The sequence below is a fragment of the Mycobacterium sp. 134 genome (assembly GCF_048282715.1).
Lineage (GTDB): Bacteria > Actinomycetota > Actinomycetes > Mycobacteriales > Mycobacteriaceae > Mycobacterium > Mycobacterium septicum.
Genome location: NZ_JBLVUN010000001.1, coordinates 57,672 through 279,719, shown reverse-complemented (window position 1 = coordinate 279,719; position 222,048 = coordinate 57,672). Strand labels below are relative to the sequence as shown.

The following is a 222,048-nucleotide window of genomic DNA, read 5'->3' as shown; positions in this document are numbered from 1 at the left end:
TGGGCGCTGCCGCAACCGCCGGGGATATTGCTTGCACGCAATATTGCGGCGGAGTAATATTGGGTGGTGCTGATCGACTGGCCCAAGGACTTCGACGACCACCTCACCCGCCTAGAGGAATCGTCGGATCCGACCGACCAGCAACGACTGCGGCTATTGCTGGCAGAACTGACAATCCTGCAAAACCTCGACTAACCACCCACCGACGACACCCCATCCCTCAAGCGCGTACGCCAATCCCGCCGCCACCAGGTCTGGCGCGTCTCACACCCCTACCGAGACCGACTGATCGTGTGGTTTCCCACCACCGATCGCATCGTGATCGCCCTATTCGCCGCAGACAAAGCCCGAATGGGAGACGTCTTCTACGACAGCGTCGGCACCGCGCCGACGCCGCCATCGAAACCTGGATCCTTCACAACCGCGAGGAGAAGAAATGACCGACAAGTTCATCCGCGGCAACGACCGCCTAACCAAGATGCTCGCCGACCCAGAAGTCCGCGCAGACGTCGACACCATCGTCGGCGAAATGGACCAGATCGACCGCGCCTACAAAATGGGCCTCGCCGCCGTGCGCCACGCCGCCAACCTGACTCAGGCCGAACTGGCGCAGCGAATGGGCATCAAGCAGTCAGCACTCTCCGGCGTCGAGAACCGCGGCGATCTACTGCTATCCACCCTGGCCGCCTACCTCGAAGCGCTAGGGGCCCGCGACATCGCAATCACCGCCAAGCTCGGCGATCGCACCATCGCTATGCCACTGCAGACACCAGCCGCCCGCGACACGGCCCCTGTGTGACCACAACGGGCTGCAGGGACACTGAGAAAGGCCGACAGAGCAACACAAGCTATCTTCGGAACGCTGCGCAGCGCAGCAGGGTCAGCATCTGAACACATTCGGGGGGATAGACGTAATGGGGCAACCACAGGGACCGCAACGACCCGGATCGGCCCCAGGGGAGCCGCAGTGAGCGAGTTCCGCCAATCCGTCGCGGCCGCGGCCGAAGGCACGCCGTACCGGGTGGTCGACGCCAGGCGTGGTTTCGCCGTCGAGCTCGACATCGTCAACGCACAGTGGTGGGGTGTCTTCAACCGCGCCGGCCTGCAGTCCAGTTTTCGGTGGCGCGTCCGAGAGCATCCTTCGTACTTCACCATCACCGACCGCCAAGTCCGGGTGAACTGGACCGCCGGCACACCCCGATTCGCATTCTCCTGGGATATACAGATCGGCCGGATCTGGGCGTTCACCCGGGAAACGATCTGGGCGCTGTCAGACCGCGGCCGGATCGAACCGGTCGTCAACTATCGGTTCAATTCGCGGGAGGGCCGCGACCTGATTCGAATGGTGGCCCGCCAGCAGGGACTCAAAGAGCGTCAGCCATGGTCAGTCAACCTCGGCCTGGCCGCGGTCCTGGCAACCCCAGTGGGCTTCGCCGTCTTGGGTCTCGTCGTACTCATCTCCAAGCTCTTCAGCTGAACTGTCCTGGAAAGCGCACCGCCACACCGCCACCGCTCCGGAAAACGACACTGAAATCCAAAGCAGGTGACGGGCTACACAATTCGGGAACCATCTGCACCGAAGGCGCGGGTGCGATGGTAAATCGCCCAGAGCTCATTCCGGAGCGGGCGACCTGCGACCCGGGACGTACTCACCCCGCCATGTCGAGCTCGACCTCGGCGCAGTCGATACACACACCGAACCCGGCCTCTGGGCAGATGCTGAACTGGATCCCGCACCGCGTACACAGCCGCCGTTTGCCATGCTCACTGTCGGCGATGCCGTAGGAGTCGCGACGATTGCCAGGCCCAGCCTCAGCGGTCTGCTGCGGACGCTGCGCCTCCAACTCCAACAGGTCCAACAAAAGTCGGTCATCAGAGGTGACTGGTTGATACGGGGCCCGGCGCGGCGGCAGCATGTCCTCGGTGACATCGAAGATGCTCACCGCCTTCGCAGCCCCGGCCGCCCCGCCTTCAGGGTCAGTCATCAGCCCTCGACGCGCCGCAGGTCCGACAGGGGAGGAGAAGCCGGCAACCCGAACGTACGGGTCTGCGGCTTAGCTCCAGGACCGTCCTGCCGCCACAAAACGACGTGATCCTCCGCGACCGCGGACACGACCCACACCCTGCGTCCGGCCCGAATCCTCACCTTGTCCCCGACTGTGAACCCTTGCGGCCCATCCATCGGCGCGGCGGCGAGGGGGCGATTCATGAACTCGATCTGCCAATCCGCGAGAACACCACTCATGCCAACGACTGTAGCGCGCACTACATGAAGCGGCAACTACATAACGATCAGAATGGACCCTGAAACACGCACGGCCAAAACATGTCACACCACACCGATACAGTCGAAACCAACAACCGGCCACTCCACACGGGAGAGGCCACAACCCACCAAGGGGCACCATGAACAAGCGCGCACTCGCCAACGCAATCCACGCCATCCCGTTCCAGGCGCTCGCCACCGCGCTGCCAGACCTCCGCCCATTCAACGACGTCCACTACGAACTACGCCGCGAATTCGCGTCATGGACGCTGGCAAACCGCGCCGAATTCGACACCTGGCAAGACGCCTTCAACGCCTGGGCAGGTGCGACCCCCAACCGCCCCGGCCGCATCACCCTCACTGTCAGGTGCCCCAGGTGCCACGGCCGCCTCTACGCAATCCAGCACGGCCGCGTAGGCCCCTGCATGAACTGCCATGGTCGACGCAACATCACCCTCGTCAGCGCCGCCCGCTATCAACAGCGCTAGCCCCAGGACCCGCCCGCTGGCGGCAAAGGGTGGATTCCGCGCCTTTGCGCCCCCGAAGGTCCCGCAGGTGCGGTCCACCGGGGCAAGCTCCCAGGGTTCACCTCGCCAATGTTGGTAAATCACGAGCAGGAAAGCCGCATCGGTCCAGTCAGTACGGCATGGATCCGCCACAAGTAGATGTTATGATTCGCAACACGCTGAGATGAGTGAGCCAGCGGGCGCACCCACCGGAAAGAAGACTTGCCATGACGATCACCGAAGACCTCGAACGGGAACATAACGCCGCCGAGGGATCGCCGACAGCCCCGCTCGACACGCAGCCGGCGCAGCAATTCCTGCACCAAGAGCGTGTCAGCCCGCAATGGACCCTCACGGTCCTGGCCGCCGAAGGCGGCACCATTCCGTCCGTGGAAATGGAAGCCACCCACCGCAACGGCCGATCAGAACGCTTCAGCGTCAGCCTGTGGCCAACCGGATGGCGCATTCTCAGGCACGGCCTGACCATCCCCAACGCCGTCCGAAAGGCCGCAATCGGCATCGCCGCCAACGGCACAGACCTCGGCCCACCCCGCGCACAAACCACCAACGGCTCAGAACTGCCGATACACAACGACACCGCCCGGTACGGCCTCGAACTGACAGACTCGTTTCACGATCCCCGATAGGAAGAACTCAGGATGGCTGTAACCGTCAACGTAGGCACCCCGACACGGTGGTGGACATGGACTGAAATCGCTACCCATGAGCAGCTGGCCTGGCTGCCTGTCGACTATCGACTCCGCGACGCAGACGGCATTGAATGTCTCGCGGTAGGAGCGGGAGTCACGCCCGGCGGCTGGGTCGCCGTCGACAGCAACGAAACCCACGTGCCGCGCCTTCCAGCGCAGGTGGTCTGAGCGGAGGTGAGTCCTGTGCGGTCATATGCGCACCGTCTGGTCGCGGTCGAGATCGACGCGGCTGACTTCGAGGTGCTGCTCGCGATCGCACGCTCACCGCACCGCATGATCGGCAGTTCCTCGACCCGCACCCCAGTGGCGCAGCGAGCTCGCGACCTTGCTCGCCGCGAACTGGCGCAGTACATCAGTGGTGCCCGCGGCGGCTGGTCTCCCGGGACATGGGGCGCATACCCAACGTGCAACGGGTTCAACGCGATGTGGCGGTACGCAGGCGACCTCCATATCGATGGTTGCGGATCGGCCTGGAGCGCCGACGGAACGTGCACCGGCTGCCGATCGCGGCGCCTGCTCGACCTCCCTGCCTACGAGCAGTACCTCGCCATGCTGTCCGACGAGGCTCGTGCGAACGAGCTACGAACCTCGGCGCTTTGGTGCACCGAGCATGGCTACATCCGACAGACCGACGTCACAACCCAAAAGATTTGTCCGCTAACAGGATCACCGGTGCATGACGGCGGCCTCAACAGAGTCGGACACCTGGTCCGTTGAAGGAAAGAGCAGCGATGCGGGAGTCGAGAGCGGCGTCAGCCCAGTATCCCTGGGCCTGTGAGGCGTGCGGGGCGCCAGCGTTGGGCCCGTGCCGCACTAAGTCTGGTCGCGTCACCGACACACATTCCGTCCGACTCAAGCCGCGGGCCCCGCGGGCCTCCTAGTCATGTACGTCACCGAGTAATGGGATCCACGGCCGTCATCGTCGGCACTGCGCCCGGCCACCACGCGTCCCTGACCGAAATTCAAGGCTGGGCAGCCGGGGAATACCCGGCCATCGGGACACCCGAGCAGACCCGAGACAAACTCAACGAACTCATCACCGCCGCGGGGATCGCCTCGCACTGGACGGACGAGACGTCAGGCGTGCGCCTCCCACACGGGGTCGGGTCGATCACCTTCAGCGTCCACGCCGGCCTCGTGCGGTCGATCTGGATCAACCGGCCAACAGGCGAACTGCTCGATCTCCTGACCGCGCGGGGCCCCCACGACGGTTGGCGAGTGTTCGACGCCGACAGCGATACCGAATACGGCGGCCAATAGCCACGGCCACGCAGCACCCGGTTGCCATCCCCGCGGCACGGCCAGGCATACGATCCACGCTGTGGAAGGCACGCAGGTCTCTCTCAGCGGGCAGACGTGGACGATCGGCAACCTGATCGACGAGGGTGGCGCCGGCGCCGTCTATGAAGCGACCGGACCCAACGGTGAACACGCCGCGGCCAAGTTCGTGATCGGCATGCGCGCCTCCGAACGAGAATTCGACTTCACCGCTGTCACGGGATCCCACCTGATGCAGATCCTCGACACCGGCCAGCACCGGGGGGACCGTGTGATCCTGATGCCCCGCGCCGAAGGCAACCTCAAGACTGTCATCGAACAGCACCCCGACGGGATGCCCATCGACCAGGCCGTCCCGATACTGCGCGACATCGCCACCGGCCTAGCCCAACTGGACGAACACAAGGTCGTGCACCGAGATATCAAGCCCGCCAACATCCTTCGCTACGAAGGACGCTGGATCATCGCAGACTTCGGCGTCGCCCGCTACCACGACGCCCAGACCGCATCCCTGACTCACCGACGCCACTTCACCAGGCTCTACGGAGCCCCTGAGCAATGGCGCTACGAGCGAGCCACCCCCAAGACCGACATCTACGCCCTGGGCTACCTCGCATATGAGCTGCTCCACGGCACCCGCCTATTCCACGACGTCGAGTACCACAACGACGAACTGGGGGAGACCCACTGCACCCGCCCCGTCAACCTCACCGGAACACCCCCGTTGATGTACTCCCTGATCGAAAGATCACTGGCGAAACGCCCAGAGCCTCGCCCCTCTGCAGCGACGTTCCTCGCCGACCTCGACCGGCTCAACACCCCAGACGAATCCAGCATCCCCGCCATCCAAAAGCTGATCGACATACAACAAGGCGTCACCCGCGAACGCGAAGAATGGCAACAACTACAAGAAGCCGAGGAACGCGAATCTCAACGCTTCAACGAACTCCTGGAGATCGCCAAACAGGAATGGATCCGCATCTCCGACGAGTTCGTCGACACGATCAGCACATTCCGCGACCTCGAAACAGGCGCAACCCGCCGCGGCGCCGGCCAATGGAACGTCGAACTGCGCATGGCCAAACTCGATTTCAGCGGAGCCTACGGCGCCCAACGCCACGGACCACCCATGCCCTACACCCTCATCGCGGGCGCACACGCATCCCTCACCATCCCGCGAATCGGAGGAACCTACACCGGCCGCGCCCACAGCATCTGGTACGGCGACCTCCAACATGAAGGCGAATTCGGGTGGTACGAAGTCGCATTCGCAGCAGCCCCGGGCCGCAAACGCGGCCTCACCGAGCCATTCGACCAACGCCCATCCTGGGAAGCCGGCGAAATATTCGCCGGAACTAACAAGGCCATCCAACTCGCATGGCCGCCCACCCCATGGCGCTACGGAGACCTCCGGGAACCAATCACGAGGTGGGCCACATGGTTCGCGCAAGCCGCTGACGGCACACTCGAGCGGCCCCGCGAGATCCCTGAACGCCCCATAGAGGGAACATTCCGCCGACCCTCGCCGGAAAAGCCCTCGCCCAGCTGAAACTCACCGACACGGACGCGAAAGCCAAAGCGACCCATCACGGCACCCGGCAGCCATCCAGCGTGCAGTAAAGGTTGGGCACCGGGTTGCCAGGCGCGGCCGGCTGCAGCACTCGCGCCGCCTTATCAACGATCGGCCCATTCGTCACAGCCGTGGTACCGGGACGAACCTCAGTCAGCACCATGGTGCTGACCCACGGCGACCAGTTCCCGACCCGGCACTTTTCGTCCGCGCCCGGCTTGGCATACCCATATCGATCCACCCACGACAGATGCAGATCAACCGTCACCCGATCGGTGCCCAGGCCACTGACCGTCTGCATGACTTCGCAGCCGTCTCTCGGCTCCGTATTCATACCCCCAGCAGTAGCACCATCTTTGGGAACCAGGTAGGAGACATTGAGGTACGTCTTGCCCTTGAACCGCTCGGACCTACCGTCCATGAGCTCGTAGGCCACGATCGGAATCACACCACGATTCTGCGGAGGCGCCGGCCGCGGCTTGGGCGTGTAGCTAGACGCCGTTGACGTCCGCGATGATGCGGTCGACGCGCGCCGATCAGCCGGATCCGGCCGAGTCCACGCAACCACTGCCACGATCACCACAGCGACAATCACGATCAACCCACTGAACGCGCTCATCGCGTACGCCGCATCACTCGGCTCGTTCGCTTCGGGATTCTTGTACCTCCACGACTGGAAGGTCCACCACACAGCCCTCGGCTTCAGCAGCATGAACAGCCCAATCGGAAGACCGATTAGCAAAATGATGATCGCGAGCGCCACCCAAGGATCGTAAGGCCGGCCACACCAATGCGGGCACACCTACATCCAGCGTCGAAGCCAGGTAGGGACATCGAAGAGAGCGAAGCTCTCGGCCACCTACCCCGCGAGAAGCGCCCGGGGCCGGGTTGAGCACGATTCACCGTGATGCCACGAGGTTTCGAAACACCGAACACGGTTGACCGTGCACGGCTGATTCCCCTCCACGAAGCCGTCAAGCCAACCGGCCCGGCGCAGCTCGGCATCAGCACGCGCAAGCTGAGCGTCAGACAGCCGCGGCCCGCAGACAACCAACTCGGACACTGCAAGAGCGGTTCGCCGATGATCAGTCCACTGCTCTGGTGGGACGACATCGATCGCCCAGAGCACCTGCACCCCCTCACCAGCAGTTCGCAGCCGTGCGCCTACCGCCGCCAACCGCTCCAGTTCACAGGGGCCGTGAGGCCCGAACACATGCGGCACCAAGCGCAGCCATTGCGCCAGATCGAGTCGAGCCCACATCCTGGCGACACCGAGGTCGGAGTGTTCACAAACCCCAGGCCTCGGCGGCCACATGGAGGTCGGGCCCAACGCCGTACCAGCGCGGAAATCGCTGCGCAACGATGCCGGCACCCCGTGGTCATCGAAGAAGCTGACCAGCTTCACACCAAGTGCGCGCGCACCGCCATCGCCGCCATCGAGGTCCTGGTGGGTACTCACGTTCACCGCGCTGTCCTCTCATTCCGCCTATTGCTGACTCTGCGGGGACATCCCCGGGAGGTAGGAGCGTCCGCCCACGCAGACGAGCTGCGCCCCAACTGTAGATTCAACACCACGTCAGGGCTCACAGACCGTCGCTCATAACGCAAGGCCGCCAACAAATTTCCCCGTACCGGGCCGCGGGCGCCATGGGCGCGCTGTTGACAGTCCGCGCGACGCTAACCGAGTGTTCCGCACAAGCCGAGCCCAGCCGGCGCACGCAACGCCACCCACCTTCTTCTGCCCGGCCAGGGGCAATGCCATCACCGCAGAGTGAGGCCATCGCGGCGGATGAAACGACACCAGAAAAATCACATCTGTGGGTAAACCACCGGGTCGAAACCGCCGTAAAACCTGCGACGCAACCAGGGATCGTGTCACCGAGCATAGTTATGATTTGCAGCAGCCTTGCGGTGGAATCCACCGCAACAACTGCCGGTAGAAACGAGAGGGAGGACCGCCACCATGCGTCGACCGAACCCATCACTGATGACCCCGGCAGATTTGGAGGCTGCGATCGAAGCAGAAATGGCGGCACACCCAGACGGAAGCCCGTACGCAGATCTCCTGCATGAAGAGTTTGAACGCCGTCAGGGCGCCTACATCGAGGTAGCCGACGACTACGCCAACGTGACGTGAGAACAGCTCTCATGGCGTTGAACACAAGCCCGGTGAAGGTGGCTATGCGAAAGGTTGGACGAGGAAGTGCTTGCGACCGTTGACGTTAAGGGCGTGCAGATCGTTGGAGAGCAGATCGGCCACTTCGTGGTCCACCCGGCGATCACGCGCGACACTACGAGCGGTGAGTTCTTCCTGAGCGCCGATACGTGGGTGATCCACCATCTGCCGTCGCGCACCGACCTCATGATGTTGCACGAGGCTGATCCAGTGGAATGGCCCGGCCATCCGCTCGCTATCGACATGGAAGTGGTGCGGGACTTCCTGGAGTGGCTCGACCAGTTCGCCGACTGGTCTGCGGCGCAACCACAACCAGCTTTCGCCGCCGAATCCGACAAACAAGCGTACCGCCAGTTCGGCGCCGGCCCAGTGTTCTGGCGACGGCCCCAACCGACAGACGAGACCCTGCCGAAGCAATTAGGCCACGCCCCCGCAACGCGCCAATCGGAAGACCAAGACGCAGAAGGAGATCCAAAATGTCGATAGATGACGTTGCGCCGCCGCTGGACGGAACGCCTACCCTCACGCTGCCCGACGCTGAGATCGTCTTTGGGGTCGGTGCTGACCTTCGCCACGCCGTGACGCGGAAGATGGCACTGCGATCTGTCGGTGAAGGCTCGATCCGCGACGCAGTCGCGGGCTCGGTGTGCGGTCAACTCGTACGTCTGGCCGCGAGTTGGGGCGCATACGAACCTGATTCGAGATACCTGCAACACGGCCACGTGTGCACGCCCTGCGCATGGATAGTTGCCGGCGCCCAGGATCGGCTGCCTGAGATGATCGCGTCGATCACGCCCTCCGAGAAGAACATGCACGTAATCACCGCCGCTCTGGGCGATCCGCTGGCCGGTGTCCGACTCCTCGAAGCGATCGTCACTGACGACGACTTGGGCGACAACCTGGCGGGACGATTCCGCCGGTCACAACGCGCGGACGTGCTTGCCCATGCTGTCGCGCATCTGCCGAGCGTGGTGGTGTGCGAGGACTGCGCCGAACGACCGGCAGCCGACAACGGCGATGACTGTTCCTGCGCCGTGGCACTGTGCATGACCTGCACCCTGACCTCAGGACCGTGGGCCGGGGAATGGGAGGGCTACACACTCGACGAATGCACCGTTGAGTCACCGTGTTCGGCCCTTCGATCCCTCTGCCACCACTACAAAATCGCGCTACCGCAGCAGCGCCCCGAGGGCCCAGACAGCCAGCCGACACACCGTCCGGCATAGATACCGAGAGACGTCGAGAGGAAACAACGATGAGCAGACACATTCTGGCGATCAGCCTCGATGACAGCGAACAAAGGCGCCTGGACGCCGGCGAACTGATCTTCCCCGAACACATCGACAGCCATGACCACAGTGTCATGTGCCTCGCCGGCAATGGCTGCTCCGGCTGGCTTAAATGCCACGAACCCCACGAGGTAGACGGCAAGTCGGCAAAGTGCGGACCCTACGACTGCAGCTGCCCAGACGAGCAACCCAGCTGCCTGGGCGATGAACTAGACGAGGGCGACCGGCCCCGACCACCCTGGCACGACGAAGAAGACTTCGAATTCCACGGCGTCATGCACACCTGGCGCTCCGGCCACGGCTGGACAGTGCCCTTCACCGGCCACTGCATCGTTGCCTGGGGCGACTACGAACTACCCGACGACTACGAACAGCTCCCACTAGGAGAGCACAACGTCGACGACGACTGGGACGACACGACCTGCTACCTGACGCTCGCCGACGAGCCGACAAAGTGAGCGGTCATCAAGACCTTCAGCAACCGAAGGAATCGACCGTGAGCGACGACATCACCGACCGCGCCAGGGCCACTCTGGAGGGCACCACCGACGGGCCATGGGAGGCGGACCTGGACCCGCACGGCGAAACCCGAGGGATCTGGCCGACGAGCCCAGGAGAAGAGATCATCATCGGCGAGTACATCGCCAACGATGGGTTCGACTCGAACCGCTGGGCAGGTGGATCGGACCAGAACCTCCGATTCATGGCCGCAGCACGCACTCTCGTGCCAGAGCTGATCGCCGAAGTGGAGCGGGGACGACGTGCGTGCAAGACGCTCGGCGGGATCGTGGAAAGCCAATGCCGCATGGCTCTCGACGCGTCCGGCCTGCATCACCTGATCGACGAGGACGGCGACGGCGACTGGGCAGCGGTGTGGGAGAAGATCGCAGAGCTGGGCGCCGCGAGCCATCGGCAGAGACAAATGCCGGCTAACAGAGCCAATTGATCCGGGGCCACGTGCTTCGAGTACGTCCCCAGCCCACTGAGCGGACCGTGCGGCAGTCCGAACAGTGCGTCCGCGACTGAACCGCACAATTCCCGGCGAAAGGAATGACCCCTTGGCCAACACCTACACCGAGCGGGACATGCTCGACCTACTGCTCGCCCGATACACCGCCATCCGACGTGGAACCGTCGCCGACCGTTGGGTGCGCGCAGAGCACGTCGCCTCTGACCTCGGACACCGAAGGACAGGAGTGTCGAAGGTCGCTGACTTTGTCGCAGCCGACAAGTACCCCGGAATGCCCTACGGCACTGCATTGGCCCTACACGGCCACGAAGTCAAGGTGTCGCGCAGCGACTGGCTGACAGAACTTCGCGATCCAACCAAAGCTGAAGCCGTAAAGCGGTACATGCACCACTGGTGGCTGGTCGTACCCGACGCTGACATCGTCAAACCCGGGGAGTTGCCCGATGACTGGGGACTGTTAGTCAAATCCGGCAACAAGCTGAGAGCGAAGGTTGCCGCGCCCCGCCTTGCACCAGGGCCAGTGCCACTCGACTTCACAATCGCACTCATGGCCGCGGCAACCAGGACGGCCTACCGCGATCCATCACGCCGTGACGCACCGGTGGCCTACTTCGACGACCGCCCGCCGCGCTGTGGGTTCTGCGGAGAGCCGTGGCCATGCTCGATTCACCAGCCCCGCAAATTCACGCAGGCCGCGACAGCCTGAAAGTGGAGGCCAGATGCCCGCGAACCTTGACGTATGCGCGCGCTGCGGCCATATCCGCCAGCACCACGACACTCGGTTAGTCATCGGTGGTCCGGTGTCCTGCCCCCTGCCGTGCGAATGCGTCGCGTTCGTAGAACCCACGCGAGCGCTAAACCCGACATAAGGAACCGCGATGACGACACCGCACTACAAGTGCCTGTTCTGTGACAGGCGATGGCCGAAGACCTGGTTGGGCAAACGGCGGTGGCTGTGGCATACGTATCGCAACCCGCGTCCCGGCACCTGCAACCTGACGTGAGGAGCCACCGATGACGTGCAAAAGGTGCCACGACACCGGACGGGTGCCGGCACTGATTCGCCGCTTGAAGCGGTGCCGACGCTGCACGAATGGCTGACGGAGGGAACTTTGATGGAAAGCCCGGCATACCTCGAAAACCGCACATGCAAGACGTGCGGACGATTCGACATCCTGTGTGATTGCCCCGCCCTGAAGCCGTGCCCGACGTGCGGACATGAGCACCTGCGCGAGGACGGCACCTATGTGAAATGCCCTGTCTGCATCTTCGACCCCATCGCCGATATGAAGCTGCAAGGGTGTTGGATCACCGAGCGCTCAGGCTGACGTAGGGGACTGTGATGGGACTGATCCGCGACAGCCGAGTGTTCCGGGTGCTGGACGGATCGCATTGCGGCACACGGCAGTAGCGATCACTCATCAGTCAACAAGGGATAGGAAAAGGAATGACGGGCACCGACACAGACAAACGCGGCCTGTATCGCACGTACGAACTGAGCCGCCTCGACGAAGACGGCAGACACCGACACGAGGTAACCGATCCGTTCTTCCCCCTGCTCTATGCCACTGACCCGTACGCGCGCGTAGCGTTGGAAGCGTATGCAAATGCGTGTGCCCGCGAGTCCCCGAAGGTGGCCCAAGACCTGTACCGGGCCTTGGGAATTGACATCGAGGTCGAGCCCACCGGCCTAACCGAGGAACTGGTGCGGCACCTCGCCCGGTCCTACCCCGGCAGATGGGTCGCGCTCCGTGAGGAGAAGATCATCGCGGCCGGGGACAGCATCGAACGGGCGCGAGCAGGCGTCACCGATGGCAAGCGATTCGCGGTGCTCTACGCGCCACACCCGGACGACTCCACCACCCAGGAAGCCGAAATCAGCCACAGGGAAAGCCAGGGGCGCACAACCGTCTGCGCCCAATCGCGCACCTACCACCGGCTGCCCGACGAAACCGCCTGCCCTGACTGCGGCTGCACAGTCCCGATCTACTACCGCCGCGACAAAGAGCAGGACAGAGTCGCGGTCTACGCATGGCACACCACCACCGGCGATCTGAGCGCCACCATCTACGACGAAATTTGCCCCAACGGTGGCTCCGACTATCCGAAGGCGTGAGGGGCAAGGAGGTCCGCCACCGGACCATGAGCGGCGCACCTGGAACGCCGCTCGGCCAGGGCCGGGCTGTGCCATCACCGCAGGACAAGGCCCCTGCAAACCCGGAACTGACACGACGAACAAACTATCCGCCACTGGTAAACAAGCAGACCAACTCTCCTAGATAGGCATGGTCGCAGACGCGGGGATTGTCGGTACCCCTAGTTATGATTCGCATCAACCGGGCAGCCATGAGCTCCGGAGGAGCCACGCGCCGGAAAGCGTCATCGGCCAGTGAAGGGGAGCGCGATGCAGACGCAGCGCAAGGACACGCAACGGCCAGCGGAGACCGCTCGCGATGCGACGTCGGAGGCCAATCCCGGCGCCGTCCGGAGCACCGACGAGCGAGGGGACGAGTTGATCGACATCGGCGGTGTCACTGTCTATCGCGACGGGCTCGCTCACGCGATCCTTGATGCGCTCGATGACGAATTCACCTGACAGGGAACAGCTATGAAGAGAATCGCGAGGGAAGTCGTCGGACTGATGGCTCCGCTGGCCGTGGTCGCGGCCGCCAAGTCTGGGCTGCTCGACGGCGACCCATGGACAGTCTGGGCGCCACTGCTGGCAATCGCCGCGGTGCTCTTCGCGGTGCTCGCGATCAGACACAGGCGAAACAGCGAAAAACGGTGACCCGACTGACGTACGCAACCCGACATGAGGAGACCATCGTGACTGCACCGAGCTGGCCGAGCGACGTTGTGCCCGAGTGGTATCCGACACATGACCGCCGCCCAGAGTTGACCCTGCCGCGCGGCGTGTTCGACAAGTACGGACCCAACGGCGAGGCCATCGAGACGCCCACCGATCACCGGCTGCTGTGGCACCTGGAGAACCGGCTCGCGCTCGCGCCGGACAATCCGTGCCTGCGGGAGACGCACTCACTTCTGCTGGCCTACCTGCAAGGCAACTGCCAGCATCACTGGCTCGACTACGAGGGCGAAGCGCACCGACAGTGCCTGTGGTGCAACACCGTCGTCCGGCATCCAGACAACCCCCCGACCTGACGTAAGGCGTCACATGAAGAGTATTTGGAATCACCCACGCGTATTGGCCCTGGATGTTTCGTTTGCCGGTTGGGTCATCCAGAACGTGGGCTGGCCTTCACGCATCGACCCACCAGTCAAGCGGGGACGCTGGTGGCTGTGGATAGGCCCCATCCTCGTCGGAAGACCCGACGACACATGGTGATCGGGAGGAGGCGCTGATGGAACTCGATCTCTGGCCACGCCAGCACGACCTCCCACCACGGTGGGACGGCCTGCCCGTCGAATGGGGCGACTGGACCGACACCGCCGACATTCACATCTGCCCACCACTGCCGAAACGCCCGAAATGCGAGAACTGCGGCAGCCGCCGAGACCCCCGAATGGCACTTGGCCGAGTCTGGACCGAACCAGGAATGGTCCATGCCATCAGGAAAGCGCGAATGCAGAACGGAAAGCACCTCGTCGCCAACCTCGCCGCATTCCGATGCCCAGACTGCTCCTGGACTTCGCCAACAACGAAGCATGGAACCTGGACCCCACCGATTACACCGATTCTGGCTCGTACGACATCACCCCACCGGCGAAGTGAACAGGAGGCCATTTCAGTGAGCGCAGTCATCTTCACTACACGCGGGGCGACGTCCTCGGTGGCCGGCGCCGAACGCCCGCGCGGCGCATACTTGGCCGGAAGAATCACGGCCCACGCTCTGCAGCTCAATATGCCGGATGGCATGGACCGTGCGCGACGCATCCTCCCCGGCGATTTCTTCGGGTTCGCGTATGTGCACCAGTCCGGGCCCGAACCCATAACGGACGTAGAGGCTTTCGCTCGTTGGGCGCCCGTGGCCAGCATGATGGGCGAACCGTCCCTAACGGTCATACCGGGTCCCGAGCCCGAGGTAGCTGACAGCCTGGCCAACGCACGATCGCAGGGCGTGATGGAGACAGTGCTGAACACCGTCACCATCACCGGCAAAGACGCCCAGGTGCTACTCGCTCGGATCTACGGCTCAGCAGAGGACGGCATCCTTATCGCCGAGCAAGACAGACCATGGCTCGCCGGCATCATCAATGCCGGCGCCACCCTGCCCGCCGAGCTGCACCGCCGCCGCGAGCGTTGGGAACCCGTAGCCCAGCACTTGCAGAACATCACCGACGATCCGGGCCCAGCGCTACTTACCTGTTCCCAGGGCCTCAGCCTGCACGAGCTGGGCGCCCAGGCGACGGGGATCTTCGACGGTGCAACCACCCGGGAACGGGACCTGGCCTGGGAGACATTCAGCGGTCTCGATGCCACCACAGTGTGGGACCACTCCATTGATGCGATCGCCGCTGCCCGCGCCGACAAATCATGGCTTCGCCTGTCCCCGCACACGTTCCGCGAGCGCAACTACGGCGACGGGTTCACCGCACAGGATGCGGTCGCCGCGGCCGACGACTGGAGGTACCGAAAGTTGGGTTTCGCACCCGGACAGCAACACCTTCGTCGATGACAACGAGGCCACTGGCATGGCCGGTGGCCTCGGAGCAGCGCCGCAACCTATCTATAGCGAAGTCACCGGCCCGCTTTACACCAGAGCGATCAACGCGGCTTGTACTCAGTGGAAGGGAGAAAACCATGAGTAGAGAAGCCATGTTGCCCTGCTTCAAGTGCGGCAAGACGCTGCTGAATGCGTGCGACGAGTCAGACAACCAACCCCAGGAGGGCACCGAGTTCCGCACCTACGGCCACTACGGCTCGACGTGCTGGGACAGCTTCGACGGCGAGGAACTGGTACTCAACATCTGCGACGACTGCCTGCGCCGGCACACCGAGCGGCTCGCCCAGCACAAGCGATTCCGGCCCGTCACAACCACTCACAGATTGATGGTCGGCAAGCAATGGGTCGACCGACCGATGGTGCCTTACACCGGCAACCCCGACGACGGCGACGTGAAGATCGAACCCGAGGAAATCGGGACCGACCTCCCCAACACTGAGTGGCCCGACAACGTCGATGAACTACGCGAGTACGCGCTGAACCTGGCCGACAGCCTCACCTCCGGCTGAACACATGCTCTCGACGAAAACAGCCAGCCGCAGCCGCGGCCGCCCGCAACCCAACACGACGAAAGACGAAACAACCATGGCAGCAACAGAAAAGCAGATCACCGAACTCGCCGCGACAATCGAAGCCCAAGCGCACGCCATCGCCACCGGATCGGTCGTCGGCCCCCGCTACGCAGCGGTCACACGACTACACGACAACGTCGACACCCTCCGCGCGTGGGTTTCCGACGACCGAAACCACACCACCACCTGAACGCAAGGACCACCCCAGCGATGACCGAACTGGCATTATTCGATCAACCTGAGACCCGCCCAGTGCCACCGAGCCACGTCTCGGTGGCACTGGGGCAGTTCCCCACCCCGGCATGGGCAGCAGAAGCCTTGGTGAGACAACACCTTCCAGGGCTCGATGCCGACGACTTCGTACTAGAGCCCACATACGGCCCAGGAAGGTTCCTGGCCGCACTCCCGCGCCACGTCGACGCGCTGGGTGTCGAAATCGATCCCGTGCTCGCCGAGCAGGCCCGCACCCTGACCGGCCGCCCGGTGATCACCGCAGACTTCCTCACCGTCGACATCCCAACCCGTCCCACCGTCGCCCTGGGCAATCCACCGTTCGAAACCCGCCTGATCGAACAGATCCTCGACAAGCTGCACGCGCTGCTGGTCACCAACGGCCGCGTCTGCTTCGTGCTACCCGCGTTCTTCTTTCAAACCGCACGCCGAGTCGTCCGCTACTCCGAACAGTGGTCAATCCGCCAGGAAATCCTGCCGCGCAACCTGTACCCCGGGCTCAAACACCCCCTGGTATTCGCGGAGTTCACCAAGGACCAGCGCAAACTGCTGGTGGGTTTCACCCTGTTCCACGAACTCACATTCCTGCAGGAACTGCCCAAGCCGGTTCGCGAAGCGCTCGACACCGGACCTGTCACATGGCCCACCGTGGTGCGCGAAGCGATCGGCGAACACGGGGGAGAGGCCTCGCTGGCCCAGATCTACGATTACGTCGCCGACCGCCGGCCAACACGGAATCCGGCATGGCGAGAACAGGTCCGCAAAATCTGCCAGCGGCATGCGACACGCGTCGGCCGCGGCCGCTACGCCCTACTACGCGACCACGCGACACCCGCCTGAACCCTCGGCCCACACCGGATCGTCGCGACCTGTCACAACGCCACCTAGTTGCACTACAGTGCAACTAGGCCGAAACAGCAACAACAGTCACGTAGATTCCGGGGTAGACGACATGGCAGAGGGTAGCGCCAACAACGAGCAGCCAGCGCACGGCGACGGCTACCCACAAGCGCAAACCCCGCCCGCGGGCCACACAAACTACGAACCGGCCACCGCCCAGGCCAGCGAAACGGGCCATCCCAGCGACGTCAACGACGACATCCCGCCGCCCACACCGCTGGAGCCGGCATACCTCAGCCAGCGCATGCACACCGCGCGCAGCGCCGCCCACGCAGGCGAATCCAAACAACGCGTCGACGAATTCAAAAGGCTGCACAAACACGAAGCCCAAGTGCGGCAGGTGATCACGGCGCTGAAGAACGCCCGTCGGCGCCGCAACATGACTATCGCCCAAGTCGCCGAGATCGCGGGCGTCGACAAGAGCGTCATCAGCCGCTTCGAGAACGAAACCACCGACACACGGCTATCAACTCTGCTGCGATACGCCGAGGCCGTAGACACCGAGGTCACCTTTAACGTTGGCGGCGCCCGCGTTCCCGTCCATGAGATCGACAGAGAGAAGCTTCAGGAGTACGCAGAAAGGATGGCCTCCTACGCCGAAAAGCTCGGTTCCCAGAGGCTCCGAATCCGGCAACCCCGGGCAAAAGACAATCCATCGCTCGTCGACGCGGTCAGCTACGTCATCGTCAGCTATATCGGCGAAACAGTCCGCGACGCAACCGGAACCGCGCGCGATGAAAGCTACGCGCACAACCTTGCCGTCCATCTTGTCGACGTTTACCACGCAGCCCGCCACTCCACCGACTGGTTTAACGAAGTCCTCGCAGGATCACTGCCAGCCAAGTCTCGCTTCATTGCCGCAATCCGTCAGACGATCACCACTGACCTCGGTGACACCGTGGAGGACCCCAACGAGATCACCCTCCACGAATACGCATACCACCTCGCCCCCTACGTCGTTGACGAGATCCTGCGCCACCACAACACGAACACCGGAAAAGGTGGATGAAAGCCAACTCATGAGCACCTACCATCACGTGGTCCTGCGAGATAGCAAGGGCCAGTACGTAGCCCGGATACGAGCATCGGACTACGGTCACAGCATCAATTGCGGCGCGGGCGGCCAGTTCGACACCGAACTGCTGCCCACCGTTGTCGCTGCCGCAGAGACGCATTTCGGCGACCAACTCACACCGATCTGGGTCGACGACATGTCATGCGATGGGTGGGATATGCGCCCAGATATGACGGCCCCCTGGGACGGCCCGGCCTCCCTCGACGACGAACCGGAACTTCCCCGCCTAATACCAGCCAGCAGAGACCAAAGATATCTGCCGCCGACCAATCACATAGTCCTCAACGGACTCTAGTCCGCGCGCCTCGTCGACCGAAGTCAGCACGCGCCTACGGCGTGCGCTCGATCCCCGGCCACCTCACTTGCGTCGCATATGCCGAAACGCCAGATACAGCAGACGGCCAATCAGCCCGAGCGTCACCACCAGGACCACCACCCCGGCCACGTACGGAAAAACGTACTTACCGCCAGAAACGATGCCGTCCAACATGGTCGGCGGCCCCACCTCAACGTCCACCGCGAAGCGGCGACATACCCGATCGCTGTTGTCGGACTCGACAAGACTGATTCGCACGGTCCCTGTCTGCTGCGCGCGGTACCTCGTCGTGTGGGTGCCATTGGCGATCCCGGCCGGCGGCTTTCGTCCCCACTCGTAACGTGAGCCCAAGTACTCCACAACATCCGTGCCTGAATGGGGTTCCTGGCGCCATTGGCACCCGGTTTCCTCGTAATCGTCAGCGAGAACGACATCAAAGAGCTGCCCGCTGCGGACCTGGACGTGACCACCGTTGTCGTCATCAGTCGCAACCACATTCGGCTGCGGCGCACAGCCACCCACCACCAGCACAACCCAGAACAGAACTGAAAGCATCACCCGACGCCCGGGCCAAGCCATCCCCATCGGTCAATCGTATGAGTCACTCACCATGACTGTGGACGGCAAACCCGCACAAACGACAGCGCGCGGCGACCAGCAGAACTGGGCGGCCACAACCCACCCCGTCCAGCGCCGATGGCAGAGCCCCACGTTCAAGTCGGCCGGGCCGCAAGAGACGTCTGACCTCGCCTGATGCGCGATCTCCGCCGCCGGCGGTGTGCACGTGAGCGGGCTTGTCGGACCACCGTGGTTATATGACTACCTGCGGGGCCGCGACGGACCGCCATCCTCCAGCCAGTGAGGATGTAAAGCGATTCTGGTGGTCCCGACCCGCGGGACGTAAATAGGCGGGCAGGCGATTCCCGGTTGGGCACCAGGCCCGACCACTTTCCCGAAAAAGGGGTCTCGCCATGTTCGCTTCCACCACCTACTCCGCCTTCGGCTCCACCGCGACTGTGTTCGCGTTGACCGGGCACGACCGGCTGCGCCACAACACCGCCGGGTGGTACGCCATCTATTACTCGTTCCCCGCTCAGCCCACGCTGTCCTTCGTGGACCGCACCCAGCGCGATCATGACTCAGTGCTGGCGGCGATCCGCTGTCAGATCGGCCGCAACGAGGTCGACCCGATGATCGTCGAGACCACAGAGGGCCGGGCCGGGGAACCAATCTAGTTTCGAGCCGGCCGAGTACGCGACAACTCGCGTGCTCGGTCGGCTCGGTCACGCAGTCGCGTTCGCGGAAGCTGTTCGGGTGCCCGGGCGGCGGGTGTCCCGGTACGGCGATACGTCACGTTCCTTGAGTTGCCACAGTGCTGGCGGGAAGAGCCGGCGTACTTCGTCGTAGTCGCCACGAATGCCTTCAACGGCGAGCGCGCGATTGCCGGTCTTGGGAATGGCGCAATACTCGGTGATGTAACCGAGGTCGGGGTCCGCTCCGTCGAGCAGCCATTCCGCGAGCAACCGCCGCATCACGTCGGTGATGGTGTCGCCATGCTCGCCAGCCTTAACCTGTCCTGGAATCCAGAGTTCGTCCGCGATGCGGAGGGTTCGACGGTCGTCTCGGTCACCACTGGAAGCCTCAGGTGGAGCGGAGCGCCGGGGCGCGGCCGATTTCTTGGTGCGGCGGCCGGATGGCGAATCGGGGTTCGAAGTTGTCATATCTGCCCATCGGTCAGCGTCATGCGGAGTGGGAACTAGCGAAATGCCTAGCGACGACTGATGATCCAATCGGCGAGCGCGCTGAGGCCTACCACCGCGCCCGCGCCCACGGCTAGCGCGATGAGCGGGTAATAGAACGTGTAGCCGCTGGAAGCCCAGGCAAGCGCGCCGGCGGTGATGTAGATGATGATCGCCGACAGGGGTACTCCGAACACGCCGACGATCAGTCCTGCAGTGGACCTGCGGGGGTGTTCGGGGGAGGCCTTGTCGCCCAGCATTATCAGGTGGAAACCGATGGCGCACGCCGCGAAGACACCAGGGATGAGTGCGACGAACAGGGCGATCGTGAGGATGGTGTCGACGGTACCGCTCATGGCTGCAGGTTCCTGTTCGGCGGCGCGCCTGCCGCGGCGATCGCAGGAACAGTCGTTGATTCGCGCGCTGGGATGGTCACCCGTCCGACACTTGTCATGCTCCAATAGTAGTATATGAGCATGATGGTTGCGCTACTGTTGCGCATCGCCAGCGATGGATTTGCCCAGGGAGGAAATCAGACGTGAGTTCGTCAACCCCAACTTCAGATTTCAGCCGTGAAGTCGAACTGCGCAGCATCCAGAGCGCCGACAAGACCCTGCTGCGCTTCATCCCGATACTGGTCATCATGGCCGCAGCCGTGCTGGTCTTGGCGCTGCTGGTGTTCGGTCTCATCTTTTCCGGTTCACCGGGCGTCTATTACCCGCTGAGTGTGGGGCTCGCGATCGCCGTGCCAGCAGCGATGTACCTGCAGAAGCGCAAGCAACTGTCCAACGACTACGGACTCCACAAGCGGCTGATTCTGTCTCCGGCAGGCATGCGCAGAGCTGACGCCAACACCATCGTCGACATTCCATGGAGTGGAATCGATCGCTTTCAACAGGAGAACGTCAGCGTTGCCGGCCGAACGCGGGTGGTTGTCCTCCCGATCAGCGGAATCGTCGGCGCGGCCAAGAACATCGCCCACTCGGCGAAGGCCCTGGGCATCCTGGGACAGGGCACGGTGCAGGCGGCGACGACCGCATCCGAGAAGACGCTCCGGATGCACGACGACCTGAACGGCTCGCAACTCTCGAAGGGGCAGGTGCGACACACGCCCAACGCGCTGATCTTCCCCTCCGAGTTCGAAAACGACTGGATGCGTGGAACTATCGGCGCATGGATTCGGAACTACCGCCCAGACATCCCACTAGATCTGCTCAACGAACAGCGATAGTCAGCGGGTTTCTTACCGATCATGCCAGTGTGATCCGAATCGACGTCTCAGAGTGAGGAAGTCATCGAATCGCGCAGGCAGCATCAAGGAGCGCGCCGATGCCGATCCATCGTCGATGCGACTGAGGTGGTCAGCTCGTTAAACGCTTGCCGCGTCTTGCGATGCAAAAGGTCGATCGATATTTCTGCGCCCTCGGCGAGATGGTCATCAAAGGGGATCACGACGACTTCTCGGACACGGGCCTTGAAATGTTGTTTCAGGCGCTCGATGTCGATCGAGATCGTCCCCGGCCGCGCCGAACTCAGCACCACAGTGGCATCGGGCACCAAATGGGCGTGACCGTGATGGCTCAACCAATCCAGGGTCGCTAGTGCACTACGAGCCGAGTCGATCGCGGGGGAGGCCACGAGAACCAAGGCGTCTGCGGTGCTGAGGACACCGTCCATCGCCGAATGAGTGAGCCCCGTCCCGCAGTCAGTCAGGATGATGTTGTAGAACCGGTCCAGAATGTCGTGCACGCCGCGATAATCGGCCTCGGAGAAAGCTTCCGAGATAGCGGGATCCCGTTCTGAGGCCAGAATTTCCAGTCGGCTCGCGCTCTGTGAGGTGTGCCGGCGGACATCTGAGTACCGGTAGATTTCCCGGTCCTCCAACAGATCGCGCACCGTGGACTGGGTCTGGCTCGGGCCGCGTTGGGCCAGTGTCCCGAAATCTGGATTGGCATCGACTGCGATCACCCGGTCGCCGCGGTTGGCGGCAAACATAGACCCCAGACAGACCGTCGTCGTGGTTTTCCCGACGCCGCCTTTGAGGGAGAGGACCGCGATGCTGTACGAGCCGCGATCTGCACCGCCAGAACTAGGGGTATTGGCGGTTAATCGCTGTATCTCGGGAGGAATGACCGTGCCCCCGGTCATTCGGTTGATGGTCTTGCGGAATCCGCCTTCAGAGGACCGCTGCCGGCGCACCAGCCCGAGCTGTTCCGCCGAGGTGGACGCGGCGTACTCTGCTGTGCGTTCGTCAGGCTCTGCCGAGGTAAAGCTCGTCGATATGGGATGCAGCTCGTCGTGATGCGGCGGAACGTATGTCGGCGGCGGAGGCTGGCGATTTTGGGCCGGCGGCTGCCACGCCGGTGGCGGTCCCGGCGCCGAAGGCGGTGACAGTGGCGGCTGCGGCTGCTGCGGGGGGCGTGCAGCGGGTGGAGCTGGCCGTGCCGGGTGCTGCTGCGGCATCACCCCCGGTGGGCGCTGAGGACGTTCCGCGGGGGTTGCGGGGGGAGGGTTCGCCAGGATGGGCCGGGTCGGCCCATCCTCGTGGTGGTCGGGGTTCGTCGGGGTCAAGAGGTTCCAACGTCCAAGTTGAGCGCTCCCAAGATGTTGCTGAGCGCCGCCCGCATATCGCTCGCTTCAATGCGCATGAGGGAGCCCTCGTCGAGGGCCTCTAGGTCGGTTCCGTGACTCTCGCTGAGGCGGTATTCACGCTCCTCCTCAGCCGATTCGATGACGTTGCGCACAAACCGGCCGTTGCCGGCGAGGTCAATGTCGCTGCGCAACGCACCTGAATCGTCCGTCGTCTCACGAGTGCATAGCCGAGTACACGCGGTCACCAACTCGTCATGAGCGTCGCTGCTCAGCTCAGAGTCGCGACTACGAGCAATCATCTCGCCGATGTCGCCGAGTTCGGTTGGCCCATACGACCCGAACCGGACCCGCTTGGTGAACCGCGATGCCAGACCGTCGTTGGAGGCCAGGAAGCGATCGATCTCGGCGTCATACCCGGCGATGATCACCACCAGTCGGTCGCGATCGTTCTCCATCCGCGCCAGCAAGGTGTCGACCGCCTCACGGCCGAAGGCGTCGCCGCCGGACAACCCGGTCTGGATCAACGTGTAGGCCTCATCGATGAACAGCACCCCGTCCATCGCAGTGTCGATGAGCTCGGAGGTCTTGATCGCCGTGCTGCCGAGATGCTGACCGACGAAATCTTGCCGTTTGGCCTCGATCACTGCTGGCGTCTTCAATAGGCCTAGACCGCAATAGGTTTGGGCGACCACACGCGCGATGGTGGTCTTTCCGGTTCCGGGTGGACCCGTGAAAGCCAGGTGAAGGCTACGTGCCGACGTGGTTAGGCCTTTGCCTCCGCGGACCTTGGCCAATCGAGCTGCCGATCGCAACTTGGCAACCTGTAGTTTGACGTCGTCCAAACCGATCTGGCGGTCAAGCTCTTCCTGAGCGGCGCGAAGGTATTCGTTGCCGCGTTCTGTCAGATTGTCGGCGTCAACGTCGGCGGCCGTCCGCGCGGTCGCAGGATCCCACTTGTCGGTCCGCGAGTCGATAATGTCCTTGCTCGTGACGACCAGTCGGTACTTGGGATCGTTGAGTGCGGCGAAGTTCGCTTCGAAACTTGGCTCCTCGCTATAGATTCGTTCGAAAATGGCACGAGCTTCTTGCTCTTGACCCATCTCCCGAAGCGTGAGGCCTTTGCAGAATTCGGCTGCGCGCCGTGCAGCCGGGACAGGTCCCTCGATGGCCTGGTCAAGCCTGCGAAGTCCCTCGCCAAACAATCCCATTTGCGCGCAGGCAGATCCGACCATCAGATGGCAGCCCGCAGCAATGAACTCGTCGGTGAATCGGCCCGAGGCGGCCAGTGACGTCAACACGTCAGGCCACCGTTGTGTGGTGAAGTACAAGACGCCGCGAACATAAGAGCGGATCTCGCTTGAATCCTGATCGTCGGGATCGCCCGACCGTGCACTATCCAACTCGTCGAGGACGTTCTCAGCCTCGTCGTAGTCTTGGCCCTGAATCATGCTCGCGGCGTAGGCCAAACACACTTCGGTTGAAGAGCTCAGCGGATAGTCGAGATACAACCCCGTCTGGAAACGGCCGCCCAGCGTTCGCGCCGGCAGACCCAAACGACGCTGCTCGCGAGTCAGGAACTGTCGCGTGCGATACAGATGGTGGATGACCTCTGGGGTGTTCTCGCCGGCGGTGGCTCGCCCCAGCCAGGCATCGCACATCTGCGGGTCATACTCGGTGGCGCGCCTGAACGCCTTGGCTGCGTAATTCAGATCAGGGTCGGTCTGCAATCCGTCGATGGCGACGCCAAGGGACAAGACGCCGGCGTCAAAAACCCGCTGCGCATCTCTGGTGCCACCACTCATCAGTGGATACCCTCTTCTCTCGACGTATCGAATGCCTCGGCGAGCGTTGCTGCCTTGCGAGAGGAAATTACCGCATGGACGCTGCCCCGCAGAGCCCGAAGGGGCACTAGGTTGGGGGCCTGCATGGCAGGATGAGCTCGTTTCGGCAGGAAGGGGGAGGGCCGCGTGGACATTCGACCATTACGTTCGCCGACTGGTGGCATACAAGTCGCCACAACCGAGCGAGGTTTGCCGATCCAACTCAAACTGCACCCGCGGGAACTGACAAAAGCGCCGCAGGACCTTGCCGCCGACATCTTCGAACTATGCCAACTCTCGGCGAAGCGGGCTCAGGTGGAACACCGGAAAGCGATGCTGGAAGCCGGTGCGGACCCCAATACGATTCGCGACTTCAACCTTGCCACCGAGGACGAACTGGCGCTCGCTGAGGCCAGATTGCGAGGCCGTGACGACGACGATGACGACTTGCCCGACACCTGGTTGGGGTCGGTATGAGCGAGCAGTCCGACAGGGAAAGCACCAACGGGGGCTTGGCGGCGTCACTGGTCGAGCGGATCATCAAGCAGCGCGACCTGATGCAGGCCATGTCCGAGCACTACAAGTCGACCTCGGCGCGGGTGACTAGTCGTGACAACTCTGTCAGCGTTGAAGTCGATGGCATCGGCACGCTCAAAGGCCTGTGGATCGGGGACAACGCCTACCGCAATGGTCCCGAGGCGTTAGCGACGCTGATCATCGATACGGCGCAGGCCGCTGCGAAGGTTGCACTGGAGCGGCAGAACTTTCTCGTTGAACAGTTCAATAGCGAGTTGGCAGGTTTGCAGGCCGCGCCGCTGAAGAAGTGGGATGGCACGATGCTCCCTCCACCGCCATAATGCGATCTACAGGGGAATATGACCGCTGTCAAGCAGCCTAGGTTTGCTCGATTCGTCCTTGACGGTCGATTTAACGAAAATCGGGGTTAGCTAGCAGCGGGCAATCAAGTTATAGTTTGCAATCAATGGTTGCGCGCGAGGGGCGCGGGCCACGGGGAGGTCAGCAAGTATGACGGCATTTTCGGTAGTCCCGGTGGGTATGGAGGCCTTCGATGCGGCGAATGCTGCCGCCGGAGTCGCCATCGCCACCGCTGGCAGTGCTGATGCAGCGGGGATGAGCTCGGCGGTCGCCACTGCGGTCGGACCGATCGGTGTGGTGTATCTGGCTGGCTTCCTGCCGGCGATGATGAGCAACCTCACCTCGACGGTTTCTGTCGGGGCAGGCCATCTGGCGATCGGCGGCGCAACCGAGGTCGCCAAGGCCGCGTTCATCGCCGTCGACTCGGTGTAGTCGGGCCAGGCGCCATGCCAAGTAGCCCAGCACCGCAACCTGTTGCGCCGTCTCCGGTAGCTGCTGCACCGCCGGCACCGTCGGCCGCCGCGGCGCCCCCGGTATCGCATTTCGATCCGGCGCCGATCATCAACGCCCAAGAGCAGAATCTTGCCGATTACTTGAACCTGCCGGTGCAGGACATCCTGGATCGGCTGGGACTCGCACCGTTGCCTAATGGTGCGGCTCCGCCAGATATGCCACTGCCGGCCGGTCAACCGGGACCGGTCAATCCGATGGATCCCAGCTCCCTGATCCAGCCGGTCACTGATGCGCTCGGCACCCTGGGCACCGGAATGTTCGACAAGCTGGACCCCAGCAAGATGTTCGAGGGCATCTCGAAGGCCTTCGAGTCCGCGGGAAGCACGGTCCAGCAAGCGCTGGGTTCGCTGGAAGGAATCTGGTCGGGCACCTCGGGCGCATCCGCGGCGACAAAGACCGGCGAGACACTAGCCAACGGCGCCGAGGTGGCCACACAATCGGCCGGCTTGGGAAGCAACGTCAGCACCACGGTTGCCGATGTCAAACAAGCTGAGACGCGGCTGCTGGAGATTATCAACGAGTACAACGCCAAGATCGCGGCAATCGGACCCAACATCATTTTCCCTTGGGGCCAAGCGCAAGCCGTGGAGGCCGCTACCCAGGCCACCACGATGACCACCGAATGCATCACCGAACTGCAGAGCACCCTGTCAGCGTCGGCGGGCGAAGCGGCGGCCATCGGTGCCCCTGTGGCGCTGACGGCCGCACCGCAAGTCGGCATGGAAGCCATCGGCCCAATGCTGCAGCTGGCAACCGGCCTGATTTCGCCGGCGATGCAAGTCGCGACACAAGGGCTGTCGACAGGAACACAGGCGGTGACCGGTGCCGTTCAGACCGGCATTCAAACCGCCACAAGTTTGGCCTCGGGGCTGGGCCAAGCGGCCAGCGGGGCCACTGATCCGGCCAAGGCCGCCTCTGGCGTGGCCAGCGCCCCAGTCAGCAAGCTCAGCGGCGTCGCCGGGGCCCATGGCGGTGGCGGCGGCGGACCGGCCTCCGGTGTATCGCCCACCCGGGCCCTGTCACCGGCGTCGGTGGCAACCCCCGAGTCCACGGCCACAGCGACCCAAGCCAGCGCGGTCCGCGCCGCGAGCGCCTCGGCCGCCGGCGGCGGAGCTGGCATGGGCGGTGGCGGCGGAATGATGGGCGCCGGCCATGGCGCCGGAAAATCCGGTGTCGACGGACAAGGCCACAACGCGGCCTCGTTCCTACACACCAGCGACCAGGGCGACGCGATCGTCGGAGACCTGGGCAATGTGGCTCCCCCCGTGATCGGAGAAGCCGACCCCAACGACAGCCCCGATATCGAACTCAGAGTCTGATACAGGAGATTTCACCATGGCCAACGCCAACGACTTCGCGATGCAGCCAACGGAGGTCGCCGACGCGACCAAGCAGCTCGACGAGCTCGCCGACCGGATCGAAAAGGTCATGCACACCGCGGCGCCGAACCTGACGGTGACCGCGTCCGGCCGCGACGAAGTGTCTCAGCGAGTCGCATCCACCCTCAACCAGGTGCACGGCGATTTCGTCCGCGCATCAGACCAGGGCACCAACGAGGTGCGCGAGGTAGCCGCAACACTGCGCAAGCACACCGACAGCGCCGTCTCGATCGATCAGGGCTTCGCTGTTTAGGCAGCAAGCCAGCCACAAACCGCAGGTTGGATTCGACCAGAGGGGGGGTTGAACCATGGGCTTTACCAACGTCTCATGGGAATCGCGCAGCACAGAACAGCTCGCGCGAGACCTGACCGACGGACCCGGTCCCACCTCGGTCGGGCAGGCGGGGGCCGAATGGGTCCGAGTCGCAAACGAGCTAGCCAGTGTCTCCGCTGATTTCGACAAGATCATCGACCGGGTAAGGGCATCGTCGGCAAGCCAGGGCTCCGACGCCGCCATCCGCAGACTCGAAGAATTCGGCAAATGGCTACAAGCCATCAGCCTCAGCGCCGCGGCCAACGGTCAACGCGCAGAGCAGGCCGCGGTCGCCAACACCGTGGCGATCATGGCGATGCCCACCGTGTCAGAGGCCATCGAAGCCAAAGCCTCACACGACATGATGGCGTCACTGGCGGCCTACAACGGAGCGATCCTCAACGGCACTTTCGCCGAATTCGACGATGCCGCAACAGCTGATCAGGCCAACGCCGCCGGCGTGATGCAGCAATACGAAGAGGCCTGCACTGAGTTGGCCGCTCCGTGGGAACAGCCGCTGCCCCCCGATGTGGCCAACGGCGACGCGCTCAAGGCCGAGAGGGACGCCAAGGCGGCCGAGGAAGCCAGCCGCGGCGGGGGAGGCGGCGCTGGTGGTGCCGGCGGGGTACCTGCTGCGCCCTTGGCGCCATTTCGCACCAACATGCCCGGATCCACCAACGAACCCAAGAACCTGCAGAAGGTCGCCAGCACCGGCGCAGCCGGCGGCCAGGGGATGGGCGGCGGATACGGGCCGATGGCGGGCGCACACGGACGCGGCGACAACACCCGCGAGCACGAATCATCGGTCCCGGCCGCGGCACTGGCCGGCGGTGGGGAAGCCGGGGCAGGACTGTCCGACAACGGCGGGTCATGGCTTCCGGCAACACAAACCAGCGATGCACCGTTCACCGTGTCCAACGTCAGCTGGGGCCCGAACACATCGGTCTTCGATGAGTTGGCCGTACCCGCAGCACCCGAACCGCCCAGCTACGCAACCGACCCGCAAGGCAACCTCGAGCAGATATCCGACGAATGGGTCGCGCCTCCGGTAATCGGTGCCGACAGAGGCCGGACGCTATGACAGCCTCGCTGCAGAAGCCGTTCCTGCTCACCGACAACGAACTCATGGCTGCCGCAGCGCGAGTCGGGGTGCACAGCTTCCCCACGGTATTGGCCGTGCGGCCACGGCAATCGACGCTCGACCGCGTCAGCCAGGCTCTCGGGGACGCCACCCAGGCACTGTCGGCGCGCGAGCTGATCATCGACGGCGTCGTCGACGCGGATCTCGTGGCAATCCTGGCAGCGCTGCAACGCCCAGATCGAGAACTGGCCATGCGGATGGTGACCCCTGAGGGCATGGCGAGGATCTGCGTGGTCCGCCGCGGCGAAATGTGTGTTCTGGCCCGCCGGATTGGCCATGAGATCACGTTGAAGATCGTGGGACATTCCACCGAACTTCGAGACGCGGCGGCAGCGCTTCTGACCGAACTACCGAGCGCCAACGCCGCCGACGTGACACCGGTCGGAGCGCCACTTGCCGAGGTAACCGAATACCTCTCGGGCACACACGATCCCGGCATCCTCGCCGACCGCATCCGCGCGCTGGGCGCAGAACCGCGCGCGGCGATGCTGCTCGGATCGGCACTGGCCTCGCGGCAGGCCTTCGCCGAGATCGTCTACTACGAGCTCGATCGCCATGAGGATCGGATTATGCGCACCCCCGCGGCGGTGGGGATCTTCTACACCAGACGCGGCCGGATCGTCGGCGCCCCAAGCGCCTCCCCGGCCGGCCAGTTATGGACGACCTTGAAAGCTGGTTCTGACCACGCCATTGGCCAGGCAGTTGCCCAGCTGGTGGAGCTTGCCGACGAGGGATGGGGGGACCTCTAGGGGGAAATGGATTCGGGCCGCAGGCATATAAGCAATGACGAACGACAGATCACGACCAGAAAGTGAGCAATACGAATGACGACGCCAGTTCACCTTTCGCAGGCGGATGCCGCCGCGAAGATCCAGCAGATCGAGTCCTCGCGCGACCAGGCCGTTTCGAAGCTGGGCCAGATCGCGGACGCCCAGGAGCAGATGCTGCGCTCCTCCTGGCACGGTGACTCGGCCGCGAGCTACGAGCAGGTCTCGCAGGCGCAGCGCGAAGAGTTCGAGAAGCTGATCGCCACGCTCAACACGGTTGTCGACAAGGGCTCCGAGCACATCCGCGCGGTTGCCAACATGGACCAGGGTTAAGAGAGGTAGGAAACAATGGCTGCTGACGGAATTCTCTACGATTTCGGCGCCAACGCCGGCCACCTGGAGGACATCACCGGAATGGCCAACGCCATTCAGGAAGTCCGCCAGGACATCGGGCAGATCTTCCAGGCGCTGGGGGAGGTCTACACCGGTGACGGTGCCACCGCCCTCAACACCGCGCACCACGAAGTCGACAACATGCTCGACGAGGCGCTCAACACTGTGGTGGTCACGCAGAAGCAGGCCCAGGACCAGCAGGACGCCATGCAGGCGATGGACAGGGCGAACGCAGCCGCGTTCTGACCGAGTCGACGGTAGGTGCCGGGCGCTGCCGCAGGCCCGGCGCCTACTGCCATTTGCAAGGAAACCCGAGCGACGTCACGTTGACCGGGTGCTCGGTATGAGGAGTCAAGTTGTCACTAGATGATCAGATCAACGAACTGAAAGCCACCAATTTCGCTGGAGGCGGCACGTTCAAGATCTCGCAGGAGGCTGCCCAGCAGCTGTACAACGCGATCAGTTACTACCGGGACGCCCTGACGTCGATCAAGAACTCAGTCAACGGCAAACTCGTGACGCCCTGGCAGGCTGTCGGATCGCTCGACTCTGCGAACACAGTCAAGACGGTGCTGGCTACCGATCAACCGCAAGCTCTGATCGACACCATCGACAAGTACCTCACCTATCTTGACGAGTACGAGACAGCGATCAAAGGCGCATACAAGAGCTTGCACGGAGTGGACATGCAGTTCGCGCCCCCACCTCCCGCGGGAGCTGTTCCGCCGCTGACGACTACGGATGTGACCCCTGAAGGGATGGCCCGCAGCCTGGCGTTTACGCAGTACGGCGACTTCCTCGCGGGCCCGCAGCTGTTGCCTCCGGGCGTCAACCCGCTCGGGCTTCCCATTCCGTAAGCACTAACGACTATGGGGCCCCAACCATCGTTCAATCAGGACGACATTCACCCGCCGAACTACGACATGCTCGGTTCTGTCGGCCAGCAAAACAACAAGTTCGGCAGGTTCTTCCGTAAAGACCCTGGGATGGAAGACTTCTCGGGAACCGACTACCTCGACATGTACGAGAAGTTCAAGGACGCGGCCGCAGCTGTCGCGCCCGGCGTAGCGGAGAACTGGCAGAGTATCAGCCAAGAACTCGCGCGTGTGTCCTACGAATTCGCCTACCGCGCAGCCATGGTGCGCGGATGGGAAGGCAAAGCCGCCGACGCGGCATCGGCCAACCGGATCAAATCGCAGCAGGCAATTCTGGCGGCGCTGGGCGCTACGCGGTACATGAACTCAGAAGTCAGCGTATTCAGACAGACAATCGAAGCCGTTGGCAGCGCTCTGCGCGACAACCGCGAGAACTACCGACTCGAAGTGGAAGAGAACAAGGACACCGAAAGCAAGAACCGCAACTACCAGGTGTATGCGCAGACGACTCGAAACCTGATGAGTCAGTCCTATGCGCCCCCGGTCCGGGCGGTCTCTGACGCGGTCCCCACTCTCGATATGTCCAAGCCCGATGTCGGCACTCCGCCCCCGGGACCCGGTACAGCCGGGCCCAACCCTGGTGGTGGAATGCCGCCGGGCACGCTGTCCCCCAGTGGATCTGGCTCACCCGTTATGCCGACCTCGACCGGTCTGAACCTGCCCAAAAAGACAGACCAGCCAGCGGGCCCGGCGAACACTCAGAACCCAGGCAACCAGGCCTCCAACGCTGCCAATCAGGCCACGCAGGGCGCATCGTCGGCTGCAAAGGGCGCCACCGATGCAGCCAAGAGCGCCACAGATGCGGCGAAGAACGCTGCTCAGCAGGCCGCCAAGAGCATGCTCGATAACCTCACCAAAGCAACTGGACTCCCCGAGGGTGTTCTGGGCCTTGGTCCCAAGGGACTCAACGCGGCTTTGAACAAAGCCGGCGGTGGCGGCGCGGGTGGGGGCGCGGGGCCCCGTGAACTCGCAGCGAGCAAGCCCTCTCCGCAGATCGCTTCGGCCACCAAGGCGACCGGGACACCGACGACGGCCGCCCGCGCAGGCCTCAGCGGGGCCTCAGGAGGCAGCGGTGGGGGCTCCGGAGCCCCCACCGCGGGCCACCGCGGCGGTGGTGACGATAAAATCTACAAGGGCAGCAAGGCATTGCGTCGTCAGCAGCACGGTGAAGAGATCGTCGGGGAGGCCGAGGCTGTCATCCCGGTGGTTGGCGCCAAGCCCGCTGACAACGATGGGAATCCCTCAGGAGAGAAAGCCGGCGGGCCCGGTAAGTGAGTCGACCCAAGATGCGGCGGGTCGGTGACATCGACCCGCTCGATCTCAGGATCCTGTTCGAGTCTCGTGGCCTCGAATTCATGCCCTACCCGATCGCGCTCTACGGAACGCGCACGCTGGGCTCGGCCGAGAAGTACGAGGCGCATGCGGCAGCCGTTGGGACTCGATTCGCCGAAGGGGACCTCGCCGTCTTTCGTTCGTGCTTCGACATCATCTGGTCAGAGCCAGACATTCGGGTGGAGTACTACGCGCACAACGTCGATGCCGACGTCCCTGTTCATCGCGTCGCGTTCTTCCGCAAAGGTCAGCAAGGGTGCCTGCTGCGCCAGCTGGGCGCAGACGATCGTGTGGAGGTCGGCACACTGTCGGCCTTCGATATCGGTGCTGCAATCGCGGCGATGGCACCTGCACCGAAGCCAGGGACGCATCCGGCCGTCACCATCGAGGGCTACACCGACAGCGGCGACGAGGTCGCGGCCCCCGGCGGATCGGAACCCGCTGTACGACACCGAGTGTCATCCAGCAGTGGTCTACCGCATATTGCCGCCGACGAGATTGAAGGATTCGGCAGCGTGCAGAGCGACTGGCGTCCCGCCCGAGAGTGGGGCCGAGATCCCGACAAAGAGCTCATCCGATGGGTGTACACCAAGCGCGGCGCCTACCTGCTCGCCCGCGACGACAAGACGGCCGCGCCTATGACCTCCGCGGCGCTACTCACCCGTGTCGATAAGTCCATAGCAGCCGACGCTGCGAGTCTGCGCAACGCTCGGGGAACGCAGGTGCACTGAGTTCGGCTGCACCACTCTAGTTTGTGGCTACACCGTTGAGCTGGGTGTCAACAGCCTGAACGAGTGAGGTGTTGACCTTGGCGACTCCGCCCTCGGGTCCCTGAGTCCACAGGTTGCTGCAGTCGGACGTGTCGGTGGCGTTGACGCTCACGTGACCGCTGTCGTCGCTGGTGGCAGACAGGATGGTCTTGCCGTCCGAGGCGATGTAACCGCGCAGGTTCAGGTCGGTGCATGTTCGCAGGATGGACCCGGTGGCGAGATCAACTTGCTTCCAGGGGTTCTCTTTCGCGGTGTTCTCGATGCCGACGGTGTCCGACACATACATCTTGTCGCCGATGATGACGACCTGGGCTTTACCGGGGTCGCCTTGCGAGGGGATCTGGGTGATCTTCTTGCCAGTGGCATCGAACACCACCCAGCTGGCTTTGTCGGGGTCTTTCGGATCGCGGATGTCGACGACCAGCAACTCGCCATGCATAGTCATGGGCTGGACGGCGAACTGTCGGCCAATCGTAAAGTACGACATCTCTTTTCCGGATTCGTCGTAGAACGTGATGCGGCCGTCGGGATCGTCGGTGGTACGCGACGGGATGGCATAGCCGCCGCTGTACAGCCATGGCCGGGCCTTGAGATTGTCGACAACGAGCGCGCCATCGCTCGGTCGATAGACGAAGAATGGTCCGTCGTTCATCCCTTGGCCAACGACCAGCCGCTGCACGGGCACATCATGCGACCACATGCTGTCATCGCTGGCCAGGCCGGTGCCGGGAACAAACCAGGACTTCTGTCCCTTGTCGCCGATGCCGTACCAGCCGGTGCCGAAAACTGCTGCTACGGGATAGTCGCCGACCTTGTAGACGTACTTGCCGTCAGCGTTGGGCCCGATGTCGGTAGGGCCTGTGTAGGTGAGCTTGCCGGTGTGGCTGTCGATGACCCATGCCCATGGTTGTGAGTCGGCGACGGCGGGGTCCTCGCGGCCCAGGCAGGTCAGCATATCGGGGCCGTTGATATAGCATCCGCCGACGCTACCGGTGAGCTCGACGGGGTTGAACAGCACGTCGCCGGTACGGGCATCGAACGAGTACACCCAGGATCGTCCCGGTGCCGGCTTGGTCGGATCCAGCGTGTCAGGGTAGGCCATCGCGAAGGCCCGGTCGCCGATGTTGCCCGGAATGAGGCCTTGCTTGAGGTTGGGCTCCGCGATGAGGTCGGCGAGTGTGATCACCCACGACGGCTGCGGGGGTGACGTCGGAATGTTCACGAGCAGCTCTGGCGGTGTGCCAATTGAGGATTCGTCCTGCTGCTGGCTGTCGCTGCGGGTGAACTTCCACACCGCGAAACCAGCGAGACCTGTGACGACCAACGCGACAGCCGCGATTACGGCCACCAGAACCGCACGAGATTTAGCCACCAAGTTCTCCTACTGCAGGGTCGGCGGCGCAGTGATATCGCACAGCCGCAACTCATCGTCTTCGACAGCAAAGTGGAACACCTTGGCGGTGTCGCTGCCGCCGGGCCAGAAGAAAAACACCATCATCGACCAATGCGAGGGGTCGTTCTCGATGAACTCGCTGAACCCGAGAATCTCAATCGGCGTCTCGGGCTTGCCGACCCGAGCCAGCCGCTGCGCCTCGGGCGAATCGGCGCGAGAACCCTTGCACGCCAACGCCATCATGTTGGCCCGATGACCCGCGCGGACTTCTTGGGCCCACAGCCGGGCAGTGCTTTGTGCGGTGAGTTCTGCTTGCTGCTGCGGCATCGACGTCGCCGCGGCGATCGGTTTGAGTGAGACCCGATCGTGAGTGGCGCTGAACGCCGCAGCCGCCGTCACGGCCGCCGCGCCCCCCACCGCGGCCACAGCGGGCCACAGATTCCTTGACAGCTTCGGCATTACTAGGTGCCCCCGCACAGCTTCAGTTGCCCATCCTCGTTGACCAGTACGTAGGTCTCGCCGAAGACGTTGTTGGCAGCAGCCGCAGCGTGCTCACGCCCCTTATCGGTCAGTCCGATGTCGCGGTGCATGATGTCGATCTGTGCGCCGTTGCGGGTCTTGGCGTACCGAAAGAAGCCGTCGATGTGCGTGTGGCGTTCGACGCCGTAACCGTTGGGATCAGTGATGTACTCGTTGAAGTCCCGCGCGATGGTTCCCGTCGGGTCTGAACAGGTAAGGCGCCGCACAGTATCGACGTCTCCCTTCTCAGCAGCCTCGATCCAGTCAGTGACAATCTGCTGCACCTGCAGCTGCTCGGCTGATGGACGCGGCGTCTCGGTCAGCCCAGCACGCGGAGCTGGCCACAGCGACACCGCCAAGACCGCAGCAGCGGCGACGAAACACACGCCGGCGACTGACCACAGCGCACCTCGCAGGACGCGTCGGTCCTTCGGCGACGGGGCCGACGCCGCGGAATCCGCGGTGCTCACAAGCTGTGGCCGATCATGCGCACAGGCCTGCCAGTGACAGTTGATTGTTGGCCGCACCGATATCCGCGTCGGCGCCTGCCAGCACCGCGGCGAGGTCATGGCGGGTGACCGCGCGCGCCGCGGCGGCGGCCATGAGCTTGGCGACCTGATCGCGCAGCCCCGGGCCGACCTCTTGCACGACCGCGGCGATCGCTTCCTCGTCGGTCCAGATCGCAGGCAGCGGGTCATCGAGCTCGTTGAAAGTGTTTGTCGCACCGCGGTACCACTGTCCGTCCTGCCACCAGTAGCAAAACGAGAGGGCGCCACGTTCGTATCGATTGTTCAAGACAGTGTCGTTCACCCACTCGGGGGCGCCGGTATAGAGAGCTGGAAGCGAACCTCCACCGTTGTAGGCGGCATCGAGCAGGGGTGAGTTCCACAGTCCGCCGGACAGGACGGCGCGGTCGCGGGGCAGCACACACAGCTTCGCGCCGCTTCCCTCACCATTCTCAAACGACGCGACGGCCGGTTCGATCCACGCACCGGTAGAGCGGTGCAACCCCGCACGGATCGCCGCAATCACCGCCCAGCGGCTCCACGCTTCATCCAGCGCAACGATGTCCTCCGTTGCCACCCCGGAAATCCCGGCGTCCGCATCTGCACGGCTCTGCGCGATCGCCTGATCGGGAGTGCGGCCCTGGGCCTCTGCGCCCACGATGTACCCGGCAAGCCAGACCGGGACCCGAGGCCGAGGCAAAGCCTCGATATCCGCACGGTAATCCTCGGGCCTGAACAACTGATCCCGCGGGAAAGGCTCATCCCCGTAGTCGTACTGCTCGTTGACCTGTCCGCTGTTGTCGACCGACAGTCGCAACCGCCACCAAGGACCGGCCGACATCCGCGCAGCGACGGCCCGGTGCTCGCGCACCAAATCCATGATCTCCACGGGAACCGGTGTAGGGACGGCAAGTTCGTGCTGGAAGAACTCCAATTGCGCAACCTCAGCCGGCCCGGCGATCGCGAACACAGCGGTGAACTGCTCCCAGTTCGGCGGCCCGAGCACCGCGAGCTCCTGGACGATGGGTTCGATGAATCGCGCTGCCTCGGCGGCGAGTAGTTGATCGCTGGCCGGCGCAGCGTCCGCTGGGTCGGCCACCTCCGTGACCGATGCAATACCGGCGGCGGCCAAACTGGCAGGCTCGACCGACTCGTCGAGCGCCAGTTCAGCGTGGTCGACGTAGGCGACCGTGCGGTCGTCACCGACCGCGTGCACTCTCAGAGTCAAGGTCGAGTTGGGAGTGTCATCGAGAATGACGACGTGAGTGGTGCCTTTGGGCAGGTCCACCGGCATACCGGCGTCGTCGGTAGGCAGATCGGTGAGCAGCACGGCAACCCGGCCCGCCAGGCCGGCCTGGTCATAGCGAATCGGAACCAACTCGGGCATTCAGAATCCTCGGATCGTCAAGTGCGGCAACAGCCAGCAGTCCCCATCATCTCGCGAAACTGTTGTTGCAGAAGAGTTTAACGACGCGACACCCCCCGACTGGGCGTCGCGAACAGCGAAGTGCGATTGCGTCTGAATGCTCACGTTCACCTCGCCATGGACAGGGCGCGTGCACCGCCGAGGAACTCAGCTTCTTCCGCCGTATCGGCCGACAACGGGCGCCCAATGCGGTCCAAGATGACCACCGATGGCGCAAGAACCGACTCCAGCATTGCACGACCAATATGGTGAGTGCTCCCGAAAGTCTCCTCAAACAGTTTCCGTACGAACACCTCGAAAACATCAGGATCAATTTCGTAATAGTCCGATGCCATGGCGCTCAGCCCCGTCGGGACGCCGAGGAGATCGCCGACCTGAGTAACAAATCGGACGTACAGTTCACCCACTCGTAGGGCGGGACTCCACACTGTGTCGTCGCCGACGTCGAAGATGAAACTCATGATGGCCAATCTATCAGAATCGTGATGTCGGGATGCTTGTCGCGCAAGGCGGATGCGGCGCTTTCAACCGCTGCTTTGAACCCCGGATCGACGCCAGGCGTGGTGAACCTGACTCCGATAGGCGCATTCTCATATCCTGTTATGTATTGCTGCGCTTCAATGTATTTCTCCATCTTGTTGACGAATTGTTTCTGCACCCACTTTTCGGTATTGGCCGCAGATGTCGCTGACTTCTCCTCCCACAGGACGCCATTCTCTATCCGATCAATATCGGTTATCGTCCTGCTGAGATCATCAGGCTTATCGATTTGTACTTCCGTAGCACCCTCTGAGACGTGATACTTTCCGTCACTACCCAACGTCGGCCGCGCGGGATCGGTGAACGTCACATCGCGGCCATCGCCAGACGCGGCAGCTGAAGCATCATCGTTCGGATCTGGAGCTGGGGCATCGTCGTCGAGTTCGCTGCGAACCGCGCCCGCTGCGCTGCTGGGCGGAGGACTGGCACCGGAATGCTCGTTGTGCGGTGTGCCGCCAGGGGCCGCCGGTACCACCGGTGGCAGCGGCGGCGGATTGTGCGGATCGAGCCCTAGTTTCTCGTTAACCGAAGGCCGACTGGTCATTGACTTCTCGATGATCCGCTCGTAGGCCTTCTCCGGAGACACATTGTTGTCGGAATACTTCTCGACAACCTGTGCCCACGTATAGTTCTTGTCCCCGGCGTTGAGGACCGCCGCGGCCTCCCGATCGGACATCAATTCCCGTGCCCAGGAACGCAGTTCGTTGCGCGTCTCGAACATGGTCCGAGCGCGGGTCTCCAGATCAACCCCGCGGGCAAGCATGTCCTCGTGAAGCGCGGCCATCCGCTGCTCGCCGGTGATATAGACGATGCGCGTCTGATCGACATCCAGCGTCGCCGGTCGATACTCGGGAAGTCCGAGGGCGTGGGAAACGTGATCCGGCGAATACAGTGACCCGAGTTCGGCCACACCCTGTGTCGACGCATCCGGACCGCCGGCCTCACCACCGCGGTGATCTCCGTCCGCAGCGGTGTGCGGCGGCGAACCGCCATCGCGGTGATCGCCGTCCAAGGACGTGCGCGGGGGAGTGCCAGCACCTCCGCCGCGGGGATCTCCGTCGGTGGGCGGGCGCGGCGGAGCAGACCGGCCGCCGTCATCGTCCCCGGACCGCCAGCGCGGTTCGAAACCGTGACGCTCAACAGAGTAGTCACGACCCGAACCGCCTGGGTCCAGTCGCAATGGCCTGCCCGCCGCGGGCTCTTCTGTGCGCAGCCCGGGCCGCCAGCGAGGCCCATCGGCCTGGGTGCGGTGATGCTCGAAGTCCAGACGCTCCGGATGCCCCGACGCGATCCGACCGAAGTTCGCCAACGATTCGGTGCGCACCCCAGGATGGGTGCCCGAGGGCGCCTCAACGTAGTGGTAGTAGGCGGTATGCGTGCCCACGGTCCCAGCTGGAGTGCTCATGTGGGCCGGGAATTCAGAGGTAATCCGTTGTCCGCCCCAGGTATCCATCGCAGGGTCGCGACCCAACCCGAAGCGGCCCATAAACCGGCCCCCGGTGTCGCGACCGCCGATGGTGGTGACCCAGTCCCGCGACGAGGAGGCGACGAATACGTTCTCCCGACCGATGTTGAAACCATCGGCAGTGCGGTGCGGGCCCGCACCCGGCGATCCCAGCAGGGTCACCGTTGAGATCTGATCGTGCAGACGCCCGCCCGCGCCCGCGTAACTGGTCGTCGTCGATCCGTAGGAATGGCCAAAGATGTGGTTGTTGCGGAAATGGGTGCCATCACCGGCATGCAGGTCCCGGGCGAGATTGAACGCCGAGATATCACCGTGCAGGATGTCGCCGCCGACACGTGCCAGGCCGTGGCCGGCGACCCGCCAACTGCCCAGACCGCTTGGCGCGTCGTAGCCTATCCAGGCGATCGACGACGCCGAAATCCCTGGATGCTCTTGACGTGTCGACTGCAGATGGTTGAACGCGTTGTTCATGTTGGTGGCGAGTTTGTCGATGGTGGTCGTCAAGCCAGGAACATGCCAAGACACCGATTGCGCCTTGTACGGGTTGTCACCAAACGCCACGATGGCCCGGCCGTCACCCTTGAAGGCGTGCGGGTCCAACGCCAAAATGTAGGGACCACCGACGCCGGCGTCTTGGGCCTTTCGCTCGCCCTCCCGGATAGCCCTCTCCAGCTCATCGAGCCGATTGAGGTACTTCTGCTCGCCGCGGGTGAGCCGCTCACCGTTATCCTGCCGAGCACGCAAGGCATCACGCTCGCTGGTGAGCGTGTGGGAGTTGGCCTCGTGGCGCGCCCCGGGCGGGATCCCTTCAGCGTTGCCGATGTGGCGTGGATAGGTGTCGATCAGCGCCCGCTGCTCTTCGCCGCTGAGCTGATGCCACCAGTCGGAGTTGTCGTGTGCGCGCGCGATCGCCTGATCGCGAGAACCGTGGGGTGCGCGCAGCCCCTCGGGCTCGACCGGGGGTATTCGACGGGACAAGGCGTCGTCGGCCAGCGCGCGTGCGTGTGCCTCGTCGCTGTGCCGCGCGACGTCTTGCCACCGATCAGCGGGGTGGCGCGGCTCGTTATGCGACAGGTCGTTGCCGGTGTGATCCGTATCGGTCCGGTGCCCATCCGTCGACTGGTCGTGATCTCCAGGCTTCGCTGCGTGCTGCGGATCTGGCGAGTCGGGTTTGGTTCCGGGGTGACCGTTGTTGTCGGCGGCGTTCTTCGTCGGTTCCGCGCCGGGCTCAGGCGCGGCGTGACGACCCGACGTCGGTTCGGTGGGCTTGCCCTGGTTCGGGGGCTCGCCGCCCGGGTGGGCGTTGTTACCGCTGGATTTGTTTGGCTCGGCGGCGGATTCGGGTGCGGCATGCCGGCCTGTGGTGGGCTCCCCGGCAGCATGGGCGGGGCTCGACTGCGTCGCGGCTACCGGTGTCGGGCGCGCTGCGGCAGACTCGGCCACCCGTGTGGCGGGCTCACCCATCGCACCGGGGTGCGCGGGCGTCGTCGAGGACAGTCCTGCACGAGCAGACGACGGTGTTGCCTGGTTCGGCGTCGTCGACGCCGGCGTGGACGATTCCACTCGGCCAGGTGCCGCAGCTGCGCCCGAGTCGACGCCCCGCGCGGGCGCAGTGGCGGCGGGGGCTGTGGAGTTGGCTCCGCTTGTTGAATGACCCGGCGTTGTCTGCGATGCCGCTGTGGTTGCCGAACTTGACTCTGGGACAGTCGAAGTCGCGGACTTATCGGCGATCGCAGTGCCCCGGTCATGGCCTCCGACGCTATTGGAGGCGGCAGGTTCAGTGCGAACGCCGTGCTGTGACGTTGCCCCTGCATCGCCACCGAGCTTGAGGGTGGAACTTTCGACCGTCGCCGCGACTGGCTTGCCGGACTGCCCGGATGGTCCGCGTGCCGCACTGGGGAAGCCGCCGTCAAGCGCGCCGTACACCAATCCGGACATCGTCGCATCGCTGAAGTTCACATGGCCAGTGAGCGCGGCCTGCGCGGCAACCGAACCGCCAGTGTTCCCAACGAAACTCGCGGCAGAGATGCTCACGCGGTTGCCGAGGGGTGAGCCTGCGTCAAAAGCCTTTGCGCCGTGGAAAAATGGGAAGGCAACCGCACCCGCGATTGCTCCGCCCGCCATATCGTTGAACAGTGAAGTGGTATTGAAGTCGCGGCGATGCCCCTGCGCGAACTGGAAGCCTTGGATGCCGGCGTTGAGGCCAGCGGAGATAACCGTGTTGATGAGCGCGCCCTGCAGGGCACGCAGGACCAGCTGCGTGGCGATCTTGCTTGCGCCAGCTTCGATGACCTTCGCCACGGCGGCGCGGATGATGCTGGCGACAACCGCCTCTGTGGCAGCCACAGCTGCGGCACCCTCGACTGGTGCACCCCAGTTCCACCAGGCCGAGGCGATCAGAAATGCCAGAGTCGCAGCAAGAATCGCGAGATTCGCGATAAACATCTCTTTCGCGAACTCAATTTCGGTGCCAGTTTTGTCGACAGCCTCGCTGAGCCCTTTGAGCTGGTTGATGAGGACATCGATCGAACCGTCTCCGGAGACGAGCGTCTCAAACTCGCTCTTCATCGCGGCGTGGGCTTGGCCTTCCGCGAAGCCTGCCAACGTGTTTCGTGTCGCAGCCTCAATGACCGACTTCTGAGACTCGAGAAGGTCGGCGAACTCTTTCCAGCGTTGAGCCTGTTCCCAGGTTTTGTCCTCATCCCCTTCGGGGAAAGGCTCACCGATGAGATCGCCGACCCATTTCAGCCAGCCCGGGAGCCCAATGCTCACCGCGCCCGGCCTTCGTCAATGGCAATCGCGATCGAGCACGCGGCCCTGCGACCCCAGGGGGCCGGCCAGGCGAGCACGATCAACTTAGCCGCAGGCGCAATCAAGCCTTATCCGTGCGGACAACGCCGTCGGCGGCCTGTTTGAGGACCGGCACGTAGCTGTTGACCTTCTCAGCGAAGTTCTTGACGTTCGTGATCGCGGCCGTGCGCGAAGGGTCGAACTGGGAGTCGAAGCCGGACCCGATCTTGTCGTGCGACCAGGGATCGTCCGAGGCGAGCTCGGACTGAACGTCGGAAGCCAACTTGGCCAGCGTCGCGCCCAGTTGTTCGAATTGCCCGATCCCTGTGCGGGCGAGGCCGTCGTGGTACTCCAAGTTATCGCTCATCGTGCTCCCTCACGGATTTCTCTGCCATCGTTGCCTGCTCGGCCCCTCACGCACGCAGCGTGAAGTCGTCATCCCACTCATCGGGCCCGTCGGGGACAGCACTACGGCGCCCCGGGTTCCCTTTCTGCCCTGCCGGCTCGGTATCGGCGGGTAGCGCGGTCGCCAGTTGTTGTCGTTCCTTGGACCCGGGCGGGGAGGTTGGCACCGTCGGCTGAACAGCGCGCAGTTCCTCGATATCGGCCAGGTTGGGCAGGGCGTTGGGCGCCAACTCGACCAGTCTCTGCCTCAGTTCGGCCTGGAATGCTTCTGTCTTCTGCCGCATCTTGTTCGCTGCGGCCTGGGCGGCTTCGACGATCGCAGCGCTGACCGATTCCGCGGTCGCAGAGCGAAATTCTGTCTCGTCCACCTCGGCTTGGATCACGAGGCCTTGAGCGTTCACCCAGACACGTACGAGATCGTCCTTCGACCACGCATCGACCACCTCTAAAGCGAGGCGCTGCGATGAACCAGCAACGCTCTGCTGGAACTTCTGCACGTTCGAGAGCAGCTCATCCAGATTGAAAGCATCATCGTGTGAGCTTTGGAGACGATCCCCATCGTCGCGCACAAGTCCCCCCTTTTCGGCGAGTGCGGCAAACCCTACCGAAACACCCAGCTATCCGTGCCGTCAGCGCCTGAAACAGGAGCGTACCGAATTGCACCGGGCGGCGATACACGCAGCCGCCACGCGAGCTCAGCCGACATGCGCACGCCAAATGAGGTCGCTGCACACCGTCGCGGCCATCGCCGAACTACAGGCGATGGACCTCGGACAGGAGGCGCGCAATGCCCTAGACCGCGTCCGCGATGTCATTTCGTTGGCGGGTCAACGATGAGACCTGTGTTCGGCAGCCAAAACCTACTCTGGGCGAGTCTCAGGACTGCCTTGATCAGGCAGCGCTGAAATCCTCCGTCGGCGTCGTTTGACACATTGGCCGCGAATCGGCGCGTATTGGCCCCGCCCACAGATCCAAGTCAGCACGAGGCGCGGCTTAGCTGTCAGCGTCCGTCGTAGGAGGCCCGCAGGTGGGAAAACTTCTCAGATACCGCCCCAGCGAGTTCGATATAGGCCTGCACTGTCGCCGGCTTGAGCATCGTGAAGTCCATATCAGCGCCCTCGGCCAGGTGCGGGTCGAACGGAACCATATGGATGGACCGGCAGCGTGCTTCGAAATGCTCGTAGACCTTGTCCAGTCGCAGACCCGCCGCGCCCGGGCGTGACGCACTGAGCACGACGTGCGCATCGCGAACGAGCCCGGAGTGTCCGTGCTGCATCAACCAATCCAAGGTCGCTGAGGCACTGCGTGCTGCGTCGATGGCCGGTGAACTGACCAGGACGATGGCGTGGGCAAGATCGAGTACGCCGGCCATCGCCGAGTGCATGATGCCGGTGCCGCAGTCGGTCAGGATGATGTTGTAGTAGTGCCGAAGAATGTCGATCGTGTGCCGGTAGTCGGCTTCCCGGAACACTTCGGCGATCGCGGGGTCCTGCTCGCTGGCCAGGATCTCCAGTCGGCTCGTCGCCATCCGGGTGTGGCTGCGGACATCGCCGTAGCGCCTGATGTGGGGATCTCGCAGCAGATCGCGAACTGTTGAACGGGTGGATTGATCGCGCACACGCTCAGCCAAGGTGCCACGGTCGGGGTTGGCGTCGACGGCGATCACACGGTCGGTGCGTGCCATGGCCAATGCTGACCCCAGACCCAACGTCGTGGTTGTCTTGCCGACGCCGCCCTTGATGGACAGCACGGCGATCCGGAAGTCACCCGTTATCGGCTGGCGGATCTGGGCGAGCAGTTCCTCCATCTGGCGGTTCTTGCGTGAATCGCCCGGGTTGATTCGGCCGGCCGTTGCAGTGTGCAGGGTGCGGCGCCAGCCAGATAGCGGTGCCTGCCGAGACCGCTTGAGGACCTCGGCATCGTCGATCGGTGTTGTCATGCGGTACGGCTGTGGTCGCCCGAAATCAGGCGGCGGCCCGCCCTGCGGCGGAGCAGGCGGTCTGGGGGAGTGCGGTGGCTGCTGAGGAGCACCAGCGCCGGCGTCACGGTTTTCGAACGCCGGGGGCGGGGGTTGCGGTGCCCACTGACCGGGCGGCGGCGGGGGTGGCCATCCGCCAGGCGGGGGTGGCGGCAGCAACGGCGCATTGAGAGGCGGCGGCGGCCAGTGTGGCGGTGGCGGTGGGACGTTGCCCCACCCTGGGGGCGGAAGCTGGGAAACAGGGCCGGTCGGTTGCTGAGGCGCTACCGGACCCGCCGCATCCCCCTGTGGCGCCGATGATCCAGAAGGAAGCGCGGTGTCCGCAGAGGGAGGCAAATTCTGCTCGGACCCGGCATCCGCACGAGCTGATTCAACGTGCTGCATCGGGTCGTAGCTCTGGATGTCGCTTTGATGGTCGGGCTCCCGCGATTTGCGGGGAGATTCGCGAACGACCTGACGGCCCGTGTGATCGAGCTTGGAATCGAATTCGCGGCTCATCGCAGCGCTGGGAACTTGCCACGGTGGCAATGTCCGCCGTCGGTCGGAGCGTTTGGGCCCAAGGGGAGCTGCGTCACCTGCCTCATCGGGCACCCAGTCGGAGGCACTCTGCTCTGTGGGGTCCTGTGTACCCCCCTCGTTGGTCGGGTCGGGCCGGGCAGGACTGGCCTCAGGCTGGCCAATCGCCGAAGTGTCGGCAGCGAAGATGTCCGCGAGCTCGTCGTGCCCGCCGTCACCTGTCGCCCGGTTCCCGTCGGGGAAACCCTCGCCGCCATCAAACGGAGGCTGCGAAGGATGCTCGTCCGATGGCGCCGTAGAAGAACTCGAGGCTGAGTCCGGAGAAGGTTCGAAAGGCAGCTCTGCTGCAGCCGACAGCGACTGCTGCCGCAACGCAAGAAGCTGGGCCGCCCTATCCTCGACGTCGTCATGCTCAACGGGCGCGGCGTCTTCTTCAGACCGCGGCGTTTCAGCAGGCAACCAATGCTGGGGCGTCAGATCCTGCGCCTCTGGTAATTCTCCCCCGGCCGCCGCGGCGTCACCTTCCTGCTCATCAACCGGCAAGCCAGCATCGGCGTTGACATCGAAGAAAGCGTCGTCCGGACCGGATGGGCCGGGTTCCGGCGCGCGCTCGGGTTCGACGGTGGACTCAATCTCGCTCTGCTGCGCGGCCCGCCGCGCGGCCATCATCGCCAACAGTTGCTCTGCGCGAGCATCGACGTCGTCGGGTTCTAGATCCTCTTCGACCGCGGTGCTCTCAGCAGTGTCGTGGACCTCGGGCACTGCACCGATCACCGGGTCCGAAGTCGGCACAGATCCGGCTTCCGCATCGCTGCCAGCCCCCTGCTGGTCTGACTCACTAGCCGACGTCGTCGGATCGAACCCACCGGGAGCAGCAATATCGGATCCGGCATCCATGGTGGGCGAAGGATCCGATGAATGGTGCCGTCCACGGCTGAATTGATCGTTGCGAGAAGCATCAAGATCGGACCAACTGGGCAACAGCTCATCACCAGCAGCGGGCGCGATCGGTACCTCAACGTCATGCTCGAAAGTTGGCAGGGCACTCGACTCGGCGTCGGGAGAAACAGACTCGACCAGCAGGTCGGGGTTGACGTCTGAGGTGGTGTCGATGTCCTCATCGGGGGAACCGACACTCGTCTCGGGGACCGGGGTGTCCAGGTATGACGGGCTGAAGCTCGACCCGCCTATGACCCCCGAAGCGGACTCGTCGATGGTGCCGTCGGGCGTTGCCGGCCCGCCGGGCAATCCCGCTGCCTCTGCAGACCGCACCCCGGCATCCTCACCGCCGCCACGTTCATCGCTGGCACTGGTGCTGGTTGACCACTCTGGCGGATCAACGTGATCCCGGGAATGACGGGGCACGCCGTGATCGACTGCTTCCTGCTCGGCGTCATCGCGCTGCAGGTCTGGGGGAGCCGCCCGCCAGCGGGGCGTGGCATCGGGCTCGGGATAGGCCGCACCCAAATCGGCGTCCTCAGCCTGTTCAGAACGGAGGCGACGTTCAATTGCGGGCAGCCGACTTGTCACACGCACACGCTTGATGACATCGGGAGGCATCGGCTCTGCAGCGTGCGACGGAGGTGTCGGCGCCGCAGCCTGCTCAGGCTCAGCCGGCGATTTGCTGCGGCGCGAACGACGACGCTCCGCGCTTTCAGCTTGTTCCCCGGCCAGCCACGGAGGAGGTGTGGGACCGCCTCGTTCCGCCGCCGGCGGCTCGTGCTCGGCCAAATCCCCCTCGTTCCCTCGAAAAGCTTCTCCCGCGATTCTACGAGTCTTCACTACACCGCAGACCTACCTGCCTGCCATCTGCCCGCCGTACAACGCTTAGCCAGCGACGCGTGGCCGGTGTGCGAATGTTGCTGGCGCTGGACGGCCGGGCCACACACAGGTGACGACAACGTCGATTACGGCCGAAGTCAGAGCCGTAACGCTTGGCCTGCGCGTTCGGCTCTAACGCGGTTTAGTCCTCCCGGGTCGTGTGACTACCGCGATGGCTATCGCCGCCACCGCGATACACAAGCCCAGAACCCCGAGCACGATGTTGCGGCCCAAAACGCTGGCCGGATCGGCGTGCGGTGGCCCCGCGATCGGATGTCCAGTGTCAGGATCGGGCATCTCATCAGCGGGGGGCACCTCAAACGTCAGGGCGGCAATCGGATTGACCACGCCATAACCGGTCGCCAGGTTGGGCCCGTACTCCGGTGTTTTAGCGGTGCGCTTGAGGCGCGCAATGACCTCGCCCGCCGACATCCACGGAAAACGTGATCGCACCAACGCGACGACACCGGAGACGAACGGCGTGGCGAAACTCGTGCCGTTGATCGGCGCCAGCCCTCGGTCTCCTTCGAAGGCATTGATCAACCCGGGACCGGCCGAGCTCAACGAGGTGATCTTCTCTCCAGGTGCAGCGATCCCAACCCACGGCCCCCGCAGACTGAAATCCGCCGGATCAGACTCGGGCGTAACGGCACCAACGCTCAAGACGTAGTCCTGAAACCACGCCGGACTGGCAATCGTGCGCACAGATTTCCACGCATCCGACAACGGCAAATTGGGGTCGCGGATCTCGTTTTGAACGCCACACAGGCCCTGTTTACCGAAGTTGCCGGCCGCGGCGACCACCACAACGTTGCGTTCGAATGCGTAGCGCACCGCTTGGCCCAGCTCTGCATCATCGATACCCGCCCCCACCGGGGCGCAGGCGACCTCGGACAGGTTGATCACCGTGGCTCCCATTTCGACGGCCCGAACCACCGCACGTGCCAGCGTCTGCGTACTGCCGTAGCCGACGGCCACGGAGTTGGGGTCGTTTTGAGCACGGTGCGATCCGCGCACCGAGTAGATGGTGCTGTTCTGCCGGATGGACAAGATGGCGGCATCGGGTGCAACCCCGGCGAACCCATCGTCAGGGCTAGGCGCTGCAGCGATCAGACCAGCGACCAACGTACCGTGCGCATCGCAGTCCACCAGACCGTCCGACGAGGAAACGAAATCGCCGCCGCCCTCCAGATTATGCAGGCGCGGATGCCGAGCCACCCCCGTGTCGATGACCGCCACTTTCTGGCCGGCTCCTGTGGAGAACTTCCAGGCGCCGCGGAAGTTCAGCATCGCATCGGCACTGGTCTGCAGGCTGAAGTCGGTGCCGGGAAATACCGAACCGGTGGGACACAGCGCCGTAGGTTCGGTGGCATCGGGGGCTCCGCCGGCGCTGCTGGGCGGCGGTCCGGGCGGGACCACCGGGGGATCGATGGCCCCGGCGCTGGGAGCTGTAGCGATCGCTGCAACACACAGCACCGTGGCCAGCAATGCTGGCGCCCGTCGCATCAAGCGCCCATCCGCCCGTATACCCCGACCACCCACAGCGCCAGAGGGAACAGTGCCACCGAGACCGAATAGTCCAGATACGCCAGCACCGTCGCAGTCCGGCCCGGCTGCACATCGGCATCCGCCCCGGACGGCTGCACCATCCCCACCACCGCGAAGGCCACCGCGAAGGCCAACAGAACCCCAAGTCCCACCAGCGGGATCGGTTGGTGAGCCGCCTGCGCGGCCCAACCGGTGAACGCCAACAGCGCAATCGCCGGCGCAGCCAGGCCGGCACGCTCGAACGCAGTGTCGGGACGACGGGTGAACAGACCCAGCGTCGCCGCACACGCCAGCGCAAAGACCAGCGTCGACCACTGCACCGTGCCGTGGGATCGCAACACCACCGCACCTCCCAGGGCCGCCGATGTCGCCAGGCCCGCATACAGCGCAGACCGGGTCAGAGTCGCTGACCGGACCCGCTCCCACACCCCCTCTGCGGTGGGCGCCGACTCGTCAGGGCCCTGCGTGTCACCGTCGTCGACGATCGGCGGCGCCGCGGACTTCTTTACGAAAGGGTTCTCGAACAGCGGCTCCTCGCGCTCAGGCTCGGCAGCCGATTCCGCACGCTTGGAATAGGCCAGCGGAGCTGTCAGCCGCGGCACCGTCAGGCACCCGAAAACACCGACCAGAGCCAGTCCGGCGCCGACCATGTCCGAGCGCACCCCGACCTGGTGAACGACCAACGCCACAGCACAGAGCCCGAAAAACACACCGCCATACAGATATCCCCAGTGCCCGGTGCCCACCGCTCGGTACAGCGCGAACATCGCGACGACCAGTCCCGCGCAGCCCGTAGCCAGGACATAGCCTCCGGCGCCGGAGGTCAAAGCCCAGACCACCCCTGCACTGATGGGGATCGCCGCCCACCCAAGGGCCGCGCCGGCCGCTGAATGGCCGTGGGAGCGGTGGACTAAAGCCGCTACCCCCACAAGAGCAAGCGCAACGACGGTCGAAATCCCCACCAGCGCAATCCAATGAGCTTTGAACGCCGGGCTGATCAGCAAGTACAGCAGCGCCAGCGCCGCCAACTGCACTCCGCCAAACGCCATCCACTTCGCCGCAGCGCCATCCCATCCCGCGAACGAGGCCTTGTTGAGCCGAGCCGCAGCATCGACCACATCGTCATAGAGCGTCGGCGCGGAAAGTGCCCGCTCATCGAAAAGCCGAAGCAGCCCACCGTTGGTCACACCCGCTTCTCGAAGCGTCATGTCCGAGGGCAGCGGGTCCTCGGAATCCGGGTGCGCCAGCGCCCAGTAATTGCGCTGCGCATCCTTGCTGGCGGCTTCGTCGGAACGGCCGCCCGGCTTGCCGCGCGACTGAACCAAACGGACAAGCTCGGGAATGGCGTCGGCGACAGTCACATCGAGGGGCAGTGAGATATCGAGCTGCGTGCGACCGCCGAGCACCGACAGTCGCACATTCTCAGGTGCGGCAGAAACCACCCGCACCTGGATGAGTTCACGGACTCCGGTCACAGCTCAGGCATCTTCGAAAGCTGGATAACGTCGCTCTTGACGGTCCGCGAAATCAGCATGCCACGCCCCGCCGGCATCGGCGCAGGCTTGTAGCCGAACAACGCTCCCTCGTCTTTCGTGCCGTTCATCACCAGACCATGGCACGACAGGTCCCTGAGCCGGCCCAGGATCGGATCCATCAGTGCCCGACCAGCACCACCGATCCGGCGCGCCACAATCACCCGTAGACCGATATCGCGTGCCTGCGGCAAGAACTCGACCAACGGCGACATGGGATGGTTCAGCGCGCCGCTGGAGATCAGGTCGTAGTCGTCGATCAACAGATACAGGTCGGGACCAGTCCACCACGATCGTTCCTTGAGCTGCTGCTGTGTGACATCGCTGGGCGGCAGGCGGTCGCGCAGTGTGTCCGCCAACGCCTTCATCAGTTCGCCGCAAGACTGGCCGGCGGTGGCGTAACCGCCGATGTACTCGTTGTCCACGACGCCCAGCATCGTGCGCCGGAAGTCGACCAGGATGATCTTGGCCTCTTCGGGCGACGCATTCTCCATGACGCCCGCCGCGATGTTGCGCAGCAACCCAGTCTTGCCGCACTCGGCATCCCCGACGACCACCATGTGCGGCTGGGCATCGAAATCGAGAACCACTGGTGCCAGGTCAGATTCGCTGATACCGATCGCGACCTTGGTCTTGCCGAGCATCCCGTTGCGCCGGGCGAAATCAACCAGCTGGGTGCGGTCCAACTCGTGAGGCAGCATTCGCAGCCGAGGCGCCTGCCGGTCGCCGTAGAACTGCCGCACGGCTTGGCACGACTGGGCGACCCCGGCAGGCAGGTCCTCGACGTCGGAGCTGGAATCCAGCCGCGGCAAACCGATCAGGATGTGCAGTCGATCGGCGCTCATGCCGCGGCCGGGCCGACCAACCGGAACGAGCTCGGCGAACTTGCGGCCGACATCGCTATCGAAGGGATCACCCATTCGCAACTCGACGCGGGTGCCGAGCATGTCCTTGACGGCAGGGCGGATCTCCATCCAGCGCGACGCACTGATAGCGAGGTGAATGCCGTAGGACAGGCCCTGGATCGCGATCGCCTGCAAGGCCCCTTCCAGCATGTCGAAATCGGACTTGATGGTCGCCCAACCGTCCACGATCAGCACCACATCGCCGAACCGGTCCCGACTCAACGGATCTCGGGCAGCCTCCTGCGCCGGCAACGCAGCCAGCGCGGCTTTGCGTTGGCGGAAGTCGCGCATCGACTCGATGCCAAGGTCGCGGAAACGCAGCTCCCGTTCGCGCAGCAACCCGGTTACCTCAGCCACAGTGCGCCGGATCCGGTCTGCGTCCATGCGCCCGGCCACACTGCTGACGTGCGGCAGGTTCGACAAGCTGGCCAGCGTACCGCCACCGAAATCGAGGCAGAAGAACTGAATCTGCTCAGGAGTATGGGTCGCCGCAGCCGCCATCATGATCGTGCGCAGTGTCGTCGACTTACCCGATTGTGGGCCACCGACAACAGCCAGGTTTCCCTGAGCCCCAGACAAATCGAGCTTCATCACATCGCGGCGCTGGTCGTAGGGACGGTCCACCACGCCCACCGGCAGCCACAGACGGCCGTTGATGTTCTGCGGGTCATTCCACGTCGAATCGGGCAGCAGATCGTTGACCGCGGGGCTTTCCTCCAGCGGCGGCAGCCACACCTCGTGTGCTGGCCGGCCATGCCCACGCAGCCGGCCGACCACAACGTCAAGCAGCGTGGTCTTGGTCGGCGACATCGAAACAGGTGCCACCTCAACCGGCTCAGCCGCAGCAGGAGCCGGAGCCACCGGAACAGGATCCTTCTTGACCGGCGTCGCGGTGAACAACTTCGTCGGTGTCGCGGCCCCCAGACCGACAGCTCGGCCAGAGCGAGCCGACACGCGAGGCTTGACATACTCCCCGGACACATAACAGGTGTTGAAACGGATGGGTTCGTCCGCATCGCACTTGAGGAACGCCGATCCCGGCACGCTCGGCAGGTGGTAGGCATCCGGAACACCCAGCACGGTCCGGGATTCACCCGCAGAGAACGTCTTCAGACCGATCCGATACGACAGGTGCGAGTCCAGGCCACGCAGCTTGCCTTCCTCCAGCCGCTGGCTGGCCAACAACAAATGGATGTGCAGCGACCGACCCAGACGCCCGATCATCACGAAAAGCTCAGCGAAATCCGGCTTCTGCGACAACAATTCGGAGAACTCGTCGACCACAATGAACAAGGCAGGCAACGGATCCAGCTCGGCGCCGTTGGCCCGTGCCCGCTCATACTCAGTCACATTGGGGAAGTTCCCCGACGAGCGCAGCAACTCCTGACGGCGGTTCATCTCACCGGCCAACGCATCACGCATACGGTCGACCATCGTCAACTCGTCTTCAAGGTTGGTGATGATGGCCGCGATATGCGGTGCGCCGTCGAGCCCCAAGAACGTCGCGCCACCCTTGAAGTCGACCAAGACCAGGTTCAACGCCTCGGGGGAGTGCGAGGTGATCATCGCCAACACCAGAGTCCGCAAAAACTCCGACTTTCCCGATCCTGTTGCACCGATGCACAAACCGTGCGGGCCCATACCGTTTTCGGCGGACTCTTTGATGTCGAGCTCCAACGGCTGCCCCGACGGCGTGTAACCGATCGGCACCCGCAGCCGTTCACGCGGAGTGCGTTGACGCCACACATCTTCCGGGATGATGTCAGCGGCATCGGGGATCTTCAGCAGCGCCATCAGCCCCGGGTCTGTCGCCCGCGTCTCAGACTCCAAGTTGATGATGTGCGCAGCGTTGCCGGGCCGATATCGACCGAAACGCCGAGCAGTCGTCCTAGCGGCAGCCAAGGTCAGCTGATCGGGCGTGGCGAAGCGCTCCATACCCGTAGCCGTCTTGGCGCCGATATCGTTGGCTTCGACGACCAGCTGCAGACCCCGCCTGCGCGCCGCGGGCCCCTCTGGCGGGCCGTTGAGATCGAGCACCGTCACACTGTCCAAGCCGGCATCAGTGATCAACCGTTCATCACCGGTGACATAGCCGTCGTCGATGACGACGACCAACTGCTTGACGTCCGGTGTCGGGGCGGAGTTCTTGTTGAACCGGCCCCGATCGGAAAGCTCAGAGCCCAGCGAGCTTTCCAACAATTCCAGCGATGGGTAGAGCATCCGCATGGTGCCGCACCCATCGCGCGCCGAGGAATGCTGGGACTGCGGCAGCCACTTGACCCAACTCCAATTCTCGTTGTCCGGGTTGGCCGTCACGATGGCGATCTGAAGATGATCGGGCCCATGGAAGGCACACAACTCGAGCAGCATCGACCGGACCAGCTGCTGAACCAGCTTGCGGTCGCCTTCGAAGGTGATGGTCGGAAACGCGCGCAACGACACCGCAGTCGGTAGCGCATGCACGACGGAATGGGTCTTGACGAAACGGCGCAGGGCAACGGTGGACACCGGCTCCAGGTCCTCAGGCGGCCCAGTCTCCGGTGCCAGCAGTCGCGAGGCCAAACGATGGGTTCCCACGCCCACTCGAACGTGACAGAAGTCGGGGTCGGTAGGGCGACGTTCCCACATGCGGCGCGTGCCGGCGACCTGGCCCAGTGTGCGCGGGTCGGGGTGGCTCCATTCCAGCGCAGTGCGCTGAGCTTCCCCCGTGGTGTCCGCATCGTCGCGCAGATTCGCCAGGTAGCTGAAATAGTCCTTGCGTTCCTCGTTCAGCTCTGCCGCGGCCTTGCCGGACCGGCCGCCGCCACCGAGGAACATGCCGACCATCGACATCATCATCATCATCGGGAAGACCAGGAACATCGGGTTACGCGTCAAGTCCCGCCCACCCACGGTGACCATCAGCGCGATCATGCCGATGACCGCGACGATCATGACAAACGGCATCAGTTTGGTCAGTAGGTTGCCCGGGATGACCCGCGGCACCTCCGGGGGAGCCTGCAGGTTGACCTCACCCCCAGGCATGCGGGGCGGAGCGACGCGTAGTCGGCGGACGAACCCCTGCGTAGCCAAGCTACCTCCCACCCCGATAGTCGCTCGGTCAGGCTACGAGCGATCCTGGGTATTGTCACACCGTCTAGTTTTCGAGGTGGGAGGCACTATCCGATGACGTCCTCACCGTTGCTGCCCGATCTTGATGACGACGCCGAAACCGAACACGAGCTAAGCCGGATCACCGTCCTGGTCAACGGGCTCTCTGTCGACGTCGCACTCCCCGGCGACAGCAGTATCTCAGCGGTGATCGCCGAGGTCATAGAACTGGCCAATGACCAGGTCCCGATGCACAGCGAACTCGAAGACGTCGAATTCGACAACGAACCGGGAAAATGGACATTCGCCCGCCTGGGCGGCGCGGCCATCGACCCGAACCGGTCTCTGGTCGAGGCAGGCATCTATGACGGCGAGTTCCTGGTAATCCAGCAGATCGGGGCGCCCGCCGCTCGACTGCTCTTCGACGACGTCACGACGGCCCCCGGCTCGATCGACAGCCGCCGGCGATGGATCAGGGACAACTCTGGCGCCGCAACGTGGTTCGGAATAAGCATCCTGCTCGGCGCCATCATCGCCGGCGTCCTATCCCAACAGCCCAACACCACGTGGCTTGCCGACATACCGGTGGCCGCCATCGCAACACTGCTCACCGGAATCGCCTGCGCCGCGGCCGCGTGCGTGTTGCCCTACCGCACCGACAACCCACGGACGGTCTGGTTGGCCGGCGTCGCGCTACCCCTGATCTTCGGCGGATCCCTGTACGTGATCCCCGGAACCCACGGCGTTGCCGCACTACCGATGGCACTGGGCCTCACCGCCGTGGTGGCACTGCTGGCACTACTCGTTTCCGGACAGGCCCGGTCCATGTACACCGCGGTGATCGTGGTGGCAGTTCTGTGCATCCCAGCAGTCGTCGCCGAGATCCTGTTCAACGTGAACGCGCGCTCCATCGGCGCAGTCCTGGCCACCGTCGCCGTCATCGTCGTGTACCTGGCGCCGCGAGCAACCATCGGGATGTCCAAACTGCCCGTCCCGCGCGTCCCGACCGCCGGCGAACCACTCGACGACATCGAAACCCAAGGCGGCCCCGCAGTCGAAGGCGTCAACGCCATCGGAAAGCAGATCATCCCGACCGAACAGGGAATGACTGACCGCGTCCGACGAGCCAACGAATACCTCACAGGAATCATCGCCGCGGCCGCCGTCGTCGCTGTCATCGGCTGCTACCTGGCAGTCGACGTCACGAACGGATTCTTCTGGCAGGGAACCGCTTTCTCGATCGCGGTAGCCACCGTTCTATGCCTACGAGGCCGCAGCCACTACGACCTAGTTCAATCCGCCACGCTGATCGGCGGTGGGCTGCTCATCGGCGTAGCCATGATCGTCAAGACAGCGACCTCCATCGACAGCTGGCAGATCATCGGGCCCATCCTCCTCGCCGTCCTCATCATCTTGGTGGTGCTCACCGGCCTGGTAGCCCCCCGCAGAGAGTTCTCACCGGTCCTGCGTCGACGCGTCGAGATCCTTGAATACGTGGCCATCGCCCTGGTATTCCCGCTGGCCTGTTGGATCCTGCGCATGTACGCCTACCTGCGAGAACTGCACCTCTAGGGGCGGGCTGACCCGCAAAACCCCTGGCGAGGCATTGATGCCAATCACGACATTGTTGCCGGCACGGGGGTCAACCGCGACGTGCAGGCCGAGCTCGGTGATCCGGCCGTCGAGCGGATGTCTTGGGCGGTCGGGATAGGTACGACCCAGTAACGGGTCGAGTGAGTCGATCGTCTGCTTCCAGAGATTGAGCCAAGTCCGATGCGGCCCCACAACGAACGACAACTCAAGTCTGATGGGCCCCGCGGGCAGCGCTGTGGCGCTGGCGATGGCAGCGTAGAGCTGCTTCTGGGCGGGGCTGCCACCAGCGCGGCTTTCCCACGACGCGGTCGTTTCTACGACCAGGACACCGCTCGGCGGCTGAGGCACTTCGTGCGCAGCGTCTAGGCGCACATATGACCGAGCGCTGTGCTGCTTTGTGCACCAAACCGACACCAAATCCGAGTCGTGCAGGCGTTTGGCGAGTGGATAGGCGTAGTTGTCCAGGTCCGCCTTGTCGAGCAAGTCCCGTTCGGGCGGGCGTCCGACGTCCAGCCGTAGCGCCCAGGGGCCTTGAACTTTTGAGGACTCGACGAGTGCTGCGGTGTCATCCAGATACGCCCGCATCCGAATGTTGTCAGGGTGAACCTTGCTGTCCCACGAGGCCAACTCGGGCGCGACCCTCAGCTGCTGGGGGTCGTTCTCAGGACGGGCGAACCAGCGCATCGCCACAAGCTATCCCGGCGCTCTGGCCGACAGTCGAAAACCGCCACCGCAGCCAGTCAATTGCACGCGTTCCGCAGGGGTCTCGACGGTGCGCCATGAGAATGCAACCGTCTCACTTCGTCAGGGCATCGCTCTGTGACACAACGTTCGAGAATCGACAGCAGCGGACACCCCTGCGAGGCGCGCAGTTCCCAATGGCCCTGCCTGGCCGGTCCATGGCTACTTGGGTGGGGTGACCTTCAAACCGGACGGATCAGCCGCCATCCCATCGTGGGCGATCAACGCAGCCTGCTGCGAAAGTTCGGGGCCGGGAGGCAACAACGCCAGCACCGGCCACGGCGCCAACTGAGGCAAACTGTCGGGACTGTCGGGGTCTTTGACGCCGACCACCCCTAACGCCGCAGCGGTCGGCAAGTCCTTGATGTGGAACCGAACACCAGTATCGGACACATAGAACAGCTGCCCCTGCGAGCGGCTGTCGGGCTCAGCATCGGTGGCCTGGACGAACTCACCAGTACCGGGCCGCAAGAACACGTTGTCGAGGCCAGGCCCATTGCCGTCGGCCGTGGCCAGCCGCAGCGGACGAGCATCCTTAGGAAGCGGCAAACGATGACCGACCAGCAGCCGCGTGCTGGCCTCGGCCGCGGAATTGGTGCGCTGCCACGCCATGCACACCACACGATCCGGATCGATCCTGACGAACTGCGGCGACGCAGTCGGGTAATGGTCCACATGCAGCCCATGCACGACAGGAACATCACTCAACAGCGCCGGCGAGATCGTGCTCGGTTCGGCCACAGTCGGCGACTGCGGATCGCCGTACCTGATGATGTCGGCGGTCGCCTCCGAAATCGGCTGCACACCGTCACCGAGAACGACGTAAAGCTGATCACCGCGCGAGTCGACCGTCCGGATAATCGACCCCACCCGGTACTGCGAGGCCAGGAAACCCACCGGCGCACCGATATCGGCAATCTCGACCGGCACGATCGGGTCGACCAGCGGGAACGCGTTGAGCAGGCCCGCAGAAACCTCACGCACCTCAGCGTCGCCGAGCCTCAACGCCCGGAAGAGCACCGGATCGGCAGGGTCGATGAGTGCCCGCACACCGCCATAGATCAAGAAAGCACTGTTCCCGGACTTCGTCAGCACCATCTGTGCGTCTGTCGCGGCACGAATATCGTCAGTCAGGACAGGGTTGTTCGCCAAGACAGTGGTTTCGACGGACTGGCCGCCCACCGAGTCGGTGACCTTAGGGGTTTGAGTTGTGTCGCAGACCGTCCACGACGACATCGACAAGTCGTCTGCGCCGTGAATAGCGTTGGGGGCGCCCACAACACCGACAGTCGGCCCCAGAGGCACGGTGTTGAGGAACTTGTCGTCGACCGGCTTGGGCGGATCGGCCTTGCCGGCGATCAGTCGCGCCGAAGCTAAGTTCAGCACCGGGTGCAACTGGTCACCGATACGCACATAGGCAGCACTGTTGGATTTGCTGACCATGATCGTGGAGTTGCCGAAGTTGGGCATGGGCTTGAAAAACGCCAGCACGGTGGCAGAGCCGCCGATCAGGACCGCAATCACCACCCCGACCAGCAGAGCACGCATCTGACCACGCATCGGGTCATGGATCATCCGTGAATCGCCACGAATCAGCGCATGTTCAAGGCGGCGAATCAAGAACTGATACCCATTGACCTGGGCCCGCGTGGTAACTTGCGCTGGCATAGCTGCCCCCGTCAGCGTCTGAGGAATGCCCATGGGGCACAGTCAGGGTACAGCAACACCGGGGGGAGGCTGGGTGCCGCAAACCATAGCGAAGCCGAAGAATCGCGACGCGCTCAAACGTCGAAAGACGACCCGAAACAACGCCCCCGAAGACAAGCCGGACAAACTCACCGACACGGCCGACATCGTCCCGCAACGCGCCCTGCCGCTCGTCGATGCACTGTTCATCCAACTGTTCATCGGCATCGGCGTAACCGTCGCACTGCTGATCCATCAACCCGGCTGGTACGGGGCAGCTGCAGGCTTCGTCGCCGCCCTGCTCTTCGTGGTGCGGGTGCGCGGTCACACCCTTCCCAGATGGATCGCAGTGCGCACGAGCTTCTCCAAGGAACGCCGGCGCCGGGCCAGGAGCGCCGAACAATTCGAGCCTTTCGACGCAGACCTCGGAGACGGCGCCCAGATCGGCTTCCACTGGGACGGCAAGACAATGCTGTCGCTGCTGCGCATCCAGGAAAACCCGCAGGCGATGACGGTCCTAGAACCAGGCGTCACTGTCTCAGGGGAGATGGTGTCGATCCCAGTGGTGGCTGACTGCCTTCAGCAATTCGACATCACCCTCGACTCAATCGACGTGATCAGCCAGGGATCGCGCTCGCACGGACGCGGACACATCGCGGCCATCTACGACGCAGTAATCGGCCCACTGCCGGCGATCGCCCAACGCACCGTGTGGGTCGCAGTCCGCTTCGACCCCACCTTGTGCCCAGATGCCGTGCGCAACCGCGGCGGTGGACAAGACGGGATCACCCGCACCGCGGCGACAGCCACCCGCCGAGTCGCCAACCGACTGGCTGAGGCCGGCCTGCGGCCACACATCATGACCGCCAGCGAGATCGCGCACGCGACCAATCAACTCTGCGACGGTGTCGCACTACCCAGCTTGGAAGAAACCTGGTTCACCTGCCAGGACGGCCTCTTTCAGCTCCGCAGCTTCTCGGTCAAACCCTCCATGTTCAGCACCGCGGGACTGGGCCTGCTGTGGACGATTCCGAGCTACTCAACCACCGTGTGCATCTCACTGCGCCGCGATCGCAGCAAACGCGCCCGCAAAGGTGCCATCAAGATCCGCGGGCTCGCACGATTCGACAGCCACGGCCGCACCCGCGTGGGGCTGCGCGGTGTCAGCCCACTACGCGGGTACCAATACTCCTCCTTGCTGTCCACGTTGCCGCTGCCGGCACCCCGCCGCTCGATCGAGCGCTGGGTCTTCGGAACAGCACACGACGCGCTGGCTGACCTGGCGATCCCCGCATCAGGCTGCGGGCAAGTGATCGGCGCAGACGATCACGGCCGAGCCGTGGCACTCCCCCTGTTCGGCCCGCAGATCGAACGAGTGGAAATCTGCGGCACCCTGCACCTCGCGCAACAAGCAGTACTGCGCTCACTGGCACTGGGAGCGCGCGTACGCGTGCACACCCGAAGGCCCGCCGCCTGGCGCGAAATGGTCGAAGAAGTCGACGACAACAACCTGCTGCGGGTCACCGATTTCAACCGCAGCACAATGCAGGCCGGATCCGACCGCAACTATTCGGTGGAGATGTTCGACGGCGTCTCAGAACAAGGCGTGCGCGTCGGTGTGACCGCGATCGTGGTGAAACCACCCCAGGCCAGACCATCGGGCACCGCCGATGTCACCCTGCAGCTCGTTGATCCGATCAACGACGTCGTGCGGGTGGGCACCAGATCAGGCGCAGCGGTAGTGACGATGGTCGCCACCGACGACGAAATGCGCTACATCAAATCGTCGTTCGATTCCCCAGACTGACCTCTAGGTTCAGGAGTGGGCGCAATGTCGGGCCGATGGAGTAAGTGAGGGAACTGCCGTGGTCAATCCGCAAGGCAACTACCCGGGATACACCGGTGAGCACGGCACACCCAGTGGTGCCTACGACAGCTACCTGTACGCGGTAGGCACTGCGCCACCGGACAATACGCAGCAAGTCCGGGCACTGTGGCTCGCAACGGCTGCCATTGGCTTGATCCTCTACGGAGTCAGCTTCGGATCCCCTACGCCTGTGGAGTGGGCGTTGTGGCCTGCCGTGCTGGCCGCGGTGATCGCAGCTGTGGGATTGGCGCCGCGACAACCCCGGCACGCCTGGATTGTTGTGAGCCTCGCAGCGACGGGAATCGCGATGGCCTTGAACACATGGATCAGGACCAGCGACGTCGGGTGGGCACTGACGACGGTGCTCGTCCTAGCTGTGCTGCAGACGGGCGTAGCTGCTGCAGCGTTGATGCTCGATCGCGAGCCAGCAGAAGAGATTTCAGCAGAGTCGGATTACGCGGCGTACACGCGCTACGTTCAGGCGTATCAGATCTACACCCAGCAGTCCCAATCGATGACCCCACCACCATCGACGGTCGGTGGGCAAGCCACTGCTAACGCCGCCGGCGCCGCAACCGGCCAGGCCGACCACTCAGCGACGGCGCGGACTCACTACTCGGCGCGAACCCGAGGGCAAGCAGCAGATTCAGCGCAGGAGTCGTACTCGGCCGTACAGGATCAGTACAACCAGCACGACGCATACCCCCCAGCGCAACCCGACCCTCAGCAACAGCGCGGATCATCTGGCATGCCGCTGACGTCGGCGGGAATCGATCCCGGGATGCCCAATTACGGGCGTGGCGGCGGGGCGGCCACACAGCACCAACCGCCCGAACCCCCCGGCTACGGGCAGGCTCCATCGCCCTAAAGTCACCACGGCTAAGCAACTCTGGACCCCGCAACGCGACAAGCAATTTCCGGAACGCCCGAGGCTAGTTCTGCGGACTTACCTACGGTTCCCGGGCTTCCCGGCCCCCGTAGCATCAACACATGGGCGTGAGGCACGAGTACTTTGTCTTGGACAACGACGAACAGGGTGCGGCGCTCTTGGAACCGTTCGACGACGGCATCTTGGGCGTGGAAGCGGCAACCGAACTCGTCTCTCTGGAAGCTCTGCTTCTGGGCCTCCAACCCCTCCTCGAGTCCACCCTGACCTTGATGGACCGCCCCGACCATGCCGTGACGATTGCCACTGACGCCGACGACCCCGCCGAAGTGAGCACCGTCATCACCAAGGTTGCCGATCACACCACCGCACTGATCGCCCAGGCCACGCCAGAGCAACTAGCGGCTGCGATGCAACCATGGTCGGAGACAGAGGAATTCGCCGGCTACGTCAGCGCTCAAGACCTCGCAGAAATGATCGACGGACTCATGCCGCTGTTCCGCCAAGCAGTCACACATGGCCGACGCATCTATGTACGGACAACCTGCTAGACACGCAATGACCAACTAGCCACCGGACCGCTGGCGAGCTTGGCCTTCACACGGTGTCATTGTCCGACAGCAACTGCTTGCGCTCTGGCCCACCCGCTGATTGAACACAACCCAGGCGCCCAGGCCGGCTCCTGCGCCTCCGGGGGGCGCCTGTGCGGGTCAACTCACCGGCCACCAGGGCAGATGGCAGTGCCCCGGACTGCCCGAGTTCTCGGGCGTAGCCCGCACGCATGACTGGTGACGTGCCATCGCCGCAGCGGGGCGGTCGATTCACCGAACACGAGGACCAAAGACTTACCGCCAGTAGTAAAGATCAGCGCATTTCCCCTGGCCGCACGCAATAGAACTCCTCTTTTGACTGGTTATGATTCGCATCAACCTGAGGAGAGGCGAACCACCAGCCCGGCTGGTATCGGTTCCCCGGGAGACAGAACAAGCGAACTGGGTGGCAGAACGCACCTCGACGCGAACGTCGAGCCGAGTCTGGACCACCCAACGACCAGAGAGGCGCCGCACCGATGACTGTCGACGTAGGACGTACCGCACAAGAACTTGTGGACTGCCATGTAGTCATCCAGGGCGGCCGCCAAGCCCGAGTCCTCGGCCAATCCACCTCATGCCCGAATCTGCTGATCACTCCCCGGTTGGAGGCGCGGCCCGACGGCGCCCTGTCGTTCAGCGATGGCCTCGTCCTCACACACGTCCCGACCGGCGCGACCCTCGTCGGCGGAGAATCAGCCACCCGACTGCTAGCGCTGGCCGAACTACTCGCCCGATTCGACTGGTCTTTCACCGACTTCGGCAACGTCACCTTGGATACCCTGGACGAAATCAGGAACGTAGTGCGGCAGTGGCGACTTGCCGCCGCTGACTCCATCCCAGCGGTCTCCCTCTACGGCGAAGACGAAGCGCAGCGCGCCGAGCGGGAAAACCGCCCGGCGCGCACCCTGCTGGCTGAACATCTCGACTGGTGGCAGCGACACAACGACAACCGCGTAATGCCCCCACTCAGCGGCGACGATCCTGACCAGGACCGGGCCTGGAACGACGGTCTAGCCACCAGCATCGAAGGCTTCGGACTGATCTACCTGATGGCGGTGTTGTGGCGAACGAACCCGACAGTCGCCGACATCGCAGCCCGCATGCTGATCATGGCCTGGGATGCCGGAGATGACATGGGGGAGTGGGTCTATCAGTGGCGCACTGAACTCGCCAGTGACAATCCGTTGACCCTCCACGCCATCCCGGAGGCTGACGCGCTGGAATTCCTGGCCGCCGCCGACAGCCCACAGCATTAGTCCGGCCAGTGACCTACTGACTCAGCGCCAGGCGCCGAAACGCAACCAGGTCTAAGCCAGGGGAACCGCAGCAACTCCGGCTCCTCGCGCCAGAGGCAATGCATGAGCGCGCCAGGCCGCGGCTCGGACGGGCTCAATGCGCCGAGGCCAACGCAAATGCACGACAACGAGATTCGCTAGGAAAGGATGGCCATGACAGCCGCAGAGACCCTGAGCCCGGGCGATATCGATCGGCTGCACCGCCCCACGTCGTCAACCAACAACTGGATGGGCGAGACAGCGTCCCGGGCCGAACTGGAAACAGCGCTCAACGGCCTGTCCCCGGGTGCCACCGCAGTGCTTCACGATCTCGTGCGAGACATCAGCAACGGCCGCGGCCACGTAGGAGGCGAAGCAATCAAGAAGGCCGTGCTGGCCGCCGCCCCAGATTGGAACAGGCTGACAGACGCCGGCCAGCTGGAAGATGCGATCGACGAGACCATCAGCGACGTCAGACTCCAAACCTTCGGCGAGTGGTGACATCCCCGAGCGTCCAGCCAAACAGCCACAAACACAGCCTGACTCGACACTAGGGCCCTGCAGCGTGAATGAGCCGACAAAAACACAGCCAGCCGGCACTCGGCGCGACTTTCGGGTTGCCCAGATCGGCAACGGCGCGACCGCGCACTACGTCGACGACTACCGCTACCAGCCAGGCCGAACGATATGCGGCAGATGGCTCGCCGAATCAGACGAGGTTCGTGCTGAGCTGGACCTGCCGCTGTGCGGGGTGTGCTGCCGGCGCGACGGCTATCCGACCGAGGCGGAATTCCGCGAGTACCACGTGTGCACCGACTGCGGGGTGGACACCAGCCAGCTGGGCGAAAGCTGCTACACCGTTCGACACAAACTGTGGAACATCGCCTACCCCCTGTACCGCACGGGAGTGGGTGTCGGGTCGTCGCGGCCCTGCGTCGGATGCCTGGAGAAGCGGCTCGGGAGAGCGCTCACGGTCGACGACTTCATACTGCTGCCGGACAGGTACTGGGTAGCTGGCACTCTGGAAAAGCCGACAGTGGCCGTGGTCAAGGTCAACATTGGAGCAAAGATATGGCGCTACATATTCCGTGGGAGATCGTCGATCAAACCACCTGCGACGAGCTGGAAAAAGCCCAAGCGACAAACGTCAACCGGCGCTCCGGATACCACCACAACCCATGTTGGGATGTCGACACCGCCGCCGCGGCAACCGACTCACTGCTCGACCACCTGGCCGCGGCCTGACCCTCCCAGCGCGAACTGCAAGACATCCCGGTGAGCACGTGAACACCAACGGATATCTGGAAGTCCAGGGAGCGCAGCAGCTCGCAACAGAACTGCTCGCCCAGGCATTGCCACGGCGATGGTCACACACCGTGGCGGTGGCCAAGACCGCTGCGAGCCTGGCCAATGTCCTCGCACCCGAAGCCGCTGCAGAGATTGTGTGTGCGGCGTGGCTGCACGACATCGGATATGCACCGGACCTCATCGACACCGGATTTCACCCGCTCGACGGCGCGGCCTACCTGACACGGGAGAACGGCGACGGAAAGAGGATCCCAGCAGAGGTGATATCTCTCGTCGCACACCACACCGGTGCTGCATACGAAGCGCGCGAACGAGGACTCCAAGACCTGCTGGACAGCTATCCGCGGCCCGACGAAACCAAGTTGGCCATCTTGAGTTGCGCAGACCTGTGCAGCGGGCCCGACGGCGCACCGGTGGATCCCGCTGAACGGATCAGCGAGGTCCTCGCCCGATACCCGACCGACCATCCAGTTCATCGAGCGATCACCATCTCCGCGCCCACGCTCGTCGGGCAATCTCGCCGCGTCCTGCAAGCGGCCCGGGACGACTGTCGTCTGTGCCAACAGCTGGTCGAGACCCGGCAGGAGACCATCGCGAGACTGCGAGACAGCATCGCACTGAACGAAGCCGAGATCGCCGAGATCAAACGGTGCGATCGCCACACCGACTACCACCGCCAGCAGCTGACGTAAGGAGCTTTGAGCATGGACGCAGAAGAAGCATTGGACCGGATCTGCGTAATCGTCGGATGGGGAAGCAATCCCGACCCCGATGACCCTGAGGAGGCCCTGACGGAGGTCCTGCAGGTGCTCAACCGGTATGTAGCAGGTTGACGTAGGGCGTCACATGAAGAGCGTTTGGGATCACCCACGCATATTGGCTCTGGATGTTTCGTTTGCCGGTTGGGTCATCCAGAACGTTGGCTGGCCGTCCCGCGTCTACCTACCGATCAAACGAGGACGCTGGTGGGTCTGGGTTGGACCCTTCCTCATAGGAAGGCCCGACGACACATGGTGATCGCACACCCCGGTCGACGGTTACCTTGTCAGAATCGGCAACGTTGCTGATCGTCACCGTGAGCCTCGCGTGCAAGCGGCTCACTAAGAACCAGCTGGAGAATCCCCATGATGCCTTTGCTGATCAGATTTCTCGCGGTACTGACGCTGGCCATGGGGATCACGGCTTGCACCGATTCGGTGAGCGCACCGCCGCTCCCGCAAGTAGTCAGTTCGCCTGTGCAACCGGCAGTGTCACCGCTGCCCACCGATGGGACCACGCTCGTCGGCGCCGTCGCTCTGCCGGCTGGGCAACGGATCTTCGCACGAGACAGCGTCGGCGCACCCACCTCACCACCGCTGGCCTGGTACACCGAGGTGCCCACCACGGACGTGCAGCCACTCTGGGAGGCACTGGCACGCCAGTTCCCCAACACGAAGCTGTGGCCTGTGGTCACGAACGGTTTAGATGGCGACCTTGATAGGCCCTGGCGCACAGGCGAACTCGACCCGGTTGAAGACAATGAGCCGATCGAACCCGACCAATGGTTCCGCGACCACGACATCACCGACAACCCCGACTCGCTGGGGCCTGCATACCGCGGCTTGGCCGCCGGCTCATCCGGTCCGCCAGCCTGGCACAACACCAACCTCACCCGCACCGCACCGCCGCCGTACCCGACCACCGGCCTACTGCTCGTCGCCGTCGACCGACCCGCTGACGTCCCGGCCACACTCGGCTGGACCGGGCCGATGAACCACGCACTGACCGCCGCCGGCCTCTCATCCATCCTGCGCTCCTGGGAAGACCGCTTCGGTGCCACCCTGATAGAACTCGACTTCGACACCGCTCAACTTCACGTGCCACGCCCACCTGGCAACGAACAACAGTGCGCGACAGTCGCAAAGGAGCACATCATCACCGCACCCGACATCATCGGACCCTCCACCTTCAACGCCTACACCTCGCAGCTATGCAGAAAAGACACGTGGTTCCTGTGGTGGGACTAGGTGCTGGCCCGGGGCATCAGGACTCAACGGTTGTCGCCGGAATAGTGATCCGACGCTTCATCGGATAGTCGGACGATTCGTCTTCGACGAGAAACGCGTAAACGGGTTCGATGTGATCTTGAAGTTCCATCCAGGAGCGTTCCCAGTAGCCAAAGGACGAGTCGAACGTCAGGCCGGCGTCAAGGAGACCTGCGAAGGCAGCGAAGATCGAATCGAGGCGGACCCACTGCGCCCAATGCGAGATGGAGAACGGCCGGATCGCTGCCGTGCCGACGACAGCATGGCCAAGGTGCCCGATCGTGACGCGACCCCCAGGGCCCACGGAGGGGACGTCGGTTCCGTCGGGAAGGCGTATCAGTGGGGATGCTTCGGGGAAGATTCCATGGGCCGATACTGTCGATTCGACTGTCGATTTGAGTTCGGAGTCGATCGTTGCGTCGTACTCGATTCCGATGCTGCGGTGGTATTCCTGACCGGCGTCGATGATGCGCTGTACGACCCCGGCCAGTAACGGGGCATCAATGTCAGCGTCCGACCATGGCCGGCCAGAAAGAGAGAACTGGTAGCACCCAGGGTCGTGAGGGATCTTCTGGATCCCTTCCTCTAAGCCTGGAATATTGGCCTGCAAGGCGTCCCGCCTGTCGGCTGTCACCGCCAACGTGGGCGGTGGATCGCAGTCGGTGATGTGTTTTACCACCGACTCCAAGGCTTCTCGCGTCAGGTTCAGCCTCGCCTCGTCGGCTGACTCATCGGCCAGGCTCACTGGGCCCTCCAAGCGCAAAAGTCGGCCACCGTCGGGGCGGGCACACTGGTCAGCGTCGCTGTGTCCAGGACGGCGCTCGCCTCGCTACAGGTGGGCCCGAATCCGATCGCGACGCCCTGATCTCGCCGTCGGAGCCCCTGGGTGTCTTGGATGGCGTTGAACCAGGACTGCACGAACGTCTCTCCCGCCCAGAGATGTTCAACGAAGGCCCGCCCACGCATCGACTCCTCGTAGCCGTCGGTGGCGGCTCCGACGAACCCCAACACGATCGCCGGTGTCGCACGCCCACGCGACACCCAGGCCGATTCGTGAGCTTTGACCTGTCGCGTGGTCACGTTGCACGTGTCGAGGACCAGCACGCTAGCCCCGCCCAGGCCTGTGTTGGCCGGAGACCATTCTCCGCAGCGCAGCCGGAATTGGTAGCAGCAGCTGGCGTCCATCCTGCCGTGCGAGCTCAAGTAGGCAATGTTGCTGGCGCGGAGGGCATCCGATGCCTCAACGGACAGCCCACGCAGTCCAAGATCCTCGTCGAGGATTGCGCGCCCGGCGCCCCCGATGAGGCGCCCGAAGTGATAGAGGAACAGCGCCGGCGGCCGACTCGCGTACAGCAGGCTGCGTACTTTCCGCTTGGGCTCGAACTCGGTGCACCACCCGACCGCAACGTCCATGGCTAGCTCTGTGTGGGCTGTGGCGGTTGTTGGGGCGGCGGCGCGCCGCCGCCCCCGCTCTCAGGTGCTGGAGTCGTCGGCGTACGGGCAAGCCCTACGACGAACACGACGATCACGCCCACCAACCAGAGCCCGCCCAGCCCGCAGGCAATGTCGAGCAGGACCGTCCGTGCCTCCGGCAAGAAATACGCGAGAATGAGGGCCGCGCCCGCGGCGCCGAGCACGACCTCCCAACCATCGAACTTCACACCGTGGTATTCGATGCCTTTGTCGCTGCGCTTGGTTCTGATCTTCACGGTTCCCCCCGATCGCGATCTTGCCCCCTGTGGCGGAATCGTAGCCCTGTTACGCGCCTGTCAGGCCCGGTTTTCGTCGAAATTCGACTAGCGACATGGATGGCTGCAACTGGGGTGGAAACAGCCGAGCGAATCAAACGCTATACGAATGCTATTTCGTGATATACGATCGGTGTGAATGAGCCCAACAACCAGGAGGCCACGGTGACCACCACACCTAAGCGCGGCGGCCGAGCACCGCTGGACGAGAAGGGATCGACCCCGATCCCTGTCCGCTTCGGCCTCAGTGACCTCAATCGAATCGACAAGGCGTGGAACAAGTCAGGATCCACCGACCGCAGCGTCTTCATCCGGCAAGCCGCCATCGACAAGGCAGAAACCGTGCTGAACACCGAATTCGAACACCAAGCCGCAGACCTACGCGCCGAGGCCGCCGCGCGCCGAAACGAGAGCGCGGTCCTCACCGCGGTCGAAGGCGAACTTTTCGCCGCGATGGCCGAACTCATCGGCCGCCGCACCCCATACGCCTGGGGCGGTGGAACGATCACCGGCCCAACTCTGGGCATGTCATACGGCGGCAATGCTGCAGTCGAGGCCGCGGCCGGCCTGCGTGTGATCGGCTTCGACGCCGGCAGCCTGGAGCAGTACCTGATCTTCCGCGCATTCCAGATCCAAATCCCACGCACACCAAGAGATCAATACCTATTCGGCCGACCCGCCGCAGAACCCGAACCCGGGGACCTCGTCTTCTTCGAAGAACACATGACCGGCGGGATACCCCACTACGTCGCGACCTACCTGGGCCGCGGCTGCATCGCCGAAGCCCACGGCCCCGGAGAACTCATCGGCATCAGCGCACTCCCGGCGACAGGCGTGCACCTGCGCCGAATCATGCAGAGCGCACCGAACATGCGAGAAGAGGGGTAAGGCAATGGGCCATCAACGACCGTGGAAGGTGTACTTCCACCACGACGGTACGAAGACATTCAGCGACGACGCAGCAATAGACATCTACACCATCGACGAGTCCAAGCCGATCGACGGGAAGTCCTCACACAAGACCCAGGGGGCAGCAGAGGCCGCCGCCCGCAGCGTTTCCCGAAACGGTGGCCAAGCACGAATCATGCTGCACAACAAGGTAACCGGCACAGAATCCGAGATCCGCGTCTACACACCCTACGAAGCGGCCATGGACGACCTACCCGGGCTGGGCGAAACTGCATGACCCAGCCGCCAGCCGACGACCAACGCATCAACATCGGCTCCCAAGCACTCACCACCGACCCGCCAAACATAGGAGCAACCGATGCCTGAGCAACAACCACCGAAACCCCTGGATGACAAGGAGTCTGGCGAAAGTAAATACGCGACTCTTCCATCGCCAATCGACCTCACCAACACGGTCGCCTCAATAGACACGTCCACCACAGAAGTCGAGCACGGCCGCAGCCCCGATCCGAACGAAGGCGCAGACCCGTACCTGCGAATCACCGGCTGGAAGCGCCCGTAGGGGAGCGCATCCGCGATCAGGAATGGCTGTGGCCGCGTGACCGCCCAACACCTTTGAGTATGGCCACCGGATCGCGAAGCACCGCCCCACATCCAATGCACACCGCCCCCAGCGCGGCGCCCCGAGATGGCTCCACATGCCCATCGGGGGTCAAGCACGCGCGGTATTCCGTTCCGCCGGCAGTCCGGCTGACGATGAGCAAGTCGGACTCGATACCCGCCTCGTTGGCATTGCTGTACAGCTTCCGCGCGTTCGCGGCGCACGCCGACGCCGTGCGGGCCCCCGCGAAGAACCCCTTGACCGCGGCCTCGGAAATGAAACGGCCACCGAGTTCGACGTTGTGCCGGATACGCCCCGATCTGCGTCCAAGCCACCAGCGATCCTTGGATTGCTCAACAGCAACAGACATAGGCACCTCGATGTCGAGGACGGTAAGCCGCTCGTAATCGTGCATAGCCAGCTCATCAACATAGGTACGAGGCAACGCATGCCACGACAGCGTTCCCTCCATCACGAAGTTCTCGCCGTAGTACAGCGACACCGCGCGCACACGGTTCGCGGCCTCTGTCGACGCGTTGTGCACCCAACCGGCCAACTCCCCGGGGCTCACACTCTTCCCGTCCGTCAAGACATGACGGTGACGAACATCAAGCAGCCCCACCATCTCTAGACGTGCGAGCAGAATATCCTTGATCTCATCCGGGTCGATACGCCGATACCCGGCATCGGCAATAGCGTTGAGCCTGCTGGTCTTTCCCGCCCCAGGCACACCCGCAGTGACAATCGCAGCGCGCCCATCAGTTGGTGCGTCAGGACGCAGGGCCCGGTATTCGTCGGCAGCTTCTTGAACGACATCGTCGCTGAGGTAGTCCTGAACTGCACTCGGGACGCCAAGCTGCCCTCCTTGATGGAGGGCAGTGAGCTGGGCGTGGATCCTGTTACGAAGCCGGCGGTCTGACTGCGGAGCGGACATGTTCGTACTCCTCGTCACTGAGCAGTCGAAGTTGATGAGCAGCGCCGACCTGATTCCACGTTCCCGGGACAGAACCTTCGTGCGGATAGGGCGCAAACTCGGTAAACGTGTACTCGTAGGCACAGAGCTGCTTGACCAGAACGTCGCGCGGGGTCTCGCCGACAGCAGCGCGCAGGATCAGCTCTTCTGGAGTCTGGGCATCCCCGAGGGCCGCAGCGCCGCGCAGCAACCGACCAACTCGCGGCTGCGTGGTCAGGAGGAGTTCGGCGATCTCTCGTTGACTCTTACCGAGCTTGGTGAGCTCATTCGCCTCACGCATCTCCTCGATTTGGTTAAGACGTTCATGAGCGCGGCGGATGTGCGCTCGTTGAGTGATCCGTTCAATGGTGGTGGCCATGGCCCCGCTCCTTTCCGCTGATACGTATCGTATCACCAATTGAAACGACACGTATCAGAGCACGTCAAAGGGCCAATCCGTCATCAGCACCACCGCAACACTGCGGCGAGCATCCCGATCGATCACGCCACACAGCCAGGCTCCCGGCGGCTACCGCGCCCGCCTGAATCTCGAAGGGGCCATCCCGCGAATGTGGCGAACGCCAGGAGTGGCAGCAAAGAGCATTGCCCCAAGATGGACCGCCGCCGACAACCTTGACGGTTCCGGCGGCGGCTATCGGTTTGCGGCAGAGCTAGACCTGCCCGGTTCCTTTGCAGCGGGAACAGTTCACCCAGTTGCCCATGTTGCTGTGCCCTCCCTTTCCGTTGCAGGCAGGGCATGTCGCCCGCACCATACGAATCAACTTGAACATGGGTCCCTCCTTTATCGCAGCTAGTTTGCTGACAATGAAATGGTAGGCACAGTGATCAACGAGTGGATGTCGATTCGAGTAAGCAAAAAACTAACGCCACTCAGGCTATTGAAATGGAAAGCAAGCAAACAAACTGAGGGTAGGCCTGCCCAACAGCAAAACCCTGTTCGAGGCCCGCGAGCCTCCCCGCCGCCATTCCGACGAGTCGACCGTCAGACGGCTGGTCAAGACCAAACGGGGAAGCCCCCAGCCATGCGTGGCCTTGGGCTCGCCGCGCGACCGCCCGGCGTCCGACCGATTTTGCTGGGACAATGAGCTGATGAAGGGCTAAACCTCACCACGGTGAGGCCTGAGGCGTGATTCGCGTCACATGTTTGTCGTTTTTACTGTTTGCCGCCCCTTCGAAGTAGGACCCGCATCAGGCGGGCCCCGCTTGTGACAAGAAGGGACCACGCAAATGACCACCGACCAGAAAGCCGACCAGCCCGACACCCTCCGCCGCCGGACGCTGAGCGCCACCGCCGCCGGCGCAGGTATCAGCGCATCGAGCACCGCGGTGGCCGAACTGGCCAGGAGCCTGAGCCGCCCCGCGCCGGGATCGACACTGGAAGCATTGCGCCGAATGTCCTCGTCGGTCGCCGCGCTGGCTGAGGCCGCCTCACCACACCGCCCGGGCCTGTCCACCCTCATGAGCACAGGTGCAACCGACGCGGCGCGCAGGCTCATGGAGGCCACACGGCCGCCAACGCCGCCAGCGGGGATCGGTTCGCTGATGCCGAACATCGACGAGCTCACCCGAAAGTTCGCATCAATAGCGGGCCCGGCCGGGGCCGCTGGTATCGCGTCCACAGCCGCGCCGACCCTGACCGGATCAAACCTGACCGATCTGGCCAAGCGTCTCGCCCAGATCCAGGGCAGCAGCTCCCTGATGACGGGAGCCCCTGACATCGCGAAGCTGACCCGAAACATGGCCATCCCGATCCCGGACACGATGAAACTGTCCGGACCGAGCGTCGGTGTGGCAGCAAGGTTTCGGGCCGATCACCTCGCCAAGGCAGCATCCCCCGGGATCGCTGAGTCGCTGAAGACAATCCTGACCCCGCCCGGTGTCGGCCCCCTGACCGATCCGCTCGGGCACCTGCGCGGCCTGGCCAGCGTCCCGCGGTCCACGATCGAAACCCTGATGCGCGGCGGCGCCCCGGGCGCGGCCAGTCTGCTCCCCGCCACCGCGATTCCGCGAGGACTGAACATCCCCGACTGGCTGACCACCCAGTCCGGCGCCACCGCACTCGCACGATTGGTGACACCAACCACGGGAACTCACACCGACCTCGCCAGCCGGGTCTCCAAGCTGATGTCCCTGCAGATGCCTGCCTACCGATCCCCACTGCCCGAAGCGATGAAGTCCTGGGCCCCCGCCGAAGCCATCGCCACCATGATGCGGTCATGGTGGCCCCTGGCCGAACGCGGACTCAAGCAGGCCGGCACGGCACTCAACGCCGCACTCGGCGCCTGGGACGCCCTGGTGCAAGACGCAGCTGACGCCTACGAAAGGGTCAAAAACCTACTGTTGAACTGGCTCGGATTCGACTTCCCCACCAAAGAACTGGTGGCCTCCGCGATGCTGGTGCTGCTCGACCTAGACCTATGGCTACCGATGCGCGCGTTCGCAGCCGGCGGCCACCGCGACGTGGTTGCCACGCTCCGCCGCCTCACCCTCAGCGAGCACCGGCGGGCCAAGCGCTTGACCACCGATCCCGACTTGCGGTTCGGCGGACACCCGTTGCGGTCCCTGGAGGAGCCGATCGGTCATGACTACGCCACCGGCACAGTCATGACGCTCAAGGACCTTGTCGCCGATCGCGCCGCGATCGACCCGGCCGAAATGGACGACGGAGCAATCACACACCCAGGCCTGGCGCGGGTGTGGTCGAAGCTGACCGACCGCGAACGCGAAATGCTCCTCGAGAAGGCCGCGACGCCCCACACAACGTGGCCCGCAGCAGCGGCCCGGTGCGGCTTCAGCCGTGAGGAGGCTGAGCGGACCCGCCGCAAAATCGCATACCTACTCGGGTAAACGGTCAGCGTGGCCCGGCCGCGACGTGTTGGCGCAACAGCGCCCGCACCCGGGCCGGGACGCTGCGCGGCGGGCCGGCGTCATCCTTTCCCGCTGCCAGGGCGGCATCTTTGCGTTCACCGGGCTTGACGGCTGTCGGATCGTGAATCCGCCATGGCGACGCGCGGTACTCCGGCGGCAACGCAACAATCTCCAGCACGGTCTCGATGTCCTTCGGCCTGGGCCCAATCGCACCGCCAATGACCATGGCGTTGGCCAACCCCATTTGCGTATGCCAACCCCCTTGGCTTAGGGTTGGCGGCATGACGACGACCGGAGCCACCGCCGACGCCCGCTACGACCTCCCCGGCCCCCACGTACAGCTCAACGAATCCGACGGCTGGTACGGCGAACCCTGGTGGGGCCTCAACCACGGCTACTACGGCGTGACGACGCCGACCGGCCACGCCCGATGGGTGATCGAAGCACTCGACGGAATCCCTGGTCTGGACGGTGATGCAACCTCAACTGGCTACCGGGACGCGCTCACCCAGGTCGACCAGCACAGTTCGGCCATCTCCCACGTCGTGGCACACCACGGCGGCTGCGATGGGACAGGCATCCGGCTGCGGATCGACGCCCGCGCCGGCGAGTTCGTCGTGTCCAGCTTCGACTCATTCGAACAGCTCGGCGTGATCCACGCAGACGGCTCCTTCACGGTCCAGGCCCAACCGGTGGCCCACCGAGTCGAGCCGTACACCGGGCTGACGTACCGATAAGGAAAGGACGACGCCGCGCGCGAAACCCAGCGCCCCAAACCAAGTCTCACTGAGCTGCCCCGATTCCTTGGCGCTCAAAGCTATCAACCGGCAGGGGGAATCTCGATCGGAGCACCGAACGGATCAATGACGATCCCCACACCCCGCATCAGCTCAATCGAACGATTCGTGTCCATCACGCTCTTCACGTCGCCCTCCAGCACCATGTACGCAGCACGGTTCACCCGCTCGTAAAACTCCATCATCGAGTCCAAGCTACGAAAAACCGGCACATACCGGACACCGCTGCGTTCAAGTAGAAACACCTTCTGCGCGCCGTCCTTCGTATCCCCAAAAGGCGTGGAATAGAACACTTTCAGCCGCCAAACATCAGCACCCTCCACCGGCGCAACAGGTGAACCCGACGATGGTGTGAATCGGCCAGGGGAGCGCACCGACCACACCGGGCCGGCAAGAGCGTGGGTGATCTGCTCGCGCACCACCCGCTCCAACTCCTCCCGATTCGGCGGCAATCCTGGAGCATCCCCGGGTTCGGCAAGCAGCACAACCGGATTGGCAAGCCCCGCAACATCCACAGTCCCGACCGGCGTCAGCAACGTGGCCGGCAAGATGGCAACTTCACGCTCCTCAGGGTGGCGCGAGAGCGGCCCGACAAACCGACCCGTGACCGTGACGATCGCCGCAACCCGGTCCGCGGTGAAGTTCTCACTGGCGATCCGAGGATCCGCCGAGGTAGGAAGAACCGCCGACACCGTGAAGGACTCCCGCGGCGGCAAACCACTCATGCCGCGATAGGTAATTCCCGGCGTCGCAGGAAGCTGGGCAATCGCATCAGGCACTCGCACAGCTGTGTATACCGCAACCAGGCCTCTTGCCGGGCATGCAGGCCTATCGATGTACCGCCGCTAACCAAACGGTGCGATCTCGCCCCCAGGGAGTTCAGCGCCGAAGCGGGTTCCGGGATGGGCTCCTAGACCTTGTTGGCATCAAAAGCCTTCACCGCTGCTGCACTCCGAGTACGATTTCACCGCAACTGGGAGCCTTTGCTGTCGGGGGAGGGCAGTGACATGTCCGCAGGCGTCAAATGGGTTGCGATGTGGTTCTTGGCGGTCTGCGTCCCGGTGTCGATCCCATTTGCCATCCTGGTGGCCGTCGGAATATTGAGCGACGCGTTTGGCTCTGCGCCCGAAGTGCCGTACTTGCCGCTGTTTGAAAGGCTGACGGGTTTAGGGCAGCTCCTACCCACTGGACTCGCGCTTCTATACACGGGAACGAGGGAACTCTTCTCGGATGAAGTGCCCGCGCCGATAACAAGCCCGAGAGGTAAGGGACTCTATGGCGCCACCTGGTTTTTCGGAGCTATCGCGGTCACGGTCTTCGTCCTGATTCAACGGACTGTGCTGGACATGCAAGGGTCCGTGCCATACGACACCCAACAGGGGCAGGCGTGGACCTCGCTAGGCCTTTTTGCCGTTTGCGCCTGGATCACATTCACCAACGTCTATCTGTCGACTCCTGCGCCGAAGCCGCCGCCGACGCCTGCGCCGGCATCCGAATCCTCTGACAAAACGGTATCCGCATGAGCACGGGTGTAGTCATAGCTTGTATTGCCGCCGCAGCGGCGGGTATTGCCACCATTGCGCTACAAGTGCCCCTGGTCAGAGACAAACACCGCCAGTTAGTCAGCTCGAAACCGCGGACAGTAATCGTCGGCTCAACGGCGTCGCCCGAGCCCGACAACCTTACAAACGCAAGCAATTCGGATGGCACGTCATCCGAGCCTCTACAGGCTGATGCGGACTCCCTCAACGTTAGGCACGACCCGACGGACAGCCAAAATCCGGTGGCTGAATCGCGCGCGGCGACAGACGCTACTCACCACGAACCAGCGGAGGGCGGTACCGATGCGCCGCACGAGGAACCTTTGACGGTAGTAGTTGAGGTCGGCGGCCGCAGCATTCCGGTCAAGTTCCCTGACGGTCTTCCAGTTCTAATCAATCAGGGGCACAACGTTATTCGCCGAAAGCCCAAGGCCCGCAAGCGCGGCAGCGGCAGCGCGACGGCGGCATCGGGTGACTCGGTGACCGCACCGATGCAGGGCACCGTGGTCAAGGTGGCCGTCGAGGAGGGCCAGGAAGTGTCCGCGGGCGACCTCGTGGTGGTCCTGGAGGCCTTGAAGATGGAGAACCCGGTGACGGCCCACAAGGGCGGCGTCATCACCGGCCTGGCCGTCGAGGACGGTGCCGCCATCACCCAGGGCACCGTAATCGCCGAGATCAAGTAGGAGCCTCACCGGCCGTCATGGACCGCCAGGCCCTGACGGGTTCTTTGGCTCAGTCGATCTCGCAGACGACTGGGTGGCGTGAGAGCGGCCCGACAAACCGACCCGTGACCGTGACGATCGCCGCAACCCGGTCCGCTGTGAAGTTCTCGCTGGCGATCCGAGGATCCGCCGAGGTGGGAAGAACCGCCGATACCGTGAAGGACTCCTGCGGCGGCAAACCAGTCATGCCGCGATAGGTGATTCCCGGCGTAGCAGGAAGCTGGGCAATCGCATCAGGCACTCGCACACCTGTGTATACCACCGCAACCAGGCAGCTGGCCTGTATGCAGACCGCGGCCAGGCTGCGGGGCGGCCGTGCCGCAATGCCGATGTACCGCCGCTGGAACACCGCATCTAGAACGCCCTCAGGCAGAAGTAGGACCGACACCTTTGCCGAACTTACTGCCCAACATGTCCTGTGAATCACGTGGCGATGAGGCTGGCGGGGCAACAGGATTCGGGTCGTGACCCGCCTGCGCCGGCAGCACAGCCGAGTGTTCTGCCAGCACATAATCTGCCAGCTGCGCCACTGTCGACCGTTGCTCCCAGATCATCGCAGGTGGCAGCGGAACCCCGAATGCCCTCTCGATAACACCGCGAGTGTCGATCATCGCCATGGAGTCGAGTCCCTGCTCGATCAGCGGCCTGTCGACGTCGATCGCATCTTGATCCACCGCGAGAGCATGGGCCACGATCTCACAGAAAATCGCGACGATCGATGCCTGTGTCCACTTGAACTTTGCGAAGATCTCACGCTGTCCCGCAGGGCCATTCGCCACCCCAACTTGCACATCGGCACCGCTATCGCCGTGCAGGACCTCGCCCCGCTCGGCCAGCCGCCGCACCTTCTCGACCTGTGCGGCACTAACCCGACCACGCAGCTGGCGCGCCCCGGCGGTACCCAGCGACGACTCCTCAATGAGACGATCGAACTCCGGATCGTCGTAGTCGTTGTTCGCTCCGCGCTTATCAGTCATCGCCGTGTCCTCCCAACCGACCGCGAATATCTTTGTTCCGCAGCCGATAAAGCCGTCCCTCGACTGCCCGCTCGGTGATGCCGAGCAGTTCGCCGATCGCTTCTTGCGAGTAGCCAAGATCAGTGAGCTGCAAGAGGGCGTATTCCTTGCCGCTCAGTTCACGAAGCACCCGCTCAAAATGGTCGGCGTCGACAACTGCCCTCTCCGGATCGTCAAACATGTGCGTGGCCCGTGCCACCTCAACGATGCGGTCACTGTGATCGCGAAGCGTTTCCGGGTCCGTCGACCGGTTGTGCCCCCAGATCTGCTCATGGCGGCTCCACCGGCGAAACTCGTTGTTGAACGCCTGAATACACGCCCCGACGAAGAACGTCGTCAAGCTGGCCCCACCGTCTGGACTCCATCCGGTGCCAGCCAGGCCGGCGTCCCGGAACTTCTTCAACGCCCTGGCCGCGGTCTCGGCGCACAGCTCTGCGCGGACGTCTGGCTTCGTTTCCAGCTCCCTCGACTCGGTATCGGTGTGGGGCAACGGCCGGCCGATGTCGCGGACCTTGGCGAAGATGTAGCCGGTACGCATCCACGCGTCCAGCACGGCCCAGCCGTAAGCCGCCAGGTCCCCGGCCAGCCGATCCCATCGCCGGCCGCAGAACCCTTCAACACGCACAGCCTCGAACAGCTGCCCGTCGCGGTTGTGGCGCCGAACCCGCTCGGCCAGGAGTTCCACGTCAGCCCGGACCTGCTGGGGCGAATGCTCAAGTACCTCATCCTCGGAAACTGGAACACCGAAAAGAAGAGCCGAATCGGCGTTGTCATCGTCGAAACTGGCGTCATCGGCCCATGGATGTTGTAGGTCATCGCCGCTAGCGGCAGAACGAGACTCCACCGGGCGCACCTCCTTCATCCCTGGGTCAAGGTCAATACGATTCGAACAACTGCCAAGAACTCACCTGCATGTCAGGCACAACGTGCTCGCAAGCTCCGCGCGTCGTCCCCAACAACCAGACGACTTCTTATATGTCGCGGCGTGGCGGCTAACCCACGGAAAATCCGAAGAAAGTCCAAAAAAAGATTTTACCGCTCTGAACTGCGCAAACCCGTGGGTTGAACGAGCATCGGCGACCTAATACCTCTACGAGAGACCGACAACTCGAAAGGTAGCGACCCGTGCCCAGCCCCAAACCGCCCAAGCTCCTGCCGCTGCGGACCGCCGTCATTCTATTGTTCGCACTGCTGATCGGAGCGCTCGTCGCCGGCGTGACCTTCCTCGGCGCCCGCGACCTCAACAGCGCGGCCTTGACCGGCGGCGGGGCCTTCGCCGCCGCCGTCCTCTGGCTCGACAAGATCATCGCCACATGAGCTCACCAAGCGCTCGTGATAACACCACTACCGGGCCCTCGGTGGGCCACATCTATCAGCAGCCCCGGTTCAGCCGCAGCCAAGACCGCACCGATGGCAGCGCCCCCGGGGGCAGTTGCATTCGAGTAGTGCATTACTCATTCGGTCGACCCGGACTTTTGGGAAACTCACCGTAGGTGGGCCAACGCGACAACGGCCTGAACCAGCTCATCCCGTGATCTGAGGGGGTCACTGTGATCGACTACCGCACCCATTTCGCCCTGCACGCCGAGTTTCTGACTCGCATGCAACATCCAATGCCAGGCGACGGTGAGCCCATCCGCGACGCCTGGTCGGCGCCGGCCGAAGATCGACCAGACATGGCACTGCTGGGATGCCTGGTCGACCATCTCGTCACCCACGCCAACGACGACTTCGAACTCAACCGCCTCCGCGAAGCGGCCACATTGTGGCGTGCCGGCTTGAAACTGTGGGACAAGCTGGCCAGCCTGCGATCCCACCTGGAACACGCTCTGACCAACCCCGCCGCAGCGGGATCGGTCGACGAATTCAACAACGCGGCCAACACAATCCCAGCGCTGCGCAACGAATTCCGCCGTATCGCCGACGGTCTCTTCAACCTGCGAACGACGCTGCTGACCATCCCTTACCTTCAACCGCACCCACGCCAACAAGGGCTACCCGTCGAGGACTGGGGCTACGCCGACCGATTCCTCAGCCGCGCCACCCACCGACTCCTCAACGAAATCCCAGAAGGAAGCCCCGAAGTCGCAGCGTTCAAAGCCGGGGTCCTATCAAGCTACCTCGGCAACATGTTCGGCTCGGCCTACCTCGGAAGAACCGTAGGAGGCCCGCGGCGCCTACACCGCTACCGCGACCGCGTCGCACGAAACACACTCGGAACCCACTACTACATCGAAGGCGGCGTCATGAGCCTGTCCGAGGCCGCTGAACGCCTCTCCTTCGGCGCCGCGGCCCCCGACGACATCGCCATACCCCCAGACGTGCACGATGCCCTCTTGGCCGGACTGAACTCCGCATTCCCGGCCATGCCCGCCAGCGCCGACCTCAACGAAGGGCTACGCCGACTAGTCGAATCACTCCAACTGCTAGACAGTTTCACCGTCCCGGACCTGCCCACCCCCATTCCGCTGCCCCTGCTGCAAACCACCGCCGTCGACGAGTACGCCGCCAACCCCACGACCGCCGGCGGAACCCTGCACACCAACGGTCTGGGCAGCGGACCACCCCAAGCGGGATCCCCGGGCGGGATGAACAACGTCACCAATGCCGACACACCCCCAGCGATCACGCCAGGATGCAATTACGCCATCTGGGCACTCATCTGGGGCCTGCAATACCTGCCCGCCTGCATCGCCCTACTCGACGAGGGAAAAGACTGCACCCCCCAAAGCGTGCACGACAAATGGGCCCAGTGGCTCAACCCAAAACCAGGAGACCCGCAGGAAGAACCAATCCCCGTCGTCGGCGTCAGCGGCCAGTTCCTCACCGACGCCAGCACCAACGGGTTCGGTGCACACCTCGCCAACGAACTCCTCGGCATCCAGATCACCCTCTGGCAACTGTTCGACACATCCCAGAACTTCCTCGTCGGAATTGGACTCATCTATCCCACCGCCGACCATCTCGAATCCATAGCATTCAGCCAATTCCTCAGCGCACCACCAGATCCCAACTGGCCACGACTATCGGACCCCTACCCGATCACCACCTACATGACATACCCCAGCGGCTACACCGAAAAGCCACAGCACGCACCCAACGCCGCAGACATCCCTTCCGCTGACCGGCTCCGCGGCGGCTTCGCCGAAATGGCCGCCCACCACCTCAACGACTTCGAAACACACCCCACCAACATGGACCTCGACGCGGATCGAGGCCTCAAACATCCATGCTGGACCGTGACGCAACCAGGCCACATCAGCGACCAACCAGTCCCAGTCACCATCCTGGGCTTCTACGAGCTGTGAGGTAATAGCGATGGCACTCGACAACGAATACCCCGACACATACGGAACATGGCTCGTCATTCCCTACTTCACCGGCGATAAAGGCCTCCCAAACAGCCAACGACCCCTCGCCAACGTCACACCACCAGCCGGACAACCAGCACCGATCTACTGGCTCTGCAACGGAATTCGAGTCGAAGGCAACCCACTACGCAAATACATCCCCGACCAGCCCACAACCATCGAAGTCGACGTCGCCAACTACGGCGGCGGCACCAACGTCGCAGCCATCACCGTCACCCTATGGTGGGCACCACCCAGCCCAGGATTCCCCCCGAAACTCACACCATTCGGACAAGCCATCGTCAAAGCCAGATCCCGCGGCGGACACACCACCGCCAAGATCACCGGAACCATCCCCGACGGAGCAGGCCCCAACGGCCACGTCTGCCTACTGGCACAAGCCACCGCCGTCGGAGACCAAGTCACTGGCAACCCAGCCCCAGGAGCAGAACGCCACTGGGCACAACTCAACATCGACTCGATCAACGCCGAGGCCGACGGCAAGTTCGCCACGATGTTCATCGCATCCAATTCAAGCCACCAACCGAAGACCTACCACCTGAGCGCACAGATCACCGACACCCGCTCAGCCGAACACCTCGCCGAACTACTCGACACGCAAATCGCCCGCGACCCCGCCATCACCTTCGAACTAGCAAGCGGCGACACCAAGTCCAGCGACGACCGGCCACTCGTCCTGCACCTCGAACCCCACCAATCAGTCGAAGTCCTACTACAAGGCCAAACCCACCAACAAGCCGACGAAGTCACCATCATCGAGATCAGCCAACACGGCGCCGCCGGCCCCTCACACGACATACAAGGCGCGCTAGCAATCGCGATCACCCGCTGACCTCAGTGCTCCACGCGGAGGCCGCGAGGCGTTCGCTGTGGCGACACGACGGCGACCATCAAGCGAAGATCGTGAGGTGCGCAAGCAGCGCCTCGGCCGCGTCGACGATCGCGCCGCTGTCTGCGATCGCGGCATGGGCCTCCGACACTTCGACGCGTTCGCCGGCGTAAGCCGGGTATTCCAGTTCGGCCCGGCGGCGGCGCAATACCGCGAAAGTGGCGAAGCGACGGCCGAACTGCGCCTTAGCCGCGTGCTCCACGGCGAGGTGGCCACCCCTCTGAGTTGCTCGTAGCCCTTGTTGCGCCAGAATCGCAACAAGGGCGAATCGTGCAGCGTCGTAGGCCGTTACGTATGCAGTGGCGGGGTCGGATTGCGCGATGTTCTCGGCGGTGGCGAGTTTGGTGCGTGCGTCGGCTACCCAACCGGCGCCGGCGGCTTGCGCGCCGGTGATCCGTTGAAGTTCACCTGCGGTCAGGGCGGCAGTGATGTTGGCGCGGCCCGTATCCCAACTCACGACGCGGCCGCAGCGGCCGCGTCGATCTCGACGACCGGGTTCGCTTTGATATCTGCGCTGAGCGAGTCCGAAGGGTCATCCCATCGCTTGCGGGAGGCAATGACCGGGTTGACAGGCAGCCCAGTGATCTTCTCGACGTCGTCGGCGGCCGCATACACCGCGGCGCGGTCAGGGCTACCGATCAGCAGAATGTCGAGATCATTCGGTGGTGGGCCAGGTTGCCCCTGATAGCGCGCGGCCCAAGACCCGTAGATGAGGATCCGATCGATGCCAGCTATGTCAGCGAAGGCATCGCGCACCGCGAGATGTGGGCCCATGGTGCCCAGGGCGATCTCGGTGAGCGGCGCGACCATGCGGTTGCCAGCATTCGGGCGCAGTAGGCGTGAACGACCGACCTTGCGGGTCGCCAAGATCTGGGCATCGACGAGCCTGGCGACTTCGTCAGAGACTGTGGCCTGCGGAATACCGAGATCGCGGGATAGGTCCGCGACGGTTTGATCGGTGGTCGGGTGGAGCAGGACTGCAGCCAGGATTTGCGCTTGAGCGGTCGATCGGAAGACCGGAAACAGCGCCGGGGCATCACTACGCATAAACCGATGTTATCATCGGTTTATGCGATGCGACATCGCTAGGCCGCATCCAGGTAGCCGGTACCCGCGGAGATCCTTCGACAACGTCGGTCGTCATGGGATGCGCTCGATGTCTGGCCCGTAGTCGCGGAAGTGTCGCGCGCGATGCTGCTGGTTCATGTAGCGGTCGAACCGGTGCAGACTGAGCGCCCAAATGACGGCTACCAGTGTCCAGACGAGCCACAAGAGCGGGGCGCCGATCATTGCGAGCATCACTGCGAAGACGCCTATGGCGACCAGTAAGACGCCGCTCAGGGCTGCCACCCAGTAGGTGGCGGTCTGATGCTTGCGTGGTCCAGCGTCGGCCATGGCTAGGACTGTAGATCAGGACACCGACATCGCTTTTCACTCCGGGGTCTCATCCGAGCGGGTGGTCTTGACGAACGCGCGTCACCGCGCTGGGCTGGGTTGCCGTCACAATGAGTTAGGCAACGTCATGCTCAGCCCAGGGCGGAGACGTCGGCACCACCAAACAAAGCCTGAACACGGAGAGTCGAAATGTCCGACGACGCAGCCGAACCCGGATCACAGCAGCAACCCGAGGAGACTGTGGCCTACAGACTTCAGCAAGTACTCGACCACGTGCACCAACTCGGCGCCGACCACGAAACGACGCTGGCAGCACGCGCCAACCTGGGCAACCAACGCGGCCTAGCCGGCGACCTCACCGCCGCACTCGTCGACCTTGAGATCACCACCGATCGGTGTATAGCCGTACTGGGCACCGACAACACAATCACCCTCGCGGCAGCCGGGATGCGGGCCTACTGGCTAGCCAGGAGCGGAGACCGCTCAGCGGCCATAACCGCATACGAGAGGCTATGGCCGAACGCGGTCTCACTACTCGGGCCCGACCACCCCACCACAGTGTCAATCCAGCACAGCTACAGCGATATTTGCGACTGGACCGACAACCCCGGAGGCGCCGCAAACACCTATGAGGAAATCCTGGCCGCCAACACCCGCAACCTAGGACCCGACCACCCCAACACCACAGCGGCCGCCACCACACTCGAACACTGGCGCACAGAGGTCAACGATCTCGCCGACATGGCCCGCGACATCTACACCGACCAAGAGCGCTACGAATCCGGCAACGACAACCTCACCCACGAGCAGCAGATGAGAGTCGACACCGCCATCGCCGAAGTCATCAGCAGCCACGACTCCGCAATCGACGGCGTCGTCGAACTGCACACCGAGCTCGCCGCCTTGACCCGCGACCGAGGACCCGACGACCCCGAGGTCCTCGACACCAGAAGCGCGCTCGCCGGCCAGAAGCTCACCGCCGGCGACATCGACGGCGGACTCTCCGACTACAAAAACCTCATCAGCGACCTCACACGCCTATACGGACCCGCAGACCCGCAGACCTTCAAAGCTCGCCGACACCAAGCATTCGCCCTCGACCACACCCCACAAGGCATCAACGCCCGCATCGCAGCACTAGACATCTTGCTCACCGACGAGCTGTCAGCCCTAGGACCCGACGATCCTGTGACAATGCAGACCCGCATGTACCTCGCCGGCTCCAGAGGGCTGCCAGAAGAGCTGCACGCCGTACTGGCCGATCAAATCCGCGTGCTCGGAGCGAAACACCCCGACGTCAACCTAACCCGACACTATCTGGAGTCAGCGCTCAAATCAGCCGACCTCGGCAGATAGAGATCCGGCCCGCTCCCAGTTGCCTGGTGCGGGCCGAACGATTGACATCAGAACACCCGATCCGATAGATGCCCGCAGCAGGCATGTGTCTGCCCCTCCGGATCTGCCGATTCGTCGTCCACGGACACCGTCGTCGGCTTCGGCCACACCGATGACGGTGCCATGAAGATCGAACTCGAGGACTTCGGGAACGACGGCACCGGATCCACCACCCCCGCATCCGCGGTGGGGAATTTTGGGGTGTGAGGGGGGAGGCCGGGTGGCCCAATGATCAGGTGGTGAAGAAGTTCTCCCAAATGATGGGGCTGCCCGACGAGGCATCGGACCGGTCTCGTCCGGATGCACTCCGAGCACCCGTCTCGCCCGCGTATGCCGATCCGCCACGCCGAAGGGTCAAGGAACCACGGAACCCGAAACTCGGGAACAATCTGAATTGCCAGCGAGGCCTCCGGCAGATACGTCTCTCTCGGCCGGAGGCAGGCAGTGAAAAGAAAGGAGTGCTTGGCGCTCACCGTAAGTCGAAAGTAGAGGTAGTGGGCAGGGCTGAACACCAATCGCATCGCGCACAGACTCCGCGCCACGCCGAACCGCGGCGGAAACGCAAAACCGGAAAGTAGGACACAATTCTCCAAGCTGCACCGGATGTTTGGAGCAAGAGGCCACCCATGGCACGCACAGAAAGGAACGCAGTCTGCCCCAAAAAAATATGCGTGACAAGTGGTGGGTGTAACGGGCCGCCCGCCGTTACGGTCCAGAGCTGGAGACGAAACCCGTCGTCCTGGCGGCCGTCGCCTATAGACCCCGACACGGTTTCAAAAACCCAAGGAGGAACGCCGATTAGGAAGCGACACAACAAAAAACAACCCGAAACAACGCAGTCGCCCCAGAAAAACCCTGCCAGGCATCACGGGGGCGACTGCTGTACCCCAACTCGCAACAGAGAAGAGGACATCACCATGATAAGACCTTTGCGAACACCCGGCGGGCACAACTGCCCAATGTTGCTACTGGTCGCCCTATGGGCCGTAGGCGTCACCGTGCTCATATTCCGCGAACCGGCCGCCGCAGCAGTGTTGATGGCGATGGTTCCGATCGCTGCACGCAACGCCTAACTGCCGAACCTCCGGCCAGGCCCGTGCAAGGCCGGAGGTTCGGCAGATCCGTGGCGTTGGTAAGACAGGGAAGAACGGCTTGAGCGAGGACGATCGTCACGTGTCCGCGCGACGAAACTTCGGCGCGAGCTCCCAGAAGTCGACTGCGCCGATTGCTTCGGCGATCACTGTTGACGAGTCGTCAGGCTTCGGGTGCGGGCCGTAGAACTCGCTGCCGGCGAGCGAGATCCCGGTGGGCTCCAGACTGGTATTGATCGCCTCTCGGTACGCCGCGGCAAGTCCCTCGGTGTCGAAATCGTCAACATGGTCGCCAAGCATGTCCCACACGCCCACTTCGAAACTGCCTGAGCCGCAGTAGTTTGCCCAAGATCCGTACATGGTGGTTGAGGTCATCGGCTTACCCTACTTTCGGTAGTCGTTGTGTATTTGGGGCGGAATCGCCCGGGCCACCGCATTTTGGGATTTGGGCTCATCCGCGCGCGCGTGGGCCGCACAGAGCGTGTTCGGTGTAGACGGGGTACAGGTGGGGCTCATCCGCGCGCGCGTGGGCCGCACCCTTACTGACAAGCGAGGATGGCAGAGGTCTCCGCGATTTTGGATGACCAGTCGATTGCTCGGCTGGGGTGGCCACGCCGCCGAAGCGGACATGGTCTTCGCGCTTCAACGCTGCGCCTGGCGTAGTCCTCACACGGGGTGAGGGGCCGGCGCGGCTCGGCGCGCGTTTAACGTCTCCCCGGTGCCGGGGGCGACGGTCACCGCGTGGGCGGCAATGTTGCGGGCCGCGTTCACATCTCGATTGAGAATGAGAGTGCACGCGGTACAGCGGAACACACGATCAGCGAGTGTGAGCTTGACTCTCGCTCCACACGCTGAGCATGTCTGGCTGGAAGGAAACCAACGGTCGCACAACGCGATCGAGGATCCGTACCAGCAAGTCTTGTATTCGAGTTGGCGACGCAATTCGCCGGGGGAGACATCGAGAACCGAGCGGTTAAGGCCAGCTTTGGCTTTCACATTTCGCCCCGGCCGCTCAACGGTGCCACGGGCGGATCCGGTCATGCCAGCCACGTTGAGATCCTCGATCGCCACCGTGCGCCATCCCGTAGCGAGCTGCTTGGTCAGCTCATGCAGTGTGCTGGCGCGGCGTTCAGCCACCGCGTGATGTAGCCGGCCGACGCGCGCCGCGGCCCGTCGCCGCCGCTGCGACCCCTTCTCGGTCCTGGCCAGTGCACGCTGGGCCCGGCAAAGCTGGTGGCGCGCGTGCCGCAGATGGCGTGGATTGTCGATCAGAGTGTCATCGGACAGCGCAGCGAGATGGTTCACTCCGACGTCGACACCGATGGTGCCGGCGGCGCGCTGGCGACGGCTCGCCGAAGCGGCCACGGGGTTCACGGTTTTGACGAGGACACTCGCATACCAACGATGACCGCCGCGGGAGATCGTCACGGACTGGATCACCGCACCACGAGCGATCGCCCGACGTAGACGTTTCGTGGAGTCGTGAACACGCAACGAGCCCAAGCGGGGCACGATGATTCGCCGGTAGTTGGTGTCGTCAGGTCGGATCGTCGGCCGGTTGACATCGTGGTGGATGCGGAACGAGTCGCGGCTGCGGTTCTTCTTCTTGAAGCGAGGCCGCCCCACACGTCGACCGGCGCGCTTACCTGTCAGCGATGACATCCAGTTGTTCCACGCGGCGTCAGCGTCGGCAAACGCGGACTGAAATGCGTACGTAGACACGGTATGCCACCAAGGACAATCGCCATCGACGCCGACCCGATCATCACCTTTTATCGCGTTCAGAGCCTTCTGAATGGCAGGCTTGGTCGGCACATTCGGGGCCTCGCGGGCCGCGTCTCGGGGATCAGCGCCGGTGGCTACGAGCTCGGCGACGGCAGCGCGGCGCGCATCCAGGGCTTCAAATTTGCGGGCCAGCGCGTGGTTGAATGCCCACCGGGCCGCGCCGGCATGCTGGCGCACCGAAGCTTCCTGTGCGGCGGTCAGATCCAACGCGAACCGGAAGGCCCGCAGATCCTCTGGATCCGTCGTGTCTGGTGCCATTGGTTCAGCGCCCTGCTGTCGATGGCCGCACGAAACGCTGGGGTCGGCGGGCAGGGCGATCGATCCAAGCGAGGCTTCCGCGGTCGAGGAGCATCCGCGCGCGCGTGACAGCGACGTAGGCCACCATGGCGTCTGCCTTGGCGTTGTCGGGACTGCTCTCGCCGCTTGGGTAGTCGTCGCCGATCGCGACGGTATCCCATTCTCGGCCTTTCGATGAGTGCGCGGTGCTGACGACGACGTCTGCCTGCTTCTCGTCGACTAGGGAGTCGGTCGCTTCGATCACAGCTTCAGGGCCGTGGGCGTCGATGAGGTCGACGAATGGTTTGAGGTCGCGGCCGGCGTCTTCCTCGGTGAATTCCTGCAGGGCGGCCCAGCTGGTGAAGGCGAACAGTTCGGGGTGGCTGGTGCGGCCAGTGGACTTGAGCTCTGCCGCGGCGGTGGCCAGCTGTCGGATCATCTTGCCTTTGCCGACCAGAGCTACACGGTGCCCTTCGGCGAGCAGCCGCATCACCTCCGCCATGCCGCCGGCGTTCGTACGGCACAGCACCGCCTTCGGCAGATCCAGCGACGCCAACTGCGACTGCAGTGACGAATTGCCGGTCAACCGTAGGCGGGTTCCGATGCGAGCCAACCACTTGTTTGCCTCATCGGCGATCACCGGCCCGAATCGCCACGACTGCGACAAGTACAGAACCTCGTCGGCGTTCCAGCGGTCGAGCGCATCAATCGCGCCGCGCCACCCGTAGAGGCTCTGGCAGCTGTCGCCGACCGCGATCTGCTGCGCATCCTGATCCTGAACAAGTCTCGCCACCAACGGATTTGAATCCTGGGCCTCATCAAGCATCACCACATCGACGTCCAGCCGAGGCCGCGTCAACGCCCACATCTTCAGGTAGTGATCATGCTCAAATCTCAGGGCGCCGCTGCGGCTGCAAATGTCATCCCAGGCCCTCCGGGCGTAGGGGAGCGACGCATGGACGAGGTCATCGTGATCCTCACCGATCACACCATTCTGGCGCGGCACATGCTGGTCGGTGATCTCATCATCAGCCGAGTAGCAGAACCGCTGCACCGCACCAATGCTGATGCGCGCCATCTGCGCCGGCGAGATCCGCTTCGACCTGCCAAGCTCGACCCACGGAGTGCCCAGCACTGCCGCGGCCTGCTGACTGGTCTGACGCCCCCCGTTGAGCCGATGCCGGTACTGCCAGCCGATCGCGCCATTCGCCAGGGAGTGGGCCGTGCGGCACTGCACGCGCTTCGGGAAACTGCCCGAGGCCTCGTCCGCGATGGCCCGGTTGTACGCGATATAGAGGGTTGGCTTGCGCAGCTCGGCCGCCACCAACCGCAGCGTGCTGGTCTTCCCAGTCCCGGCGCCCGCCTGAATGACCAGATTTGTCCCGGATCGCGCCGCGTCGACGATCGCCTGCTGCTCACTGGTCGGCCGCATCAACGCTCACTCTCTCGCGGGGTGCTCTTGTTGTACCGCGCTCCACCGACAAAACAGCTCACCGCGACCCGACCGACTTCGGCCTGACGGGCTGATCCGTGGAAAGCAAGTGGAGGAGTGCCAGAAGGGCGGTGATGTCGTCCGGCGCATCGTGTGCGGTGTCGCAAGCTGTCTCGACGGCGATCTTGTAGCCACGGGCAGTGCGGAGCGGCGCCGTGAGTGACCTTTCGAGAATTGCTCGTAGGCGCGCTCTGGCCCCTGAATCCCACGGGTTGTCGTGCCATTCGTCGCAGGCCACCTTGAATTCGGTGATAAAGCCCATGGTCAGCCCCCTCAGGCGCAGATATGCAATCTGAGTATGCAGAGTAGCGCAGATTGTGCATGCAGACTACTGCTATTGAAAACGCAACATGCCGCAATGTAGCTGGCATCGACTATCAGACGTTTATTGTCATTGGGTGCCATTCGACGAGCTCACAGCATCCGAACTTGCGGCCTGTCGCGAGCAGGTCTCGGCTGCGGCGCTCCGGCAGGCACGGCTGATTGCGGCCGAACGGTTGGCGGACGGCCCCGCGGACGGCACTGGGCTCGACGCCGAAGAAGTCCTGGCGATCCTCCTGTCGGAAAATCCGGATCATGAGCTGATCCGCGCATTTGAAGCCAGATGGGCCGTCCTAGTAATTCGTATCCTCGCCGAAGTCGCCGACCCTGCGCCAGCGGTTGAAGATGCGTATGCCCGAGGCGTCTCAGGGCCTGCAATAGGCCGCGCTCTTGGCGTCTCCCACCAGACGATTTACTCCCGCTATCGGGAGGCCGTTGAAGCCGGGCGTCGACGTCGGGGCTAAGGTCCGCAAAAAGTTCCCACGTTTGGTAAAGAAGTTGTGCCGCACACCCCCTTTTTGATGGTTTGCGCAGGTAACATCCTGGTCATGGACGCTCGCACTCAGCTACATGAAAGCCCCGCGGCGCCGGCTGCGGCGGACGCGGCTCTGTGTGCTGCGCACCAGAGCGCATTTCAGATGCCGCCGACCGTGCCGCCACCGTACGGCGCTGGTCTTTACTACACCGCCCAACCGCCGAAGCGGCAGCGCGGCCTGATCATCGCGGTCGCGGCGGCCATCGTGGTCGCCGGCAGCCTCATCGCCGGCGCCATTTTGATCAAGGGTGGCGGCCAGTCGGCGCCCGCTCCAGTGCCGACTATCGCGTCACCCGGACAGCCGGGCGCCGTTACTGGTGAGCCTGGGAGCACTTGCGCTGCCTGGGCTACGGCCAAGTCCGATTTTGGCGCAGTAACGCGTCTGCCCGCCGGGTGGGACTACTCGACGCCGGGAATCGATCAGACGATCGCTGCTCGATCAGCGCAGCTGGAAAAGGTCCTGGGTGTTTTCGAAAGTCAGATCCAGCCTACTCCGGTTGAGGTGTCCTCTGCTGCACGGCTTTTCGTGGAGAAGCAACGGGCGGAAGCAGTCAAGCTGACAGCGCACACCTTCGATGCGGCCGATTTGTCGGCAATTGAAGGTGCCGAGAAGTCGCTGAATCTGGCTTGCGGCGGATAGGCGATGACGCCGAAACCCTCTGGGCCGCATACTGATCAGATTCTCGGCCCCTACTGGGAAGATAGCGTCAGCCCAGAACAGCTCGCGTCGTGGTCGCTGCAGCTCGGTAAGGCCGGGGCCGAGCTGGGGTTCACCGCATCGGATGGCCAGGTTCAGGCGACGAATCTTCTCGGGTATGGGCAAGGCGTTCTGGCTGAGGCGATTTCGGGTGCGTGGACGAAATTCTTCGGCGGGATGGGTCTCGACGGGCTGAAATTCGTGGAGGCAGGCGCTGTTGTCGGGGCATGGGGCGAAACGCTCGGTGGAATGTTGTCGTCGATGGCCGCGATCTGCGGTTTCGGTGAGGCCACGATCACGGCCATTGAGACGTCCCGGCCCGCTTTGATTGCGGCTGGTGAAGACCCAGAAAAATTGATCGAGACCGTCATCCAGGAGTGTCACGCGCAGGTCGCCTCGATCTCGGCTGGAGCGATGGGTGCACTCGCCGCTCTTCCTTCATGGGTGCCGACTACTGGGGCGGCGGCCGGCGGTCTTGGCGGTGTGCCTGGGAGTAGCGCTGGTAGTGGTGGCTCTACTTCAGCGGGCGGTTCGGCGCCGGGCGGCCAGGCATCTCCCACCTCGGCGGGAGGCTCCGCGCCGGCGGCCGCTCCTGGTGATGGCGCCTCAGGTGGTTCGCCCGGCGGTAACGTTTCTCCGACATCGGCCGGTGGGTCTGCACCTGAAGCGACTTCTGCCGGTGGGGCTCAGCAGACCTCCTCGGCGGGAGGAAGCGCTCCCGGCATCGCGCCTGCAGGCTTCAACTCCTCTGGAGCAGCGGCTCCCTCTGGCTCTACAGGAGGGGCTTCGGCTAGCGGTGCTGCCGCGCCCTCGTCGGGGGGGCTCGGATCTGGTGGTGCTCCTAGTGGTGCGTCGGCTCCGTCCGGAGCGACGGGTCCAGCTTCCGGCGTCAGTGGTGCGTCATCCGCTGGCGCTGGCTCGCCGTCTGCTGGTGCTGGTGGTGTTCAGTCGACTGCTCCTGCGGCTCCTGCCGCGTCTTCTCCGGCGTCCGCCGCATCTGGGTCGGGTTCGTCGGGTGCGGCGCCGGCGGCGTCGCCTGCTGCCGCTTCGTCTGGTGGGGCGTCGCCGGCTGCTCCGTCGTCTCCGGGTGGTGTGACTCCGATGGGGATGATGGGGCCGGCGGTGGCTGGTCCTGCCGCTGCTGCGGCTGCTCCGATGGCTGGTGCTCCGGTGGCTGCGGCGGCAGCGCCGGTTGGTGCTGTTCCTGCTCCGCCTGCTCCGGTTCCGCCGCCTGCGCCGGTGTCTCCGTTGTCTCCGGCCGCGCCGGTGTCGTCGATTCCACCGCCGCCGATGTCGGCGCCCGCGGCCGCGGCTGCTCCTGCTGCGGGTGTGCAGATGCCGGCCACGGCTGCTCCTGCGCCGGTTCCGCCGCCCGCAGCTCCGGTGGCCGGACATGCGCCTGCTCCTGCACCGCCGGCGGCTGCTGCCCAATCGGGCCCGGGTCAGCACGGTGGGCATCAGGGTGCGGCGCCGGCCGTACCGGTTGCGGATGGGGCGCCGGATCCGCGTGTGACACCGATGATCACGCCGATAGCAGCGGATCCCGGGATTGTGGCGCCGTGGATTGTGTCGGATACGGCCGATTCGCCGGTGCAGGGCTTGGATTTGGATTTGGCGACGGTGCGGTCGGTGCTGGAGTCCGCTGGTGGCGGGTCGGTGGTGTCGTGGGCTGCGGGCATGGTGGTGACTGGTGGTCGGCGTCAGGTTGTGGTGACGACGGACCGTGGCCGCGGCTGGTTGCCGCCCGGGGTGTTGCTGCCTGCTGATGTGGTGATGCCTTGGGCGCATGAGGATTCCGCCGCCTGGGAGGGGCTGTTGGATCCGGGGCGGGTGATTGTTGAGTATGCGGCCGTGGTTGATGGTGAGTTGACGGCGTTGGCGTCGACGCGCAGCGCCCCGGGTGTTGCTGCCGGTGTGCCGTTCGTGTTCGCGGATCCGGTAACCCGGCCGCGGCCGGATTTGGTGGGTGGCCCGGTGGTGGAGCGGGAGAAGCTGCAGGTGTCTGCGGTGCGGTTGGCCGCGGCCGCTGGGATCGAGGATCCGGACGGTCAGCGGCGGCAGGCGTTGTGGATTGCCCATGATGCGGCGACGAAGGCTGGGGATGTGTCGGCGGGGCGGCGTGCGATCTTGGGGTCGCTGGTGGCCGACGAGAGACTGCTGGATCCCGGTCGGATTGAGCGGCTGCGGTGGGATGCGCTGGTCGCTGAGAACGACGCTTGGTGGGAGCAGGATCGGGCGGCGCGGGTGGATGTCCGGGACGCCGCGGTCGGCCGGTTGGATCACGACCCGGGCGGGTGCCGGGAGTTTTTGGTGCAGTCGTATGCGACTGAGGCAGTGTTGGCTTTGCGCAATCCTGTTGCGCGGCAAGCGTTGATGGACGCGTTGTATGCATGGTCGATGCTGCTTGACGAGATGGCTAGTGCGGGGAAGGTGGCAGCGTGAGTCAACCGATGAGCTTCGATTACGCGCAGTTCAGTGGTGCGTCGCAGAAGATGAAGCAGGACGGGCAGGATGCGGCGTCGTCGGCGCGGACTGCGGTGTCGTCGTATTCGTCGCCGGCCGGGACGAGTCCGGTGGGGGCGCAGATTTCGTTGCTTTCGGGTCAGTTGCAGGGTGGGTTGTCGCAGTCTCCGATGCAGTTGGATAGTGGTGCGACGCAGACTGATTCGGCGACGCAGAACGCGTTGGGCGGCATCGAGAATCAGGACGCGGCCAATGCTGCGCAGGTCAAGGGCCAGGGGCTTGGTGGTTCGGAAGCTGCGAATGCGTTGCAGGGACTTCCAGCGGGCATGCCCACCGGCGGGGAGAACCCGTTGGATCCGGAGTCCATCGACAAAGAGGCCCAGGCCAAGGCCAAGGACATGATGGGCGGGGATCAGGCGTCGCAGCAGATGATGCAGATGCTTCAGATGGGCGGCCAGATGGGTGGTCAGATCGCTCAGCAGATCGCGCAGCAGGTGCAGCAGTTCACCCAGCAGCTCAATCAGCAGGTGCAGCAGGTTGGGCAGCAGATGTCGCAGATGGTGTCGAAAGCTGTTGAGGGCGCAGCGAAGAGCGCTGCCGATTCGGCGATCGACACCGCGGTCCCGGACCTCGGTCTGGGTGGCGGCGGGCTCGGTGGCGGCGGTGGGGGTGGCGGTATGCCGGACCCGGGTATCACTCAGGCTGCTGGCCTGGGCAGTCCGGTGACGCCGATGACGACGTCGTCGGCGTTGGTGCAGCCAGGATCAGGATCGCCGGCGGCGCCGCCGGCGTCGACGGGTACGCCGGGTGGTCGGATGCCTGGTGGGATGATGCCGATGATTCCGCCGCACATGATGCGTGGTGCTGGTGGTGGCCAGGACGACTCGGTGAAGCGGGACCCGAAGATCTTCCCCGAACGGAAACTGTTCGAGGGGCCTCCGGGTGCGCCGCAGAACTTCGGCGCCAACCCCGACATCGACGACGAGCCGCCGTTCGAGGTCGACGAACGCAGCACCTAACCCCTGGGGTGATTTCGCATGGTCGAGGTGTTCGGTGCGCGGGTCCGCCAAGCCCGGATCCTGCGGTCCATGCCCGGCACCGCGGTCATGGACCGTATGGGGTGGCGATCTCCCCGGCAAACACGGTTGGAGCAGTCCGACACCGCGGTCCTCGACACGACCGAGTTGGACCGGCTGGCCAACGTGTTGCGTTTTCCCGCAGCATTTTTCACCGCCGCCCCGGTATCCCGAGTAACTCCCCACGATCTGCTGCTGCGGGCGCCCAAAGTGATGACGGTCGCGCAGAAGCAGCACCTCGCAGCGCTCGCGAACATGGTGGGGGACCTGGCTGATCATCTCAACACGTTGAACCGGCTGCCGCCGGTGCTGATCGAACCGCTGCCGCCGGGCACCGACGTTGTGACGGCCGCGGCCCGCACCCGCAAAAGGCTCGGCGTGCCGACGCTGGAGCCGATCACATCGCTGATCTACGAGCTGGAATGCGCCGGCGTTCCGGTGGTGTCGCGCACACGCAGGTCCCTGCGTTCCGCCGGCGTGAAGGGCGGGGATCGATCCGCTGATGATCCGGTCGGCCCGGGCAACGATCGGCTTCTGGGGTGCTCAGCACGCACCGGGGCGAACCGGGAGAGGCCGGTGGTGCTGCTGGGTGGCTCAGATTCCTGGGAACACACCCGTTGGAGTGCGGCGCACGAGATCGGGCATTTGGTGCTGCACCAGTACGGCGAGATCACCGGGCCGGAGGAGCGTGAAGCATCACGTTTCGCTGCGGAGCTGTTGGCGCCGGCGAAGGCGTTGGCGGCCGAGGTGTCGCAGGCCCCGACACTCAACGATCTGGTCGAGCTGAAATTGCGGTGGCGACTGTCGCTGGGAGTACTGATCGTTCACCTGCGGGAGTCGAAGCTGATCGACAGCGCGCGGGCGGACACGTTGCAGCGGCAGCTGTATAGCCGGATCAACGCGGACACGGGGCGCACCTGGGGCAGGACTGAGCCGGGCTGGGATGCGTTCACGCCGGAGCGGCCGCGGTTGTTGAGCAGGTGGTTGGAGAGCTGCTACGGGACGTCGTCGGCCCGGGAGTTGTCCGCGCATGGGTTGATCTTCCCGACCGACGTGATCGCGGATGTTCTTGCTGGGCAGCGGGGTGACGTGCCTGCGCGGTCTGTGGCGGGGCGGTGCTGAATGTCAGCCGGTCGGGCGTCGTTCGAGGCCACCGATCGGGGCCTGACCCCGTGCCCGAATAGCGTAGGAGGTGGTGATGGCTGAGCGTTCACTATTGGCGGGTCGGGCGCTTGTGGCTGGTGATCGGTTGATACGGGTCGATCGTTCCCCGGATGGGGCAAGGGCCGAGGTCTTGCTGGTTGATCCGGTCGATCGGCCTCGCCTTCGGCGGGCTGTGTGGATTAGCCGAGCGCTGTGGTGGGGGTTCTTGTGGGCCAGTGTCGTTGGACTGTTAGCGGGGCTTGTCTTGAATGCGCGGGACCGACCATCGCTACCGGTGTTCGTCGGGTTTTTTGTCGCTGTGTGTGGGTGGACGGTGTTTGCGGTGGTGGCGCCTCGGTTGCCAATAGTGCCGCGGGACCCGTTAACGCGTTCGGAGCTTGACATCTACTCTGGGGCTGTCGCCACGGGTATCCGTTTAGGGCTGGCATCTTTAATGCCCGCCGGTATCGATGTGGGACAGTGCAGGCCGACCGATGTGGCCGTCGACGCGGCGCTGGTCGCCGCGCACCACGATTGTTGGAATCTGGTCCTTCGCGCACGACAAACGATTCGGAGAAGTTAGCGGTGGAGGTGCCGGGTAATCCAGGAAGTTGGGCAGCGGGTCAGAGGCTGCTTCGCAGACCCCTCGGGGGTTCCTGCGCGTCAAACTCATCTCACCCGGGTCGGAACTGTCCCTGGGGTGTTGAGGTGGGCATGGCTGGTCACGATGGCACTTACCCGCCGGAGCCAGATCAGCGCGTACGGAACCTCCGAGTCGTCCCGGCATCTCGATAGACGAGCGATAGTCCGTAATAGGTAAGGCGGAACGAAAGGCAGCGGTATGGCTGAGTGGTTCGATGAGATTACTCGGCGGGTTGAGGAATTCGCGGCCGAGCAACGTGAGTGGTATGCCGAGGGGCTCTGCGAATCTGCCGATGAGTTTTTTGCGGACCGTGCCAATTGGCTGAGGCAGCCAGACGCGGTGCAAGTCGTCAAGAACTCTGGCGGGTCGTATGACGTGGCGATTGTCATTGATGGGTCCTACGACGATCGGGAAATTGCCCAGTCGATAGCCGAGCTGCTCCAGGCGAAAATCTACGGCCACCTAGCTCGGATCGAAACCCGGCCGAGCTCATCAGACTGACGTGTCCGTAATTGGTACGGGCAAGGGAGACAAGGATTCCGATGTGAGTGGACGTCGTCGGCCCGCGAGTTGGCCGCGCATGGGTTGATCTTCCCGACCGACGTGATCGCGGATGTTCTTGCTGGGCAGCGGGGTGATGTGCCTGCGCGGTCTGTGGCGGGGCGGTGCCGAATGCCAGCCGGTCGGGCGTCGTTCGAGGCCACCGATCGGGGCCTCACCCCGAGTGTCCGACTCCAATGGGATATGCGTTTACCTGCAATTGTTGCGTAAACAGGTCGTGTGGGCGACCATTTATGTATGCGCGATATGACGACCTCCGACGCTGCCGAGCACCTGCGGGTCTCGGAGCGGCAGGTCGAGCGTTTGGCTGGGGCCGGCGAGTTGACCGTGACGCGCACCGTTGCCGGTGCGCTGCTGATCGACGCCGCATCGGTGCACCGGCTGGCCCAGGCGGACCGGCACGGTGGTCGGCCAGCTTCGGCGGCAACGGCGTGGGCGGCGCTCACGCTGCTGTCGGGTGAGCGCGTCGGCTGGCTGGACCGTTCGGCGCTGTCCCGGCTGCGGCACAGACTGCGTGGGGCCGACGCGAACAGCCTGTGCTGGCTGACACGGCGCCGCGCCACAGTTCACCGGATGCAGGGCTGGGGCACCAACGACGGGCTGCTGTCCACAGGCGTGAGCGCGTTGAGCGACCCGGCCATGTCCGCGCTGTTCGACCTGACGCCGGTCGAACGCGGCGCCGACGGTTACGTCCGCGCGCGTGACTTCGACGACCTGGTCACTGCGCTGGGACTCTTCGATGACGTCGAAGGCTCGATAACGGTGCGCGTGGTCCCCGACGACGCGGGCTACGCCGTCGATCATGTGCTGGTCGCGGCGGTCGCGGCGGACCTGGCCGAGTCGCTGGACGCGCGCGAGTCAGCGGCCGGCAAACGCGTGCTGGACAGTCTGCTGAACGACTTTCGGTCCAGCGACGGGCACCTGAACCGGGCATGATCGTGCGGCGCAGCGGCGAGCGGTGTGACCAGCCGCGTGCGGCCCGCTCGGTCGACGCCCGGGTTGTTCGGCCCGCCGTGCAGAATCGGTGTGATGAGCACCGCAGCTGATGACGGCCGCCCGGTTTGGGAAGTTGCCGCACCACCGGGCGGGTGGGGACCGCCCTGGCCGCAGGTCGTCGAGATTGTTCGGCTGATACCGCACACCCAGTGGACCCTCATCGGCGGAATCATGGTGCAGCTACACGCCGTTCACGCGGGGATGCAGATCACGCGTCCTACGCGTGACGTGGATATGGTCCTGCACATCGAGACTGGCGTCGTGTCGTTTTCCGGGGTACGCGAGAAGCTGGAGCAGCTCGGATACGTGCTCCGCGAGCCGATGGGCGAAGGACCGGTTCACCGATTCGTCCGCGGGGACCGGGCCGAGGAGCAGGTCGACGTCATGGTCGCCGACCACCTCCCGCCCAGCCTGGAGCAGAAGGCATTGAGGCGCAAGGTGTTCGAGGTTCCTGGGGGTACCTCGGCGCTGCGCAAGACCGTGAACTGTCACGTGGTCGTCGGCTCCGAGACCATTGTGCTCAGCATCCCGGACGCTCTCGGGGCGCTGGTGCTCAAGGGAGCTGCGTACCTCGAAGATGCGCGGGATCGCCGGCGGCATCTCGATGACGCCGTGGTGCTCACCTGTACGGTCAGCAACCCGATGGCGGACCGGGAACGGATGATCGGCAGCGATTCCAAGCGAATCCGTGCGCTCTGGAGTGTCCTGCAGGACCGCGGTCACCCGTCCTGGATCGCTGTAGGGGAACGGTCCGCGCTGCGTGGCCACAACGCCTTACGGATCTTGGTGGGGACGAAGTGATCAGAGAGTCTGAACCGTCTTCAATGGATGACGCGCGCTCTGACACATAGCGGCAGTCGCTGACTCCATCAGGCTCAACAGCGTCGTGGCGGCGATATCGCGACCTCACTGGTCCTGCGCGAGCGCCTCATGGAGGACAGCAGGGGGGTGGCCCATTTCCGCGGCGATCTCGCTGGCCTGGTCCGGCGTGACCGGTTCTCCGTGGTCGGAACCACGCCACACGTTGCGGTCGGGCCGCTCGTCGGTGTGCCAGCGTCCGTCCGCGGCGAGGTGAGCGCCTCGGTGGGGCGGGTCGGCCTGCCGGTCGTATCGCAACAGGGCGATCGCACTGTCGCCTTCGTAGCGTGTGTAGGACCCTGATCCGTGGCACGGCGGACCAAACTCGACGCGGTATGGCCGTTCACGGTTGCCGTCGCTGAACACCGCCCAGAACCAGAAACGTGGTTCGTCGTCCGCGGTTCCCGGCATGCTCAGCCCTCCAGCTCGTTGTCACGATGGCGGGGATCCATGGAACGAGACTCTAGAGGCATTGGGAAATGACGGAGGCCCGGCTCGGGCGTGGCTGGCCCCGGCGCTGGCAGTTTGCGTCTTCGTGGGGCGTTGTCGTGGGTTAGCGTTGCCGTCCGAGGGGGTGTCATGTTGCTTGCTGGCGGCGATGTCGCGTATCAGATCGGGTCCACCGTGGGCATGGTTCTGTGGCCGGTCGCGGGTGTGCTGTTGTTGTTCTTCGGTGTTCGGCGCCGTGTAGTTCTTCGGCGTTGGAAGCGGGAGGAAGACCAGCGGCTGCTGTACCCGCAGTCGTCTGGCCCGGGTACGACGGCGTCGCCTAGTCCGCCGGCAGGGCCTGTTGCGGCGGCCGATGGTGGGCCGCTGTCGAAGCCGTCCGGGGGCGGGGTTGTGATGATCGTGGTGGGCGTGGTGCTGCTCGCTATCGGGCTGCTTCACATCGCCGCGCGCGCGATCGATTCGGGGTCTTCGAAGAGTTCGAGCGGCGGGATTGTGGTGGGTCAGTGCATCTCTGGCGACGATTATGTGTCGGGTGTGGATGTCGGGCCTGAGCCTGTCGATTGTGATCGGCCTGAGGCGACGTTGGAGTTGGTGTTCAAGGGTGACGGCGCGGCGAGCTGTCCGGATGGGAGGCGGCAAGGTAGCGACTACGCGGCGCTGACGAGTGCGAGCCGGACGTTGTGTTTTGCGTTGAATGCTCAGGAGGGGCGGTGCTACGTCCGTACCAGCACGCTCTCTCCGGTGGCTTGTGCTGATCGGAGGGCGAATATGAAGATCGCCAAGCGGATTGACGGCTCGACGGATGCGTCATCGTGCGGTGGTCATGCGACTCCGGTGGTGTATCGCGAGCCGCCGCGGGTGTACTGCGTCGAGGCCCGATAGAGGCACGCCTGGCGGTCGCGGTGGGTCGGATCGCCCTTGTGGGGCGAGGCGGGGATATCAACTGCGCGGCCTGGTGTTCTGATAGTCGCACCACCGGCATACGGTGTAGAACCCGAACTCGTCGAAGTCCCTGATGAGGGCTGATTTGCGGCTGCACTTGGGGCACTGCCTCGCGGTGGCCGAGTTCTGCATTGCTGTGACTGTGTTGGCGGTGGCTCGCTTGCGCCCGCCATCTTGTCTTGTCGCCATGTGTGTAGGAGTGCTGAGGTCGGTGTTTCGCAACACCAACGCACAGACTTTTTCGGGCCGATTTCGACGTTGATGAACCGATCGGTGCGGGGCGTCGGCTTGGCGGGGCGGTGGAGCGACTGATGGCTGAGTTGGGTTCGTGGCGAGCCGGGGGCTGCTGTGACCGCGAGAGTTTGTCCCTACCCGGCGGGGAGCTTCGCTGCGATCCGGTCGATGATCTGGTTGGCCTGGGCCTGCGAATCGCCATCGCCGCACACAACGGATTCGACGACCGCGTTGGCGCGGGCCAAGACCGCGTGATAGCAGCTGCGGGGTCTGCCGCCTTGAACACGGTCCATGCCAGCCCCGCCCCGGGTGGTCTCTTGCATGGTGTCGGTGAGGGCGGCCGGGTTCTCGGAAGTGACCGGGCCGGCCGTCCAATGCTGAGTTTTGCCGTCGACGGTGATGGTGGCTACCGTGCCCTCGCGGCATTGCTCGTGGTTGAACTTCACGACGATGTCGCTGGCAACCCGGCGAGCGTGTCGATTGGGTTCACGCCACGCTTTGTTGGTTACGGGGAACACCTGGATCAGCTGACTCACTGATTGGCCGCGGGCGCCGGTGTTCTGATCGCCTATGGCGACCAGGTAGTCATAGGCGGTGCGCGACTGCTGGAACAGTGCTCTTACTGCGCACTGTGGTGGCTCGATGCCGGCCGGAGACTGGTCGGGCTTGTCGAAAGCGAGCTCTTGACGCACGTCCGTATCGCCGACGATCGCACCCAGTTCACTGCGCTTGAGCAGAGCTGCGCGTGCCAAGTCTGGAGTGCTGGCCGTTGGTGGTGGGGGTGTGGTCGGTCCGGTCGTTGCGGGGGGCTGCTCGTGGACTTCGGGGGCCTTTTTGGCCTGGCCGTCCACCGCGGTGGAGCACCCCGCCAGTAACAAGCCGATGGCACATGCGCCGACGAGAAGCCGCACGATTTCCCCCTGCCGGTGTGGATCACAAGCCTTCACACTGTGCCGCCTGGCATAGCTGGACCGCAACTGGACTGCGGCCCTAGCTGGCGCGCGGTGGCCGGGCGGGAGGCTTCGGGTGCCTGTGCCGCTCAGTCACCTTGGTTTGGATCGGTGTAGCTGCGCAATGTCTCGTCTACCGAGTGGTCTGATGTCGGGGCTGGAGTTCGTCCGAGCAGTGTTGGGCCACACGATCGAAGCCCTGGTGAGGAGAATGTTTGAAGCAAACTTCCGCAGCATCCACCGCATTGGGCGTGCGATGCTGGGATCGGTCCTGGCGCCATCAGTGATCGTCCTCGACCGCAAGCACGAATATTGCTCGAACGGGCCCGCGCCCTGCCGATGGCGTGCTGACAGCCGTACCGCGACAACGCGTGAAGGAGACCGATGACTGACGCCGCCGGGCCCAGCCCGATCCGGTTTGATCAGACCGGATTACGCGGCCGGACTGCCCTGCTGCTGACCGATCTGCCGACCAACGACGCGGGCGTGCCGGTGGACCTGCCGACAGGCACGACGCACGTCGTCATCCTGGACGACACACCGAACCCGACCCTGACTCTTCAGGTGCACCCGGTCGGCAACCCGCAGAATGTCGCGTTCGTCGACCATGCCGATCTGGCCTTGGCGACGCCATGGGCAACGCCGCCGCCCACCGTCGACACCGAAAGGAGGTGCGGCGTGTCCTCCCGGGACTCAATCCCTGGGTTTGCGCGCCGCAACACACCGATGGCCGAACCTGAAATCACCTACTACGCCGTGTTGGGCGGAGATAGAACTCGTGACAACCCATCTGGCCTAGTCAGGCGAATCCATACCACTCCGAGATCGACTGACGAGGCGTTCGGGCGGGATTTGCGGTGGCATCCCACCGAGTACCTGCGCAAGTACTTTCTAGGCCACAATGACGACGACCATGAAGAGGTCACCCTAGAAGAAGCCGCGACAATAATCAGCCGATGGCGCGTCAAGTGGGCCGACGAGGACCGCGAAACAGCTGACGGGCAATAGCGCCGAACGCAATTCGTCGACTCGCGGTTAGCAGGTTGTTCGTACGTTGCCGACGATGGGCCGTCTGCGTCGTGGAACAACGGTGTCAGTCGCGCTGACGTCCAGTTGGGACGCAGTGGTCACTGGTTGTTGTCTCTGGCGGCGACTGTGGTCGCGGTGAGTGCGGACAGGATGGTGGTTCCGGGCAGTGTGATGGCGATATCGGCGATGCCGCTGGGCATGTCTTCGGCGTGGTAGTTGAATTTTCGGCCGTGCCAGGTGTCGATGCGGATGGGGTTGTGGCTATCGGTGATGTAGGTCGTGAACTCACCCGGTATGAGCGGGAGTAAGTGTTCGTGCACAAGATCGCACAGTGTGGCGTGATGGTCCGGTGACCAGGTCCTGGTTTGAGCGAGGGTCAGGCCCTTGTTGCCACGAATGTTGCGGAAGTGCTGGAAGATGTTGTAGTCGGTGGCGTCGACGCTTTCGATCCACTCCCAGGGGACATCGCCATCGCGAAACCCCCACTTGGAGAAGAGGCTTGATGCATTGAGGGTCACCTCCGGCAGCGCTTCGGGTGGGCAGTCGTCGAAGGGGCGGTAGCGCTCGCTCCAAAAGTTCATGGCTTCCAGTTTCTCTCCGTGAGAGGTGATGGCGCGTAACTCATTTGATGGTGCGGCGCATCTGTCTGAGTGGCTGTGTCGGGGCGTGCATTCACACCTCTCTCATCCAGATGGCTAGGTCGTTGCCTTGGATGGTCCAGCGGTGCGTGCCGTCCTCGTCGACGTGGGCGAGGTTGCCGACGTATCCGGCGACCTGGTCCCAGTTTTCGATCCTCGCCGATGTCGTCTTCACGATTCCGCCGCGGTTGTTGTACTGGTGGGTGGCGTGGTGGACCTCGTGATCGACCAGCAGCTGGAGGCCGAAGTGGTGGATCACGTCGCCGACGTTGATGGCGCTGGTGTTGATCGCCTCGAGTGCTGTCGCGCGCTGTCCGTTTCCGGCTGCGGCGTGTGTCGTCGGCTGTTCGCTCATACCCCAAACATTACAACGTTGCGTTGCATAGTGCAACCTGGTGCGGTGAAGCTGCGGGCGACGCCCACAGCCGGCGCGCGGTGAAGCGGTGCATCAGCCTTCGTCGAACCAGCGGTTCCACGCCGACAAGCTGTAGCCGTCCCAGTACGGGCCGTCCTCGTCGTGGCCGTCGGGTTGCGGGTAGTCGTCGCCCTGCGCGCCGGCCAGCCAGTCGTTGAACTCGCTGATGGTCACGCCGAGGCTTTCGGCGACCTCGGCAGATCGGTAGGTCTTCTCGTCCATGGTGTTTCTCCCTTCGCCCTTTACGGCACCGCTGACGCGGAATCGGTCTCATAGGTAAAGGGGGGCCGGGCCGCCTGTTTGTTGCAGGGAGGTTCGAGATTCATGGCCTCCGCTGCTGCCTGAGGGATATCGGGGCAGCTGGGTGCCGCTGCGCAGGTGGCCGGTGCCCGCGGGTCGAGCACGGCTGCCCAGGCTTTGTTCGACGGCAGAAGTTGGTGCGTGGTGTGGCTGCTCAGCGATGTCAGAATCGGTGCTGCGCTGGTTGGCCGGGCGCGCGTGTTCGTTGTCGGAGGCTCGAAGGGATCGCCCTGTGATGTGGGTTCGGTACAACACGGCGCCGTGGTGGGGTCGCTGGTTGATCACGTCGGTGTGGATGACGGCGTGGTTGGTGCTGTTCTATTGGGCGCTGTTGCCGCGAGGGCATTGGTCGACACCGTGGCCGGCTTGGATCACCGCGGTGGGTTTGGTCGTTGTCGGCCTTCTGGTCGCCGCGCCGATCACTCAGTTGGGCAAGCCGGCCGTGAATTCCTATGCCACCGTGCTGCGCGGGCTGAGTGCGACTCAGCGCGCGCAGGTGGGGCGTGCGCTTCGTGGCGGGTCGATCCCGACGGATTCGGCCGTGCTGGGTGCGGCGGTGCGTGCGATGGATCTTGCGCGGGCGTATCGGGAGCGTGTGTCGCCGGGGCAGAGGCGTCTGACGTGGGTGATCATCGCTGTGTTCGGGGTGGTGCTGCCGGTTGTGCAGTTTGTGGGGAATCAGCCGCGAATGGCGGTGCTGTACCTGACGGCCGGTGTCGTCATGATGGCTTCTCAGATCGGGCCTATCGTGATGCGGCGCCGGCGCCGCGCACATCTGGTTGAGCTGCGGGCGGCCGCGGAGGCTGACCCCCTGGCGGCTGCCGTGGTCGCTGATGCGGTGCCCCCGGCTGTGCCGACGGTGCGTCAGCGTTTGGTGCAGGTGGGTTTGGTTGTGGCCGTGGTGGTTCCGGTGAGTGTGGGCGCGGTGTTGGTTAGTAGCGCGGCGGAGTTGGATTGCCGGACCGCCGCCGCGGTGGTGGCGAGTCTTTCTGAGCATCGTGAGCTGCTCGATCCGAGTTTGATTGGGCCTGGTGGGCCGGAGTTGGCCGAGTACCGGGACTTGGCGGCGCGCCTGCAGCGGCGTGCTGATCAGGTGAGCGACCCGACGATCAGGCAGCACCTGCATGACATCGCTGGTCTGTCGGGGGTGGCTGTGGTCGTCGTTGGGCAGGCCCGCGAACCGGGGGTGTCGGGGGAGGGGCTCAAGGGCTTCCAAGCGCACTACGGCAATCTGATGGCTCAGCTTGTCGAAGCGGACAGGGGTCTGGTTGGCGTGTGTGCTTGAACAGCATTGGCGGCCTGATTTTGTGATCTCATTGCGGTGCTGGATGTACGGCACTGGATTCCACAGGGGAACTGATGATTGATGTTCCAATCAGTACCGCGATAGCGGAGTATCGCGGGCGTCGACTCCGGATCGTGTTCAGCGGTGACGACTGGGTTGCCTTACACGCCGAACCCGGGATCGATATTCCGGGTGGTTTCGCAAGCGGAGATGCACCCATGGGGCGCGGGTACTACGAATCGTGGGTGAAGGTTCCTAGGTCTGCCCTGGACGGTGTGGTGCATGTCCGCGTGAGTGGGAGCCTTTCCGGGCACGCTGTTGCGCTGCAGGCCCGATATCCTGACGGTCTGATTGGAGTGGAATTCGTTGGTCCGCCAGCGGTCGCTCGGGAACTCGGCCTAGACGGAGACCAATACATGGGGTGGACGGGTCTCGTCTCACCCGACAGGCTGGCTGACATCCAAGCGGAAGAGACTCGGGGTGCTTGAAAAGCATTGGCGGCCAGACTTTGTGCTGATGCGTCGTCTGTTGTGATGTTTGGCGAGGTGCGGCCGTCACATGTGTTGCCACATCTCGACGTCGTTGAGGGCGCCAAGAGTGGGAGGATTCACGGTTCTCTTGTGAGGCGGCTGCGCCGCAGCGCAGTGAGCCCTCCGTACAGGCATAGTGCGGTGGCAGCCACATTGAACAGGCGCCAGGTTCCACCGTGCTTGACCGCCGAGGCGGCGAGGAACACCGCGCAGACCAGTTGGAGACTTCCGGAAATGACTGTGGCGGCGTGGCGCTGCCGGCTCGGGCCCCCGTTGCGCAGTCGGAACAGTTGGACCGCGATCACAATCGCGCAGGCCGCCACCGCCGCGAGTTGCAAGGCAATACTCATGGTCATGTGTGGATGATCTCCCATCGGGTAGCCAACCTCATGGTGGAGGTCGACGTGCGCGGTGGGCGCCTGCAGGTAGTGCCGGGCCACACGCGGCGGGCGATCTGAGGGCGTCGCTGAGTGGGCAGCGTGGAATGTGTTGGGGTGGCCTCTCTTTTAGAGGCGGGTGGCTTCGGCGGGGCGGTAGGGGATCTCGGTGCGTGGTAGCCATGCTTCGGACATCGATACTGAGACGTGGCGGGGCACTGGTTGCACTGTGTTGTCTTTGTCGAGATGCAGTGGGGTGATCTCGCTGCCTTCGACGCGAAGGGCGACGATCGGGTAGGCGTTGCCTTCGCTGTCTTTGACGGTCAGTCCTGCCGGTGCCGAGATCACCGTTGCGAGTGGCTGCGTTAGGGGAGGCGTTGGGTTTTGCATGGAATCACACTAGTTGCGGTTGGTGACAGGTTGGTGTTCATGCGTGGCGATTAGCGGAAGTGGGGAATTGTTGCTTGGGCGTGTCGCCTGCAATTGATGCTGTTCGAATAGCATTCGCGGCATGTCTATCCTTGTGGTCGTTAAGGTTTCCGACGGGATTGCGCTGGCGACGGACTCTGCGGTGGTGTACCCGGATGATCGGGGTGGCCTACGCACTTTCGCGACTGCCGACAAATTGCTTCAACTCCACGATGAGCTGCCTGTCGCTGTGCTTGTCACGGGAACCAATGCGATAGGGCATGGGACAGTTCAGTTCTGGACCCAAGTGCTCAAACGTGCGTTCACGGGCACGGAGTTCCCTTCGTACACCGTGGACACGAGCTCGTACCAGCTGAAGGAGATTGCTGCGAAGGCAACTCAGGTTCTGGGTGAAAGCATCAAGAAATCTTGGGATGACGAGAGCTATTCGTTGGGTCTGGTGTTCGCCGGCTACTCCTCAGATTCGCTGATGCCCGAAGTCTGGGAAGTGGCAATTCGCTCGAACGGAACGGTGGTCGAGGGCCCGACTCAAACTCTGTCCGGTGAAGAGACGGGCATCAGAGTTTATGGGCAACCGCAGGTCGCCGAACGGATCATCTACGGGTTCGACCGGTGCTTGATGGCCGAGATGGTGACGATCGCGCCCAGAGACGCGCTGGTTGAGCTGTTGCGGAAGAATCAGTGGAATGTGCTGGGGCCCTACCTGCCTCTCCCCGATGCTGCAGCCTTGGCCCGCTACTTCGTGGAAGTTACCGCGGGGATTTCTCCGTATGTTCCTTCGCAGGTCACGGTTCGCCACCCCGTTGATGTGGCCACGCTTTCCAAGCACAATGGGTTCAGGTGGATCGATCGAAAAGACACCTACTAGGCGGGAGCGTGTGTGATGGCCGATGGCGAGGTGCCAGATCGCAACGAACTGCCGTCAGTGGCGGGGATATCGTTTAGCCCGTCGCGCCGTGAGTGGCTCTACGCCTGGGATTTCGGCGAACCGGGCATTCCACTCGACGAGGCCCTGACGCGCGGCTCCCAGGACGAGCGGACTGAGTGACGCTCGCGGTGCCGGGTTTGTCACCAGCCGATGTAGTTCACCAGCAGTTCTGCGAGCAGCTCGCGGCGTTCCTGATCCAGGTTGGCGGCGATATCGCTCAATCCTTGGACGCCCAGTCCTCGTAGGAGTCGGCCGCCGGTGTCGGCGTTGTAGAAGCTGACCATCGCGGCGAGGAAGATGGCGTCGCTCGACGGCATTTCGTCGAGTTGCTTCTTGATCAAGGCGACTTTGGGTGGCCACCCGCGATAGCTTCTGGACCGCATGTGGTCTCGTTGGAAGTAGGTGCGGTACTGGTATTTGGCGCCGACAGCGCGTCGCCAAGCCTGTGAGAACGGCCGCTCCTCTAGTGGGTACATGCTGCGCGTGTACTCGTCGTCTCTGAGGTCGTCGTCGTTGCCGTCGAGTTCGGCATCTTCGGAGCTCATGGGTTGATCATCCGTCCGTTGCGGCTGCCCCGCGTCGAAAATCGCCCAAGCCATCGATCGCCGCGCCTCGAACAAGCACCTCGCGACAGGCTGGTCTGCTCACGCAAAATGCGGATAGCGCCACGTGCGCACTGAGCAAGATTCGTGACGTGGGCGTGCCAGCGTGCACTTTACGATCATGGCCATGGGAATCGTGGAACCTCAGAAGTCTCGAAGACCGTGGTGGCAACGCATTCTCAAGCGCCTCGGTATTGCGATCGTCGTGCTCGTCGCCGTCACGGGTTACCAGATTTGGCGGGCCCACGACAACGCGGCGAAACAACTCGACAAGTACGCAATCGGCGATTGCCTGACATTGACGAAAAAGGGGCTCGGTGTCGAAGACGCTGAAGCTGAATGCGGGATGGAACCCAGCTACACGGTGGCCAGCCGGCTCGATGGTGGTGGGACGTGCCCCAACGACAACTACGTCACATTCGAGGTGACGACGGGAGGAGACAGCGTCGGCAGGCTGTGTCTGATCGAGAATTTCGTGCCTGGGCATTGCTATCAGTCGGACATGGTCAGCAACGTCACCGAGCTTGTCGACTGCGCCCAAGGCTCGATGATCACTGCGACGGTGACGGTTCTATCCCGGCAGGACACCGGCGATGGCACCTGTGAGGGCGATCAGATCGCCATCGCCTACCCCGAACCTGCACCAGGGCGGACGTACTGCACAGCGGCATCTTGACGTCGGCGGGCCCGCGTTGCGACCTGGCGCCGCCGCCGTCGGTCGTGTTGGGCGGGAAGTGGGGATCTTGGCGGGGTGTCGTTCATGCAGGCCAGCGTGTTGTTGGCGCCAGCCAGCGAACGATGTGGGGAGAGTTTGCCGTGGTTCATGAGCGGGCATCGTGTCGGGCATTTCCGCTGGTTTATTCGACAAGGTGACAGGTTCTCGATACACTTTCATGTCATGAAGGCCGCAGTTTCCACTACCCCGGGCAAAGCCCTTGCCAGGGTTCCTCGTGGCAGCTTCGTTCGCGTGTCCGAGCTCCCCGGAACGCTCGCGGCCAAGAACTCGGCTGTCTCCCGTGCTCACAAAGCTGGCGAGCTGATCGCGGTCCGCAAGGGTCTGTATTTCAAGGGTGTCAAGACCCGTTACGGGATGACCCGCCCGTCGGCTGAGGAGATCGCTGCCGAGGTGCTCGGCCGCACTGGAGTGGGGCCGACGGGGTACAGCGCCGCGCGGGCCCTCGGCTTGACCAACCAGGTGCCACGCGAGCCGTCGCTGGCTGTGGCGGGCCCGGTGCCGACTTCGGTGCCTGGTGTGAAGATCGCTCGCCGAAACAACATGAATCGGCGGGCCCTGCGTTACACAGAGATCGCCCTGCTGGAGCTTCTGCGGGGCGATTGGGAAACCACCGTCGATGAAGGCTGGCCGGCGCTGGTGTCGGCGTACCGTGAGGGCTCCGAATCGCGAACTCTGCGGCCGCACGCGTTGCGTGAGGCGATCGCCACGGAACGCTCTCCGCGGGCGCGCATGAATTTTGAGCGGCTCACCGCGGCCGCCGCGTAATGCCGGCGCTGTTACGGGATCGTCCCGACGATCTGCGCGTCCTGGTGGAGCTCACAGCGCAGGCTCGGGGCATCAACAATGTCTTCGTCGAGAAGGACTTCTGGGTCACCGAGACGCTGCGGGCCGCAACTGCTCCCATCGAGATCGATTCGCGTGACGGTCTTCAGCATCGGGTGCGTGCAATCTTCAAAGGTGGGACGAGTCTCAGCCGGATCTACGGACTGATTGAGCGCTTCTCTGAGGATGTGGATCTGCTGATCGGTTTCCCGCCTGTCGATGCCAGTGTGGGCGCGAAAGATCGTGTCTTGAAGAGGATCCGGGACAATGTCGGTGCACACTTGCGTCTCGGGCCGGCCGATATCCGAGCTGAAGGTGCGTCGACGAAAGGCGTGAAACGCAATACCCGCTATCACTATCCGCGGGCGTATCGGGGCCATAGCGCTGTCAGCGGAGGAGTGCTCCTCGAGATGGGATGCCGTGGAGGGACATTCCCAACCCAGACGCATGCGATGCGCTCCATGGTCGCTGAACATGCGATCGATGAACTGGGCGACACGGCTGACACGTGGCAAGAATTTGCGGCGTTCGATGTCGAGGTTCTCGCGCCGGAACGCACGCTGATGGAGAAGCTCGGCATGCTGCATGATGCCGCGACCAATATCGCTGACGACGTGTACCGGGCTCGACTGTTGAAAGCCGGGCGTCACCTCTATGACGTTTACCAGCTCCTCAACGCAGAGCAGGTGGTCGATGCGCTCCGGGTGGCTGGCCCCGGTGGGGTGGGCGCGCTGTGTGATGACATTTACGAGCACAGTGTGGAGGCGGGATTCCCGTGTACGCGACGGCCGGCGTCCGGATACGGGCAGAGTCCGTTGGTGCAGCCGGCGGCAGGGTGTCGCGAGGTGCTGGAGGCTGCGTACGAAGCATCGGCAGAGTTGGTTTACGGATCTCGGCCGACGCTCGATGAATGCCTGGACGCGATCAGGGGGAGCGCGACGCTTCTCTGAGCCGAAGCTGGCCCAGGCCCAGGCCCTGGGGGTGGCGATCAGGCGGAGTGGGGCCGGCAGCTGCCAGGGGATGTGAACGGGTGCGGGTGGTCGCTGAGCAGCACACAGCGGGCGGTGTTGGAGGACTTGCTTCTGTTGGGCTCGGTGAGGAACGGCCCACTAGGCTATGACGGTGCATCCTGCTTCCGGGCCTACAGCAGTCCAAGAGGCTGTGGCAGTCGCCGAGGCCGCGCTCGCGTTGTCCGGCCATGTTCTCGATCCGCGCACGCGGGTGCTCATCGCTGAGATGGCTCGACATGAGATCTCGGCGGATCAGGCCGTTGAGCGGATCGTTGCCCACTACGTCGGCCGTAGTGATAGGTGACTTCCGAACGTAGCTGGCCGCATCACGATGCGCCGCGAAACCCCACGGTCCTGCGCAACAAGCTCGGGTTGGACGATCCGCAGCTCCTTGCCGTCGTCGAGGCTCAAGTGTCGGCGATGCGTATTGCAGAGATCGCGAATGAATCGTTCAGTGGTGTCTTCGATTTCATGCATTACTGCGACGTGCACAGTCGGATCTTTGGCGATTTGTATGACTGGGCGGGGCTGCCGCCGGCGGCAGATGGGGAGCTGGTCGATCCAGCGCGGGACGTGGTCAAAGTCTTGCAGGACGATCTGAGCTCGCCGAGCATCGATTACCGGCGGATCGTTGGCCGCAGTGTCCGCGACAGTGCCGAGTATCTGTTTGGGTATCTTCAGGCTGAAGGTTGTTTGGTCGATCTGTCACCGCAGGGGTTTTCGTCCCGGTTGGCGGCCTATTGGTGCACGCTGAGTTCGTTGCCGATCTTTCACCGCGGGAATGCTCGGACGGAGACTGTTTTCTTCGCGCAACTGTGCCGGAATGCTGGGTACCGTCTGAATATGCGTGAATTGTATGCGCGCAGATCCGAAGTGGGTGACGCTCGCGTGAATGCTGTGTCTACGCGGGCTCGTTATGCGATGTTCAGCGCGATCGTCGACGCAGTGGTCGAGGTGGCTTGACCCGCTAGCAGGGGCGGGACGCCGGTGAGGCTGCGCGCCCCGGGGGCCCGGTCTGTGCCGGGCCCGGGGCGCGCAGTCTTCGTCGATCGACTACCGGGGTTTAGTGTGCGGGGGCCAGGAGGACTGCAGAGTTCTGGCCGCCCATGCCGAGGGATGTTTTGAGGGTGATCCCGCCGGTGGTCTTGGTAGGTCCGTCCAGTAGTCGCGGGTGGCCGGGTGCGACCGTAGGTGGTGCTGGGATGACGCCGTGTTCGTATCCGAGGGCGGCTGCCGCGACTTCGACGGCGGCGGCGGCGCCTTGGCAGTGTCCGACGAGGGGTTTGACGCTGTAGAGCTGTGGGCGTCGGTTGAGCAGGTTGTCGACGATGCCGGCCTCGGTGGTGTCGCACTGTTGGGTTCCGGGGCCGTGGGCGTTGACGTAGCGGACGTCGTCTGGTGTGACTCCTGCGTTGGTCAGGGCCCGGTGGACGCAGTCATCGACCTGCACCCGTGCTGGATCCACAGAGGTGACGTGATAGGCGTCGTGGGTCATCGCGCCACCGAGCAGCGAAACGTACGGTGCTGGTGCCCGTCTCGACAGCACGAACGCGACTGAGGCTTCGCCGACGGCGAATCCGCGGCTGCCCTGTTGGAATGGTCTGCAGGCGTCGAGCGGTTCGGTGTCGACTACTGCGACTCCGAGTCGTACGAAGTGCTGGACGTTTTCTGGGGTGAGTGACAGGTCGGTGGCGATGAACACGACGTCGTCGACCATGCCGGAGTCGAGCCAGAGTTTGGCGGTGAGCAAGCCTGCGTTCCCGGATGCGCACATGGCCGATACGTTCATTGCTGGGCCGTGGAAGTTGAACTCCTGCATGAGCATTGACACTGGGGTTGAGGGCATCAAGGAGAGGTAGTCACGGACTCGGCGTTGGCCGTTTTGTTCGAGGTAGAAGCGGCGCCACTCTTCGACTTCGGGCAGGACGATGGCGTGGAGCAGTCCGACGCAGTGGCCGGGGCGCCAGCCGCGGAGGTGGGCGTCGGCGATCGCCTCGCGGGCGGCGGCCCGCATCGCGCGGGCGGAGCGACTGGGCCCGTCGGCGGGATCTCCGCCTGAGGGCACTTGGGCCAGCCACGCGCCTGGCTGGCCGTCGTCGGCGTAGCCGTCGACGAGTGTGGCCGCGGGTTTTCCGCTGAGCAGGCCGCGCCAGAGTTCGGTGGTGCCCCATCCGTAGCCGGTTACCGCGCCGATACCGGTGAGATAGGTGTGCTGTGCGTGCATGAATTTCCCTTTTCTCTGGTGTTGGCGGCAGGTTGCTGCCGCAGTTCGATTAACTGGCACGGGCGGTGAATTGACCAGCGGTGGCTGTGCTGTTGCTCTGCGGGGTCCCCGCTGCTTCGATGGGCTACAAGGGAAGCGCGTGGTGTTGTGCGAGGGGCAATGTGGGACTTGGGGGACGGCATGCTGAGGACGCTGCGGAGCGTCGGTTTCGGCAGCTGCTTGACTATTGCCCCGATGCGATTTGCGTGCACCAACAAGGCAAACTGGTGTACATCAATTCGGCGGGCGCCCGGTGGATGGCTGCGCATTCGCCAGAACAGTTGATCGGGCACGAAATAACCCGATTTGTTCATCCGGATTCGGTGGGGCCGATGTTAGCCAGAATCGGGACTTTGCGGCATGAAGGTGACGTGTCGGTGCCGTCGGAGGCAAAGATGTTGCGGTTTGACGGCACGACGTTGGATGTGGAGGCGGTCTCAGTCCTGACGACCTGGGATGGCCGTCCCGCGTATCAGGTGATTTTTCGTGATGTCACCGCGCAGAAAGCTGCGCAGGCGACGCTGCGTTTCCAGGCCGCGTTGGTCGAGCATGCCAGCGACGCGATCGTGGCAACCACGAGGAATGGGTTGGTCACCAGTTGGAATCGGGCCGCTGAGACCATCTACCGTCGGCCGGCCAGCCGGGCGTTGGGAATGGCTGTGGGCCGCGCGGTCGGTGCGGCGCTGGACCCGGGCGATATCGTCGCCGCCGGCGGGGCGGTGCACGCCACACACCGTGCCCTGGATGGTTCACATCTGGTGATGCGGGTGTCAGCTGCGGCGATGGATGACGGCTATGTGCTGTTGTGCTCGGATCAGACCGCGGTCCGGCGTGCTGAGCAGCAGTTCCAAACGGTGGTGTCTTCGCTGGAGCAGGGTGTGATCGTGATCGACCGTGGTGGCCGGCTGAAGACGGCGAACCCCGCGGCGCGGCGGATCCTTGGAATCGAACCCGATATCTTGGTGCGCGGCTATCTGCACGATGCTCACGCCTTTGAGCTGTGGGACGCTGATCGGCGGCCGCTGGCTGTGGCCGATATTCCGGTGCTGGAGACGCTGAGAACCGGTGCGCCGATCACCGGCGCCGTGGTCGGATTGTCGCGCCGCGCCGGGCGGCGGATCTGGCTGTCGGTCGACTGCCGGCTGCTCAACCCGATCGATCCAGCAGACTCTCCGGTGCTCGTCTCGTTCAGCGATGTCACCGAACAGCGTTCTGTGACTGAACGACTCACCCACCAGGCCATGCACGATCCACTGACCGGGCTGCCCAACCGGACACAGATCGAGGAGCGGATGGAGCGGTTGCTCGCCGCGGGTGAACCGCCGGCTGCGGTCCTGTTCATCGACTTGGATGACTTCAAGAAGATCAACGATTCGTGTGGCCACGAGGCCGGGGATGCCGTCATCCGGATCGCGGCCCAGCGGATGCGGAAGGCGGTACGCGACATCGACACTGTCGGGCGCATCGGGGGCGACGAGTTCGTGGTGCTGCTCGTGGGAGAGCGCGGTCGCTCCGAGCTCGACGCGGTGGCCGCCAGGATCCTTGAAAGACTCAGCGAGCCCGTCGTCATTGCCGGCGCCACCATTCACCTCACCGCCAGCATTGGAGTCGCTACCGAACTGGGCGATGGGCGCGACGTCGCTGAGTGGCTGCGTCACGCGGACACCGCGATGTACACGGCCAAAGCTCGGGGCCGTCACACCAGCCACTTCCACGATGCGCCGACCCAGCCCACCGCCGGCACGTTACCGATGCGCCGCGAGGGTGCAGCCGAACCTATTGCGCCGCATGATCATCGGTCCGCAGTCAGTGGCGCTGATCGGGCCAATGGTGTGGCGGCCGAGGCCTCGCCCTGGGGCATTTCCGATGATGGTCAACTGACTGTCGCTGACTGATACTTTGCGTCGAGACGGCCCGCGTGAGGAAAGTTCACCGCGACCGTCTCTGTTGCAGCTGGGCGGCGGACGCGATCGCGGTTAACGGGGGCGGCTACCCGGCCAATTCCCGCGCGTATTCGACTTCGTCGTTGATGCCGAGGACTTCTTGAGGGTGTGTCACCGGAATCGTGGTCGAGTGGCAGAATCCGTTGCCCTCGACGGTGACCTGAACAAACCCAACCTGCCGCTCGTTCTTCATCAACAGGAGAAATAGGCCAAGCAGGCAGATCAGGGAGAATACGAGCGCGAGAACCACCGTAGTGGTCGACAGGTAGCTTTCGGTGGTGGACATATCCGTGACAGTCCACCTGGTGCCACGGATCGGAAACTGCCCAATTGGCGTTGATATCCAATGCTCCGAGACAGCAATGTCGCCGATCGTCGCCAACCACTCATCGTCAGCACTACTGGGGTCGATGAAAGGCTCCCGCATGGGGCGATTAAAACACGTGGACGTGGCTGCCCGTAGGGGCGCGACAGACCGGGGTCTCGTTGTGGTCCTGGGCGAGGTGCATCATGACAGGCTGCTCCCTGGCCGGCCGTCCCCACCAAACCATCCGTTGCCCCCGATCGGGAATGCGGAGGACTGGTCGGTCCCGGCATCGAAGTTCTGCGCGAGGATGCTGAACAGGCGGGCTATTTCGCGGGTCCTGTCTGGGGTGATGGTGCCTGCCCTGCTGATTTCTCTGTACAGCGAATCCCAAGAGGCGCCGACCTCTGCGCTGCGCGTGGCACTGAGTCCTGTGAGGACACCGAGGGTGGTGCGGTAGGCGTTGGCGACCGCTTCGGGATCGTCGGGGTTGGTGGCGAGTAAGTCTGCGGCCACGCGCAGTGTGTTGGCGGCTGTGCTGTAAGCCGCGGCGACTTGCGTCATGCGAAGGCTCCTGAGTCGTAGTGAGGATCAAGGACGTGGGCTGCGGCCCGTTCGCGAGGTGCCTGGCTTGGCCCGGTGGGGCTGGTGGAGCCAGTCGGACACGCGATCGTGCGACCACCTGTCATCATCGTTGACGCTGAGGGTATTTGGTGCAACCTCGTCGTATCTACGGGGATAGTGCGTGATGGGTCCCTGGCATACGGCGCAGGTGTCACGCGTAATGGGCGGCGCAGGCTGGGCAGCGGCTTTAGCCATGGTTGGACGCTCCTGCCAGTCGTGGCCGCGCTAGCGGTTTGTCCCACTGGGGGTCGAGTGCTTCCATGGCGGCGCGGCGGTGGGCTGCCAGGGTGTTGGTTCGGCTGGCGTAGCGCTGATTGTGCAGCCACTTGCCCAGCGGTTCACCGGACGGGCTGACATAGCTGCGTGGGACATGAACGTGACCGAAGCTCTCGTGGAACTGTGCGAGTTCACCTAGTCCGGCCTGCCAGCGAGCCTCCAAGACGTCCCACACCCAACCGGGTTGGGCTTGCAGTGCACTGACTTCGTATTCGGTGAGGGCACCTGCGAAGTATCGGCGGCGCACCGAGTGGCAGAAGCTGCCGAGGCGGAATCCATCTGCGGTGATGTGGTTTTGGGATGGGCTGCTGTGGCCGTGCTCCCTGTGGAACGCTGTCAAGGCGTCCAGTCCGGCGGTGATACGTTCGTTTCGTCGGTCGGTCATGGGGGTGAACGAGAATCCCGCCGCAGTCAGCGTGTCGCGCCGATTCTCGGGCAGGATGCCTTGGCGTTCGTCGCTGCGCTGGGCGGCCACCCATGTGGCCAGGGCGAACCCATCGGGGCTTTGATGGCCGACGGGGACGTTGGCGTGACCGTGCTCGGCAGTGAACGCTTGCAGCCGTTCAAATGCATCCGCCCAGGCGGCGTCGTGGGCGTTCCAGGCCCAGCCGGGGAGCTCGGTGAGCTTGGCGACCTGATCGTCGGCGAGTTGGCGGCGACGATTGCGGTTGCCGCGCACCCACAGTCCCAGTGGGAAGCCGTCTTTGGTGACGAAGCCGAGGGGGACACGAGCATTTTCGTGGTCCTCGACGTAGTTGGTGAGGTGCTCGTAGCCGTAGTCCCAGCCCGGTGTCAGCATCCGTAGAGCGCGGATGGTCACGGCGTCACGTAGCTGCGCGGCGGCGGGGGCGCCGGCGGCGTCGAGCACCACGAACCTGTCGTGTGCGCCGCGGCCCCCTCGCGTGCCGCCGCGGCGGCCGCGGCCGCGTGAGGCGAGTTCGGCAGCCAGTTGAGTGTCGTGGTCGGCCAGGGCGAGCAGGGTTCGGTAGACGTGGCGGAACTTGGAGGATTTGACCTGCTCGGCGATGTCGCCGGCGGAGTCGACGAAAACCGGCAGGACGATCACTGCTGGGTCTTCACGCCCGGGGTCCAAGCGCAGTGCACGGCCGATGCATTGTGTGATGTCGATGGCTGAGCTGCGGGGTGAGGCGAAGAGGACTGCGTCGATCGCGGGGATGTCGATGCCTTGCCCGAGGCAGCGGACATTGGATAGCACCGCCCAGTTGTCGCGGCCCGGCTCGGCCAGGACCGACAGTCGCTGCGCGCGTTGGGTGGGTGTAGTGGATCCGTCGACGTGCATCGAGATCAGGCCGGGTAGTTCATCGCCGATGACCTCTTCGAGTGTGTTGGCGAAGTCTTTGGAGGTGGCAACGGTGTTGTGGAACACCATGACTCGTCGCAGCCCGTAGGTTTTGGCTGCCGCGTTGAGGGCGAGTTGGGTGGCGACCTGCTCGCCGGGCAGTGTCTTGGCTCCGACCTGGACGGGCCGGTGTTCGTCGGTGATGGCTGCGCGTACGTCGGCGTCGGTGATCGCCACGACCGCCACCACGTAGTCCGAGAGCAGCCGTGCGTCGATGGCTTGTTGGACGCCCAGGGGGGCCACGATCGGGCCGAATGCGCGGGGATCGTCCATGCACCAGGCGGTGCTGTCGGAGGAGCGGCGCACGCGTGGGGTGGCGGTCAGGAAGATTCGGACCGCGGCACAGATTTTGGTTTCGTCGACCACGGTGGCGAACGCGGCATCGAATTTGCCTGCGCAGCAGTGCGCTTCGTCGGCCACGACACTGTGGAATGCGGGTAGCCCGAACTCGGCGTGGGCCTGGGCGATCCGTGGGGAGGATGTGTAGGTGGCGAACACGACGACCTGGGGGCCGTTGGGTCCGGTGATGTCGTGCAGCGTGTGCGCCATCCAGTCGGCGAGTGCTTGAGGGCTCGTCGAGACGGGCGCCTGAATGTTCTCCTCGGGGCTGATGGTGTCGTCGCAGAACACGAACGGGCGCAGAGGCCGGGGGCTGTGCCGTATCCACGCGCGCATCGTCTGCTTGAGCAGGGGCCGGGTGGGAACCAGTACGAGGATCGCTGAGCGTCCATGGCGGGCCTGCTCTTGTGCGATCCGTTGCCCGACGAGGGTTTTGCCGGTGCCGCAGGGCATGACCACGGTCACGCGATCGTGCTCGCTCAAGTGTCCGGTGGCTTGGTCGTAGGCGGCCTGCTGGTGGGGGCGCAGCACGACGGAGATGGGGTGGCCCGTGGTCGTGTAGTCGGGCTGGTCGCCGGCCGCGGGGATGGTTACTGGTTCGCTCATCGTGGGTTCTTCGATCTGGAGGTGGTTCGGTGCTGGTCTGGGGGTGGCGGCGTCGAGGTCAAGGACGGTCATCGGTGCTCGTCGTGGTGCGTTCGGCGATCAATGCGGCGAGTACGTCGAGGAATGCGTCGGCTCGATCGTCGAGTTGCTCGATGAGCTCTTCGATGCGGGTGTAGGCGGAGGCTGGGCCGTGAACCTCCAGTGGTGTGGCCAGGGCCGTCCAGAGGGCGATTTGCACCTCATCTGCCCGGGGGCCGCTGAGTTGAGGCGGTGGTGCGGTGGTGAGCGGGACCATCGGGGCGACTGGTGTGAAGCGGTCGATGAACGCGTCGGGGTTGCAGTAGGCGCCTGAGCCGTCAGCGAATGTGTAGTCCCAGGCGATCTCGTCTTCGCGGCCGCCGCACTTTTTGACTGCCACCGCGGTGCCGCTGTGGTGGCGGTCCTGCACTATCCAGGGTTGGCCGAACGCGATGGCTTCGGCGAGGTCGCCAGCGATGGCCGCGGCGTTCGGGATGGTGCTGGTGTCCGGGGTCGTTTCGTGGCTCTGCGGGTGTTGGACGTCGCTCATGGTGGATTTCCCCTCCGCTCAATGCTGCAAATCATAACAATCGGGAGTGTCACAACTAGGTGCCGCGAACTGGATAAATAGAGAGTGTTCACCTGATGATTTGCCGTCAGATGTGAGTATCGAGAACACTGCAAGTCGGCGGCGATGGGGCCTGTGCGCTGCGGAGATGGCAGTTCCCCCGCCGCGATCGGCCGCACCGGGTAGGGCGTTTGCCCCCGGGGCCTGGTGCCGTGGTGTGGGCCCGTCGCGGCGCCTGCCAGTCGAGTGGTGTCGGAGAGGACGCAGAGCCGGAGGCAGGGATATCGCGTTCGTGCGGGTTTATCGTCGGTGCATGACGGGGGAGCTCAGCGACGCGGACATGCTGCTGGTTGCGCAGGGCGCGCCGATCGCGGTCCGGGTGGGTGCCAATGAGTGCGTGGACCTGGTGCGGGTGACGCCGAAGGTCATCGACGAGGTCTTCGCTGGGCGGCCGGTGGACTCGCTGACCGGCAGCCAAGGCCGAATCGCATTCTGGTTCAGCCCCGATGCGGCCGGGATGAAAGTGAACCAGATGGCCATTCTGTGGCTGATCACCGCGGCCGGGGTGCCGGCGCGGTCACTGCCGCTACTGCGCGGGCTGGTGCTCATCACCGGCATCGACGCGTCCGGGAAGCCGAGCGGGCTGTCCGACGAGCAGCTCGAAGAGCTCTCCAGCGACGTCAGCTGGTTCCAGCGATGGGTGTTGCGGTGGCGGGTGATGGGCGATGCGGATAAGCGGCGTGCACGTCGGCGGTGATGGCGACGCTGCTCAGGACCGGCGAGGCCATGGCAATGAAAGGAATGTGGCTGTGTGGACTATCGAGGCCTGGCTGGGAGCTGTCGGTATGGACTCCGATGCGTGCCGGGATCTGCTGCACAAGGCACTGAATCCGGCGTCGCCGGAGCGTGAGGCACTGGAGTTGCCCGAGCCTGGATCCGATGATGCTCAGGTCGTGATGGTGTTGCTGAGGAAGGGGCAGGTGCCGACACGTCTGGCCGTGGGCGCTCATACGGCGCATCGCCGGCCGTATGTGCCCCGTCCGGTGTGGTCAGATGAGCAGATTGACCGCTTCGGTCGCGTTGCCTCCACTTGGGTGGACGAATTCTGGCAGTCCCACACCACCGGTCCCACCTGGGCTGAAATGTCCGACAGTGCGGCGGTCGAACAGGCCCGTAAAGAACTCGAACTGCCTCGGCGTGGGCGAGACTTCGAAGCTGCGATGACGTGTGCGCGCCGCCGGGGGTGGTTGGCATGGGATATGGGTCGGACACGCAGTTTGTGTGCGGGCCCGGCGTTCTTCGCGTCCCGATATCAACCACCGGGGCCGGTGGGTCGTCGGGTCGCGACTGCTGTGCGACGCTTCCGCCTGGCCAACGACGGCCGGCGTCCGCGATGGGAAGACCTCGTCGCCGATATCCGCGACTCGGCCGGCAACACGATCTTCCGGGACGTCGACGACGCGCGTGCTCAATCAGCGTGGCTGGAAGCGGAGCGCTGGATAAAAGTCAAGGGGGAGGAGATCACCGCAGGCGCTAAGGCGAAACGCTGGGCGCAGCGGAAGAAGACAGGCAAAGGGCAACAGGGTGATTCGGGCGTCGCCGCGGCGCCGGCCGACAGTCCTGGGCCGGATCGCGTTGGGGATCAGTCTGGCAGCAGTGTGGCCGCCGGAACCTCGAAGTGATCGGCAAGCCTGTACAGCACGCTCAGCGTGATGTTCTTCTGGCCGTTCTCAAGTCGGCCCAGGTACGTGCGGTGCAGTCCTACGGCCGTCGCAACGTCGACTTGGCTCTCGGCGCGGTCCTCTCGCAGCGCGCGCAGGCGTGCGCCGACTTCGGTCAGTCGTTGGGGGTCGATCTCCACATGTTGACTATAGAGCACATCGAACGTAGACTATAGTCATCACACATTGTTTCGAGGGGGGCCCAGGATGACCGCCACCATGCAGGACCGCACGGCCGAGTTCGCCGACGCCGCAAGGATAATGCTCAACATCCTGGCCGAAGCGGAAAGCCGCGACCGCGACGCGCTCGTCAACGCCGCGATGGACACTCACCGCGGTGCCGCAGAATCCGCGCGCCGAGCGGCTGAGCAGGTCATCAAGCACCAAGCCTCCGCCAACACCTTCACGAAGGCCGTCGCAGCCGCCGAGCAGGGAGGAATCGACGAGGTCCGCCAATTCCTCCTGACAGAACTCATCACGCAGCTCCCCAATCCCTCGGCTGCCGAACGTGAAGGGGTCCGCAGCGCTGCCCACTTCATCCTTGACTACATCTGAGCCGCACCATGAGGCAATCGAACTGGGCGGCGGATGATGGTTCGGCACCGTGTTCGTCGCGCGGGAATGTTCGCAGGGCTGAGTCAAATGCTGCACTAGCCAAAGGGTGCAGTGTTACACACACAGAGGCGCAACCACCTAACGAGCAAGTGTTACAAGGGGATTAATGATGGGCGATCAGTTTGACGGCGTCAGTGCTGAGGCGCGCAGCGCGCAGTCTGCGGCGGCGATCCGTGCGCATCTGGATGGAAAGAGCTTGTCTGAGTCGTATGCGGAGCAGAACATCGTGCTGCCGCCGCCGGGAACGCCGATCGATGACGAGCGGATTATTGTGGCGCCCAACCAGTTGCGGGCGGGTGATGTGGGAGTGTTCGCAGACCGCCTGCTGATGACGCTGGGCAACGCTACGGTGTTGGTGTCGGGGCAGGTGCAGCCGATTGGAAGCGTCAGTTCGGGGCCCGATTTCCTTGGCTGGATTGATCCGACGAAGTTGGCGCCCGGTGCCGCGCCGATCAGCTGGGCCGCGGTAGGCGGGCTTGACGAAGCCGACGCTGCGCTGATGAAGATGCTGGCCGGAGCCACGATCGACCCTGCAGCGAAGATCGTCCTCCCTTCTGGCAGGACGATCAACGGGGCTGAGGCCCAGGCGTTGTCGGATCTACACGCCTCTGTGGCGGAGTCCAACGCCCCCGTGGCTGAACTGACGGCGCGGAGACGGGGGAAGTGGTGGCCGTGGCGGAGCACCGGTGGACGTGCGAGTTCGACGAGTAGTGAACAGGCGCAAAGCACCAGCCGCGACGTCGTGGCAAGCGAACGTGGCCACGCCGGCGCGAGATCGACAAGCTGATCGAGGAAACGTCGTCGGCGGAGCTGCCCGCGGTTGGAGACTGGTGTGTGCGCAGCGACCATCGCGAGGTGATCGCGAAGTGGATCCCTGACGATGCGATTGTGGGTCCGACGAGACGAATCCTCGTACTGGGAGATGTCGGCCGCAACGCATGGTTGATCGCGAAGGGCGGCGGTGCGCGGATCGACATCATGGGCAGCGTGCACACCGCCGCGCGTATCGGCGCTGCAGGCGGCGGCGCGCACATTCTGATTCGAGGTGAGGTCGCCGCCGGAGCGGCCGTCTACGCCTGCGGCGGCGCAGCCCGCGTCGAATTCCTATCGGAATCGAGCGCGCAGGCCGCCGCCGACGGCGGCGCAGCTGAAGTGCTACGCCTCGACGCGTCGACAGTCCAGAGGACGGATCGACGACGCAGTGACTAGGAAGCGTGGGGACATGAGTGGCCAATCCGTCGGTGAGGCCGCCGTCGAGATCGCGTACGGATACCTGGGGTTGCCGTATGTCTTTGCGGGTGGGGATTTGGACGGACCGACCAATGGTGGGTTTGACCGCGCCGGCCTCGTCCGCTACGTCGTGTACGCCGCTACTGGCACTGATATCGGCAGAACGCTCGACGCTCAGTTGGAGTACTGCGAGCGGCTTCCCGCGGGGCAGGTTGCGCAGCCTGGGGACGTACTGTTCTGGACCTCTCCTGGCGGTGTTCAACGCGTTTATCAGCAGGCGATCTACACCGGCATGATGACGGTGATCGCGCTCGTCCCTGAGGATCTCGCTGTGCCAGGAGTGCTATTCGACACTCGCACGACTGTAGGCGTGATGGGCGCAGTCTTTCACGAGCAAGGCGTTGACGCGGACTTGATCACAGCGAAGCCGCCGGCTGGGCCAGGCGAGAGTGAAGTTGTCGTCGCCCGGCCGCCCTGTTTCGAAACTCGCACCGAGGCAGGGGGCGGGTGTGGATGACTGATAGGGCCCACACCGAGGACGGAGAACACGATGATCCTTACGTCGACGCCGTGTTCGTGCGATTCGCCGCAGAGAGTCCTTCGCGGATGGCCGGATAAGCGTACGAGCAATGGAGACAAGGAGATTGAGATGACAGTGGACTTCGGGTCGTGTGAGGCTACGGTCAACGGCCAAGCCCAACGGTGGGACAGCGTCAAACTGCTAGATAGCGGTGTCCTGCGCGTTGCGCAGCTGGACACGTGGCGGGACCAGGAATCGGGCGTCATGTGCACCGCTGAAAAAGCGATCGAATACCTCGCCCCTGGCACGTGGACGAATGTGACCCCGGACCCGGCGGTCACGGGAACGCTGATCTTCTTCACCGAGAAGTTCACTAACCGCCCGCAAGCTCTCGGTACCGGTCTCACTGAGAGTGAAGCTGAGAGCGCCGCCGCGGCATTCCTGGCCGGCAACTACGCCGCAGAGCCCGGGCATCTGAGTCACATCTCGAACTTCTTTCGAGAACACAGCTGCGAGATGGCCCGCGCGGGGGCGCTAGGCCAATACGACGTACCGCAATTCCGATGGATCACGCGTCCAACTCAGGCCCAGGATGCTGAACCGGACACCGTGTCGCACTAGTGGGCGATGCACGGCTCAATACGACAAGCCGTCCAGACGCAGAGTCGTCAGCAACCGACTGGAGGATCACATGAGTGAGCTCGGCAAGCAGATCGCGGACCTGACAGACCAGTGGAAGCACGCTTGCGACGTCGCCACAGCCAGTGTCGGCCAGCCGGATCGGGAAGAGAACGTGGCGTACCGAGACAAGCTTGCAGTTGAGTTGACGAGGCTGAAAGCCCGCGCCGGGCTGACGTGAGGAAGTGGTGATGCGCCATGCGTTCTGCCGGGCGAACTTCGCCAACCTACTCGCTACCCGCTGGCGATGCGCGAATTGCGGGCTGAAGGCGAACCACGAGCGACCAGCGTCCGCGATCGGCCACAAGCCGCCGCTGACAACTCTCGCTCGATGACCTCACCCCCACAACCGATCTCATGAGATTGCACAGCAGAGCAAGGGAAACACGCATGGCAGAAGAACCCGACCGGAAGAGCGGCGACAGCGACGCCGAGTGGACCGAATTTAAGGCAAGTCTCCCTGCCCGCCATGAGGCGCAGCGCCAGGCAGAGGCAGACCGGCGCGCCCGAGGAATCACCAAGGAATCGGTTACGGAGGGCTTGCGCCAGACGCCGAGACCACCTGTTCTCGAGGACGGCGAGTGGATCGCCCGTCTCTCGGCGGAGGAGTGCGCAGACCGCGGGAACGCGGGCTGCCCTGGCGACACGAACGACCTATGAGCATCGGGCCAGCGATGCTCTGTCCACGATGCGGGCAACTGATGTACTACGCCCCGCTGGGAAACCGTTGTTACCACGTAAATCTGAACACGCTCTGCCCTGTGCATCGGCCAGGGATCGTTCTCCAATACTCAACCAGCAGCACCACATAAGGAAACGACATGCCAATTGAAAACTGCGATGGCAACGCTGCGACTGTGTGCGACGGGTGTGGTCTCCCGATGCGAGTGTGGGTAGGCGTCGGCCCCTCCTGCCCATTCGGGTGCCGCGTGACCCGATGATTGCCGAGCGAACATAGGACGCCTGATGTGGAAAGCCGAACGGTGGGGCCGAGCCTGGTACGTGACACGGGTCAACCAGGGCGCCTTGGAGTACCTCAAGACGGCCCCATGCAACTACGGCCCGCGGGGTCGGATCATCACTTTCCGAAGCGAATCAGCCGCGCAGCGTCGCGCCGACGCGCTTAACGCAACGGGGGGGCAAGGATGACCGCTTGCAGACTGTTTCCGCCGGAATACGACACGTCACGCCACTGCGGCGAGCATGGCGGTGTTGCGTGGCTGCACGGGCCGCACTCCAACCGGTGTGACCGAGCACCCGAACCGCAGAAACTCGCCAAGCTGTGTGGTGATCAGCGGCCGGGCTGGGAACACGACGACCACTCGCACCTGACATAGGGGGACTCTGTGGTTCGCGATGAGGCAACATTGCAACGCCGCGTTGCCCAATACAACGTGGCGTTGTATGGTTTGAGGCATGACGACGCCCCTGCTGCCCGCCACCGCAACGCTCGCCGTCTACGGCTCCGATTGGGGCTGGCAGGCGACCGCCAGCTTCGATGAGCCTGACGATGCAATCGCTTTCGCCTCCAGCTTCCCGAAGTCGGCCGGCGTGAAGGTGTACGGAGCCAACGCCACTGCCCGGGCGACGCTACGCGGCGACGGGGTCAACGGAGGCACGAACGAGACCGGGATTCGTCGGTACCGGTCACTGATCTCGCGTGCTCAGAAGCTTGGTGTCACGATCGAATGGCACGCCTCTGCGACGACACGGACAGCCCTGATCTCACAGGGCGCCTTCGAGGCCGCGGTGTTCGGCGCCACGCGGGACCAGTGAACATGCCTGACAGCGAGAATCTGACGACTACGCCGCTCAGCTACGACGAATTCACCGGTCTGCCAATCGGTGCCGTGGTCGGGTCGCTGGACGACGCCGGCGCAGTCTGGGCTCGGGCATTGAGATATCCAGACTGCTGGAAAGTGTTCGGCTACATCGGCCTGCGGACGGATGAGGCCGCATGGAGCACACTGGAAGGCGACGATGGCAGCGTGGTGTTGCAGCTGTACGTCGACGAAGCGCTTGCACGACGCCCACCGACGGAGGCGGCAGCGATCGCCGACGGTGAGCCCGAGCGAGCAGAGCGGATCCGGGCCCGGACAGCGGGACTGGAGCCAGGGTGGTACGTCACCACCGGATTCTTCTGGCATGACGACCCGATGGTGGTGGAAGGGCCGATCCCAGGATTCGAGCCAGCGCGGCTGCGCCGTACGGAAATCGAACAGTGCACAGCCGGGCCGATTCTCTATCTCGACGTAGTCGAGGAAGTGCCAAGGGTATGCACCGTGACGGTCTGATGACGGTGCCGGGGAAGGATATTGAGTGATGGATGTCTACATCGCACGGGAAGCTGCGGGATTTGACGAGCAGATCGACATCCTGATGAGAGTCGGCGCGCTTCCCCTTGCTGGGGCCGTGGTATGGCTCAGCCTGATGGTGCTAATCGACTGGTACGGCAAGCGCGAACCGCGACGACGCAAGATGCTGGACTGCGAGACGAAGGAGCAGCTCCGTTTTAGACGGATGAGCATGAGGCAGAAACGGACAGCATGGCTGACCATGAATCCCGAGCAGCGCGAGGCGTTTGGACGACAGCTCGACCCGGTCGCGCGCGCCGAGTGGCGTTCGATAGGCGTGGACGAGGTCTATCGAGCGAACTGGCGCCCTGTCTCGTGAGCGCTGATCTGCGCGGGCGACTAGGTCGATTTGCCCAAGCCGACGGTGAGGCGCCCCGGGCTTGCTGGGGCGCTGTCGCGGAGACGTCGGCGACGAGCTACTGGTGCAGGGGCGTGGATAGCTGATGCGCTTGCTTGTTGTGTCTGACACCACCGAGGGGTGGCCCACGGATTCCGGCGGTCACCTAGATCTGTCGGTGCTGGTGCAGCGGTACCGCGCGGATGCACTGCTGTCCTTGGGGGATTACTCGGCACCGTTGGCGGCGGTGATGGCCCGGGCCGGCGCCCCGCTGACGGCTGGTGTGTACGGGAATCACTGCACGACTGATTACATGCCGAAGAACGGGATCGTTGACTTGGTGGGCGACCGCACGCTGCCGGCGCGTCACGGGACGTTGCGTGTGCCTGGTCAGCGGCCGGTGTCGATGCTCGCTGTGCAGGGCTGTGTCCGTTACAAGCAGGACGTCAAGGACGTGTTGTTCACCGAAGAGCAGTACGCGGCGGCGATCGAGGGGTTGCCGGCTGCGGAGTTGGTGATCACGCATTGCCCGCCGGTCGGGATCAACGATGGTGCGGATCCGTCGCATGTGGGTATCGCCGCGCTGCGGCGGTGGGTGGATCGGCACCGTCCTCGTTGGTTGCTGCACGGGCACACCTACAACAATCCGGTGCAGTCGTTTCACGGTGGTACCGAGGTGCTGTACACATACGGTTACGTGGCACTTGAGCTCGACCTATAGGTGAAATCCGGGGGTCGTCGAGAGAGGGGGATTGGAGTGGTCGAGGAGAGGGAGAAAGGCAAGCTGGGCGTCGTCTTCGACGAACAGGCGGGCCAGATATGCGTTGGCATTCTCAACGAAGGGCTGGACGAAGTCGTCGAGATCGAGGATGACGATGTCACCGCAACCGCCGTTGTGGCGGTAGCTGACTACATCTTCGCTCGGGGCGGTGCGGTCGAGTTCTCTGTGGACGCCGACACAACGTTCGAAGTCCAGGTCGTCAAGGTCGGCAAGATGCGCGACGGCAGTCGGGTCGCGATCCTTCCCGGGTCGCAGATCGTTGGGCTGGCTGATGCCTGAGCAGCTGCGGTGATGGCGCGCAGTGGCCGGCCGCCGAAGGTCGATCCGATGAAGGCGATTCACCGTGCGGTGCTCTACGGCGATGCAGAGACGTTCAGTGTCGAGCTCGCCGCTGGGACGGATGTCGAGGCTGCCGGTCCGGAGGGGATGACACCGCTGCACATTGCGGCGCACCGCGGCAATGTGGTGTTCGCTAAGGCGCTGTTGGACCGCGGTGTTGGCGTCAATCCGATCAACGTGTGGGGCAACACCCCGCTATGGGTGGCGGTCATGCGGCGGCGCCGAACCTGTCCTGACGGGTCGATGATCCGGCTGCTGCTCGATCACCATGCCGATCCGACGCGCACTGAGGGGAATCGGGCGCCGGTCGACCTCGCGCCGGGCATCGCGGGTTTCCCGCAGGACCTGGTGGAGCTGCTCGCAGTGAAAGCGGCCGAGTTCCGCCGGCACGACGAGGCGGGAATGGGCCGTGGGGATGGGTAACCGGTGGAGTCGCTCGTCGACACTGGTGGCCGCCGGCCTGGCGGTGCTGGGCCTGACTGCGGCACCGGTGGCGTCGTCAACGCCGGGTGTGCCTGACCTTTCGGGCTATGCCGCAGTGAACTCCGAGGACTACCGGTCAGAGATGGGCTACGGAACGAGCGGTGTACGGTTCTCAACCCCAGACGGATTGCACTGCACCATGACTCACAATGCTCGGTCCAGCTGGGATATGGCGCAATGCACCGGGCCGCTATCGGGGGTCGCCGATCTCAACACTGCCCGGGTAGTGAGTTTCGGGTCGCCAGGAGAACTGCTGAAGAGCGATTTGAGCTCGGACACCGTGAGCAATCTGGATGGGCAAGGCTGGCATGAAACTCCTGTTGCCCCTGGAGCGTACAAAGTGTTGCCGGTCGGGATGAAGATCTCCTTCGAGAGCGCGACATGTGCCGTGGGGGACCGGCGGTTGACCACCTGTGTCATCGCCGGCGGCCAGACCTTTGGCGATCACGGATTCGTCCTCGGCGTCGGCGGTGGCCGTGTCTTCTGAGCGGCAAGGGATTCCGGAATTCCTGTGGCCTCAGTCGATCGAGCCGGTTCGGCGGCAGGCTGGTGCGCGTGTCAGGTCTTGAGGATCTCGGCTAGACGTTGCTGCTCGGTGTTGGTCAGGTAGTTTTTGCGGCGCGCTTTGGTGTGGTACCACTGCCCGATTCGAGCGCTGGCGCCGGTGGCGGGATCGGTGACGAATGAAGACCGGTCGATGGTGTGGATGCCGGTTTTGGTGACGTAGTGCTTGATCAGGCTGATCCAGTCGTCAGCGCTGCGTTGCGTAGGGGATTGTCCTGTGCGCCACGCGAACCCAGGGATTTCGTCGAACTCTGCGACGATCCGTGCGGGCAGTGATCGTGAGCGGTGTGCGGCGCGCGCTGCGCGGACCGCGGTGCCGATGGGGAATCGGCGGAACACTGCTGAGCTGCGAGGGTTGGCGTGTCCGTGGACCGCGTAGTAGTCGCGTAGGTAGGCCGCGGTGCGTAGGTGGGTTGGGACTGTCCGGTCGATGGTGCGCAGGAAAACCTCACGTGCGATGAGATCTAGGCCTTCAGGGATGTCGATCTCGAGCGGCCCGTTTCGTGGGGTGTCGCCGTGGTCATGGGTGGTGGAACGCCATGTCAGTAGTGACTGGTGAAGCAGTTCGTCCTGGTCGGCCAGGGAGGTGAGGATCCGCCATGCCGCCAGGTGGCTCGTTCGTGCGGCGGCGAGGTCTGCTGCGCTGTCGTCAGCGTCGCTGGCCAGTAGCACCGGCACGATGATGAGTGCCTTGTGGTGGGCGCCGTTGGGGTGTGGCCGGATTGCTCGTCCGACGATTTGAACGATGTCGGGTCCGGCGGTGCGTGGCGCGGCGAACAGCACCGCATCGAGGGCGGGAACGTCTACGCCTTCGGAGAACACTCTGCAGTTAGAGACGACGCACAAGCGGTCTCCGGGGTTGGCCAGGTCGGCCAACGCGGCATCGCGATCTTGTGGCGTTGTTGCCCCGTCGATATGCACCGCTTCGATGAGTCGGGCGGGAACTGTGCCGCTGATGGCGCTGTACACGCCGGGAAGGCGATCGGTCCAGAGTTGGCTGGCTGCAATGCGGTTGTGGAAGGCCAGTACGGAATGGATGTGGGGGTGGGTGCTGGTGGCCCGGGCCAGTGCGAGATGGGCTGCTGCGTCGGTCAGTGTGTAGTTGGCACTGGTGTCGGCGAGCAGATTGCGCAGGTGCTGGCGCGCCTGGTGGCTGGTGATGCCGATGACCGCGATGTTGTAATCGGAGAGGTATCCCGCATCGATTGCGTCCCGGAACGAAAGCGGGCTGATGTGCGGTCCGTAGGTCTCCAGTGAGTCCATGGAGATGACATCGGCTTCATCCCAGCCGATCTCAGCCATCGCTGCGGTCGCCGACGGTGTCGTCGGGACTGTGATGGTGCGGGCGGTGGCAGTCATGAACAGTCGCTGCCGGGCGGGAAACTCGTCGCGCACAGGTAGCGCCCATGCCTTGTCTGGTGCGCCGGCAGTGCGATGAGCTTCGTCGCAGATGCTCAGGTCGAAAACGGTCCCTGTTGATTCTGCGGCCGCGGCGACAGCGAGTGAGGACGCATAGGTCGCCACCAGTGCGGCAGGCCCGGATGCGCGCAGGTGGTCGGCGATGGTGTCGGGATCGGTAGTGGCGGTGATGTGTTCGCGAGCTGCGACTTGAGATTCGGTATAGGTTTCGTCGGCGGCATCGTCGAGTGCTGGTGCGGTGGGGGAGCACACCCGCAGGAGCCGCATCGCTGGCAGTGCCGCGGCGAGGTGCCGGCATGTTTGTTCGAGCAGGACCACTGTCGGGACGAAGAACACGACTCTGGTCTTGTGGCCGTCGGGAAGCAGATGGGCGGCGACGACCGTCTTCCCGGTGCCGGTCGGCAGGATCATGCTGGCTCGGGATCCGCCGTGTGTCGTGACCGTACGCCAGGTGTCGATCGCCGAACGCTGATAGTCGCGCAGGGTGGTGGTCACGAGTGGCCGGATCCTGTCTGAGTGAGATCGCCTGGTTTGGAACGGGAAGGTCGTCTGTTTCGTAGTGTAGCTTTCGTGATAAGCCAGAACGTGGGCGTTAACGGTCTACATCAACACTTATCAGGAGCCGCATGGTTGAGTTCTCGCTGATCGAACAACCATGGATCCCCGTCCTGACCGACAACGGTATGGACCATCGCAGCCTCACGACCGTGTTCGCCGCCGACGTCATAGATCTCGCTTCTGGTGACACTCTTGAAGATGCGGCGATCCTGCGCCTGCTGGTGGCCATCAAAATTGCTGCGGCTGCTGAGCAGCTTTCCCCGCAGCGGTGGCTGAACGTGCATGCCGACCGATTCGACTTGTTCTCCGCGTTGCGGCCGTTCGGTCAGAACATCGATATGGCACGGTTCGTCAACCTCGATCGATCAACGCGGCCGCTGTCGGCGCAGTCGTATGTGTTGGCGGGCAACGGGTCTACCGCAGTCAATCAGTTCCACACTCTGTCCGGGGTGACTTTCACTCCCGCTGCGGCGGCCAGGTTGCTGCTGATGCGTCAGGCGTTCTCCGTCGGCGGTATCCAGCAGTGGCCGGCCGCTGCGTACGGAAAAGAGCCATGCTCGGCGAAATCTGCGGTGTGCACCAACCGTGCCTTCATGTGGGTCGATACCGGGCGGCTTGCCTCCACCGTCGACGTCAACGCCCAGCTGGCCGGTGGCCGGCCGCTTGGCACCTTCCACTTCGGATGGCCTGACCCTGGTGCCTACCCGCCGGTCCAAGGGCGCCCGACCGGTGTTCTCGACGCCCTGACTTGGCCTTCCCGGTCCATTTACCTGCTTCCCGCCGATCCCGTGCAAGAAGTGATGATCTGCGACGGGCTGCGATGGCCCGAACCGAAAGAAGGCACGGACTACACCCCGCAACACGAAGCCGAGCTGTTCCCTCACGCAGTGTTCGAACGCAAGACGAAAAGCGCCCCACCCACCATTCAAGGCGTTCACGTCGAACGGGTGCCGTGGCGACAACTTCTCACCGCATTGGCGGTCGGCCAACCCGAGTCCACGATCATGACGACAGCGGCCGGAGCAGGCCTGCCCGATGCCGCGGTGTTCCGCATCGCAGGCCTGGGCTCCTACCAAGCGCGAGTCGACGGGCCCGTCGCCGGATCCTTCCCGGTGCCGGCCCCAGGCGTCGACGTCGTCGCTGTGTCCGAGCTGATCAATGAGGCGTTCGTCAACCACGGCTCCTATTTCGGTTCCCTGGCCACCGCAGCCGGGCTCACCGACCGCAAGCAATCAGCCAGCCTGGTCGGCCGGCTGTCGCAGTACTCGGCGCTGCCCGCGCAGTTGGAACCGATCGCTGCGGCCGCGGCGCGCGGCCTCTACCCGCTGGAGGAAGCGCGCCGGCGCGTCGCCGCCGTGGTGGAACGTGCCAACGGCTCTGCGCTACGGCAATTCGCCCCCACCCATGTGGTTGCGGCGGGACGTGTGGCCGCCAGAAAGGCCAGCACCCTGCCGCCGCACCCCGTAGTGGCAGCCAAGAAGCCTCGGAAGGACTCTTGATGACAGACACCACGACTGCCGGTGCCGAGCGGGAACTGACCCGGGAGCAGCGGTTCATCCGCCGGCTCGCGGCCGCGCATGCGTCGCGCACCATCGGGGCGCTGATGAATTGGCATCCCGGCGTGATCGACCCCCGTGTCATCGCGCTCACCCAAGATGCCGATGACACCGAATACACGCCGTGGGGGCTGACGGGGAAAGCGTTCGCCGTATTCCACTCCGGTCTGCGTGATGTCCGCTATGGCTACGCGGGCACCGGAATTGGCAGCTGGGCCCGCCGGGTCGACGCCGATCCTGTCGCTGTGGAACGCCTCATCGCAACCTTGGCGCGCGCCCAAGCTCCTCTGGACCTCGACCGTGCCCTGACTGCGTTGGCCCGGATGAACCCTCGCAGTCCACGGTTCTCCCCGCACTGGCACACCGTTCTCGACGAACTGATCGGCTGGGCCGACCCCACCCGTCGTGATCAGGTGCGCTTCACCTGGTCCCGTGACTACTACACCTACGCCCCGTTCACCGCTACATCCGACGACACTGCCAACTGAGGAGCCAAAGATGACTGCTGATAGTGAGATGGACGCCGCAGTAGCGCAGTTCGCGGCGGCGCGGGCGGCGAGGGAGGTGGGCGCCGCGGTGTTCACCCCGGTAGTCAGCCTCGCCAACACCGAGGAGACAGCCCGCGTGATAGGCACGATCGAGGCCGCAGGATGGAGGCTGGCGAACTGGGCCGTGGCCGTCGACAAACACGGACAACCCTTGGCGTACCCCGTCTTTCGACCCGTCGTCGCCGGCGGGATGATGCCCGCATGACCACCGCTCTGATCGCTACGGCACACCCACTCCGACTGGACCACAGCAGCGTTCGAAAGGCAGAACACGATGACTGACAGCACCAATGAGCTTGTCGATCCCAACACCGGCCTGGCGGCCATCGACGAGACCGCCCGCGACATCATCTTCGGCGCCGCCACCGGCACCCGGCGGTCCATCATCAACCTGCATGCTCTGCAGGCAGTCCCGGCCAGCCTGCTCAACCGTGACTCCTTCGGCGCTCAGAAAACCATCACTCACGGAGGGGTTGTGCGGGTGCGGGTGTCCAGCCAGTCCTGGAAGCGTGCGATGCGTACATGGATCCGCGAACAGGCTGTCACCGGGGGAGCATTCGCGGCCCGCACCAACCGATGGCCGGCGGCCACCGCCGAAATCCTGGCGGCCACGCACGGCGTCGAGGTTGATGTGGCGACCGCCAAGGCCCTGGCCGTGTTCAAAGGGCTGGGCTTCAAAACCACCGATCGGGGCACCACCTCCGCGTCGATCTACGCCCACCAGGACACCGCGGCCCGCATCGCTGACGTCATCAACGCCCACCTCGGCGAGATCGGCGACACCGTTCCCAGCGAGGTGATCGAGGCAGCCCGCACCGCACTGTCGGTGGCCAACGCTGTCGACCTCGCTCTGCTTGGCCGCATGCTGGCAGAGCAGCCCGTCGGCGGGCGAATCGACGGCGCGGTGTCGGTGGACCACGCGACATCGGTGGATCCCGCCGCGGTTCTTGAGGACTTTTTCACCGCGGTCGACGACCTCACCCCCGAAGGGGAAGCAGTGTCGGGCAACCTGGGCGTTTCCGACCTGAGCGCCCCGGTGTTCTACCGCACGGCATGCATCGACATGGACCAGCTGCGGCACAACCTTTCCGGAGCCGACGACCCAGACGCCCTCGCCGCGGCCGCGGCCACCGTCATGGTCGAAGCGTTCGTCAACGCAGTCCCGTCGGCCAAGCAGCGTTCCAGCAACGTCGGAACACGGCCATCCCTGGTGGTGGCCACCACCGGTGCCTCACGCCTGACTGCTCACAACGCCTTCACCGCGCCGATTCGCGGGGAGAACGTCATTGCTGACGCCACCGTGGCCCTGTTCGAGGTACTGGAGGCGCAGAAGCGGTTCGGTTCCCCGCAGGAGGCGATCGCGCTTGCCGGTGACCCGGCCGCTGAACGCGCGATCCCCGCCGGAACGCAGACGGTCGAAAGCCTGCGGGAGCTGACAGACGCGGTGATCAAATGAGTGGGCCGCCGACTGGTGTGCACACTGTCGGTATCCGATTGCAGGGGCCGATGCAGTCATGGGCCAACGGCGCCCGCGGGGCTGTGCGCCCGACCCACACCCGTCCCACCAAGGCCGGAGTGGTCGGTCTGATCGCCAACGCGCTCGGCCGGGACTACACCGATCCGATCGATGACTTGGCGAACCTGAGGTTTGGGGTACGCATCGATGAGCCAGGAACAATCGAGGTCGACTACCACACCACCGGTGGCGGCGGCCAATACTATGCCCTGCCAATGGAATACACCCATGCTCCCAGCTGGTGGGGCAGCCGCAACGGTGATCCGGCCAGCCCCGACTGGATGACCTACGCGCCGCCCCGCGCGATCGCCGAAAGCAAAACCGGTGGCCTCACGAGCAAAGCGGCCAACCCGAACATCACCAACGATCAGTACCTGGCCGACGCCTCATTCCTGGCGGCAGTCGAAGGCACCGACAAAGATTTGCTGCACAAGATTGCCTCAGCGCTTGCTGCCCCCGCCCGTGCACTGTTCCTTGGCCGCAAGGCATACGGCCCGGCCGCGCCGCTGCTGGAAGGCGTCACCGACACCAGTATCGAGGAGTTCTTCGCCGCCACCGCCGGCCCCGCGATCCAGGCAGCAACAGCCGACCCGACGCGGCGCGGCATCGTAGACGTCTACATCGAACCCCGCCCCGGGCAGGCCGGCACCGTCGTCGCCGACCAGCCCATCACCTTCAACGGGCCAACCCGTCGAGCCGCGCGCCTCGAAACCCACTACACGCTCGGCGATGAGCAAGCCGCAGAGCTGCAAGACAATTCGCCTGTGGCCAGTAGCGCCGAATCAACACTGTTCGATGACCTATTCGACGAAGGGCGAGCCTCGTGACACCACCAGCCACGGTCCACCGAACCTTCCTCGACTTCGACCCCAATCACAACGCAACCCGCGGGCTACTCGTCGACGCACAAAAAGCCCACCGGCTCACCATGAGCCCGTTCGCCTATGCGCTGGAATCCAAAGACTTCTACACCGGCGCAGTCACCGGGCACCCCGACCACCGCGCCACCCACAACATCCTGTTCGCCGTCAATTACACCCAGGTGACACATCCCACCCTGCTGACCGCGCTGGCCCCACGGGTCCGGGTGATCATCCAATCCGACATCCCGCCCGACTTCGACTACTGGCGCGCTACGGAATGGACGCCAGCTCTGCTGCAGGCACCCAACACCCGCGAGTACACCCCGAAAGCCCACGAACACAGCACGATCGAGTACCAGATCGTCATCAACCCGCGGCGCAACGTCACAGTGAACGGTGTCCGCAAAACTGTCGTCGCAACCCACGAACACGACATCCGTGAATGGTGGAACCGCAAAGCGAACGCCGCCGGTCTCACGCTGCACAACCCGCCCGATGTCGACCGGCCAGGGCACCTCACTGCACAGTCAAAGAAGCTGTCCATCAAACACTTCCGACTGACCGGCAAAGCGACCATCAGCGACCCAGACCTATACTTCGCCGCCGCACACCAGGGGATCGGCCCCGCCAAGGCCTACGGCTGCGGACTCCTACTCACCAAGTAGAATCGACCGCAGGGCAAGGTGTGCCAGCAGCGGATGCAAACGAAAACCGCTCCGATTCGTCCCTTTTCAACTTCACAGCAGACCCACCGGCCCACCACGCCTCGACCGCGAATTACCCGGCGACGGCGTGCGACGGCTGGGAACAACGCGCGGCCCCCAACTACGCGTCAGACCGCCGTGCCACGTAAACGTATAGCTACACACCGCATGTCGCCTGCTAGCAGGCATGACCAGTGCCATGCGCGCAACCGCCCGCGCGCGCTCCCTGCGTGTGTGCAGGGATTGATCGGCCGCCAAGATCCTGTCCCGTGACCCGTTGATAGCCGCCCTGCGTGCAGGGATCGAAAACCCGGATCGCTGGGCGATTCGACCCCCTGCGTGCGGGGGATTGCTCTGTGAACGCCCGGGGCTCATTCAGGCTGCGGAAAGCCACTCCCTGCCGCGCAGGGGATAGATCGTGCGGCCACGTCGCGAAAGCGGGTGCTCGGTGCCGAGCTCTCCCTGTGCGCGGGGATTGATCGAACCACGTCACGAACGCTGCGCTGAATGCGACCGCTATTCCCCGGCGCCGGGGATTGATCGCCCGCAATGACCCCGCTGTACGCAATCATCCGCTGTTCCCCGCCCGCGGGGACTGATCGACGCCTCCCGAGGCCGTGCACGGGATGCCGTTGACTGTTCCCCGAATGCGAGGATCGATCGCCACAGGATCGCGGTAGTCACCAGCTTCTTCATCTCTTCCCCCGGTGCACGAGGATTGAGTGCTCGAACGCGCACGTTGGAGCTTGGTGCCCAGCTCGAATCCCTGCAGGCAGGGATAGATCAGCCAACTACGCATGGCTGCAACTAGCGGTCGAAGTTGACTCCCCGCGTGCGGGGATTGATCGAGTCCGGCGACCACCTCGGCAACGGTGGCGCTGTCTCCCATGGAACATGGGATTGGTCGAACCACATCACGCACGGCGTCCTGAATGCGACCGCTGATCCCACCGTGTGTGGGATTGATCGGATCCAAGCGGGCTGCTGGCTCGTGCGTTGCCGCTGTTCCCTGCCCGTGGGGATCGATCGATCCACGCACCTGTTCGGACGTTCTGACTACGGCGGTTCTCCGGCATCCGGGGATTGATCGAACCCGCCATACGAGCCCAGTTCGAACTCAACGGCCCCTGCCCGATGCGCGGGGATGGATCGCCACGGGATCGTGGTAGGCACCAGCTTCTTCAGATCTGGCCCGGCGCCCCGCGGGTACTCATTGCTCACATACGCACATGGGGAGCTGGTCCGAGGCTCCCATCCCTGCTTGCGGGGGTCTGCAATGGGGCAGCCGCCCGCGACATGCGATTCTGGTTCGAACCTCCGCTTGGGGGATGGCTCGTGTTGTTGAAGGGCGTTGTTGTGCAACGTAATCGCGTAGCCCGCGCTGAGCGGGGATGCCTGATCGTTGCATCGACTGTTGTTGTTGGCGGCGGCATTGGGGCAGGCGTGGCGTGTGTTCGCCGGGACCGGTGTGCTCGCCCAGAGTGGGAGAGGGGCACGGGGATGGGCGGCGCTTGAGATGCAGTGAAGAGCTGTGAACCGGTGCGGTTGCGAGCCCATACGATGAGCGGATGCTGGAGGAAACCATTCCTGCGGGCGTGCGTCCCGGGTCTGCGCGTCAGAGGGGGTTGGCCGGCGCTGGCGCTGGGCTGGCAGTTGGAGCTGCTGTTGTCGCGATCATCGGCCCCATCGCCATCTGGGGTGTGCGGTCGGTTACAGACTTCACATCGCGCTCCCTGATCCACGTGGGGGTTGTCGCCAGCGCGACCGGGCTATGTGTTCTGGCCCTGGTGGTGACCTGGTTGTTGAGGCGATACCCGGTATTGAGGCGTCCACGCATCTTCGCCGGGTGGAGCGCCGTGGCGCTGGGCGCATGGAGTGCCTGGAACGCGGTCGATCTGTATCAGGCTCGGGGTGCATGGCCGTTTGTGGATTCCACCGGGGTTTCTGTGGTCGCTGGTGCCGCGGCGGTGGCCTCTACCGTGGCGATGGTGGTGGCGCTGGCCACGGTTGCTTTCGGGGGTGATGCCAGCGGCAGGGCAGCGTTGTGCGCGTTCCTCGTTGTGGTGGTGGGGGCCCCGGCCGTGACCTATTGGGCGGTTCAGAACCACCAGTCCGGCGTCTGGTATCCCACGCGTATCGCCGAGGCGGCGGCGCCGGCGCCGATCCCGGACACGATCGGCCCTGTCGGCTACCGAATCACATTGAACGACCGCGACCGCGGATATCCCGACATCTATCCTGCTGGCAACGGTTTCCTCATCGACACGGGCTCAACGCTCACCGCGTACGACGGCTCAACCGGTGAGCAACGATGGCGTATCAGCGACAAGGGGATCGTCGCGCAACGTTGGCGTGGCCCGGACTATTCGAACAGTGGAAAAGTTGTCGTGGCCCATCGTGATCGCGACGACGCCACGGGAATCGTGGTGGTGTTCCTCGCCGACGGGCTGATCGCACTCGACGCCAGTTCTGGCGAGGTGCTGTGGCGCCGTCAACTCGAAGGCGGAAAGGTGACTGGCGCAGCCGGATCCCTCGACGCGCTCGGGATGTCGGTGTTCACAGGGGATTACGGAGCCGACGGCGACAGCGCGACACGTCTTTACTCACTGGACCCAGCGACCGGGCGGTTGCGCTGGAGCCAGATCCTCTCGTGCAGCAGTCCGTCACTGCGCGCAGGGACTGCCGGGCAACTCAGTTACGGCTGTGGGAAACCAGCGATTGTCGATGCGCGCACCGGCAACACCATCACGGTGCCTGGGAGTTATCTCCCGTGGGCCGGCACCGACGCCTACGTGGTTGCCGATTCGTCTGATGGAGAGGAGCCGTCCCCCGAAGACGTGGCCCGTGTGATGGATTCGGACGGGAAGATCATCGACGAGGTTCCCGGCGTATTCCCCGCGTCTGCGCCTCACAACGGTTTCCTGCTTGTCTACGGGCGCGACAACACCTGGCTTCTGCGCGACTACCGCAACCACCGATCGACCCCGGTCTCGATCCACTTCGACCCGCCGCGAGGCGTGACCGACGGGTTCGAAACGATCTGGCTGAACAACAAGCTGCTCGTCACCAACGTGTACAACCATCCAAGTCCGCTCCTAGTCGTCGATCCGCAGCGGCCCGCCGACAACCCCTCCACCACCGCGCCACCGTGCTCGATAGGCCAGGGGGACCTGCACGCGGTGGCGGGAGCCGTCGTCGTGCAATGCGGTGCGAACGAGGTGGTCGGCCTGGTGCCCGCGCACGCTTAGCTCCTCGACATACCATTGGGCAGTGTCTGCGCCCACGAAAGCTCAGTGGATCCATCTACTGGTGTGGCTGCCGACTTCAGCAATTTTTCCGGCGGCAGTTTTTCTGGCCTACGTCATGGCCGGGGACACGTGGGGTGCGCAGATTGGCAAAGGGCAACTGCTTCTCGTCGCCGCGGCCTTGACGGCTCCGACCATCGGGTCCATTTTTCTTCTGCCGGGTGACGCGGGATGGGGCAGAGGGCTGATCTTTGTCGCTGCGTTTACCCATATCGGTGTGACCGTATTTTACTTCGCCGCGGTTGCCGACGGCTCTAGGAATCAGGACGATGTGGCCTGGAATTCGTTGTGGCTGTACGTGAGTGCGATCGTTGTCGCTGCTGTCTCGTTCATGCTGTCTGAGCGAGCGAACGGCGCTGCGGCAGCCGGCAATCCGTCGCAGGGGAGGTGAGGGCCACGGTGCAATGGGCGATTCCGGCGGTTGCGGTTGTCGTTATCGGTCTCGCGATCGCTGCGCTGTCTCTGAGTTCCTCTCAGGGAGAGCCGACGCGCGCTGATGCCGACGCGTTCCGCCCCGACCCTTGGGAAGTGATCAGCGATCAAGCACGGACGATCCTCGGTGAGGACGTCACGGCGCTGGTGACCGGCAGCGTGCCTGAGGGGATGGACAACAGCGAACGCTATGCGCAGTTCGTGCGGTTGAGTGTTGCCGTAACAGCGGTCCGGATCGTCGCTGAGATCGAAAACGATGAGAACCTTGCCCTGAACTGGTTGTGCAGCGAGAGCGCTGTGTTCGGTGAAGCTGCCTTGGAATTGCTTCACGCGGGCCGGTATCACGAGGTGATCGCTGCGGCACAGGTAGAAGGCGTCTACCAGTGAGCACGTTCTCAATAGTTCCAGCGCCCGACACAGGGCTGTGGCGTGTCCACCGCCGTGGTGCGTCGCCGCTTTTGCAGGGACAGATAGTGCAAGCGCACGACCCACTTGCGCGGCCCACCCTCCACGCGACGAACTCTCCGATCGCGGCGTTGGGCATGTCACTCCTGCCGTTCCAACCATCGCGTCGGCTTGTGGGCAAGGTGAAAGCCGAATGGGTCGGTGTGATTCCCGAATCGTGGTTCGACGCACGCACACTGACCCGGATCATTGTTCCGCCTGGAACAGGCTTCATCGATGCGATGACGTTGGGCAACGCCTACAACATCACCAGTGCTGCCTTGCACGGGCCGCCCGCTGCCAGGTCGCCGGTGAGACGACTCCTGCGGGGTCTTGCCGCCGAACAGGAAGGGAAATCGATCGGCGGGTTCACCTACCCGTCGCGTTTCGATGAGAGCTGGCGCATCTACGAGATCTTCGAGGATCAGCTGAAGGTGGATTTTCAGGAAGCCACCCCAGACGTCTATCGGGCGAGCATTGATCAAGCCATGGAACGGTTGGGAATGGCAGTCGGACCCTCCACACCAGCCCGAGGAAAGCCACCGTCCTAGAGTCGTTCAGGGCCCGCAGCACACCAGAGGAGGCTGCAGGGAGGCTAGAAGCGTTCGCGATTGACGAGTTCCTTCAGCGCGCGGTCGTAGATGCTGATCTCAATGCGCGCGAAGTCGAGCTGGCTCAGGGCTGCTGACAGCGTGGTTTCTGATCCGTGCGCTGCGCGGCTGTTGGCGGCGAGCAGATCGACGCCCAGCGGTTGTAGTGGGTGTTCTTGGGCTTCGGCGATGTCGTTGCCGACTGCTTGGATCTCTACCTCGATGCGTTTGATGTGGTCGGCGGCGCGTTGCAGGGCCGTGGCGCGCTGCTTTTCGATGAGGTCGCGGCATTGTTGCCAGGTGGGGACGGCGTCGGCCGGCAGTAATGGATGGCCGTTGGAGGTGCGGGTCGCCGCTGGGAGGAGTTCATCGGAGATGAGCAGCCGCAGCGTGCCGACGCTGACTCCGCACAGTTTGGAGGCCTCGCTGAGCTTGAACAGTTCGGTCATCCGCCACCCCTTTTCTCATTCGATCGGTTCCATTGTCGGTCACCGAGTTACGGTGGAAGCCGATCGCGGCCACGTGTCGATCAGTAGCAGAGCTGGTTGCCGAGGAATCCGTTGCCCGAGGCGGCGTTGGGGGCAGACGGGGATGCTGGGTGGTGGAATCGAGGCATGGCTCGACGATTACCAGCCCACGATTGGATCGATGCGTTCCGTCCCGCGTGCCGTGGCCGTGGGATGCGGTTTGTCAGCGGGGACGGGTTCGTTCTCGATGACATCTACATCACCTCGGTCAGTACACAGGTGTTTCATCCGGACGGGGATCTGGACAAGGTCCGGATCTCGTGGACGTTCAGCATCAAGCCGTTGGCGGTGGATGAGATCCTTTGGGCTGCTTTTCTTCCCGATGTCAAGATGGGTCCGAAGATGCGGATCAATCGGCGCATCAACGGGGCGTTCCAAGTTCAACCGCTGCGCCTGGACCGGGGGTCCCGTGACGTTGCGGCGATCGATACACCGGACTGGGAGCCGGTGCTCGACGAGTTCGAACGCGTTCGTGCCGAATTCATCGCCGCACGCCCCGAACTGGTCGACTATGCGGCGGCATTGGAGGAGGGACCATCCGACGGGATCGCGCCGTCACGAGCCCGGACACGGATGGTCACCGCGCTGATCGCCGCGGGCCGAAACGGTGATGCTGCCCGTGTCGCTGATGAGGCGATCGCCCGCGGCGAGCGGGGCGGGATGTCTTCGACGGTCGATGTGCTCAAGTACTTGGCCGCCTACGCCAGAGGACCGCAGGTGTATGCCGCGTTCGCCGCAAGCCTGATTCCGACCCACGACTACCAGGTTCTGTCCGACTCGCAGCGCGACGTCTCGGTGGGTCTGTGCCGCGAACACCACCGTGGCGTGATGCGTCGTGATCTGCAGAGCATGGATGGGGCTGATCCGTGGGCGGTCACCTTGAGCATCCGACCGGCAGGCGGGGCGGCGCAGGACGAGACGATGGTGCGGTACCTGCAGACAGCCGGGTCAGCCGAGATGCTGGCGGTCGAAATCCGGCAGGCCGGTGGAACTGAGATGGGCGCGGTGTCCGTACGGTCGGTGGTCGGGCACCTTCACAGCGGGCCGTCGGCGCCGCGGGATGTGGAGATCGTGCTGCCGCGCAGTACCGAGTGGATCACCCGGCACGAGGTGTTCACGGCTGACGAGGTCGCCGACCTGTTCGACCGGTACTACCGCACTGACACCATCGGTGACGGGTACACATTTCGGCCGGTCGAGGGGTACACCGCTGACGGGGGCTACGTGTACCCGAAAGTCACGTGAAGGTGGTGCGGCCCAGCTCGGTGAAGTCCAGCTCAACAATGTCGCCGTCGCGGGTGACCGTGCAATAGCCGCTGTGACGTAGCTCCTCCAGAGCGTCCCACGGTGGCTTGTCGCGCCGCAGGTACCAGCCGATCCCCGTAGATCCCTGGCCGTCATGGTGGTGATCGACGAGTTGGTCGGTCAACCGGATGGCCTCTGGGCTGAATTGGTCAGGGTCGGTGCGCGTTGCCTGCCGCCGGACAGGCCACTTCACGGCCGGTGTATGGGTTTTCGGGTGTCGGCAGCCGCGGAATCTGGGGTCAGTGGCCGATACCGTGAAGGACATGGGGATTGACGTTCAGGTACCGCTGATCGACAGGTTCCGTGGCGCGCATTTCTTCCTGTCGAACTTCTACCCGGCCGTCACACCGCACCATGGGCATCTGTTCCCGACGAGCGAGCACGCCTACATGGCGGCCAAGACTCACGATCAGGCCGCGATCGCCGCTATCCTCGCGACTGCTGATCCGGCCGAAGCACAGCAGATCGCCGCGGCGGCACCGCATGTCGAGGACTGGGACGTGGTCAAGTTCGGGGTCATGGAAGAGGTCGTGACCGCCAAGTTCACCCACAATCCCCAGCTGGCCGGCGAGCTCGTCGCCACGGCCGGCAGCATGATTGTTGAGGGCAACACCTGGCACGATCAAACCTGGGGATCGTGCGTCTGCGATGGACACTGCGATGTCCCCGGCGGCAACGCGCTCGGGGTGATCCTGATGATGGTTCGGATGCGGTTGGCCGCAGAACCTGGCCGGGACTAAGTAGCAGGGCCGCCCGGCGGGCTGCTGCGCTGAAAGTCCGTAGAGGCCTATCACCTTCAGAGGGGCGAGTTGTCTTCGATCCGCTGCGCAGAAACACCTTGGGGCCGTGACTCACTCTCATGGCGACTGCATGCGCTCCTGGTGGCCCGATCGGCACGGCACCGGGTTGAACATTGCAACGTAGCGCTGTAAAGTAAGTGAGGCGATCGAACGCAATGGACGGCAATCTGGAGATGGGGCGACATGGGATACGTCAACAGTGGCGAGTCGGCGAGTGCAACGACTGGTGGCATGAAGAACCGGGTGGACGCCCGCGGCGTCACGGTTTCAGACGTTCGTGAGTCCAGCGTGGCGAGCCCAGCCGAGGTGGCTACCGAGAAGCTAATCGAAGATCATCGCGCGGGCTGCGCATCGCACGGGGTGTTCAGCGAGATTGAGCGTCGCGCCATTTCGGGCGATCGCGCTGCTCAGCACTACATCGGCTGGAACCTGTCCACATAGAGGACGGGCCAACGGATTATCGGTGACCGGAGAACGTAGCGAGCACCTATCGGCCAACAACCGCAGGAGGATTCATGGACAACCAGCCCACCGACAACGCGACCCGATGGGTCATGCGGGAGGAACAACTGCTCGACCAGATCGACTCGCTACAGCGCCAGTTGGAGGCCAAAAGCCCACAACGGCACATGATGACCGTCGAGCAGCAGCAGGAGCTGGCGCAGTTCATCAACAGGAACTCATTGGAGGACGGTTGTGGCATGCCCGATCACGCCATCGCCTGCTACCTCGCGAAGTGCTACCAAGCGCTCTGCATCGCGGCCGAATCCAAGGTGCCCGATTGGGAGCGGCAGACGGTCGCCGCTTTGAGTGCTCTCACGGCCGGAGGGCAATGAAGATCAGTCATCGGATCGCGGCGGCGCTCGGGTATCGCCTTCAAAGGCGAAGATCGCTTACCCCCGGCATCGGCGGTGCCGTCTGGCTGGTTGGTGAGGTCGACGTATTCACCGAGCCGGGAACTGCGATGAACGACAACAACGAATGCGATACCTGGGACGACCCGAAGTATCTGAAGCCCAGCGACTGCGACGAAAGCGGCTACTGCGCCCATTGCGGCACCGCCACGGTCCACCGTGCCGGCTGCATCGTGCTGGCCCAATCCAGGCTGACATAGGGAGGCGTTATGACTCTAATCGAGGCCCGCTACGTGTGGGCGCACAAGGACCGTTACCACCATTTCGACGTGCAGTACGCAGCCAGGATGCTCGAACGCGCGGGCGAGCTGTGACCTGACGTAAGGGGCGATGACAATGACAGAAGCCGTCTTTGAGTTGTACGACGTGTTCAGTCGGCGCGACTCGCGCGTATTTCGGTACGCCATGACCAAAGACGCTGCCAGCCAACTGTGCGACGGGCTCAACCAGCACACCGACCACGACGCATACGTCAAGCCAACATAAGGAATTGCGTTCCGGCGCAAGGCCGCAACGCAAACAATTTTCGGCTCACTGTTAGAGCGGGAGATATATAGGCATGGACACTCAATGGGCAGAACGCCGAGAAGCAGACCGACGCGCTGATCAGCGGGATTACGAGGAGCGGCGCGACCGTGAGCAGTGGCGCGAGCACTTCGACAACTGTGACGGCCGTAGCCCCTGCCGCCACGCAGGCTGATTGTGAGGAGCCGAGATATGGACAACAACGTGATGAACGAGAGGTATTGGCCTGGCGCGCAGTGGTCGTCCAAGGACGGCAAGCGCAACGTCGTCATTGTCGAGAGTGGGCGGGGGCAACGAGGCCCAGCTTTCGTGATCCGAAACCTGGGTACGGGTCGCGACAATCAGATCGAGATCGCTGGGCTGATGAGGAAGTTCCGGCACACGGGGTTCGATCCTGCGTTTGCAGACCCGGGATAAGACACCAGTTTCCAGGGAGGAGATCGTTCAAATGATGGCGAAGTCGCATCCCAAAGTGACGCGCATGCACGCGCTCGCGATCATGGATCCGCGCCACGATCTGCTGATCGCAGACGATGGCGAGCTGGTCGTTGCGTCGTCCTCTCACCTGCCGACCAGCGGGCGCATCATCCTTGCTCGCGGTGATCTGCTCGACCACGGAATTGCTCTCGCCGGCGATGGGGCCCGCTTCGCGTCAGGGAGCGCGTCGAGGATTGACCATCTGCTGGACACGATCAACCACGGCTGCTGAAGGTGCGCTGGTGAGCTACGGGGTCGGGCAGGGCTGATGCCTGGTGGTGCGCTTGGTGCGAGGTCGGCCGGGCCGGCTGGCGTAGACGGCGAGCGCGTGTGGTGTGAGCTGGTAGATCTGTTCGAGTTGGGCGGCCATTTGCGGGCTCATGCCGCGCAGGCCGGTCTCGATGGCCGATAGTGTGCCTCGGCTGACTGTGCCGTGCCCGCCTGCGATCTGTTGGAGCGCAGTGATTTTGCCGATGGCATCGTCGAGAGACCAGCCGCGGTTGAGTCGTAGGTCGCGCAGGGTGATGGTCTGGCCAGCGTCGTCGGTGATCTCGGGGGTTGGACGCTTTGTTCGGCGGTGCGGTTTGTCCCGGGCGACGGTCGGCGCGGGGGTGGGGCGGGCGGTGAGGAGTCGTTCGATGGCGAGCAGGGTTTCGGTGTCGGCGCGCTCGATGCGGTGACGGAGTTGTGTGCGCAGCGCTGGGGTGAGCATGGCTGCGGCGACGTCGATCGCTTCTTGGGTGGCGTGGTGGTTGACGAGTTCGTTGTAGAGCAGCTTGTGTTGGGCCAACGTGGTGGGTGCCATTGTTGGTTGGCCGATGGTGGCGGCGGGTGCGGTGGTTGCCGATTGGGCTGTGCCGGTGGGCCATTGAAGGGCGGTGTCCAGCTGGGCGAGGACGGTCTCGGCGGGGTGAGTGAGGCGGCCTTGTTCGATCGCGGTGAGTGTGGCTGTGGTGGGTCCGCCGGCCGCGGTGCACTGAGGGCGCGTGTAGCCGAGTTCGTTTCGTCGTGAGCGCACCATGGCGGCGAGTACGGCGATTTCGACCTGGGTCATGCCGAGGACGGTAGTGACGTGCAAAAGGGTTGGGCAAGGGGTCGGTGACGGTGTTGGCAAACCCGTCGGTGCGGGATTTATGCAGGTCGTAGGCGGGTTGGCTACGCATGACTGTGGGGTTTGCGGCTGAAAGGTTTGCCGAAAATAGCTGATGGCCGAACGTCCATTGGACCGGGCTGCCCCAGGGAAGCTGGGTTTGCCGACGGGGGAGTGCGGCGGGGAGGGCGCTGGGCTGGAGTTGATGGGCGTGTAAAGATCAGGGGATCCGTCCTACGAGAACTGGGGGTTCTGATGTCGGGCGACTATGACCGGCTCTTCCATCCGCCGGCGCAACCGGACAAGCCGGTTGACGACGCCACGATCGCCGTGGACCGGGATGCCATCTTGGACGCCGCGGCGGCCGTGCAGCCGCCACCAGCACCTGCCGGCGCGCCGAGGGAGCCTGACGTGTCGTCATCGGCTCACCTGAACACCGTGCGGATGGAAGCGACTGGTGAGCACGAGGTGGGGCCGTTGTCGCCGGGCCGCGAGCCGTCCTGGGATCCGTCACGGCACGGACATACCGCGCCGCAGTACGTTCCCCCGCCTTTGCCGCAGCCACCGGCCAGTGCGCCGCAGTGGCCACAGAGCCCGCCGCCCGGCCATGGGCAGCAGCAGTTCGGGTCTGGTGGTTGGCCGGACCAGGCGCAAGCTCAGCCTCGGCACTCGGCCCAGCCGGGGTCGGGGGGCGGTTTCGCTCCGCAGCAGTACCAGGGTGTAGACCCGGAATCCAGCGGTGCGTGGCCGAGCAGTCCGACGGGTTTCTCTCCAGCGCAGCAACCGGGGAGTTCGCGGGCCATCGACTCGATGGCGAATGTGGGTGCGCGAAGTGAGGTGCAGCCGCCGTCGCAGCGCGGCTGGCGGCACTGGTTGTATACGTTGACCCGGATCAATGTCGGTCCGTCGCCCGATGAGATCTACGAGTCCGAGCTGCACAATCGCATTCGCCGCAACACCCGCGACTGCTACCAGATCGGTGTGGTCGGGTTGAAGGGCGGCGCCGGCAAGACCGCGGTGACCGTGGCTTTGGGCTCGGTGTTGGCCAAGATCCGCGGGGACCGCGTCCTGGCGATCGACGCCGACCCTGACGGCGGCAATTTGGCCGACCGGTCCCGACGCCAGTCCGCGGCGACGATCGCCGATCTGATCGGTGCGCCTGAACTGTCTCGCTACACCGACATCCGCGGGTTCACGTCCATGAATGGGTCGAACCTTGAGGTGTTGGCGTCGCAGGACTACAGCGGCGCTGAACGGGAGTTCAACGAGGAGGATTGGGTCGACGCCACCACGGCGGTTTCGCGGTTCTACAACGTCGTGCTCGCCGACACCGGGGCGGGGCTTTTCCAGCCGGGTGCACGCGGTGTGTTGGCCAGCATCTCCGGTTTGGTGATCGTGGCCAGCGCGTCGATCGACGGTGCCCGGCAGGCCGCGGTCACGTTGGACTGGTTGCGGCAGAATGGATACCAGGAATTGGTGAGCCGATCCTGCGTGGTGATCAACCACGTCACCCGGGGCAAGCCGGGGGTTGACGTCGAGGATCTGGAGCAGCAGTTTCAACGCCACCTTGGCGGAGGGCAGGTGCTGGTATTGCCGTGGGACAAGCACATCGCGCTGGGCACCGAGATCCAACTGGAGCAGCTCGGCCGGACGTTTCAGCGTCGGGTCACCGAGCTCGCCGCGGCACTGTCCGACGATTTCAGCCGACCGCGGTCATAGGCCGCGCCGGCAGAGGGTTACTTTGTCGGGTCGGGCTCGGCGAGCCAGCCCGTTACGAGTTCGGCTTTACCGTGGTCTAGATGTGTCAGCTGGTCGATGGGTTTGTCGGTGCGCGGGGGTGTCGAGGTGGTCGCGTACATGCGGGTCGCCCCGGTCACCGCGCCCGTAGGCCGGTAACCGACCAGAATGACGCGCCCTGATCGCTGGTAAATCCGGACATTGGACGCGACGTCGTCGAACATCTCAGTCCAGCCATGCTTGGCGGCGGTGGCCGCGATACGGCCGCGCGCCGATCGCTGTTCAGCGCTGGCCGTGGTGTCGGTGCCCATCGTTGTCCTTTCTCCGCACATACCTGGGGTGATCTGATCCTGCCTCGGACGCGGGGTAGGCCTGTAGACGGGGCCTGGTAGGTCTGCTTGTTTGGCGCAAACCGCTTCTCAGAGGTTGGTCAGATCTGGATCGATGTGGCTGGCTGCCACGCGATCTTCCTCGTGGTCGGCGGCGATCAGGGTCCGGCTCTCGCCGTCGTGCAGGTATGAGCGTCGCGGGACGGCACGGCTGCGGCGCGAGATGTCGCGGCCCAGCACGGAGGCGGCCCACGACTCGCCGCGGCGATCGAGCACCGCGGTGCTCTTTTGCAGGATATGGGGGTCGATGAACGGGCCGTTGTCGCGCTCGTCGGCGATGCCAGCCTGCCGCAGCTCGACCAGTCGGGCCTCAGGGATAGTTGTCGTCGCTGGTTCAGGTTTGGAGTGCTTTCCCATGTGCGTATTTCCTTCGTGTGTTGGTGGATTCGGGCTTCAGGCCGACAAACGGGTGGAGCGCCGCAAGGCGGTTTGAGCGTTCTTGAGTCGGTAGGCGAGGGTCACGGTGATCTGGTGCGGCAGTGGCTGCACCGTGCGGTTTTTACGGGCCCGGGATTTGACTGTGACCGACTGATCGGGGCCAATCCACCACAGGCCGCAATGGGGCGGGATCTCGCCGGGTTGGATCAACCCGCTCGGGCAGGCATACACAAATCGGTCGGTGACGGATTCCCACACCGCGCGCTTCTCAGGCGTCTCGCGCAGGAAATCTGATCGGGACACCTTCACTTCGATGGCCGTTCGTCGTGTACCACCTTCAAGCATCAGGGCGTCGATTCGCCGGCATGCACCGGCCGGGAAGGGGATTGAGCTGTCGGGGCCGCCAGCGGCCAACCATTCGTCGACGAGAGCGTTATGGGCTGGGTCGGCGAGCACCAGCTCGCGCAGCAACACCGAAGTGTTGTACTTCGCTGCGATCGCATCGAGCACTTTCGCCGCGGTGAGGGTGTCGCTCATGGTGAGACTCCTTGTCGCTGTCTCGTATCGGGGGGGTACGTGGCTGTGCTGGTGGCTCACGTTGAATCGCCCTCCCTCTGTAGTCGGGCCGCGTCGCGGCGCCGGCCGGCGAACACGCTGTACCCGGCGCCGCCCAACAGCACTGCGCCACCGCCGATGAGCATCAGTGGCGTTCCCGGGGAGGTGGAATAGGCCTTACCGCCGTGGATGCGCATGGTCTCGGTGTCGCCTATGCGGGGTTCGCCGGCCGACACGATGTACACCACATGAGGTTCCCCGCTGCTGTCTTGCCACTGGCCGGTGCAGGATTGGCCGCGGCCGGCGTAGTGACATTCCACGGTCGTCACGGATTCGAGCGGTCCGTTGTGCTGGGCCCACACCACGTAGACCCCTACCGGGACACAGATGACTCCGGCGAGCGCCGCCAGTGCGCGTGCGATCCGGGACCGGGTACTCATCGACGGCGCCTCCGTAGAAGTAGTGGCTGGATCATCGCGCCGCTGCCGCGATCCCGGCGATGCAGAGGAACACGATGTGGGCCAGGATCCAGGCGATGCCGTAGCTCACAACGGAAGTGGTCCCGAAGACCACCGTGGCGGTGAAGGTGGCCGTGGTGAGGCTCACGACCAGGCCGAGGCAGGCCCAGCCGAAGTTGCGCTCCAGCCACGTCCATTCGCGGGTGCCGGCGGCGGGGACGTCGTCTAGCAGGTGGTCGGGCACCCCGTCGACTACGCCGTCCCAGTTCGTCTCGGGCAGCGGTGTGTATCCCCACGCGAAAGCAGACGCATACCTCGTCGTGGACGGCCCGCCCCTGCGTTGCCATCTCAGTTCACCGCCTGGTAGTCGGTGCGCTCAAGAGAGTTGTCGGCCAACGGTGTTGGGCGCAGCGTCTCCAGCGCCACGTGGATATCGGGAACGTCGTGTGCAGCAGCCCGCAGATGATCGACGGTCACAGAATCTGCAGTGAGAAACTCGAGCGAGACGTCGGGCAGGACGGGGTGCAGGAAGTTGGTGCGCACCGAGATAAGGCAGATCCCGGCCGCGGCGCATGCCGAGATGAACCCATCGACGTCGGACTGACACTCAGCTCGCAACGAGAAGACTCGGCGGCCGTCGCGAATGCTGTGGCCTGTATCGACTGTCATAAATCGTCTCTCTGCTCGCGGGGTGGCCGGATCACGTCGACCGGATGTGCAAACCGTAACATTCGGTACCGACACCTACGGCTACTACTGACAGGATCAATAGGGTGGCCGAGCTGAAAAATTACCCGACAAGGTAAGCGGCGTACCCTCGAATATCGACGTGCATCGTCTCCGGCCAGCCTTGATGCCGCACCGATGTGCACTCGCCCGCGCGGGGTGGAAGCTGCGCCTGAGATCTAGTCGGAGTCGGCCGCTAGCCAGTCACGAGGGTCTTTCGTCGGTCCCTTGCCTGCAATCCACGCAACGTCGGGGTCGGCAACAGCAGCGGCGAAGGCCTCGGCCACTTCACGGACGTCGTATATGCGGGCGACGGTGGCGTGGATGCATCCACCCGACGGCGTTATTGCGTGGACGTACACGTTGTGCCCGGTGAACCACCCTGGCATGTCGTCGATTTGGAACACGACGGTGTGCGTAGCGCCTGTCCAGGTGATCTGCGGACGTGAACTATTCGGGCCGCGTGAACGGTTCGGCGTGAGCTGTGGGGCGCGGTCAAAGGTGGTCGTGATGCCAAGGTCGGACAGGCGGCAGCTGACGTACACAACAACCGCTTCCATGGTGGGGCGTTCGCGGCGGGTCAGTCGAAATGCAGACCACCGTTGCCTGGCGTGCCGCAGCTCTCGCGATTCCAGAAAGTGCGAGCTCTGCAGGTCCCGCCACCACACGATGGCTCGTTCTTGAACGCTCATTGCGCGAATGCACCCTTCTCATGCAGCAGTTCGTCGACGGTCAGGTGCGCCGGCCTATCGGTCGTCCGATGGACTGTCAGTGGCGCTCAGGCGCTGGGATATGGATCGAAGCTCCGGTCCTATCCACGTTGTGCCGGAGGCGATGACGCGCGACCAGCCGACCCGCTCAAACGCCTTGCCCAGATCATCGACCAAAGCATCTGATTCATCAGCCAGACGCATCAGCAGAGCAGCCAGTTCTTCGGCTCCCGAGACTTCGGCGACCTCGTCACGAACTTCTGACGTGATCGGTCTCGTCGTGAGATCGATCCACCACTGATGATCCCAGTCGTCGTCGGTGGTGGAGGCGCCCCGGCCAATCTGTGCGATTCGGTCAGACAACATAGCGGTGTTGCGGACCTGTATTGCGCACGCGCGGCTGTAGTCAGCTTGCCGTATCAGGGCGTCCGAACATGTGGCGAGATCCCGGCCGCTGCGTTCATCGAGAGTGCGCGGCTGGGCATCTGGCTCGCCACCAATCTGCCGATTGGCGAGGTAGGCAACCTGGGTGCCCAGTTCGTGTATTCGGTAGGCGAGAGTAGCCAGTGGTGTGATCTGTTCGCGAAAGCTCAGTGGGTCCTGGCGGTTGGAGGGCGGCTCCGTTGTGCCCTGAGGCGCAAGGCCGGGGGCGCGCCCCAGGCCTCGCTCTGAGGTGTCTCGTGCGGCAGATTCGCGTTCCAGCCACGGCCAGACTTCGGCTCCGATGATCTGATCGAGGTCGGCATGCTGGGAGAGGCGGCGTAGTGCCGGCACGACCGTCAGCGGCTGTGACTGCAACTGCCGGAACAACAGCAGCAGTGCTTCCTCGTCTGGCTGCCCAGCGAACTGCTGACGTGCCAGTTCGGTGACCAGCGGCTCGGCGCAGGCGCGATACGCCGGCCAGTGCGGACAATCTTCTGGTCGTGAGTGGACAGCGCGATACCGCCACACTCGCTCGCCCTGATCTGTCACCGCTTCGCCATTGGGGCGCTCATGTGTCAGACGCTGCGTGCCCTGGCCCCACAACGCCCAGAGGATCGAGTTGAACTGTGCCCCAGAAATTCCCACCGTGAAACCTCCCCATCGTGTATTGCCGATCGTGGACGACCTCTAGTCATGAGCTGCGCGCAAGCGCTCACCTTGAGAGCCACGCCGAAACAGGTACCTGTCCACCCGCTGACTAGCTGGCTGGGCTACGAGAAAGCATGCAGGAACGGCGAAAAGGATGCCCACCGCGACAGAAGGGGCAGAGAATGCGCCAAGCGAAGATGATTCCGTGCCGAATGCGGTGTCGCTGAGTGCTGCTGTCAGGGTGGCCGGCCACATCACCGCGACGAAAATGGCGAACGCCCCTACGGCAAGAACGATGCCGAAGGTTGTCAGCATTGCCGCCATATCGATTGCCGCGCAACGAATCAACACCAGCCAGTTCTGGATGAACCCGCTTCGGGCCGGGCCAAAGAGCTTCGCAGCCCGCCGCCAGGTGCGGGTCGCGATTCGCCACCCGACCAACAGCCCGATCACGAAAGCGACGGCCAGGCTGCCGAGATGAGCAAGGGAATACCAGCCCACCATCGCGTCGGAAGGCTCACCGAGGACAAAGGCCCAGGTCTGTGGGCGCGCGCCAGTGCTGGGAGGCCCCGACCACACCGAACCGCTGGCCATCTGCACGGCTTGATAGCCCACGTAGCGGAGGAATAGGAACAGGCCAAGCGTGGCGGCCGCGGCGGCGACAGTGCCGAACGCCACCGCAAGTGCAACCGCTGACCTCTCGTTGCGCAGTTCGCCTCGGTCACTGGTATTTTCCACGCCGCCTGGCGCTACGTAACTCATCTATCGTTGCCCTTTCTACTCATGACCGATGTGGGGACTGGCGAGTCGTTCATGATGAATCCCCATCGGATCACGGCCTGACTGTCGATCGTCGGCGTCATGGATGGCCGGCCTATCACGATTTCCATCCCCGCCACCTCGTTGTCAGCCGAATGTTCTGTCGGTTGTCCTGGCGCACGTCGCCGTGAGACTTCAGGTGTGTGATCAGTTTTCTCGCTTGTGAATCCGAGAGTTCCAACTCGTATACGATTTCGTCGATGACGTCTTCGAGCGGATGCCACTGATCATCCATCAGGATCTCTGCGATCAGGAGCACCGACAAAGCATGATCGTTCGGTGGAACGAACTGAAAGTCGTTCCAGGGCACAATCGGCGGCGGTTCGAACGCCGGATAAGCGCGATCCTGCGAACGTTCAACGGTGGCAGTGCTGTTCGTCATCACGCCCCGTCCCTTCGCGGTTCGTAGGTTCGTTGGCCGATGACTTTTCGATGCTGTACGGGCTGCGAACCCGCTTCGACCTGCGCGGCCGGCTGGCGGTCCCACATGGTTTTCATCGCGGCCGCCGGGCGTCTGCGGCTGACGACCTCGTTAGGCTGTCGGGAGTTCTCGTCGATACCTGTGCCCATCGCCGCATGATGAGTTCCGACGGTCGATGTCCCAACTGGTCTATGGCTCCCAATGCCGCCAGAATCACGTCGCCAAGCTCATCTTCAAGATCGGAGGCGGCTGCGCGTCCCTGAGTGCTTTTGATGAGCGCTCCCATGACTTCGCCCCCTTCCTCTGCGACCTTTCCGACCCTGACCCAGTCGCATCGGTCTACCCCGAGCCTGTCCAAATGGGCACCGACCTCTACGGCGAGAGCATCGAGGTGCTCACCGGCCACATCCATCCCCGTTTGGTGTGAAGGACGCGGTGGCGTTGGTTGGATGGTCATGTCCGGTCTCTCACTTGTTGAGCTCGACGCACTGCGTGCACATCGGGGCGCCATTTGCGCTGGGATCAGGTAGGTCCGGGTCGCCTGCCAGGCTTTCGCCACACAGTGCGCGCGGAACCTTGAGCCGCAGCACCATGTCGAGGAACCACTGCCACCAGCTGACGATGTGGACCACCTCATCCGCATTGCCGTGGGCGGTCGGTGATCCGCCCTCGTGTGGGCGCTGGTCATCGTTGGTTGTGCTCTCACTGAGAGTTGGGGACGTCATCCTCGAATCGCTCCTGGGGTCTGGCTGAGCCTGGCTGGTTGACGGTGCTATCCGGCCTCGCGGTAGCGTGCGCTGCCCGGAAGTTCGCGATCTTCGCCGGGGAACCGCCATACCCACGTTTCGTAGTAGTTGTCCCACTCGGTATCGATCGGGCCTGACTGCCAGTCTTGGCGGTCAGTTGCGCCGATGTAGGTGTCGAACGGGTCATCGACTTCGAGATAGGGCAGCGCGCCGCAGATCCCTGTGTCCTTGGCGGAGCGGTCGCAGTCGGCTCGGTGGTAGTCCTCGCACTCTGCGACGCATCCGAGCCGGCATGCGCCGGCCTCTGCGGCGTTGCAGGTGAACTGGACATCGCCTGAATCGGTGACTGCGATTGAGTGATCAGAGATGTTGGTGGACATAGGAACTCCCTGGGGGTTGGGTGCGGCTAGTTGTGGTGGGTGATCGGCCGTACGCTCAACGGCATTGCAAGTTCTGGATCGTGGATCACGTTGCCGCTGATGAACGCCAGCTCGGCCTGCAGTCGTTCCCGCAGAACGTCTAGGTCCGCGGTCAGAGCTTCGGTCCGGTCCGCAGCGGCGGTGTCACGGACGATCGCGGAGAAGGCCTCCGAGAAGTCATCGGTGCGCGCGGCTAGTTCGGTTGCCTTGGCCAGGTCGCTGAGTAGCGTCTCGATTTCAGTGAGGCGCTGCCGGTAGGTGTGCAACGCTGCCACACGTCGGATCACCGCGGCGCGGGCCTCGCGGTAGAGCGCTCCATATTCGAAGACTTTGTCTTCCAAGGCTGCTCGTGCTGTGGAGGTAGACCCGGGGGTTGGCGTCGCGTCGAGGATCACCTTGTGGAGCTTGGCGAGATTCTCGCAGGAGTCCTGGATTTGGAACATTTCTTCAGCGAGGTCGAGTTGGATCCTGTCGAGGTCGCAATGCGGGGACTGCCACGCTGGGCTGGACTCGATTCCGGAGAGGATCCTGGCCGCTACCACCTGGATCGCGTAGTGGTCCTGCCACTTGGCCCACTCGGGGACTTCGAAGCGCACCGTGGTGGTGTGCTTGCGGACCAGTGCCGCTTCGGCCCGGGTAAGAGTGAGGGGACTGCGCTTCTGCCAGCGGCTAATGGCCACTGCCGTTGCGGCCGTCAGCGGCAGAGGGCTGACGAAGTACGCGGTCCCTAGAGGTTCGGACAGCACTGTCAGCAGTGGAGTCAGTATCGGGAGTGTGCACCAGGAGCTGCCCAGCATCCACCACACCCATCGCGGTGTCCGTCGTGTTGGATCAGCCCGCTCAGAGAGGATCCAGGGTTCCGACTCCAGTTTGGCTGCCGGGTATTGGTGGGATGCGGCAGCGGTGCGGGCGGAGAGCTTCTGCACGAGCTCCGGTGGCAGCGCGGCGTAGTCGACTCGCGTGCGTGTCTGGCGCAGCACGCTCGGCCGCGGGTCGGGATCCTGGCCGCACAGCAATGTCTGGACCTGGTGCTCTACCGCAGTCTGGCCGTCGAGCTTCGATCGGCGCCGTTCGAGCACCGTGAACTTCCGCCGTGGCCACCGGTGCGGCTTTGGGCTATCGCTCATGGTCTGATCCTGCCTCTTCCCTCCGACATCACTGCCGGTTGCGTGCTGTCTTTCTCCGCGGGTGTTTCTGCGCGGGCATCGGCAAACCCTTGTTCCCAGACGGCTGCGATGTCGGAGGCGAGCTGATCGCCGGGGCGGAGCTGTGTGGTGTATTCGCGCACCACTGGATCGTTGGCCGGATCGGCGGGCTTGCCGTCGACGTACGCGCGCCATCCCGCGTGATAGAGCCGGTTGTGCACGGTGGGGTCGCTCATGGCCGGTGGCTCCTAGGCGTCCGTCTGCGGGTGTGACTTCTGGGTTTGTCCGAGTCCGCCGTAGAAGCCTTGGTCGATCAGTTCCTGCTCAGCGATGCGGCTGTTTTCTTGGTGCCAGCCGCGGCTGTATGCCTGCAGGAGGTGAGTCTTGGTGCCCACGGCGGCGCCTTCGCATTCCGCCCGGATCGCCTCGTTCGCGAAAGGGAAACCTGGGCGGCCGGCGTTGCGATCGTCACGTCCGTGTTGTTCGGCGCTCGCTTCGTCCAGGGCGTTTGCCTGATGGTGTGCGGGTGTGGCGAGGTGGTTCGCGTGGGCGCCGGCCGAGGGGAGTGCGTCGTCGGGGAACGTCATGCCACAACTATACAACGTGACGTTGCATATGCAACCTGGTGTTGCAAATTCGCGTTGGGTCAGCCATCGGCATGCGTAATGGCCCGAGTGTCAAGGGGATTCAACGTCCGCGGCGGTCGCACACGCTACTGGCTGAGCAGCTTGGTGGTTTCGTGGCGTTGGGCAACGGGGGAGCCCGCAGCCTGGCGATCGCCGCGAAGCCGTTCCGGCTGATGTCAGGTCGTCCACCCCCCCGGGGGGCTCCTCTGTGAACGGTGGGTCCAGGGCTGGGCTGGCCCGCCGCTGTGAACGCGGCGGGGCCTTCCGCGCGGCAGTGAAACGATCCGCGCCTGCCCGGTACAACTCGGGTGCCGCTAACTGTCGGCTGTCAGTTCTCGAACCTGTTGAGGGGTGAGTACGCGACCCGAAGGAAGTGTGACGGTCGAGTCGGGGCCGAATGTGGCGCCGCTGATGGCCTTGAGCATCGCGATGTCGTTCGGATCGGTGATGTCGGGTGTGCCGGCGTTGTTGTCGGTCATGTCAGTTGCCTTTCAATTGCTGGAGTTTGGCGTCTGGGGACTGCCTCAGGTCAGATGTTGCACCCCAAGGAACGCCACCGAAATGATCACTATCAGAATGCTGACGATGAACAGTCGCGGTGTGATCTCTCGTTGCGTGTCATAGCCCACGCCCGCCAGGCAGCCTGCGAACACGATGGATCCGGCCAGTATCCCCGCGATCGCAACGGCAATCTCGAATCCGAACATTCCTCAGCTCCTGACCTGTGTGGAGGTTCCTGCGGAAGCCGTGGGATTGCCCTGGCTGTCGTGGCGATATGCCAGCAGGGGCTCATCGGCGTGGGTGGCCGCGGTGGTCATGTGCGCGACAGTACAACGCCGCGTTGCATAGTGCAACATGGCGTTGTAATGTTGGGCTGTGCAGGAGTACATGGACCTGGCAGACATTGCCGACGAGTGGGGCATCGAACAGGGAACTGTTCGCCGATACCACCACGACCGCAGACTGCCTGAACCCGACGCAGTGACCGGCCTGGATAAACGCCGCCGTCCGAAATACGGCTGGCTACCCGAAACGATCGCCAACGCTCCCCGCCCCGGCCAGGGGACGCGCACTGATCTGCACGCCCCACCGGACCCCTCCTGAGCGCGACCCGGTCAACGAACCGGTCGCCCGCCACGGACGCAGGCACGCTGCACGTGAGGCCTCGGGCTGCCTGAGGTCAGGACCAGGCAGTGACGATGGCGGTGATGGCGATTGTGAATCCGAGGGCGATCACGGCGAGATAGCTGCCATAGAGGCGACGCAGCCAAGGATGCAGTAGGCGGGCCAACCACCAGATGCCCAGGCCCCACACACAAATGCGTAGACCACGTTCCAGCAGCGTCCAGCCCGCCAGCGCCCACAAGTCGATGTGGTGTTGGCCGGCGGCCCGGGCGTACACCTTGCTCGGGATCCCGGAGAGGGCCTGGTTGAGCATGGCGGGCGGGCCTGCGGCGAGTTGGTCGTAGGCGGTGGCGGCCATGCGGGCGGTGGTCCACGGTGCCGGTAGCAGGATGCCTCGGGCAGCCAGCCAGGCTGTGGTGATGATGCCCAGGGTCGACCCGAAGGTCAGTGCCAGCGCCCAGGGCATGACGCGGCGGGGTACGGCGGCGGCAACGGTGATCAGGGCCATTTCGGCGATGATCGGCCAGCTCAAGGCCTCGGCGAAACCCCACAGGAAGGCAATCAGCACGCTCAAGCGCGGATCGACAATGCGAGCCACCGCTGACCAGATCCGCGATGTGCGGACCCGGGTGGGAGCGCTGTCGCGCGACGTGACCACACGGTCGCGCAGCGCGGGAGCATCGATCGTGTCGGGATCGACCGGGTCACCGATGCGCACTTCCATCGGGCCTGGCTGGTACTTCCCGTTTTTCGGCAGGACCTCGCGGGTTCCGAGCAGCGCCACCGGAACCACGGGGACGTTGCAGTCGCGGGCCAGATGCAGTGCGCCTGAGCGGAAATCCGCAACCTCCCCGTTGTTGCTGCGGGTTCCTTCCGGAAAGACGACTACCGCGCGGCCGGCGGCCAGTGCGGGCCGCACGGCATCGAGCAACGCCGCGTAGGTGCTGCCGGTGGTGCGGCGCACCGGCAGACCGGCGGCAAGGGTAGTGATGAGGAAGCGGCGCACAGGGACGTCGAACCAGTAGTCGGCGGCCGCGGCGAACACAGGTGCGGCGCTGGGCGGCAGTGCGGCCAGCAGGGCGGCGGTGTCGGCGTGGGAGCCGTGGTTGGCCACCACGATGCAGCCGCCTCGATGCCGCCAGTGGCCGGTCACGGTGAGACCGCCCGACAGGCTGCACACGGTGCGCCACAGGTGGTGGCGGATCCGGGGTCCGATGCTCATGAGAGCAGGTAGGCCAGGGGCAAGACGAGCAGCAGGGAGTCGATGCGGTCCAGCAGTCCGCCAAATCCGGGCAGCCAATCACCGGCGTCTTTGACGTTGGCCTGGCGTTTGACCATCGACTCGAGGAGGTCTCCGAGCGCCCCGCCGAAGGCCACCGCGATCAGCAGGCCCGCCGAGATGGTGCCCAACAAGGTCAGTACCAGGAACGCGCCCAGTACGGCGCCGACGAGCCCACCGACGGTCTTGTTGGGACTCAACGGGGACAGAGGATAGCGGGCCCATGCGAAGCGGCGCAGGCCTTTGCCCCCGCACCAGGCGGCGACATCGGTGGCCGCGGCGGCAAAGCAGACCAGGAATGCGTTCTCCCACAACATCACCAGGTGCGCCAGTGACCAGCAGATCCACACCGACCCGAAGCCGGTGAACGCCGCACGGCGCGACCCGTCGATCACATCGCCGTCGAGCACCGCCGGTAGCGCGCACAGCAGGACGCCGATCGCGGCCAGGCCCAACCAGGATGGATGCACCCAGGCGATCAGCGGATACGCCACGGCCAGCGTGAGCAGGACGGTGGTGTCGACGCGATTGAGCTTGACCAGCCGGGCGTATTCGGTGACGGCGATGACAGCCAGCACGGCGGCCAGCAGCGCGGTGGGGCCGCGGCCCAGCCAGATCGGGATGCCCACCACCGGCAGGATCAAGACCCAGGTGGTCCACTTCTGGATCAATTCGCGCTTGCGGGAAGCGAATACGGCGACTCCGGCCAGCGCGAGGATGCCGAGTGTGACCCAGAGGTAGAACACCGACCGGCCCACGGCATGCAAATGCAGCGGGCCCCAGTCGATGGACAGCGACATGTTGCGGTCCCAGTGCAGTAGCCGCAGGTATTCGTCGACGAGCATCAGGCGGCCAACTCGCGATGAGCGCCGGCAAGCCGGGTGAGCATTGTCAGCGCAGACCCGGCCACCACAACCACGCAGACCCAGACGAGAATCGCCGGCCCCGCGGTGGCAACCACGACCGCCAGGCAGCGCTCGGTCTTGCCGAACGGTCCGCCGTTGCGTCGCGTCGCGCCAGCTCCGGTGGCCGCCAGTGAGGCGAACGTTGGCAACGTCGCGGCTAGTGCGGCCACCAGCACCCAGATGACCGACCCTCCGGTGCGAGCGGCCCACAGCGCCAGCCCAGCGAACATCACCAGGTCGGAAGCCCGGTCGCCGACCTCATTGAGCACGAAACCCCACGGCCGAGAAACCCCGCGGGCCCGGGCCACCGCACCATCGAGGTTCGCCCCGGCCAGGCGTATAGCCAGCAGTACCGCGACTGCCGGCCACCAGCCGTACGCGGTGGCGGCCGCGGCGCCGATCGCACCGAGCATTCCCACGACGGTGAAGGTGTCTGGGGAGATGCCACGGACCACGGCGATGTTGACGACGGCGCCCAGTCGACGGGTGTACCACGGTTTGAGCGCATAAAGGCCCTGCATGCTGATCATCATGGGGGATGACTGGGGGCGTTCGGCACAGTAGTTCTACGCGTCCAGTGCCGGCCGCGAGCTGCGAGCAGGCCGGAACCTCACCGGGGGCAGGTGTCGAATCGGTGGCGAAGACCGTTCTGCAGGTCAATCTCCTCAGCGGACAGGTACTTGTCTGGGTGTTGCTCCAGTCGGGAATCGGGGTAACTGCATCCGCCGACGTCGACGGATCCGTCGTATTGCTGAGTGAGGTCGTCGCGAGGCTCGATGTGCCAAGTCAGCCAGACCGGGTTTTCCGGGCCCGCGCCCACGATGCTGATGACCTCTGCGAGATCCCGCCGGGCGGTCGGGCCGTCGACCAGGACGCGAAGGGCAGTGATCGTGGAGTCCTGGACGTCGATCGAGTCCAGTTGTGCTGGAAGTGTCGCTATCTGCTGCTCGATGCGGTGCTGCTGAGCAGGTGGCAGCGGCAGTGTCACACTCCAGTCCGGTGCATTCGTGTCAGCGGGAAGTAGAACAACTCTGGTTGCGCTGTCGGCCAACCCATTCCGCGCGGCCACCAGTGTCTCGGGAATGGGCGTCGTCAAGGTTCGTACCGTCAGCTGCTTGTCGGGATCCGAATCGATCTGCGTCTGAGGGGAAGTGGCGGCCACAGTGGTGGCGAAGGCACGCAAGCGTTGCGTATCGGCCACAACCTCGGCCGGGTCGATCGCCGAAGCGTCCCGCAAGATCGTGACTGTCGGAGAGTCGCTGACAGTGATCCGCAGTCGCTGCAAGTAGTCGGCCGAACCGTTGGTGCGGGCATCGGCAACAGCTTGGACGACGTCGCTGATCTGTCGAATTTCAGCCCGGGCCATCTGCGCGTTGAGCGTGGTGATCGAGTCCAATTCATGGTCATCGAAACTGACCCAGGCCTCCGTCACACCAGGAAGCGCGCTGATCGTGCTTTCCAACGGGTCGGTGTCGATCTTGTTGACCACCCGGCAACCCGCCAGGATTGCGACGGCCAGAACCGCTACCGCGCCAACGGCGGCGTATGCGCGTGTCATGTCGCCACCGTCGGTTCAGGAACCCGGTCAGTGATAGCGGTGTCGCGCAGCCGGTCTCGCCCCGCCGCAACTGTTCTCATCCGGTCTGCGGGCACGCTGTCCGTTGTCATGCCAGAGCCCAACATGCTGCGCTGATCAGCCCCGAAAGCCGAGCTGCCACTGACGCGAGATAGTCGTCGGCCTGCGTGTAGGTGGGAAGAGCTAGCGCGACCGCGGCCCGATACTGAGCCCCCAGATCCGCGAAGTCTTGGAACGTCGGGTTGTTGCTGCGCTGGCCCAATTCGTGAGCCTGATCGGCGAATCGCTCCATAACAGGCACGACTGCGTGGTTGACCGCTCTTTGTTCTGGAGTCCACCGGCTGGCAGGGATGCGAGAATCGGTGGCCCGCCAGGCTGCCGACGCGCTGGAGTAGTCGGTAACGAGGGTGTCCCATTCCGCGCAAATGGGATTGGGCTCGACGAGGAATCGGCGTGGATCGTTGAGGGCTGCGACAGAGGGCAGTGGAGATGGGGCGTCGCGCGGTGCGATGAGCGGGCCTCGGGCATCGGCCGATCCGGTGCTGATCGATGCACAGATATAGCCGATGGCATCGGCCGCGGAGTTGGCGACCAGGGCGAAGTTGTCGGCTGTCGCGGTATAGGTCGGCACACTGTCGGCGTATGAGCGGGCATAGGCGATGAACTGTTCGTAGAGTTCGCGCATCACCCGGTGCGGGGTCAACTTGGCGGCAGGCATCAATTGCTCGGCGGCGCTGCGCATCGCCGCAGCGGCCTGCTCATATTGGGTACGCATCTGCGGGGTCCACGCTGTGGCCGGTACGGCCGGATCGCGTTTCTCCCAACCGTTGGCCGTCTGCGTCGAGAACAGATCCAAGATGGGCCGTTGCATCGCGCAGGAGCGGTCCTCGGTGATGACCGTTGCGGGCCTGGTGTCGGTGGCGCTGGCGATACCCGAACCGACCGCATCCCTCGACAATGGGGGAGCCCCAGTCGGTGATGATTGGCCCCCATTTTCTCTGTCAGCCACCGCCAATGTGACGGCGGCCGTTGTCGCGACGACGACAATCAACGCCACTGCACCCAGCGCCCACTTCCAGCTGTTGCCCCGCCGCTTGGGTATCTGCGCGGGCTGCGGCCATGGGCTCGCCGCGCCGCGATACCCGAGCGGACCCGGGTGCGGTGGATAACCGCTGGGAGGAGGGTCCGATCTGGGCGGGGGCGGGGGCGGTGGCGCGCTCACCGATGAGCCCTCACGCGCGTATCTGCCTGGCATGCTCCGCCAACGCGGCCGCGATTCATAGCGCAACCATAAGCGAGAGACGATGATTGCTCGCGACTGCTTCGGTGCTGCGCAACCCCAGTTCGCGCCTGGTCTGGGCGGTAGCCTCAGTTCGGCAACATCACAGGGGGCGTAGATGAGTCAGGCCGATGAGAACTATTCGACGGCCACCCCGACGCCACCGCAGCCGTCGAAGCCTCCGTTGCTGCAGCCGGCGCTCAACCCTCCACCCGGCTACATTCCGAAGCGCGGGGCTGGGCTGTGCCCGTATCCAACTCAGCCGTCGCAACCGACAGTCCAGGTGGCCAAGTACAGCGGCGCGGCACCGGTCAAGAATCCCGGAGCCGCGGCAGTGCTGGCGGCGCTGTTCGGGCCACTGGGGATGGTGTACGCGACGTTCCGCGGTGCGCTGGTGGTATTCGGCGTGAACACGCTACTGCTGTTCGTCGGGTTCTTTACGGAGGGTTGGGCGTGGCTTGCGTGGCCTCTGGCGTGGATTCTCGGCATCGTGTGGGCCTACAAGGCCGCCAGACAAAGCAACGCGAAACTACTGCTCCCGCCGAGGGTGGCGCCGTAGGGGCACTGCCCTACGCCGCGCCGGCCGGATCACGAATGGCGACACCAAAATGGCGGGTGTAAAGAAAAAACATCCGCACGTAAAGAAAATGTTGTCAACGGTTGGTAGTGTGGCGGGCATGGAGAAGCTGCCCGAACTCATCACCCGCCGGCTGGGCGAGCGGGGGGAAACCATGACAGCGTTCGCCGGGCGGATCGGCACCACCAGGCAAACGGTGAGTGGCTGGAATAAGAGCCTGCCGGCACCGGCGACGCTGCGTACGGTCGCTGAGGCCTTGGATCTGCCGTACTCGACCGTGCTCACCTCGGCACTGCACTCAGCCGACTACATCGCCACTCCGGCCGATGTGTTGGCCAACCAGGTCGTGCACGTCGTGGCCCGCTGCGACGGAACCCCCTACGACCGAGGCGACTTCATGCCCGCTGCGGCCTTCACCGATCCGCAGCGGGCGCAGAGCTTCGCCGAGATCTCGAACGCGGTCACTGATGGTGCAGAGTTCGAATACGAGCCGCTCGCGATCGACACGCTCGCGCCGCCGGAAGCGGTGCGGGTCTTCACCTTCACCTGGTCGCACCGCACCGATCAGATCGACGACGGCGGCAGCCCGATGCTCTACGCCGATGTACCGACCCGCCTGCAAGACCGGATCGTCACCGACATCGAAGGCAGGGAGCTCGGCGGGACCGGCGAGTTCTACAGCCTTCGGGTGGACAGCCTCGATTACGAGGTCGGACTGCGCGCGATGCAGGCGGCCGTGGCGACTATGCGCAGCGAGGGACGCCTGCTGCCACCCGAAGTAGAGGTCAGTGATGGCCGCCTCAGCGGATTGACTGAATGGGCACGGGGGCTACAAGCCAGTGTCGCCCCATTCGACACATCGCAGATGACAGCCCTCGGCTCCTCACTCCTGGGCCCCGCCCCGAAGCCCGACACCGCGCCTGATCCTGCGGAGGCGGCCAGCTCCATCGCGTCGTCGCTGGATGACGGCCACGCCATCGCGGGGTCCATCCCAGACAGTGCCCAGGCCGCCCCGTACGCCCAGGACCTGCCCGAGCACGGCTCGCAGTGGGGTCAGTTCAGCGCGTCGCTGTCTGAGGACCCAGGTGCGGCCGACCTTGGCGCGCCGACTCATTCGATCGACCCGCTGCAGTTCGCCGACCGTTCGGCGATCCCGCAATCGCCACCCGAGCCGGTCGCGCTTCACGACGTGCAGCCGGGCGACATCGGGATCCTTGGTGGACGAAGCGTTCTGGCGGTTGGCCGCGGCGAAGTGATGGACGTGACCGGCAAGGTCCGCCCGATCGCTGAGCTGGCCTCGTCAGCAGAGTTGAAGGGATTCTTCAGACCACGGACTGGACCGGCCTCGTCGGAGGGTATGGCTCGTCGCCGGCGAATCGTTGCCGATCTGGCCGGGGTCAACGACCAAGCGGCCCAATTGCGCTCCGCTGCACCCGAAGAGAGAGAAACAGCGCTGGAGTCGATCGCGCAATTGGTCACCCGCGGCATCGGATTCCCTCGCCGCCACGATGCGCAACCCTGACACAGTGACGGGGCGCCTTGACCCCGCGGCGAGGTCGGGTACCGCAGCGCCCTGGGCGTGGCGAGAGCGGTACGAAACGATCGCCGCGGTCGCGGGCATGGTCGGCGTCGTGGTGAGCGGTGCCACCGCGGTGACGTTGCTCGGGCTGATATCGGTCGTGCTCTTCGGGGAGCATTGGTGGACCCACTGGCGCACTGCGCTACTTGCAGTGTCGTGCGCTGGGTTTGGGGGGATCCCGATCCTGCAGCTGGAGGCGGTGGCTAGGTGTAACTCCCAGACAGGTTGTGAACGGCGTGGTGAGCGGAAGTAGGTGAGGACCTCCGGTATCGGTGTGGTTACCAAACACGCACATCCGATTACCGAGAGGTCCTCATGGTCCACGCTAATGCTTCGTTGACTCCTCGTGGGCGGTTGCGGCTTGCGCAGGCGGTTGTTGATCAGGGCTGGAGTTTGCGGCGCGCGGCTGAGCGGTTCCAATGTTCGGTGGCCACAGCCAAGAAATGGGCCGACCGTTATCGCGACGGTGGCGAAGCAGCGATGGTAGACCGGCCCAGCCGGCCGCATCGCAGTCCGTTGCGGTTGCCGAAACGACGTGAGCGGCGCATCGTCAACCTGCGCTTCACCCGGCGCTGGGGCCCACATCGCATCGCCGCTTACCTGCACCTGCCACGCTCGACCGTTGAGGCGGTGCTGCGCCGCTACCGGATGCCATTGCTGCGGCACCTGGACCAAAACACCGGGTTACCGGTACGCCGGCCCAAACCCCGCCGCTATGAGCACCCGGCTCCCGGCGACTTGGTCCATGTCGACGTCAAGAAACTGGGCCGCATCCCCGACGGGGGCGGCCATCGCAAGCTGGGTCGCCAAGCCGGCCGGCGCAACCGCTGCGGCATGGGATACACGTTCTTGCACCACGCCGTTGATGACCACTCCCGGCTGGCCTACTCCGAGGACCTCACCGACGAACGCAAAGAAACCGCCGCGGGATTCTGGAAACGCGCCAACGCGTTCTTCGCCGACCACGGCATCACCGTCAAACGAGTGTTGACCGACAATGGATCCTGTTACCGGTCAAAGAATTTCGCTGAAGCGCTCGGCCCCGACATCACCCACAAGAGGACCCGGCCCTACCGGCCACAGACCAACGGCAAAGTCGAGCGATTCAACCGCACCCTGACCACCGAATGGGCCTATGCGCAGACCTACCGCTCTGAGGCCGAACGCGCCGGAACCTACCAGCACTGGCTGCATCACTACAATCACCACCGACCCCACACCGGCATCGGCGGAATGACACCAATCGAGCGCCTACGCGTTCACAACCTACCCGTGAAGAACAGCTAGGGCGCTTCGCCGCAGCGGCAACGCCGTCGGGCTGCTGGTTGGCAGCGCCGCAGCCTGGTGCGGGTTGGCCATCATGCCGGTGGTGGTGTTCACCGCCTGGTATCCGGTGCTGCTGGGGCCGCCGCTGAGCGTGCTCGCCGCCAGTGTGGCGCTGCTGGTGTGCGATCGCGTCGCGTCACCGATGAAATGAAACTCGAGCCGCTACCCAGGCAGCTCGACGAAGAACTGCCGGATCGCCGGCCAGGCCGCTGATGTGTCTCGCTGACCAGAGGCCGCCGCGTCCCTGTCGCGGCTTCGTGCGGCGGCGAATGTTGATGGGACTGTCTGCAGCACAGAGCCTCCAGAGGTTGCGTTGGCCCGCCGGGGCGGTTGTGGCGCAGAGCCGTTGGCTTGTAGCGCGTATGTCATCGAGTCGGTGAGGCCATGGTAGGGATCGACACCCGGGGGCAGCAGACGGCCCTGCTTTCGCAACATGGCGATCGCGATCATGAGCGCTGCGCGGCCCGCGTCGGGGGTGAGGCTGTCGACCTGCAAAGAGAAAGCCTGCTCGGAGTCGGCGAGGGCGGTGGCCTGAACATCGGTCACGTCACGGTCCTGCAGGCGTGCGGGCCGTGATCCGCACAGGGCTACGGCCTGGTGTATCTGGTCGGTTCGGCTCGACCATATCGTGGTGAAAACGCGTACTGTGGCGGGTATTTCGGTGCCGTCGATGGAAACGACGGATGCGTCGATATCCGCGTCAGGCGTGATGGCACTGGCCACATGCAGGTACTCGCTCGCGCGCGCCGGGTCGGCGAACGCCGCGGCAACGGCGACGTCGGTAGGTTCGTCATACGGGCCGCCGCTGCGGGTGATGATGTGCACCTGCTGGCCGGCGAGCAGGTCGGCAGGGCAGGTGGCATAGCCGGCTGATGCCAACGCGGCCATCACGACGTGGGAGTACGGGATGTCGAGGGCGTCTGCGATGCGACGCAGTGTCTGCGGGGCGGGCAGGCTTACCTTCCATCGAGTCACGGTGAGTCGGTTCACGCCGATGCGGCTGGCGAACGCCGTCACTGTCTCGCCGCGTTCATTCAGGATCCGGTTGATCAGCTCAAGCAGATTCTCCATACCGCGCAGCGTAACGCGCTGCGCATCGAATGGTGCGTACTGCGTATCGGCAGATGCGTAGACAGCGTCACCGACAGTAGGTGCGCCTCTGCCGATGTCGATGACGCGGCGGATCTGCAGCGAACTGGCCACGTCCGCCCCGGGATATCCGTGAATGCCAAACAGGTGTCTGGCGACCCGCTGCTCACTTGCTGGCCGTCCGTACGTCCGCGGATGCGGGGGGCACTGTCATCGCCCCAGGTGAGCCAGGGTGTAGACGGAGCCGTGTGTTGATGCCGAAAGGTTGGAAGCCCTGCGCCGGACGTGGCGCTAGTTGGGCCGGCGGAAACGCGGCGGGGCACTTGAAGGGGAACCCGACACGCGCGACGGAAGGTAGCATGCAATACATGTAGCGTGAGCTACATTGTTAATGCGCGGAGAGCGAAGTGGAAGCAACTCAGCGTTCGCTTCGACGCTCACGCGGCACCGCCAGAACTACGCACCTGCAAACGCCGTAATCGTCACGGCAGGAAAGGAAGTCGTCACCATGAGCACCGTCAACATCGGAGACATCGTTGTGAATACCAGCGACAACACCATCTTCGGCGAAGCGATACCCGAAAGCCCAGCCGTGCAGGGGCTGCACCCCAACACCAGGATCGACCTGTGGGCCGGCGGGGATGCCGGCCCGGCCTACGCGGACAGCGGTCTGGTCGCCGTGCGGTGGTACCTCGAAGACGGTGAAACCTACGACTGGTGGGAGGACCCAGAATTTCTGGTCGTCGTGAGCCCCTCCACGGCTAGCGTCGGATAAGAATCGAGACCGCGACAGGAAAGAGGTAACGGGTGGGAGCGGTCCACAAGCTTGCAGCGGGCAATCAGCAACGTCGGCACCCGGGCGCGGCCCGCGATGCCGGTCCAGTGCAGCGGCTATCGCTGCGATACGAGCAGGCCCGCCGCTCGTTGGTCGCCGAGGTGTGTGCCTGCGCCGCCGACCCCTCACAGCTCGCCGGCGTCGTCGCATTCACGCCACGCTTTCACGCCACGCCGATCCTAGAATTCGCGTTCACCGACCAGCCTGTGGCCGCATGGACCCACCGCGCCATGGCGAGATTGGCCGGAGTGAACCTGCGCCCACCGCAGCGTGCCGGGGCAATCACACGTCTAGTCGTCGCTGAGCCCACCTTGGCCCGGGCCCGCGTCACATTCAGTGGGAATGGTTGGCATTTCGAACTGGAGGGCGCCTGCGCAGATCGCGGGCTGGTTCGTGGTGCGATCGCCGCCGGGGGGTTCCTCACCTCCTCGGGGTTGGTGGTTCTGGCTGCCGACCCCGCGATCCCGGCGCTGGCCGGCGCGCTGGAGCGGATCGGTGTACCGCATGACGTCCAGGCGAATGCGATCAGTATCCCGCCGGCGGCCGCGGCCGCCGCGCTCATGCAATTGGGGCTGAGCGGGACCGCCAGGGCCTACGGAGCGGTGCTCAAGGCGTCCGCGGCATGGGCCGACATCAACGATGCTGACCGGCTGCTCGCACAGGTCGCCCGCGATCGGCGCCATGCCGGCGAGCAGGCCGCAGGCGCGCCGGTTCTGGAGGCAACCAGGATCGCTGCCCTCGGTGACCTGGCCACCCGCAACCTGGCGCCCAAATACCGAAAGGTCGCAGAACGGCTGATAACCGACAGCAACCGGTCTCACGCCGACATCGCGGCCTCGATCGGGATCTCCGCAGAGATGCTGCAACAGCGCATCGCCAAGTTCTGGATTCTGACCGGCCAGCGCACCACGGCGCCGGGCTGCGTGCAGGCCCCGCCGGATTCAGCCCACAACGCGGCACGCGCGCGCCTGGCCGCATCCCTCGACGCGCGCCGCATCGCCCAACTGGGCGACCTCAACCAGTACAAAGGTCTGAGTGAGGAGCTGCGTCAGTGTGCGCAGTTGCGGTGTGCCCATCCGGAATTGAGTCTTGGTGAGCTTGCTGAGCGCTTGGGGATGACCAAGAACGTGTTCGCTGGGCGGATGCGGCGATTCTGGAGCGTCATCGACAAAACCGGGTAGGTGAGCCGGTGCGCTCCTGGGTAGGCGTATCTGCCGGTCGGTCAGATGCTCATCAGGCGGCGCAGCGTGCGGATGTGGGTGAGTAGCGCTTCGGCAGCCGCGCAAGACGACCACCCGAGGATCTGTTCAGCCTGTTGCAGGCTGTCGCGGGTGGCTGACAGGTCGTGAATTTCGACGAACGCTGACGGCATAGGCGGGCGAGGGTTGGCTGTCATCTCATTCTCAGCGGCGACAACGTGGGGCTGCTCCGGCTTGGGCAGACCGTTGAAGATGGCTGCGACCCGTTCGTCAAGGCCGGTGAACGAGATGGTGGTCCTCGATGCCTGGAACGTCATCCAGTTGACGACCGCGGCCGCCTGGATGAGGTTGGCTTTGTCAGCGGTGTCCTTGTCGCTGGCAATCAGAAGCTCGCGCACTGCTGCCGGCAAAATCTCGGAGATGAGCGCGAAGCGAGTGGCGTCGACGGCTGGGGCGATCCCGGGCATGGTGCCTATTGTGCCTGGATCCTGCGGTTTGCGCCCCAGGAACTCGCGCGGATTGGCTGGCTAGCGGGGGATCTGCCCCAGCGCCGCCGTCATCACCTGGGCCACGATCGGAGCGTGGTTGCCGGCGACTGTGACGGTCGGGACCAGGGTGGAACTCTTGGTGTTGGTGATGCCGGTGAACTGGTTGCCGACGACGACCTGGGCCGTCGTCGTGGCCTGCGAGGTGTCGATGTGGCCGTCGTGGTCACCGAACCGTGCCGTTTGAGCGGCCAAGGCGGTCGGGTTGCTGTAGTCAAAGCCGAGTTGGACATCGACGCCGTCGACGGCGAAGGTGCAGGTGTTGAGATCCTGCTTGGCCCAATCGAAGGACACGGTGTGCGACTGGCGGAGCTGCTCCACTGCCGCGCAGGGTGTGGCTGTGGTCAGGGCAGTGACCACAGTGTTGGGCGAGGTGCCCTGGCGGGGATGTTTGGCCCAGTTGGTCACCACGCTGTTGATCAAGGGCTGGCCGTCTTCGCAGGCGTTGCGATCTCGGTCCGCGGTGATCGACATGCGCACGGCCAGCGAGTTGTCCAGCGCAGCGGTGTAGGTGCAGCTGCTCTTGACGAGCAGATACTGTTGGGCTGCGGGAAGGGCGGCAGCGGCGTCGGCCTTGCGGACCGCGGCACCATCGAGCTGTTCGACAGAACCCTGCGGCGATGTGTAGAAGTCGTTGGGGCGAAGGATGATCGACCACCGGACCGAGGTGGCTTCGATGGTGGCTTCGCACGTCGTTGACTGGTCTGCGGTGCCGATCCCGGTACGGGCGCCCAGTGAGAGCAGCGCGTCGCGGTCTACCAATGCGCAGGGATCAATGCCACGCGCCAACGCGATGGCCTGCTCCCGGGACAGCTCGGCTGGCCGGTCGGTGGTGGTGGCTGGTGAAGTGGAGCAGCCAGCTACCAGGAGCGCGGCAGCGGCCGCGACGTGGATTGCGCGCATTGTTACTTCCCCCCAAGGACTGTGGATGCGCCACCGTAACAAGGGATCGGTGCGCAACCCAGGCTCGCGGCAAATCGATTGGTGGGCAGTAAGACTGCGTCCGGGGCACTGTCATCGGGCCTGGTGAGCGAGGGTGGCATCGCCGGCCCCGGCGCGGTGTGAGTGTTCTTGCCGTTGGGGGGGCTGCGGTGCTTTCAGGAAAGCGTCCGGCCGCCGTGGGTGCAGGGATGGCGGGGTGCCCAGAAATGTGTGTCCCGCAGATACTTGCGCACATGCGCTGGAGTGCTGCTGGCGTAGCCGGCGCGATGAGGTGCCTTTGAGCCAGTTCAAGCAATACATCGAGCAACAGAACCGGCCGGACTGACCGCGGCCAGCTCCGCCAGCCACGCACGACGGGATCGGCTTCCGCCCGACCGTCAACGGTCAGGCGTCCGTCGAAGGACGTCGGTGAAATGGTCAGGTAAACGCTCCTCAACCACCAGAAATACCAGCCCAAACCAAGCAGGACGCGGCAAGCAGTGTTGATGGAAGTTGGCGGTAGCGTCCCGATCATGGTGAAAAACACCCCCGAATTCGGTTCGTACATCAAGAGCCACCGCGAAGATCGCTTTTGGACGCAGGACAACGTCATGCAAAGCGGAGGCCCGGAACGTCACCTGCTCGGCAAGATCGAAGCTGGCGCCGACATCGACCTCACTCTTGCTCAACTCCGGAGCCTGGATCAAGCATTCGAATTTCGGGCTGGGAACTGCCGGGCGCTCATCGACTTCAGCCCGATTGAGGTCACCCCGGAAGCTGCAGCGCGCGGTGCGAAGGCGCCGTTCGCTCCGATCTGTGGATTCGCAGACGACGGCAGGCCTGTTGGCCTTCCCAACAACACCCTCTCAATGCTGCCGACGTCCGCGGTAGTCAGCATCTTGGAGCAGCACCGCCATCTGGTGCTTGTCGATATCCGAGCCGCGAACGACGCTCCCCACGAACTACTGAAACTTGCTGCCCGGTGGGCGAATTCCGGCGGGCGAGTGTTCTCCACGACCAAGGCCATCGGCGTGCGGGCACATTCCGAGGTTCAGCAGGTGGTGATTGACCCCATTCCATTGGTCTCGACCCTGCAGGCGGCGCGCAACTTCGTCGAGATGCTCCAGTACGGTCGCGTGCGCAAAACCCACGGCGATCTCGACCAGGACACCGCCACAGCGGCCACGTTGGTGTGGATCTGCTCTATCGTGGCGCTTCACCGCCGCACCGGAGAGCACGAGGAAGGCACATCAGATGGGTTGAGCGCGTTGAGCACTCTTGCCGCTCGCCACGATGGCCCCCTGCTCGCCCGGCCCAACTGGCTGGCAAGCAGCCCGTCCTTCCTAAGACAAGCTGACCTATCGAACGCGGCCGCGAAGGCGGACCCGAAAGCGGTCAAGTATGTGGCGGGACTGCTTCGTGCGCGTGATGAGCTCACCGAGCTCACCATCGAAGAGGATTCGGCCAACGCGGACGCCGTCCTCAAGGTGAATAGGCAAGCTCCCCCGACGGTCACGGTCACCGCACTGTTCGAGGAACCCACCATCGTGTTCTACGACTCCTGGGTCAGCCCGGAGCTGCCCGGGATCGTGAACTGGGCCCACCACAACAGCTTCGAAGCTGGGGGGCCGGCGATTCTGACACTGCAACAGAGAGGTGCGCATCGCACTTCTGACGCGGCGGTCGGCGACGGTGACCCGCACGGTGTGACCATCGAAGTAAGCGAGTCGCGGCGTTCTGAGGAGGAGCGCGACGGTGCGCTGCGCGATGTGTTCATCCCGCCGCTGGACTGTTCGGACCTTCTGACTGGCTGGCACGAATCCTCGCGCACCGCGGTCCTCGCCCAGGACAACCCTGAGATTCTGATTCGGATTGGGCTGCCTGGGCACGGCGAAGGATGAACGGGAGACGCGATCTGACCTACAGCGGCATCGGCGCCACGACCCCCGGCAGTGATGCCTGGACGGTCACACCGCACGGGTTCCGTCGATTCCAGCGCACCGTGGCGATCGGCCACGGCGAGGCGATGTGGGCGTTTGCGTCGGGGGAGGTGCTGCGGTGGGGCGTGAAGCGGCGCAGCGGGTTCCAGATCTCTCCGGATGCTGATGCCGAGGTTGGGGCCGACTATCGGATTTCGATCGGATGGGGGCCGTTCGTGGTGCGTGAGCCGGTCCAGGTGGTGGCTGTCGTCGACGGTCCGGACCGGTGTGGTTTTGCCTACGGCACCCTGGCCGGGCATCCGGTGTCGGGTGAGGAGGCATTCATCGTGCATCGCGACGTCGGCGGGACCGTGTTCTTGACGTTGCGGTCACTGACCAGGGCCGCGCCGGCGGGCTGGTGGCGGCTGATGTTTCCTGCGCTATTGGTGGCGCAGCGGATGTTTCGTCGTCGCTACCTGCGCAGTTTGGTGGCGGCAGGGATGGTGGGGTGAGCGCAGATCGGCTGGTCCAGTGGTGGTCCTGCTGCTCTGGCGCAGCCCGGTCGCCGAGCATCTGCGGCTGCCGAGCGACCGTTGGCTACGGCTTGTGAAGGGAATGGCAATGTTTGACGAGTATGAGCGACACACCTGGGCCGGCGAAGGCATCAGCCCAATGCAGACGGCTTTCGCCACGAACCGTCGCGTCCCCTTTCTGTCCGCCTCGCACACCCGATGGCCATACGTCGCCGGCATCGTCGTGGGAGGAACCGTGTTGGACAACGGGATCGAACCACTGGACTTTGAAGTCGCGCTGATCGGAGATCTCCTCGAACGCACCCGGGCCACGTTGGCGCCAGGATTCCTGCGCGCCATGGAGCAGTTCGCGCCCTACGACATCGACGACAGTGGTCTCGGCCTGCGGTTCCTCAAACGGGCAGACGGCGGATGGGCATACCTGCGCACGTCTTGGACCGCCGGCCCGCCCTGGGTGCCCGCAAACGACGCCAAGCCAGCGACCCTGGCCGAGGTCATCAGCCGGGCCGCAGAAACGTCGCTCGGCATCCCCGCCGTGTAGGTCTGATCGACTGGAGCGCAGAGCGGGCCGCGTGTGTGCTCAAGCCGGTCGCGGCCATCTGAAACCCCTCAACAGCCGCGGCCGCAGCCCTTGGAGGATGAGACGCGTGGAGATCGACTTGGACCGTGTGGCCGGCGAGCTGACCTTCAGGGGCAGAGCGGAGTTGATCACACTAGATTCTGCCCGGGCCGCTGAGGTTCCGGAGCGCTGGCGGGGGGTGCTCAATGGTCTGAGCGCAGAGCAACGCCGCCGGACTGCACTGGCGCACTGGCACCCAGACTTTCTGACGATGATCCCGCGGTTCGCTCAGGTGCTGCAGGAAAAACTCATCGACGTCCGCGTCTTCTGGATCGACAATCCGAAAAGTCGCCGATTCGTCCTGGCCTACCTTGTCGAGCGCAACGAGGACGGCTACGTCTGCTGGATGGCATGGGAGCCGGCCACTTTCGGTGACGCTCCTCGGTTCTGGGATTCCTTCCCTGCGCCGATGCAGAAGTTCCTGCGCCACACCCACGCCGGATTCACCGCAACGGACTGGGAGTCCTATGGGGTGATGAGGCCATCAGACTGGGAAACCGTCGCCGAATACGGGGGCTGGCCCGGCGGGATCCCCGGCTGGATGGACGGGTACGAGGACGGATGCGACACCGGCTATCGCGGTGAGAAGTATCGACGGATCGAATCCACCCGCCTGGTGGTGTTCGCCAAGGATGCCGGGCACCTCTTCTACTGCACCTCGCCGGACCTTGAGGTAGGCCAGATAGCCCTGGTGTACGAGGGTGACGTTGACCCGCCGAAGGACTTCGGTGGGGAACTCGACCAGCTGCTGATGCGTCGGCTTGATGTGTAGCGAGACCGGTCGGGCTGCGGAGCCGGCCACCGAAGTCGTAGCGGATGCAACATGTAGCGTGTGATACGATACGGGGGATGTTGATGACGTCTCAGGTAAAGGGGTTCGGGTCTGTGACCGCTGTTGATACCGCTGCGCAGGTGGATGTGCTCGCAGCGTTGATTCGTGAAGCTGACGGCAAGCACGACCTCGGCGCGGCGGCGCTGGCCGAGAAGCTGGTAGCGCGAGGCGTCTCGGTCGATGCCGGCATGACTCGTGCCCGCATCGTCGACTTCCTTCGATTTGAGTACGAACGACTGTGGGACGACGGCAACGGTGCGGGCCTCGACGGTTGGGTCGGTCCGGGTCGTGGCGCCGGCGAAGTTGACCAGGAGGCGATCCGCACGCGCGAGCGTGACGTGAACGACGCGGTGAGCCGTCTGATTGCGCAGTTCTGGCGCGAGGCCACGCCGCGCTCATGACCGATGGCAGCAACGACGAACTATGGATGGACCTGGGGGAATACGTCGGCAGCATGAGTGCGGAGGAGCGAGCTGCCTCGTTGAGGCAACGATTCGAGATTGTCGACAAGGCGGCGGGCCGTAGATGCGATATCGCTGGCCTTGACGCGGGATGGCGCGAAGACGGCTACTTTCGCGCCCCGCGTGGACCCCAGCTGTCGGTTGCAGGTGTCGCCGGCGACGCTGAAGCCATGGCTGAGCTGGTCAGGCGTGCAGGGGTACAGCTGGCTGGCGGGCCGCAGTATCGGGCCCGCCCTAGCAGCGAAATCAGGGATGCCGGATGGACGAGCGAGGCGTACTACGAAGCCGCCGACACCCGCGCCGAGCTGGTCTACCAGCTGGGCGCAGGGCGCCCGGGCGGCATCGAGGCTGACCTGGTGGGGATTGCCCGGCAGCTCGCCGTGCCGCGTGCAGAGCTCGAGGAGCTCGCGCGCGCTCGGGCTGCAGTGCTCAATGAGCAAGCCCCGCAGGTGGAATCGCATCGACTCTTCATGCCCGCGTTCAACGGTGAGGACATCGGGGCGCACGCTGTGCGGGGGAGTTCGAGCCGGGGGTGGGCTGTGCTGACGCAGTGGCTGGACCCACAACTGCTGGTGTCTTCGCAGAGTAGGACGTGGAATGACATCGATCGCAATCCGCGGCGCGACACAGTGGTGAACGTAGCTGCGTGGCTAGCCGCTGCGGTCGGCACTGCCGGTGGGCTCGACACGTGGTTGGACAAGATGTTCGGCAAGGAGCCGATCCTCGTGCGGCTGATACCGGGCCCCGCTGGGCCCATCTACGAGGTGGTGACCGGCACGCACCGGTCGCACGCGGCGAGGATCTGGGGACTGCCATGGGTGCTCGCCCGGGTGCAGATCGACAACTTGCCCACGCCCATCGGGCCGAGTCCGGCCGGTGATCTGTCTGGCCTGTGGCGCGGCCTTGTCGCGCGGGGGCTGCTGCAGGCCGAGGTTGTCGGTGACATCTGGTACATCGGTTCTGTGGTGGCCGAGTGGATGTTGACCGCGCCGGTGCTGGCGACGCAGATGAACGCTGCCTACGAGCGGGCCTATCCGGGAGCCCTGCAGGCAGTGACCGGAATGACCACCGAGGAACTGACCGAGCCGGTGCGTTGGGAACAGGCACTCGCCGGAGGCGCCAGCCGGGAGGATCGCTGGTGACGGTTTTCTGCTACGACACAGAGTTTCTGGAAGATGGCAGGACCATCGAGCTGATCTCGATCGGCATCGTCTGCGAGGACGGCCGCGAGTACTACGCAGTCAACGCTGATTGCGACTTCGAGCGGGTGCGCCGCCGAGACTGGCTGTGGGCCAACGTCGTGCCGCATTTGCCGACCACCAAGACCGACTGGCAGCAAGACCCTGACGCCGGGCGTCATGACACGATTCTCGACACGTCAGCTGCATGTGTGAAGCCGAAGGCGATTATCGCCCAGGAAGTGCGGGACTTCCTGCTGCACAACGTTGCCCCGTCCGGTTCGCGTGGTGGGCGCCCGACGTATGCCCGTGAAGACCTGCCCCAGCTGTGGGCCTATTTCGGTGCCTACGATCACGTGGTGCTGGCGCAACTGTTCGGCACGATGGCCGACTATCCCGCACTGATCCCGATGTGGACGCACGATCTGATGCAGCTCATCGAACCGTTGGGCGACTTCAGGAAGCCCGCACAGACCGGCGCCGTGCACAACGCGCTCGCCGACGCACGGTGGAACTACGAGCTGCTGCAGGTTGTGAACGCCGTGATCGCCGAGCGGCGGGGTGCGCAGGCAGGACTGTGAGTATCGGCGACCGGCGCGGGTGGCCGGACCGGGAAAAGTAACTTCCCGGTCCGCTGCGGTCCCGCCGCAGATACCGCGCGGGTCGCCCGTGTGCGTGTAGTTCGTACGACATGTAGCGTAAGATACATATCGTGATAGGGTGGGCAGGTGTTCGACGGCCGACAGGATCGGGGGGACTAATGGGAAATGTGTCTGGGCGAGATAGCGATGAAGCTGCCGCTGAGAGTGCGTTGGTCTGGCTCGGTCTGACCCCGGAAGAAGTGGATCGGCTTCGAGTTGCGATCACTCTCCCTGTGCCTCAGGAGTCCCGGCAACTGCCCGTTGCCGTGGATGGCGAGGGGCTGACGGAGCTGGGTGATGTCCTCGACGCGGAGGCGTTCGAGCAAATCGCCGAATGTGTTGCGGCTCACCCGATGAAGCTGGTCCCCGACGACTTCAGCGCAAGGTGTTTCCCAGCGCGCGTTTACGGGAACTGGCTGCAGGCTCTGGGGCTGCCCGATCTTGCCGAGCAGGTCCGAAATTACATGGCTGACACCACACCTGAAGGTGCCCAATTCGAAGCGTTCATCGCCAACGCTTCGACGTCAGTCCGCAACGGCCGTGGCCGCACGATCATGCAGACCCAGGTTGCTCGGGAGCGAACGCATACTGCCGGCGCCGCGCCGACGCTGCAGACCCGGGTCGAGACCACTTACGACGAGGGCGCTGATGCGGACGTGACCTACATGGTGCAGTCGCACAGGTCATTTCTCGCCGACGTTGCCCTGATCGACGGGCGGGAACTGATACTTCACCCGCGTGTACGGGACCGTGAGCCCACACCAGATGAGATCCGTGAACTAGCAGCCGCATTGAATGTAGTCGCTGCGGTGCTCCAGGAGGCGCAGACGGACGCCGGCAGCGGAGAACCGACGTGAACGACCTGGGAATCTTTCTTTCGGGGGTCGCCGTGATCCCGGCCGCGCTCGGCCTGTGGTGGCTCGCCGGCACTGGGTCGACACGACTGAGGCGCTGGTACACACGACCAATCGATCTCGCGGGCAAGACGCTGGCCTACCGGCGCGCGCTGATTGTCGGTCTGACGCTGGAACTGCTCGACGCCACCCACGTGCGGGCGATCCGATTGCCCTTCAACCGGGTATTCGTGATCCGCTCCAACCCCCGCAAGGAATACGACTTCGTCGGCCAGAAGTACGTGGTGATCGGCGGCGACTTCGAGAATGCAGAACAGCTGATCGGCAAGGCTCTCGATGACCTGGGTTATGCGCTGCAATCAGCCGAGTGCGAAGGCTGACCGCGATGACTTCGCCAAGCGGACCCGGTCTGATCACGTTGGGTGCTACCGGGGCCTCGGTCGACGATCGAAACGAGCGCACGCCCACGCCGATAGTTGTGACATCGGCGAATCATCTCTACGGCCGCACGATTGCCTATCACTGGTCCCCGTCGCTGAGGAAGCAGGGGATCGAAGAGCGCGGCCTGGTTATCGGCGCCGCGCCGGCAGTCAACGCCGTGCAGGATTCTCACCGCAACCCGTGGATCAGCGTGTCACCCACCCCATCGCAAGCATGGTGGCTGTCGGGCGGGGCGCTGGAGGCAGGAGGTCTGCTCGACGGGCTGGACGGATCGTCGTTGTGGCTGTTGTGGGAAGTGGATATCACCGGACTGACAGTGCGCGGCGATATCGCGAACTACCCCGAATATCAGGTGCTGGAGAACATCGCTGCAGACCGCGTAACGCTGATCGGACAACGCTCGTGTGAACGTGAACTCGGCGCCGGCACGCCGATGGGTGAAGCGGGCTGAGATGGACGACGGCCAGGGCGAGAAGTACTCCGCGCATCGCGGCACTGTTCACCGCGGATCTGCATCGAGCCGTGCCGCTGTGGCCGCCGCGGCAAGAACGGTGCGCCCAGGACGGATCGACACGGCATGTAGCACGAGATGCAGACGAGAACGGGATCTGCGCACGGAGAGGAAGATTCGATGAACGCTCACGGGACACCGCAGTTGTCAGCAGTCATAGGTGAAGACTCAGGCGGCGAGCCGGTGCTGGTCGTGCTGACCGAGCAGCGCCCGCATGCGCGGTGGATCGGCACCCTGGGAACAGGTAAATCCAGCCAGTTGCGGCTGGTTGTCGAGCAGCTGGCCAGACAGGTCCCGGCTACTCCCGGCAGACTGCGGATGGTTCTGTTCGACCACCGCGGCATGGACAAGACGTTCAGTGGCCTCGACGAGCTCGACGGTGTCTTGGTCGTGCATCCCGACAGCACGTGGAAGCCTGCGGGGCACAACACTGAAGCGGCTATCGAACGCCTGCGTGACGAACTGGACTGGCGGCGCACCCATCCGACGGCCGCCATGGGGCCGTTGGTCATCATCATCGACGATGCTGACCACGGGTGGCGGCGAGACAGCCCCTTGGTCGACCTCATCGTTGGGGAAAGCGAAGCCGAACCCGGCGCCAAGTTCATGTACCCGCGGATTACTCCACCCAGCGGCATTCACATACTGCTCACCTCGACCGAACTGGCGAACTTCTACGAGGATCCGGAAATCCCCGAGCGCGCCAGGTTGCGGGCCGCGGAAGCGTTTACCACCGTGATGCTGCCTCTGGGCCTGAACGACCTGTACCGCTTCGCGGCGCAACTGGCCTCGCTGGAGTCGGTGTGCGGGAACACACTCGGCGCGGTAGTTGCGGACTGGCGACGCCTAGATTGGCTGGGGTCCCACCGTTTCGGCAAGCCCCGCGAAGCCTTCCGGATCACCTCCAACGGCGCGGTCAGGTTCCGGACAGCCCAGCCCGTCGATCGGCATGGGGCCACAGTGCGCCCGAGTTGTCACTAACGGCGCCCTTGTGGGCTTGTCGACCACCCGCGCCGTAGAGGGTGAGCCCGGCCGCTACAGATCAGTTGGTCGCCACTGTCGCCGACCATGCTCACGCTGCTGCGGCAGAGCTGCGAATGGCCACGGTGGTGGTGGCGGCGGTCGGTTACTCACCCAGTAGAGTTGCGGAAGCAAGGAAGCAAGCTCACCCGGCGAACGCGGAACCCGTCCCTTCACAACTGCACAGCAGACCCACCGGCCCAGCACACCACCAGGTTGAAACGCCCTTTGGATGTGCGACGGCTGGGAATTAACACGCCAACGGGCAACATCAGGCGCGCCCATTCGACATGACCAGCCGCCAGGACGCGCGGCGCTGACTAAATCTGACCAACCGCGGCGCGAAGCCGGGTTGCCGCGAACCGCCATCTCCGGTTCGTCAATCGGTGTCCCCGTGCGGGAATTACTCGGCAGGCTGAACACCCAAAGAGCCCACACGTCACGGCTTCCCGCGTGCGCGGGAATCGCTCGTAGCCGAACGGCCCATCAGGGCAAGGCGTTTCTGTCCATCTCATCCCGCGCGCCGGGGATCGGCCTGTTGCCTGTGGCGGGTTGTTGCCGGGGGCAACTCAGATCGCCCGCATCCGCGGATATTCGGCCCGCATTGAAGGGGATACACCGGTCATTGCGACAGCCACAGTCGATCGGACAGTGTTGTGGCCCCGAACGCTCCCTGGGAGCGATGGCTGTTGCCTCTTGTGGTGTGCGATCACACCTTCAGTTGGCTTGCCGCATAACTAGATTGATCTACCAGAGCCCATCTCGCGTATCTTGCGCACACCCCCTGAAGTGCAGGGATCGCATCGTGCCAGGCGGCGGGACGGCGGAATTGGTCTCGCGATGTTGCGAGTGTGCGCGTCCATGCCTGGAATAGATCGGTCGTAGGCCCGCGGGAAGTTGATCCGGTCCTCAATCGCAGCCCACCTTATGCGGGGATGGATCGTCGGTATGCCGGGTCTAGTGCTGCTTGAGCTCCCCGCCGCACGTGGGAATCGTTCGAGGCCACCACGGTGGATGACTGTCCGCCACAAGCCGTCCCGCGCAAGCGGGGATGGATCGCTAACGATCTGCTTTGACTATCTGAGCGGGGCTCACTGCCCTCCCCGCATCGGCGGGGACTGTCACTGTGTGGGGCGCGATCGTCGGTCGGTGGCGGGCGTCAGGAGCGAATCAACTGGTGCGCGTAGGTGAGGGCCGGGGCAGGGAACAGCGGCGAGGGGAGCACGAATCCGGCGCCGCGGGCATCCTTCGTCTTCACGACCACAACGTCGGATTTGGCGGTCACGGAGCTGATCCTGTCCCACCCAAGGACGACCATGCCGCCCGGGTTGGCGAACATCATCGCGTGTTCGTTGAATCCGGAGGTCCACTGGGCGCCAGCGAGCATCGACGTTCTCAACGCTCGGTAGGTGCCCCACCACACCATCGCTGGCAGAAACACGCCCAGCGCGACGGCGATTGGGAGCACGATTGATGGGCTCCCGGTCACGATTCCTCCCACAATGAGGACAGCGAACATCGTCCAGACGAAAATGAATTGAGGCTGGGTGAGCGAGCGTAGGACGGCAATCGTGGTGTAACGACGACGGTCCGTCGGGCCCGCGACCCAGGTGTGAGCCACAGCAGGAACCCGCATGCCCGGTTGGCTCATACCGCAACGATAGAGGCCGTGATGGATGCCCAGGCGCAGCGGTCGCCGACCGGCATCGGCGCAGCGTTACTCATCACGATGATCAGTTCGGGCCACCGTCAGCGGGCGGGTGTTTCTCGACGTACATGCTGGCCGACAACAGAGCCTGGGCGATGCTGCGGGCGTCGGCGCGGGTAGTGAAGAGCGCGTCAGGGTGGTAGTCGAAGCGCGGCCCGGGTGCAATGCCGACCGAGCCATCTTCGGACACCACCTGCATCTTTTCGGATTCGTACCAGATCTGCCGCGGCCAACCATTGTTGGTTTCCACGCGAAGAGGCTGGCGCCGAGGGTATGCCGTGGCCGCCATCGCTGCGAGTTCTTCAATGTGGCTGTGCAGATCGCGAAGCGCGGCCTCGGCAGCCGGCAGTAGTGCGGGAGTGGAGTCGTGTAGAGAGTGGCTCACTGCGGGCTCCAACGTCAGCTGCCGGCGCGCAGGAGCTGGCCTAGGCGGGCAAGCTTCTGCGCTGCGCGCAGGCAGTCCTCGGAGCTGTCGGGGGGCATCTGCTCGGCCAGGACGGTCGGTTCGGGGGCTTGGAGGAGCGCGGTGATCGCCGCGGAGAGCTCGGCGGTGCTAGACGTCGGTGTGGCTTGCTCGGCCAGGTTGGTCGGTGCTGTTGTTGCCGAGCTCGGGGAAGTGTCGTCTGCACTGGTGGTAGGTGCTGTTGCGCTGTGTTCGGGGTGCGGTGACGCTGTCGGCGGGAAATACTCGCCGGGTAGATCGTTGGCGTCGATGCGGTGCGCCAGCGGCCTGGGCGCGGGGTAATCGGGCGCAAGATCATCGGTGTCATCGTCGGGCTGCTGAGCTTCGGCGTTGATGCTGGGCAGGGCCGACGGCACGAGCGCACCTAGAGGGCGGCCGGTGGTTTCAGGCTCGGCCTGTTGGGCGGTGTTGAGAGGGCCGAATTCGGGGCTGGAGGACCGCTGGGCCACCGAGTCGATCAGTTCCCGCAGCGCGGTGGTCTGTTCGTTGGTGTCCTCGATTCCTTCGAGCGCGGCCGGCGCCTCCTCGACCACAACCCGGGCGCCGGTGACGCCAAGACGTGCTACATCGGCAGAAGTAACGGGAATCCGGGTGCCGGGGGCAGCCAGTTCCTGCAGTGGCAGGATGAGACCGGTGATGCCTTGCTGGTAACGGCGAGCGTAGGACGACGCGCAGCTGAGGTGGTCCTCGACGAAGGTGGTGAACCTCGTGTACGGGCTTCCCTGACTGTCGTTGACGTAGCGCCAGTCTTCGTCGCGGTAGATATCGACGAGGGTTTCGAACATGGTCTGAACCGATGAACGCAGTTGTATGACACGGCGGTTGGCGCGTTCTTGGCGTGTCTCGGCGAGTTCGGCAGTGGTGATGACGTCGATGTCGGTCATGAATGGCTCCGGGCGGCGATCGCGGCGGTGACTGGCGTAGCGGTCTCTTCGAGGAATGCGATCAGCCTGGGGCGGATCTTGGTGTCGTTCCATGCGGTGGTGATCACCTCGGCCAGTGTCTCGGTGAAGATGCCGTTGGGCGCCGGTACCTGGATGCGCAGTCGACGCCGGGTCTGCCCGTCGGGCAGCAGGCGCAGCAGTGAAACCTGCACACGCTCGGTTTCGAAAGCTTTTGCGGTACTGCGGTATGTGCCCATGATGCGGTGTTCGACCAGCGCACGGACGATCGGGGCGACCGGCTCCACAAATGGTCCGGTCGGAATCACTTCAAGAGGGCCGTCGGCCGGCCCGGCGTTGCCGAGCTCGCGGCGCTCCTCGAACTCCTGGTTGGCCAAGGCCAGTCCAGCGAGATAGGTCGTCTTGAGATTCTTGCGTTCAATCTCGTTGGGGGCCAGCTCGAACCGGCGGAATATCTCTGCAGCCCCGTCAGGGGTGGACGCGTAGTCGATCGCGTGCTCGCCGCAGCGTTTGCGAGCCTCGACGAGTTGAACCTCGACGCGCTCGATGGCCGCTTCCAACGCCGCGCGATCGGCAGTTTGGAGGAACGCGTGTAGATCCGGTGTCCCGTAGGCGACAGTCACTGGAGGTCTCGTTCCTCGGCCTCGGGGACGCCGAAGTATTCGGCGGCAGCCTGCTCGGCTTCGGCCTCGGTGCGGCCGGTGAAAGTGCGGAGCTGGGGATCAGGCGTGGTGGGATCCTCGACTACGATCTCGACCAGATCCTGTTCGGTGTCACACATCATTGTCATTCCCTCACTGGTTGTTTCGTGGAACCCTGTTTCAGGATTCCGGTGGAGTCATGGCCGGGATGCGGCCCAGAATCGCGTCTGCAGCCTTGGTGACCCTGCTGGCGGTTTCCCTGACCTTCTTCGGATCACCCTGCGCCCAGCCGTTGACGTAGGCGAACGACCCGTCTCCCGGTTTGAGTCCGTAGCGCCGGCCGATGACGTAGGCGACGCTTTCGGCTTCGATCTCCATCGTCGGGCGCTGCCCGCCGGGCCGGGAGTGGTAGTCGTGGTCACGTTCCATATGTCCGAGTTCGATGTGGGCGAGTTCGTGAGCCAGGACCATGGCCTGATGGGCGTCGCTGTATCGGGTGCTCACCACCACCCGGTTAGGGTCCTTTGCGGTGAATCCTTCTGGGCCGTCTTGCGCGAGTTCGCGACGCTCGACGGCGTAACCGTGTGCGGTGATCTGCTTTTCGAGCTCCTGGTGCATCTCGGGTGGGGCAACGCCAGTCGTGTGGGTGTAGGTGACGTCGGGCCGCTGAGGTAGAGGCGGGCCCGCGGTGTCGGAGATGTCATACACCGGCACATTGATGTACCCGACAGGCGCGCCCTGGCCTTTGTCCTGGTCGTCGGAACCCGGCTGTTCGACGGGTTGGCCCGGTGCGTTGACGCCGTCGGCGGATTCAGACTTGCCTTTACGTCGTCCCTTAGCTTGAAATCTCGGTGCGCGGATCCAGATCGCTTTGCAGCCCGCGGCCAGGTTCCGGCCTTGGGCCTGCCACTGTTTAGCGCCGGCCACATAGGTTGCGCCCGGGTGCTGAATTTGAATGAGGATCTGGTTGGCCAAGGATCGGCTGGGGAAGCGGCTGGTGAATTCGAGCCACTCCTGCCACGCCTCGCCAGTGTTGAGGTTGTCCATCGCAGCGTCGAGCTCGCGGCGGATGTCCTCGGTACGGGTGGTCTTGTCGGTGAAGCCAACCTTGGCGCCCCGTGCGATCAACGCCTCGTCGGTGAGGGCCGGGCGTGCGGGGCCATTCTCGTCGAGGTCGCGCAGAGCGCTCTTGAGCACCTCTTCGGTGTCTTCAAGTTCGGCAAGATAGGCGGTCGAACGCTCGAATATGGCCCTGGTGTCCCCCGAGCACCGTTTCGGGCCGCCGACATCGTCGCGTCCACGACACATGACACACCCCTTTCCTTCTGCACATGGCATGCCGATCAACCTGGGACCGCTACACCGTGTAGCGCCCCGGCCGCCTTCGTTGGCGGGTGGACTGGCCGGCCACCGTCCCGTTCAATCTAAAGGCGATTTGGAGGCCATCCGGCTGCCGCGACCGATGAGAAAACCGGCATTGCGGCATGGGCACTTTCGGTGTCGCCAGGCGGCAGGGAACTGTTATCGAGCCAGCTCAGGGCCATTTCTTCGGAGCGACGCGCAGGATCTGCGTCGGCGAGTGCGTCGATGTAGCGCGCTAACGTGCACGGGGGCGGCGGATGGGACGGGTCTCGGTTGACCTCCCAGCGATGGCGCTACAAGGATGACTCTGTATCGACAAAGACATGTAGCGGCTGATACACTTGGCCTGAGCGGGCAGCGATCAGTACAACGAGTCGAACGTAGGGCTAGGCATCAGGCCGGGTCCACAATCCCCAGGGGGACAATATGATCGCCAACACCACCCAGATCGCCGAGGCGGCTAGCGGCGCAACCGGCGCCAAGGCTGGCAGCAATCAGCTGGGGAATGTTCAGCGGTGCGTGCTGCACGATATGCGGCTGTACTCGGCCAACTTCTTCGGTGCGCCCTGGACGGCGGCGAGTCGACGGGTCATGGCCAGCCTGCATGCCCGTGGACTGGTGACCGCCGGGCTTCGCTCGGCTCGGCTGACGCCGGTGGGCGAGCGAGTGGCCGATCGGATCATCACCCAGGTGTGGGGTCGGGAGCCGATCCTGGCCGCCGGCACCATCGTGCTGGTGACCGGGCACGGGCCGGAGCAGTACGGACTGCGCTGCGGCCAGCACAGCACGCTCGACTGCCACCGCTACGGACATGCCACTCTGGCTGAAGCCCAGCAGTGCGCACGCGAGCACGTCGAGGAGCATCGGAGCGCGATGTGAGCGTGCCTGTGTGCGGTGCCGACCCGCCCAAGTTTGGCGCTCAAGCGCCGCCTGGGCGTGGGTACCCTTCTGGTATGTGCGTGTCCAGGTACGAGCCGAACGGGCCCCGGCGCTGTTCGGGAGATGCCCGCGCCGACCTGGAGCGCAGTGAAGAGGAAGTGCACCAGCTCGAACGTGAGCGTGAAGTGCTCACTTCCCATCTCGAAGCGCTGGCTGCCGACGAGGAATGGGATCGGGTGCTCTCGGCGGTCCTGACTGTTCAAGAAGCTTTGCCGGCCGCCTCGTGGATCGGCGGCGCCGCGGTCGCGGCACATACCGGTTCGCGCCGTAGCCACGACGCTGACCACGTCATCCCGGACTTGGATAAGAAGTGGCCCCAGATCAAGTCCGTCTTGGAGTCTTTGCCGCGATGGCAGACGACCTACCCGAAGATCCCGGTGAACATGATGGGTCGCGTCGAAGGGGTCCCGGTGTCGGTCCGCAAGCTCAACCGCACACGTCCGATCGAAGAGATCGAAGTCACCTACGGCGACTCGGTGATCAGGGTGGCCACCCTGGCCGAACTGGGCCGATTGAAGGCGATGGCGGCCATCAACCGCAACGCGACAAAGGACTACCTCGACGTGGTGGCGCTCGACGCCGAAATCCGCCGGCAGGGCCACCCTGAGGGCATCGCGCAGAGCCTGCGAACCCTCGACGACTACTACACCGCCGACCAATCGATGACCCGGCTCATTGCCGAACGGCTGGCCAATCCTGTGCCGCGTGGCAGTGACCCGCAAGGCGAAATCGACCGCCTCCGCGGTGTCGCACCCGCCTTGCAGCGGTGGGGCAGCATCGTCATCGACTGCCAGGACATCGCCCGAAGGCTGTGACGGTCATGGAATTCCACTACCAACAACACGACCCAGACGAACCGGTCACCGCTCTCACCGACGAGATGCTCATCTACCTCATCGAACGAGGATCATTCCAGGACTGGCAGCCACTGCTGGAAGAGATCATCACCAACCCCGACAGCGACTTCGTTGATCGCCTCGACGGACTGCTTCCCTACGTCGACTCCGCCGGCGCCCCGGAATTCTTCCGGCTCAAGATCTTGGACGCGCGAGGGCAACACCCCGCACAGCGGGTGGTCGTCGACCGGATTGGCGGCTTCGAGGGCGTCTGACCCTTCGCGGAGTTTCCATGAGAGGGATGAGCCCCTTTGGGGTCCTGCATATTCCGGCGGTATGCGGCAGTGCCGCAGCACCCGGTGCTGCATGTAGCGCCGGATACAATCCAGTGGATTGCGTGCTGTGCGGCATCCGCGAAGCTTAGTTGTCAGACCTTCAGAGGAAAGTTGAACCATGAACTTCGCCATCGCCGAATTCGACTATGAGGCGCTGCCTGAAAGAGTGCAGCCGTTCGTTCCTGCGCTGCAGGCCACGGAGCGTCTGTCGCTGGAACTGCGCCTTTCCGACACTCCTCCCCAACGGCCAGACGCATCGAGCGTGGGCGGATATCCGTACATGGTGAGCAGCGCCGAACACCCCCGCGCTGAAGATGGCGCACCAATGACGTTCATCGCCCAGCTGAACCTGGCCGATCTTCCACCGCTGCCGGGGTACCCCGAATCTGGCTTGCTGCAGTTCTTCGGCGACAACACCTTGTTGGGAGGTGCGCGCCAGCAGCAGGGCCGGGTGCTGTATCACCCGACCGTGCACGCCGGATGGCAGCCAAGCAACGATCAGCAGCTCTGCACACGGTCACGGCGGTACAACGGCGAGGTCCAATGGGGCCTGATCGACCCGGAAGCGCAGTACTCGATTCAGGGTTTCCTGCAGCGCGGGCCAGCTCCAGACCCAGCTGCATCGGCATGGGAAGCATTCGAGGCGACGGCCGCCGGCGGCGACATCGAGGATGAAGCCATCGACGCCTTCGACACCATCTACGACGAGTACGCAGACAGCTACAACCCGCGCGGTCATCGGCTCGGTGGATACCCCACCTTCCATCAGCCGACGCACGAAGCCTCAGGGGATGATCCGGAGCTCGCACTCCTGGCCCAGTTCGACTCCGACCCCTGGAAGTTCTCACCGACATATCGGATGCGGTTCAGAGATCTCGGAACCTTGCGGTACTTCATCCCTCGAACAGCGTTGGCCGACAAGGATTTCTCTGCGGCCTCCTTTAACTGGGACACCTGACGTTCTCGGCGGCCTCGGATACTGGGGCAATCCCTGGTGTTGAGGCCCGCGGTGCGAGCGGTGAAATACGGGGTGTCGCGGTAGCGCATGCTGCATGTATCGGCAGATACGCTTGGTGAGTGACGTGATACACGGCGTGCGCCGCAAAGTCCTAGACGAGTAGGTCAGGTGGGCGTACTGGATGAACTGGCGGTGGATCGGCGTCCTCTTCCGCCAGTGACCGCCCGCCCAACAAACATTGGAACAAGGCAATGACCGTTCTCGACGAACAGCAGGCACTGGAGCGGATTGCGCAGGCCATGAAGGACCTCAAGACGCAGCACGCTGCTTTGCCCAATCACACCAACACTCTCAACGCCCAGACGCTGAACCGCATCGGTGATGTTCTGCGGCAGGCAGGTTGGCTGACGTAAGGAGCTGACGTGGGCGACGTACCTACGCATAACTGCACGGTGGCAGTCGAGGGCGAAAGTCAGCCCACCGTGTTACCTGGCAGCGTTCTCGACTGCGGCCAGCGGCGTTGCAAGAGCCGCGCCGAGCAGGCAGAGCTGGCAGCCGATATGTACGCGCTCGAATACATCGAGCAGCGACTAGCCGAGTACGAGGACGCCGGCCGCTTGGCGCGAGAGAACATTTCCCGCTGGGAGCTGTACCGCGAAGCCAAGCAACGCAGGGTGACGTAAGTGTCCGGCATAACGGTGTGCGAGTGCGATAGCGCCGAAACGGGGCTCCTCTGCTACTGCTGCGTGACATGCGGTTCAGCCTGGTGTGACTGGTTGGGCGAGCACCCGCCCGAACACACGTGCAATCACCGCTGGACGCCGGGAGAGAGGCCAGACGATTCGGAAGCTTCAGACATCCACTCATGTGCCCGCCGAAGTGGACACCCCGACTCGCACGAGTGCAAGTGCCGTGCGACCTTGCAGGCCGGGGTCAGGGCAAGCGGATTGCCCGCCGGCGAGACGCCAGGAGAATCCGGGTGCGACAAGCACATGATCGAGGTCACCAGTCAATGAGCGTGAACAGAATCATCGTCAGTGACGACGGCAGAGAATTGACCATAATCTCGCCTGGCGGGCAGCGTGCGACATGGCGCTCAACGCGCACTGAAGGCTTCTCGCAGGCAGACATCGCCACGGCGAGACTGAGCCCACGAATGCTGAGCGGACAGGTCAACCGTGTGTGGAGGGTCTGTCGCCATGGCGGCCGCGGCGTCTACCTGCATGTGAATACCGGCCCGCCGACGTGGTGGCGGCCACGCATCGAACTGGGTCGAAACAAGGCCGTGATCGGCTGGTTGCAGGTGCTGGTGGCGCTGTCGTGGGACAGTGCGGTAGAGCAACGGAAGTGGTAGGGCTTCATGGTGGAAGGAGCTCGTGGTGAAGCAGGATCAGGTCTGCGTCGCTGATGACCTCACGCTGGATGCCGACGACATTGCAGGTGGCAGCCTTGCCGTTCTCGGGATGCGGGGCGCGGGAAAGTCTTTCACCGCCCGGGTGCTAGCCGAGGAGCTGTTCGCCGCCCACGTGCAAGTTGTGATCATCGATCCAATGGGCGTCTTCTGGGGCCTGCGGTCCAGCATGGACGGCACGGCAGATGGGTTGCCGATACCGGTGTTCGGCGGTACGCATGGTGATGCCCCGCTGGAGTCCTCCGCCGGTGCGCTGATGGCTGATCTGGCCGTGGGCGAAGGACTGTCAATGGTCTTGGACATGTCGGCATTCGGATCTCGCACGCAGGAACGGGCGTTCGCCTCAGCGTTCTTCGATCGCCTCTACCGACGCAATCACGAATTGGTCCACGTAATCGTCGACGAGGCTGACCTCTTCGCACCGCAGAAGCCGCGCGGTGAGGACGCCAAGCTATTGGTCACGATGGAGAATCTGGTGCGGCGCGGCCGCAACCGCGGCATCGGGGTCACCCTTGCCTCGCAGCGCGCGGCCGTGGTCAACAAGGACGTCCTTACACAGGTTGACGGCTTGGTGGCGATGCGGGTGATCGCACCACAGGACCGTGATGCGATCCGCGACTGGGTTCAGGGCCAGGGCGATTCGGTGCACTGGGGGCAGATCGCCCCCTCGTTGCCGAGTCTGGCCGATGGCGAGTCATGGTGGTGGATTCCGGCGCGCAAGGTGTTGCAGCGCGTGCAGGTGCGTCACACTCGGACGTTCGACTCGTCACGGACGCGGCGCCGAGGACAGTCCTCGCGCGTGCCGAAGACCCAGGCAGACATCGATCTTTCCGTGATCTCTGATCGGATGGCGGCCACGATCGAGCGGGCGAAGGCTCAAGACCCCCGCGAGTTAGGACGACGCATCGCAGAACTGGAAGCGGAGTTGGCCCGGCGTGCGGCAGCGCCGGTGGCTCATGTCGATGCTGAGGTCAGGGAAAGGGTTGAGGCCGCTGTGGCCGAGGTAGCGGTGCTCGGCAAGCGGTTGGCGACAATCCTGGAGCAGGTCGTCGAGCTTCCAGAGCTCATCAGCGATCAGGTGCAGCGGCTTGTTGACCCGGTGCTGCAAGCAGCCTCGAGTGGTGTCGATGACGTCGCCGCGGCGACCAGCCAGATTCGCGAGACTGCTGCGGCAGTGAAGAGCTCCGCGGCAGAAGCCGGCGAAGTCGCGATCGACGATCGCAGGAGCGGGCTGAGACCGCCAGTCCAGGAGGGCGTCAAGACTGGCGCGAGGCTGGCATCGCTGGATTCTGGAACCGGCTCGATCGCCCCGGCGCGTCAGCGGATCATCGACGCGCTGGCAGAGCTGGCTGGCATTGGGATCGAGCCCGCCGACAAGACTCAACTGGCGTTATGGGCGGGGGTCTCCCCGAAGTCCAGCGGCTACGCGAACAATCTCGGTGGTCTGCGCAGCCTGGGTCTGCTTGACTACCCGGCGCCGTCGCGAGTGGCGCTCACCGAGGCCGGCCGCGGCGTGGCGCGGGGGTCCGCGGGTGCCATCACGTCAACGGTGGAGTTGCACCGCAAGATCGAATCGTTGGTGTCGCCGGCACGGTGGCGGATCTTGGCCCCGCTGGTGCGGGCGTATCCGGGGACGCTGAGTCGTGAGGCGGTGGCTGATGCGGCTGGTGTTTCTGCGTCGAGCAGCGGCTACGCCAATAACCTCGGCGCGCTGCGCAGTCTCGGGCTGATCGACTATCCAGATCGAGGGTGTGTGCGGGCCAGTGCGGTGATGTTCCTGCAGTAGTGGATTTGGATGGTGTTCTCGCTGTTGGGTATTGGGAGCATCATCCGATGGTTAGGAGTAGCGCATGCAACATGCAGCGTGTGATACAGTCGGTTGGTGACGTACACACGCTGCAGTGGGGAGGGGTCCGTGAAGGAAGCCTCGGACAGGGTCCGCATTTCAAACAATGTCGCTGCGATTGTGGCGACGTACGCCGCGTCCCCGGTGGTCACCTACTCAAGTGCTGAGGATGCAGAACAGTCCGTGTGCGAGCTCGGTCGCGTCCGAAAGTGGGTGTAAAAAGCACCGGCCGGTTCGCAGCTTCGTCGTGAGCATACGGGTTGGGGGACTCAAGCGACAGGCCTCTTGCGGCTGCCGCTGATGGTGTCGGGGACAACGGGCAGCGGGTTCGGTAGCTTGGCTGCGGAATGCTTTGGCACGCCCAGGGCTGATGCGGTAGGTCCCAGAGATGTTCAGCTGGAGAGGGTTTGGGCGGCGTCGGTCAGTACGTTGAACGCGGCGTCGAGGCGGTCTTGGCGGCGGCGGTTGGGTTCGTGGTTGGCTTCGGCGGCCACGAACCCGATCAGCTCTTCGAGGTCGTCGGCATTGGTCAGTAAGGCAGCGCCGTTTGGGTGGGCGCGCATGCCATACACCAGTCGCTCGCAGTCGGGGTCAAGCAGCATCAGGTCGCGTAACACGGCGGCGGTCTTGTCGCTGACGATGACCTCCTCGAGGGCGTCGGCAAGGCTGAGTCCGCGGCGGCGCAGGTCGTATGGGGAATCTGCCCAGTTGCTGATCACCCCCTCGTCGTCGCAGACGCTGCACGACCATCGGATCGGCGCCGATGCCTCGGCCGAGGCGATGGCGATGGTCATCCGTCCGGGGCAGCGTCGGTGGGCCGGTCGGCGCCGACACGGCAATGCCGATACCCACCGATCACCGACCTCGCCGGCGGTGCCCGCCCGGACTATGTCGCCCAAGTGCTGCGCGAGGCGCCGCGCGGGACCCGAAGCGTCGTGCGGCATGTCGAGGAAGTGATGCAGATCAGCGACCAACACGTCGCCACACTGTACCGGCGCCCAGCCACGGCGTTCTTGCATACCGATTGTCGGCGGCCCTGCCTACGATCATGGGTCGTGATGCTGCGATGTACCGCCAGGGTGTTGGCGCTGCTGGGGGTGTCTGAGCCGGCCATCGGCGAAGCCTGCGCGACCGACTGGTATGCCCACATGGTCTGGATCGACCGACGCAAATGCCTGCTGGTGACCCACGCCGGGACCTTGTTCTCGGTGTTCATGCCCAACGTCACCGCCGCGGGGTTGCGCCCGATCGGCCCGCCGGTCGTCTCGGCGATCCAGGCCGCGCTGCACGCCGAAGGCCTGCCCGTGGATACGCTGGGCGATCTTGATCCCCAGCAGGTGGCCGTGGCCAAGACCGCTGACCGTCGCATTCTGGGCACCATCAACGACCTCGCGTTTACCACCGAACACGTCATCGCCACCGCTGGCGGCCTGGCCCGCTGCGACATCGACGCACTGCACCACGGCCTGCATCGCACCATCAACAGCATCACCGGCTACATCCCACCGATCGACCTGGTCACGGCAAGCCGTCAAGACCAGCGGTAATAGAGCCGTCCTCCTGCCTGAGCGGAGGTGTCGGTTCCAGTCGGAAACTGAACCCGGCGAAGCAACACAGGGTCGCTACGCGGTGGCCGAAATGGGATCTGCGGGGTCGGTGTCGCCACTCGTGGCGGAGGGCGGCGGCCGCAGTTCACGGGGTGGGTCGAGCAGTGATCGGCGTAGGTCTTGGAGCAATCGGGTGCCGACCGGTGTCATGGTCAGGCCGCGCCAACCGGCCGAGGCGCGGTCGAGTACGGCCCACACCAGGCTGATGGCGCTGGTCTCGCCGGGGAATCGGCCGATGACCTTGGTCCGTCGCTTGGTCTCCCCAAACGAGCGCTCAATAAGATTCGAATGCCGAACGCGCCCATGGTGTTCGACCGGGAATCGCAGATAGGCGGTCAACCCTGCTTTGTCGGTGAGCAGGATCCGCATCGCTGCCGGGTAGAGGTCGCAGTATTTGGCGGCGAACGCCTCGATCCGCTTGTCGATGATCTCGACCAGCCCAGGCCCCGGTTCAACCGTCAGATCGGTGGTATCGAAGATGGCCCAGTAGCCGTCGCGGACCTCGGCATGCATCCCGGTGGGAATCTTGGCGAGCACGTTGCGAAGTCGATGAATAAGACATCTCTGGCGCAACGCTTTTGGGTAGATCTGTTCAATGGCCGCGATCAGGCCCTTGGCGCCGTCGGAGACGACCAGCAGCGGAGTGCCAAGGCCGCGCTCGCCCAGATCGGTCAGGAAGTCGGCCCACGCGTCGGTCGACTCGCCGGTCCCGGGCGCCAACCCGACGAACACCGGCTTGCCCTCGGTGGTGATGCCCCAGGCGGCCAGCACCGGCTCGGCCGGCGACCCGGGATGCATCCGAAAGAAGCTCGCGTCCAAAAACAGGTAGTCCAGCGTGATCTCGTCGAGTCGACGACGCGCCCACGCCTGGTACTCGGCTCGGATCGCCTTACACACTTCCGAGACCGTGGATTTGGAGATCGCGGCCTGATCGCCGAGTGTTTCGGCGAGGGTGGCCTGCACGTCGCGCACCGACAGCCCACGGACGAACGAGGCGATCACCAGCGTCTCCAGGGCGTTGGTTCTCGTGACGTGCTTGCCGAACAACCGCGACGCGAACGCTGCGGTGGCGCCGCGCAGCTTCGGCCGCTCCAACGTAACCGGCCCAGTGGTGGTCTTGACCGTCACCGGCCGATACCCGTTGCGTGAGCCGCCGTTAGCGTCGGGACAGTCCGCGGCGCGTTGGTAGCGTTCGCGACCGAGGAACTCGGTGACCTCGGCCTCCAGGGCCGCCTGCATCAACAGTTGAGCGCCCAGACGGGCGACTTCTTCGAGGGTCTCCGAAAGATCCCGATCCTCGGCAAACAGAGCGTCGATCTTGGTGCGGATGCGATCGGTAGCTGATACTCGAACAGGCACGGGCGTGACTCCTTCTTCGCAGACTTGCAGGTCGTGAAGCGGAACCTACGCCCGTGCTCCCCATTTACACCGGATCCCGGACACGACCGCGAGCTCGCTGAAGCGGCGGAGTCGACAACCGTCGACGGCGTGATCCTCAGTGCGGCGTTGGACATGCAATTCCTGCTCGACGACTACCTGCGGATCCGCCGCGGTATGCAGGCCGATGCATTCGCAGAAGCCAGCGAGATGCGGGCAACCAGGGGTCAATCTGCGTGCGCGGCAGGATGCGAAAGTGCGGCTCGCGCACCGATCGGCAATGGTCAGTCGTTCCGCAGTGAAGGGCGGTGGAAGGTTGATGGACACGTCGTTCCCGAAATGCGCGCAGCTGTTCGGAGGCCGCAAACCGATGCGCGCGATGTCGACATGGCCCGACCGCAGCCTGTGGTCGCGGAATAGCGCCGGGACCTGATCGGGGGCATGGGCCATGGGGGCGCTGGCGAAAGCCGACTACGAGTTGGACAAGCCGAACCGGGATCAGCCGGCCGGATCCGGCCGCCGAGATCTATTGGAAGCGGTGCGGTACGAACACCTGCGCCGCGCACTGGTGTCTGAAATATGCTCGGCGCCAGCTGATCCAGCGCAGGTAGCCGCGGTGCTGGCGTTCACGCACCATTACGCCGCGTCGCCTCTGATGGAGTTCGCTTTCGCCGATCATGCGCTGGCAGCCTGGGCCGGGGAAGTGGTCTCTCATCTGGCACGAGTGGATTTGCGTCAGCCGCAGCGCCGCGGGGGGCTGACACACCTTGTGGTGGCTGAACTTACTTTGGCCCGAGCCCGAGTTGCCTACCGTCGCGGCCGTTGGTACCCGGCGGAGGCCGGCGCTTCAACTGATCGTGCGGTGATTCGAGGTGCGATGGCGGCCGCGGGGTTCCTCACCCCTGTCGGCCTGATCTTCATGACGCCGTTCGACACTGCTCGGCCGGTGCTGGCGGCAGCGCTGCGCAGGGCGCGCGTCCCGCTGCGAGTCAGTGGCGCCACGGTCACCGTGCCGGCCGAGGCCGCCTGCAAACTGCTGATGTGGATAGGGCTGCCCGCCGTCGCGCACGCCTATGTCCGCGCCTTGCGGAGCGCTGAAACCGGAGTAGCTACAAGCGAAGTGGATCGTGTGGTCACAAACTGGGCGCAGCAGCGACTCGACGCCACCGGACATGCTGCCGACGGCCCGGCGACGGAAGGGGTTCGGCTGGCCGCCCTCGGAGACCTGTCCCGCTACCGGCTGGAACCGCAGCAGCGGCAAGTGGTCGGAGCGTTGGTCACCGACCGGCGTCGCTCCTACGACGACATCGCCGTATCGATTGGAATCACGCCTGCGGCCCTGCAGCGGCTACTCAACAACTTGTGGAGCATCGTCACTGGCGGCGGATGCGGGCGTTCTCTCGCGGCTGTCTCGCCGACTGGAACACCGTGGCCCAAGGAATACAACGACGCGCGTGCGTATCGCGCTGCCACCGCTGAAGCCGTCGAGATCGCTGCGCTAGGTGACCTCGCAGACCAGCATGTCTCCGCGGTGTTACGCCAGGCCGCCGAATATCGGCGAGACAACCCGAACATGAGCCTGCTGGAACTCGCCGAATCACTGGGAGTCACCAAAGACACCTACGCCGGCCGGCTGCGGCGCTTCTGGAAAGCGATCAGGAAAGAGGCTGGCCGGCCAGCAGACGCAAACGCCGCGGCGGTACCAGCAGCAGCAGAAACTGTCCGCTCAGGACAGATGAGATGAAGGCGAAGTTGACATGCCCCCAGTGATACTCACCGACGACGAATGTGATCTGCTGGCCGCGCTGCCTGAACTGATGATCGGAAACGTCGTCGCCGATCCCAAGGATGGAGTGCGACGGATCCGCACCGGATACCCCAGCGGCGGGTATATCGACTACTCCTACGAATCCGACGGGCGGAAGCTGACGAGGATTTGGTACGACGCAACGCCGGCGGCGGGGCCTGACGGGCGGCCATTGACCTACCCATCCGGGCGGATCATCCGATGGGAGCGCACCGCGGTACGCGAGGTTGCGATCAGCCTGGTCCGCCTTCAAAAATGGGGGGAAGCCATCTCTGAAGAGACTCGTGAACGTTCCCGGGCTGGGTGGCGCGCCGGCCCGAGCAAGCCAGAATCAATCGCGGAGATCGTGGCAGCCAACGCAGCGGCGATCGCTGAGAGCCGTCCCCCTCGCCGCCGTGCGCGTGAGGACACCGCAGCATGATTCGCATGAACCCACATGTAGTGCGAGATCCGGCGACCTGTTTGTCTCTGCCGAAGATTGGTGCGCGGCTCAGCCGCGGCTCGGGGGACAATGGTACGGACGGATCCGCGCACCCGGAGAACGGAGACCACACCCACGTGATGGCTGTGTACCTGGCCGCGTTCGTCGTCGGCGGCATCGCGGTCCTGGCCGCGCTTCTGCTTGCCGATGTCGGGCACGGGGACGGGATGCCGTTCCTGAGTCTCACCGGCCTGTCGGTCGCCCTGCTCGGCGCCGGCACCGGCGGTCTGATCGGCACCTGGCTGGGCCTGGGGGCCATCTGGTCCGCAGCGCTGGCCGCGGCCTGCGCGGTCGTGCTGGTGTTCGCCCTCAACGGCCTGCTGTTGCCCTACATGCGCCGCCAACAGTCCAACTCACACCGGGGCCGGTCCTCCTACGTCGGCCTGCTCGGCACGGTCACCCTGGACGTCCCGCCGGGCGGCTGGGGCGAGATCTCCTTCGTCGACGCCGACGGCAACCGGGTGTTCTCCCGCGCCAAGAGCGACGAGACTGCCGCGCTACCGAAGGCCTCCCGCGTCTACATCGCCGACATCGATCCCGATTTCGTCCACATCGTCGCGGTTCCAGAAACCTGAGCTGTTCTGAGAAACCTGAGCTGTACCCGAGCACTGCCCCACCGAGAAAGGCACCACAGTGTCCCTGCTGCTCATCGTCGTCCTCGTCGCCATCGCCGCGATCCTGATCCTGGTGGTGCTGCCGCTGGTCTACGTGAAGAACTACATCAAGGTGCCGCCCAACGAGGTGGCCGTGTTCACCGGACGCGGCACGCCCAAGGTGGTCCGCGGCGGCGCCCGGTTCCGGATGCCCGGCATCGAGCGGGTGGACATCATGAGCCTGGAACCGTTCAACGTCAGCATCAACCTGCAGAACGCGCTGTCCAACAACGGTGTGCCGGTCAACGTCGAGGCCGTCGGACTGGTGCGCATCGGTTCGGCCGACGAGGCCGTGCAGACCGCGGTGCAGCGCTTCCTGACCTCCGACCTCAACGAGTTGCAGCGTCAGATCAACGAGATCCTGGCCGGCAGCCTGCGCGGCATCACCGCGACCATGACCGTCGAGGACCTCAACTCCAACCGCGACAGCCTGGCCCGCAGCGTGGTCGAGGAGGCCGGCGGTGACCTGGCCCGGATCGGCATGGAGGTCGACGTCCTCAAGATCGCCGGTATCTCCGACGCCAACGACTACCTGAAGTCGCTCGGCCAGCGCCGCATCGCCGAGGTCAAGCGGGACGCCACGGTCGGCACCGCCGAGGCCGAGCGTGACGCCCAGATCCAGTCGGCCAAGGCCCGCCAGGAAGGGTCCATCGCGCAGGCCGAGGCCGATACCGCGATCGCCACCGCCAACCAGAAGCGCGACGTCGAGCTGGCGCGGCTGCGCGCGCAGACCGAGGCCGAGAACGCCCAGGCCGACCAGGCCGGACCGCTCGCCAACGCCCGCGCCCAGAAGGATGTCGGTATCGCCACCGAGCAGGCCGAGGCGGCCCGGGTGCAGGCCCGCATCGAGGTGGAACAGCGTCGTGCCGAGCAGGCGCAAGCCGCGTTGCAGGCCGACGTGATCGCGCCGGCCGAGGCGAAGCGGCAGGCCGACATCGCGATCGCCGAAGGTCAGCGGCAGTCTTCGATCCTGGCCGCCGAGGCCGCGGCGGAGACCGAGCGGCGCGAGGGTCAGGCCAAGGCCGATGCCCGTAAGGCGGCCGCCGACGCATTGCGGGTGGAGAAGCAGGCCGAGGCGGACAGCCTGCAGGCCAAGCTGGTCGCCGAGGCCGCCGGTAAGAAAGAACTGGCCGATGCGCTGCGGGTCGAGCAGCAGGCCGAGGCCGCCGGTATCGAGGCCAAGCTGCTGGCCGAGGCCAACGGTAAGAAGGAGATCGCCGCGGCGCTCAACGGCTACTCGGCCGAGGCGGCGCGCCTGCTGATGCTGCCCGACGTGCTGGCCTCGGTGGTCAAGGCGACCGAGGCGGCGGCCGCACCGCTGGCCGAGATCGAGCGGCTGTCCATCATCGGCGGGGCAAGCGACACCCAGGGCGCCGTCGGCGGCCTGCTGGGCATCAGCCCGCTGGCGGTGGCCAACATCCTGGAGTCGCTGAAGGCCTCGGGCATCGACGTGGCTGAAATGTTGCAGGGCTCAAACGGTTCGGCGTCGACACGCAGCTAGGCGATGTGGGCGGTGGGGCGCTGGGAGAGGTGGGTGGATCGCCTCAGCTCAGCGTCCCATCGTTGTTTCTGGGGTGTTGGATGGACTGAAGGATGTCGGCGAGGTCAGCCATGATCGGTATTGCTGGCGCAGCGAGGTCAGTGACGTTGTTGGCGATGTACGCGCTGCCCGTTTCGGTGCTCAGCCACAAGGTGCCGGCAGGGGGATTGAGGCGGGCCGGCTTTACGACGGCGACGGCGCGGTCGCCGAGTTGGCGCGACACGAGTGCATCGTCGGGGTCGGCGCGAACCCATGTGCTGTGCTCCAGTTTCCAGGCGGTGATCGCCCCGGGGGTGTCCGCGGTGCATGGGCGTGTGGCGATACTCATGTGCAGCAGGCCGTCGAGGTCCCACCAGACCCGATGTGTTGTGGCGCGGTCGTCGATGGAGTACGGCATCCGGGCCGACGACGGGTCGCCAGTGCCGGTGTCAACGATGCTGACGCCATCCTTGGGGCAGGCGGCGCGAAGGGGTGCGGTGTAGGCGAACTGGCTGCCGTTGAAGCTGGGGATGGCGATGCGGATCGGGTTTGTGATCTCGGGGGAGGGCGCCAGAGGCGTCATCGTGCGGCTGCGGTCCATGCGGATCAGTTGTTCCCGGCCGCCCGATAGTCCCGGGCGTGCGAAGACGGCGGTCCGGGCCGACAGGCTGATCAACCTGCTGCCTTCGGGGGTGCCGCCAGGGAGGTCGATCTGTGTGGTGACCGGCTCGGAGGACTGCTCGGAAAGGTCCAGTGACACAAGCTGATTAGGCTGTTGCCACCAGGTGATGGTGTCGCCGTGATCGCCGAAAACCTGTGTGGTCTGGGCGCGGATTGTCCGTGAAGTGTTGGGCTTGAGTCCCGTTGTGACGATGTGGCCGTCGGCGGTGGTCGCAGCGGCGAATCGTCCCGTCGGGGTGAACACCGGGTGTGTGGGTTCGGCCGGCGTGGGGGCTGTGGCGATGATGACGCTACCGCGCACGATGCTGAGCTGGGAGGCGGTGGTGAACGCGAACACCGCGGTCCCGCTGTCGCTTGATGGTTGGGACTGGACTGGACCGGCTTTGTGGGTTTGGTTGTGTTGTCCGCAGCCGGCGATTGCGGCGACGGCGAGGACCGAGGTAGCCAACCGGCCGATCGAGGCTGCAGACGGTGTGCGGCGGCGCGTCTTCACAAGAGGCGTCCGGCCGGAACCATCGTGGTGTCCTTCACTTCGAGCCGGGCGGCCCGCACCGCGTTGAGCGTAAGGTGCCAGGCTTGCAGGCGGTCATTGAAGGCGGTCTCGGGGGCCGTGCAGCCGGGATACCAATCGGAATGCTGCTCAGCGTCGAGGTGAGTCGGGTGCATACCGTCGGGGCGAAGGGCTGCCGGAACGGTCCACCACTTCCAGCCGTCAGAGCTGGGGTGCCCGCGTCCGCTCGACAGGAGGGACAGTTGCGCGGTGACCTCAGGATGATGGTCCCGCAGGCTGCGCAACTGCGTCCACGGAATGCACCAGCGGGGGCGATGGCTCCAGCCTTGCCAGTCACCACCGCCTTCGAAGCGCAGTCCGTCCCGCCAGATCGCCCACGCCCAGCCAGGACTGTCATTGGGGCCGATGCGGTAGCTGGCCTTGGTCTCTCCGTGGTTGAGCTGGGCTTCAATCGTGTCGGGATAGAGCCACCATCCCAGTAGATCCGGCCAGGGCGCGTCGGCGAGGAAAGCGCTGGCTGCAACAGATCTGGCCTGTGCGGCTGACTCAGCCGATCGCTCGGCCGCTTCGAGTTCTCCGAATAGGTCATATTGGACTACGCGTTCGGTCATCGACCCTCATTCCGATGGTATGGCCAGCGTGTGCTGGCAGGCGGCGACGCCGGGGCGGGCACGGCAGAACACGGTGTGCTGGAAGGTGATTCAGGCAACTGGGAACCGACATGCTCCCCGCGGTACTGGTACCCGTCGTACTCGGGCAAGGTGAAGTGACATGGTTGCGGGCGGCGCGAAATCGTCATCTTTGGTCGGTCACTGCAGCTCCATGATGACGGCGCCGTTCGCGAAGCGACCCAACCGATTACATTCACCGGCAACAATGTCAGTTCGGGCTGCGCACTTCGGCTGGCCAGCGGTGAGTCGGATCATCAACACGATCATCTGGACTCATTTGCAGCCTGCGTCGCAGTCCGAGGACTTGATGCGCAGGGCGAGAGTCTGGCGGATCTGTTCGAAAGCCGATTCGGTGGGGATGGCGCGGGTGTCGATCCAGAGGCCGTCGCGGTCGGTGATGTCGAGGACGGCGTAGTAGTCGGGTGTGGTGATTGCTCCGGCGTGCATTTCACCGGCGAACGTGTCATGGGATGCGCACAAGTTGGCATTCTCCAGCGCGGTCAGGATAGTGGTGATCGCAGACTGGCCGGTGGTTTCGAGTGTGGCGCGGTAGGCGATGGCGTCGTCGTGGCGGCAGCCGCGGAATGCACCGAGGCTGTGTGCATTCGGCGATATGACAGTCATTGGGCTACTCCAGTGTTTAGCGGTGCGGAATGTGGGCCCTGCTCTATCGCGAGCAGCCGCGACTCTGCCTTGATGACCGGCAGCTCGGCGATGTCGGCCAGGGTGCACGGCGTAGCGTGCAGCTTGGCCATGGTGTCGCTGATCTTTGTGGTGAGCTCAGCCCACATCGCCCTCGGGGTCGAGCGGTCGTTGAGCGTGCCGACGAGACCGTAGAGCCTGTGCAGGGCGGCATCTTCTGATGCTGTGAGGTCGCTGACACCGACCTTCAACGCATGCAGGTTGGCGTCCCCCCAGGCTTTCAGCGCACGACGGGCCGCGGTCAGAGCTGTGGAGGCCTGTTCGTCGGTCGCATCTTCAGTGAGGCCGGCGGCGTTGTCACGCAAGTCGGCCTCGGCCTGTCGGTAGTCGCTGATGACTGGGTCGTTGAGGTTTCGCAGCTGCGGCTTTGTCAAGTACCACGCTTGCAGGTCCAACTGGTACTCCAGCCAGGCGGCGTCCAACTCCGCGATGGCAGCGCGCACTTCGTCGATCGCACGTTGTCGGTTGCCGGCAACGCTGAGCGCTTCGCCGCCAGCACCTTGTCGTGTTGCGTCCTTCGTTGTCGAATCAGCGCCGCGGGCAGTGTGGATGGCCTCTGCGAGACATAGCGCCGACTCGCGTGTGATCGTCGGATAACGCGGCGTAAGCACCAAGGTTGAGGCGTCTCGCATGTAGGCGCCGCGGCGCCGCGGAATCAGCACCGTGCTGCACAGTGCGCCAGCGATGACCAGACCGACAGTTGTGGGCAGAATGTCGGTCTGGGCGACGAGCATGAGCATCGACAGAGCCCCCGTGAGCGCGAGGAGCAGCGGGGCGATCTCGCGGAGGATTGGGGCTGGCTTTGTGGCAGCGAGAATCTCCCCGACACGTGCAACCCGATCGGCTTCGTCGGCGAGGTAGGGCAGCAACGGGTCGAGCACGATCGCCTGGACCGGGCCAATCGCGATCGGTCCTTCGTGCCCACTTCGCAGTTGATGCTGACGGTCTCGAAGATTCTGGTGCAGGCGGTCGGCGTACGCCTCCTCCTTGCTGATGGATTCAAGGAGTTCCGTCGTCCAGGCATGGATCGACAATCTCTGTGCTTCATCGAGCGCTGCAAATGCATCATGTACCGGTGCTGATGTCACCACCGGTGCAGCTGCTCCGGGCCGGTCCGGGTCGATGTGTCCTCCGGTCATGTGGTTGATCTTTCCTCGTGTGGACGACAGATCGCCGGTGTGCGTCAGGTCGAATCCAGATCAGGTGAACTGCTCGATCAGGTAGTTGACGTACGAGGGCACCTCACGGGTGGCCGGACCGATCCGGCGCTGGTCGAACCAGCCATCGGTAGGCTCGAGGTTGATCTCCACTGTTGTCGCGCCCGCCTGCTTGGCGATTGCCGCGAATTGATTGGCCGGGTAAACGTTGCCCGACGTACCGATCGCGATGAATACCGCAGCGGTCGAGAGCTTCTCGACGATGGCGTTGAGCCCGATGGTCTGCTCGCCGAACCACACCACGTGGGGGCGCCACTGGGTCTCGGTTTCGGCTACATCGTGTGGCCAGGGCTTCACCTCGCCTGTGCGGACATGGCGGATCTTGCCCAATTCGCCGTGCAACGCCGTCACTGCCGTGCTGCCGGCCCGCTGGTGGAGGTCGTCGATGTTCTGAGTCACCAGGTGTACGCGAGGGGCCAATGCCTGCTCAAGTCGTGCCAGGGCCAGGTGGGCGGCGTTGGGCGCAACGTCGGGCAGTCGGCGGCGGAGGCGGTTGTAGAACCGCTGCACGGTGACCGGGTCGGCAGCGAAACCATTCGGAGTGGCTACGTCGGACACTCGGTGGCCCTCCCACAATCCGTCGGGTCCCCTAAACGTCGGCAGCCCCGATTCAGCGCTGATGCCAGCGCCGGTCAGCACCACGATCTCGCCTCTGGTCATTGCAATCCCCTTGCGTCGGTAGATCTCACGGATCGGGCTCCGTGCTGGCTAGGTGTCGCTCACTCTACACCGTAATTGTATTGTGCGATACATGTAGTAGACGCTACGATTATCGCGAGAAGAGAGTGGGGATCCGCCATGGGCAACATCGAAATCGTCGAAAAGCCTGAAGAACTCATCAACCAAGACATCCTGGACCAGGTCCCTGTGATCGCGGATCCGCAGCAGGCTCAGGCGCTGATGGGCGCCCTGCAGGAGGCGCTGCAGGGCGGTGGGCGGGTACGCGCTCTGTTCCAGGCCGGTGCGGTCTGGCAGCGCAAGGGCTACGACTGCGTTGGCGACCTATCGCCGCTGGTGTCGGCTTCGCGTGACCGCGGAGAATCCGACGACATCATCCTGTCCGTAGCGGTGCGGATCAGCCCGAGATTCGACGGCGAAGTGAAGGCGTTCATCGAAGACCAGTCCGCAGCCTCGCGCAGCGCCCACCTGCGCAAGGTCGAAGCCGACATCGCCCAGCGTCAAGCCCTCATCGATTCCGAAAGTCAAAAGTTGGCTGCGTTGCAGCAGCGAGCCGATGCGCTGCGGGACTGATAAGGCGGAGCGCCCACTGATCGCGTCAGGCGATCGACGCCCGGGGACCTGCGACAACAGCAGTGCCCCGGGCGTCCGCGTGGCGCGAGCACGGCCGGCTTCGCTGGGGCGGTGCACGCTGCGGCTTGGCCGATCCCGACCTTGAGCTGCCCCAGGCGGAGTGTGGTCGTCATTGCTCGTCGAGATCGGCATCATTGCCGCCCTGATCGACGGTGCGTATCGCATAGGGACACTGTGCTGTCGGGTCGAGTTGGGGGCGCAGGATGTCGCGACGATACGTCGCCGCCGCTACGTAGTCGTCGAAAGACTCGACCAGGACGCCGGTGCGCTGGTGGATGATCTGCACGGCGCTCACGGGGTGACTGGCCGCAGCCGTGGCGGTTGTGGTCATGGGTTGAGGCTCCTTGCTGCAGGCCGTGGTGCGACAGATGCGCTACATGCAGCCTATGCAACATGTAGCCAATAATGCAATTGTGCCGACCCGGGTGACCGCCACGGCGGAATCTCTCGACGTAACATGAGCAGCGATCGCCGATTGCCGCCGCGGCGAGTGTGGAGGGCGTGGCCCCTACGGTTGACGATTCCCACGGGGAAAGTCGCCGCTGATATGGAAATTTTGCGGTTGCGCGGGCCGCGTTTGACCAGGAATGCCGCGATATTCTGCGGAGGGTCGCGGGGACGGAAACGTGTCTCCCGCTAAATGTGCACGATCAAGGGGGATGGCGTTGTGACAGGCGACGAATGGACGTTGTTTCCTTGGCCGGGCCAAGTCCTCAAGTCCCTGATGTATGTCGTGTTGTATCTCTGGGCTGCTTACCTTTTCGTACGCTTGGGCGTGGCAGGGCTGCTGGTGGCCGCGTGGTGCGGCTGGCGTGGTCTGAAGTGCCTCGAACAGCTCGGCGGAGAGTTCCGTGCTCTGCGTCGTCAGGGTGGGATCGGACCGGAAATTGAGCGATTGGCCGGAGCCGGGGAGGGCCAGCGGTGAGCTCGGCGGCGTGCCATGATCCGCAGTGCGGCGTCAGAGGATGGACGTGTCGATATCCGCTGGCGGTGCTTTCACTTCGGGTCATTGTCCTGCTTGCCGTCCTGGCCGCAGGCATCGTCATGGTGTTGCAGCCGTAATAACGGCCGGGCCACCGGCTCCCACAGCCTCCGCGAGATATAAGCGACCGAAGGGGATGTCGGCGTCATCGTCGATGCTGCCAGGATCAGCCAGCTTCACTTAACCAGAGACGGAGAGCATGTGACCGAGACCGCCGCTGAAACATCCACGCAGACAATCACTGTCTTCACCGATGGTGCCTGTCACGGGAACCCAGGCCCAGGAGGGTGGGGCGTGGTACTGCGCTTGGGAGTGCACGAGCAACATCTCTACGGCGGAGAGGAGATGACCACCAACAACCGCATGGAGCTGATGGGGGCCATCGTCGCTCTGGAGAGGATCAAATCGCCCCTGAAGGTTCAGCTGTGGACGGATAGCCAGTACGTCCGCAACGGCATCACCAGCTGGATATCGGGCTGGAAACGCAACGGATGGAAGACCGCCGCCAAGCAACCCGTCAAGAACGACGATCTGTGGCGGCGTCTGGACGCCGCCGCTGCGAAACTCGACGTCGAGTGGCGGTGGGTGAAAGGCCATGCCGGACATGAAGGCAATGAACTCGCCGATCAGCTGGCGACTCGCGGCGCCGTCGAATGCGGGGGATCTACCCGAGCGGTCGGTGCGCCGAAACGGGCAAACGGTGGCCGGCCGCGGGGTCGCGCACGACGCTGACCAGAGGGAGCCTTGTCGCCCGCCGTCCACACAACACGGGTGACAAACCGCGGCGGCAGAGTCCTTGAGGACTCTGCCGCCGCGGCCGTTGAGCGGTCCAGTCAGATGGTGTCGGCGTGACCATCGACTGCATCCAGCTCCGGAAGGGATGGCCGGTAGTCGGGGAACGTGAAATGTTGCAGATCGTGCTGGCCAGCCAACTGAAGTACTCCCTGGCCTAACGCGAGATGGGAGAGCCCAGGGACGCCTGCAAAGGTGGTGCTGCGCAGGTAGACGGTCGTGGTTATCGACTCGGCAATTGCGCTTCGCGTCCTCACTGCGGGCCGTTCCGTAGTGAGGACCAGGTGCACACCCAACGAACGGCCGACCCGGGCGAGCCGACTGACTGCATCTAGGACCTCCGGTTCGCCGTCGGCGATCCTGTCAAGCTGGTCGACGCAGACCACCGCTGCAGGCATGTGAAGACCCGCGCGCCTGTACTCAGTGATATCGCGGAATTTTCCGGTGGACAGTCGGTTGACCCGCTCGTTGGTGAGGCTGTTGACGACGTCTGGCAGCGCGGCCCCGCCGGTGTATCGTGCCGTCCCTGACGGGAACTGCCTGTCTGTCGCGAACCCTTGGAACATGAAAAGGTCTAAGCCATAGGGCTGTTGACTCTTTGCGAGTTCCCTGCAGATGTGTTCGGCCAGCGTGCTCTTCCCTGAACCCGTTACGCCGTTGATGAGACAGTGCGGGCCAGGACCGCCCCTGGACAGCTCTTCGAGGTTGATCCGGACAGGTTGTCCGTTGGCGCCTGGAAAACTGACGATGAGTGGGGGAGCGTGGCGTTTGGCGACTTCCCGGTGGGCCCGCGTGTATGAACCACCGTTTTTCTTCTGGTAGTTGCGTGCTTGCCGCTTGTGCTCGTTGCCGGTCATTGGAATGGGACGTCCCTTCTCAAAGGTGGTGTCCCAGCAGCCCACATCTGCACGGGACGGTCTTTGACTAAACCTCAATCCGTGGACTGACTTGAGTGGTGTGGTTCGACGGTGATTCTGACGGCGGTTTGTGGGGTGGGCAGGATGTAGCCGCTGGTCTGCCCAGCTTTTCCTGTGTGCTTCGGTGGGGCCTGTTCGGCGACGGTTAGACGGTTGCGGTAGCGGGTGGGCTGTAGCCGATGGTGTTGCGCCACAGGGTGAGCCAGTGCTCGGTCCAGGGCCAGTGGCTGGGTAGGTGCAGGATGGGTCGGCGTTGCGGTCGGGCCAGCCGTGCCGGGACGGTGATGATCGTGCGTCGCAAGGTGGCTCCCCGGGCCACTGCGTGCGCTCCACCGGCAAGCACACCGGCGGCGCGCAGCAGATTGTGGGCGATGGCCCCGCAGAGCACCCACGCGGAGTTGGCGCCGAATTGCCCGGAGGGCATGTGGGCCAAGGGGCCGGCGATCAGGTCGGCGAAGACAGTTTCGATGATCGCGTGTTGACGGTGGGTGATGTCGGCGTCGGCGGTTGGTAGGTCGGTGTTGGTGAAGAACGGGTGATACCGCCAGACCGGGAACAGGGCGTCGCGGAAGCGCGCATCTTTGACCCGACGTACCACCAGTCGGGCGGTGAAGCGGTCTGTGGTGGCCGCGAATGCGGTGTAGCTGATTTCGGCGACTTCGGCATCAGAGATCCACTCTCCGGTGTCGGGATCACGCACCGCGCCCGGGTATTTCACCGGTGTCCACGCCGCGTCGTCGATGGCGTTGATGGCCCGGTTGATCGCGCTGTTGCGGCCCATGACCACCGAGAATTGCGCACCATGGCGTCGGCAGGCGCCGACGACGGCGCGGGTGCCGTAGGACGAATCGCCGCGGACCAGGATCTGGCCGGTGACCCCGGCCGCTCGGGCCGTGGTGATGGCCTGGGCGACCATTCGACCGGCTCCTTTACCGGAGCCGGTCTTGCCGGCCCGCAGCCGCATCCCGGCGATCACCGGCGCCGCACCGGGGGTGCTGATCGTGGTCGCCAACGGCGAGAGTCCTTTGCGCAGGACCTGCTTGCCAGCGATTTTGGTGTGTCCGTAGGAGGCGCCTTGTTTGGCATGGCCGTAGACCGGTCGTAGCAGGGAGTCGATGTCGATGAACACACCGCTGTCGGATCCGGGTAGCAACTCAACGCGCCGGCAGAGGGCGGCCAAGTGTTCGCGCAGGACTGATTCGAGTTGGCGTGCGTGTCCGAAGGTGAACTCCCGCAACAGGGTTCCGATGGTTGATGGTGCGTACACATCGCCGAAGAGTGTTTTCATGCCCCCGGCCCGGACGATGTTGAGGTCATCAATGCTGTCGGCGCCGGCGCACATCCCGGCGATCACCGTGGCCAGCTTCGGTGCCGGATTCGCTGACCCGGATTTGATCTTCGGCGCGGGGATGAAGATCTTGTCAGCCAACAGATTCGGCAGGCCGGTCTGCTCAGCCAGTGTCATCACCGGCACCAGTCCGGCGCACGACACGAGATGATCCTCATCGAAGACCGCCGACGACGCAGCGAACCCGTGGGACACTTGCACTGGAAGTGCCTTTCTTAACTGGCCTGATTGATGCGTAGAGAACACCAATCCTCCCAGCTCAAGGGGCACTTTCCTTATATCGACACCCACCTACACAGGCAATTCATCGGTGGATCGAGGCTAAAGGGGTGCACGGGGACCCTGGGGGACTTGTCTCGATCTGGATGGCAAGGGCGATGTGGGCGACCATGCCGATATGTCGAGATTCAGGTCGCCGCGCGGCGACACATCTTGAAGCGTAGCCGCCAGAAATGGGTCGGCCGGGGGTTGCGGCACATGCAATTTTTGATGAGCTCACCGAGACACAGGTGTCGCGGCGGCGGAGGAGTGGGCCCACAATCGGGACGGAACCGAAGACCAAATCGGCGATCGATCGAGCCACTAGTGAGGCAGCTTCTGGCCCGCGGGCTGTTCTGGTCGGCCCCGAGATGATGAGATGCTCAGACCCCCGTTTGAGTCAGCCACTGAAAGGCGCGCCCCGGATGTCGGACAACCACGACGACAATCACGCCATCCACAACTCGCACCCAGCCCCAAACGGCGGCTTTGCGGCTACTGCGGTACCACTCAGACAGGACGACGAGCCCACAGTGCGTACCCCGATCACTCCGCCTGGGGGAACTCCTCTTGCCCAGCTTCCCCCGCCGCCGCCAACCTTTTCCGCTCCAGCAGGCTGGAGCACGACGCCACCCGGTCCGCTGGCACCCGGTGGGGTGCTGCCGGGGCCGCCGGCGCCGGCCGGATCCCACCCGGCGTGGGAAGCGCATGACTCGGTGACGCCTCTGGCGGCGAAGAGCGTGGCCGCAGCTGTCAGCAAGGGCACAGCGCGCGGCGGCCGCCCTGGGCACGTGGCACGGTCGCATTCCCGACGAGGGTGGCGGCGCTGGCTCTACCGGACTGCCCGGGTCAATGTTGGCATGTCGAAAGACGAACTCTACGAGCAGGAACTGCACCGGCGGATCCGGCGCGACCCCTGCGAAACTGGTGTCATCGCTGTCCTCGGGCTCAAAGGGGGTGTCGGGAAGACTGCGCTGACAGCCACTCTCGGATCAGTTCTCGGCAAGGTTCGCGGGGACCTGGTCCTCGCCGTTGATGCCGACCCCGATTGCGGAAACCTCGTCGATCGCTGCGGTCGGGAATCTGCGTCGAGCATCGCCGATCTCTTAGCCGCCGAGGCTGAGATCGAACGCTACAACCACGTTCGGGCGTTTACGCATATGAACCGGGCGAATCTTCAAGTCCTGTCATCTCAGGATTACAGCAGGGCGGATAGGGCGTTCAACGACGGGGACTGGCAGCGAGCTCTGAGTCTTGTGTCGCGCTACTTCAACCTCGTTCTTGCCGACGGCGGGCACGGGCTATTTCATGAGGCGGCCCGCGGGGTGCTGAGGTCGGCAACGTCTCTGGTCTTGGTGACGAGCCCAACAGCGGAAGGGGTCAAACAGACCGCCATTGCCATGGACTGGTTGGGCCGCAACGGATATCAAGAGTTGTTGTTGCGGGCCATCGTGGTGATCAACCACGCTGCGCCCGGTCGGCCAGGCATCTCCTCTGGGCGCCTCGTTGACCGACTCGAACGGCATCTTGGAACAGGGAGAGTCATCGTGCTGCCCTGGGACAAGCACATCTCCACCACCACCGAAATCGACCTTGATCTTGTGAGTTCTGCCTACCTGCGCAAAGTGACCGAACTCGCCGCGGTGCTGTCAGACGGATCTGACGGCAGGAACAACACACGTCCGCGCGTGGCCAGCGATCACACGAGCGCCGGCCTGACAGCAGATCAGTAAGTGGGACACGTGAGGCGCTCATTCAAACGGGCACGGTAGCCCGCTGCCGTCGATTCCGTGGCTGGGCGGTGTCGGTGCCTCGCTGTGAAGAAGCCCCATGAGCAGGATGAAGGTGGCCGCTGGGGAGGCGATGAAGACGGCAACCACGGCACTTGCTTTCAGCCACCAGCGGCGCGGTGACCTGACCACCAACCACACTCCCACAAGGAAACACAGAAGCGCGGCGACAACGGCCACGGCGGTGGCTACGCCGAGTATTTGGTTGTCGGGCAGCGGCTCCGGATAAATGCAGTGGTGGGCGATAGTCGTGTCGGTCCAGCGCGTGTCTCGGCGGCCGGCGATCTCCAGCGTCGTCAGGGCGATGCCGCACAGCGCGGCGGCCGCAATGAACCACCGCACGGGTTTGTGCACCGGTGCTGACGGATCCACGAGCAGCAGCTCAGCTGCGGTATGAAGCAACCGGGAAAGCGCTGTTGCTCACCATGACCACAAGCAGGTCGATCTCGGTCAACAGTTCCTTTTCGACCATGGCGGCCAAGGCGCCGCGGCTTCGGGGGACAGCGGCCAAACCCAGTGCAGCGCTCGCCATTTCAGCAGGATCGTCAGCGCTCAGGTTGCGAATGATCTCACGGTTGCTCAGCAGATGGTCGATGTGACCGGTCAATGCTCGTTGGTAGTCCGTGAGGCTGTCGATTATCGACACCAGTTGGTTCCACACATCTTCGTCGATCGGGCCGAGGTCGAGATGAGTGTCAGTGTGGTGGCGCCACATCCGGTGCGCCTGGACGGTAACTTCGCGCAGGATGGCATCGAGGTCCACTCGTGCGTTGTGCTCATCGAGCAGTCGCATGGACCACACCTCGCTTGAACGGATGGCGTTGGCGGCCAGCTGGGCGATGGCGACAAGATTCGGTTCGCACCACACCAACGCTGCGGCACCGCGGTGAGCCGGGCCGGCGTGGCCGAATCGGGTGTCCCATTCGGCTTCGAGCACGTCGGAATTCGGGTACCGCTGCAAGTCGCTGCGCTTGGTCGGCCATTCGACGGCGGCGTGACGCAAATGCTCGGAGTCGGCGCGGCGATACCAGGGGCGCCCGGCCCACACGAGCCCAGCGATACACACGCCGGCGGTTGGGAGCAGGATCACCCACGCCGGGGCGGGGTGGGTCAGGCATGCGACGGCTGCGGCCGCGCCGACAGCCAACCACAGCACGATCGCCGTGGTGATCAGAGCGGTGACGCCGCGCCGGCGGATCGGGGTGCCGATCTGGTTGCGGTGTATCCGGCGTATCGCCAGCGACGCCGGCAGCATCGAGTCATCCACGAAACCAGAGGGGGCAGCGGCTAACGCATCCATGACATCGCGGTCACGGAACGGCCAGTCGATGCCGATGAGGGGATTGGAGCGACGATCGCGTCCTGCAGATTTGGGCCAGCGCACTGTCTGAGCGTAGAGGCCGAATGGGCCCATTCGGCTGGTCGCGTAACAGGGAGTTTCGACAGAGCCGATTCACGGTCGCGGTGATGAGCTCTGCCATCCCATCGTGAAAACAGGTGCAGGGCACTGTCATCGCCGCAGGACGGTGCCCTGCCGGACGATCTAGGCCCTGTTGAGGCGAGGTTTTGAGTGCGGCATCGGCCGTCACGGCACTGCGCCGGGTGATGATGTCGGAGTGAGCTGGGAAACCGTGTGGCGCGAAGACCCCTTCAATTCGATGCGCATCGATGTGTACGTAGCGCGTATCGACACGTTCGACGCTCCGTTCAGTCAGGGTTGGTATCCCGCGTGGCTGCACGACGCAGCAAACTCGCTGTCGTTCCCTGACTATCTGACCAAGCTGACTGGTTTCGACCTGGACTTCCGTAACGGCTGGTACGAGACCTGGCGCAACGACAGCGCGAAGACCCTGTCGTACCCGGACTACCTGACCAAGCTCGCGGAGTTCGACCCAGCGTTTCGCGGCGACTGGTATCGGGTCTGGCTCAATGACGGCGCCACCACCTGCTCGCTGCCAACCTACCTGGACTATCTCGCTGGGTTCGAATTGGACTTCCGCAATGGGTGGTACGAACCCTGGCGGCATGACACTGCGGCATCGGTGTCATATCCGGACTACCTCACGCAACTGGAGGACTTCGATCCCGATCTCCGCAACGAGAGGCACCCGACCTGGCTGCATGAACGGGCGATGGGGGAAACGTCGCTGTCGTTCCCGGCGTACTTGGGCAGCGTCCCAGGCCAGACCGCATCAAAAGGCCACGACCTAGATGTGCGGTCATTGCGCCGTGCATTGGGGAAGAACGGAGCTGTGTGACTGTGGGCGGTGAGGAGTCTCACCGCGAGACTTGGTCCGGACCGCTGTCATCGGCTCGTGTACCGGCCTGCCCGCAGCAGAGGCTCACCGCTTTCGCTGAGAAACGACTGCCGGAGCTGCTTGGGGCTCAAGCCTAGGAAGTGCGACAACGGCACCAGGGTCAGCAGGCCCATCGTTGGATCCGGCGCGGCAGCCACGGGACCGCAGCCTGAACCGCTGAGCGTGCGATACCCACGGGAATCGGCCGCGCTGATCTGGAAGCCCGAGGCAAGGTCGGCTTCGGTCCACGGGAGGTCGAGATAAGGAAGCGACAGGTCGTCGCGGATGTCGTCGCCGAGGATCCCGTACAAGTGACGCTCCAACACCATCGTGTCAACGGCGAACAGGATGGTCCGCTCATCACTGTCATCGGCCTGGGTGAGCTGGATCCGGTCACGGGCGCGGCGGCGGATGTAGTAGCGCGTGGGCTCGGGTCCTGCCGAATACAGGATCGTCGTGCCGGTAGCTTCGTCTGCACTGCACGAATAGCCTGCCGCCTGCGCCCACCCCAGGCAGTCAGTGCTGATCGCGGGCACGGTTGTCATCGCACGACACCGTAAGTCCCAGAAAATGCGTCCGTCCGGTGGGGTCGCAAGACTGACTGTTCAGACCGGATTGAGCGCAGACGGCGAGTCGATGTTCGGCGCACAAAGGCATGAACATTGGGATGCCGCGGTCGGCGTCCGCGCAGATGGAAGGCACTAATCTGGCGCCAGTAGGTTCGACCGCTCGGGTGCCTGATGTGATCGCCAAGGCAGCGCAGCGGCTCGATCCGGGCTGGTGGCCGCATCACCGGCTCCGGCCACCCTGACAGGAGCTGAATATGGAGCGCTGCGCGTTGTCAGACCAGTTGATTCTCGGCGCCGAGGAAAACGACGCCGAGCCCCGGACGGAGGCAACTCCACTCCGGGTGACAATCAGGGGTCGCGTGTTCGAGACCACTCCAGTGTTCAACACTTATTGGCGGTTCGCGTCGCGCCGCCAAGCTGTATACGAGGCGCGGGTGGCAGGCCGCCCCGGGCCGTGGACGTCGGATCCGATTCTGTACCGGCATCGATTCACCAATTGCTTTCGGGCCTCAGATCGTGTGAGCCAGTTCGTCATTGGCGAAGTCGCCTACGGTAGTGGTGCGCAGGATCCTGAGGAACTGGTGTTCAGAATTCTGCTGTTCAAGCTGTTCAACAGAATCGACACGTGGAAGCTGCTGACCGCGGGGGTGGGGGTGCCGCGGCTGGAGACGTTCGATGTCTGGCGCTACGACCGGCTGCTTGACGACGCGTTCCGCAGTGGCCAACGGTTGTATTCGGCGGCATACGTCATGCCCTCGCCAGCAGGATTCGGGGCGGCGCGCAAGCACACAAATCATCTTCGGCTACTGGACTTCATGATGGCTGACAACGTGGCTGACAAGCTGACCAGTGCGGGCACTATGCAGGAGGCGTTTGAAATCCTGCGTGGATACCCAGGTTTGGGTGATTTCCTCGCATTTCAGTTCCTCATCGATCTGGGCTACTCCACGGCGCTGGACTTCGACGAGATGGAATTCGTCGTCGCGGGGCCCGGTGCCCGCGACGGCATACGCAAGTGCTTCGGGCCAGATAGCGCGGGATACGAACGCGACATCATCGAGTACATGGCGGGCAGCCAAGATGAACACTTCGCCCGGCTGAAGCTGCGGTTCGGGGGCCTGTTCGGCCGGAAACTGCAACTGATCGACTGCCAGAACCTGTTCTGTGAGGTCGATAAGTACGCGCGGGTGATGCATCCCGAGATCGTCGGCTACAGCGGGAGAACCAGGATCAAACAGAGATTCCAACCAAATTCAGCCCCGGTGCCGGCCTGGTTCCCGCCGAAGTGGGGGCTGAGTGTGCCGCCGGCGGGCGCCGCGAAAACACCCAGGTGCGCCTCGTGACAGCGATCGACATCGCGGCACACACAGAGTTGGCATGTGAGTTCAACACTCTCGTTGAGCGCAACGTTGTTGGCCTGGTTGACCGTGAAGGCCTCCCCGGCGTGCGGTCCGTCGCCGAGCGAGTCGGGCAGTTGACTCGATCTCTGTGTGGGGTCCCGGGAATCAAAGCCTGGGAAGACACGGCTTTCGGCGATCATGAGCAGTTGGAGCGTGCCGTTGAGATCGGCAACGCCTTCGAGATGATCGAAAAGAATGCGGCCGACCTGGGCGGCACGGTGGTGTTCGATTTTGGTTCGCCGCGCGCACCGCGGCCTGGTCAGCGACTTTGGCCAAAATGCCATCGCGGCGGCTTAGTGGGGTTTGTCGTCATCCCGTCGTACATGGTGTTCGATCGACCTGATACCGATTCAGGGCGGCGGTTGAGTGCTCAGACCGTCTACACAGTGACGGTGGCGGCGACCGCCGCTGCGAGCTCGGTTGAGCCGGTCTGGTTGCCTGGAGACATCGTCATCGACCGGTGCGGCGAGGTGTACCGGCGCGCTGGTGACGAAGCGGCCGCCGATGGCTTGCCCTGGGCGCGGCGGCCGGAGTCAGTGCGTTGCCTCTCCGCAGCCCCTCACGGCGACGGCGAGATCGACGAGTTCGTACCGCAGCGACCGCTGACACTGCTGGTGCGTGATGGGCGGCCTGTATCGGCCTAAAGGACGTGGCCGTTAGGTGGCATTGAGTCGTCGGGCGGTTGCGTTGGAGCACCCGGGCGGTGTCTACGGATCCCCGTGTTGAAATCAGTGGGCCGCGACGGCCGGTATCGGGCGAACATTCTGAGATATTCGTGTCATCGCGAGCCGTCAGGATGTGGCACGGTTAGCTCATCGGGACAAGGGGGATGGAATGTGGACAGGTCGAGCGACTGCGCTCTGGCCAGGCCGCAGTGCGCTGCGCAGGCTCATCCCTGGAGTCCAGGCCTCGGGCGCCGCTGCTGGTCGCCGACCTATGGCCTGCGCCGCGGCGCATAGGTTCGTGGCGTAACCCATGCGAACTCTTCTGGCCACCGTGCACATGCCGGACTCCCTCGCAGTCACCGGCTACCTTCTGGGACCGACTATCGGTCTGGCATTGCTGATCATCGGCTTTGCGCTGCGCAAACGTGACCGCAACCGTCCGCCAGCTCAGCCCGGTGCTGCCCCAGCGCCGGCAGCCGCCTACCCGGCGATGACGCCGCTGCCCTACCCGGCGATCGCGCCCTACCCCGGCGCACCGCTCCCGGGATACGGTGACCACTGGCCATACGGCCCACCGCCCCGGAAACGGCTGCGCGGAACCACAGCTGCCGCAGTCGGCGCAGTTATCTTCGTGGGCTTCACGATCGGTGAACTTGGCTATGCCGGCCTGACCGGCAAGCCCCTGCACAAACCTGTGGCGGGGGACTGCTTCACTCGAGCCTCATTGACCCAGCCGGGTCGACCTGTGCCGGTGGACTGCGATCTGCCCAACACTCTGGTTCTCGCCGACATCTCCACCAACAACCATTGCCCGGACGGACCAGTGCGCGATTCCCGCTACATCGCGACAGGAAGTGGGGACGATCGGACATGGTGTCTGGTACCGAATTTCACACAAGGGCAGTGCTTTCGAGCCGACAGCCCCGAAACGGTCTATGAAGTGACCGATTGTGATGGCGGGCACGCCGACATCAAGGTTATTCGCCGCCTGGACAACAGCGCTCCCGCCCGGTGCCCGGCCGGTTCCACACCGCTGTACTACCCGCAACCGCAGCGGGTGTACTGCCTACAGGTCGTCCGAGCCCGAGTGTTCTCGATATGAACTCCCGCGTGCACTGCGTGCGCGCCGACCGTAGAGGCGAAGCCCGGAGCTGCAGTCGGGAGCGGGCACGGCGGGAGTTTGACACCGGCCCACGCTGATCTCGTCGCGAACGGCCGACTAGCCGGGCCGCCGCCATGCTGCTTGCGGTATTTGGCCCAAAGGGCTGCTCTGCGTCCGAATTTGGGTATGTCGCGACCGCGGTTTGGCGTCTTGCGGCAGTGCATGCTTCAAGGTATGACCGAACAGCAGGAGCCGCGGCGAGAACTTGCGCACGACTTGGTGCCTGGCGACTACCTCGTGGACTATCAGGCGACCGTCGTCGACAGCCAGACCGTGATCGACAATCCGGTGTCGCAGACCGCGTCGATCCTCCTCGACGATGGACGCACGGTGCTGGTGCCCGGCGACGAAGACCTCGCGGTGCGATAGCCGCTGCCATCGGATGCCGGACAGGAGAAGAGCAGCGGTGGCCGGACACGTCGTCTACCGGGGATATGGGCCTGACAACCCGGCGGGCCCCAGACTGGTCGTCATAGAGGACGACGACGGCGTCATCGGGCCTTTGCCGCACGCCGAGTTGCATTCCCCGGACGGTTTCAGCTGGGGATATTGCGGGTCTGCGCCGGCCGATCTTGCGCGATCGCTGCTTATCCACGCCCTCGGTGAGACAACCCGATGCCGAACCTGCCGGGGCAGCGGGATGGTGCTGTGCGTCAATGCGATAGCCGATGGTCCCGAACCGGTGCGCTGCAACCTCTGCGATAAGGGGCACCGGATCAGCCGCGATATGTATCAGCAGTTCAAGGCTGACGTCGTCGCGCAGATGCCGATCGACGGCTGGAGGCTAACCCGCGGCGAGGTCCAGCAGTGGTTATCTGACTGGACTCAAAGGGAATTGGATGCCGCGACCGGGCAGTCGATTACGGGTGGGGATAGCGGCGCAGGACACAACAATCAGCTTGCTAATTAATTGCCACGCGTATAGCGTAACCGCCAAGCACGAAATGATCCTGCCTTAGACGCCAGCGGGCGCTAGTGGATGAGAGGGCGCACGATGAAGATGGTGGTGGAGCGGCTAGGGCGAAAGGGCTGGCAGATCGGGCCGGTGGCGTTCGGCATTGAAAGCGGCCGGATCACCGCGTCGGTGTCCATCCCTATCCGGATCCCCGTCATCTGGCGGCCACGGCCCGCGTTCTTGGCTCCCGCGCCCGAGCTCGACCTCGAAGCCTTCGAGCGCGCCGCGCGCAAGCGCGCCGCATCCGGCGGTGAGAAGTGAGCCTTCCGGGCTTGCATCGCGGCGTCGACTTCGTGCCGCCAGCTCCCACCGTGCTCGATGCATTTGCCGGACCTGGGGGCTGGGATGTTGGGGCGGCCATCATCGGGATGGACAACTCCACCCTCCTCGGTATCGAGATCGACGAACTGGCCGCTGCGGCGGCGACCGGCGCTGGGTTCCGACGTATGGTTGCCGACATTGTCACTGTCGACCCCCTCGACTACCCCCAGGTGACAGGATTCATCTGCTCAACTCCGTGCCCCACATTTTCAAATGGTGGCTTGCGCCAAGGCATCGCCGAACTCCAGATCGTCCTGGACGTGATCACCCACGCCGGCAGCGAGGACTGCGACTGCTCCTGGGAAGAGATCGCAGAGGAACTGTCGGCCGCCAGTGATCCGCGTACGGCACTTGCCGCACAGACGATCCGCTTCGCGCTCGGCCTGCCCAACCTGCAATGGCTTGCCTTCGAGCAAGTGGCCAACGACTCCACAGTGTTCATGTTCGAAGACATCGCTGCCGAGCTGATGAGCGTCGGATTCGAAGGCGTAGACGTCTTCACCCTTGACGCAGCAGATCTCGGCCTACCGATGCGCCGTAAGCGCACATTCCTCGTCGCCAACTACTACGAACCCACCTGCCGCGCAGACTCATTCCCACCGTGCGTCAAGCTGCCCCAACGCTCCATGGCGCAAGCGATGGGCTGGGCCTCAGGGGAGAAGATTCGGACGCGCGGCAACCGGCGCGCCACAGGCGGAAACCTGTTCTCCGCTGACGGAACCGGATGGTGCGTAACTGAAAAGGCGAGAAGCTGGACTCGCGAGTCCACCGGAGAGCAACTCAGCGCGGCCGACGTCGGGCGTCTGCAAGGGTTTCCCCGCGACTACCCCTGGACCGGCAGCCGATCCCGCCAGTTCCACCAATTGGCCGACGTCGTCGCACCACCGGCCGCCGCGGCCGTGCTCGGCACCGCCAGCAACCGGCCATGGAGAGCTGCGACCGAGCGGTACCTCGCCAGCCTATTCGACTGTGAGGACAATGAGGCAGCTAGCGCCTGAATGCTTAAGACCTTGGGGGACAAACCATGTCGACTGATGAACGACTATTTTTCATAGTCAAATGCGCGTGTTCTCCGGAATTGTCGTACCCCAGTGTGAGGATGGGCCTATGAATATGCGGGAGACCCGGGCCGACGAAGCGACGGTGAACGAACGTGCCACAGCTGCAGTCGAGTTCGCACGCAGCATGACTACGCCCGGAGCTGCTGTGATCATCGATACCGAGACCGTATCCATGGGTGGAGCTATCTGTGAGATCTCGGTGATCGACGCGGCCAGCGGTGTGGTGTTGATCGATACTCTGGTCAACCCTGGTGTGCCGATCGAAGCTGAAGCGAGCGCTATCCACGGCATCACCAATGGTGACGTCGCGGCAGACGGAGTGCCGACCTGGCCCCAGGTGTACCCAGACCTTCTGCGGGTGACTCGGGATCGGGTCGCATTGGCCTACAACGCCAACTATGACCGCTCGGTTATCGCAGCCGACTGTGCCCGCTATGGATTGGCATGTGAGCGGCTTGGTGCAGCCGATCAGTGGGCCGACGTGATGGTTCAGCGCTCAGCGCACGCCAGAACTGATCGATGGCTGCCCAACGGCGGCGGCCATCGGGCGCTTGGCGATGTGCGCAGGACGCGCGCGCATCTGCTGGCCATGACCGTGCCGATGCCTCAGGCCTCGTAGTCGAACCCCACCGTGGCGCAGCACAGGATCGGCCGGAACCGAGTCGGCGATATTGGCCATGCCGCAGCAGAGGGCTATGCCGCAGTTCCCAGATACCGTGCTGGATAACCAAACAGAGACAAACAGCAGTAGGTGATGAGCAGTGAGACGATCCAGGACCATGCGGCGCGCAGCGCTAGCCGCGGTGGTGGCCGCAGTGTTCGCAGGGGGCACCTGGTTGCATTCAGGGTCTGCAGGAGAGGCTGGGATCGCAACCGCCGCACCGCGCAACGCTGACCTGGCGACGCTGCTCCCGCAAGCCCGCGTCGTTGACCGCATCGACGATGTGCCCGGGTATGAGCGATCGTGCAAGAAGGGAAAGGGGTGCGTGTTCGGGCCCGCGTGGAACGACCGCAACGATCACAGTGGCTGCGACACGAGAAGCAGGCTGATCTCGATATCCCTGCGCAACGTCGAATACAAGCCCGGAACCCGCAATTGCAAGCCGATCTCAGGCACGCTCGACCCGGACCCCTATACTGGCCAGGCGATAGACCTGAAAAGCGTTGAAATAGACCATGTTTACGCACTCTCAAGGGCGTGGAATGCGGGCGCGTGGCAATGGTCGCCTGAGCAGCGGCAGAGCTTCGCCAACGATTTCGACGAGCTGATCGCGGTGTCAAAGAACGCGAACCGATCGAAATCAGATGCGGGCCTGGATGAATGGATGCCAACCTATCAACCATGCACGTATGCCGTGCGCTACGTGGCTGTTGCGGTGAAATACAACCTGCCGATCAGCGCCGGCGACAGGAAGGCAGCGCTGACGGCATGCCAGGGCAACTGAACTCGATCGAACGGCGTCCCGGCTATGAACGCGAGCGCGGGTAGGGGCCTGTGGCGACAGCAGGGCATCGACAAACGGGCGCGGCGCCGTACCTGTGATCGCCACCTGAACCGAAGGAGTATGGCCCTGGGACCAGCAGTGATGACATTTCCCCAGCCGCCGGCGGCCACCTTGTAGTGCTTCCTGGGGTCAGAAAGGCAAGCGCTCCATCGCGCGTCGGGCGTACTTGCGGATCTCCTTGTGCTCGGAGCCGACATGCGGTGCGACAAGGTCGCGAACGCCAGTGGCCTTCATTTGGATCAATGCCCGCAGGGCCGCCGAGGTGTACGGCGTGTCGAGGTAGCTGGCCGCCAAATCGCGAGCCTCGTCGGTCTTCACCTTGCCCAGGTATTCGACCAACCAACTTCGTCCCGGCGCGTCGGGCAGTTCACCCAGGAGAGCGCTGATCTGGTCGAAATGCTTGGCGGTGGCCACGAATGCCAGTGTGGAAAGGGCAGAGTCGACGACTCTGCCGGAAAGCGGTGGCTGGTGGTGGATCTGGTCGAACATCAAGTCGACTACCTGCTGCTTGCCCTTGGCGGCGCGGTCGTGCAGATTCCAGATCAATCGGATGCGGATGACGTTGCGGTGGTGAGTTTCCTCGCCCGGGATCCGCTCTTCCAGATGAGTAAGCCAATCGACGAACACTGGAATCGCCTGCGGCGCCGTGGTGGCCTTGAAGTAGTTGATGCTGTAACAGCGCACACCGACGGCCGCCAGGTCGTCCATGAGTCGACGGTCGAATGCGTGCTCACCGTCTACATAGCGGGCAGGGACGTGATCGCGCCAGTCGTCGCCGTCGGGGACATCCCAACCTTTGAGCACCACCGGCTCGGCGCGCCGCGGTTTCGGCTGCGAGCGCGCCGGCAGTGTCGGCTGTGTCGGCTGTGCACCGTCGCCCTTGGCTTCGATCACGCCGATGGCGTCGCGCAGCTGCGCGATCACCGCGGTCTGATCATGTCCCATGCGGTAACGATAGCCAGGTCCTGTCGTCGTGCCTCGCGACAGTTTGGCGAGAAGTGCACGGAGTCGAAGCTCACAGCCGCGGGGAAGTGACGTCGTGCGAGGTTGGAGCGCTGAAAGGCGCCCGCGACTCGCGGCGAGGCCCGATGAGTATCGAAAAACTCACCAATTGTGGGCATAAAAGTGTGACGCAGGCGACGTGTGCGCTGATAGACGGCGCTAATCTGCGAGATGAAACGAATCTTCCAATGGTTACAAGACGCATCGTCTGTGAAGCGAGAAGGAAGGTAGCGATGAGCCCAAAGCTAGCTGCGACGCACCTCGCATCGGCTGCACAGCCATCGACTTGCGGCGCCCTTGTGCAGCGTGCCGCTCAGCCGCGGCCACTGCCATGATTGCCCGGTTGATCTCCGGCGTGCTCTCCATGTTGAACGGTCGGGGCTCGTTTCCGTTGAGGCTCCTCACTGCGGTCGGGCTCGGTGTTGCCTTGGGACTGCTACTGAGACTGGTTGCTCTTTTGTTGCCGATCGTGGCGGCGGCCGCAGTGGGCGCGCTGATCTACGTGCGCTGGGTGCGACCGCTACGGAATCGATCTGCCCAGCGCGTACACGCCGAGCGAGTGCTGGCGAACGATGTGAGCGCATCGCTGACGGATGAATCGCTAGAACAGACGCTCGCGTTGTGGAAACGGCGATATGACCGCGACTCAAACGGCCAAAGCCATGACTGAAGAGCAGGCCCGGTGCGCAGGCGTGACCGGTGGTGCCGCTGAAACCCTCATTGGTAGAGGGGAAAACGCAAGACGCCCGAATCGGATGAATCGGATTGACAGCTCCACTCACCATCACAGGGAAAGGCGACCGATGACGCTCGACACAACCCTGACCGTCCCGGTTCGGGACCGCCAGAAAACTCTCAACATTGTTACGGTCGACGGGGTGCGGTTAGCAGTTAGCGACTCCGGGCCTGAATCCGCCGAACACAACGTGGTGTTCCTGCATGGGCTATGTCTGGATCGCAACTCCTTGGCACGCCCGGCCGCCTACGTGCGGCGGCGATACGGAGTCGAAACCCGCACGATCCGGTTCGACCAGCGCGGCCACGGCCAATCCGGATCAGCACCCATGTGCACCTACACCATCGACCAACTTGCTGACGACCTCGCCCACGTTCTACACCTTCTCAAGGTGCGGGGAACCGTGGTGCTCGTGGGACATTCGATGGGAGGGATGGCGGCGATCCGCTACCTTCAGCGGCCTATCTCCGAGCAGCCCGTCAAGGTTGATGGCCTGGTACTAGTCGCCAGCGCGGCCGGCAGATTGGCCGAGCGAGGCATTGGCCGGCTGCTCTCGACTCCGGGTGTTGGTGCATTGCTCAACGCCGCTGATCGAGTGCCCGAGCCGGCCGCCCGCGCATTCAAGGGATCGCTGGGTGCACTTCTGGGGCGGTGGTCGAGCCGCGGCGTCGAACGCGACGCGACGTTGGCCGAGCTGGCTGCCACCGCGCTGGCGAGCACCTCGATGCGGACCGCCGCTGGCTTTCTGCGCAGCCTGCGGGATATGGATCTGCTACCCGCGTTGGGATCCATTGAGGCGCAGACCATTGTGATCAGCGGTGAAGAGGATCAACTGACACCGCCGGCGCATGCCGATGATCTGGTCGCAGGGATCCCGGGTGCAGTGCGACTTGATGTACCGGGCGTCGGGCACATGCTTCCGCAGGATGCCCCTCACGTGGTCAACGAGGCGATCCGTCGTGCGATGTTCGGCGCTGTCTCGGTACCGGATCTGGTGGAGACTGCACCGGTGCAGTCCCCAGGAGGGGTGCCGGCATGAGTCGGATGGCCAGGGTATGAGGAAGCTGTCAATGCAGTGGCCTCATCGTGTCGCGAGTTCGGCTTCGGCGGCAATCGTTCGGCGGAACCGATGACGGCAACGAATATCAGCTGGACGCAAGAGGTTTGGAACTGGCTGACTGGATGCGACGCTGTGTCCAGCGGATGCGAATTCTGCTATGCCATGGTGATGGCCAAACGTCTTAAGACACAAGGACACCCGAAGTACCAAAGTGATGGGGATCCGCGGACGAGCGGCCCGGGGTTCGGTGTGGCAGTGCACGACGAGGTAATGCTGGCCCCTACCAGCTGGCGTATTCCCAAACGGGTCTTCGTGAACTCGATGAGCGACGTCGGGCATCCCCGCGTACCGCGCCGAGCATTGGCGCGCAGCTGGGCTGTGCAGGCGCTGACTGGCCGCCATGACTACCAAGTGCTGACGAAACGGCCCAAGCGGCTCGCGCGGATTCTCAACGATCCCGAGTTTGTGGCAGCGGTGGCCGAAGAGGCCACCGACATCATGGCCAACATGGCGCCGCATCGAGGCCGGTGGCGACTGAACCTCGTCGAACGACCAACCGGTGGCGGATGGACGACATCGCGCACCGAGGACGGCGGCACGCTGTGGGCACCGCCGTGGCCACTGCCGAACACCTGGGTCGGAACCACGATCGAATCAGACGAATACAGCTACAGGGCCGACCTGCTTCGCTCTACTCCGGCTGCTGTGCGTTGGCTATCGATCGAACCGATGCTGGGCCCACTGCCCAGCCTCGACTTGACCAGTATCGACTGGGTGGTTGTTGGAGGTGAGAGTGGACCCCAGCACCGCCACTTCGACCTAGGGTGGGCTCGCGATATTCGCGACCGCTGTGTGGAGCAGGGGATTCCCTTCTACTTCAAGCAGATCGGAGGTCGAACGACCATGGCCAATGGTCGTCAGCTCGACGGACGAACCTGGGACGAGTATCCCTTGGCCGCGCAGCGCGGCTCTTCCGGTACCCGGAAATCGA

Annotated in this window: 261 protein-coding genes and 2 pseudogenes (1 of these 263 cut by a window edge); 160 read left to right on the top strand and 103 right to left on the bottom strand. The window is 64.2% G+C overall.

The features are described from left to right. Window positions 1–66: 66 nt before the first annotated feature. From ACNQVK_RS01585 to ACNQVK_RS01575, 3 genes are all read left to right on the top strand, one after another. On the top strand, window positions 67–195 hold the full coding sequence (locus tag ACNQVK_RS01585; RefSeq protein WP_418028349.1) for a hypothetical protein: 129 nt from the start codon (window positions 67–69) through the stop codon (window positions 193–195). Between the two features lie 241 nt (window positions 196–436). Beyond that, window positions 437–799 carry a helix-turn-helix domain-containing protein gene (locus ACNQVK_RS01580; protein ID WP_418028348.1) on the top strand — a complete coding sequence of 121 codons (363 nt, stop codon included), beginning with the start codon at window positions 437–439 and terminating at the stop codon, window positions 797–799. A gap of 168 nt (window positions 800–967) precedes the next feature. After that, on the top strand, window positions 968–1,477 hold the full coding sequence (locus ACNQVK_RS01575; RefSeq protein ID WP_418028347.1) for a hypothetical protein: 510 nt from the start codon (window positions 968–970) through the stop codon (window positions 1,475–1,477). A 172-nt stretch (window positions 1,478–1,649) separates the two neighbouring features. Here the strand turns inward: ACNQVK_RS01575 and ACNQVK_RS01570 are convergent, their stop codons facing one another. Together ACNQVK_RS01570 and ACNQVK_RS01565 are read right to left on the bottom strand one after the other, a co-directional pair. Beyond that, the gene (locus tag ACNQVK_RS01570; protein WP_418028346.1) at window positions 1,650–1,985 is read right to left on the bottom strand and encodes a hypothetical protein; all 336 of its coding nucleotides are present in this window, start codon (window positions 1,983–1,985) and stop codon (window positions 1,650–1,652) included. Next, on the bottom strand, window positions 1,985–2,245 hold the full coding sequence (locus ACNQVK_RS01565) for a hypothetical protein (RefSeq protein WP_418028345.1): 261 nt from the start codon (window positions 2,243–2,245) through the stop codon (window positions 1,985–1,987). The genes ACNQVK_RS01570 and ACNQVK_RS01565 overlap by 1 nt, the downstream gene beginning before the upstream one ends. A 161-nt stretch (window positions 2,246–2,406) precedes the next feature. Here ACNQVK_RS01565 and ACNQVK_RS01560 point away from each other — a divergent pair, with 161 nt between their 5' ends. The 5 genes from ACNQVK_RS01560 (at window position 2,407) to ACNQVK_RS01540 (ending at window position 6,309) form a co-directional block, all read left to right on the top strand. Then, on the top strand, window positions 2,407–2,754 hold the full coding sequence (locus tag ACNQVK_RS01560) for a hypothetical protein (RefSeq protein ID WP_418028344.1): 348 nt from the start codon (window positions 2,407–2,409) through the stop codon (window positions 2,752–2,754). Window positions 2,755–2,999: 245 nt separating this feature from the next. After that, entirely contained in the window at window positions 3,000–3,419 is a 420-nt protein-coding gene (locus ACNQVK_RS01555) for a hypothetical protein (protein ID WP_418028343.1), read from the top strand. Between the two features lie 246 nt (window positions 3,420–3,665). Further along, window positions 3,666–4,199 (top strand): hypothetical protein, encoded by a 534-nt coding sequence (locus ACNQVK_RS01550; protein WP_418028342.1) that lies wholly within the window; start codon window positions 3,666–3,668, stop codon window positions 4,197–4,199. Window positions 4,200–4,382: 183 nt separating this feature from the next. Then, the gene (locus ACNQVK_RS01545; protein ID WP_418028341.1) at window positions 4,383–4,742 is read left to right on the top strand and encodes a hypothetical protein; all 360 of its coding nucleotides are present in this window, start codon (window positions 4,383–4,385) and stop codon (window positions 4,740–4,742) included. Window positions 4,743–4,803: 61 nt separating this feature from the next. Next, window positions 4,804–6,309, top strand: a complete 1,506-nt coding sequence (locus ACNQVK_RS01540) for a serine/threonine-protein kinase (protein ID WP_418028340.1) — start codon at window positions 4,804–4,806, stop codon at window positions 6,307–6,309. A gap of 37 nt (window positions 6,310–6,346) precedes the next feature. On the opposite strand, the gene ACNQVK_RS01535 is transcribed toward ACNQVK_RS01540, so the two are convergent. Next, a complete protein-coding gene (locus ACNQVK_RS01535; protein ID WP_418028339.1) occupies window positions 6,347–7,093 on the bottom strand; it encodes a DUF6199 family natural product biosynthesis protein in 747 nt (248 codons plus the stop codon). Between the two features lie 1,224 nt (window positions 7,094–8,317). On the opposite strand from ACNQVK_RS01535, the gene ACNQVK_RS01530 reads away from it, so the two are divergent. The 17 genes from ACNQVK_RS01530 to ACNQVK_RS01450 all read left to right on the top strand — a co-directional run bounded on the left by ACNQVK_RS01530 (window position 8,318) and on the right by ACNQVK_RS01450 (window position 18,523). After that, on the top strand, window positions 8,318–8,467 hold the full coding sequence (locus ACNQVK_RS01530) for a hypothetical protein (protein ID WP_418028338.1): 150 nt from the start codon (window positions 8,318–8,320) through the stop codon (window positions 8,465–8,467). Between the two features lie 54 nt (window positions 8,468–8,521). Continuing rightward, window positions 8,522–8,992, top strand: coding sequence for a hypothetical protein (locus tag ACNQVK_RS01525; protein ID WP_418028337.1), 471 nt, complete (start codon window positions 8,522–8,524; stop codon window positions 8,990–8,992). Then, complete coding sequence (locus tag ACNQVK_RS01520; RefSeq protein ID WP_418028336.1) at window positions 8,983–9,732, top strand: hypothetical protein; 750 nt, start codon at window positions 8,983–8,985, stop codon at window positions 9,730–9,732. Before ACNQVK_RS01525 ends, ACNQVK_RS01520 begins: the two co-directional genes overlap by 10 nt. 29 nt (window positions 9,733–9,761) lie before the next feature. Then, window positions 9,762–10,253, top strand: a complete 492-nt coding sequence (locus ACNQVK_RS01515) for a hypothetical protein (RefSeq protein WP_418028335.1) — start codon at window positions 9,762–9,764, stop codon at window positions 10,251–10,253. Between the two features lie 38 nt (window positions 10,254–10,291). Beyond that, on the top strand, window positions 10,292–10,741 hold the full coding sequence (locus tag ACNQVK_RS01510; RefSeq protein WP_418028334.1) for a hypothetical protein: 450 nt from the start codon (window positions 10,292–10,294) through the stop codon (window positions 10,739–10,741). Window positions 10,742–10,853: 112 nt separating this feature from the next. Beyond that, window positions 10,854–11,471 carry a hypothetical protein gene (locus ACNQVK_RS01505; protein ID WP_418028333.1) on the top strand — a complete coding sequence of 206 codons (618 nt, stop codon included), beginning with the start codon at window positions 10,854–10,856 and terminating at the stop codon, window positions 11,469–11,471. 313 nt (window positions 11,472–11,784) lie between these two features. Beyond that, entirely contained in the window at window positions 11,785–12,093 is a 309-nt protein-coding gene (locus ACNQVK_RS01500; RefSeq protein ID WP_418028332.1) for a hypothetical protein, read from the top strand. Window positions 12,094–12,212: 119 nt separating this feature from the next. Next, window positions 12,213–12,881 (top strand): hypothetical protein, encoded by a 669-nt coding sequence (locus ACNQVK_RS01495; protein ID WP_418028331.1) that lies wholly within the window; start codon window positions 12,213–12,215, stop codon window positions 12,879–12,881. A gap of 288 nt (window positions 12,882–13,169) precedes the next feature. Then, window positions 13,170–13,361: a hypothetical protein gene (locus ACNQVK_RS01490; protein ID WP_418028330.1), complete on the top strand. Its 192-nt coding sequence runs from the start codon at window positions 13,170–13,172 to the stop codon at window positions 13,359–13,361. 12 nt (window positions 13,362–13,373) lie between these two features. After that, window positions 13,374–13,553 carry a hypothetical protein gene (locus ACNQVK_RS01485; RefSeq protein ID WP_418028329.1) on the top strand — a complete coding sequence of 60 codons (180 nt, stop codon included), beginning with the start codon at window positions 13,374–13,376 and terminating at the stop codon, window positions 13,551–13,553. Window positions 13,554–13,591: 38 nt separating this feature from the next. Next, on the top strand, window positions 13,592–13,927 hold the full coding sequence (locus tag ACNQVK_RS01480) for a hypothetical protein (RefSeq protein WP_418028328.1): 336 nt from the start codon (window positions 13,592–13,594) through the stop codon (window positions 13,925–13,927). Between the two features lie 587 nt (window positions 13,928–14,514). Further along, entirely contained in the window at window positions 14,515–15,402 is an 888-nt protein-coding gene (locus tag ACNQVK_RS01475; RefSeq protein WP_418028327.1) for a hypothetical protein, read from the top strand. A gap of 125 nt (window positions 15,403–15,527) precedes the next feature. Next, on the top strand, window positions 15,528–15,959 hold the full coding sequence (locus ACNQVK_RS01470; RefSeq protein WP_418028326.1) for a hypothetical protein: 432 nt from the start codon (window positions 15,528–15,530) through the stop codon (window positions 15,957–15,959). Between the two features lie 76 nt (window positions 15,960–16,035). Next, entirely contained in the window at window positions 16,036–16,212 is a 177-nt protein-coding gene (locus ACNQVK_RS01465) for a hypothetical protein (protein ID WP_418028325.1), read from the top strand. A 20-nt stretch (window positions 16,213–16,232) separates the two neighbouring features. Then, window positions 16,233–17,093, top strand: coding sequence for a class I SAM-dependent methyltransferase (locus tag ACNQVK_RS01460; RefSeq protein WP_418028324.1), 861 nt, complete (start codon window positions 16,233–16,235; stop codon window positions 17,091–17,093). A gap of 112 nt (window positions 17,094–17,205) precedes the next feature. Further along, entirely contained in the window at window positions 17,206–18,162 is a 957-nt protein-coding gene (locus ACNQVK_RS01455; protein WP_418028323.1) for a helix-turn-helix domain-containing protein, read from the top strand. 10 nt (window positions 18,163–18,172) lie between these two features. Next, entirely contained in the window at window positions 18,173–18,523 is a 351-nt protein-coding gene (locus ACNQVK_RS01450; RefSeq protein ID WP_418028322.1) for a hypothetical protein, read from the top strand. Window positions 18,524–18,586: 63 nt separating this feature from the next. On the opposite strand, the gene ACNQVK_RS01445 is transcribed toward ACNQVK_RS01450, so the two are convergent. Beyond that, the gene (locus ACNQVK_RS01445; protein ID WP_418028321.1) at window positions 18,587–19,129 is read right to left on the bottom strand and encodes a hypothetical protein; all 543 of its coding nucleotides are present in this window, start codon (window positions 19,127–19,129) and stop codon (window positions 18,587–18,589) included. Window positions 19,130–19,515: 386 nt separating this feature from the next. Between ACNQVK_RS01445 and ACNQVK_RS01440 the strand changes: the two genes are divergently transcribed. Further along, window positions 19,516–19,779 carry a hypothetical protein gene (locus ACNQVK_RS01440; RefSeq protein ID WP_418028320.1) on the top strand — a complete coding sequence of 88 codons (264 nt, stop codon included), beginning with the start codon at window positions 19,516–19,518 and terminating at the stop codon, window positions 19,777–19,779. 48 nt (window positions 19,780–19,827) lie between these two features. Here ACNQVK_RS01440 and ACNQVK_RS01435 read toward each other — a convergent pair whose 3' ends face one another. Further along, on the bottom strand, window positions 19,828–20,079 hold the full coding sequence (locus ACNQVK_RS01435) for a hypothetical protein (RefSeq protein WP_418028319.1): 252 nt from the start codon (window positions 20,077–20,079) through the stop codon (window positions 19,828–19,830). A 233-nt stretch (window positions 20,080–20,312) separates the two neighbouring features. Continuing rightward, window positions 20,313–20,639: a hypothetical protein gene (locus tag ACNQVK_RS01430; protein ID WP_418028318.1), complete on the bottom strand. Its 327-nt coding sequence runs from the start codon at window positions 20,637–20,639 to the stop codon at window positions 20,313–20,315. 182 nt (window positions 20,640–20,821) lie between these two features. On the opposite strand from ACNQVK_RS01430, the gene ACNQVK_RS01425 reads away from it, so the two are divergent. Next, complete coding sequence (locus ACNQVK_RS01425; RefSeq protein ID WP_418028317.1) at window positions 20,822–21,514, top strand: hypothetical protein; 693 nt, start codon at window positions 20,822–20,824, stop codon at window positions 21,512–21,514. 83 nt (window positions 21,515–21,597) lie between these two features. Here the strand turns inward: ACNQVK_RS01425 and ACNQVK_RS01420 are convergent. Next, a pseudogene (locus tag ACNQVK_RS01420) lies at window positions 21,598–22,794 on the bottom strand (MinD/ParA family ATP-binding protein); the annotation flags it as partial. 56 nt (window positions 22,795–22,850) lie between these two features. Further along, window positions 22,851–24,677 carry a type VII secretion AAA-ATPase EccA gene (eccA, locus tag ACNQVK_RS01415; RefSeq protein ID WP_418028316.1) on the bottom strand — a complete coding sequence of 609 codons (1,827 nt, stop codon included), beginning with the start codon at window positions 24,675–24,677 and terminating at the stop codon, window positions 22,851–22,853. A 165-nt stretch (window positions 24,678–24,842) separates the two neighbouring features. On the opposite strand from eccA, the gene ACNQVK_RS01410 reads away from it, so the two are divergent. The 12 genes from ACNQVK_RS01410 to ACNQVK_RS01355 all read left to right on the top strand — a co-directional run bounded on the left by ACNQVK_RS01410 (window position 24,843) and on the right by ACNQVK_RS01355 (window position 33,075). After that, complete coding sequence (locus ACNQVK_RS01410; protein WP_418028315.1) at window positions 24,843–25,172, top strand: hypothetical protein; 330 nt, start codon at window positions 24,843–24,845, stop codon at window positions 25,170–25,172. Continuing rightward, a complete protein-coding gene (locus ACNQVK_RS01405; protein WP_418028314.1) occupies window positions 25,169–25,552 on the top strand; it encodes a YbaB/EbfC family nucleoid-associated protein in 384 nt (127 codons plus the stop codon). The genes ACNQVK_RS01410 and ACNQVK_RS01405 overlap by 4 nt, the downstream gene beginning before the upstream one ends. A gap of 169 nt (window positions 25,553–25,721) precedes the next feature. Beyond that, a complete protein-coding gene (locus ACNQVK_RS01400; protein ID WP_418028313.1) occupies window positions 25,722–26,003 on the top strand; it encodes a hypothetical protein in 282 nt (93 codons plus the stop codon). Between the two features lie 14 nt (window positions 26,004–26,017). Next, window positions 26,018–27,403 (top strand): hypothetical protein, encoded by a 1,386-nt coding sequence (locus ACNQVK_RS01395; RefSeq protein ID WP_418028312.1) that lies wholly within the window; start codon window positions 26,018–26,020, stop codon window positions 27,401–27,403. Window positions 27,404–27,419: 16 nt separating this feature from the next. Further along, a complete protein-coding gene (locus ACNQVK_RS01390; RefSeq protein WP_418028311.1) occupies window positions 27,420–27,716 on the top strand; it encodes a PE family protein in 297 nt (98 codons plus the stop codon). A 55-nt stretch (window positions 27,717–27,771) separates the two neighbouring features. After that, complete coding sequence (locus ACNQVK_RS01385) at window positions 27,772–28,857, top strand: PPE domain-containing protein (protein WP_418028310.1); 1,086 nt, start codon at window positions 27,772–27,774, stop codon at window positions 28,855–28,857. Continuing rightward, window positions 28,854–29,666, top strand: coding sequence for an ESX secretion-associated protein EspG (locus ACNQVK_RS01380; RefSeq protein ID WP_418028309.1), 813 nt, complete (start codon window positions 28,854–28,856; stop codon window positions 29,664–29,666). Before ACNQVK_RS01385 ends, ACNQVK_RS01380 begins: the two co-directional genes overlap by 4 nt. A 75-nt stretch (window positions 29,667–29,741) precedes the next feature. After that, window positions 29,742–30,017 (top strand): hypothetical protein, encoded by a 276-nt coding sequence (locus ACNQVK_RS01375; RefSeq protein WP_418028308.1) that lies wholly within the window; start codon window positions 29,742–29,744, stop codon window positions 30,015–30,017. 15 nt (window positions 30,018–30,032) lie between these two features. Beyond that, the gene (locus tag ACNQVK_RS01370; RefSeq protein WP_418028307.1) at window positions 30,033–30,323 is read left to right on the top strand and encodes a hypothetical protein; all 291 of its coding nucleotides are present in this window, start codon (window positions 30,033–30,035) and stop codon (window positions 30,321–30,323) included. Between the two features lie 110 nt (window positions 30,324–30,433). Beyond that, window positions 30,434–30,934, top strand: coding sequence for a hypothetical protein (locus tag ACNQVK_RS01365; protein ID WP_418028306.1), 501 nt, complete (start codon window positions 30,434–30,436; stop codon window positions 30,932–30,934). Window positions 30,935–30,946: 12 nt separating this feature from the next. After that, complete coding sequence (locus tag ACNQVK_RS01360) at window positions 30,947–32,287, top strand: hypothetical protein (RefSeq protein WP_418028305.1); 1,341 nt, start codon at window positions 30,947–30,949, stop codon at window positions 32,285–32,287. Further along, entirely contained in the window at window positions 32,284–33,075 is a 792-nt protein-coding gene (locus ACNQVK_RS01355) for a hypothetical protein (protein ID WP_418028304.1), read from the top strand. The genes ACNQVK_RS01360 and ACNQVK_RS01355 overlap by 4 nt, the downstream gene beginning before the upstream one ends. Window positions 33,076–33,091: 16 nt before the next feature. On the opposite strand, the gene ACNQVK_RS01350 is transcribed toward ACNQVK_RS01355, so the two are convergent. The 12 genes from ACNQVK_RS01350 to eccCa all read right to left on the bottom strand — a co-directional run bounded on the left by ACNQVK_RS01350 (window position 33,092) and on the right by eccCa (window position 53,530). Beyond that, window positions 33,092–34,486 carry a hypothetical protein gene (locus tag ACNQVK_RS01350; RefSeq protein ID WP_418028303.1) on the bottom strand — a complete coding sequence of 465 codons (1,395 nt, stop codon included), beginning with the start codon at window positions 34,484–34,486 and terminating at the stop codon, window positions 33,092–33,094. A 9-nt stretch (window positions 34,487–34,495) separates the two neighbouring features. After that, window positions 34,496–34,933, bottom strand: coding sequence for a hypothetical protein (locus ACNQVK_RS01345; RefSeq protein WP_418028302.1), 438 nt, complete (start codon window positions 34,931–34,933; stop codon window positions 34,496–34,498). A 35-nt stretch (window positions 34,934–34,968) separates the two neighbouring features. Further along, entirely contained in the window at window positions 34,969–35,496 is a 528-nt protein-coding gene (locus ACNQVK_RS01340) for a hypothetical protein (protein WP_418028301.1), read from the bottom strand. A 13-nt stretch (window positions 35,497–35,509) separates the two neighbouring features. Next, the gene (locus tag ACNQVK_RS01335) at window positions 35,510–36,919 is read right to left on the bottom strand and encodes a hypothetical protein (RefSeq protein WP_418028300.1); all 1,410 of its coding nucleotides are present in this window, start codon (window positions 36,917–36,919) and stop codon (window positions 35,510–35,512) included. A 146-nt stretch (window positions 36,920–37,065) separates the two neighbouring features. Next, on the bottom strand, window positions 37,066–37,419 hold the full coding sequence (locus ACNQVK_RS01330; RefSeq protein WP_418028299.1) for a DUF6086 family protein: 354 nt from the start codon (window positions 37,417–37,419) through the stop codon (window positions 37,066–37,068). Beyond that, complete coding sequence (locus ACNQVK_RS01325; RefSeq protein WP_418028298.1) at window positions 37,416–41,735, bottom strand: hypothetical protein; 4,320 nt, start codon at window positions 41,733–41,735, stop codon at window positions 37,416–37,418. Before ACNQVK_RS01325 ends, ACNQVK_RS01330 begins: the two co-directional genes overlap by 4 nt. 100 nt (window positions 41,736–41,835) lie before the next feature. After that, window positions 41,836–42,120: a hypothetical protein gene (locus ACNQVK_RS01320; protein ID WP_418028297.1), complete on the bottom strand. Its 285-nt coding sequence runs from the start codon at window positions 42,118–42,120 to the stop codon at window positions 41,836–41,838. 46 nt (window positions 42,121–42,166) lie between these two features. Further along, window positions 42,167–42,727 carry a YbaB/EbfC family nucleoid-associated protein gene (locus ACNQVK_RS01315; RefSeq protein ID WP_418028296.1) on the bottom strand — a complete coding sequence of 187 codons (561 nt, stop codon included), beginning with the start codon at window positions 42,725–42,727 and terminating at the stop codon, window positions 42,167–42,169. 431 nt (window positions 42,728–43,158) lie between these two features. Then, window positions 43,159–46,182 carry a MinD/ParA family ATP-binding protein gene (locus ACNQVK_RS01310; RefSeq protein ID WP_418028295.1) on the bottom strand — a complete coding sequence of 1,008 codons (3,024 nt, stop codon included), beginning with the start codon at window positions 46,180–46,182 and terminating at the stop codon, window positions 43,159–43,161. 423 nt (window positions 46,183–46,605) lie between these two features. Continuing rightward, window positions 46,606–47,979, bottom strand: a complete 1,374-nt coding sequence (mycP, locus tag ACNQVK_RS01305; protein WP_418028294.1) for a type VII secretion-associated serine protease mycosin — start codon at window positions 47,977–47,979, stop codon at window positions 46,606–46,608. Continuing rightward, window positions 47,979–49,496 (bottom strand): type VII secretion integral membrane protein EccD, encoded by a 1,518-nt coding sequence (gene eccD / locus ACNQVK_RS01300; RefSeq protein WP_418028293.1) that lies wholly within the window; start codon window positions 49,494–49,496, stop codon window positions 47,979–47,981. Before eccD (ACNQVK_RS01300) ends, mycP begins: the two co-directional genes overlap by 1 nt. Then, window positions 49,493–53,530, bottom strand: a complete 4,038-nt coding sequence (gene eccCa / locus ACNQVK_RS01295) for a type VII secretion protein EccCa (protein WP_418028292.1) — start codon at window positions 53,528–53,530, stop codon at window positions 49,493–49,495. Before eccCa ends, eccD (ACNQVK_RS01300) begins: the two co-directional genes overlap by 4 nt. Before the next feature lie 93 nt (window positions 53,531–53,623). On the opposite strand from eccCa, the gene eccD (ACNQVK_RS01290) reads away from it, so the two are divergent. Further along, window positions 53,624–55,120 (top strand): type VII secretion integral membrane protein EccD, encoded by a 1,497-nt coding sequence (gene eccD / locus ACNQVK_RS01290; protein WP_418028291.1) that lies wholly within the window; start codon window positions 53,624–53,626, stop codon window positions 55,118–55,120. Here eccD (ACNQVK_RS01290) and ACNQVK_RS01285 read toward each other — a convergent pair. Beyond that, window positions 55,004–55,825 (bottom strand): hypothetical protein, encoded by an 822-nt coding sequence (locus ACNQVK_RS01285; protein WP_418028290.1) that lies wholly within the window; start codon window positions 55,823–55,825, stop codon window positions 55,004–55,006. The genes eccD (ACNQVK_RS01290) and ACNQVK_RS01285 overlap by 117 nt on opposite strands. A gap of 219 nt (window positions 55,826–56,044) precedes the next feature. After that, on the bottom strand, window positions 56,045–57,583 hold the full coding sequence (eccB, locus tag ACNQVK_RS01280) for a type VII secretion protein EccB (protein WP_418028289.1): 1,539 nt from the start codon (window positions 57,581–57,583) through the stop codon (window positions 56,045–56,047). A 40-nt stretch (window positions 57,584–57,623) separates the two neighbouring features. Between eccB and eccE the strand changes: the two genes are divergently transcribed. From eccE to ACNQVK_RS01235, 9 genes are all read left to right on the top strand, one after another. Continuing rightward, window positions 57,624–59,375, top strand: coding sequence for a type VII secretion protein EccE (gene eccE, locus ACNQVK_RS01275; protein WP_418028288.1), 1,752 nt, complete (start codon window positions 57,624–57,626; stop codon window positions 59,373–59,375). A 58-nt stretch (window positions 59,376–59,433) separates the two neighbouring features. Next, a complete protein-coding gene (locus tag ACNQVK_RS01270) occupies window positions 59,434–60,303 on the top strand; it encodes a DUF5336 domain-containing protein (protein ID WP_418028287.1) in 870 nt (289 codons plus the stop codon). A gap of 149 nt (window positions 60,304–60,452) precedes the next feature. Next, entirely contained in the window at window positions 60,453–60,872 is a 420-nt protein-coding gene (locus ACNQVK_RS01265) for a hypothetical protein (protein WP_418028286.1), read from the top strand. A gap of 518 nt (window positions 60,873–61,390) precedes the next feature. Continuing rightward, window positions 61,391–62,170, top strand: coding sequence for a hypothetical protein (locus tag ACNQVK_RS01260; RefSeq protein WP_418028285.1), 780 nt, complete (start codon window positions 61,391–61,393; stop codon window positions 62,168–62,170). A gap of 192 nt (window positions 62,171–62,362) precedes the next feature. Next, complete coding sequence (locus ACNQVK_RS01255; RefSeq protein WP_418028284.1) at window positions 62,363–62,689, top strand: hypothetical protein; 327 nt, start codon at window positions 62,363–62,365, stop codon at window positions 62,687–62,689. A 570-nt stretch (window positions 62,690–63,259) separates the two neighbouring features. Then, window positions 63,260–63,433 (top strand): hypothetical protein, encoded by a 174-nt coding sequence (locus ACNQVK_RS01250; RefSeq protein WP_418028283.1) that lies wholly within the window; start codon window positions 63,260–63,262, stop codon window positions 63,431–63,433. 38 nt (window positions 63,434–63,471) lie between these two features. After that, window positions 63,472–64,188: an HD domain-containing protein gene (locus ACNQVK_RS01245; protein ID WP_418028282.1), complete on the top strand. Its 717-nt coding sequence runs from the start codon at window positions 63,472–63,474 to the stop codon at window positions 64,186–64,188. Window positions 64,189–64,200: 12 nt separating this feature from the next. Further along, entirely contained in the window at window positions 64,201–64,329 is a 129-nt protein-coding gene (locus tag ACNQVK_RS01240; RefSeq protein ID WP_418028281.1) for a hypothetical protein, read from the top strand. A 294-nt stretch (window positions 64,330–64,623) separates the two neighbouring features. Next, complete coding sequence (locus ACNQVK_RS01235; protein ID WP_418028280.1) at window positions 64,624–65,502, top strand: DUF4253 domain-containing protein; 879 nt, start codon at window positions 64,624–64,626, stop codon at window positions 65,500–65,502. Between the two features lie 16 nt (window positions 65,503–65,518). Here the strand turns inward: ACNQVK_RS01235 and ACNQVK_RS01230 are convergent, their stop codons facing one another. Genes ACNQVK_RS01230 through ACNQVK_RS01220 form a run of 3 tightly spaced genes read right to left on the bottom strand, consistent with a single transcriptional unit; the run spans window position 65,519 to window position 67,229 of the window. Continuing rightward, window positions 65,519–66,265: a hypothetical protein gene (locus tag ACNQVK_RS01230; protein WP_418028279.1), complete on the bottom strand. Its 747-nt coding sequence runs from the start codon at window positions 66,263–66,265 to the stop codon at window positions 65,519–65,521. Next, a complete protein-coding gene (locus ACNQVK_RS01225; protein ID WP_418028278.1) occupies window positions 66,262–66,933 on the bottom strand; it encodes a hypothetical protein in 672 nt (223 codons plus the stop codon). Before ACNQVK_RS01225 ends, ACNQVK_RS01230 begins: the two co-directional genes overlap by 4 nt. A gap of 2 nt (window positions 66,934–66,935) precedes the next feature. After that, entirely contained in the window at window positions 66,936–67,229 is a 294-nt protein-coding gene (locus tag ACNQVK_RS01220; protein ID WP_418028277.1) for a hypothetical protein, read from the bottom strand. Between the two features lie 204 nt (window positions 67,230–67,433). Here ACNQVK_RS01220 and ACNQVK_RS01215 point away from each other — a divergent pair, with 204 nt between their 5' ends. The 3 genes from ACNQVK_RS01215 to ACNQVK_RS01205 all read left to right on the top strand — a co-directional run bounded on the left by ACNQVK_RS01215 (window position 67,434) and on the right by ACNQVK_RS01205 (window position 68,739). After that, complete coding sequence (locus ACNQVK_RS01215) at window positions 67,434–68,156, top strand: C40 family peptidase (RefSeq protein ID WP_418028276.1); 723 nt, start codon at window positions 67,434–67,436, stop codon at window positions 68,154–68,156. 4 nt (window positions 68,157–68,160) lie between these two features. Continuing rightward, on the top strand, window positions 68,161–68,454 hold the full coding sequence (locus ACNQVK_RS01210; protein WP_418028275.1) for a hypothetical protein: 294 nt from the start codon (window positions 68,161–68,163) through the stop codon (window positions 68,452–68,454). Window positions 68,455–68,535: 81 nt separating this feature from the next. After that, window positions 68,536–68,739, top strand: coding sequence for a hypothetical protein (locus ACNQVK_RS01205; RefSeq protein WP_418028274.1), 204 nt, complete (start codon window positions 68,536–68,538; stop codon window positions 68,737–68,739). A 16-nt stretch (window positions 68,740–68,755) separates the two neighbouring features. On the opposite strand, the gene ACNQVK_RS01200 is transcribed toward ACNQVK_RS01205, so the two are convergent. Then, on the bottom strand, window positions 68,756–69,712 hold the full coding sequence (locus tag ACNQVK_RS01200) for a zeta toxin family protein (RefSeq protein WP_418028273.1): 957 nt from the start codon (window positions 69,710–69,712) through the stop codon (window positions 68,756–68,758). Then, on the bottom strand, window positions 69,678–70,109 hold the full coding sequence (locus ACNQVK_RS01195) for a hypothetical protein (protein ID WP_418028272.1): 432 nt from the start codon (window positions 70,107–70,109) through the stop codon (window positions 69,678–69,680). The genes ACNQVK_RS01200 and ACNQVK_RS01195 overlap by 35 nt, the downstream gene beginning before the upstream one ends. A gap of 869 nt (window positions 70,110–70,978) precedes the next feature. On the opposite strand from ACNQVK_RS01195, the gene ACNQVK_RS01190 reads away from it, so the two are divergent. Then, window positions 70,979–72,598, top strand: coding sequence for a hypothetical protein (locus tag ACNQVK_RS01190; protein WP_418028271.1), 1,620 nt, complete (start codon window positions 70,979–70,981; stop codon window positions 72,596–72,598). 4 nt (window positions 72,599–72,602) lie between these two features. Here ACNQVK_RS01190 and ACNQVK_RS01185 read toward each other — a convergent pair whose 3' ends face one another. Beyond that, window positions 72,603–72,863 (bottom strand): hypothetical protein, encoded by a 261-nt coding sequence (locus tag ACNQVK_RS01185; protein ID WP_418028270.1) that lies wholly within the window; start codon window positions 72,861–72,863, stop codon window positions 72,603–72,605. Window positions 72,864–72,900: 37 nt separating this feature from the next. Here ACNQVK_RS01185 and ACNQVK_RS01180 point away from each other — a divergent pair, with 37 nt between their 5' ends. Beyond that, window positions 72,901–73,356, top strand: coding sequence for a hypothetical protein (locus tag ACNQVK_RS01180; protein ID WP_418028269.1), 456 nt, complete (start codon window positions 72,901–72,903; stop codon window positions 73,354–73,356). An 83-nt stretch (window positions 73,357–73,439) separates the two neighbouring features. Here the strand turns inward: ACNQVK_RS01180 and ACNQVK_RS01175 are convergent, their stop codons facing one another. Continuing rightward, the gene (locus ACNQVK_RS01175; RefSeq protein ID WP_418028448.1) at window positions 73,440–73,739 is read right to left on the bottom strand and encodes a hypothetical protein; all 300 of its coding nucleotides are present in this window, start codon (window positions 73,737–73,739) and stop codon (window positions 73,440–73,442) included. A gap of 684 nt (window positions 73,740–74,423) precedes the next feature. On the opposite strand from ACNQVK_RS01175, the gene ACNQVK_RS01170 reads away from it, so the two are divergent. Continuing rightward, window positions 74,424–74,939, top strand: coding sequence for a hypothetical protein (locus tag ACNQVK_RS01170; RefSeq protein WP_418028268.1), 516 nt, complete (start codon window positions 74,424–74,426; stop codon window positions 74,937–74,939). A gap of 347 nt (window positions 74,940–75,286) precedes the next feature. After that, window positions 75,287–75,640 (top strand): annotated as a pseudogene (locus tag ACNQVK_RS01165) (biotin/lipoyl-containing protein); the annotation flags it as partial. 49 nt (window positions 75,641–75,689) lie between these two features. Here ACNQVK_RS01165 and ACNQVK_RS01160 read toward each other — a convergent pair. The 3 genes from ACNQVK_RS01160 to ACNQVK_RS01150 form a co-directional block, all read right to left on the bottom strand. Further along, the gene (locus ACNQVK_RS01160; RefSeq protein WP_418028267.1) at window positions 75,690–75,920 is read right to left on the bottom strand and encodes a hypothetical protein; all 231 of its coding nucleotides are present in this window, start codon (window positions 75,918–75,920) and stop codon (window positions 75,690–75,692) included. A 124-nt stretch (window positions 75,921–76,044) separates the two neighbouring features. Further along, window positions 76,045–76,656: an acyl carrier protein gene (locus ACNQVK_RS01155; protein ID WP_418028266.1), complete on the bottom strand. Its 612-nt coding sequence runs from the start codon at window positions 76,654–76,656 to the stop codon at window positions 76,045–76,047. After that, window positions 76,649–77,539 carry an RNA polymerase sigma factor gene (locus ACNQVK_RS01150; protein WP_418028265.1) on the bottom strand — a complete coding sequence of 297 codons (891 nt, stop codon included), beginning with the start codon at window positions 77,537–77,539 and terminating at the stop codon, window positions 76,649–76,651. Before ACNQVK_RS01150 ends, ACNQVK_RS01155 begins: the two co-directional genes overlap by 8 nt. A gap of 281 nt (window positions 77,540–77,820) precedes the next feature. On the opposite strand from ACNQVK_RS01150, the gene ACNQVK_RS01145 reads away from it, so the two are divergent. From ACNQVK_RS01145 to ACNQVK_RS01135, 3 genes are all read left to right on the top strand, one after another. After that, window positions 77,821–78,012, top strand: coding sequence for a hypothetical protein (locus ACNQVK_RS01145; RefSeq protein WP_418028264.1), 192 nt, complete (start codon window positions 77,821–77,823; stop codon window positions 78,010–78,012). Window positions 78,013–78,245: 233 nt separating this feature from the next. Beyond that, entirely contained in the window at window positions 78,246–80,003 is a 1,758-nt protein-coding gene (locus ACNQVK_RS01140) for a hypothetical protein (RefSeq protein WP_418028263.1), read from the top strand. Window positions 80,004–80,013: 10 nt separating this feature from the next. Further along, window positions 80,014–80,898: a hypothetical protein gene (locus tag ACNQVK_RS01135; RefSeq protein WP_418028262.1), complete on the top strand. Its 885-nt coding sequence runs from the start codon at window positions 80,014–80,016 to the stop codon at window positions 80,896–80,898. Window positions 80,899–80,956: 58 nt separating this feature from the next. Here the strand turns inward: ACNQVK_RS01135 and ACNQVK_RS01130 are convergent, their stop codons facing one another. The 3 genes from ACNQVK_RS01130 to ACNQVK_RS01120 form a co-directional block, all read right to left on the bottom strand. Beyond that, window positions 80,957–81,412: a hypothetical protein gene (locus tag ACNQVK_RS01130; RefSeq protein ID WP_418028261.1), complete on the bottom strand. Its 456-nt coding sequence runs from the start codon at window positions 81,410–81,412 to the stop codon at window positions 80,957–80,959. Beyond that, window positions 81,409–82,002 (bottom strand): winged helix-turn-helix domain-containing protein, encoded by a 594-nt coding sequence (locus ACNQVK_RS01125; RefSeq protein WP_418028260.1) that lies wholly within the window; start codon window positions 82,000–82,002, stop codon window positions 81,409–81,411. Before ACNQVK_RS01125 ends, ACNQVK_RS01130 begins: the two co-directional genes overlap by 4 nt. Before the next feature lie 93 nt (window positions 82,003–82,095). Then, window positions 82,096–82,350 carry a hypothetical protein gene (locus ACNQVK_RS01120; RefSeq protein ID WP_418028259.1) on the bottom strand — a complete coding sequence of 85 codons (255 nt, stop codon included), beginning with the start codon at window positions 82,348–82,350 and terminating at the stop codon, window positions 82,096–82,098. A 189-nt stretch (window positions 82,351–82,539) separates the two neighbouring features. Between ACNQVK_RS01120 and ACNQVK_RS01115 the strand changes: the two genes are divergently transcribed. Then, entirely contained in the window at window positions 82,540–83,706 is a 1,167-nt protein-coding gene (locus tag ACNQVK_RS01115) for a hypothetical protein (RefSeq protein WP_418028258.1), read from the top strand. A 47-nt stretch (window positions 83,707–83,753) separates the two neighbouring features. Here the strand turns inward: ACNQVK_RS01115 and ACNQVK_RS01110 are convergent, their stop codons facing one another. The 4 genes from ACNQVK_RS01110 to ACNQVK_RS01095 form a co-directional block, all read right to left on the bottom strand. Beyond that, on the bottom strand, window positions 83,754–83,918 hold the full coding sequence (locus ACNQVK_RS01110; RefSeq protein ID WP_418028257.1) for a hypothetical protein: 165 nt from the start codon (window positions 83,916–83,918) through the stop codon (window positions 83,754–83,756). A 996-nt stretch (window positions 83,919–84,914) separates the two neighbouring features. Next, on the bottom strand, window positions 84,915–85,211 hold the full coding sequence (locus tag ACNQVK_RS01105; RefSeq protein WP_418028256.1) for a hypothetical protein: 297 nt from the start codon (window positions 85,209–85,211) through the stop codon (window positions 84,915–84,917). A 291-nt stretch (window positions 85,212–85,502) separates the two neighbouring features. Beyond that, window positions 85,503–86,828 (bottom strand): RNA-guided endonuclease InsQ/TnpB family protein, encoded by a 1,326-nt coding sequence (locus ACNQVK_RS01100; protein WP_418028255.1) that lies wholly within the window; start codon window positions 86,826–86,828, stop codon window positions 85,503–85,505. A gap of 55 nt (window positions 86,829–86,883) precedes the next feature. Further along, on the bottom strand, window positions 86,884–88,329 hold the full coding sequence (locus ACNQVK_RS01095; protein ID WP_418028254.1) for a UvrD-helicase domain-containing protein: 1,446 nt from the start codon (window positions 88,327–88,329) through the stop codon (window positions 86,884–86,886). A gap of 458 nt (window positions 88,330–88,787) precedes the next feature. On the opposite strand from ACNQVK_RS01095, the gene ACNQVK_RS01090 reads away from it, so the two are divergent. Together ACNQVK_RS01090 and ACNQVK_RS01085 are read left to right on the top strand one after the other, a co-directional pair. Beyond that, window positions 88,788–89,174 (top strand): hypothetical protein, encoded by a 387-nt coding sequence (locus ACNQVK_RS01090; protein ID WP_418028253.1) that lies wholly within the window; start codon window positions 88,788–88,790, stop codon window positions 89,172–89,174. An 84-nt stretch (window positions 89,175–89,258) separates the two neighbouring features. Next, window positions 89,259–89,885, top strand: a complete 627-nt coding sequence (locus ACNQVK_RS01085; RefSeq protein WP_418028252.1) for a hypothetical protein — start codon at window positions 89,259–89,261, stop codon at window positions 89,883–89,885. Between the two features lie 1,001 nt (window positions 89,886–90,886). Here ACNQVK_RS01085 and ACNQVK_RS01080 read toward each other — a convergent pair. Next, window positions 90,887–91,288, bottom strand: coding sequence for a hypothetical protein (locus tag ACNQVK_RS01080; RefSeq protein WP_418028251.1), 402 nt, complete (start codon window positions 91,286–91,288; stop codon window positions 90,887–90,889). Window positions 91,289–91,460: 172 nt separating this feature from the next. On the opposite strand from ACNQVK_RS01080, the gene ACNQVK_RS01075 reads away from it, so the two are divergent. The 6 genes from ACNQVK_RS01075 to ACNQVK_RS01050 all read left to right on the top strand — a co-directional run bounded on the left by ACNQVK_RS01075 (window position 91,461) and on the right by ACNQVK_RS01050 (window position 97,625). Next, window positions 91,461–92,384 carry a hypothetical protein gene (locus ACNQVK_RS01075; RefSeq protein ID WP_418028250.1) on the top strand — a complete coding sequence of 308 codons (924 nt, stop codon included), beginning with the start codon at window positions 91,461–91,463 and terminating at the stop codon, window positions 92,382–92,384. After that, complete coding sequence (locus ACNQVK_RS01070) at window positions 92,381–93,424, top strand: hypothetical protein (RefSeq protein WP_418028249.1); 1,044 nt, start codon at window positions 92,381–92,383, stop codon at window positions 93,422–93,424. Before ACNQVK_RS01075 ends, ACNQVK_RS01070 begins: the two co-directional genes overlap by 4 nt. Window positions 93,425–93,442: 18 nt before the next feature. Beyond that, entirely contained in the window at window positions 93,443–94,603 is a 1,161-nt protein-coding gene (locus ACNQVK_RS01065; protein WP_418028248.1) for an ImmA/IrrE family metallo-endopeptidase, read from the top strand. An 862-nt stretch (window positions 94,604–95,465) separates the two neighbouring features. Further along, the gene (locus ACNQVK_RS01060) at window positions 95,466–95,768 is read left to right on the top strand and encodes a hypothetical protein (protein ID WP_418028247.1); all 303 of its coding nucleotides are present in this window, start codon (window positions 95,466–95,468) and stop codon (window positions 95,766–95,768) included. Between the two features lie 297 nt (window positions 95,769–96,065). Continuing rightward, the gene (locus tag ACNQVK_RS01055) at window positions 96,066–96,764 is read left to right on the top strand and encodes a helix-turn-helix domain-containing protein (RefSeq protein WP_418028246.1); all 699 of its coding nucleotides are present in this window, start codon (window positions 96,066–96,068) and stop codon (window positions 96,762–96,764) included. A gap of 93 nt (window positions 96,765–96,857) precedes the next feature. After that, window positions 96,858–97,625: a hypothetical protein gene (locus ACNQVK_RS01050; protein ID WP_418028245.1), complete on the top strand. Its 768-nt coding sequence runs from the start codon at window positions 96,858–96,860 to the stop codon at window positions 97,623–97,625. A gap of 105 nt (window positions 97,626–97,730) precedes the next feature. Here the strand turns inward: ACNQVK_RS01050 and ACNQVK_RS01045 are convergent, their stop codons facing one another. Beyond that, complete coding sequence (locus ACNQVK_RS01045; protein ID WP_418028244.1) at window positions 97,731–98,093, bottom strand: hypothetical protein; 363 nt, start codon at window positions 98,091–98,093, stop codon at window positions 97,731–97,733. Window positions 98,094–98,525: 432 nt separating this feature from the next. On the opposite strand from ACNQVK_RS01045, the gene ACNQVK_RS01040 reads away from it, so the two are divergent. Beyond that, a complete protein-coding gene (locus ACNQVK_RS01040) occupies window positions 98,526–99,014 on the top strand; it encodes an LppU/SCO3897 family protein (RefSeq protein WP_418028447.1) in 489 nt (162 codons plus the stop codon). Between the two features lie 428 nt (window positions 99,015–99,442). On the opposite strand, the gene ACNQVK_RS01035 is transcribed toward ACNQVK_RS01040, so the two are convergent. After that, a complete protein-coding gene (locus tag ACNQVK_RS01035) occupies window positions 99,443–100,060 on the bottom strand; it encodes a sensor domain-containing protein (RefSeq protein ID WP_418028243.1) in 618 nt (205 codons plus the stop codon). 582 nt (window positions 100,061–100,642) lie between these two features. Here ACNQVK_RS01035 and ACNQVK_RS01030 point away from each other — a divergent pair. Next, window positions 100,643–101,266: a hypothetical protein gene (locus ACNQVK_RS01030; protein ID WP_418028242.1), complete on the top strand. Its 624-nt coding sequence runs from the start codon at window positions 100,643–100,645 to the stop codon at window positions 101,264–101,266. A 119-nt stretch (window positions 101,267–101,385) separates the two neighbouring features. Here ACNQVK_RS01030 and ACNQVK_RS01025 read toward each other — a convergent pair whose 3' ends face one another. The 3 genes from ACNQVK_RS01025 to ACNQVK_RS01015 all read right to left on the bottom strand — a co-directional run bounded on the left by ACNQVK_RS01025 (window position 101,386) and on the right by ACNQVK_RS01015 (window position 102,562). Then, a complete protein-coding gene (locus ACNQVK_RS01025) occupies window positions 101,386–101,868 on the bottom strand; it encodes a hypothetical protein (protein WP_418028241.1) in 483 nt (160 codons plus the stop codon). A gap of 91 nt (window positions 101,869–101,959) precedes the next feature. Further along, window positions 101,960–102,280: a hypothetical protein gene (locus tag ACNQVK_RS01020; protein ID WP_418028240.1), complete on the bottom strand. Its 321-nt coding sequence runs from the start codon at window positions 102,278–102,280 to the stop codon at window positions 101,960–101,962. 93 nt (window positions 102,281–102,373) lie between these two features. After that, window positions 102,374–102,562 (bottom strand): hypothetical protein, encoded by a 189-nt coding sequence (locus tag ACNQVK_RS01015; protein WP_418028239.1) that lies wholly within the window; start codon window positions 102,560–102,562, stop codon window positions 102,374–102,376. A gap of 310 nt (window positions 102,563–102,872) precedes the next feature. On the opposite strand from ACNQVK_RS01015, the gene ACNQVK_RS01010 reads away from it, so the two are divergent. Further along, window positions 102,873–103,925 carry a hypothetical protein gene (locus ACNQVK_RS01010; RefSeq protein WP_418028238.1) on the top strand — a complete coding sequence of 351 codons (1,053 nt, stop codon included), beginning with the start codon at window positions 102,873–102,875 and terminating at the stop codon, window positions 103,923–103,925. Window positions 103,926–104,532: 607 nt separating this feature from the next. Here ACNQVK_RS01010 and ACNQVK_RS01005 read toward each other — a convergent pair. Continuing rightward, complete coding sequence (locus ACNQVK_RS01005) at window positions 104,533–104,811, bottom strand: hypothetical protein (RefSeq protein WP_418028237.1); 279 nt, start codon at window positions 104,809–104,811, stop codon at window positions 104,533–104,535. 150 nt (window positions 104,812–104,961) lie between these two features. Then, window positions 104,962–105,180, bottom strand: a complete 219-nt coding sequence (locus ACNQVK_RS01000; protein ID WP_418028236.1) for a hypothetical protein — start codon at window positions 105,178–105,180, stop codon at window positions 104,962–104,964. Between the two features lie 163 nt (window positions 105,181–105,343). Between ACNQVK_RS01000 and ACNQVK_RS00995 the strand changes: the two genes are divergently transcribed. Together ACNQVK_RS00995 and ACNQVK_RS00990 are read left to right on the top strand one after the other, a co-directional pair. Further along, entirely contained in the window at window positions 105,344–106,129 is a 786-nt protein-coding gene (locus ACNQVK_RS00995; RefSeq protein WP_418028235.1) for a hypothetical protein, read from the top strand. 15 nt (window positions 106,130–106,144) lie between these two features. Next, complete coding sequence (locus ACNQVK_RS00990; protein ID WP_418028234.1) at window positions 106,145–106,309, top strand: hypothetical protein; 165 nt, start codon at window positions 106,145–106,147, stop codon at window positions 106,307–106,309. A gap of 20 nt (window positions 106,310–106,329) precedes the next feature. Here ACNQVK_RS00990 and ACNQVK_RS00985 read toward each other — a convergent pair whose 3' ends face one another. Then, complete coding sequence (locus tag ACNQVK_RS00985; RefSeq protein WP_418028233.1) at window positions 106,330–106,734, bottom strand: hypothetical protein; 405 nt, start codon at window positions 106,732–106,734, stop codon at window positions 106,330–106,332. Between the two features lie 184 nt (window positions 106,735–106,918). On the opposite strand from ACNQVK_RS00985, the gene ACNQVK_RS00980 reads away from it, so the two are divergent. The 4 genes from ACNQVK_RS00980 to ACNQVK_RS00965 all read left to right on the top strand — a co-directional run bounded on the left by ACNQVK_RS00980 (window position 106,919) and on the right by ACNQVK_RS00965 (window position 110,322). Further along, entirely contained in the window at window positions 106,919–107,467 is a 549-nt protein-coding gene (locus ACNQVK_RS00980; protein ID WP_418028232.1) for an LppU/SCO3897 family protein, read from the top strand. A gap of 222 nt (window positions 107,468–107,689) precedes the next feature. Further along, on the top strand, window positions 107,690–108,292 hold the full coding sequence (locus ACNQVK_RS00975) for a DUF6088 family protein (protein ID WP_418028231.1): 603 nt from the start codon (window positions 107,690–107,692) through the stop codon (window positions 108,290–108,292). Next, the gene (locus tag ACNQVK_RS00970; protein ID WP_418028230.1) at window positions 108,292–109,299 is read left to right on the top strand and encodes a nucleotidyl transferase AbiEii/AbiGii toxin family protein; all 1,008 of its coding nucleotides are present in this window, start codon (window positions 108,292–108,294) and stop codon (window positions 109,297–109,299) included. Before ACNQVK_RS00975 ends, ACNQVK_RS00970 begins: the two co-directional genes overlap by 1 nt. A 360-nt stretch (window positions 109,300–109,659) precedes the next feature. Then, window positions 109,660–110,322 carry a hypothetical protein gene (locus ACNQVK_RS00965; protein WP_418028229.1) on the top strand — a complete coding sequence of 221 codons (663 nt, stop codon included), beginning with the start codon at window positions 109,660–109,662 and terminating at the stop codon, window positions 110,320–110,322. 100 nt (window positions 110,323–110,422) lie between these two features. Here ACNQVK_RS00965 and ACNQVK_RS00960 read toward each other — a convergent pair whose 3' ends face one another. Then, on the bottom strand, window positions 110,423–111,583 hold the full coding sequence (locus ACNQVK_RS00960) for a beta-ketoacyl synthase N-terminal-like domain-containing protein (protein ID WP_418028228.1): 1,161 nt from the start codon (window positions 111,581–111,583) through the stop codon (window positions 110,423–110,425). A 119-nt stretch (window positions 111,584–111,702) separates the two neighbouring features. Here ACNQVK_RS00960 and ACNQVK_RS00955 point away from each other — a divergent pair, with 119 nt between their 5' ends. After that, the gene (locus ACNQVK_RS00955; protein ID WP_418028446.1) at window positions 111,703–113,517 is read left to right on the top strand and encodes a diguanylate cyclase; all 1,815 of its coding nucleotides are present in this window, start codon (window positions 111,703–111,705) and stop codon (window positions 113,515–113,517) included. A 94-nt stretch (window positions 113,518–113,611) separates the two neighbouring features. Here ACNQVK_RS00955 and ACNQVK_RS00950 read toward each other — a convergent pair whose 3' ends face one another. From ACNQVK_RS00950 to ACNQVK_RS00935, 4 genes are all read right to left on the bottom strand, one after another. Next, the gene (locus ACNQVK_RS00950; RefSeq protein WP_418028227.1) at window positions 113,612–113,992 is read right to left on the bottom strand and encodes a hypothetical protein; all 381 of its coding nucleotides are present in this window, start codon (window positions 113,990–113,992) and stop codon (window positions 113,612–113,614) included. An 81-nt stretch (window positions 113,993–114,073) separates the two neighbouring features. Continuing rightward, entirely contained in the window at window positions 114,074–114,433 is a 360-nt protein-coding gene (locus ACNQVK_RS00945) for a hypothetical protein (protein ID WP_418028226.1), read from the bottom strand. Between the two features lie 247 nt (window positions 114,434–114,680). Further along, window positions 114,681–117,146, bottom strand: coding sequence for a Helicase associated domain protein (locus ACNQVK_RS00940; protein WP_418028225.1), 2,466 nt, complete (start codon window positions 117,144–117,146; stop codon window positions 114,681–114,683). After that, window positions 117,133–117,642, bottom strand: a complete 510-nt coding sequence (locus ACNQVK_RS00935) for a hypothetical protein (protein WP_418028224.1) — start codon at window positions 117,640–117,642, stop codon at window positions 117,133–117,135. The genes ACNQVK_RS00940 and ACNQVK_RS00935 overlap by 14 nt, the downstream gene beginning before the upstream one ends. Window positions 117,643–117,973: 331 nt before the next feature. Here ACNQVK_RS00935 and ACNQVK_RS00930 point away from each other — a divergent pair, with 331 nt between their 5' ends. Together ACNQVK_RS00930 and ACNQVK_RS00925 are read left to right on the top strand one after the other, a co-directional pair. Next, a complete protein-coding gene (locus tag ACNQVK_RS00930; RefSeq protein ID WP_418028223.1) occupies window positions 117,974–118,417 on the top strand; it encodes a hypothetical protein in 444 nt (147 codons plus the stop codon). Between the two features lie 46 nt (window positions 118,418–118,463). Further along, the gene (locus ACNQVK_RS00925) at window positions 118,464–119,342 is read left to right on the top strand and encodes a hypothetical protein (protein ID WP_418028222.1); all 879 of its coding nucleotides are present in this window, start codon (window positions 118,464–118,466) and stop codon (window positions 119,340–119,342) included. Here the strand turns inward: ACNQVK_RS00925 and ACNQVK_RS00920 are convergent. After that, on the bottom strand, window positions 119,303–119,521 hold the full coding sequence (locus tag ACNQVK_RS00920) for a helix-turn-helix domain-containing protein (RefSeq protein ID WP_418028221.1): 219 nt from the start codon (window positions 119,519–119,521) through the stop codon (window positions 119,303–119,305). The two genes, ACNQVK_RS00925 and ACNQVK_RS00920, sit on opposite strands and share 40 nt — an antisense overlap. Before the next feature lie 67 nt (window positions 119,522–119,588). Here ACNQVK_RS00920 and ACNQVK_RS00915 point away from each other — a divergent pair, with 67 nt between their 5' ends. From ACNQVK_RS00915 to ACNQVK_RS00855, 13 genes are all read left to right on the top strand, one after another. Continuing rightward, window positions 119,589–119,936: a hypothetical protein gene (locus ACNQVK_RS00915; protein WP_418028220.1), complete on the top strand. Its 348-nt coding sequence runs from the start codon at window positions 119,589–119,591 to the stop codon at window positions 119,934–119,936. Window positions 119,937–120,105: 169 nt separating this feature from the next. Further along, window positions 120,106–120,783 (top strand): hypothetical protein, encoded by a 678-nt coding sequence (locus ACNQVK_RS00910; RefSeq protein WP_418028219.1) that lies wholly within the window; start codon window positions 120,106–120,108, stop codon window positions 120,781–120,783. Window positions 120,784–120,830: 47 nt separating this feature from the next. Beyond that, entirely contained in the window at window positions 120,831–121,205 is a 375-nt protein-coding gene (locus ACNQVK_RS00905) for a hypothetical protein (RefSeq protein WP_418028218.1), read from the top strand. A 13-nt stretch (window positions 121,206–121,218) separates the two neighbouring features. Continuing rightward, a complete protein-coding gene (locus ACNQVK_RS00900) occupies window positions 121,219–121,743 on the top strand; it encodes a C40 family peptidase (protein WP_418028217.1) in 525 nt (174 codons plus the stop codon). A 132-nt stretch (window positions 121,744–121,875) separates the two neighbouring features. Next, window positions 121,876–122,367: a hypothetical protein gene (locus ACNQVK_RS00895; protein WP_418028216.1), complete on the top strand. Its 492-nt coding sequence runs from the start codon at window positions 121,876–121,878 to the stop codon at window positions 122,365–122,367. Window positions 122,368–122,437: 70 nt separating this feature from the next. After that, the gene (locus ACNQVK_RS00890) at window positions 122,438–122,605 is read left to right on the top strand and encodes a hypothetical protein (RefSeq protein ID WP_418028215.1); all 168 of its coding nucleotides are present in this window, start codon (window positions 122,438–122,440) and stop codon (window positions 122,603–122,605) included. A 1,235-nt stretch (window positions 122,606–123,840) separates the two neighbouring features. Then, complete coding sequence (locus ACNQVK_RS00885; protein ID WP_418028214.1) at window positions 123,841–124,200, top strand: hypothetical protein; 360 nt, start codon at window positions 123,841–123,843, stop codon at window positions 124,198–124,200. Between the two features lie 2 nt (window positions 124,201–124,202). Further along, complete coding sequence (locus ACNQVK_RS00880) at window positions 124,203–124,718, top strand: hypothetical protein (protein ID WP_418028213.1); 516 nt, start codon at window positions 124,203–124,205, stop codon at window positions 124,716–124,718. Between the two features lie 28 nt (window positions 124,719–124,746). Then, window positions 124,747–125,097 carry a hypothetical protein gene (locus ACNQVK_RS00875; protein ID WP_418028212.1) on the top strand — a complete coding sequence of 117 codons (351 nt, stop codon included), beginning with the start codon at window positions 124,747–124,749 and terminating at the stop codon, window positions 125,095–125,097. Window positions 125,098–125,221: 124 nt separating this feature from the next. Beyond that, window positions 125,222–125,836, top strand: a complete 615-nt coding sequence (locus tag ACNQVK_RS00870) for a metallophosphoesterase family protein (RefSeq protein ID WP_418028211.1) — start codon at window positions 125,222–125,224, stop codon at window positions 125,834–125,836. A gap of 36 nt (window positions 125,837–125,872) precedes the next feature. Next, a complete protein-coding gene (locus tag ACNQVK_RS00865; protein ID WP_418028210.1) occupies window positions 125,873–126,175 on the top strand; it encodes a hypothetical protein in 303 nt (100 codons plus the stop codon). Between the two features lie 48 nt (window positions 126,176–126,223). Then, the gene (locus ACNQVK_RS00860) at window positions 126,224–126,658 is read left to right on the top strand and encodes an ankyrin repeat domain-containing protein (RefSeq protein WP_418028209.1); all 435 of its coding nucleotides are present in this window, start codon (window positions 126,224–126,226) and stop codon (window positions 126,656–126,658) included. Next, the gene (locus ACNQVK_RS00855) at window positions 126,645–127,205 is read left to right on the top strand and encodes a hypothetical protein (protein ID WP_418028208.1); all 561 of its coding nucleotides are present in this window, start codon (window positions 126,645–126,647) and stop codon (window positions 127,203–127,205) included. The genes ACNQVK_RS00860 and ACNQVK_RS00855 overlap by 14 nt, the downstream gene beginning before the upstream one ends. Window positions 127,206–127,276: 71 nt before the next feature. Here the strand turns inward: ACNQVK_RS00855 and ACNQVK_RS00850 are convergent, their stop codons facing one another. After that, window positions 127,277–129,196, bottom strand: a complete 1,920-nt coding sequence (locus ACNQVK_RS00850; protein WP_418028207.1) for a DEAD/DEAH box helicase family protein — start codon at window positions 129,194–129,196, stop codon at window positions 127,277–127,279. Between the two features lie 131 nt (window positions 129,197–129,327). On the opposite strand from ACNQVK_RS00850, the gene ACNQVK_RS00845 reads away from it, so the two are divergent. The 10 genes from ACNQVK_RS00845 to ACNQVK_RS00800 all read left to right on the top strand — a co-directional run bounded on the left by ACNQVK_RS00845 (window position 129,328) and on the right by ACNQVK_RS00800 (window position 139,178). Next, the gene (locus tag ACNQVK_RS00845) at window positions 129,328–130,758 is read left to right on the top strand and encodes a type I-E CRISPR-associated protein Cse1/CasA (protein WP_418028206.1); all 1,431 of its coding nucleotides are present in this window, start codon (window positions 129,328–129,330) and stop codon (window positions 130,756–130,758) included. After that, window positions 130,758–131,303: a type I-E CRISPR-associated protein Cse2/CasB gene (locus tag ACNQVK_RS00840; RefSeq protein WP_418028205.1), complete on the top strand. Its 546-nt coding sequence runs from the start codon at window positions 130,758–130,760 to the stop codon at window positions 131,301–131,303. Before ACNQVK_RS00845 ends, ACNQVK_RS00840 begins: the two co-directional genes overlap by 1 nt. Window positions 131,304–131,313: 10 nt before the next feature. Then, entirely contained in the window at window positions 131,314–131,568 is a 255-nt protein-coding gene (locus tag ACNQVK_RS00835; protein WP_418028204.1) for a hypothetical protein, read from the top strand. A gap of 69 nt (window positions 131,569–131,637) precedes the next feature. Continuing rightward, window positions 131,638–132,819 carry a type I-E CRISPR-associated protein Cas7/Cse4/CasC gene (cas7e, locus tag ACNQVK_RS00830; protein WP_418028203.1) on the top strand — a complete coding sequence of 394 codons (1,182 nt, stop codon included), beginning with the start codon at window positions 131,638–131,640 and terminating at the stop codon, window positions 132,817–132,819. Next, window positions 132,816–133,706 carry a CRISPR-associated protein Cas5 gene (gene cas5, locus ACNQVK_RS00825; RefSeq protein WP_418028202.1) on the top strand — a complete coding sequence of 297 codons (891 nt, stop codon included), beginning with the start codon at window positions 132,816–132,818 and terminating at the stop codon, window positions 133,704–133,706. The genes cas7e and cas5 overlap by 4 nt, the downstream gene beginning before the upstream one ends. Continuing rightward, window positions 133,703–134,407 (top strand): type I-E CRISPR-associated protein Cas6/Cse3/CasE, encoded by a 705-nt coding sequence (locus ACNQVK_RS00820; protein ID WP_418028201.1) that lies wholly within the window; start codon window positions 133,703–133,705, stop codon window positions 134,405–134,407. The genes cas5 and ACNQVK_RS00820 overlap by 4 nt, the downstream gene beginning before the upstream one ends. A gap of 1,781 nt (window positions 134,408–136,188) precedes the next feature. Then, window positions 136,189–137,694, top strand: coding sequence for a PQQ-binding-like beta-propeller repeat protein (locus ACNQVK_RS00815; RefSeq protein ID WP_418028200.1), 1,506 nt, complete (start codon window positions 136,189–136,191; stop codon window positions 137,692–137,694). A 22-nt stretch (window positions 137,695–137,716) separates the two neighbouring features. After that, the gene (locus ACNQVK_RS00810) at window positions 137,717–138,142 is read left to right on the top strand and encodes a hypothetical protein (RefSeq protein ID WP_418028199.1); all 426 of its coding nucleotides are present in this window, start codon (window positions 137,717–137,719) and stop codon (window positions 138,140–138,142) included. An 8-nt stretch (window positions 138,143–138,150) separates the two neighbouring features. Next, window positions 138,151–138,570, top strand: coding sequence for a hypothetical protein (locus tag ACNQVK_RS00805; RefSeq protein WP_418028198.1), 420 nt, complete (start codon window positions 138,151–138,153; stop codon window positions 138,568–138,570). 191 nt (window positions 138,571–138,761) lie between these two features. Then, on the top strand, window positions 138,762–139,178 hold the full coding sequence (locus tag ACNQVK_RS00800) for a hypothetical protein (RefSeq protein ID WP_418028197.1): 417 nt from the start codon (window positions 138,762–138,764) through the stop codon (window positions 139,176–139,178). A 44-nt stretch (window positions 139,179–139,222) separates the two neighbouring features. On the opposite strand, the gene ACNQVK_RS00795 is transcribed toward ACNQVK_RS00800, so the two are convergent. Further along, window positions 139,223–139,666: a MerR family DNA-binding transcriptional regulator gene (locus ACNQVK_RS00795; protein ID WP_418028196.1), complete on the bottom strand. Its 444-nt coding sequence runs from the start codon at window positions 139,664–139,666 to the stop codon at window positions 139,223–139,225. Between the two features lie 231 nt (window positions 139,667–139,897). Between ACNQVK_RS00795 and ACNQVK_RS00790 the strand changes: the two genes are divergently transcribed. After that, window positions 139,898–140,989, top strand: coding sequence for a hypothetical protein (locus ACNQVK_RS00790; protein ID WP_418028195.1), 1,092 nt, complete (start codon window positions 139,898–139,900; stop codon window positions 140,987–140,989). On the opposite strand, the gene ACNQVK_RS00785 is transcribed toward ACNQVK_RS00790, so the two are convergent. Further along, entirely contained in the window at window positions 140,982–141,173 is a 192-nt protein-coding gene (locus ACNQVK_RS00785; RefSeq protein ID WP_418028445.1) for a hypothetical protein, read from the bottom strand. The two genes, ACNQVK_RS00790 and ACNQVK_RS00785, sit on opposite strands and share 8 nt — an antisense overlap. A gap of 139 nt (window positions 141,174–141,312) precedes the next feature. On the opposite strand from ACNQVK_RS00785, the gene ACNQVK_RS00780 reads away from it, so the two are divergent. The 5 genes from ACNQVK_RS00780 (at window position 141,313) to ACNQVK_RS00760 (ending at window position 143,997) form a co-directional block, all read left to right on the top strand. Next, window positions 141,313–141,789, top strand: coding sequence for an NADAR family protein (locus ACNQVK_RS00780; RefSeq protein ID WP_418028194.1), 477 nt, complete (start codon window positions 141,313–141,315; stop codon window positions 141,787–141,789). A 243-nt stretch (window positions 141,790–142,032) separates the two neighbouring features. After that, window positions 142,033–142,290, top strand: a complete 258-nt coding sequence (locus ACNQVK_RS00775; protein ID WP_418028193.1) for a hypothetical protein — start codon at window positions 142,033–142,035, stop codon at window positions 142,288–142,290. A 74-nt stretch (window positions 142,291–142,364) separates the two neighbouring features. Continuing rightward, complete coding sequence (locus ACNQVK_RS00770) at window positions 142,365–142,685, top strand: hypothetical protein (protein ID WP_418028192.1); 321 nt, start codon at window positions 142,365–142,367, stop codon at window positions 142,683–142,685. Beyond that, complete coding sequence (locus ACNQVK_RS00765; protein ID WP_418028191.1) at window positions 142,682–142,963, top strand: hypothetical protein; 282 nt, start codon at window positions 142,682–142,684, stop codon at window positions 142,961–142,963. Before ACNQVK_RS00770 ends, ACNQVK_RS00765 begins: the two co-directional genes overlap by 4 nt. Before the next feature lie 773 nt (window positions 142,964–143,736). After that, complete coding sequence (locus tag ACNQVK_RS00760; RefSeq protein ID WP_418028190.1) at window positions 143,737–143,997, top strand: hypothetical protein; 261 nt, start codon at window positions 143,737–143,739, stop codon at window positions 143,995–143,997. A gap of 15 nt (window positions 143,998–144,012) precedes the next feature. On the opposite strand, the gene ACNQVK_RS00755 is transcribed toward ACNQVK_RS00760, so the two are convergent. Further along, window positions 144,013–144,819 (bottom strand): helix-turn-helix domain-containing protein, encoded by an 807-nt coding sequence (locus ACNQVK_RS00755; protein WP_418028189.1) that lies wholly within the window; start codon window positions 144,817–144,819, stop codon window positions 144,013–144,015. Window positions 144,820–145,110: 291 nt separating this feature from the next. On the opposite strand from ACNQVK_RS00755, the gene ACNQVK_RS00750 reads away from it, so the two are divergent. Beyond that, window positions 145,111–146,574 carry an ESX-1 associated ATP-binding protein EpsI N-terminal domain-containing protein gene (locus ACNQVK_RS00750; RefSeq protein ID WP_418028188.1) on the top strand — a complete coding sequence of 488 codons (1,464 nt, stop codon included), beginning with the start codon at window positions 145,111–145,113 and terminating at the stop codon, window positions 146,572–146,574. A 17-nt stretch (window positions 146,575–146,591) separates the two neighbouring features. Here the strand turns inward: ACNQVK_RS00750 and ACNQVK_RS00745 are convergent, their stop codons facing one another. The 10 genes from ACNQVK_RS00745 to ACNQVK_RS00700 form a co-directional block, all read right to left on the bottom strand. Further along, the gene (locus ACNQVK_RS00745) at window positions 146,592–146,903 is read right to left on the bottom strand and encodes a hypothetical protein (protein WP_418028187.1); all 312 of its coding nucleotides are present in this window, start codon (window positions 146,901–146,903) and stop codon (window positions 146,592–146,594) included. A 108-nt stretch (window positions 146,904–147,011) separates the two neighbouring features. Continuing rightward, on the bottom strand, window positions 147,012–147,338 hold the full coding sequence (locus tag ACNQVK_RS00740; RefSeq protein WP_418028186.1) for a hypothetical protein: 327 nt from the start codon (window positions 147,336–147,338) through the stop codon (window positions 147,012–147,014). Between the two features lie 36 nt (window positions 147,339–147,374). Continuing rightward, entirely contained in the window at window positions 147,375–147,896 is a 522-nt protein-coding gene (locus tag ACNQVK_RS00735; RefSeq protein ID WP_418028185.1) for a hypothetical protein, read from the bottom strand. A gap of 56 nt (window positions 147,897–147,952) precedes the next feature. Next, window positions 147,953–148,354: a hypothetical protein gene (locus ACNQVK_RS00730; RefSeq protein WP_418028184.1), complete on the bottom strand. Its 402-nt coding sequence runs from the start codon at window positions 148,352–148,354 to the stop codon at window positions 147,953–147,955. A 31-nt stretch (window positions 148,355–148,385) separates the two neighbouring features. Next, on the bottom strand, window positions 148,386–148,616 hold the full coding sequence (locus ACNQVK_RS00725) for a hypothetical protein (RefSeq protein WP_418028183.1): 231 nt from the start codon (window positions 148,614–148,616) through the stop codon (window positions 148,386–148,388). 104 nt (window positions 148,617–148,720) lie between these two features. Beyond that, window positions 148,721–149,041, bottom strand: a complete 321-nt coding sequence (locus ACNQVK_RS00720; RefSeq protein ID WP_418028182.1) for a hypothetical protein — start codon at window positions 149,039–149,041, stop codon at window positions 148,721–148,723. 236 nt (window positions 149,042–149,277) lie between these two features. Further along, window positions 149,278–149,790 carry a hypothetical protein gene (locus tag ACNQVK_RS00715; protein WP_418028181.1) on the bottom strand — a complete coding sequence of 171 codons (513 nt, stop codon included), beginning with the start codon at window positions 149,788–149,790 and terminating at the stop codon, window positions 149,278–149,280. Window positions 149,791–149,844: 54 nt separating this feature from the next. Continuing rightward, on the bottom strand, window positions 149,845–150,780 hold the full coding sequence (locus ACNQVK_RS00710) for a hypothetical protein (protein WP_418028180.1): 936 nt from the start codon (window positions 150,778–150,780) through the stop codon (window positions 149,845–149,847). A 138-nt stretch (window positions 150,781–150,918) separates the two neighbouring features. Further along, entirely contained in the window at window positions 150,919–151,641 is a 723-nt protein-coding gene (locus ACNQVK_RS00705; RefSeq protein WP_418028179.1) for a hypothetical protein, read from the bottom strand. Between the two features lie 115 nt (window positions 151,642–151,756). Beyond that, a complete protein-coding gene (locus ACNQVK_RS00700; protein WP_418028178.1) occupies window positions 151,757–152,080 on the bottom strand; it encodes a hypothetical protein in 324 nt (107 codons plus the stop codon). A 214-nt stretch (window positions 152,081–152,294) separates the two neighbouring features. Between ACNQVK_RS00700 and ACNQVK_RS00695 the strand changes: the two genes are divergently transcribed. Beyond that, window positions 152,295–152,546 (top strand): hypothetical protein, encoded by a 252-nt coding sequence (locus tag ACNQVK_RS00695; protein WP_418028177.1) that lies wholly within the window; start codon window positions 152,295–152,297, stop codon window positions 152,544–152,546. A 40-nt stretch (window positions 152,547–152,586) separates the two neighbouring features. On the opposite strand, the gene ACNQVK_RS00690 is transcribed toward ACNQVK_RS00695, so the two are convergent. The 7 genes from ACNQVK_RS00690 to ACNQVK_RS00660 form a co-directional block, all read right to left on the bottom strand. Next, entirely contained in the window at window positions 152,587–152,844 is a 258-nt protein-coding gene (locus tag ACNQVK_RS00690; protein ID WP_418028176.1) for a hypothetical protein, read from the bottom strand. 47 nt (window positions 152,845–152,891) lie between these two features. Beyond that, a complete protein-coding gene (locus tag ACNQVK_RS00685; protein WP_418028175.1) occupies window positions 152,892–153,245 on the bottom strand; it encodes a hypothetical protein in 354 nt (117 codons plus the stop codon). Window positions 153,246–153,271: 26 nt separating this feature from the next. Further along, window positions 153,272–154,411 (bottom strand): hypothetical protein, encoded by a 1,140-nt coding sequence (locus ACNQVK_RS00680; protein ID WP_418028174.1) that lies wholly within the window; start codon window positions 154,409–154,411, stop codon window positions 153,272–153,274. After that, entirely contained in the window at window positions 154,408–154,665 is a 258-nt protein-coding gene (locus tag ACNQVK_RS00675) for a hypothetical protein (protein WP_418028173.1), read from the bottom strand. Before ACNQVK_RS00675 ends, ACNQVK_RS00680 begins: the two co-directional genes overlap by 4 nt. 12 nt (window positions 154,666–154,677) lie before the next feature. After that, window positions 154,678–155,016, bottom strand: coding sequence for a hypothetical protein (locus tag ACNQVK_RS00670; RefSeq protein ID WP_418028172.1), 339 nt, complete (start codon window positions 155,014–155,016; stop codon window positions 154,678–154,680). A 353-nt stretch (window positions 155,017–155,369) separates the two neighbouring features. After that, entirely contained in the window at window positions 155,370–155,534 is a 165-nt protein-coding gene (locus ACNQVK_RS00665) for a hypothetical protein (protein ID WP_418028171.1), read from the bottom strand. A gap of 45 nt (window positions 155,535–155,579) precedes the next feature. Beyond that, window positions 155,580–155,762: a hypothetical protein gene (locus ACNQVK_RS00660; protein ID WP_418028170.1), complete on the bottom strand. Its 183-nt coding sequence runs from the start codon at window positions 155,760–155,762 to the stop codon at window positions 155,580–155,582. A gap of 169 nt (window positions 155,763–155,931) precedes the next feature. On the opposite strand from ACNQVK_RS00660, the gene ACNQVK_RS00655 reads away from it, so the two are divergent. Further along, a complete protein-coding gene (locus ACNQVK_RS00655; protein ID WP_418028169.1) occupies window positions 155,932–156,159 on the top strand; it encodes a hypothetical protein in 228 nt (75 codons plus the stop codon). 76 nt (window positions 156,160–156,235) lie between these two features. On the opposite strand, the gene ACNQVK_RS00650 is transcribed toward ACNQVK_RS00655, so the two are convergent. The 5 genes from ACNQVK_RS00650 to ACNQVK_RS00630 form a co-directional block, all read right to left on the bottom strand. After that, window positions 156,236–157,402 (bottom strand): 1-acyl-sn-glycerol-3-phosphate acyltransferase, encoded by a 1,167-nt coding sequence (locus ACNQVK_RS00650; RefSeq protein ID WP_418028168.1) that lies wholly within the window; start codon window positions 157,400–157,402, stop codon window positions 156,236–156,238. After that, the gene (locus tag ACNQVK_RS00645; protein ID WP_418028167.1) at window positions 157,399–158,304 is read right to left on the bottom strand and encodes a phosphatidate cytidylyltransferase; all 906 of its coding nucleotides are present in this window, start codon (window positions 158,302–158,304) and stop codon (window positions 157,399–157,401) included. Before ACNQVK_RS00645 ends, ACNQVK_RS00650 begins: the two co-directional genes overlap by 4 nt. Then, window positions 158,304–158,885 (bottom strand): CDP-alcohol phosphatidyltransferase family protein, encoded by a 582-nt coding sequence (locus tag ACNQVK_RS00640; protein WP_418028166.1) that lies wholly within the window; start codon window positions 158,883–158,885, stop codon window positions 158,304–158,306. Before ACNQVK_RS00640 ends, ACNQVK_RS00645 begins: the two co-directional genes overlap by 1 nt. Window positions 158,886–158,974: 89 nt before the next feature. Then, window positions 158,975–159,922 (bottom strand): hypothetical protein, encoded by a 948-nt coding sequence (locus ACNQVK_RS00635; RefSeq protein WP_418028165.1) that lies wholly within the window; start codon window positions 159,920–159,922, stop codon window positions 158,975–158,977. 106 nt (window positions 159,923–160,028) lie between these two features. After that, window positions 160,029–160,898: a hypothetical protein gene (locus ACNQVK_RS00630; protein WP_418028164.1), complete on the bottom strand. Its 870-nt coding sequence runs from the start codon at window positions 160,896–160,898 to the stop codon at window positions 160,029–160,031. A gap of 439 nt (window positions 160,899–161,337) precedes the next feature. On the opposite strand from ACNQVK_RS00630, the gene ACNQVK_RS00625 reads away from it, so the two are divergent. The 4 genes from ACNQVK_RS00625 (at window position 161,338) to ACNQVK_RS00610 (ending at window position 164,852) form a co-directional block, all read left to right on the top strand. After that, complete coding sequence (locus ACNQVK_RS00625) at window positions 161,338–161,778, top strand: hypothetical protein (protein WP_418028163.1); 441 nt, start codon at window positions 161,338–161,340, stop codon at window positions 161,776–161,778. Window positions 161,779–161,896: 118 nt separating this feature from the next. Beyond that, the gene (locus ACNQVK_RS00620) at window positions 161,897–163,318 is read left to right on the top strand and encodes a helix-turn-helix domain-containing protein (protein WP_418028162.1); all 1,422 of its coding nucleotides are present in this window, start codon (window positions 161,897–161,899) and stop codon (window positions 163,316–163,318) included. A 372-nt stretch (window positions 163,319–163,690) separates the two neighbouring features. Further along, on the top strand, window positions 163,691–164,662 hold the full coding sequence (locus ACNQVK_RS00615; RefSeq protein WP_047328137.1) for an IS481 family transposase: 972 nt from the start codon (window positions 163,691–163,693) through the stop codon (window positions 164,660–164,662). A 64-nt stretch (window positions 164,663–164,726) separates the two neighbouring features. Next, the gene (locus ACNQVK_RS00610; RefSeq protein ID WP_418028161.1) at window positions 164,727–164,852 is read left to right on the top strand and encodes a hypothetical protein; all 126 of its coding nucleotides are present in this window, start codon (window positions 164,727–164,729) and stop codon (window positions 164,850–164,852) included. 11 nt (window positions 164,853–164,863) lie between these two features. Here the strand turns inward: ACNQVK_RS00610 and ACNQVK_RS00605 are convergent, their stop codons facing one another. Beyond that, complete coding sequence (locus ACNQVK_RS00605; RefSeq protein ID WP_418028160.1) at window positions 164,864–165,772, bottom strand: helix-turn-helix domain-containing protein; 909 nt, start codon at window positions 165,770–165,772, stop codon at window positions 164,864–164,866. A gap of 526 nt (window positions 165,773–166,298) precedes the next feature. Here ACNQVK_RS00605 and ACNQVK_RS00600 point away from each other — a divergent pair. Continuing rightward, the gene (locus ACNQVK_RS00600) at window positions 166,299–166,565 is read left to right on the top strand and encodes a hypothetical protein (protein ID WP_418028159.1); all 267 of its coding nucleotides are present in this window, start codon (window positions 166,299–166,301) and stop codon (window positions 166,563–166,565) included. Window positions 166,566–166,597: 32 nt separating this feature from the next. Continuing rightward, a complete protein-coding gene (locus ACNQVK_RS00595) occupies window positions 166,598–167,806 on the top strand; it encodes a helix-turn-helix domain-containing protein (RefSeq protein WP_418028158.1) in 1,209 nt (402 codons plus the stop codon). Between the two features lie 41 nt (window positions 167,807–167,847). Here the strand turns inward: ACNQVK_RS00595 and ACNQVK_RS00590 are convergent, their stop codons facing one another. Then, window positions 167,848–168,291 carry a hypothetical protein gene (locus ACNQVK_RS00590; RefSeq protein ID WP_418028157.1) on the bottom strand — a complete coding sequence of 148 codons (444 nt, stop codon included), beginning with the start codon at window positions 168,289–168,291 and terminating at the stop codon, window positions 167,848–167,850. Between the two features lie 60 nt (window positions 168,292–168,351). Next, window positions 168,352–169,272, bottom strand: coding sequence for a hypothetical protein (locus ACNQVK_RS00585; protein ID WP_418028156.1), 921 nt, complete (start codon window positions 169,270–169,272; stop codon window positions 168,352–168,354). A gap of 551 nt (window positions 169,273–169,823) precedes the next feature. Here ACNQVK_RS00585 and ACNQVK_RS00580 point away from each other — a divergent pair. From ACNQVK_RS00580 to ACNQVK_RS00530, 11 genes are all read left to right on the top strand, one after another. After that, window positions 169,824–171,191: a hypothetical protein gene (locus ACNQVK_RS00580; protein WP_418028155.1), complete on the top strand. Its 1,368-nt coding sequence runs from the start codon at window positions 169,824–169,826 to the stop codon at window positions 171,189–171,191. After that, window positions 171,188–171,721: a DUF1990 family protein gene (locus ACNQVK_RS00575; protein ID WP_418028154.1), complete on the top strand. Its 534-nt coding sequence runs from the start codon at window positions 171,188–171,190 to the stop codon at window positions 171,719–171,721. Before ACNQVK_RS00580 ends, ACNQVK_RS00575 begins: the two co-directional genes overlap by 4 nt. Window positions 171,722–171,830: 109 nt before the next feature. After that, entirely contained in the window at window positions 171,831–172,283 is a 453-nt protein-coding gene (locus tag ACNQVK_RS00570) for a hypothetical protein (RefSeq protein ID WP_418028153.1), read from the top strand. Window positions 172,284–172,389: 106 nt separating this feature from the next. Continuing rightward, window positions 172,390–173,133, top strand: coding sequence for a hypothetical protein (locus ACNQVK_RS00565; protein ID WP_418028152.1), 744 nt, complete (start codon window positions 172,390–172,392; stop codon window positions 173,131–173,133). 113 nt (window positions 173,134–173,246) lie between these two features. Beyond that, window positions 173,247–173,594: a hypothetical protein gene (locus tag ACNQVK_RS00560; RefSeq protein WP_418028151.1), complete on the top strand. Its 348-nt coding sequence runs from the start codon at window positions 173,247–173,249 to the stop codon at window positions 173,592–173,594. Next, a complete protein-coding gene (locus ACNQVK_RS00555) occupies window positions 173,591–174,796 on the top strand; it encodes a hypothetical protein (protein ID WP_418028150.1) in 1,206 nt (401 codons plus the stop codon). The genes ACNQVK_RS00560 and ACNQVK_RS00555 overlap by 4 nt, the downstream gene beginning before the upstream one ends. Continuing rightward, window positions 174,793–175,413 carry a 3'-5' exoribonuclease domain-containing protein gene (locus ACNQVK_RS00550; protein ID WP_418028149.1) on the top strand — a complete coding sequence of 207 codons (621 nt, stop codon included), beginning with the start codon at window positions 174,793–174,795 and terminating at the stop codon, window positions 175,411–175,413. Before ACNQVK_RS00555 ends, ACNQVK_RS00550 begins: the two co-directional genes overlap by 4 nt. A 230-nt stretch (window positions 175,414–175,643) precedes the next feature. After that, complete coding sequence (locus ACNQVK_RS00545; protein WP_418028148.1) at window positions 175,644–176,330, top strand: hypothetical protein; 687 nt, start codon at window positions 175,644–175,646, stop codon at window positions 176,328–176,330. After that, a complete protein-coding gene (locus tag ACNQVK_RS00540; RefSeq protein ID WP_418028147.1) occupies window positions 176,327–176,707 on the top strand; it encodes a hypothetical protein in 381 nt (126 codons plus the stop codon). The genes ACNQVK_RS00545 and ACNQVK_RS00540 overlap by 4 nt, the downstream gene beginning before the upstream one ends. Before the next feature lie 5 nt (window positions 176,708–176,712). After that, window positions 176,713–177,219 (top strand): hypothetical protein, encoded by a 507-nt coding sequence (locus ACNQVK_RS00535; RefSeq protein WP_418028146.1) that lies wholly within the window; start codon window positions 176,713–176,715, stop codon window positions 177,217–177,219. Window positions 177,220–177,399: 180 nt separating this feature from the next. Continuing rightward, window positions 177,400–178,260, top strand: a complete 861-nt coding sequence (locus ACNQVK_RS00530) for a hypothetical protein (protein WP_418028145.1) — start codon at window positions 177,400–177,402, stop codon at window positions 178,258–178,260. A 1,198-nt stretch (window positions 178,261–179,458) separates the two neighbouring features. Here the strand turns inward: ACNQVK_RS00530 and ACNQVK_RS00525 are convergent. From ACNQVK_RS00525 to ACNQVK_RS00500, 6 genes are all read right to left on the bottom strand, one after another. Continuing rightward, complete coding sequence (locus ACNQVK_RS00525) at window positions 179,459–179,788, bottom strand: hypothetical protein (protein ID WP_418028144.1); 330 nt, start codon at window positions 179,786–179,788, stop codon at window positions 179,459–179,461. Between the two features lie 244 nt (window positions 179,789–180,032). Then, the gene (locus tag ACNQVK_RS00520) at window positions 180,033–180,392 is read right to left on the bottom strand and encodes a hypothetical protein (RefSeq protein WP_418028143.1); all 360 of its coding nucleotides are present in this window, start codon (window positions 180,390–180,392) and stop codon (window positions 180,033–180,035) included. Window positions 180,393–180,406: 14 nt separating this feature from the next. After that, window positions 180,407–181,354 carry a hypothetical protein gene (locus ACNQVK_RS00515; protein WP_418028142.1) on the bottom strand — a complete coding sequence of 316 codons (948 nt, stop codon included), beginning with the start codon at window positions 181,352–181,354 and terminating at the stop codon, window positions 180,407–180,409. Next, window positions 181,351–181,995 (bottom strand): hypothetical protein, encoded by a 645-nt coding sequence (locus ACNQVK_RS00510; RefSeq protein WP_418028141.1) that lies wholly within the window; start codon window positions 181,993–181,995, stop codon window positions 181,351–181,353. Before ACNQVK_RS00510 ends, ACNQVK_RS00515 begins: the two co-directional genes overlap by 4 nt. Continuing rightward, window positions 181,992–182,153 (bottom strand): hypothetical protein, encoded by a 162-nt coding sequence (locus ACNQVK_RS00505; protein WP_418028140.1) that lies wholly within the window; start codon window positions 182,151–182,153, stop codon window positions 181,992–181,994. The genes ACNQVK_RS00510 and ACNQVK_RS00505 overlap by 4 nt, the downstream gene beginning before the upstream one ends. 40 nt (window positions 182,154–182,193) lie before the next feature. Next, window positions 182,194–183,321, bottom strand: coding sequence for an ImmA/IrrE family metallo-endopeptidase (locus tag ACNQVK_RS00500; protein WP_418028139.1), 1,128 nt, complete (start codon window positions 183,319–183,321; stop codon window positions 182,194–182,196). A 480-nt stretch (window positions 183,322–183,801) separates the two neighbouring features. Here ACNQVK_RS00500 and ACNQVK_RS00495 point away from each other — a divergent pair, with 480 nt between their 5' ends. From ACNQVK_RS00495 to ACNQVK_RS00460, 8 genes are all read left to right on the top strand, one after another. Then, window positions 183,802–184,254 (top strand): hypothetical protein, encoded by a 453-nt coding sequence (locus ACNQVK_RS00495; protein WP_418028138.1) that lies wholly within the window; start codon window positions 183,802–183,804, stop codon window positions 184,252–184,254. A 74-nt stretch (window positions 184,255–184,328) separates the two neighbouring features. Then, window positions 184,329–185,129 carry a hypothetical protein gene (locus tag ACNQVK_RS00490; protein WP_418028137.1) on the top strand — a complete coding sequence of 267 codons (801 nt, stop codon included), beginning with the start codon at window positions 184,329–184,331 and terminating at the stop codon, window positions 185,127–185,129. A 5-nt stretch (window positions 185,130–185,134) separates the two neighbouring features. Continuing rightward, a complete protein-coding gene (locus tag ACNQVK_RS00485; RefSeq protein WP_418028136.1) occupies window positions 185,135–185,425 on the top strand; it encodes a hypothetical protein in 291 nt (96 codons plus the stop codon). A gap of 178 nt (window positions 185,426–185,603) precedes the next feature. Continuing rightward, a complete protein-coding gene (locus tag ACNQVK_RS00480) occupies window positions 185,604–186,443 on the top strand; it encodes a YwqG family protein (protein ID WP_418028135.1) in 840 nt (279 codons plus the stop codon). 251 nt (window positions 186,444–186,694) lie between these two features. After that, the gene (locus ACNQVK_RS00475) at window positions 186,695–186,856 is read left to right on the top strand and encodes a hypothetical protein (protein WP_418028134.1); all 162 of its coding nucleotides are present in this window, start codon (window positions 186,695–186,697) and stop codon (window positions 186,854–186,856) included. Window positions 186,857–186,865: 9 nt separating this feature from the next. Continuing rightward, complete coding sequence (locus tag ACNQVK_RS00470; RefSeq protein WP_418028133.1) at window positions 186,866–187,126, top strand: hypothetical protein; 261 nt, start codon at window positions 186,866–186,868, stop codon at window positions 187,124–187,126. A gap of 473 nt (window positions 187,127–187,599) precedes the next feature. Further along, window positions 187,600–187,797, top strand: a complete 198-nt coding sequence (locus ACNQVK_RS00465; protein ID WP_418028132.1) for a hypothetical protein — start codon at window positions 187,600–187,602, stop codon at window positions 187,795–187,797. Between the two features lie 25 nt (window positions 187,798–187,822). Further along, window positions 187,823–189,640 carry an ATP-binding protein gene (locus tag ACNQVK_RS00460; protein ID WP_418028131.1) on the top strand — a complete coding sequence of 606 codons (1,818 nt, stop codon included), beginning with the start codon at window positions 187,823–187,825 and terminating at the stop codon, window positions 189,638–189,640. A gap of 452 nt (window positions 189,641–190,092) precedes the next feature. Here ACNQVK_RS00460 and ACNQVK_RS00455 read toward each other — a convergent pair whose 3' ends face one another. Continuing rightward, complete coding sequence (locus ACNQVK_RS00455; protein ID WP_418028130.1) at window positions 190,093–190,494, bottom strand: hypothetical protein; 402 nt, start codon at window positions 190,492–190,494, stop codon at window positions 190,093–190,095. 264 nt (window positions 190,495–190,758) lie between these two features. Here ACNQVK_RS00455 and ACNQVK_RS00450 point away from each other — a divergent pair, with 264 nt between their 5' ends. Then, on the top strand, window positions 190,759–191,247 hold the full coding sequence (locus tag ACNQVK_RS00450; RefSeq protein ID WP_047036611.1) for a DUF6933 domain-containing protein: 489 nt from the start codon (window positions 190,759–190,761) through the stop codon (window positions 191,245–191,247). Between the two features lie 75 nt (window positions 191,248–191,322). On the opposite strand, the gene ACNQVK_RS00445 is transcribed toward ACNQVK_RS00450, so the two are convergent. After that, window positions 191,323–192,666: an IS256 family transposase gene (locus ACNQVK_RS00445; protein ID WP_052773184.1), complete on the bottom strand. Its 1,344-nt coding sequence runs from the start codon at window positions 192,664–192,666 to the stop codon at window positions 191,323–191,325. A gap of 153 nt (window positions 192,667–192,819) precedes the next feature. Here ACNQVK_RS00445 and ACNQVK_RS00440 point away from each other — a divergent pair, with 153 nt between their 5' ends. The 5 genes from ACNQVK_RS00440 (at window position 192,820) to ACNQVK_RS00420 (ending at window position 197,126) form a co-directional block, all read left to right on the top strand. Continuing rightward, window positions 192,820–193,104 (top strand): hypothetical protein, encoded by a 285-nt coding sequence (locus tag ACNQVK_RS00440; RefSeq protein WP_418028129.1) that lies wholly within the window; start codon window positions 192,820–192,822, stop codon window positions 193,102–193,104. 28 nt (window positions 193,105–193,132) lie between these two features. After that, window positions 193,133–194,428 carry a helix-turn-helix domain-containing protein gene (locus tag ACNQVK_RS00435; protein ID WP_418028128.1) on the top strand — a complete coding sequence of 432 codons (1,296 nt, stop codon included), beginning with the start codon at window positions 193,133–193,135 and terminating at the stop codon, window positions 194,426–194,428. Between the two features lie 13 nt (window positions 194,429–194,441). Further along, complete coding sequence (locus ACNQVK_RS00430; RefSeq protein WP_418028127.1) at window positions 194,442–194,912, top strand: hypothetical protein; 471 nt, start codon at window positions 194,442–194,444, stop codon at window positions 194,910–194,912. A gap of 140 nt (window positions 194,913–195,052) precedes the next feature. Continuing rightward, the gene (locus ACNQVK_RS00425; protein ID WP_418028444.1) at window positions 195,053–195,547 is read left to right on the top strand and encodes a hypothetical protein; all 495 of its coding nucleotides are present in this window, start codon (window positions 195,053–195,055) and stop codon (window positions 195,545–195,547) included. Between the two features lie 58 nt (window positions 195,548–195,605). After that, window positions 195,606–197,126, top strand: coding sequence for a flotillin family protein (locus tag ACNQVK_RS00420; protein ID WP_418028126.1), 1,521 nt, complete (start codon window positions 195,606–195,608; stop codon window positions 197,124–197,126). 43 nt (window positions 197,127–197,169) lie between these two features. Here ACNQVK_RS00420 and ACNQVK_RS00415 read toward each other — a convergent pair whose 3' ends face one another. The 5 genes from ACNQVK_RS00415 to ACNQVK_RS00395 all read right to left on the bottom strand — a co-directional run bounded on the left by ACNQVK_RS00415 (window position 197,170) and on the right by ACNQVK_RS00395 (window position 201,586). Further along, window positions 197,170–198,318, bottom strand: a complete 1,149-nt coding sequence (locus ACNQVK_RS00415) for a hypothetical protein (RefSeq protein WP_418028125.1) — start codon at window positions 198,316–198,318, stop codon at window positions 197,170–197,172. Beyond that, window positions 198,315–198,947 (bottom strand): hypothetical protein, encoded by a 633-nt coding sequence (locus tag ACNQVK_RS00410; protein WP_418028124.1) that lies wholly within the window; start codon window positions 198,945–198,947, stop codon window positions 198,315–198,317. Before ACNQVK_RS00410 ends, ACNQVK_RS00415 begins: the two co-directional genes overlap by 4 nt. A 333-nt stretch (window positions 198,948–199,280) precedes the next feature. Next, a complete protein-coding gene (locus ACNQVK_RS00405) occupies window positions 199,281–199,631 on the bottom strand; it encodes a hypothetical protein (RefSeq protein ID WP_418028123.1) in 351 nt (116 codons plus the stop codon). Continuing rightward, window positions 199,628–200,800: a hypothetical protein gene (locus tag ACNQVK_RS00400; RefSeq protein ID WP_418028122.1), complete on the bottom strand. Its 1,173-nt coding sequence runs from the start codon at window positions 200,798–200,800 to the stop codon at window positions 199,628–199,630. Before ACNQVK_RS00400 ends, ACNQVK_RS00405 begins: the two co-directional genes overlap by 4 nt. A gap of 108 nt (window positions 200,801–200,908) precedes the next feature. Then, window positions 200,909–201,586: an NAD-dependent deacylase gene (locus tag ACNQVK_RS00395; protein WP_418028121.1), complete on the bottom strand. Its 678-nt coding sequence runs from the start codon at window positions 201,584–201,586 to the stop codon at window positions 200,909–200,911. Window positions 201,587–201,724: 138 nt separating this feature from the next. Between ACNQVK_RS00395 and ACNQVK_RS00390 the strand changes: the two genes are divergently transcribed. Further along, a complete protein-coding gene (locus tag ACNQVK_RS00390; protein WP_418028120.1) occupies window positions 201,725–202,177 on the top strand; it encodes a hypothetical protein in 453 nt (150 codons plus the stop codon). Between the two features lie 169 nt (window positions 202,178–202,346). Here ACNQVK_RS00390 and ACNQVK_RS00385 read toward each other — a convergent pair whose 3' ends face one another. Next, window positions 202,347–202,568, bottom strand: coding sequence for a hypothetical protein (locus ACNQVK_RS00385; protein ID WP_418028119.1), 222 nt, complete (start codon window positions 202,566–202,568; stop codon window positions 202,347–202,349). Between the two features lie 309 nt (window positions 202,569–202,877). On the opposite strand from ACNQVK_RS00385, the gene ACNQVK_RS00380 reads away from it, so the two are divergent. Together ACNQVK_RS00380 and rnhA are read left to right on the top strand one after the other, a co-directional pair. Then, window positions 202,878–203,162, top strand: coding sequence for a hypothetical protein (locus ACNQVK_RS00380; protein ID WP_418028118.1), 285 nt, complete (start codon window positions 202,878–202,880; stop codon window positions 203,160–203,162). 258 nt (window positions 203,163–203,420) lie between these two features. Next, entirely contained in the window at window positions 203,421–203,951 is a 531-nt protein-coding gene (gene rnhA / locus ACNQVK_RS00375) for a ribonuclease HI (RefSeq protein ID WP_418028117.1), read from the top strand. A 101-nt stretch (window positions 203,952–204,052) separates the two neighbouring features. On the opposite strand, the gene ACNQVK_RS00370 is transcribed toward rnhA, so the two are convergent. Further along, complete coding sequence (locus ACNQVK_RS00370) at window positions 204,053–204,868, bottom strand: NACHT domain-containing protein (protein ID WP_418028116.1); 816 nt, start codon at window positions 204,866–204,868, stop codon at window positions 204,053–204,055. Between the two features lie 205 nt (window positions 204,869–205,073). Next, window positions 205,074–206,477 carry an IS1380 family transposase gene (locus ACNQVK_RS00365; RefSeq protein WP_011768002.1) on the bottom strand — a complete coding sequence of 468 codons (1,404 nt, stop codon included), beginning with the start codon at window positions 206,475–206,477 and terminating at the stop codon, window positions 205,074–205,076. Between the two features lie 917 nt (window positions 206,478–207,394). Between ACNQVK_RS00365 and ACNQVK_RS00360 the strand changes: the two genes are divergently transcribed. Then, on the top strand, window positions 207,395–208,267 hold the full coding sequence (locus ACNQVK_RS00360; RefSeq protein WP_418028115.1) for a MinD/ParA family ATP-binding protein: 873 nt from the start codon (window positions 207,395–207,397) through the stop codon (window positions 208,265–208,267). A gap of 18 nt (window positions 208,268–208,285) precedes the next feature. On the opposite strand, the gene ACNQVK_RS00355 is transcribed toward ACNQVK_RS00360, so the two are convergent. Together ACNQVK_RS00355 and ACNQVK_RS00350 are read right to left on the bottom strand one after the other, a co-directional pair. Continuing rightward, entirely contained in the window at window positions 208,286–208,696 is a 411-nt protein-coding gene (locus ACNQVK_RS00355) for a hypothetical protein (protein ID WP_418028114.1), read from the bottom strand. 10 nt (window positions 208,697–208,706) lie between these two features. After that, window positions 208,707–209,708 (bottom strand): hypothetical protein, encoded by a 1,002-nt coding sequence (locus tag ACNQVK_RS00350; protein ID WP_418028113.1) that lies wholly within the window; start codon window positions 209,706–209,708, stop codon window positions 208,707–208,709. Between the two features lie 247 nt (window positions 209,709–209,955). Between ACNQVK_RS00350 and ACNQVK_RS00345 the strand changes: the two genes are divergently transcribed. Then, the gene (locus ACNQVK_RS00345) at window positions 209,956–210,582 is read left to right on the top strand and encodes a hypothetical protein (RefSeq protein WP_418028112.1); all 627 of its coding nucleotides are present in this window, start codon (window positions 209,956–209,958) and stop codon (window positions 210,580–210,582) included. Between the two features lie 47 nt (window positions 210,583–210,629). On the opposite strand, the gene ACNQVK_RS00340 is transcribed toward ACNQVK_RS00345, so the two are convergent. Further along, on the bottom strand, window positions 210,630–211,166 hold the full coding sequence (locus ACNQVK_RS00340) for an Imm61 family immunity protein (RefSeq protein WP_418028111.1): 537 nt from the start codon (window positions 211,164–211,166) through the stop codon (window positions 210,630–210,632). Window positions 211,167–211,444: 278 nt separating this feature from the next. Between ACNQVK_RS00340 and ACNQVK_RS00335 the strand changes: the two genes are divergently transcribed. From ACNQVK_RS00335 to ACNQVK_RS00295, 9 genes are all read left to right on the top strand, one after another. Beyond that, window positions 211,445–212,533, top strand: coding sequence for a nucleotide kinase domain-containing protein (locus tag ACNQVK_RS00335; protein ID WP_418028110.1), 1,089 nt, complete (start codon window positions 211,445–211,447; stop codon window positions 212,531–212,533). After that, a complete protein-coding gene (locus tag ACNQVK_RS00330; protein ID WP_418028109.1) occupies window positions 212,530–213,234 on the top strand; it encodes a hypothetical protein in 705 nt (234 codons plus the stop codon). The genes ACNQVK_RS00335 and ACNQVK_RS00330 overlap by 4 nt, the downstream gene beginning before the upstream one ends. Window positions 213,235–213,565: 331 nt before the next feature. Continuing rightward, on the top strand, window positions 213,566–214,357 hold the full coding sequence (locus ACNQVK_RS00325; RefSeq protein WP_418028108.1) for an LppU/SCO3897 family protein: 792 nt from the start codon (window positions 213,566–213,568) through the stop codon (window positions 214,355–214,357). A gap of 234 nt (window positions 214,358–214,591) precedes the next feature. Continuing rightward, window positions 214,592–214,786 carry a hypothetical protein gene (locus tag ACNQVK_RS00320; protein ID WP_418028107.1) on the top strand — a complete coding sequence of 65 codons (195 nt, stop codon included), beginning with the start codon at window positions 214,592–214,594 and terminating at the stop codon, window positions 214,784–214,786. 37 nt (window positions 214,787–214,823) lie between these two features. Continuing rightward, window positions 214,824–215,327: a DUF6166 domain-containing protein gene (locus ACNQVK_RS00315; protein ID WP_418028106.1), complete on the top strand. Its 504-nt coding sequence runs from the start codon at window positions 214,824–214,826 to the stop codon at window positions 215,325–215,327. Between the two features lie 84 nt (window positions 215,328–215,411). Continuing rightward, entirely contained in the window at window positions 215,412–215,633 is a 222-nt protein-coding gene (locus ACNQVK_RS00310; protein WP_418028105.1) for a hypothetical protein, read from the top strand. Continuing rightward, window positions 215,630–216,691 carry a DNA cytosine methyltransferase gene (locus ACNQVK_RS00305; protein ID WP_418028104.1) on the top strand — a complete coding sequence of 354 codons (1,062 nt, stop codon included), beginning with the start codon at window positions 215,630–215,632 and terminating at the stop codon, window positions 216,689–216,691. Before ACNQVK_RS00310 ends, ACNQVK_RS00305 begins: the two co-directional genes overlap by 4 nt. 109 nt (window positions 216,692–216,800) lie before the next feature. Continuing rightward, complete coding sequence (locus ACNQVK_RS00300) at window positions 216,801–217,373, top strand: 3'-5' exonuclease (protein WP_418028103.1); 573 nt, start codon at window positions 216,801–216,803, stop codon at window positions 217,371–217,373. 160 nt (window positions 217,374–217,533) lie between these two features. Continuing rightward, complete coding sequence (locus tag ACNQVK_RS00295; RefSeq protein WP_418028102.1) at window positions 217,534–218,199, top strand: HNH endonuclease family protein; 666 nt, start codon at window positions 217,534–217,536, stop codon at window positions 218,197–218,199. A gap of 189 nt (window positions 218,200–218,388) precedes the next feature. Here ACNQVK_RS00295 and ACNQVK_RS00290 read toward each other — a convergent pair whose 3' ends face one another. Further along, window positions 218,389–219,204: a HEAT repeat domain-containing protein gene (locus ACNQVK_RS00290; protein WP_418028101.1), complete on the bottom strand. Its 816-nt coding sequence runs from the start codon at window positions 219,202–219,204 to the stop codon at window positions 218,389–218,391. Window positions 219,205–219,604: 400 nt separating this feature from the next. On the opposite strand from ACNQVK_RS00290, the gene ACNQVK_RS00285 reads away from it, so the two are divergent. From ACNQVK_RS00285 to ACNQVK_RS00275, 3 genes are all read left to right on the top strand, one after another. Beyond that, entirely contained in the window at window positions 219,605–219,931 is a 327-nt protein-coding gene (locus tag ACNQVK_RS00285; protein WP_418028100.1) for a hypothetical protein, read from the top strand. Between the two features lie 208 nt (window positions 219,932–220,139). Beyond that, a complete protein-coding gene (locus ACNQVK_RS00280; protein WP_418028099.1) occupies window positions 220,140–221,036 on the top strand; it encodes an alpha/beta fold hydrolase in 897 nt (298 codons plus the stop codon). Window positions 221,037–221,126: 90 nt separating this feature from the next. Then, window positions 221,127–222,048 carry the 5' portion of a phage Gp37/Gp68 family protein gene (locus ACNQVK_RS00275; protein WP_418028098.1) on the top strand. It continues 5 nt past the right edge of the window, so only the first 922 of its 927 coding nucleotides appear in the window; the start codon lies at window positions 221,127–221,129; the stop codon falls past the right edge of the window.

Coding starts and splice junctions, on each gene's coding strand:
- ACNQVK_RS00640 (WP_418028166.1), bottom strand. CDS start 158,885: ATGCAGGGCCTTTATGCGCTCAAACCGTGGTACACCCGTCGACTGGGC.
- ACNQVK_RS01135 (WP_418028262.1), top strand. CDS start 80,014: ATGGCACTCGACAACGAATACCCCGACACATACGGAACATGGCTCGTC.
- ACNQVK_RS00720 (WP_418028182.1), bottom strand. CDS start 149,041: ATGACAGTCGATACAGGCCACAGCATTCGCGACGGCCGCCGAGTCTTC.
- ACNQVK_RS00685 (WP_418028175.1), bottom strand. CDS start 153,245: ATGTCCACCAACATCTCTGATCACTCAATCGCAGTCACCGATTCAGGC.
- ACNQVK_RS00875 (WP_418028212.1), top strand. CDS start 124,747: ATGGATGTCTACATCGCACGGGAAGCTGCGGGATTTGACGAGCAGATC.
- ACNQVK_RS00835 (WP_418028204.1), top strand. CDS start 131,314: ATGACTGCTGATAGTGAGATGGACGCCGCAGTAGCGCAGTTCGCGGCG.
- ACNQVK_RS00930 (WP_418028223.1), top strand. CDS start 117,974: ATGACGGGGGAGCTCAGCGACGCGGACATGCTGCTGGTTGCGCAGGGC.
- ACNQVK_RS00730 (WP_418028184.1), bottom strand. CDS start 148,354: ATGAGTACCCGGTCCCGGATCGCACGCGCACTGGCGGCGCTCGCCGGA.
- ACNQVK_RS00290 (WP_418028101.1), bottom strand. CDS start 219,204: ATGGGACATGATCAGACCGCGGTGATCGCGCAGCTGCGCGACGCCATC.
- ACNQVK_RS00950 (WP_418028227.1), bottom strand. CDS start 113,992: ATGCGGGAGCCTTTCATCGACCCCAGTAGTGCTGACGATGAGTGGTTG.
- ACNQVK_RS01400 (WP_418028313.1), top strand. CDS start 25,722: ATGACGGCATTTTCGGTAGTCCCGGTGGGTATGGAGGCCTTCGATGCG.
- ACNQVK_RS00455 (WP_418028130.1), bottom strand. CDS start 190,494: ATGACCATCGCCATCGCCTCGGCCGAGGCATCGGCGCCGATCCGATGG.
- ACNQVK_RS00620 (WP_418028162.1), top strand. CDS start 161,897: ATGGAGAAGCTGCCCGAACTCATCACCCGCCGGCTGGGCGAGCGGGGG.
- ACNQVK_RS00450 (WP_047036611.1), top strand. CDS start 190,759: ATGCTGCGATGTACCGCCAGGGTGTTGGCGCTGCTGGGGGTGTCTGAG.
- ACNQVK_RS01205 (WP_418028274.1), top strand. CDS start 68,536: ATGCCTGAGCAACAACCACCGAAACCCCTGGATGACAAGGAGTCTGGC.
- ACNQVK_RS01185 (WP_418028270.1), bottom strand. CDS start 72,863: ATGGGGTTGGCCAACGCCATGGTCATTGGCGGTGCGATTGGGCCCAGG.
- ACNQVK_RS00705 (WP_418028179.1), bottom strand. CDS start 151,641: ATGAGTTACGTAGCGCCAGGCGGCGTGGAAAATACCAGTGACCGAGGC.
- ACNQVK_RS00735 (WP_418028185.1), bottom strand. CDS start 147,896: ATGAGCGACACCCTCACCGCGGCGAAAGTGCTCGATGCGATCGCAGCG.
- ACNQVK_RS00585 (WP_418028156.1), bottom strand. CDS start 169,272: ATGCGCGCAATCCACGTCGCGGCCGCTGCCGCGCTCCTGGTAGCTGGC.
- ACNQVK_RS00775 (WP_418028193.1), top strand. CDS start 142,033: ATGGGATACGTCAACAGTGGCGAGTCGGCGAGTGCAACGACTGGTGGC.
- ACNQVK_RS00940 (WP_418028225.1), bottom strand. CDS start 117,146: ATGACCGTCCTTGACCTCGACGCCGCCACCCCCAGACCAGCACCGAAC.
- eccB (WP_418028289.1), bottom strand. CDS start 57,583: ATGGGCATTCCTCAGACGCTGACGGGGGCAGCTATGCCAGCGCAAGTT.
- ACNQVK_RS00740 (WP_418028186.1), bottom strand. CDS start 147,338: ATGGGAAAGCACTCCAAACCTGAACCAGCGACGACAACTATCCCTGAG.
- ACNQVK_RS00780 (WP_418028194.1), top strand. CDS start 141,313: ATGGGGATTGACGTTCAGGTACCGCTGATCGACAGGTTCCGTGGCGCG.
- ACNQVK_RS01320 (WP_418028297.1), bottom strand. CDS start 42,120: ATGAGCGATAACTTGGAGTACCACGACGGCCTCGCCCGCACAGGGATC.
- ACNQVK_RS01465 (WP_418028325.1), top strand. CDS start 16,036: ATGGCAGCAACAGAAAAGCAGATCACCGAACTCGCCGCGACAATCGAA.
- ACNQVK_RS00945 (WP_418028226.1), bottom strand. CDS start 114,433: ATGACGCAAGTCGCCGCGGCTTACAGCACAGCCGCCAACACACTGCGC.
- ACNQVK_RS00760 (WP_418028190.1), top strand. CDS start 143,737: ATGATGGCGAAGTCGCATCCCAAAGTGACGCGCATGCACGCGCTCGCG.
- ACNQVK_RS00505 (WP_418028140.1), bottom strand. CDS start 182,153: ATGTGTGACACCGAACAGGATCTGGTCGAGATCGTAGTCGAGGATCCC.
- ACNQVK_RS01395 (WP_418028312.1), top strand. CDS start 26,018: ATGCCAAGTAGCCCAGCACCGCAACCTGTTGCGCCGTCTCCGGTAGCT.
- ACNQVK_RS01105 (WP_418028256.1), bottom strand. CDS start 85,211: ATGACCTCAACCACCATGTACGGATCTTGGGCAAACTACTGCGGCTCA.
- cas7e (WP_418028203.1), top strand. CDS start 131,638: ATGACTGACAGCACCAATGAGCTTGTCGATCCCAACACCGGCCTGGCG.
- ACNQVK_RS01170 (WP_418028268.1), top strand. CDS start 74,424: ATGTCCGCAGGCGTCAAATGGGTTGCGATGTGGTTCTTGGCGGTCTGC.
- ACNQVK_RS00580 (WP_418028155.1), top strand. CDS start 169,824: ATGGTGAAAAACACCCCCGAATTCGGTTCGTACATCAAGAGCCACCGC.
- ACNQVK_RS00320 (WP_418028107.1), top strand. CDS start 214,592: ATGACCGAACAGCAGGAGCCGCGGCGAGAACTTGCGCACGACTTGGTG.
- ACNQVK_RS01030 (WP_418028242.1), top strand. CDS start 100,643: ATGACTGACGCCGCCGGGCCCAGCCCGATCCGGTTTGATCAGACCGGA.
- ACNQVK_RS01520 (WP_418028336.1), top strand. CDS start 8,983: ATGTCGATAGATGACGTTGCGCCGCCGCTGGACGGAACGCCTACCCTC.
- ACNQVK_RS01580 (WP_418028348.1), top strand. CDS start 437: ATGACCGACAAGTTCATCCGCGGCAACGACCGCCTAACCAAGATGCTC.
- ACNQVK_RS00795 (WP_418028196.1), bottom strand. CDS start 139,666: ATGACCGAACTGTTCAAGCTCAGCGAGGCCTCCAAACTGTGCGGAGTC.
- ACNQVK_RS00895 (WP_418028216.1), top strand. CDS start 121,876: ATGACAGTGGACTTCGGGTCGTGTGAGGCTACGGTCAACGGCCAAGCC.
- ACNQVK_RS01460 (WP_418028324.1), top strand. CDS start 16,233: ATGACCGAACTGGCATTATTCGATCAACCTGAGACCCGCCCAGTGCCA.
- ACNQVK_RS01260 (WP_418028285.1), top strand. CDS start 61,391: ATGACTGTCGACGTAGGACGTACCGCACAAGAACTTGTGGACTGCCAT.
- ACNQVK_RS01235 (WP_418028280.1), top strand. CDS start 64,624: ATGCCTTTGCTGATCAGATTTCTCGCGGTACTGACGCTGGCCATGGGG.
- ACNQVK_RS00590 (WP_418028157.1), bottom strand. CDS start 168,291: ATGCCCGGGATCGCCCCAGCCGTCGACGCCACTCGCTTCGCGCTCATC.
- ACNQVK_RS01210 (WP_418028275.1), top strand. CDS start 68,161: ATGGGCCATCAACGACCGTGGAAGGTGTACTTCCACCACGACGGTACG.
- ACNQVK_RS01085 (WP_418028252.1), top strand. CDS start 89,259: ATGGACGCTCGCACTCAGCTACATGAAAGCCCCGCGGCGCCGGCTGCG.
- ACNQVK_RS01515 (WP_418028335.1), top strand. CDS start 9,762: ATGAGCAGACACATTCTGGCGATCAGCCTCGATGACAGCGAACAAAGG.
- ACNQVK_RS00390 (WP_418028120.1), top strand. CDS start 201,725: ATGGGCAACATCGAAATCGTCGAAAAGCCTGAAGAACTCATCAACCAA.
- ACNQVK_RS01385 (WP_418028310.1), top strand. CDS start 27,772: ATGGGCTTTACCAACGTCTCATGGGAATCGCGCAGCACAGAACAGCTC.
- ACNQVK_RS00790 (WP_418028195.1), top strand. CDS start 139,898: ATGCGGTTTGTCAGCGGGGACGGGTTCGTTCTCGATGACATCTACATC.
- ACNQVK_RS00935 (WP_418028224.1), bottom strand. CDS start 117,642: ATGAGCGACGTCCAACACCCGCAGAGCCACGAAACGACCCCGGACACC.
- ACNQVK_RS01375 (WP_418028308.1), top strand. CDS start 29,742: ATGACGACGCCAGTTCACCTTTCGCAGGCGGATGCCGCCGCGAAGATC.
- ACNQVK_RS00765 (WP_418028191.1), top strand. CDS start 142,682: ATGAAGATCAGTCATCGGATCGCGGCGGCGCTCGGGTATCGCCTTCAA.
- ACNQVK_RS00990 (WP_418028234.1), top strand. CDS start 106,145: ATGGCCGATGGCGAGGTGCCAGATCGCAACGAACTGCCGTCAGTGGCG.
- ACNQVK_RS01380 (WP_418028309.1), top strand. CDS start 28,854: ATGACAGCCTCGCTGCAGAAGCCGTTCCTGCTCACCGACAACGAACTC.
- ACNQVK_RS01045 (WP_418028244.1), bottom strand. CDS start 98,093: ATGCCGGGAACCGCGGACGACGAACCACGTTTCTGGTTCTGGGCGGTG.
- ACNQVK_RS00475 (WP_418028134.1), top strand. CDS start 186,695: ATGACCGTTCTCGACGAACAGCAGGCACTGGAGCGGATTGCGCAGGCC.
- ACNQVK_RS00635 (WP_418028165.1), bottom strand. CDS start 159,922: ATGACACGCGCATACGCCGCCGTTGGCGCGGTAGCGGTTCTGGCCGTC.
- ACNQVK_RS01330 (WP_418028299.1), bottom strand. CDS start 37,419: ATGAGTTTCATCTTCGACGTCGGCGACGACACAGTGTGGAGTCCCGCC.
- ACNQVK_RS01065 (WP_418028248.1), top strand. CDS start 93,443: ATGGTCGAGGTGTTCGGTGCGCGGGTCCGCCAAGCCCGGATCCTGCGG.
- ACNQVK_RS00440 (WP_418028129.1), top strand. CDS start 192,820: ATGCAATTCCTGCTCGACGACTACCTGCGGATCCGCCGCGGTATGCAG.
- ACNQVK_RS00665 (WP_418028171.1), bottom strand. CDS start 155,534: ATGACCGACAACAACGCCGGCACACCCGACATCACCGATCCGAACGAC.
- ACNQVK_RS00625 (WP_418028163.1), top strand. CDS start 161,338: ATGAGTCAGGCCGATGAGAACTATTCGACGGCCACCCCGACGCCACCG.
- ACNQVK_RS01015 (WP_418028239.1), bottom strand. CDS start 102,562: ATGGACGAGAAGACCTACCGATCTGCCGAGGTCGCCGAAAGCCTCGGC.
- ACNQVK_RS00530 (WP_418028145.1), top strand. CDS start 177,400: ATGAACGCTCACGGGACACCGCAGTTGTCAGCAGTCATAGGTGAAGAC.
- cas5 (WP_418028202.1), top strand. CDS start 132,816: ATGAGTGGGCCGCCGACTGGTGTGCACACTGTCGGTATCCGATTGCAG.
- ACNQVK_RS01040 (WP_418028447.1), top strand. CDS start 98,526: ATGATCGTGGTGGGCGTGGTGCTGCTCGCTATCGGGCTGCTTCACATC.
- ACNQVK_RS00715 (WP_418028181.1), bottom strand. CDS start 149,790: ATGAGCGTTCAAGAACGAGCCATCGTGTGGTGGCGGGACCTGCAGAGC.
- ACNQVK_RS00600 (WP_418028159.1), top strand. CDS start 166,299: ATGAGCACCGTCAACATCGGAGACATCGTTGTGAATACCAGCGACAAC.
- ACNQVK_RS00975 (WP_418028231.1), top strand. CDS start 107,690: ATGAAGGCCGCAGTTTCCACTACCCCGGGCAAAGCCCTTGCCAGGGTT.
- ACNQVK_RS00575 (WP_418028154.1), top strand. CDS start 171,188: ATGAACGGGAGACGCGATCTGACCTACAGCGGCATCGGCGCCACGACC.
- ACNQVK_RS01560 (WP_418028344.1), top strand. CDS start 2,407: ATGAACAAGCGCGCACTCGCCAACGCAATCCACGCCATCCCGTTCCAG.
- ACNQVK_RS00495 (WP_418028138.1), top strand. CDS start 183,802: ATGATCGCCAACACCACCCAGATCGCCGAGGCGGCTAGCGGCGCAACC.
- ACNQVK_RS00340 (WP_418028111.1), bottom strand. CDS start 211,166: ATGACAACCGTGCCCGCGATCAGCACTGACTGCCTGGGGTGGGCGCAG.
- ACNQVK_RS00300 (WP_418028103.1), top strand. CDS start 216,801: ATGAATATGCGGGAGACCCGGGCCGACGAAGCGACGGTGAACGAACGT.
- ACNQVK_RS00745 (WP_418028187.1), bottom strand. CDS start 146,903: ATGGGCACCGACACCACGGCCAGCGCTGAACAGCGATCGGCGCGCGGC.
- ACNQVK_RS01530 (WP_418028338.1), top strand. CDS start 8,318: ATGACCCCGGCAGATTTGGAGGCTGCGATCGAAGCAGAAATGGCGGCA.
- eccA (WP_418028316.1), bottom strand. CDS start 24,677: ATGAGTGGTGGCACCAGAGATGCGCAGCGGGTTTTTGACGCCGGCGTC.
- ACNQVK_RS00880 (WP_418028213.1), top strand. CDS start 124,203: ATGCCTGACAGCGAGAATCTGACGACTACGCCGCTCAGCTACGACGAA.
- ACNQVK_RS00380 (WP_418028118.1), top strand. CDS start 202,878: ATGTGCACGATCAAGGGGGATGGCGTTGTGACAGGCGACGAATGGACG.
- ACNQVK_RS00485 (WP_418028136.1), top strand. CDS start 185,135: ATGGAATTCCACTACCAACAACACGACCCAGACGAACCGGTCACCGCT.
- eccD (WP_418028291.1), top strand. CDS start 53,624: ATGACGTCCTCACCGTTGCTGCCCGATCTTGATGACGACGCCGAAACC.
- ACNQVK_RS00465 (WP_418028132.1), top strand. CDS start 187,600: ATGCTGAGCGGACAGGTCAACCGTGTGTGGAGGGTCTGTCGCCATGGC.
- ACNQVK_RS00395 (WP_418028121.1), bottom strand. CDS start 201,586: ATGACCAGAGGCGAGATCGTGGTGCTGACCGGCGCTGGCATCAGCGCT.
- ACNQVK_RS00310 (WP_418028105.1), top strand. CDS start 215,412: ATGAAGATGGTGGTGGAGCGGCTAGGGCGAAAGGGCTGGCAGATCGGG.
- ACNQVK_RS01335 (WP_418028300.1), bottom strand. CDS start 36,919: ATGCCCGAGTTGGTTCCGATTCGCTATGACCAGGCCGGCCTGGCGGGC.
- ACNQVK_RS00680 (WP_418028174.1), bottom strand. CDS start 154,411: ATGAGCGATAGCCCAAAGCCGCACCGGTGGCCACGGCGGAAGTTCACG.
- ACNQVK_RS00535 (WP_418028146.1), top strand. CDS start 176,713: ATGACTTCGCCAAGCGGACCCGGTCTGATCACGTTGGGTGCTACCGGG.
- ACNQVK_RS00755 (WP_418028189.1), bottom strand. CDS start 144,819: ATGACCCAGGTCGAAATCGCCGTACTCGCCGCCATGGTGCGCTCACGA.
- ACNQVK_RS01250 (WP_418028283.1), top strand. CDS start 63,260: ATGGCGCTACATATTCCGTGGGAGATCGTCGATCAAACCACCTGCGAC.
- ACNQVK_RS00660 (WP_418028170.1), bottom strand. CDS start 155,762: ATGTTCGGATTCGAGATTGCCGTTGCGATCGCGGGGATACTGGCCGGA.
- ACNQVK_RS00910 (WP_418028219.1), top strand. CDS start 120,106: ATGGGCGATCAGTTTGACGGCGTCAGTGCTGAGGCGCGCAGCGCGCAG.
- ACNQVK_RS00360 (WP_418028115.1), top strand. CDS start 207,395: ATGTCGAAAGACGAACTCTACGAGCAGGAACTGCACCGGCGGATCCGG.
- ACNQVK_RS01570 (WP_418028346.1), bottom strand. CDS start 1,985: ATGACTGACCCTGAAGGCGGGGCGGCCGGGGCTGCGAAGGCGGTGAGC.
- ACNQVK_RS00555 (WP_418028150.1), top strand. CDS start 173,591: ATGACCGATGGCAGCAACGACGAACTATGGATGGACCTGGGGGAATAC.
- ACNQVK_RS01455 (WP_418028323.1), top strand. CDS start 17,206: ATGGCAGAGGGTAGCGCCAACAACGAGCAGCCAGCGCACGGCGACGGC.
- ACNQVK_RS00770 (WP_418028192.1), top strand. CDS start 142,365: ATGGACAACCAGCCCACCGACAACGCGACCCGATGGGTCATGCGGGAG.
- ACNQVK_RS00900 (WP_418028217.1), top strand. CDS start 121,219: ATGAGTGGCCAATCCGTCGGTGAGGCCGCCGTCGAGATCGCGTACGGA.
- ACNQVK_RS01430 (WP_418028318.1), bottom strand. CDS start 20,639: ATGAGCGGTACCGTCGACACCATCCTCACGATCGCCCTGTTCGTCGCA.
- ACNQVK_RS00885 (WP_418028214.1), top strand. CDS start 123,841: ATGACGACGCCCCTGCTGCCCGCCACCGCAACGCTCGCCGTCTACGGC.
- ACNQVK_RS00605 (WP_418028160.1), bottom strand. CDS start 165,772: ATGGAGAATCTGCTTGAGCTGATCAACCGGATCCTGAATGAACGCGGC.
- ACNQVK_RS00695 (WP_418028177.1), top strand. CDS start 152,295: ATGTCCCAACTGGTCTATGGCTCCCAATGCCGCCAGAATCACGTCGCC.
- ACNQVK_RS01075 (WP_418028250.1), top strand. CDS start 91,461: ATGATCACGCCGATAGCAGCGGATCCCGGGATTGTGGCGCCGTGGATT.
- ACNQVK_RS01445 (WP_418028321.1), bottom strand. CDS start 19,129: ATGGGGATGGCTTGGCCCGGGCGTCGGGTGATGCTTTCAGTTCTGTTC.
- ACNQVK_RS01490 (WP_418028330.1), top strand. CDS start 13,170: ATGCAGACGCAGCGCAAGGACACGCAACGGCCAGCGGAGACCGCTCGC.
- ACNQVK_RS01020 (WP_418028240.1), bottom strand. CDS start 102,280: ATGAGCGAACAGCCGACGACACACGCCGCAGCCGGAAACGGACAGCGC.
- ACNQVK_RS00890 (WP_418028215.1), top strand. CDS start 122,438: ATGAGTGAGCTCGGCAAGCAGATCGCGGACCTGACAGACCAGTGGAAG.
- ACNQVK_RS01405 (WP_418028314.1), top strand. CDS start 25,169: ATGAGCGAGCAGTCCGACAGGGAAAGCACCAACGGGGGCTTGGCGGCG.
- ACNQVK_RS00295 (WP_418028102.1), top strand. CDS start 217,534: ATGCGGCGCGCAGCGCTAGCCGCGGTGGTGGCCGCAGTGTTCGCAGGG.
- ACNQVK_RS00500 (WP_418028139.1), bottom strand. CDS start 183,321: ATGTGTCGTGGACGCGACGATGTCGGCGGCCCGAAACGGTGCTCGGGG.
- ACNQVK_RS00430 (WP_418028127.1), top strand. CDS start 194,442: ATGCCCCCAGTGATACTCACCGACGACGAATGTGATCTGCTGGCCGCG.
- ACNQVK_RS01285 (WP_418028290.1), bottom strand. CDS start 55,825: ATGCGCTGGTTCGCCCGTCCTGAGAACGACCCCCAGCAGCTGAGGGTC.
- ACNQVK_RS01565 (WP_418028345.1), bottom strand. CDS start 2,245: ATGAGTGGTGTTCTCGCGGATTGGCAGATCGAGTTCATGAATCGCCCC.
- ACNQVK_RS01485 (WP_418028329.1), top strand. CDS start 13,374: ATGAAGAGAATCGCGAGGGAAGTCGTCGGACTGATGGCTCCGCTGGCC.
- ACNQVK_RS01545 (WP_418028341.1), top strand. CDS start 4,383: ATGGGATCCACGGCCGTCATCGTCGGCACTGCGCCCGGCCACCACGCG.
- ACNQVK_RS01470 (WP_418028326.1), top strand. CDS start 15,528: ATGAGTAGAGAAGCCATGTTGCCCTGCTTCAAGTGCGGCAAGACGCTG.
- ACNQVK_RS00985 (WP_418028233.1), bottom strand. CDS start 106,734: ATGAGCTCCGAAGATGCCGAACTCGACGGCAACGACGACGACCTCAGA.
- ACNQVK_RS01360 (WP_418028305.1), top strand. CDS start 30,947: ATGGGGCCCCAACCATCGTTCAATCAGGACGACATTCACCCGCCGAAC.
- ACNQVK_RS01240 (WP_418028281.1), top strand. CDS start 64,201: ATGGACGCAGAAGAAGCATTGGACCGGATCTGCGTAATCGTCGGATGG.
- ACNQVK_RS00860 (WP_418028209.1), top strand. CDS start 126,224: ATGAAGGCGATTCACCGTGCGGTGCTCTACGGCGATGCAGAGACGTTC.
- ACNQVK_RS00845 (WP_418028206.1), top strand. CDS start 129,328: ATGGTTGAGTTCTCGCTGATCGAACAACCATGGATCCCCGTCCTGACC.
- ACNQVK_RS01055 (WP_418028246.1), top strand. CDS start 96,066: ATGCGCGATATGACGACCTCCGACGCTGCCGAGCACCTGCGGGTCTCG.
- ACNQVK_RS01125 (WP_418028260.1), bottom strand. CDS start 82,002: ATGCGTAGTGATGCCCCGGCGCTGTTTCCGGTCTTCCGATCGACCGCT.
- ACNQVK_RS00750 (WP_418028188.1), top strand. CDS start 145,111: ATGTCGGGCGACTATGACCGGCTCTTCCATCCGCCGGCGCAACCGGAC.
- ACNQVK_RS01095 (WP_418028254.1), bottom strand. CDS start 88,329: ATGCGGCCGACCAGTGAGCAGCAGGCGATCGTCGACGCGGCGCGATCC.
- ACNQVK_RS00370 (WP_418028116.1), bottom strand. CDS start 204,868: ATGACCGGCAACGAGCACAAGCGGCAAGCACGCAACTACCAGAAGAAA.
- ACNQVK_RS00675 (WP_418028173.1), bottom strand. CDS start 154,665: ATGAGCGACCCCACCGTGCACAACCGGCTCTATCACGCGGGATGGCGC.
- ACNQVK_RS00915 (WP_418028220.1), top strand. CDS start 119,589: ATGACCGCCACCATGCAGGACCGCACGGCCGAGTTCGCCGACGCCGCA.
- ACNQVK_RS01370 (WP_418028307.1), top strand. CDS start 30,033: ATGGCTGCTGACGGAATTCTCTACGATTTCGGCGCCAACGCCGGCCAC.
- ACNQVK_RS00480 (WP_418028135.1), top strand. CDS start 185,604: ATGAACTTCGCCATCGCCGAATTCGACTATGAGGCGCTGCCTGAAAGA.
- ACNQVK_RS00980 (WP_418028232.1), top strand. CDS start 106,919: ATGGGAATCGTGGAACCTCAGAAGTCTCGAAGACCGTGGTGGCAACGC.
- ACNQVK_RS00955 (WP_418028446.1), top strand. CDS start 111,703: ATGGGCTACAAGGGAAGCGCGTGGTGTTGTGCGAGGGGCAATGTGGGA.
- ACNQVK_RS01555 (WP_418028343.1), top strand. CDS start 3,000: ATGACGATCACCGAAGACCTCGAACGGGAACATAACGCCGCCGAGGGA.
- ACNQVK_RS00870 (WP_418028211.1), top strand. CDS start 125,222: ATGCGCTTGCTTGTTGTGTCTGACACCACCGAGGGGTGGCCCACGGAT.
- ACNQVK_RS01005 (WP_418028237.1), bottom strand. CDS start 104,811: ATGACCATGAGTATTGCCTTGCAACTCGCGGCGGTGGCGGCCTGCGCG.
- ACNQVK_RS00405 (WP_418028123.1), bottom strand. CDS start 199,631: ATGACTGTCATATCGCCGAATGCACACAGCCTCGGTGCATTCCGCGGC.
- ACNQVK_RS01495 (WP_418028331.1), top strand. CDS start 12,213: ATGACGGGCACCGACACAGACAAACGCGGCCTGTATCGCACGTACGAA.
- mycP (WP_418028294.1), bottom strand. CDS start 47,979: ATGCGACGGGCGCCAGCATTGCTGGCCACGGTGCTGTGTGTTGCAGCG.
- ACNQVK_RS01120 (WP_418028259.1), bottom strand. CDS start 82,350: ATGGCCGACGCTGGACCACGCAAGCATCAGACCGCCACCTACTGGGTG.
- ACNQVK_RS00670 (WP_418028172.1), bottom strand. CDS start 155,016: ATGACGTTCCCCGACGACGCACTCCCCTCGGCCGGCGCCCACGCGAAC.
- ACNQVK_RS00615 (WP_047328137.1), top strand. CDS start 163,691: ATGGTCCACGCTAATGCTTCGTTGACTCCTCGTGGGCGGTTGCGGCTT.
- ACNQVK_RS00435 (WP_418028128.1), top strand. CDS start 193,133: ATGGGGGCGCTGGCGAAAGCCGACTACGAGTTGGACAAGCCGAACCGG.
- ACNQVK_RS01180 (WP_418028269.1), top strand. CDS start 72,901: ATGACGACGACCGGAGCCACCGCCGACGCCCGCTACGACCTCCCCGGC.
- ACNQVK_RS01060 (WP_418028247.1), top strand. CDS start 95,466: ATGGCTGAGTGGTTCGATGAGATTACTCGGCGGGTTGAGGAATTCGCG.
- ACNQVK_RS00425 (WP_418028444.1), top strand. CDS start 195,053: ATGGCTGTGTACCTGGCCGCGTTCGTCGTCGGCGGCATCGCGGTCCTG.
- ACNQVK_RS01255 (WP_418028284.1), top strand. CDS start 62,363: ATGACAGCCGCAGAGACCCTGAGCCCGGGCGATATCGATCGGCTGCAC.
- ACNQVK_RS00840 (WP_418028205.1), top strand. CDS start 130,758: ATGACAGACACCACGACTGCCGGTGCCGAGCGGGAACTGACCCGGGAG.
- ACNQVK_RS01155 (WP_418028266.1), bottom strand. CDS start 76,656: ATGACTGATAAGCGCGGAGCGAACAACGACTACGACGATCCGGAGTTC.
- ACNQVK_RS01200 (WP_418028273.1), bottom strand. CDS start 69,712: ATGTCCGCTCCGCAGTCAGACCGCCGGCTTCGTAACAGGATCCACGCC.
- ACNQVK_RS00960 (WP_418028228.1), bottom strand. CDS start 111,583: ATGCACGCACAGCACACCTATCTCACCGGTATCGGCGCGGTAACCGGC.
- ACNQVK_RS00325 (WP_418028108.1), top strand. CDS start 213,566: ATGCGAACTCTTCTGGCCACCGTGCACATGCCGGACTCCCTCGCAGTC.
- ACNQVK_RS00995 (WP_418028235.1), top strand. CDS start 105,344: ATGTCTATCCTTGTGGTCGTTAAGGTTTCCGACGGGATTGCGCTGGCG.
- ACNQVK_RS00385 (WP_418028119.1), bottom strand. CDS start 202,568: ATGACCACAACCGCCACGGCTGCGGCCAGTCACCCCGTGAGCGCCGTG.
- ACNQVK_RS00650 (WP_418028168.1), bottom strand. CDS start 157,402: ATGAGCATCGGACCCCGGATCCGCCACCACCTGTGGCGCACCGTGTGC.
- ACNQVK_RS00570 (WP_418028153.1), top strand. CDS start 171,831: ATGTTTGACGAGTATGAGCGACACACCTGGGCCGGCGAAGGCATCAGC.
- ACNQVK_RS00515 (WP_418028142.1), bottom strand. CDS start 181,354: ATGACCGACATCGACGTCATCACCACTGCCGAACTCGCCGAGACACGC.
- ACNQVK_RS01190 (WP_418028271.1), top strand. CDS start 70,979: ATGACCACCGACCAGAAAGCCGACCAGCCCGACACCCTCCGCCGCCGG.
- ACNQVK_RS01025 (WP_418028241.1), bottom strand. CDS start 101,868: ATGAACTTTTGGAGCGAGCGCTACCGCCCCTTCGACGACTGCCCACCC.
- ACNQVK_RS00335 (WP_418028110.1), top strand. CDS start 211,445: ATGGAGCGCTGCGCGTTGTCAGACCAGTTGATTCTCGGCGCCGAGGAA.
- ACNQVK_RS00700 (WP_418028178.1), bottom strand. CDS start 152,080: ATGACGAACAGCACTGCCACCGTTGAACGTTCGCAGGATCGCGCTTAT.
- ACNQVK_RS00970 (WP_418028230.1), top strand. CDS start 108,292: ATGCCGGCGCTGTTACGGGATCGTCCCGACGATCTGCGCGTCCTGGTG.
- ACNQVK_RS00410 (WP_418028124.1), bottom strand. CDS start 198,947: ATGACCGAACGCGTAGTCCAATATGACCTATTCGGAGAACTCGAAGCG.
- ACNQVK_RS01050 (WP_418028245.1), top strand. CDS start 96,858: ATGAGCACCGCAGCTGATGACGGCCGCCCGGTTTGGGAAGTTGCCGCA.
- ACNQVK_RS01390 (WP_418028311.1), top strand. CDS start 27,420: ATGGCCAACGCCAACGACTTCGCGATGCAGCCAACGGAGGTCGCCGAC.
- ACNQVK_RS00690 (WP_418028176.1), bottom strand. CDS start 152,844: ATGACGTCCCCAACTCTCAGTGAGAGCACAACCAACGATGACCAGCGC.
- ACNQVK_RS01440 (WP_418028320.1), top strand. CDS start 19,516: ATGTTCGCTTCCACCACCTACTCCGCCTTCGGCTCCACCGCGACTGTG.
- ACNQVK_RS01450 (WP_418028322.1), top strand. CDS start 18,173: ATGAGCACCTACCATCACGTGGTCCTGCGAGATAGCAAGGGCCAGTAC.
- ACNQVK_RS00645 (WP_418028167.1), bottom strand. CDS start 158,304: ATGCTCGTCGACGAATACCTGCGGCTACTGCACTGGGACCGCAACATG.
- ACNQVK_RS01225 (WP_418028278.1), bottom strand. CDS start 66,933: ATGGACGTTGCGGTCGGGTGGTGCACCGAGTTCGAGCCCAAGCGGAAA.
- ACNQVK_RS01195 (WP_418028272.1), bottom strand. CDS start 70,109: ATGGCCACCACCATTGAACGGATCACTCAACGAGCGCACATCCGCCGC.
- ACNQVK_RS01115 (WP_418028258.1), top strand. CDS start 82,540: ATGTCCGACGACGCAGCCGAACCCGGATCACAGCAGCAACCCGAGGAG.
- ACNQVK_RS00490 (WP_418028137.1), top strand. CDS start 184,329: ATGTGCGTGTCCAGGTACGAGCCGAACGGGCCCCGGCGCTGTTCGGGA.